218 protein-coding genes, 1 other RNA gene, 1 pseudogene and 2 riboswitches (1 of these 222 cut by a window edge) are annotated in these 222,607 nt (G+C 70.0%); of the genes and pseudogenes, 124 read left to right on the top strand and 96 right to left on the bottom strand.

The genetic code is table 11. The features are described from left to right. From PE066_RS16035 to PE066_RS16045, 3 genes are all read left to right on the top strand, one after another. Positions 1-177: a hypothetical protein gene (locus tag PE066_RS16035; RefSeq protein ID WP_271233528.1), complete on the top strand. Its 177-nt coding sequence runs from the start codon at positions 1-3 to the stop codon at positions 175-177. Between the two features lie 78 nt (positions 178-255). Beyond that, positions 256-1,170 (top strand): DUF808 domain-containing protein, encoded by a 915-nt coding sequence (locus PE066_RS16040; protein ID WP_271233529.1) that lies wholly within the window; start codon positions 256-258, stop codon positions 1,168-1,170. Positions 1,171-1,320: 150 nt separating this feature from the next. Continuing rightward, positions 1,321-1,587 carry a hypothetical protein gene (locus PE066_RS16045; RefSeq protein ID WP_271233530.1) on the top strand — a complete coding sequence of 89 codons (267 nt, stop codon included), beginning with the start codon at positions 1,321-1,323 and terminating at the stop codon, positions 1,585-1,587. A gap of 109 nt (positions 1,588-1,696) precedes the next feature. Here PE066_RS16045 and PE066_RS16050 read toward each other — a convergent pair whose 3' ends face one another. Beyond that, positions 1,697-2,329, bottom strand: a complete 633-nt coding sequence (locus tag PE066_RS16050; protein WP_271233531.1) for a hypothetical protein — start codon at positions 2,327-2,329, stop codon at positions 1,697-1,699. A gap of 66 nt (positions 2,330-2,395) precedes the next feature. Between PE066_RS16050 and PE066_RS16055 the strand changes: the two genes are divergently transcribed. Together PE066_RS16055 and PE066_RS16060 are read left to right on the top strand one after the other, a co-directional pair. After that, positions 2,396-3,262 carry a hypothetical protein gene (locus PE066_RS16055; protein ID WP_271233532.1) on the top strand — a complete coding sequence of 289 codons (867 nt, stop codon included), beginning with the start codon at positions 2,396-2,398 and terminating at the stop codon, positions 3,260-3,262. A 146-nt stretch (positions 3,263-3,408) separates the two neighbouring features. Next, entirely contained in the window at positions 3,409-4,038 is a 630-nt protein-coding gene (locus tag PE066_RS16060; RefSeq protein ID WP_271233533.1) for a L,D-transpeptidase, read from the top strand. A 63-nt stretch (positions 4,039-4,101) separates the two neighbouring features. On the opposite strand, the gene PE066_RS16065 is transcribed toward PE066_RS16060, so the two are convergent. The 4 genes from PE066_RS16065 to PE066_RS16080 form a co-directional block, all read right to left on the bottom strand. Further along, positions 4,102-4,545 carry a DUF4864 domain-containing protein gene (locus PE066_RS16065; RefSeq protein WP_271233534.1) on the bottom strand — a complete coding sequence of 148 codons (444 nt, stop codon included), beginning with the start codon at positions 4,543-4,545 and terminating at the stop codon, positions 4,102-4,104. A gap of 147 nt (positions 4,546-4,692) precedes the next feature. Then, complete coding sequence (locus PE066_RS16070) at positions 4,693-5,703, bottom strand: PA2778 family cysteine peptidase (RefSeq protein WP_271233535.1); 1,011 nt, start codon at positions 5,701-5,703, stop codon at positions 4,693-4,695. Between the two features lie 19 nt (positions 5,704-5,722). Beyond that, positions 5,723-6,073: a PA2779 family protein gene (locus tag PE066_RS16075; RefSeq protein WP_271233536.1), complete on the bottom strand. Its 351-nt coding sequence runs from the start codon at positions 6,071-6,073 to the stop codon at positions 5,723-5,725. 153 nt (positions 6,074-6,226) lie between these two features. Next, positions 6,227-7,039 (bottom strand): TIGR00266 family protein, encoded by an 813-nt coding sequence (locus PE066_RS16080; RefSeq protein ID WP_271233537.1) that lies wholly within the window; start codon positions 7,037-7,039, stop codon positions 6,227-6,229. 76 nt (positions 7,040-7,115) lie between these two features. On the opposite strand from PE066_RS16080, the gene PE066_RS16085 reads away from it, so the two are divergent. Continuing rightward, on the top strand, positions 7,116-8,018 hold the full coding sequence (locus PE066_RS16085; RefSeq protein ID WP_271233538.1) for an aminotransferase class IV: 903 nt from the start codon (positions 7,116-7,118) through the stop codon (positions 8,016-8,018). 13 nt (positions 8,019-8,031) lie between these two features. Here PE066_RS16085 and PE066_RS16090 read toward each other — a convergent pair whose 3' ends face one another. Together PE066_RS16090 and PE066_RS16095 are read right to left on the bottom strand one after the other, a co-directional pair. After that, entirely contained in the window at positions 8,032-8,394 is a 363-nt protein-coding gene (locus PE066_RS16090; RefSeq protein WP_271233539.1) for an HPF/RaiA family ribosome-associated protein, read from the bottom strand. Between the two features lie 219 nt (positions 8,395-8,613). Continuing rightward, positions 8,614-9,084: an SRPBCC family protein gene (locus tag PE066_RS16095; RefSeq protein ID WP_271233540.1), complete on the bottom strand. Its 471-nt coding sequence runs from the start codon at positions 9,082-9,084 to the stop codon at positions 8,614-8,616. A 168-nt stretch (positions 9,085-9,252) separates the two neighbouring features. Between PE066_RS16095 and gshA the strand changes: the two genes are divergently transcribed. Beyond that, positions 9,253-10,806 carry a glutamate--cysteine ligase gene (gene gshA, locus PE066_RS16100; protein WP_271233541.1) on the top strand — a complete coding sequence of 518 codons (1,554 nt, stop codon included), beginning with the start codon at positions 9,253-9,255 and terminating at the stop codon, positions 10,804-10,806. 112 nt (positions 10,807-10,918) lie between these two features. Continuing rightward, entirely contained in the window at positions 10,919-11,425 is a 507-nt protein-coding gene (locus tag PE066_RS16105; protein ID WP_271233542.1) for a hypothetical protein, read from the top strand. Between the two features lie 12 nt (positions 11,426-11,437). Here the strand turns inward: PE066_RS16105 and PE066_RS16110 are convergent, their stop codons facing one another. Together PE066_RS16110 and PE066_RS16115 are read right to left on the bottom strand one after the other, a co-directional pair. Beyond that, positions 11,438-11,761: a hypothetical protein gene (locus PE066_RS16110; RefSeq protein ID WP_271233543.1), complete on the bottom strand. Its 324-nt coding sequence runs from the start codon at positions 11,759-11,761 to the stop codon at positions 11,438-11,440. Positions 11,762-11,891: 130 nt separating this feature from the next. Beyond that, a complete protein-coding gene (locus PE066_RS16115; RefSeq protein ID WP_271233544.1) occupies positions 11,892-12,275 on the bottom strand; it encodes a hypothetical protein in 384 nt (127 codons plus the stop codon). 132 nt (positions 12,276-12,407) lie between these two features. Here PE066_RS16115 and PE066_RS16120 point away from each other — a divergent pair, with 132 nt between their 5' ends. The 7 genes from PE066_RS16120 to PE066_RS16150 all read left to right on the top strand — a co-directional run bounded on the left by PE066_RS16120 (position 12,408) and on the right by PE066_RS16150 (position 16,736). Beyond that, on the top strand, positions 12,408-12,953 hold the full coding sequence (locus PE066_RS16120) for a DUF4142 domain-containing protein (RefSeq protein WP_271233545.1): 546 nt from the start codon (positions 12,408-12,410) through the stop codon (positions 12,951-12,953). Between the two features lie 191 nt (positions 12,954-13,144). Further along, positions 13,145-13,366, top strand: a complete 222-nt coding sequence (locus PE066_RS16125; RefSeq protein ID WP_271233546.1) for a hypothetical protein — start codon at positions 13,145-13,147, stop codon at positions 13,364-13,366. Between the two features lie 80 nt (positions 13,367-13,446). Beyond that, positions 13,447-14,175: a tyrosine-protein phosphatase gene (locus PE066_RS16130; protein WP_271233547.1), complete on the top strand. Its 729-nt coding sequence runs from the start codon at positions 13,447-13,449 to the stop codon at positions 14,173-14,175. Between the two features lie 139 nt (positions 14,176-14,314). Further along, on the top strand, positions 14,315-15,202 hold the full coding sequence (locus tag PE066_RS16135) for an alpha/beta hydrolase (protein WP_271233548.1): 888 nt from the start codon (positions 14,315-14,317) through the stop codon (positions 15,200-15,202). A 224-nt stretch (positions 15,203-15,426) separates the two neighbouring features. Continuing rightward, on the top strand, positions 15,427-15,639 hold the full coding sequence (locus PE066_RS16140; RefSeq protein ID WP_271233549.1) for a hypothetical protein: 213 nt from the start codon (positions 15,427-15,429) through the stop codon (positions 15,637-15,639). An 8-nt stretch (positions 15,640-15,647) separates the two neighbouring features. Beyond that, complete coding sequence (locus tag PE066_RS16145; RefSeq protein ID WP_271233550.1) at positions 15,648-16,157, top strand: hemerythrin domain-containing protein; 510 nt, start codon at positions 15,648-15,650, stop codon at positions 16,155-16,157. A gap of 165 nt (positions 16,158-16,322) precedes the next feature. Further along, entirely contained in the window at positions 16,323-16,736 is a 414-nt protein-coding gene (locus PE066_RS16150; RefSeq protein ID WP_271233551.1) for a hypothetical protein, read from the top strand. Positions 16,737-16,791: 55 nt separating this feature from the next. Here the strand turns inward: PE066_RS16150 and PE066_RS16155 are convergent, their stop codons facing one another. From PE066_RS16155 to PE066_RS16170, 4 genes are read right to left on the bottom strand one after another with little or no spacing between them, the layout of a single operon-like run. Beyond that, on the bottom strand, positions 16,792-17,682 hold the full coding sequence (locus PE066_RS16155) for a sulfurtransferase (RefSeq protein ID WP_271233552.1): 891 nt from the start codon (positions 17,680-17,682) through the stop codon (positions 16,792-16,794). A 3-nt stretch (positions 17,683-17,685) separates the two neighbouring features. Further along, positions 17,686-18,573: a DMT family transporter gene (locus PE066_RS16160; RefSeq protein WP_271233553.1), complete on the bottom strand. Its 888-nt coding sequence runs from the start codon at positions 18,571-18,573 to the stop codon at positions 17,686-17,688. A gap of 31 nt (positions 18,574-18,604) precedes the next feature. Continuing rightward, a complete protein-coding gene (leuD, locus tag PE066_RS16165; protein ID WP_271233554.1) occupies positions 18,605-19,255 on the bottom strand; it encodes a 3-isopropylmalate dehydratase small subunit in 651 nt (216 codons plus the stop codon). Continuing rightward, positions 19,255-20,397, bottom strand: a complete 1,143-nt coding sequence (locus PE066_RS16170) for an aromatic ring-hydroxylating oxygenase subunit alpha (RefSeq protein WP_271233555.1) — start codon at positions 20,395-20,397, stop codon at positions 19,255-19,257. The genes leuD and PE066_RS16170 overlap by 1 nt, the downstream gene beginning before the upstream one ends. 148 nt (positions 20,398-20,545) lie before the next feature. Between PE066_RS16170 and PE066_RS16175 the strand changes: the two genes are divergently transcribed. The 6 genes from PE066_RS16175 to ybaL all read left to right on the top strand — a co-directional run bounded on the left by PE066_RS16175 (position 20,546) and on the right by ybaL (position 28,254). Continuing rightward, on the top strand, positions 20,546-20,773 hold the full coding sequence (locus tag PE066_RS16175) for an exodeoxyribonuclease VII small subunit (RefSeq protein WP_271233556.1): 228 nt from the start codon (positions 20,546-20,548) through the stop codon (positions 20,771-20,773). Continuing rightward, positions 20,770-21,678 (top strand): polyprenyl synthetase family protein, encoded by a 909-nt coding sequence (locus PE066_RS16180; protein ID WP_271233557.1) that lies wholly within the window; start codon positions 20,770-20,772, stop codon positions 21,676-21,678. The genes PE066_RS16175 and PE066_RS16180 overlap by 4 nt, the downstream gene beginning before the upstream one ends. Before the next feature lie 14 nt (positions 21,679-21,692). After that, on the top strand, positions 21,693-23,594 hold the full coding sequence (gene dxs, locus PE066_RS16185) for a 1-deoxy-D-xylulose-5-phosphate synthase (protein ID WP_271233558.1): 1,902 nt from the start codon (positions 21,693-21,695) through the stop codon (positions 23,592-23,594). A 235-nt stretch (positions 23,595-23,829) separates the two neighbouring features. Beyond that, positions 23,830-24,909, top strand: coding sequence for a TRAP transporter substrate-binding protein (locus PE066_RS16190; RefSeq protein WP_271233559.1), 1,080 nt, complete (start codon positions 23,830-23,832; stop codon positions 24,907-24,909). 237 nt (positions 24,910-25,146) lie between these two features. Beyond that, positions 25,147-26,229, top strand: coding sequence for a TRAP transporter substrate-binding protein (locus PE066_RS16195; protein WP_271233560.1), 1,083 nt, complete (start codon positions 25,147-25,149; stop codon positions 26,227-26,229). 339 nt (positions 26,230-26,568) lie between these two features. Further along, positions 26,569-28,254, top strand: a complete 1,686-nt coding sequence (ybaL, locus tag PE066_RS16200; protein WP_271233561.1) for a YbaL family putative K(+) efflux transporter — start codon at positions 26,569-26,571, stop codon at positions 28,252-28,254. 84 nt (positions 28,255-28,338) lie between these two features. Here the strand turns inward: ybaL and PE066_RS16205 are convergent, their stop codons facing one another. Continuing rightward, positions 28,339-30,105 (bottom strand): TRAP transporter large permease, encoded by a 1,767-nt coding sequence (locus PE066_RS16205; RefSeq protein WP_271233562.1) that lies wholly within the window; start codon positions 30,103-30,105, stop codon positions 28,339-28,341. A gap of 30 nt (positions 30,106-30,135) precedes the next feature. Continuing rightward, a complete protein-coding gene (locus tag PE066_RS16210; protein ID WP_271233563.1) occupies positions 30,136-30,732 on the bottom strand; it encodes a TRAP transporter small permease subunit in 597 nt (198 codons plus the stop codon). 170 nt (positions 30,733-30,902) lie between these two features. Here PE066_RS16210 and PE066_RS16215 point away from each other — a divergent pair, with 170 nt between their 5' ends. Further along, positions 30,903-32,165, top strand: a complete 1,263-nt coding sequence (locus tag PE066_RS16215) for an SUMF1/EgtB/PvdO family nonheme iron enzyme (protein WP_271233564.1) — start codon at positions 30,903-30,905, stop codon at positions 32,163-32,165. Between the two features lie 88 nt (positions 32,166-32,253). On the opposite strand, the gene PE066_RS16220 is transcribed toward PE066_RS16215, so the two are convergent. Further along, on the bottom strand, positions 32,254-33,393 hold the full coding sequence (locus tag PE066_RS16220) for a substrate-binding domain-containing protein (RefSeq protein WP_271233565.1): 1,140 nt from the start codon (positions 33,391-33,393) through the stop codon (positions 32,254-32,256). Positions 33,394-33,580: 187 nt separating this feature from the next. Here PE066_RS16220 and PE066_RS16225 point away from each other — a divergent pair, with 187 nt between their 5' ends. Genes PE066_RS16225 through PE066_RS16235 form a run of 3 tightly spaced genes read left to right on the top strand, consistent with a single transcriptional unit; the run spans position 33,581 to position 35,906 of the window. After that, complete coding sequence (locus PE066_RS16225) at positions 33,581-34,315, top strand: ABC transporter permease (RefSeq protein ID WP_271233566.1); 735 nt, start codon at positions 33,581-33,583, stop codon at positions 34,313-34,315. Continuing rightward, positions 34,312-35,094, top strand: a complete 783-nt coding sequence (locus PE066_RS16230) for an ATP-binding cassette domain-containing protein (RefSeq protein WP_271233567.1) — start codon at positions 34,312-34,314, stop codon at positions 35,092-35,094. Before PE066_RS16225 ends, PE066_RS16230 begins: the two co-directional genes overlap by 4 nt. Further along, positions 35,091-35,906 carry an extracellular solute-binding protein gene (locus tag PE066_RS16235; RefSeq protein WP_271233568.1) on the top strand — a complete coding sequence of 272 codons (816 nt, stop codon included), beginning with the start codon at positions 35,091-35,093 and terminating at the stop codon, positions 35,904-35,906. Before PE066_RS16230 ends, PE066_RS16235 begins: the two co-directional genes overlap by 4 nt. Positions 35,907-35,930: 24 nt before the next feature. Here PE066_RS16235 and modC read toward each other — a convergent pair whose 3' ends face one another. Genes modC through modA form a run of 3 tightly spaced genes read right to left on the bottom strand, consistent with a single transcriptional unit; the run spans position 35,931 to position 38,440 of the window. After that, positions 35,931-37,004, bottom strand: coding sequence for a molybdenum ABC transporter ATP-binding protein (gene modC / locus PE066_RS16240; protein WP_271233569.1), 1,074 nt, complete (start codon positions 37,002-37,004; stop codon positions 35,931-35,933). Next, a complete protein-coding gene (gene modB, locus PE066_RS16245) occupies positions 37,001-37,684 on the bottom strand; it encodes a molybdate ABC transporter permease subunit (protein ID WP_271233570.1) in 684 nt (227 codons plus the stop codon). Before modB ends, modC begins: the two co-directional genes overlap by 4 nt. A gap of 3 nt (positions 37,685-37,687) precedes the next feature. Further along, positions 37,688-38,440: a molybdate ABC transporter substrate-binding protein gene (gene modA / locus PE066_RS16250; protein ID WP_271233571.1), complete on the bottom strand. Its 753-nt coding sequence runs from the start codon at positions 38,438-38,440 to the stop codon at positions 37,688-37,690. A 67-nt stretch (positions 38,441-38,507) separates the two neighbouring features. On the opposite strand from modA, the gene PE066_RS16255 reads away from it, so the two are divergent. Beyond that, positions 38,508-39,248, top strand: a complete 741-nt coding sequence (locus PE066_RS16255; protein WP_271233572.1) for a TOBE domain-containing protein — start codon at positions 38,508-38,510, stop codon at positions 39,246-39,248. A gap of 76 nt (positions 39,249-39,324) precedes the next feature. Here PE066_RS16255 and PE066_RS16260 read toward each other — a convergent pair whose 3' ends face one another. Beyond that, positions 39,325-40,431 carry a helix-turn-helix domain-containing protein gene (locus tag PE066_RS16260; RefSeq protein ID WP_271233573.1) on the bottom strand — a complete coding sequence of 369 codons (1,107 nt, stop codon included), beginning with the start codon at positions 40,429-40,431 and terminating at the stop codon, positions 39,325-39,327. 156 nt (positions 40,432-40,587) lie between these two features. Between PE066_RS16260 and PE066_RS16265 the strand changes: the two genes are divergently transcribed. The 9 genes from PE066_RS16265 to PE066_RS16305 all read left to right on the top strand — a co-directional run bounded on the left by PE066_RS16265 (position 40,588) and on the right by PE066_RS16305 (position 50,458). Then, the gene (locus PE066_RS16265) at positions 40,588-41,058 is read left to right on the top strand and encodes a (2Fe-2S)-binding protein (RefSeq protein ID WP_271233574.1); all 471 of its coding nucleotides are present in this window, start codon (positions 40,588-40,590) and stop codon (positions 41,056-41,058) included. A gap of 16 nt (positions 41,059-41,074) precedes the next feature. Beyond that, positions 41,075-43,447 (top strand): xanthine dehydrogenase family protein molybdopterin-binding subunit, encoded by a 2,373-nt coding sequence (locus PE066_RS16270; protein WP_271233575.1) that lies wholly within the window; start codon positions 41,075-41,077, stop codon positions 43,445-43,447. Positions 43,448-43,469: 22 nt separating this feature from the next. Beyond that, the gene (locus PE066_RS16275; protein WP_271233576.1) at positions 43,470-44,261 is read left to right on the top strand and encodes an FAD binding domain-containing protein; all 792 of its coding nucleotides are present in this window, start codon (positions 43,470-43,472) and stop codon (positions 44,259-44,261) included. A gap of 45 nt (positions 44,262-44,306) precedes the next feature. Then, positions 44,307-45,194: an AAA family ATPase gene (locus tag PE066_RS16280; protein ID WP_271233577.1), complete on the top strand. Its 888-nt coding sequence runs from the start codon at positions 44,307-44,309 to the stop codon at positions 45,192-45,194. 6 nt (positions 45,195-45,200) lie between these two features. Further along, complete coding sequence (locus tag PE066_RS16285) at positions 45,201-46,376, top strand: vWA domain-containing protein (protein ID WP_271233578.1); 1,176 nt, start codon at positions 45,201-45,203, stop codon at positions 46,374-46,376. A gap of 17 nt (positions 46,377-46,393) precedes the next feature. Beyond that, positions 46,394-46,960: a CoxG family protein gene (locus tag PE066_RS16290; RefSeq protein WP_271233579.1), complete on the top strand. Its 567-nt coding sequence runs from the start codon at positions 46,394-46,396 to the stop codon at positions 46,958-46,960. Then, positions 46,900-49,029 (top strand): TonB-dependent receptor family protein, encoded by a 2,130-nt coding sequence (locus PE066_RS16295; protein ID WP_440480539.1) that lies wholly within the window; start codon positions 46,900-46,902, stop codon positions 49,027-49,029. Before PE066_RS16290 ends, PE066_RS16295 begins: the two co-directional genes overlap by 61 nt. 14 nt (positions 49,030-49,043) lie before the next feature. Beyond that, a complete protein-coding gene (locus PE066_RS16300) occupies positions 49,044-50,114 on the top strand; it encodes an XdhC family protein (RefSeq protein WP_271233581.1) in 1,071 nt (356 codons plus the stop codon). A 107-nt stretch (positions 50,115-50,221) separates the two neighbouring features. Further along, a complete protein-coding gene (locus tag PE066_RS16305) occupies positions 50,222-50,458 on the top strand; it encodes a hypothetical protein (RefSeq protein ID WP_271233582.1) in 237 nt (78 codons plus the stop codon). Positions 50,459-50,548: 90 nt separating this feature from the next. On the opposite strand, the gene PE066_RS16310 is transcribed toward PE066_RS16305, so the two are convergent. The 3 genes from PE066_RS16310 to PE066_RS16320 all read right to left on the bottom strand — a co-directional run bounded on the left by PE066_RS16310 (position 50,549) and on the right by PE066_RS16320 (position 53,424). Continuing rightward, positions 50,549-51,517 (bottom strand): TRAP transporter substrate-binding protein, encoded by a 969-nt coding sequence (locus tag PE066_RS16310; RefSeq protein WP_271233583.1) that lies wholly within the window; start codon positions 51,515-51,517, stop codon positions 50,549-50,551. Positions 51,518-51,626: 109 nt separating this feature from the next. After that, positions 51,627-52,922, bottom strand: a complete 1,296-nt coding sequence (locus tag PE066_RS16315) for a TRAP transporter large permease (protein ID WP_271233584.1) — start codon at positions 52,920-52,922, stop codon at positions 51,627-51,629. Beyond that, positions 52,915-53,424 carry a TRAP transporter small permease gene (locus PE066_RS16320; RefSeq protein ID WP_271233585.1) on the bottom strand — a complete coding sequence of 170 codons (510 nt, stop codon included), beginning with the start codon at positions 53,422-53,424 and terminating at the stop codon, positions 52,915-52,917. Before PE066_RS16320 ends, PE066_RS16315 begins: the two co-directional genes overlap by 8 nt. A 121-nt stretch (positions 53,425-53,545) precedes the next feature. On the opposite strand from PE066_RS16320, the gene PE066_RS16325 reads away from it, so the two are divergent. Further along, positions 53,546-54,091: a DinB family protein gene (locus tag PE066_RS16325; protein WP_271233586.1), complete on the top strand. Its 546-nt coding sequence runs from the start codon at positions 53,546-53,548 to the stop codon at positions 54,089-54,091. Positions 54,092-54,186: 95 nt separating this feature from the next. On the opposite strand, the gene PE066_RS16330 is transcribed toward PE066_RS16325, so the two are convergent. From PE066_RS16330 to gyrA, 11 genes are all read right to left on the bottom strand, one after another. Next, on the bottom strand, positions 54,187-54,612 hold the full coding sequence (locus tag PE066_RS16330; RefSeq protein WP_336298430.1) for a ComEA family DNA-binding protein: 426 nt from the start codon (positions 54,610-54,612) through the stop codon (positions 54,187-54,189). 59 nt (positions 54,613-54,671) lie between these two features. Beyond that, complete coding sequence (gene rfaD / locus PE066_RS16335) at positions 54,672-55,667, bottom strand: ADP-glyceromanno-heptose 6-epimerase (RefSeq protein WP_271233587.1); 996 nt, start codon at positions 55,665-55,667, stop codon at positions 54,672-54,674. 16 nt (positions 55,668-55,683) lie between these two features. After that, the gene (gene rfaE1, locus PE066_RS16340) at positions 55,684-56,616 is read right to left on the bottom strand and encodes a D-glycero-beta-D-manno-heptose-7-phosphate kinase (protein ID WP_271233588.1); all 933 of its coding nucleotides are present in this window, start codon (positions 56,614-56,616) and stop codon (positions 55,684-55,686) included. 2 nt (positions 56,617-56,618) lie between these two features. Continuing rightward, positions 56,619-57,749 carry a lipopolysaccharide assembly protein LapB gene (gene lapB, locus PE066_RS16345; RefSeq protein WP_271233589.1) on the bottom strand — a complete coding sequence of 377 codons (1,131 nt, stop codon included), beginning with the start codon at positions 57,747-57,749 and terminating at the stop codon, positions 56,619-56,621. Then, complete coding sequence (locus PE066_RS16350) at positions 57,739-58,008, bottom strand: LapA family protein (protein WP_271233590.1); 270 nt, start codon at positions 58,006-58,008, stop codon at positions 57,739-57,741. Before PE066_RS16350 ends, lapB begins: the two co-directional genes overlap by 11 nt. A 31-nt stretch (positions 58,009-58,039) precedes the next feature. After that, the gene (locus tag PE066_RS16355) at positions 58,040-58,342 is read right to left on the bottom strand and encodes an integration host factor subunit beta (protein ID WP_271233591.1); all 303 of its coding nucleotides are present in this window, start codon (positions 58,340-58,342) and stop codon (positions 58,040-58,042) included. A gap of 45 nt (positions 58,343-58,387) precedes the next feature. Further along, the gene (rpsA, locus tag PE066_RS16360; RefSeq protein WP_271233592.1) at positions 58,388-60,064 is read right to left on the bottom strand and encodes a 30S ribosomal protein S1; all 1,677 of its coding nucleotides are present in this window, start codon (positions 60,062-60,064) and stop codon (positions 58,388-58,390) included. A gap of 170 nt (positions 60,065-60,234) precedes the next feature. Continuing rightward, positions 60,235-62,220, bottom strand: coding sequence for a bifunctional 3-phosphoshikimate 1-carboxyvinyltransferase/cytidylate kinase (locus PE066_RS16365; protein ID WP_271233593.1), 1,986 nt, complete (start codon positions 62,218-62,220; stop codon positions 60,235-60,237). Between the two features lie 9 nt (positions 62,221-62,229). Then, positions 62,230-63,102, bottom strand: coding sequence for a prephenate dehydrogenase (locus PE066_RS16370; RefSeq protein ID WP_271233594.1), 873 nt, complete (start codon positions 63,100-63,102; stop codon positions 62,230-62,232). Between the two features lie 25 nt (positions 63,103-63,127). After that, positions 63,128-64,210, bottom strand: a complete 1,083-nt coding sequence (gene pheA, locus PE066_RS16375; protein ID WP_271233595.1) for a prephenate dehydratase — start codon at positions 64,208-64,210, stop codon at positions 63,128-63,130. Between the two features lie 6 nt (positions 64,211-64,216). Continuing rightward, positions 64,217-66,853 (bottom strand): DNA gyrase subunit A, encoded by a 2,637-nt coding sequence (gene gyrA / locus PE066_RS16380; RefSeq protein WP_271233596.1) that lies wholly within the window; start codon positions 66,851-66,853, stop codon positions 64,217-64,219. A gap of 232 nt (positions 66,854-67,085) precedes the next feature. Here gyrA and ompA point away from each other — a divergent pair, with 232 nt between their 5' ends. The 4 genes from ompA (at position 67,086) to ssrA (ending at position 69,622) form a co-directional block, all read left to right on the top strand. Further along, positions 67,086-67,769 (top strand): outer membrane protein OmpA, encoded by a 684-nt coding sequence (ompA, locus tag PE066_RS16385; protein WP_271233597.1) that lies wholly within the window; start codon positions 67,086-67,088, stop codon positions 67,767-67,769. A gap of 71 nt (positions 67,770-67,840) precedes the next feature. Next, positions 67,841-68,560, top strand: coding sequence for a bifunctional 2-polyprenyl-6-hydroxyphenol methylase/3-demethylubiquinol 3-O-methyltransferase UbiG (gene ubiG, locus PE066_RS16390; RefSeq protein WP_271233598.1), 720 nt, complete (start codon positions 67,841-67,843; stop codon positions 68,558-68,560). A gap of 1 nt (position 68,561) precedes the next feature. Continuing rightward, positions 68,562-69,221, top strand: a complete 660-nt coding sequence (locus PE066_RS16395; RefSeq protein WP_271233599.1) for an HAD-IA family hydrolase — start codon at positions 68,562-68,564, stop codon at positions 69,219-69,221. A 28-nt stretch (positions 69,222-69,249) separates the two neighbouring features. Continuing rightward, positions 69,250-69,622, top strand: a transfer-messenger RNA (tmRNA) gene (gene ssrA / locus PE066_RS16400). 261 nt (positions 69,623-69,883) lie between these two features. Here the strand turns inward: ssrA and PE066_RS16405 are convergent. Next, positions 69,884-70,765, bottom strand: coding sequence for a LysR family transcriptional regulator (locus tag PE066_RS16405; protein WP_271233600.1), 882 nt, complete (start codon positions 70,763-70,765; stop codon positions 69,884-69,886). Positions 70,766-70,884: 119 nt separating this feature from the next. On the opposite strand from PE066_RS16405, the gene PE066_RS16410 reads away from it, so the two are divergent. Both PE066_RS16410 and PE066_RS16415 read left to right on the top strand, forming a co-directional pair. Then, positions 70,885-71,871 (top strand): tripartite tricarboxylate transporter substrate-binding protein, encoded by a 987-nt coding sequence (locus tag PE066_RS16410; protein WP_271233601.1) that lies wholly within the window; start codon positions 70,885-70,887, stop codon positions 71,869-71,871. 266 nt (positions 71,872-72,137) lie between these two features. Beyond that, positions 72,138-74,264, top strand: coding sequence for an arylsulfatase (locus PE066_RS16415; RefSeq protein WP_271233602.1), 2,127 nt, complete (start codon positions 72,138-72,140; stop codon positions 74,262-74,264). 15 nt (positions 74,265-74,279) lie between these two features. Here the strand turns inward: PE066_RS16415 and PE066_RS16420 are convergent, their stop codons facing one another. Continuing rightward, complete coding sequence (locus tag PE066_RS16420; RefSeq protein WP_271233603.1) at positions 74,280-74,792, bottom strand: Lrp/AsnC family transcriptional regulator; 513 nt, start codon at positions 74,790-74,792, stop codon at positions 74,280-74,282. A gap of 56 nt (positions 74,793-74,848) precedes the next feature. Between PE066_RS16420 and ilvB the strand changes: the two genes are divergently transcribed. The 3 genes from ilvB (at position 74,849) to PE066_RS16435 (ending at position 81,324) form a co-directional block, all read left to right on the top strand. Beyond that, the gene (gene ilvB / locus PE066_RS16425) at positions 74,849-76,606 is read left to right on the top strand and encodes a biosynthetic-type acetolactate synthase large subunit (protein WP_271233604.1); all 1,758 of its coding nucleotides are present in this window, start codon (positions 74,849-74,851) and stop codon (positions 76,604-76,606) included. A gap of 99 nt (positions 76,607-76,705) precedes the next feature. Next, entirely contained in the window at positions 76,706-80,254 is a 3,549-nt protein-coding gene (locus PE066_RS16430; protein WP_271233605.1) for an indolepyruvate ferredoxin oxidoreductase family protein, read from the top strand. Between the two features lie 116 nt (positions 80,255-80,370). Then, a complete protein-coding gene (locus PE066_RS16435) occupies positions 80,371-81,324 on the top strand; it encodes a LysR family transcriptional regulator (protein ID WP_271233606.1) in 954 nt (317 codons plus the stop codon). Here PE066_RS16435 and PE066_RS16440 read toward each other — a convergent pair. Then, positions 81,299-82,249, bottom strand: a complete 951-nt coding sequence (locus PE066_RS16440) for a Bug family tripartite tricarboxylate transporter substrate binding protein (protein WP_271233607.1) — start codon at positions 82,247-82,249, stop codon at positions 81,299-81,301. The two genes, PE066_RS16435 and PE066_RS16440, sit on opposite strands and share 26 nt — an antisense overlap. A gap of 551 nt (positions 82,250-82,800) precedes the next feature. Between PE066_RS16440 and PE066_RS16445 the strand changes: the two genes are divergently transcribed. Beyond that, positions 82,801-85,074, top strand: a complete 2,274-nt coding sequence (locus PE066_RS16445; RefSeq protein ID WP_271233608.1) for an arylsulfatase — start codon at positions 82,801-82,803, stop codon at positions 85,072-85,074. A 33-nt stretch (positions 85,075-85,107) separates the two neighbouring features. Here the strand turns inward: PE066_RS16445 and PE066_RS16450 are convergent, their stop codons facing one another. From PE066_RS16450 to PE066_RS16485, 8 genes are all read right to left on the bottom strand, one after another. Beyond that, positions 85,108-86,349 (bottom strand): anaerobic sulfatase maturase, encoded by a 1,242-nt coding sequence (locus PE066_RS16450; protein ID WP_271233609.1) that lies wholly within the window; start codon positions 86,347-86,349, stop codon positions 85,108-85,110. Between the two features lie 51 nt (positions 86,350-86,400). Then, positions 86,401-87,114: a Crp/Fnr family transcriptional regulator gene (locus tag PE066_RS16455; protein WP_271233610.1), complete on the bottom strand. Its 714-nt coding sequence runs from the start codon at positions 87,112-87,114 to the stop codon at positions 86,401-86,403. 146 nt (positions 87,115-87,260) lie between these two features. Then, a complete protein-coding gene (locus PE066_RS16460; RefSeq protein ID WP_271233611.1) occupies positions 87,261-88,115 on the bottom strand; it encodes a Rossmann-like and DUF2520 domain-containing protein in 855 nt (284 codons plus the stop codon). Positions 88,116-88,125: 10 nt separating this feature from the next. Continuing rightward, positions 88,126-89,574: an aldehyde dehydrogenase family protein gene (locus tag PE066_RS16465; protein ID WP_271233612.1), complete on the bottom strand. Its 1,449-nt coding sequence runs from the start codon at positions 89,572-89,574 to the stop codon at positions 88,126-88,128. Between the two features lie 11 nt (positions 89,575-89,585). Continuing rightward, positions 89,586-90,680, bottom strand: coding sequence for a tartrate dehydrogenase (locus PE066_RS16470; protein WP_271233613.1), 1,095 nt, complete (start codon positions 90,678-90,680; stop codon positions 89,586-89,588). Positions 90,681-90,733: 53 nt separating this feature from the next. After that, positions 90,734-91,588, bottom strand: coding sequence for an NAD(P)-dependent oxidoreductase (locus PE066_RS16475; RefSeq protein WP_271233614.1), 855 nt, complete (start codon positions 91,586-91,588; stop codon positions 90,734-90,736). A gap of 222 nt (positions 91,589-91,810) precedes the next feature. Continuing rightward, entirely contained in the window at positions 91,811-93,319 is a 1,509-nt protein-coding gene (locus PE066_RS16480) for a CoA-acylating methylmalonate-semialdehyde dehydrogenase (RefSeq protein ID WP_271233615.1), read from the bottom strand. An 8-nt stretch (positions 93,320-93,327) separates the two neighbouring features. Beyond that, positions 93,328-94,686 (bottom strand): aspartate aminotransferase family protein, encoded by a 1,359-nt coding sequence (locus PE066_RS16485; RefSeq protein ID WP_271233616.1) that lies wholly within the window; start codon positions 94,684-94,686, stop codon positions 93,328-93,330. Positions 94,687-94,789: 103 nt separating this feature from the next. Here PE066_RS16485 and PE066_RS16490 point away from each other — a divergent pair, with 103 nt between their 5' ends. Further along, the gene (locus PE066_RS16490) at positions 94,790-95,734 is read left to right on the top strand and encodes a LysR family transcriptional regulator (RefSeq protein WP_271236598.1); all 945 of its coding nucleotides are present in this window, start codon (positions 94,790-94,792) and stop codon (positions 95,732-95,734) included. A gap of 64 nt (positions 95,735-95,798) precedes the next feature. On the opposite strand, the gene PE066_RS16495 is transcribed toward PE066_RS16490, so the two are convergent. The 4 genes from PE066_RS16495 to PE066_RS16510 form a co-directional block, all read right to left on the bottom strand. Beyond that, positions 95,799-96,218, bottom strand: a complete 420-nt coding sequence (locus PE066_RS16495; RefSeq protein ID WP_271233617.1) for an IclR family transcriptional regulator C-terminal domain-containing protein — start codon at positions 96,216-96,218, stop codon at positions 95,799-95,801. Between the two features lie 305 nt (positions 96,219-96,523). Beyond that, entirely contained in the window at positions 96,524-97,723 is a 1,200-nt protein-coding gene (locus PE066_RS16500; RefSeq protein WP_271233618.1) for a CaiB/BaiF CoA transferase family protein, read from the bottom strand. Next, complete coding sequence (locus tag PE066_RS16505; RefSeq protein ID WP_271233619.1) at positions 97,720-97,941, bottom strand: biotin/lipoyl-binding carrier protein; 222 nt, start codon at positions 97,939-97,941, stop codon at positions 97,720-97,722. Before PE066_RS16505 ends, PE066_RS16500 begins: the two co-directional genes overlap by 4 nt. Positions 97,942-98,005: 64 nt before the next feature. Further along, positions 98,006-98,665, bottom strand: a complete 660-nt coding sequence (locus PE066_RS16510) for a GntR family transcriptional regulator (protein ID WP_271233620.1) — start codon at positions 98,663-98,665, stop codon at positions 98,006-98,008. Between the two features lie 180 nt (positions 98,666-98,845). Between PE066_RS16510 and PE066_RS16515 the strand changes: the two genes are divergently transcribed. The 10 genes from PE066_RS16515 (at position 98,846) to PE066_RS16560 (ending at position 111,212) form a co-directional block, all read left to right on the top strand. Further along, positions 98,846-100,081 carry a CaiB/BaiF CoA transferase family protein gene (locus tag PE066_RS16515; RefSeq protein ID WP_271233621.1) on the top strand — a complete coding sequence of 412 codons (1,236 nt, stop codon included), beginning with the start codon at positions 98,846-98,848 and terminating at the stop codon, positions 100,079-100,081. Further along, on the top strand, positions 100,078-101,640 hold the full coding sequence (locus PE066_RS16520; RefSeq protein ID WP_271233622.1) for an acyl-CoA carboxylase subunit beta: 1,563 nt from the start codon (positions 100,078-100,080) through the stop codon (positions 101,638-101,640). Before PE066_RS16515 ends, PE066_RS16520 begins: the two co-directional genes overlap by 4 nt. Position 101,641: 1 nt before the next feature. Then, positions 101,642-103,018, top strand: a complete 1,377-nt coding sequence (locus PE066_RS16525; RefSeq protein ID WP_271233623.1) for an acetyl-CoA carboxylase biotin carboxylase subunit — start codon at positions 101,642-101,644, stop codon at positions 103,016-103,018. Further along, the gene (locus tag PE066_RS16530; protein WP_271233624.1) at positions 103,015-104,616 is read left to right on the top strand and encodes an acyl-CoA carboxylase subunit beta; all 1,602 of its coding nucleotides are present in this window, start codon (positions 103,015-103,017) and stop codon (positions 104,614-104,616) included. Before PE066_RS16525 ends, PE066_RS16530 begins: the two co-directional genes overlap by 4 nt. A 28-nt stretch (positions 104,617-104,644) precedes the next feature. Then, positions 104,645-105,655 (top strand): ABC transporter substrate-binding protein, encoded by a 1,011-nt coding sequence (locus PE066_RS16535; RefSeq protein WP_271233625.1) that lies wholly within the window; start codon positions 104,645-104,647, stop codon positions 105,653-105,655. 8 nt (positions 105,656-105,663) lie between these two features. Beyond that, positions 105,664-106,488, top strand: coding sequence for an ABC transporter ATP-binding protein (locus PE066_RS16540; protein WP_271233626.1), 825 nt, complete (start codon positions 105,664-105,666; stop codon positions 106,486-106,488). Then, positions 106,485-107,324, top strand: a complete 840-nt coding sequence (locus PE066_RS16545) for an ABC transporter permease (protein ID WP_271233627.1) — start codon at positions 106,485-106,487, stop codon at positions 107,322-107,324. Before PE066_RS16540 ends, PE066_RS16545 begins: the two co-directional genes overlap by 4 nt. Before the next feature lie 9 nt (positions 107,325-107,333). Next, complete coding sequence (locus PE066_RS16550) at positions 107,334-108,653, top strand: hypothetical protein (RefSeq protein ID WP_271233628.1); 1,320 nt, start codon at positions 107,334-107,336, stop codon at positions 108,651-108,653. Positions 108,654-108,658: 5 nt separating this feature from the next. Continuing rightward, positions 108,659-110,038 (top strand): MmgE/PrpD family protein, encoded by a 1,380-nt coding sequence (locus tag PE066_RS16555; RefSeq protein ID WP_271233629.1) that lies wholly within the window; start codon positions 108,659-108,661, stop codon positions 110,036-110,038. A gap of 301 nt (positions 110,039-110,339) precedes the next feature. After that, positions 110,340-111,212 (top strand): Bug family tripartite tricarboxylate transporter substrate binding protein, encoded by an 873-nt coding sequence (locus PE066_RS16560; RefSeq protein ID WP_271233630.1) that lies wholly within the window; start codon positions 110,340-110,342, stop codon positions 111,210-111,212. Between the two features lie 31 nt (positions 111,213-111,243). Here PE066_RS16560 and PE066_RS16565 read toward each other — a convergent pair whose 3' ends face one another. Continuing rightward, on the bottom strand, positions 111,244-112,197 hold the full coding sequence (locus PE066_RS16565; protein ID WP_336298432.1) for a LysR family transcriptional regulator: 954 nt from the start codon (positions 112,195-112,197) through the stop codon (positions 111,244-111,246). On the opposite strand from PE066_RS16565, the gene PE066_RS16570 reads away from it, so the two are divergent. From PE066_RS16570 to PE066_RS16580, 3 genes are read left to right on the top strand one after another with little or no spacing between them, the layout of a single operon-like run. After that, complete coding sequence (locus tag PE066_RS16570) at positions 112,190-115,096, top strand: molybdopterin oxidoreductase family protein (RefSeq protein WP_271233631.1); 2,907 nt, start codon at positions 112,190-112,192, stop codon at positions 115,094-115,096. The two genes, PE066_RS16565 and PE066_RS16570, sit on opposite strands and share 8 nt — an antisense overlap. Then, a complete protein-coding gene (locus PE066_RS16575) occupies positions 115,096-115,773 on the top strand; it encodes a 4Fe-4S dicluster domain-containing protein (RefSeq protein WP_271233632.1) in 678 nt (225 codons plus the stop codon). The genes PE066_RS16570 and PE066_RS16575 overlap by 1 nt, the downstream gene beginning before the upstream one ends. Beyond that, positions 115,770-116,699 carry a dimethyl sulfoxide reductase anchor subunit family protein gene (locus PE066_RS16580; RefSeq protein ID WP_271233633.1) on the top strand — a complete coding sequence of 310 codons (930 nt, stop codon included), beginning with the start codon at positions 115,770-115,772 and terminating at the stop codon, positions 116,697-116,699. The genes PE066_RS16575 and PE066_RS16580 overlap by 4 nt, the downstream gene beginning before the upstream one ends. A 37-nt stretch (positions 116,700-116,736) precedes the next feature. On the opposite strand, the gene PE066_RS16585 is transcribed toward PE066_RS16580, so the two are convergent. Further along, positions 116,737-117,558, bottom strand: coding sequence for an IclR family transcriptional regulator (locus PE066_RS16585; protein ID WP_271233634.1), 822 nt, complete (start codon positions 117,556-117,558; stop codon positions 116,737-116,739). Positions 117,559-117,636: 78 nt separating this feature from the next. Here PE066_RS16585 and PE066_RS16590 point away from each other — a divergent pair, with 78 nt between their 5' ends. Beyond that, the gene (locus PE066_RS16590; protein WP_271233635.1) at positions 117,637-118,554 is read left to right on the top strand and encodes a LysR substrate-binding domain-containing protein; all 918 of its coding nucleotides are present in this window, start codon (positions 117,637-117,639) and stop codon (positions 118,552-118,554) included. A 1-nt stretch (position 118,555) separates the two neighbouring features. On the opposite strand, the gene PE066_RS16595 is transcribed toward PE066_RS16590, so the two are convergent. After that, positions 118,556-119,638, bottom strand: coding sequence for a CaiB/BaiF CoA transferase family protein (locus tag PE066_RS16595; protein WP_271233636.1), 1,083 nt, complete (start codon positions 119,636-119,638; stop codon positions 118,556-118,558). Further along, positions 119,635-120,882, bottom strand: coding sequence for a CaiB/BaiF CoA transferase family protein (locus PE066_RS16600; RefSeq protein WP_271233637.1), 1,248 nt, complete (start codon positions 120,880-120,882; stop codon positions 119,635-119,637). Before PE066_RS16600 ends, PE066_RS16595 begins: the two co-directional genes overlap by 4 nt. A 250-nt stretch (positions 120,883-121,132) precedes the next feature. Between PE066_RS16600 and acdA the strand changes: the two genes are divergently transcribed. From acdA to PE066_RS16625, 5 genes are read left to right on the top strand one after another with little or no spacing between them, the layout of a single operon-like run. Next, positions 121,133-122,350 carry a 3-sulfinopropanoyl-CoA desulfinase gene (gene acdA, locus PE066_RS16605; RefSeq protein WP_271233638.1) on the top strand — a complete coding sequence of 406 codons (1,218 nt, stop codon included), beginning with the start codon at positions 121,133-121,135 and terminating at the stop codon, positions 122,348-122,350. Beyond that, complete coding sequence (locus PE066_RS16610) at positions 122,347-123,339, top strand: NADPH:quinone oxidoreductase family protein (RefSeq protein WP_271233639.1); 993 nt, start codon at positions 122,347-122,349, stop codon at positions 123,337-123,339. Before acdA ends, PE066_RS16610 begins: the two co-directional genes overlap by 4 nt. Positions 123,340-123,349: 10 nt before the next feature. After that, positions 123,350-124,336: an oxidoreductase gene (locus tag PE066_RS16615; protein WP_271233640.1), complete on the top strand. Its 987-nt coding sequence runs from the start codon at positions 123,350-123,352 to the stop codon at positions 124,334-124,336. A gap of 33 nt (positions 124,337-124,369) precedes the next feature. Continuing rightward, positions 124,370-125,143, top strand: coding sequence for a TSUP family transporter (locus PE066_RS16620; RefSeq protein WP_271233641.1), 774 nt, complete (start codon positions 124,370-124,372; stop codon positions 125,141-125,143). Between the two features lie 23 nt (positions 125,144-125,166). Further along, on the top strand, positions 125,167-126,006 hold the full coding sequence (locus PE066_RS16625; protein ID WP_271233642.1) for an NUDIX hydrolase: 840 nt from the start codon (positions 125,167-125,169) through the stop codon (positions 126,004-126,006). Between the two features lie 37 nt (positions 126,007-126,043). Here the strand turns inward: PE066_RS16625 and PE066_RS16630 are convergent, their stop codons facing one another. Then, positions 126,044-127,000, bottom strand: a complete 957-nt coding sequence (locus PE066_RS16630) for a Bug family tripartite tricarboxylate transporter substrate binding protein (protein WP_271233643.1) — start codon at positions 126,998-127,000, stop codon at positions 126,044-126,046. Between the two features lie 71 nt (positions 127,001-127,071). Further along, positions 127,072-128,055 carry an acrylyl-CoA reductase family protein gene (locus tag PE066_RS16635; RefSeq protein ID WP_271233644.1) on the bottom strand — a complete coding sequence of 328 codons (984 nt, stop codon included), beginning with the start codon at positions 128,053-128,055 and terminating at the stop codon, positions 127,072-127,074. 369 nt (positions 128,056-128,424) lie between these two features. Here PE066_RS16635 and PE066_RS16640 point away from each other — a divergent pair, with 369 nt between their 5' ends. Both PE066_RS16640 and PE066_RS16645 read left to right on the top strand, forming a co-directional pair. Further along, entirely contained in the window at positions 128,425-129,579 is a 1,155-nt protein-coding gene (locus PE066_RS16640; RefSeq protein ID WP_271233645.1) for an acyl-CoA dehydrogenase family protein, read from the top strand. A gap of 116 nt (positions 129,580-129,695) precedes the next feature. After that, positions 129,696-130,421 (top strand): pseudouridine synthase, encoded by a 726-nt coding sequence (locus PE066_RS16645; protein WP_271236600.1) that lies wholly within the window; start codon positions 129,696-129,698, stop codon positions 130,419-130,421. Positions 130,422-130,526: 105 nt separating this feature from the next. On the opposite strand, the gene PE066_RS16650 is transcribed toward PE066_RS16645, so the two are convergent. After that, a complete protein-coding gene (locus tag PE066_RS16650; protein WP_271233646.1) occupies positions 130,527-131,294 on the bottom strand; it encodes an alpha/beta fold hydrolase in 768 nt (255 codons plus the stop codon). An 87-nt stretch (positions 131,295-131,381) separates the two neighbouring features. Here PE066_RS16650 and PE066_RS16655 point away from each other — a divergent pair, with 87 nt between their 5' ends. From PE066_RS16655 to serA, 12 genes are all read left to right on the top strand, one after another. Continuing rightward, the gene (locus PE066_RS16655) at positions 131,382-132,188 is read left to right on the top strand and encodes a competence/damage-inducible protein A (RefSeq protein WP_271233647.1); all 807 of its coding nucleotides are present in this window, start codon (positions 131,382-131,384) and stop codon (positions 132,186-132,188) included. A 207-nt stretch (positions 132,189-132,395) separates the two neighbouring features. Then, on the top strand, positions 132,396-133,814 hold the full coding sequence (gene glnA / locus PE066_RS16660) for a type I glutamate--ammonia ligase (protein WP_271233648.1): 1,419 nt from the start codon (positions 132,396-132,398) through the stop codon (positions 133,812-133,814). Between the two features lie 173 nt (positions 133,815-133,987). Next, positions 133,988-134,506 carry a hypothetical protein gene (locus PE066_RS16665; RefSeq protein ID WP_271233649.1) on the top strand — a complete coding sequence of 173 codons (519 nt, stop codon included), beginning with the start codon at positions 133,988-133,990 and terminating at the stop codon, positions 134,504-134,506. 4 nt (positions 134,507-134,510) lie between these two features. Beyond that, positions 134,511-135,599, top strand: a complete 1,089-nt coding sequence (gene glnL, locus PE066_RS16670; RefSeq protein WP_271233650.1) for a nitrogen regulation protein NR(II) — start codon at positions 134,511-134,513, stop codon at positions 135,597-135,599. A 24-nt stretch (positions 135,600-135,623) separates the two neighbouring features. Beyond that, positions 135,624-137,123, top strand: a complete 1,500-nt coding sequence (gene ntrC, locus PE066_RS16675) for a nitrogen regulation protein NR(I) (RefSeq protein WP_271233651.1) — start codon at positions 135,624-135,626, stop codon at positions 137,121-137,123. A gap of 185 nt (positions 137,124-137,308) precedes the next feature. Then, on the top strand, positions 137,309-138,769 hold the full coding sequence (gene sufB, locus PE066_RS16680; protein ID WP_271233652.1) for a Fe-S cluster assembly protein SufB: 1,461 nt from the start codon (positions 137,309-137,311) through the stop codon (positions 138,767-138,769). A gap of 38 nt (positions 138,770-138,807) precedes the next feature. After that, complete coding sequence (gene sufC, locus PE066_RS16685) at positions 138,808-139,578, top strand: Fe-S cluster assembly ATPase SufC (protein ID WP_271233653.1); 771 nt, start codon at positions 138,808-138,810, stop codon at positions 139,576-139,578. 3 nt (positions 139,579-139,581) lie between these two features. Then, positions 139,582-140,781 (top strand): SufD family Fe-S cluster assembly protein, encoded by a 1,200-nt coding sequence (locus PE066_RS16690; RefSeq protein ID WP_271233654.1) that lies wholly within the window; start codon positions 139,582-139,584, stop codon positions 140,779-140,781. Further along, positions 140,774-142,015, top strand: coding sequence for an aminotransferase class V-fold PLP-dependent enzyme (locus PE066_RS16695; RefSeq protein ID WP_271233655.1), 1,242 nt, complete (start codon positions 140,774-140,776; stop codon positions 142,013-142,015). The genes PE066_RS16690 and PE066_RS16695 overlap by 8 nt, the downstream gene beginning before the upstream one ends. After that, on the top strand, positions 142,012-142,482 hold the full coding sequence (gene sufU, locus PE066_RS16700; protein ID WP_271233656.1) for a Fe-S cluster assembly sulfur transfer protein SufU: 471 nt from the start codon (positions 142,012-142,014) through the stop codon (positions 142,480-142,482). Before PE066_RS16695 ends, sufU begins: the two co-directional genes overlap by 4 nt. Then, the gene (gene sufT, locus PE066_RS16705) at positions 142,479-143,021 is read left to right on the top strand and encodes a putative Fe-S cluster assembly protein SufT (RefSeq protein ID WP_271233657.1); all 543 of its coding nucleotides are present in this window, start codon (positions 142,479-142,481) and stop codon (positions 143,019-143,021) included. Before sufU ends, sufT begins: the two co-directional genes overlap by 4 nt. A 46-nt stretch (positions 143,022-143,067) precedes the next feature. Then, entirely contained in the window at positions 143,068-144,285 is a 1,218-nt protein-coding gene (gene serA, locus PE066_RS16710) for a phosphoglycerate dehydrogenase (protein WP_271233658.1), read from the top strand. 55 nt (positions 144,286-144,340) lie between these two features. Here the strand turns inward: serA and PE066_RS16715 are convergent, their stop codons facing one another. Continuing rightward, complete coding sequence (locus PE066_RS16715) at positions 144,341-145,546, bottom strand: NnrS family protein (RefSeq protein ID WP_271233659.1); 1,206 nt, start codon at positions 145,544-145,546, stop codon at positions 144,341-144,343. A gap of 126 nt (positions 145,547-145,672) precedes the next feature. Between PE066_RS16715 and PE066_RS16720 the strand changes: the two genes are divergently transcribed. The 3 genes from PE066_RS16720 (at position 145,673) to PE066_RS16730 (ending at position 147,220) form a co-directional block, all read left to right on the top strand. Further along, the gene (locus PE066_RS16720; RefSeq protein ID WP_336298433.1) at positions 145,673-146,227 is read left to right on the top strand and encodes an RrF2 family transcriptional regulator; all 555 of its coding nucleotides are present in this window, start codon (positions 145,673-145,675) and stop codon (positions 146,225-146,227) included. A 109-nt stretch (positions 146,228-146,336) separates the two neighbouring features. Further along, positions 146,337-146,594 carry a DUF2249 domain-containing protein gene (locus PE066_RS16725; RefSeq protein WP_271233660.1) on the top strand — a complete coding sequence of 86 codons (258 nt, stop codon included), beginning with the start codon at positions 146,337-146,339 and terminating at the stop codon, positions 146,592-146,594. A gap of 8 nt (positions 146,595-146,602) precedes the next feature. Next, positions 146,603-147,220 (top strand): hypothetical protein, encoded by a 618-nt coding sequence (locus PE066_RS16730; protein WP_271233661.1) that lies wholly within the window; start codon positions 146,603-146,605, stop codon positions 147,218-147,220. Between the two features lie 104 nt (positions 147,221-147,324). Here PE066_RS16730 and xth read toward each other — a convergent pair whose 3' ends face one another. The 7 genes from xth to PE066_RS16760 form a co-directional block, all read right to left on the bottom strand. Next, complete coding sequence (gene xth / locus PE066_RS16735) at positions 147,325-148,101, bottom strand: exodeoxyribonuclease III (protein ID WP_271233662.1); 777 nt, start codon at positions 148,099-148,101, stop codon at positions 147,325-147,327. Between the two features lie 47 nt (positions 148,102-148,148). Continuing rightward, a complete protein-coding gene (locus PE066_RS21385) occupies positions 148,149-148,703 on the bottom strand; it encodes a phospholipase D-like domain-containing protein (RefSeq protein WP_336298434.1) in 555 nt (184 codons plus the stop codon). Next, positions 148,634-149,623: a phospholipase D-like domain-containing protein gene (locus PE066_RS16740; protein ID WP_336298435.1), complete on the bottom strand. Its 990-nt coding sequence runs from the start codon at positions 149,621-149,623 to the stop codon at positions 148,634-148,636. The genes PE066_RS21385 and PE066_RS16740 overlap by 70 nt, the downstream gene beginning before the upstream one ends. A gap of 70 nt (positions 149,624-149,693) precedes the next feature. Continuing rightward, positions 149,694-150,191 carry a dihydrofolate reductase gene (locus PE066_RS16745; RefSeq protein ID WP_271233663.1) on the bottom strand — a complete coding sequence of 166 codons (498 nt, stop codon included), beginning with the start codon at positions 150,189-150,191 and terminating at the stop codon, positions 149,694-149,696. Continuing rightward, positions 150,188-151,000 carry a thymidylate synthase gene (locus PE066_RS16750; RefSeq protein ID WP_271233664.1) on the bottom strand — a complete coding sequence of 271 codons (813 nt, stop codon included), beginning with the start codon at positions 150,998-151,000 and terminating at the stop codon, positions 150,188-150,190. Before PE066_RS16750 ends, PE066_RS16745 begins: the two co-directional genes overlap by 4 nt. Before the next feature lie 9 nt (positions 151,001-151,009). After that, on the bottom strand, positions 151,010-152,422 hold the full coding sequence (locus PE066_RS16755; RefSeq protein ID WP_440480540.1) for an FAD-binding oxidoreductase: 1,413 nt from the start codon (positions 152,420-152,422) through the stop codon (positions 151,010-151,012). Then, complete coding sequence (locus tag PE066_RS16760) at positions 152,419-152,814, bottom strand: DUF2069 domain-containing protein (RefSeq protein ID WP_271233665.1); 396 nt, start codon at positions 152,812-152,814, stop codon at positions 152,419-152,421. Before PE066_RS16760 ends, PE066_RS16755 begins: the two co-directional genes overlap by 4 nt. Positions 152,815-152,837: 23 nt before the next feature. Here PE066_RS16760 and PE066_RS16765 point away from each other — a divergent pair, with 23 nt between their 5' ends. Further along, positions 152,838-154,040: a YihY family inner membrane protein gene (locus PE066_RS16765; protein WP_271233666.1), complete on the top strand. Its 1,203-nt coding sequence runs from the start codon at positions 152,838-152,840 to the stop codon at positions 154,038-154,040. 23 nt (positions 154,041-154,063) lie between these two features. Here the strand turns inward: PE066_RS16765 and PE066_RS16770 are convergent, their stop codons facing one another. From PE066_RS16770 to PE066_RS16785, 4 genes are read right to left on the bottom strand one after another with little or no spacing between them, the layout of a single operon-like run. Then, positions 154,064-154,384 carry an Mpo1-like protein gene (locus PE066_RS16770; protein ID WP_271233667.1) on the bottom strand — a complete coding sequence of 107 codons (321 nt, stop codon included), beginning with the start codon at positions 154,382-154,384 and terminating at the stop codon, positions 154,064-154,066. A gap of 33 nt (positions 154,385-154,417) precedes the next feature. Next, positions 154,418-155,671, bottom strand: a complete 1,254-nt coding sequence (locus PE066_RS16775) for a cytochrome P450 (RefSeq protein WP_271236602.1) — start codon at positions 155,669-155,671, stop codon at positions 154,418-154,420. Positions 155,672-155,707: 36 nt separating this feature from the next. After that, complete coding sequence (locus PE066_RS16780; RefSeq protein WP_271233668.1) at positions 155,708-156,514, bottom strand: alpha/beta fold hydrolase; 807 nt, start codon at positions 156,512-156,514, stop codon at positions 155,708-155,710. A 2-nt stretch (positions 156,515-156,516) separates the two neighbouring features. Beyond that, positions 156,517-157,815: an O-acetylhomoserine aminocarboxypropyltransferase gene (locus PE066_RS16785; protein WP_271233669.1), complete on the bottom strand. Its 1,299-nt coding sequence runs from the start codon at positions 157,813-157,815 to the stop codon at positions 156,517-156,519. A gap of 99 nt (positions 157,816-157,914) precedes the next feature. Between PE066_RS16785 and PE066_RS16790 the strand changes: the two genes are divergently transcribed. From PE066_RS16790 to PE066_RS16810, 5 genes are all read left to right on the top strand, one after another. Beyond that, a complete protein-coding gene (locus tag PE066_RS16790) occupies positions 157,915-158,379 on the top strand; it encodes a CBS domain-containing protein (protein ID WP_271233670.1) in 465 nt (154 codons plus the stop codon). A gap of 27 nt (positions 158,380-158,406) precedes the next feature. Next, positions 158,407-159,504, top strand: a complete 1,098-nt coding sequence (aroC, locus tag PE066_RS16795; RefSeq protein ID WP_271233671.1) for a chorismate synthase — start codon at positions 158,407-158,409, stop codon at positions 159,502-159,504. 286 nt (positions 159,505-159,790) lie between these two features. Continuing rightward, complete coding sequence (locus tag PE066_RS16800) at positions 159,791-161,863, top strand: hybrid sensor histidine kinase/response regulator (RefSeq protein ID WP_271233672.1); 2,073 nt, start codon at positions 159,791-159,793, stop codon at positions 161,861-161,863. 62 nt (positions 161,864-161,925) lie between these two features. Next, the gene (locus tag PE066_RS16805) at positions 161,926-162,381 is read left to right on the top strand and encodes a TerB family tellurite resistance protein (protein ID WP_271233673.1); all 456 of its coding nucleotides are present in this window, start codon (positions 161,926-161,928) and stop codon (positions 162,379-162,381) included. 91 nt (positions 162,382-162,472) lie between these two features. Continuing rightward, the gene (locus PE066_RS16810) at positions 162,473-163,483 is read left to right on the top strand and encodes an SDR family oxidoreductase (RefSeq protein WP_271233674.1); all 1,011 of its coding nucleotides are present in this window, start codon (positions 162,473-162,475) and stop codon (positions 163,481-163,483) included. A gap of 129 nt (positions 163,484-163,612) precedes the next feature. On the opposite strand, the gene PE066_RS16815 is transcribed toward PE066_RS16810, so the two are convergent. The 9 genes from PE066_RS16815 to PE066_RS16855 form a co-directional block, all read right to left on the bottom strand. Beyond that, positions 163,613-164,041, bottom strand: coding sequence for a response regulator (locus PE066_RS16815; RefSeq protein WP_271233675.1), 429 nt, complete (start codon positions 164,039-164,041; stop codon positions 163,613-163,615). Between the two features lie 147 nt (positions 164,042-164,188). Then, entirely contained in the window at positions 164,189-167,089 is a 2,901-nt protein-coding gene (gcvP, locus tag PE066_RS16820) for an aminomethyl-transferring glycine dehydrogenase (protein ID WP_271233676.1), read from the bottom strand. A 4-nt stretch (positions 167,090-167,093) separates the two neighbouring features. Then, on the bottom strand, positions 167,094-167,468 hold the full coding sequence (gcvH, locus tag PE066_RS16825) for a glycine cleavage system protein GcvH (RefSeq protein WP_271233677.1): 375 nt from the start codon (positions 167,466-167,468) through the stop codon (positions 167,094-167,096). Positions 167,469-167,558: 90 nt separating this feature from the next. Next, complete coding sequence (gene gcvT / locus PE066_RS16830) at positions 167,559-168,692, bottom strand: glycine cleavage system aminomethyltransferase GcvT (protein ID WP_271233678.1); 1,134 nt, start codon at positions 168,690-168,692, stop codon at positions 167,559-167,561. Between the two features lie 52 nt (positions 168,693-168,744). After that, a riboswitch (glycine riboswitch) is annotated at positions 168,745-168,849 on the bottom strand. Between the two features lie 11 nt (positions 168,850-168,860). Beyond that, positions 168,861-168,948, bottom strand: a riboswitch (glycine riboswitch). Between the two features lie 24 nt (positions 168,949-168,972). Continuing rightward, a complete protein-coding gene (locus tag PE066_RS16835) occupies positions 168,973-170,202 on the bottom strand; it encodes an Nramp family divalent metal transporter (RefSeq protein ID WP_271233679.1) in 1,230 nt (409 codons plus the stop codon). A 138-nt stretch (positions 170,203-170,340) separates the two neighbouring features. Continuing rightward, positions 170,341-171,618, bottom strand: a complete 1,278-nt coding sequence (locus tag PE066_RS16840) for a TRAP transporter large permease (RefSeq protein WP_271233680.1) — start codon at positions 171,616-171,618, stop codon at positions 170,341-170,343. 78 nt (positions 171,619-171,696) lie between these two features. Continuing rightward, positions 171,697-172,191, bottom strand: a complete 495-nt coding sequence (locus PE066_RS16845) for a TRAP transporter small permease (protein ID WP_271233681.1) — start codon at positions 172,189-172,191, stop codon at positions 171,697-171,699. Positions 172,192-172,274: 83 nt separating this feature from the next. Next, on the bottom strand, positions 172,275-173,246 hold the full coding sequence (locus PE066_RS16850) for a TRAP transporter substrate-binding protein (protein WP_271233682.1): 972 nt from the start codon (positions 173,244-173,246) through the stop codon (positions 172,275-172,277). Between the two features lie 258 nt (positions 173,247-173,504). Next, positions 173,505-175,190 (bottom strand): electron transfer flavoprotein-ubiquinone oxidoreductase, encoded by a 1,686-nt coding sequence (locus PE066_RS16855; RefSeq protein WP_271233683.1) that lies wholly within the window; start codon positions 175,188-175,190, stop codon positions 173,505-173,507. A 137-nt stretch (positions 175,191-175,327) separates the two neighbouring features. On the opposite strand from PE066_RS16855, the gene PE066_RS16860 reads away from it, so the two are divergent. From PE066_RS16860 to PE066_RS16870, 3 genes are read left to right on the top strand one after another with little or no spacing between them, the layout of a single operon-like run. Continuing rightward, a complete protein-coding gene (locus PE066_RS16860; protein ID WP_271233684.1) occupies positions 175,328-176,110 on the top strand; it encodes an SDR family oxidoreductase in 783 nt (260 codons plus the stop codon). After that, positions 176,107-177,018, top strand: coding sequence for a DMT family transporter (locus PE066_RS16865; protein WP_271233685.1), 912 nt, complete (start codon positions 176,107-176,109; stop codon positions 177,016-177,018). The genes PE066_RS16860 and PE066_RS16865 overlap by 4 nt, the downstream gene beginning before the upstream one ends. Further along, positions 177,015-177,434: an acyl-CoA thioesterase gene (locus tag PE066_RS16870; protein ID WP_271233686.1), complete on the top strand. Its 420-nt coding sequence runs from the start codon at positions 177,015-177,017 to the stop codon at positions 177,432-177,434. Before PE066_RS16865 ends, PE066_RS16870 begins: the two co-directional genes overlap by 4 nt. Positions 177,435-177,465: 31 nt before the next feature. Here PE066_RS16870 and PE066_RS16875 read toward each other — a convergent pair whose 3' ends face one another. Beyond that, entirely contained in the window at positions 177,466-178,500 is a 1,035-nt protein-coding gene (locus PE066_RS16875) for a glycerophosphodiester phosphodiesterase (protein ID WP_271233687.1), read from the bottom strand. A gap of 117 nt (positions 178,501-178,617) precedes the next feature. Here PE066_RS16875 and PE066_RS16880 point away from each other — a divergent pair, with 117 nt between their 5' ends. Continuing rightward, entirely contained in the window at positions 178,618-180,330 is a 1,713-nt protein-coding gene (locus PE066_RS16880; protein ID WP_271233688.1) for a long-chain fatty acid--CoA ligase, read from the top strand. 31 nt (positions 180,331-180,361) lie between these two features. After that, positions 180,362-181,354 carry a catalase gene (locus PE066_RS16885; RefSeq protein WP_271233689.1) on the top strand — a complete coding sequence of 331 codons (993 nt, stop codon included), beginning with the start codon at positions 180,362-180,364 and terminating at the stop codon, positions 181,352-181,354. A gap of 26 nt (positions 181,355-181,380) precedes the next feature. Here the strand turns inward: PE066_RS16885 and PE066_RS16890 are convergent, their stop codons facing one another. The 3 genes and pseudogenes from PE066_RS16890 to PE066_RS16900 form a co-directional block, all read right to left on the bottom strand. Beyond that, positions 181,381-182,076: a trimeric intracellular cation channel family protein gene (locus PE066_RS16890; protein ID WP_271233690.1), complete on the bottom strand. Its 696-nt coding sequence runs from the start codon at positions 182,074-182,076 to the stop codon at positions 181,381-181,383. Next, positions 182,061-183,329, bottom strand: coding sequence for an amidohydrolase (locus PE066_RS16895; RefSeq protein ID WP_271233691.1), 1,269 nt, complete (start codon positions 183,327-183,329; stop codon positions 182,061-182,063). Before PE066_RS16895 ends, PE066_RS16890 begins: the two co-directional genes overlap by 16 nt. Before the next feature lie 140 nt (positions 183,330-183,469). Further along, positions 183,470-183,574: pseudogene (locus PE066_RS16900) on the bottom strand (2-hydroxyhepta-2,4-diene-1,7-dioate isomerase); the annotation flags it as partial. Positions 183,575-183,690: 116 nt separating this feature from the next. Here PE066_RS16900 and PE066_RS16905 point away from each other — a divergent pair. From PE066_RS16905 to PE066_RS16920, 4 genes are read left to right on the top strand one after another with little or no spacing between them, the layout of a single operon-like run. Beyond that, positions 183,691-184,983, top strand: a complete 1,293-nt coding sequence (locus PE066_RS16905; protein ID WP_271233692.1) for an SDR family oxidoreductase — start codon at positions 183,691-183,693, stop codon at positions 184,981-184,983. Positions 184,984-184,986: 3 nt separating this feature from the next. Further along, the gene (locus tag PE066_RS16910; protein WP_271233693.1) at positions 184,987-185,454 is read left to right on the top strand and encodes a DUF2269 family protein; all 468 of its coding nucleotides are present in this window, start codon (positions 184,987-184,989) and stop codon (positions 185,452-185,454) included. A gap of 13 nt (positions 185,455-185,467) precedes the next feature. Further along, positions 185,468-186,394 (top strand): NAD(P)/FAD-dependent oxidoreductase, encoded by a 927-nt coding sequence (locus PE066_RS16915; protein WP_271233694.1) that lies wholly within the window; start codon positions 185,468-185,470, stop codon positions 186,392-186,394. Further along, positions 186,394-187,257 (top strand): ion transporter, encoded by an 864-nt coding sequence (locus PE066_RS16920; RefSeq protein ID WP_271233695.1) that lies wholly within the window; start codon positions 186,394-186,396, stop codon positions 187,255-187,257. The genes PE066_RS16915 and PE066_RS16920 overlap by 1 nt, the downstream gene beginning before the upstream one ends. A gap of 21 nt (positions 187,258-187,278) precedes the next feature. Here PE066_RS16920 and PE066_RS16925 read toward each other — a convergent pair whose 3' ends face one another. Together PE066_RS16925 and PE066_RS16930 are read right to left on the bottom strand one after the other, a co-directional pair. Continuing rightward, positions 187,279-189,441 (bottom strand): amylo-alpha-1,6-glucosidase, encoded by a 2,163-nt coding sequence (locus PE066_RS16925; protein ID WP_271233696.1) that lies wholly within the window; start codon positions 189,439-189,441, stop codon positions 187,279-187,281. Then, complete coding sequence (locus tag PE066_RS16930; protein ID WP_271233697.1) at positions 189,438-190,577, bottom strand: glycosyltransferase family 4 protein; 1,140 nt, start codon at positions 190,575-190,577, stop codon at positions 189,438-189,440. Before PE066_RS16930 ends, PE066_RS16925 begins: the two co-directional genes overlap by 4 nt. A 237-nt stretch (positions 190,578-190,814) precedes the next feature. On the opposite strand from PE066_RS16930, the gene PE066_RS16935 reads away from it, so the two are divergent. Genes PE066_RS16935 through PE066_RS16945 form a run of 3 tightly spaced genes read left to right on the top strand, consistent with a single transcriptional unit; the run spans position 190,815 to position 193,252 of the window. Continuing rightward, entirely contained in the window at positions 190,815-191,960 is a 1,146-nt protein-coding gene (locus PE066_RS16935; protein ID WP_271233698.1) for a DUF3182 family protein, read from the top strand. Then, positions 191,944-192,750 (top strand): alpha/beta hydrolase family protein, encoded by an 807-nt coding sequence (locus PE066_RS16940; protein WP_271233699.1) that lies wholly within the window; start codon positions 191,944-191,946, stop codon positions 192,748-192,750. Before PE066_RS16935 ends, PE066_RS16940 begins: the two co-directional genes overlap by 17 nt. A 22-nt stretch (positions 192,751-192,772) precedes the next feature. Continuing rightward, on the top strand, positions 192,773-193,252 hold the full coding sequence (locus PE066_RS16945; protein ID WP_271233700.1) for a hypothetical protein: 480 nt from the start codon (positions 192,773-192,775) through the stop codon (positions 193,250-193,252). Positions 193,253-193,268: 16 nt separating this feature from the next. Here the strand turns inward: PE066_RS16945 and PE066_RS16950 are convergent, their stop codons facing one another. After that, the gene (locus PE066_RS16950) at positions 193,269-194,627 is read right to left on the bottom strand and encodes an NAD(P)/FAD-dependent oxidoreductase (protein ID WP_271233701.1); all 1,359 of its coding nucleotides are present in this window, start codon (positions 194,625-194,627) and stop codon (positions 193,269-193,271) included. A gap of 99 nt (positions 194,628-194,726) precedes the next feature. Here PE066_RS16950 and PE066_RS16955 point away from each other — a divergent pair, with 99 nt between their 5' ends. Both PE066_RS16955 and PE066_RS16960 read left to right on the top strand, forming a co-directional pair. Next, a complete protein-coding gene (locus PE066_RS16955) occupies positions 194,727-195,746 on the top strand; it encodes a methionine synthase (RefSeq protein WP_271233702.1) in 1,020 nt (339 codons plus the stop codon). Positions 195,747-195,820: 74 nt separating this feature from the next. Next, positions 195,821-196,339, top strand: a complete 519-nt coding sequence (locus tag PE066_RS16960; protein WP_271233703.1) for a cupin domain-containing protein — start codon at positions 195,821-195,823, stop codon at positions 196,337-196,339. A 43-nt stretch (positions 196,340-196,382) separates the two neighbouring features. Here PE066_RS16960 and PE066_RS16965 read toward each other — a convergent pair whose 3' ends face one another. Beyond that, positions 196,383-197,708: an erythromycin esterase family protein gene (locus tag PE066_RS16965; protein WP_271233704.1), complete on the bottom strand. Its 1,326-nt coding sequence runs from the start codon at positions 197,706-197,708 to the stop codon at positions 196,383-196,385. Positions 197,709-197,771: 63 nt separating this feature from the next. Between PE066_RS16965 and PE066_RS16970 the strand changes: the two genes are divergently transcribed. The 4 genes from PE066_RS16970 (at position 197,772) to PE066_RS16985 (ending at position 200,833) form a co-directional block, all read left to right on the top strand. After that, complete coding sequence (locus tag PE066_RS16970; protein WP_271233705.1) at positions 197,772-198,212, top strand: hypothetical protein; 441 nt, start codon at positions 197,772-197,774, stop codon at positions 198,210-198,212. 88 nt (positions 198,213-198,300) lie between these two features. Continuing rightward, a complete protein-coding gene (gene egtB / locus PE066_RS16975; protein WP_271233706.1) occupies positions 198,301-199,566 on the top strand; it encodes an ergothioneine biosynthesis protein EgtB in 1,266 nt (421 codons plus the stop codon). Then, positions 199,563-200,555: an L-histidine N(alpha)-methyltransferase gene (gene egtD / locus PE066_RS16980; protein WP_271233707.1), complete on the top strand. Its 993-nt coding sequence runs from the start codon at positions 199,563-199,565 to the stop codon at positions 200,553-200,555. Before egtB ends, egtD begins: the two co-directional genes overlap by 4 nt. Further along, a complete protein-coding gene (locus PE066_RS16985; RefSeq protein ID WP_271233708.1) occupies positions 200,552-200,833 on the top strand; it encodes a DUF427 domain-containing protein in 282 nt (93 codons plus the stop codon). Before egtD ends, PE066_RS16985 begins: the two co-directional genes overlap by 4 nt. Positions 200,834-200,912: 79 nt before the next feature. Here PE066_RS16985 and PE066_RS16990 read toward each other — a convergent pair whose 3' ends face one another. Next, positions 200,913-201,374 carry a methyltransferase family protein gene (locus PE066_RS16990; RefSeq protein WP_271233709.1) on the bottom strand — a complete coding sequence of 154 codons (462 nt, stop codon included), beginning with the start codon at positions 201,372-201,374 and terminating at the stop codon, positions 200,913-200,915. A 165-nt stretch (positions 201,375-201,539) separates the two neighbouring features. Here PE066_RS16990 and PE066_RS16995 point away from each other — a divergent pair, with 165 nt between their 5' ends. Both PE066_RS16995 and PE066_RS17000 read left to right on the top strand, forming a co-directional pair. Further along, positions 201,540-201,905: a dihydrofolate reductase family protein gene (locus PE066_RS16995; RefSeq protein ID WP_271233710.1), complete on the top strand. Its 366-nt coding sequence runs from the start codon at positions 201,540-201,542 to the stop codon at positions 201,903-201,905. 82 nt (positions 201,906-201,987) lie between these two features. Further along, positions 201,988-202,866, top strand: a complete 879-nt coding sequence (locus tag PE066_RS17000; protein ID WP_271233711.1) for a universal stress protein — start codon at positions 201,988-201,990, stop codon at positions 202,864-202,866. 68 nt (positions 202,867-202,934) lie between these two features. Here the strand turns inward: PE066_RS17000 and PE066_RS17005 are convergent, their stop codons facing one another. After that, positions 202,935-204,404, bottom strand: a complete 1,470-nt coding sequence (locus PE066_RS17005) for a DASS family sodium-coupled anion symporter (protein ID WP_271233712.1) — start codon at positions 204,402-204,404, stop codon at positions 202,935-202,937. 285 nt (positions 204,405-204,689) lie between these two features. On the opposite strand from PE066_RS17005, the gene PE066_RS17010 reads away from it, so the two are divergent. From PE066_RS17010 to PE066_RS17025, 4 genes are all read left to right on the top strand, one after another. Continuing rightward, positions 204,690-205,424 carry a Mut7-C RNAse domain-containing protein gene (locus PE066_RS17010; RefSeq protein ID WP_271233713.1) on the top strand — a complete coding sequence of 245 codons (735 nt, stop codon included), beginning with the start codon at positions 204,690-204,692 and terminating at the stop codon, positions 205,422-205,424. Between the two features lie 85 nt (positions 205,425-205,509). Then, a complete protein-coding gene (locus PE066_RS17015; protein ID WP_271233714.1) occupies positions 205,510-206,514 on the top strand; it encodes a cysteine synthase A in 1,005 nt (334 codons plus the stop codon). 240 nt (positions 206,515-206,754) lie between these two features. After that, a complete protein-coding gene (locus tag PE066_RS17020; RefSeq protein ID WP_271233715.1) occupies positions 206,755-207,963 on the top strand; it encodes a carboxylate--amine ligase in 1,209 nt (402 codons plus the stop codon). 6 nt (positions 207,964-207,969) lie between these two features. Then, complete coding sequence (locus PE066_RS17025) at positions 207,970-208,785, top strand: metallophosphoesterase family protein (RefSeq protein ID WP_271233716.1); 816 nt, start codon at positions 207,970-207,972, stop codon at positions 208,783-208,785. Positions 208,786-208,806: 21 nt separating this feature from the next. On the opposite strand, the gene PE066_RS17030 is transcribed toward PE066_RS17025, so the two are convergent. Then, positions 208,807-209,277: a hemerythrin domain-containing protein gene (locus PE066_RS17030; protein WP_271233717.1), complete on the bottom strand. Its 471-nt coding sequence runs from the start codon at positions 209,275-209,277 to the stop codon at positions 208,807-208,809. Between the two features lie 104 nt (positions 209,278-209,381). Between PE066_RS17030 and PE066_RS17035 the strand changes: the two genes are divergently transcribed. Then, positions 209,382-210,119, top strand: a complete 738-nt coding sequence (locus PE066_RS17035) for a 2OG-Fe dioxygenase family protein (RefSeq protein ID WP_440480609.1) — start codon at positions 209,382-209,384, stop codon at positions 210,117-210,119. Positions 210,120-210,147: 28 nt separating this feature from the next. Here the strand turns inward: PE066_RS17035 and PE066_RS17040 are convergent, their stop codons facing one another. From PE066_RS17040 to PE066_RS17050, 3 genes are all read right to left on the bottom strand, one after another. After that, the gene (locus PE066_RS17040; RefSeq protein ID WP_271233719.1) at positions 210,148-210,909 is read right to left on the bottom strand and encodes an SDR family NAD(P)-dependent oxidoreductase; all 762 of its coding nucleotides are present in this window, start codon (positions 210,907-210,909) and stop codon (positions 210,148-210,150) included. A gap of 27 nt (positions 210,910-210,936) precedes the next feature. Next, the gene (locus PE066_RS17045) at positions 210,937-211,581 is read right to left on the bottom strand and encodes a dioxygenase family protein (protein WP_440480541.1); all 645 of its coding nucleotides are present in this window, start codon (positions 211,579-211,581) and stop codon (positions 210,937-210,939) included. A 111-nt stretch (positions 211,582-211,692) separates the two neighbouring features. After that, entirely contained in the window at positions 211,693-212,370 is a 678-nt protein-coding gene (locus PE066_RS17050) for a pseudouridine synthase (RefSeq protein ID WP_271233720.1), read from the bottom strand. On the opposite strand from PE066_RS17050, the gene PE066_RS17055 reads away from it, so the two are divergent. The 3 genes from PE066_RS17055 (at position 212,351) to PE066_RS17065 (ending at position 214,466) form a co-directional block, all read left to right on the top strand. Next, positions 212,351-212,719, top strand: coding sequence for a DMT family protein (locus PE066_RS17055; protein WP_271233721.1), 369 nt, complete (start codon positions 212,351-212,353; stop codon positions 212,717-212,719). The genes PE066_RS17050 and PE066_RS17055 overlap by 20 nt on opposite strands. A gap of 70 nt (positions 212,720-212,789) precedes the next feature. Beyond that, entirely contained in the window at positions 212,790-213,437 is a 648-nt protein-coding gene (locus PE066_RS17060; RefSeq protein ID WP_271233722.1) for a DUF47 domain-containing protein, read from the top strand. An 18-nt stretch (positions 213,438-213,455) separates the two neighbouring features. Next, a complete protein-coding gene (locus PE066_RS17065; RefSeq protein ID WP_271233723.1) occupies positions 213,456-214,466 on the top strand; it encodes an inorganic phosphate transporter in 1,011 nt (336 codons plus the stop codon). Positions 214,467-214,620: 154 nt separating this feature from the next. Here the strand turns inward: PE066_RS17065 and PE066_RS17070 are convergent, their stop codons facing one another. Together PE066_RS17070 and PE066_RS17075 are read right to left on the bottom strand one after the other, a co-directional pair. Next, complete coding sequence (locus PE066_RS17070) at positions 214,621-215,067, bottom strand: TM2 domain-containing protein (protein ID WP_271233724.1); 447 nt, start codon at positions 215,065-215,067, stop codon at positions 214,621-214,623. After that, positions 215,064-215,591: a GNAT family N-acetyltransferase gene (locus tag PE066_RS17075; RefSeq protein ID WP_271236604.1), complete on the bottom strand. Its 528-nt coding sequence runs from the start codon at positions 215,589-215,591 to the stop codon at positions 215,064-215,066. The genes PE066_RS17070 and PE066_RS17075 overlap by 4 nt, the downstream gene beginning before the upstream one ends. A 141-nt stretch (positions 215,592-215,732) precedes the next feature. Here PE066_RS17075 and rpsP point away from each other — a divergent pair, with 141 nt between their 5' ends. The 6 genes from rpsP (at position 215,733) to PE066_RS17105 (ending at position 219,692) form a co-directional block, all read left to right on the top strand. After that, entirely contained in the window at positions 215,733-215,996 is a 264-nt protein-coding gene (rpsP, locus tag PE066_RS17080) for a 30S ribosomal protein S16 (protein ID WP_271233725.1), read from the top strand. 8 nt (positions 215,997-216,004) lie between these two features. After that, the gene (rimM, locus tag PE066_RS17085) at positions 216,005-216,571 is read left to right on the top strand and encodes a ribosome maturation factor RimM (RefSeq protein ID WP_271233726.1); all 567 of its coding nucleotides are present in this window, start codon (positions 216,005-216,007) and stop codon (positions 216,569-216,571) included. Positions 216,572-216,588: 17 nt separating this feature from the next. Next, positions 216,589-217,356 (top strand): tRNA (guanosine(37)-N1)-methyltransferase TrmD, encoded by a 768-nt coding sequence (gene trmD / locus PE066_RS17090; protein ID WP_271233727.1) that lies wholly within the window; start codon positions 216,589-216,591, stop codon positions 217,354-217,356. Positions 217,357-217,457: 101 nt separating this feature from the next. After that, positions 217,458-217,844 carry a 50S ribosomal protein L19 gene (gene rplS, locus PE066_RS17095; RefSeq protein ID WP_271233728.1) on the top strand — a complete coding sequence of 129 codons (387 nt, stop codon included), beginning with the start codon at positions 217,458-217,460 and terminating at the stop codon, positions 217,842-217,844. Positions 217,845-217,915: 71 nt separating this feature from the next. Then, positions 217,916-218,635 (top strand): CoA pyrophosphatase, encoded by a 720-nt coding sequence (locus tag PE066_RS17100; protein ID WP_271233729.1) that lies wholly within the window; start codon positions 217,916-217,918, stop codon positions 218,633-218,635. A gap of 58 nt (positions 218,636-218,693) precedes the next feature. Then, positions 218,694-219,692, top strand: a complete 999-nt coding sequence (locus PE066_RS17105; RefSeq protein ID WP_271233730.1) for a CobD/CbiB family protein — start codon at positions 218,694-218,696, stop codon at positions 219,690-219,692. 133 nt (positions 219,693-219,825) lie between these two features. Here PE066_RS17105 and rsgA read toward each other — a convergent pair whose 3' ends face one another. Genes rsgA through PE066_RS17120 form a run of 3 tightly spaced genes read right to left on the bottom strand, consistent with a single transcriptional unit; the run spans position 219,826 to position 222,365 of the window. Next, the gene (gene rsgA / locus PE066_RS17110; protein WP_271233731.1) at positions 219,826-220,749 is read right to left on the bottom strand and encodes a ribosome small subunit-dependent GTPase A; all 924 of its coding nucleotides are present in this window, start codon (positions 220,747-220,749) and stop codon (positions 219,826-219,828) included. Between the two features lie 12 nt (positions 220,750-220,761). Further along, complete coding sequence (locus tag PE066_RS17115) at positions 220,762-221,097, bottom strand: 4a-hydroxytetrahydrobiopterin dehydratase (RefSeq protein WP_271233732.1); 336 nt, start codon at positions 221,095-221,097, stop codon at positions 220,762-220,764. Continuing rightward, complete coding sequence (locus PE066_RS17120) at positions 221,094-222,365, bottom strand: M48 family metallopeptidase (protein WP_271233733.1); 1,272 nt, start codon at positions 222,363-222,365, stop codon at positions 221,094-221,096. Before PE066_RS17120 ends, PE066_RS17115 begins: the two co-directional genes overlap by 4 nt. An 85-nt stretch (positions 222,366-222,450) precedes the next feature. On the opposite strand from PE066_RS17120, the gene orn reads away from it, so the two are divergent. Further along, a protein-coding gene (gene orn / locus PE066_RS17125) for an oligoribonuclease (protein ID WP_271233734.1) crosses the window boundary here: on the top strand, positions 222,451-222,607 show its 5' end (the start). 431 nt of this gene lie beyond the right edge of the window; the window shows 157 of its 588 coding nt (coding positions 1-157); its start codon is at positions 222,451-222,453; its stop codon lies off the right edge, out of view.

A 222,607-nucleotide genomic window follows, 5' to 3' on the forward strand; every position in this document is an offset into this window, starting at 1 on the left:
ATGAACAAGCCCGCCTCCGCCCCCGACGAGGTGCCGCCGCGCCCGCCGACCGACCAGGACGAACCGGTGCCCGAGGGCACCAACGAAACCATCCACCATCCGGACGACCGCGCCGAGCAGCACCCGGCGCGCGAGGACCACAAGCCGCGCAGCCCCTACGTCACCGGCAACACCTAGGCGCGCGGCGCCGCAGCGCCCACGGGCGCGCCGCCTTCGGCGATGATGGCGGGGACTTCAGCCACCCCTTCATCGCCCATGGCCTCGAGCTTCTTCGCCCTGCTGGACGACATCGCCACGCTGCTGGACGACGTCTCCGTCCTGACCAAGGTGGCGGCCAAGAAGACCGCCGGCGTGCTCGGCGACGACCTGGCCCTGAACGCGCAGCAGGTCACCGGCCTGTCCGCCTCGCGCGAGCTGCCGGTGGTGTGGGCGGTGGCCAAGGGCTCGGCCGTCAACAAGCTGATCCTGGTGCCGGCCGCTCTCGCGATCAGCGCGCTGGCGCCCTGGGCCGTGCTGCCGCTGCTGATGCTGGGCGGCATCTACCTCTGTTTCGAGGGCGTGGAAAAGCTGGCGCACCGCTTCCTGCACCGCGACGAGGACGAGGGCCGGCACCAGGCGCTGGAGCGCGCCTGGGCCGATCCCGCGGTCGATCTGCTGGCGCTGGAGAAGAACAAGATCCGCGGGGCGGTGCGCACCGACTTCATCCTGTCGGCCGAGATCGTGGTGATCACGCTGGGCACCGTGGCGACGCAGCCGCTGCCGACGCGCATCGCGGTGCTGGCCGGCATTGCGGCGCTGATGACGGTGGGCGTGTACGGGCTGGTGGCGGGCATCGTCAAGCTCGATGACCTCGGCCTGTGGCTGGTCGCGCGCGGGCGCGGTGCCGGCGCCGCGCTGGGCCGCGGCATCCTGCGCGCCGCGCCCTGGCTGATGAAGGCGCTGTCGGTGGCCGGCACCGCCGCCATGTTCCTGGTCGGCGGCGGCATCCTCGCGCACGGCGTGCCGGCACTGGAACACGCCATCGAGGCCGCGTTGCAGTCGCTGCCCGGCGCCGCCGCCCTGCTGCTGACGCTGCTGGCCCATGCGCTGGTCGGCATGGTGGCCGGCGCCATCGTGCTGTCGATGGTGGAACTGGCGCGGCGAACGCGGGGACGCCGCGCCCCCGCCTGAAGTGAACCCCCCCGTCCCGAGGCGGGCAGCGGCCGCGGCGCCCTCGAGCCAGCGCCGGCAGCGACCCGGCCAAGCCGGCTCCGCACGGGCTGCCCGAACGGCCATCCCCTTCCTCCGCGCGCCGTGGCGCGACGTGCCCTGGCAATCGAGATGACCCTTCCCGAGTGGATCGACCTGCTGCAGTGGCCGGCCATGGCCGCCAGCCTGCTGGCCGCCTGGCTGGTGGCCTCCAGCCACAAGCACCGGCGCAACGCCGGCTTCTGGATCTTTTTGGCCAGCAATCTGCTGTGGGCGGTGTGGGGCTGGCATGACGGCGCCTGGGCGCTGATCGCGCTGCAGGTGGCCCTGGCCGCCCTGAACGTGCGCGGCGTCTTCAAGACCGAGCAGCCGGCGCCGCCCGACGACGCTCAGGCTTGAGCGCTGACGGGCCCGGCTGCCTGAGCCGCAAATCGTGACAGTGACGGTCCTACAGGCCCTGCCGTTCTAAGCCCACTTAGCTGGTGCTCAGGCGGCACCTAATCTTGCGTCAGCCGGCGCGCCATGCCGGCGCGTTTCCAAGCATGTCAATCAAGGAGTTCAACATGAGTGCAACCAAGACGACCCTCACGACCCTGGCGGCCGCGGCGGCCCTGGCGTTCGGCGGTCTCGCCCTCGCCCAGAGTTCGGGCAGCGCCGCCTCCGGCGGCACCGCCGCGGGCACGAGCGGCGGTTCGGCGGCGGGTGGCAGCAGCGCCCCCGGCAGCACCGGCGGCCCCGCCACCGGCACCAGCAGCCCGTCCACCAGTTCCATGGGCGCATCCGGCTCGAGCAGCGCGCCGGCAACTTCGGGGTCGAGCAGCAGCGACACCAGCAGCTCGCAGCCGTCGACCAGCTCCTCCAGCTCGTCCACGCCGGCCAGCAGCGGCACGTCGATGGGCGCGAGCGGCTCGTCCCCGTCGTCCGGCACCGCTTCGTCACCGAGCAGCAGCGGCTCCTCGATGGGTGCCAGCGGCTCCAGCTCGTCGTCCACGCCGAGCAGCAGCGCCGGGTCGTCGAGCGCGCCCGCGGCCAGCAGCGGCTCGTCGGACACGCCCAGCAGCAGCGGCAGCACCATGGGTTCGTCGGGCAGCAGCAGCACCGACACCACCACCGGCAGCCGCGCCGCGCGCGCCGACCGCAACTGAGACCCGGGCCTCTCCGGTGACCGGGCGGGCCCAGGGTCCGCCCTTTCCTTGCCTGCCACGCCATGAAGATGCGGCGCGACATGCTCCACCGCGACGGGCGCCCGAGAGGCTCCAAGCGGGCCTGGCGCAAGCTGGGCCTGGTGCTGGGGCTGGCCTTGGTCGTCGGCTGGGGGGGCTGGCTGCAGCCGCACGATGAACCTCCGGCCGCGACGGCCGCGCCGCCGACGGCCACGGCAACGCAGCCGGCATGGCAGCCGGGTCCTGTCCAGGCGCCGCTGGCCGCCGCTCCGGCCGGCCCGGGCGCGCCCGCTGCACCGCGCATCCCTCGCTACGCCGGATTTCGCGACCAGCACCCGCCCGCCGAGGTGCGCGAGGTGGCCGACTGGGCCGTCGATTCGGGCGACCACGGCGCCCATGCCTTCGCCATCGTGGACAAGAAGAACGCGCGCGTCTGGCTGTTCGATGCGCAAGGCGTGCTGGTGCAGCAGACGCCGGCGCTGCTCGGCGCCGCAGTCGGCGACGACGCGGTGCCCGGCATCGGCGAGAAGCCGCTGGCCGAGGTGCTGCCGGGAGAGAAGACCACGCCGGCCGGGCGCTTCGTGGCCGAACCGGGCGTGAACAGCCATGGCGAGGACATCGTCTGGGTCTCCTACGACCTGGCCGTCTCCATGCACCGCGTGCGTCCCCTGGTCAAGTCCGAGCGGCGGCTGCAGCGGCTGGCCTCGTCGACGCCCCTGGACAACCGGATTTCCTTCGGTTGCATCAACCTGCCGGTGGCCTTCTACGAGAAGGTGTTCGCGCCGATGGTGCACAGCGTCGGCGCCATCATCTACGTGCTGCCCGAAACCCGCAGCGTCCGCGAGCAATTCGGCAGCTACGACGTGCCGCGCAGCGCCCAGCGCCGCGGCGCGGCCACCCCGGCCGCGTGAAATAAACCACGACAGGCGCCAGCGTTGAGCCGCCCGGGCCGCGCTGCGGCCGAGCCTGCGCGCTGCGGCTCTAGCATGTCCCCGTCGAGCCAGCCTGGCTCGCACGTGACGCGCCCCGATCCACGGGGCCGATGGGGACTCGAACAATGCAATGGAAAGGCAAGGCGGCGGCGCTGTGCGCCGCCTGGGCGCTAGCCTGCGCCGCGGTTGCTGCTGCGCCGGCGGCGGGCGCTACGGGCCAGGGTCCGCAAGGCGAAGCCCAGGACATGCTGCGCTGGGTGGCCGCCAGCGGCGACGCGCAGGGGCATCCGTTCCTGATCGTGGACAAGAAGGCGGCGCGGCTGTATGCGTTCCGGCCGGACGGCCGCCTGCTGGCGGCCACCGACGTGCTGCTCGGCTCGGCGCCGGGCGACCACAGCGTGCCCGGCGTCGGCGAGCGCGCGCAGTCGGGCACGCTCGCGCCGCAGGAGCGCACCACCCCGGCTGGCCGCTTCCTCACGCAGCCCGGACGCAACCTCGACGGCGAGCACGTGATCTGGTTCGACTACGACGCCGCGCTGGCCATCCACCGGCTGCGTCCCGGGCGGTCTCACCGCCTGCGCGCCGCCCGGCTGGCCGGATCGCAGCCACACGAGCGGCGCCTGTCGCTCGGCTGCGTGGTGGTGCCCGTGGCGTTCTACCTGGACGTGATCGAGCCGCTGCTCGGGAAGCGGGCGGGCGTGGTCTACGTCATGCCCGAAACCGGCGACGCGCGCGACCTGTTCATGGCGCTGTAGCGACGGCGTGCGACCGCAAGTCCGCCGGTTCGAACCCGGGCGGGCCGCACAGCGGCTTGCGGCTCAAGTGGTCTGCCAGTGGTTCTCGGCAACCACGCAGCCGCTGATGCGCCAGCTCTGGTCGGGCTGGCGCTCCAGCGCGAACAGCGCCAGCCACGCCTTGTCGTCGTCGTCCCTGATTTCCACCATCTGCAGCACGCCGCCATCCTCCTGTTCCGGCCGGTGGAAACTGACCGAAGCGGGCCGGTACACCATCGGATAGGCGGCGCGCACCAGCGCCAGGAAGCGGGTGGGGGTGCCGATGGCGGCGCGCACTTCCGGCGTCGCCGTCTCGAAGGCCTTGTCGGCATCGTCCAGCGCCAGCGCCGAAAGCTGGGCGACGATCACCTCGCGCACCTTCTGCGCCTCGGGCTCGGGCAGCGGCTCGGCGGCGGCGCGCAGGTGCAAGCCGGCGGCCGCCCATGCGACCGCGAGCAGCATGAGGATGCGTTGGGTGGGCCTGTTCATCGTGGGGCTCCGGCGAAGGACGGTGGTCCTTGCAGGGTAGGAACCCGGTGGCGCCGCGGCTGTAGGCGCAGGCGCTGCGCATCGTGCTGCAATGGCGCCAGCCGGCGTCCGCCGTTTCAGCTCGGCGCCCCGAAGGCGGCGGCAGCCTTAGCGGGCGCCGCTGCCGCGCTGCTTCATGCGCTCGACGATGCCGGCGCGCGTGGCGCGGATCTCCGACGCAAACGGGTTGCCGGCATCGGCGCCGACCTCGTCGATCAGGGCCAGTGCTTCGCGCTGGCGACCGAGATCGGACAGCACCTGGGCCAGGTTGTTGGCCACGATGGCCGAGCCGGGGTGGCGCTGCCGCGCCTGTCGCAGCACCCCCTCGGCGTCGGCGAGCGCGCCGCGCGCATGCAGCTGGTTGGCCAGCCCGACGGCGGCGGCCAGGTTGTCCGGCCAGCGCCGCAGGGCGGTGGCGAAGGCGGTGGCCACGGCCTCGGCCGGTGCCACCCGGGCCATCGCGAGCACGGCATTCATCCAGGCGTCTTCGGTGGCGGTGGCCGGGATGCGGTCGGGCGGGGTCGCGACCATGGCCCAGTAGCCGCTGGCCATCCAGCTGCGCTCGAAGGCGGTGAACGGCATCTCCAGCCGCGCCGTCGTGCCCGAGCGCAGGTAGATGCTGCCGCTCGGGTAGTCGAAGCCGTTGACCACCGCGTAGTGCCACTGCCGGGTCAGCGCGCCGACGTCCTGCAGCACCAGCACCGGGTTGCCAGCGGCCACCTCGCGCAGCAGGTCGGCGTAGCGCGGCGCCAGCACGTACGACACGCGGCCGTAGCGGCGCGCCGCGGCCAGCATCTCCAGCTGCAGGCTGCCGCGCCGCTCGGGAATGTAGACCTGGTCCACCAGTGGCTCGGGCGTGACCGGCGTGCCGGTGAAGGCCAGCACCGTGGCCAGCGCGGCCGGGCCGCACTGGTACTCGGTCTGGGGAAAGAAGGGCACGCCCTCGACGGACGTGCTTTGCGGCACGCCGGCCGGCCAGCCGGTGCGCAGCGCGACGGTCTGCGGCACCATCTGGGCGCAGCCCGCCAGCCCGAGCAGCAGGGCCGCCGCGAGGGCGCGCAGCCCGGCAAAAACGGGAGCCCGCGCGCGGCGGGCTCCGGTGGCGATCCAGCCGGTCATCCGGCCCAGCCGTGCGGCATCAACGGCGGTAGGCGAAGTACCAGATCGCCGCGGCGATCACGATGACGGCGAGCACGGTGCCCCCGTCGGCGCCGGCGGGCGCCTGGCGGATGTCGGCCGCGAGCTGCGCCACTTCCTGGTCGTTCATGGCGGCCACCCGCTCGCGCGCCTGCAGGGGATCGACGCCCATGGCCTGCAACTGCGAAGCGGTGTCTGCGCGTGCCAGCACTTCCAGCACGGCCGCTCGGTCGGCCGGCGCGGTACCCGGTGCGGCCTGGTCGGCGCCGATCAGGCCGGCGCTGGCCGTCTGGAAGGACAGCGCGAGCATGGAGACGATCAGGGCGCGGCAGGTCATCTTCTTCAGGTTCATCTTCGGGCTCCTTGTTGGGTTTCGGAACGGGACGGCGCCGGCAATGCGGGCCCCGGCGCGAGGCCAATATACGCTTGCAGCCCGGCCTTGTGTGGATCAGGCACGGCGGGTGTAGCGCCTTTGGCACGCGCCCGGCCGTCCCGGCCGCGCCAGCTACTCGTCGTCGCCGCCCAGCACCGAACCGAGCAGGCCGCCGGCGCCGAAACCGCCCAGCACCGAGCCTTCCTCGCGCGAGCCGCCGCGCTGCGGCGCCGCCGCGAACACGCGCGAGGCCAGGCGCGAGAACGGCAGGCTCTGCAGCCAGACCGTGCCGGGGCCGGCCATGCGCGCGAAGAACAGGCCTTCGCCGCCGAACAGCGCGGTCTTGACCTTGCCGACGAACTGGATGTCGAAGGACACGCCGGCGGTGTAGGCGACCACGCAGCCGGTATCGACCAGCAGCGCCTGCCCGGCCTGCAGCTCGCGCCTGACCACCGTGCCGCCCGCATGCACGAACGCCAGGCCGTCGCCCTCGAGCTTCTGCATGATGAAGCCCTCGCCGCCGAAGAAGCCGGTGGACAGCTTGCGCTGCAGCGCGATGCCCAGCGAGACGCCGCGCGCGGCGCACAGGAACGCATCCTTCTGGCAGACCAGGGTGCCGCCGAGCTGGCGCAGGTCCATCGGCAGGATCTTGCCGGGGTAGGGCGCGGCGAAGGCGACGCGCTGCTTGCCCGCCGCGTTGTTCGTGTAGACCGTGGTGAACAGCGACTCCCCGGTGACCAGCCGCTTGCCGGCCCCCATCAGCTTGCCGAACAGGCCGCCCTGCTGGGCGCTGCCGTCGCCGAACACCGTGTCCATGGCGATCCCGGCGTCCATGAACATCATGCTGCCGGCCTCGCCGATGGCGGCCTCGCCAGGGTCGAGCTCGATCTCGACGAACTGCATCTCCGAGCCGCGGATCTCGTAGTCGATCACGTCCATTGCCATGCGGGTGCTTCCTTGACTTGCGCGATGAGAAGTGCGAGGGCGATGGTAGCCAACCCGGCTGGGCCAGAATGGCCGCATGGACACTTCGCCCGACTTCTCCCGCGGTTGTGCCTGGCAGCGCGGCCAGTACCTGCCGGTCGACCAGGCCTCGATCCCGATCACCGATTGGGGCTTCCTGCGCTCGGACGCCACCTACGACGTGGTGACGGTGTGGCAGGGCGCCTTCTTCCGGCTCGACGCCCACCTGGACCGCTTCTTCGAGAGCTGCCGGCGCTTCCGGCTCGATCCGGGCCGCTCGCGCGACGAAGTGGCGCAGATCCTGGCCGGCTGCGTGCGGCGCGCCGGCCTGCGCGAGTCGTACGTGGAGATGATCGTCACCCGGGGGCAGCCGCCCTGGGGCTCGCGCGACCCGCGCCAGGCCGTCAACCAGTTCCATGCCTTCGCCGTGCCGTACGTGTGGATCGCCAACGAGGAGCAGCGCCGGCGCGGCCTGAACGTGGTGGTGAGCGACGTGCAGCGCATCCCGCCGGCGAGCGTGGATCCGCGCGCCAAGAACTACCACTGGAACGACCTGACCATGGGCCTGCTCGGCGCGCTCGACGCCGGGGGCGACACGGTGCTGCTGACCGACGCCGCCGGCCACGTGGTCGAGGGCCCCGGCTTCAACGTGTTCGCGGTGGTCGAGGGCGCCCTTGTGACGCCGGCCGAGGGCGTGCTGGAGGGCATCACCCGGCGCACCGTGATCGAACTGGCGCAATCGCTGGGCATGCCGGTGGCGCTGCGCCCCCTGCCGGCAGCGCAACTGCGCGGGGCGCAGGAGGCCTTCCTGAGCAGCTCGGCTGGCGGCGTGCTGCCCGTGACGCGCGTCGATGGCCGGGCGGTCGGCGGCGGCGAGGTCGGGCCGGTGACGCAGCGGCTGCTGCAGGCCTACTGGGACCTGCACCAGGACCCGCGCTACAGCACGCCGGTGGCGTACTGACCCGCGCCCGGCCTCATTCGGCCGGCTCGCCTTCGCGCCGGATCGTGTCGCGGCCGCGGTGCTCGCGGCGGTCCAGCTTGCCCAGGGTGTGGTCCAGCAGGTTGATCAGCCGCTGGGTGGCGCCGCGGAAGGCTTCGTCCTGCGACGGCGCGTGGTGGGTGGCCGCGATCGGGTCGTGGCCGGCGACGCGGGCCTCGAGCGTGCAGCGCTTGTCATGCGGGCCGCTCTTGCTGCTGTTGGTGTCGCGAAGCTGGACCTCGATGCGGGTGATGTCCTGGCCGAACCGTGCCAGCGCGTCGCGGAGGAATTCGGTAGCCCAGCGCTCCAGGCTGTCCTTGTTCTCGATGCCATTGCTGGTGTTCACCTGAACCTGCATGGGGCGCGTCCTTTCATGCTTGTGCTGCACCCTCCAGTGTGCTCAAGCACCCTGGCGCAAGGTGTAGGACAACGCTCAAATCGTCTCGCGAGGGAGACCGCGTCGCTGCGGCATCGGAAAACGCAGAGCCCTTTCAAGTGCCACCGCGGATCCGGCTCCGCCGGTCCGCTGGTGGCGCCCCCTCGAGGGGGAGCGGCCGAAGGCCGCTTCGGGGGTGGGTCAAATCTCGCCGCCGAAGCGCTTGGCCAGGTTGGCGAGGTACTTCTCGACCAGCTTCTCGAACTCGGACTCGACCACCGGCGCCACCACCACCTTCATCAGCGCCGGCAGCGGCACGGTGAGCTCGCCGTCGATCTTCAGCTCGAGATGGGTGGAGCCCTTGCGATCGCTGATCTTCCAGCCCCCACCCACCTGCGCATTGCCGATGCCGGGCACCGGCTTCCAGGTGACCGTGCCCTTGGCCTTGCTGGCGCTGTAGCGGCTGGCGTACACGGTCTGGATGTTCACCTGCGGGGTGCCGACCTTGTCCATCTCCCACTGGTAGACGCCGTCGCCCAGATCAGTGAGCTGGTGCACCTTGGGAAAGAAGGCCACCGAAGCCGGCACGTCCGACAACAACTCGAACACCTCGGCCGCCGATGCCCTGACTTCGAGCTCGTAGCCCATGTGGACGGGAACGGTGATCGCCATGGGTGTCTCCTCTGTTGTGCTGTGCGGCGAGATTCTGCCAGCGGCGCGAGCAGGTCCGCGTGCAGTGCCTAGCCCATCCCCGATTCCCCGGCGCGACAGGCGGGATTGGGCCGATGGTGTTACCTTCGCGCAGACCCGCACGACAGGGGGAGTCCCCCGCGTTTTTCCATGAGCCGACTGCAATCCGCCCTGAACCGCCTGACCGCCGATCGGCTCAAGGGCATGCGCCGCGGCATCGAGAAGGAAAGCCTGCGCGCCACCGCGGCGGGCGATCTGGCGCTGACGCCGCACCCGGCGGCGCTCGGCAGCGCGCTGACGCACCCGAACATCACCACCGACTACAGCGAGTCGCAGCTGGAGCTGATCACCGGCGTGCACCCGACGCCCGAGACCTGCCTGGAGGAGCTGCTGCGCATCCACCAGTTCACGGCGCGCAGCCTCGGCGACGAAATGATGTGGGCGTCCAGCATGCCCTGCAACCTGCCGCCGGCCGAGACCATCCCGATCGGCCGCTACGGCTCGTCCAACGTGGCGCGCGCCAAGAGCGTCTACCGCATGGGGCTGGCACACCGCTACGGGCGCCGCATGCAGACCATCTCGGGCATCCACTACAACTGGTCCATGCCCGGCGTCGGCAGCGACGAGTACTTCGCGCTGATCCGCAACTTCCGCCGCCAGGCCTTCCTGCTGCTGTACCTGTTCGGCGCCTCGCCGGCGGTGGCCGCGGGCTTCGTCGCCGGCCGCCCGCACGAGCTGCAACCGCTGGCGGACGGCACGCTGTACATGCCCTACGGCACGTCGCTGCGCATGGGGCGGCTGGGCTACCAGAGCGAGGCCCAGGCCAGCCTGGCCGTGAGCTACAACGGGCTGGATGGCTACGCGGCCTCGCTGCAGGAGGCGCTGACGCGCCCCTGGCCGGCGTACGAGGCGATGGGCCTGACCAATCCCGGCGGCGAATACAACCAGCTGGCCACCAGCCTGCTGCAGATCGAGAACGAGTTCTACGGCACGATCCGGCCCAAGCGGGTGATCCGCCCCGGCGAGCGGCCGCTGCATGCGCTGCGCGAGCGTGGCGTCGAATATGTGGAGGTGCGCCTGCTCGACCTCGACCCGTTCGTCACCGTCGGCCTCAAGGCCACCACCGTGCGCTTCCTCGACGTGTTCCTGCTGCACTGCCTGCTGGCCGACAGCCCGCCCGACACCCCGGCCGAGATCGCGCAGATCGGCCGCAACCAGCACCAGACGGCGGCCTTCGGCCGCCAGCCCGGGCTGCGGCTGGAGCGGGGCGGCCAGGAGGTGGCGCTGGCCGACTGGGCGCGCGAGCTGCTCGAGGCCTTCGCGCCGGTGGCGGCCGCGCTCGATGCCGCGCACGGCTCCAGCGACCATGCCGACGCGCTGCGCGCCGCCCGCGCCACGGTCGACGACCCCGGCCTGCTGCCTTCGGCGCGCGTGCTGGACGTGACGCGGCAGGACTACGGCGGTTCGTTCCTGGCCTTCGTGCGGGCGCAGTCGCAGCAGATCCACGCCAAGCTGCTGGCGCTGCCCCTCAGTGCCTCCGAGCAGGCGCGCTTCGAGGCGCTCGCCCGCCGGTCGCTGCAGGAGCAGCACGCCATCGAGGCCCGCGACACGCTGTCCTTCGAGGCGTACCGGCAGCAGTACGTCTCGCCCGAGCGACTGGGCCTGACGCGCACGGCGGTCGAACCCGCACTGGCCACCGTCTGAACGGTGCGCGTGCACGCCTGTGCCTTTTGGTAACAGGTGTTGCGCCAGCTTCGCCGTGGCGCCGGAACGGCCGAGCCACACTCCATGCCTGAGCTTTCGATTCAGGAGCGAGATGGACAAGCGACGCGTCAATGCCGCCGTGCTGGCGGCCCTGCTGGCAGCGACGATGGGTGCCGGCCCGGTGTGGGCCGACAAGCCCGAATGGGCGGGCCACGGCAACGGGCACAAGTCCGGTGACAGCAAGCACAAGCACAAGCACAAGGACAACGACCGCAAGCGCGACCGGCGCGAGGCGCGCGTGGGCGGCTACTTCGACGAACGCGACCGCCGCTCGGCGCACGCCTGGTACGGCGATCACTACGGCGGCCGCAAGGGCTGTCCGCCCGGCCTGGGCAAGAAGAACAACGGCTGTCTGCCGCCGGGGCAGGCGAAGAAGTACGCGGTCGGGCAGCCGCTGCCGGCGGGGGTGGTGATGTACCCGGTGCCGGCGGCGGTGGTGGTGCAGTTGCCGCCGGCGCCGCACGGCCACAAGTACGTGCGGGTGGCCGCCGACATCCTGCTGATCGCGGTCGGCACCTCGATGGTGGTGGACGCGATCACCGACCTCGGGCGGCTTTGACGCAGCGGGCCGCTACAGCGGCCCGCGGATCGCCTTCAGCCCGATCCAGGCGGCCAGCGTGATGGCGACCACCGGCACGCTCAACGCGCTGGGCACGTAGAACAGCAGCGAGAGCACGGGCGACTCCAGGAAGATCTCGACCACGCCGCCCAGGCCATAGAAGAACAGGCCCCAGCCGATCCAGCGCCAGAAGTAGGTCGGCAGCCAGCGGGCCTGCTCGCGGTTGTGGCGCCAGGCGGCGGCACGCTCGAACACGCTGCCGCGGGTGACGTCCTTGAACAGCCAGCCGAAGAAGAAATAGCGGTACAGAAGGGTGCCGAAGGCCAGGTCGTGCACGGCGCGATCCCGCTGCCGATGATCCTCCGCGCCAGTGTTCCGCCCCGTCGGCACCGACCCTGTAGGAGCCGGCCGACCGCATCCGTGGGCCGGCGGCGCGAAAGCCACCGGCCGCGCTGCAGACGGGCGATCAGCCGGTGCAGGCGGTGGCTTCGCTGCGGTGGAAGGACGTGCCGCGCACCAGCGCGATCAGGCCGTCGCCGCCGGTGACGCGTAGTTCCTCACCCTGCTTTTCCAGCACCAGCGCGCCGACCTTGGTCGGCTGCGTGCGCAGCACCTGGCCCTCGACCCGGCCCTCGATGGTGCGGCTGCGGCCCTTGCGCAGCAATTCGCCCTCGACCTGTTCGTCGTGCTGGGTCAGCCGCAGGCTGAACTCGCGCAGCGGCCCCGACCCGCACCACAGGCCCGCCACCTGCGCCGGCCCGGCGTCGGCAGCCGGGTCGCCGTTGGCATGGGCGGCAAATGCACCCGCCAGCAGGACGGCCAGCAGGGCGGACAGGGAACGGGCAGGCATGGATGCACCTTAGCAAAAAGGCGACCGCCGGTGGTGGGACGGTGCCGGTTGCGGTGTGTCCGGCCGTCCCCCTCATTCCGGCTGTGCCCGCGGCACATCGTTTGCCCGCTGTCGCATCCCGCCGGAGGACCCATGAACCGACATCCGATCGACTTCCACCGCCGCCTGGTCGCGGCCGCGCTGGCCGCCGGGCCGCTGCTGGCCGGCTGTGCCTCTACCGGTCGCCGCAGCCAGCTGGCGGCCGACGACGAGGTGCTGGCGTTGCGCGCGGCCGGCCTCGGGCTGTACGAGCTGTCGGTCGCGCAACTGGTGCAGGCGCGCGCCGATCGGGCCGACCTGCAGGCCTTCGGCCGCCTGCTGGCCGAACACCATGGGCCGGCCAACGCCGAATTGCTCGGGCTGCTGCAGGCACGCGGCGCCGTGCCGCCGCGTGCCATGCCGGCCTACCTGGAGCTGCGCCTGGCGCGGCTGCAACTGCAGATGCAGGCGCAGGACGGGTTCGACCGGCGCTTCGTGCAGGTGGCGGGCCTGCAGGACCAGGAGCGGTTGCTCGCCTTGCACGAGTACGCCGCCCTGGCCGTGCAGGATGGGGCGCTGCACGGATGGTTTGCCAGCCAGTTGCCGGCGCTGCGCAGCCACCTCGCGGTGGCGCGTTCGTTGGCCGCGCCACGGGCCTGAAGGGAAGCGGTCGCGTGCCGCTTGCCCCGCGCGCGGGCGGTACGACCGATTCATGCACCCGCCCGCGGTGCGGAACGCCTCCTACAGCAGGCGCGTGCCTGAACCGACAGACGCTGCCGGCATGCGGCCTACAGTGAGCCCCGCGCCCGGTGCGCGGTGCGCCGGGGCGCACAACCTGGAAGGAGCGAGCCATGCGATCTTCGAAATCTCCGCCCTCCGGCAGCAGCCGCAGCAGCGGCAGCCGTGCCAGCCGCAGCCAGGCCAGCAGCGGCAGCACGGGGCGCGCCGAAGCCGGCGGCAAGTTGGGCCGCACCACCGGCACGACCGGCACCGCCAGCGCCAGCTCCGCGCAGGGCGAGCGCACGCCGGGCGGCAGCAGCCGCAGCGGCCGCAGCAGCAGCAAGAGCCGCTGAGGCGCGGGCGGCGCGCGTCGGGGGCGCGCCGCTGCGCAGGCGACAGCCCGCCGGCGCCCCTTGGCCGACAATAGACGGCGATGTCCGACCTGTCCGCCCCGATCACCAATCCCTCCAACTTCCGCGACCTCGCGGCCAACGTGCGCAGCGTCCCGATCCGCCCGCACGTGCTGTTCCGCTCCGACCACCTCGGCGCCCTGGACGTGCAGGATGCGCGGCAGATCCAGGCGCTGGGGGTGCGCCGCGTGCTCGACTTCCGCGGCGTCGATGAGCGCGCCACCGCCGTGTGCGCGCTGCCGCAGGTGCAGGTGCACTCGCTTGCCATCGAACCCACCATCGTGCAGGTGCTGGCCGAGCTGGTCGATGCCGGCGAACGGCTGGGCGAGGCCGACGTGGTCCGCCACATGCAGGACACCTACCGCGGTTTCGTGCGCACCAGCAGCCACCGCTTCGCCGAGTTCTTCCGGCTGCTGCTGGAGTCGGACGACCCCACCGTGTTCCACTGCACCGCCGGCAAGGACCGCACCGGTTTCGCGGCGGCGCTGGTGCTGCACGCGCTGGGCGCCACCCGCGACGAGGTGATGCAGGACTACCTGCTCACCAACCAGCGCCTGAAGCCGCCGGCCTACGTCTGGCGCGGCCTGGAGCCTCATGTGGCGCAGGTGCTGTGGGGCGTGCAGCCGGAGTTCCTGCAGGCCTCGCTCGATGCGATCGACCAGGACTACGGCGGACTGGACGCCTACCTGCGCGAGGGCCTGAGCGTGGGCGCGGCCGAGCGCGAGCGACTGCACGCCTTGTACCGGCGCTGAGCGTCCCCGTCGCGCGCGCCCTGGGCGCCGCCCGGCGCCGCGCCGCCAGCGCACGAAAAGCCCAGCCGTTCTCCTACTTCAACGGGCTGCCGGCGCCGACAGCCGGCGTGGTGCGCGCCGGATCACCATGCGGGCGACCATGGGCAAGCTGCTGTATCCGCTGATCGGGGTGCCGGCACTCGGCGCCGCCCTGTACGCGGGAGCGATCGCCTGGCTCTGGTTCCGGCAGGAACGCCTGCTGTTCGAGCCGGCCCCGCTGCCGGCCGACCAGCCGCTGTTCGGCGATGCCGACGTGCGCGAGTTCATGGTGGACGTGCCGGGCGCGCGCCTGTCGGTGGCGCAGTTGAAGCTGCCGCAGCCGCGCGGCATGGTGTTCTACCTGCACGGCAACTCGGGCAACCTGCGCAAGTGGTTCACCGGCCTCGACGCATTCCGCGAACTGGGGTTCGACCTGGTCATGATGGACTACCGCGGCTACGGCAAGAGCAGCGGCCGCATCGAAAGCGAAGCGCAGCTGCACGAGGACGTGCGCGCGGTCTGGAATGCGGTCGCGGGCGACTACGCCGGCCGCCGCATCGTCGTCTCCGGCCAGTCGCTCGGCACGGCGCTGGCGGCGCGCCTGTCGGCCCAGCTCGGCGCCGCCGGCCAGCCGCCCGACCTGACGCTGCTGATCTCGCCGTACAGCAGCATGCGCGCGCTGGCCGACGAGCTGTACCCGTGGGTGCCCAGCCGCGTGCTGCGCTATCCGCTGCCGACCGCCGACCATGCCTGCCAGGTCAAGGGCCCGCTGATGCTGGTGCACGGCGACCGCGACGCCCTGATCGGCCACCACCACAGCCAGGCGATCCGCAAGCTGCTGCCCCATTGCGAGCTGCTGCTGGTGGAGGGCGCGGGTCACGGCGACCTGCACCAGTTCCCCTCGTTCCGCAAGGCCGTGGCAGCCGCCCTGGTTGGCCTCGCCGGCCTGGGCGCGGCCCCGATCTCCTACGCGGCCTCCGGCGAGGCGCCTGCAGCGGCCGCGCACTGAGGGCAGCGACCGGCAGCCGGACCTCGTCGCGCCCAGCGGTGCGGACCGAACGGGCGCAGCGAGCCCCGAGGCGAAGAAAGGCTGGCGGGCGCCGGCACTCCGGAGTGGCGATCCCGTCGTTGCCGCTGTCCTACAGCACCGGCGGAGCCGTGCTGACAGCGCCGGGCCGGCGCGCCTGACTAGAGTCCGGCGACCCCCGAGAAATCGGCACAACAGGAGGTTCGATGGAGTCCGATCACCGCAAGCCCGGCCGGGCAGAACGCACGGCCCGGGATGACCGCACCCGCCACACGCCGGCGACCGACATGCAACCCGATGACGCCGGTACCGCCGAGAGCGGCAAGGAGCCCGCGCCGCAGCGGCAGGGCACGGCCGCCGAGAAAGCCATGAAGCAGGCGAGCAAGACGCCCGCCGAATCCGGCGAGCGCCGCCGTTGAGGAACGGTATGCCGACCATCACGCCCCTCGAGCCGGACGCCCTCGAGCTGCTCGATGCCGAGCACCGGGCCCTGCGCCGGCTGTTCCAGGACTACCGCACGCTGGCGGCTCAGCGCGCGCCCGAGATGCGCCGCAAGGCGCTGGCCGAGCAAATCTGCCTGGAGCTGACCATCCACGCCAAGCTCGAGGACGAGCTGTTCTACCCGCTGGTGCGCGAGTCCGTCCGGGCCGGCGACCTGATGGACCGGGCCGAGGTCGAGCACGCCAGCCTGCGCGAGCTGGTGGTGCAGATCCTCTCGATGGATCCGCACGAGGAGCTGTACGACGCCAAGGTGTCGGTGCTCGGCGACTACGCGGCGCACCACTTCGGCGAGGAGCTGGACGCGGTGTTCCCGCGCGTGCGCGCCAGCGGCCTCGACCTGCGGCGGCTGGGGCAGCGGCTGGCCGAGCGCCGGCGCGAGCTGCAGGCGGTGCCGGAGGCGCTGCGCGAGGAACTGCTGGCTTCGGTTCTTGCCTGAGCCATTTGGCCCGTCGGGAGGCCGAAGTCCCGCTGCGCTTGTCCTACAGGGTTCGACAGTGCGAGACGACAGCCCCCCGGCCGGGCAGACCTAGAGTGGGCAGCAGGCAGCTGCGGGCTGCCCTTGTTCCTCTCGTCTTCCCAGACAGCAACCAAGGAGATCCAGATGAAGGCTTCCCTCTTTTCCCGCGGCGCAGCGCTGACGGTGATCGCCGCCGGCGCCATGGCGCTGGCGGCCTGCGGCCAGAGCGGCAGTGACACGGCGGGCACGAAGTCCGGCAGCAGCACGGCGGGCACCAGTGGCAGCACCAGCTCGCCGCCCAGCAGCGGCTCGGGCGGTTCCACCAGCATGGGCAGCAGCGGCAGCAGCACTTCACCCAGCACCTCGGGTTCGAGCGGCTCGTCGGGCTCGATGGGCAGCTCCGGAGCCAGCGGCAGCTCCGGCTCATCGGGTACCAGCGGCATGGGCGCGAGCGGCAGCTCCAGCAGCACCAGCCCGGGCAGCAGCGGCAGCAGTGGCTCGATGGGTGCGTCCGGCTCCAGCAGCAGCACCAGCACGAGCACCACGACGACCCGCTGACCGGCCTTCCTGCACACGCGCCAGGTGCCTGCGTTCGCAGGCCCTGGCGCGTCGTTCATCCGCCCCGGGCCACCGGCCGGGCCGGGTCCCTGGACCACTCGCTCCAGCTGCCCGCGTACAGGCCGCTGGGGCCGTAGCCGGCCAGTTCCATCGCGATCAGGTTGGGCAGCGCGCTGACGCCGCTGCCGCAGTGGTGCACCACGCCGGCCGGGTCGCGGCCCTGCAGCAGTTGCTGGAACTCGGCGCGCAGTTCAGGCGCCGGGCGGAAGCGGCCGTCGGGTCCGATGTTCTGCGTGAAGGGCCGGTTCAAGGCGCCCGGGATGTGGCCGGCCACCGGGTCGAGCGGCTCGACTTCCCCGCGAAAGCGTGGCGCGGCGCGCGCGTCCACCAGGGTGTGGCGGCCGTCCTGCAGGTAGGCCAGCACCTCCTGCGTGCCCACCAGCCGCCGCAAGGGCGGCCCGAGGCGGTAGTTCGACTGGAAATGGGCCGGGTCCTCGCCGCTCGCCATGGCACCGCCCGCGGCTTGCCAGGCCTGCAGGCCGCCATCGAGCACGGCCACTGCTTCATGGCCAGCCCACTTGAGCATCCACCACAGTCGCCCGCAGAAGCTCGAGTTCTGGCGGTCGTACACCACCGCCTGCATGTCGTTGGCGAAGCCCACGCTGCTGAGCCACATCGCGAATTTCTCCCGGCTGGGCAGCGGATGGCGGCCGCCCGAGGCAGCGTCGGGATGCGGGTGGTGGGTGCCGTCGGGATTGACCATGCCCTGGTCGGACAGCGCCGTGTCGAGGTCGGCGTGGACGGCGCCCGGGATGTGCGCCTGCCGGTACTGCTCGGCCCCCGCAGCCGGGTTGGACAGCTCGAAGCTGCAATCGAACACCATCAGGCGGGTGCCCTGGTCCTTCAGGGCGCGCAATTGCTCGGCGCTGATCAGCAGGTCATACATGGCTCAATGCTCCTCGGCCGGGGAATGCGGGGCCGCGCGCTCGCGCAGCACGGTGGCGGCGATGCCGCTGCCGATGATCAGGGCCATGCCGAGCCAGCCGATGGCCGGGATGGTTTCGCCGAACAGCAGCACGCCGTACAGGGCGCCGAACACCAGTCCGGAGTATTGCAAATTGGCCACCACGAGTGTGGCGCCGTGGCTGTAGGCGCGGGTCATCGCCCATTGCCCGAGCGAGGCCAGCAGCCCCACCGGCAGCAGCCACAGCGCGTGCCAATCCCAGGCCGAGGCACCGAGCACCAGCATGCCGCCGCCGCCGGCGATCGCGGACCCGACCGCGAAATAGAAGACGGTGCGTGCCTCGGGCTCGCCGATGCGGCCCAGCGCCATCACCTGCATGTAGGCGAAGGCGGCACCCAGTCCGGACAGCAGGCCCACCAGCCCGGCGAAGACCTGGTTCTGGTCGATGGTGGGGCGCAGCATCATCACCACGCCGGCGAAGCCAGCCAGCACGGCGAGCGCCAGCGGCCCCTGGCGCAGCGCGCCGGCCTTCGGGTTCCAGACCAGCACCGCGCCCCCGACCAGGAAGGCGGCGATCCACACGCTGCTCATGTAGTTGAGCGTCATCGCGGTGGCCAGCGGCAGGCCGGCGATGGCATAGAACCAGGCACCCAGCGACAGCACGCCCACCAGGCTGCGCCAGGCGTGCATGCCCGGGTAGGCGGTGCGCAGCGTCGTGCCCTGCTGCCGCGCCATCAGCCACATCGCCAGCATGCCGACCAGGCCGCGATAGAACACCAGCTCGGCCGCGTTGAACCATTCCGAGGCCACCTTCACGCACACGGCCATCGAGGCGAATGCGAAGGATGCGATGAGCATCCAGAGGGCTTGCACTTGTTCTTCTTCCTGGAGCGGGAAGGGAAGGTCAGTCGGGGTAAGGGCGCGCCAGCCAGGACTTGGCCGCCAGCCGCCGCTGCTCGAACGCGGCGATGCGCTCGCGCTGGGCCAGCGTGGCGCCGATCCAGTCGATGTCTTGCGTCAGCAGCAGCGTTTCGCGCGCGGTCAGCGCAAACGCGAAGGACTCGCCTGCGGCCTGCACCTGCCCTTGCAGCAGGTCGATGTCCACGCGCAGCGGCGCGGCGGCGCACAGGGCGAACAGCCGGTCGATGGCTGCGCCCTCCAGCACCAGCGCGGCGACACCGTTGAGCGGGCAGTTCTGCCGGAAGATGTCGCCGAAGCTGGGCGCCAGCACGGCGCGGAATCCGTAGTCGCGCAGCGCCCACACCGCGTGTTCGCGGCTGGAGCCGCAACCGAAGTTCTCGCGCGCCAGCAGCACGCTGGCGCCGCGCAGTTCGGGCCGGTTGAGGGGGAAGTCGGGATTCGGGCGGCGGCGCGAGTGGTCGCAGTCCAGGTCGCCGGGGTCGAGGTAGCGCCAGTTGTCGAACAGCACCGGGTCATAGCCGCTGCGGGCGGTGGACCGGCCGTACTGCTTGGGAAAGATGGCGTCGGTGTCGACGTTGGGGCGGTCCAGCGGCACCACCGTGCCGTCGTGGCGGCCGCCCGCAAACGCCGGCATCAGACGGCGAAGCGACTTGCGCCCATGCGCCGGCGGTACCACTCGTGGAAGTGCTGCATGCCGTCTTCCATCGGGCTCTGGTAGGGGCCGACCTCGTTCTCGCCGCGCTCCATCAGCGCCTTGCGGCCGGCGTCCATGCGCAGGGCGATCTCGTCGTCCTCCACGCAGGTCTCCATGTAGGCGTCCTGCTGGGCCTCGACGAAGCCGCGCTCGAACGCCGCGATCTCCTCCGGGTAGAAGAAGGCGACCAGGTTCAGCGTCTTCTGCGGCGACACCGGGTGCAGCGTCGAGACGGTGAGCACGTGCGGGTACCACTCCACCATGATGTGCGGGTAGTAGGTCAGCCAGATCGCGCCGTGCGTGGGCGGCTCGCCCTTGCGGTAGGCCAGCAGTTCGTTCTGCCAGCGCTCGTACACCGGGCTGCCGGCCTTGCCCAGCCGGTTGGCCACGCCGACGGTCTGGACCGACCAGTTCTCCTTGAAGTCCCAGCGCAGGTCCTCGCAGGTCACGAAGTTGCCCAGCCCCGGGTGGAACGGGCCGACGTGGTAGTCCTCGAGATAGACCTCGATGAAGGTCTTCCAGTTGTAGTCGCACTCGTGCAGCTCGACCCGGTCCAGCACCATGCCGGTGAAGTCGAGGTCGGCGCGCTGGCGCATGCCGGCCAGCTCGGCTTCGATATCGATGCCGTTGTCCTCGAACAGCAGGCCGTTCCACTCGCGCAGGCGCCAGTTGTTCAGGTTCAGGCAGGGGTCCTGCGGGAAGTGCGGCGCGCCCAGCAGGGTGCCGGCCTTGCTGCCCTGGCCGGCGCTGTAGGTCCAGCGGTGCAGCGGGCACACGATGTTGCCGCCGTTGGCGCCGCCGGCGGTGGACCCGCGGCCGCGCAGCATCACCGCCTGGCGGTGCCGGCAGACGTTGGAGATCAGCTCCACGCCGTCGGGGGTGCGCAGCAGCGCGCGACCCTCGCCCTCCTGCGGCAGGGCGTAGTAATTGCCGACTTCCGGCACGCTGAGGGAGTGCCCCACGTAGCGGGGCCCGCGCTGGAAGATCGTCTCCATTTCGCGCTGGAAGAGCGCCTCGTCGAAGTAGCTGCTGACTGGAAGTTGGCTTTGGGCCTGCTGGAACTGAAGACTTAAATCAGACATTTCACCTGACCTAGAGACTCCCCCTATGAAGGGGCAGGGAAAGCGCTGAATCCTGCGGACAGGGAGGCGCGAAGGGAGGGCGATTGTAGCCCTCGGGCCCCGGTGGGGCCCGCCGTCCTAAAATCCACGCTTTTTCCCCGAGAGATCCATGCCCCAGGACGCGTCCAATCCGCCCGCGAGCTACGAGGCGGCCCTGCAGGAGCTCGAGCAGCTCGTGCAGGTGATCGAGTCCGGCCAGTTGCCGCTGGAGCAGCTGCTCTCGGGCTACCAGCGCGGCGCCGAGCTGCTCGCGTTCTGCCGCGGCAAGCTCGACGCCGTGGAGAACCAGATCCGGGTGCTGGACGAAGGCACGCTCAAGCCGTGGACGCCGCAGTGACCGCGACCGGCGCGCTCGCCCCGTTCAAACTGTCCGACTGGAGTGCCCGTCGCTTGGCCGAGGTGGAGGCGGCGCTGGACCGCTGGGTCTCGGCCGACGCCCCGGCGGGCCTTGGCGAGGCCATGCGCTACGCCGTGCTCGGCGGCGGCAAGCGGCTGCGTCCGCTGCTGGTGCTGGCCGCGGCCGAAGCAGTGGGCGGTCAGGCGCAGGCCGCCTTGCGCGCCGCCTGCGCGGTGGAGCTGATCCACGCCTATTCGCTGGTGCACGACGACATGCCCTGCATGGACGACGACGTGCTGCGCCGCGGCCGGCCGACGGTGCACGTGCAGTTCGGCCAGGCCCAGGCGCTGCTGGCCGGCGACGCGCTGCAGGCACTGGCCTTCGAGTTGCTGACGCCGCAGGGGGAGGGCGTGGCCGCCGCTGTGCAGGCGGACCTGTGCCGGCTGCTCTCGCGGGCCGCCGGCGCGCAGGGCATGGCCGGCGGCCAGGCGATCGACCTCGCCAGCGTCGGCCGCGCACTCAACGAGGAGCAGCTGCGCCGGATGCATCGCCTGAAGACCGGTGCGCTGCTGCAGGCCAGCGTGATGATGGGCGCCGCCTGCGGCCAGCCGCAGGCGCCGGTGGCCGAAGCGCTGCTGCGCTACGGCGACGCCATCGGGCTGGCCTTCCAGGTGGTGGACGACATCCTGGATGTCACGGCCGATTCCCAGACCCTGGGCAAGACGGCCGGCAAGGACGCGCAGCAGGACAAGCCCACCTACGTCTCGCTGCTGGGGCTGGAGCGCGCGCGCGCCCACGCCGTCGAACTGCTGGGCCAGGCGCTGCACGCGCTGGACGCCAGCGGCCTGGCCGACACCCGGGCGCTGGCCGCGCTGGCCCGCATGGTGGTGGAACGCGAGAACTGAGAAGCTCTAGAACCATGGCATCGCTGCTCGAAACGATCGACTCCCCGGCGGACCTGCGCCGCCTGCCGCGCACGCAACTGCCGCAACTGGCTGACGAGCTGCGCACCTTCGTGCTCGAGAGCGTCTCGCGCACCGGTGGGCACCTCAGCTCCAACCTCGGCACGGTGGAACTGACCATCGCACTGCACTACGTTTTCAACACCCCGCACGACCGGCTGGTGTGGGACGTGGGCCACCAGACCTACCCGCACAAGATCCTGACCGGCCGGCGCGATCGCATGCCGACGCTGCGCCAGCTCGGCGGCCTGTCGGGCTTTCCCCAGCGCGCCGAGAGCGAGTACGACACCTTCGGCACCGCGCACTCGTCCACCAGCATCTCGGCGGCGCTCGGCATGGCCGTCGCCGCCCAGCGCAAGGGCGAATCGCGCAAGTCGGTGGCCATCATCGGCGACGGCGCGATGACCGCCGGCATGGCCTTCGAGGCCCTGAACAACGCCGGCGTGGCCGACTGCGACCTGCTGGTGATCCTGAACGACAACGACATGTCGATCAGCCCGCCGGTGGGCGCGCTCAACCGCTACCTGGCCCAGCTCATGAGCGGGCGCTTCTACGCCGCCGCCAAGAACGTCGGCAAGAACGTGCTGAAGGTGGCGCCGCCCCTGTTCGAGCTGGCCAAGCGGCTGGAGGAGCAGGCCAAGGGCATGGTGGTGCCGGCCACGCTGTTCGAGAAGTTCGGCTTCAACTACATCGGCCCGATCGACGGCCACGACCTCGAGTCGCTGGTGCCGACGCTGGAGAACATCCGCGACCTGCGCGGCCCGCAGTTCCTGCACGTGGTCACGCGCAAGGGCCAGGGCTACAAGCTGGCCGAGGCCGACCCGGTGGCCTACCACGGCCCCGGCAAGTTCGACCCCAAGGTGGGCCTCACGTCGCCGGCGACGCCGCCCAAGCAGACCTTCACCCAGGTGTTCGGCCACTGGCTGTGCGACATGGCGGCGCAGGACCGGCGGCTGGTGGGCATCACGCCGGCCATGCGCGAAGGCTCCGGGCTGGTCGAATTCGAGAAGCGCTTCCCGGAGCGCTACTTCGACGTCGGCATCGCCGAGCAGCACGCGGTGACGTTCGCCGCCGGCCTGGCCTGCGAGGGCCTCAAGCCGGTGGTGGCGATCTATTCCACCTTCCTGCAGCGCGCCTACGACCAGCTGATCCACGACGTGGCGCTGCAGAACCTGCCGATCGTGTTCGCGCTCGACCGCGCCGGGCTGGTGGGCGCCGACGGCGCCACCCATGCGGGCGCCTACGACATCGCCTACCTGCGCTGCATACCGAACGTGAGCGTGGCCTGCCCCGCCGACGAGAACGAGTGCCGCCAGTTGCTGACCACGGCCTTCGGCCAGGACCACCCGGTGGCGGTGCGCTACCCGCGCGGCGCCGGCGCCGGCGTCGTCCCGCAGCCCGGGCTGCAGGCGCTGCCCTTCGGCGAGGGCGAGGAGCGACGCACGCGCACCGGCGAGGCCGGCAAGGGCGTCGCCATCCTGGCCTTCGGCACCCTGCTGTACCCGGCGCTGCAGGCCGGCGAGCGGCTCGATGCGACGGTGGCCAACATGCGCTGGGCCAAGCCGCTGGACACCCGGCTGCTGCTGGACCTCGCGCAGCGCCACGAGGCGCTGGTCACGGTGGAAGAGGGCTGCATCGCGGGCGGCGCCGGCAGCGCGGTGGCCGAGGCGTTGCATGCGGCCGGCATCCGCAAGCCGCTGCTGCAACTGGGGCTGCCCGACGTCTTCATCGAGCACGGCGACCCGGCGCGCCTGCTGTCGCTGCAGGGGCTGGACGCCGCCGGCATCGAGGCCTCGATCCGCGCCCGCTTCGGCGACCTGGCGGCGCGCGCCGCGCCGGCTCTCAAGGTCGTCGGCTGACTGGCCGGCGGGCCTCCCAGCCCGCCACCGGAAGTGCAAAGCGTCGATCCGGCGCAGCGCCCGGCGCGTGGCTTGCCACGTCCGCGGGCTGAAGATCCCCTTACTTCCCTGTCGATACGAAAGTGCTCGGGCGATCCCGCAAGGGAAAACCCCTGAGTACCTAAGTGTGGCCATTCCTAGAATGGCGCCGACATTCGTTGTCATCCCTTTTTCGTATCGCCCGAGGAGTCTCCACATGGATCGTCGTTCACTGATCAAGCATGCCGGCATCGCCGGCGTGCTGGCCGCCGGGGTGGCACCCGCCGTGCACGCGCAGGCCGCCATCCGCTGGCGCCTGGCCTCCAGCTTCCCGAAGTCGCTCGACACCATCTTTGGCGGCGCCGAGGTGTTCGCGGCCCGCGTCAAGGCCATGTCGGGCGGCAAGTTCGAGATCTCCACCCATGCAGCCGGCGAGCTGATGCCCGCGTTCGGCGTGGTCGATGGCGTGCAGCAGGGCACGGTGGAAGTGGCCCACACGGCGCCGTACTACTTCTTCGGCAAGGACGAGTGCTTCGCGCTCGGCTGCGCCATCCCGTTCGGCCTGAACAGCCGCCAGATGACGGCCTGGATGTACGAGGGCAACGGCCTGAAGCTGATGCGCGAGTTCTATGCGCGCTACAACATGATCAGCTTCCCGGCCGGCAACACCGGCGCCCAGATGGGCGGCTGGTACCGCAAGGAAATCAAGAGCATCAAGGACGTCAAGGGCCTGAAGTTCCGCGTCGGCGGCTTCGCCGGCAAGGTGATGGAGCGCCTGGGCGCAGTGCCGCAGAACATCCCCGGCGGCGAGATCTACCAGGCGCTGGAGAAGGGCACGCTCGACGCCGCCGAGTGGGTCGGGCCGTACGACGACCAGAAGCTGGGCTTCAACAAGGTCGCGCCCTACTACTACTACCCGGGCTGGTGGGAGGGCGGCCCGCAACTGGACGTGTTCATCAACCAGAAGGCGTTCGACAGCCTGTCGGCGGAGAACAAGGCGATCATCGAGACCGCCGCGACCGAGGCGCTGGTCGTCATGCAGGCCCGCTACGACGGGCGCAACCCGGCGGCGCTCAAGCAACTGGTGGGCGGCGGCAGCAAGCTGCGTCGGTTCCCGACCGACGTGATGAACGCCGCGTTTAAGTCCTCGCTCGAGCTGTACGCGGAGCTCAGCACCAAGAACGAGATGTGGAAGAAGATCTACGCCGACTACAGCAAATTCCGCGCAGACCAGAACCTGTGGTTCCGCTTTGCCGAGGCCGGCTTCGACAACTTCATGCAGAGCCAGAAACTCTGAACCGGCAGCGCCGACCGGGCAGAGGCCGCACGCCCGTGCGGCCTTTGTTTTTTATTAGTTCGTAGGCATTCAAATTCATGCTCCACTCAGGGCTAGAAGATCTTCTTCGTATTACTGCGGAAGAAGTTGGAGTACTTGGAGTGAAACCGTCGCCAGCCTTCTGACAGGCTGCGGGGGAGCGCCAGCCCATCATCGGCGCGCCCTTTTTCCAAGCGAACTCACAGGAGATACCCTTCCATGGATCGTCGTTCCATCCTCAAGCGCGGCGGCATCGCAGCCGTGCTGGCCGCCGGCGCCGCCCCGGCCGTGCATGCGCAAGCGGCAGTGCGCTGGCGCCTGTCGTCGAGCTTCCCGAAGTCGCTGGACACCATCTTCGGCAGCGCCGAGACCCTGTCGCGCACCGTCAAGGCCCTCTCGGGCGGCAAGTTCGAGATCTCGATCCACGCCGCGGGCGAACTGATGCCGGCGTTCGGCAACGTCGATGCGCTGCAGAACGGCACCATCGAGATGGGCCAGACCGCGCCCTACTACTTCACCGGCAAGGACCCGATCTTCGCCTTCGGCTGCGCCGTGCCGTTCGGCCTGACGGCGCGCCACATGGATGCGTGGATGGAGCACGGCAACGGCCGCAAGCTGATGGATGCCTTCTATGCCAAGTACAACATGAAGAGCTTCTCGGCCGGCAACACCACCACCCAGATGGGCGGCTGGTACCGCAAGGAGATCAAGACCGCCAACGACCTCAAGGGCCTGAAGATGCGCCTGGGCGGCGGCCTGTTCGGCGAGACCATGGCCAAGCTGGGCGTGGTGGCGCAGAACATGCCGGCCGGCGAGGTCTACCAGGCGCTGGAGAAGGGCACGCTGGACGCCACCGAGTTCGTCGGCCCCTACGACGACGAGAAGCTGGGCTTCCAGAAGGTCGCGCCCTTCTACTACTACCCGGGCTGGTGGGAAGGCGGCGCCGAGCTTGAGTTCTTCGTCAACACCAAGGCCTACGAGGCCCTGTCGGCCGAGAACAAGGCCATCCTCGAGGCGGCCTGCAACGTGGCGGCGCGCGACATGACCTCCAAGTACGACGCCGTGAACCCGGGCGCGCTCAAGCGCCTGGTGGCGGCCAAGACCCAGCTCAAGCCGTTCTCCAAGGAGATCATGGACGCCGGCTTCAAGGCCGCCATGGAGGTGTTCGGCGAGCACGAGGCCAAGTCGCCCGAGTTCAAGAAGATCCACCAGGACATGCGCGCCTTCCAGCGCGACCAGATCCTGTGGGGCCGCTTCTCCGAGTACCGCTACGACAGCTACATCCAGTCGGTAAAGCTTTGAAGGTAAGCCATGAAATCGCTGCGCGATTTCATGGCTGGCAGTTAGCCAGTTGGGCGAGGACCGGCAAAGCCGGATCCTCGCCCAAAGGGTGTTCGCGCTGCATGCTATTCCGCGCGAACCGAATGCAAAGAGGCCCTGCGGGGCCTCTTTGCATTGGGGACCGCAAGGGGCCGCTACCTTCCCGGTGTCATCCCGGCGAACGCCGGGATCCACCCCCCGTGCCTTGAAGGCGCGCAGAGGGCGTTCGCGACGCGGTGACGGATGGCGGGTGAAAGCCCGCCATGGCATGACGGGGGTCGTGGCCGGCAACTGGGCAGCCGCCTCGGCTAGATTCGGGGGATGGACCACCATGTGCCGCTGATCGCGACCGTGGCCGCGGGCCTGGGGCTGGCATTGCTGCTGGGCTTCATGGCCGCGCGGCTGCGGTTGCCGGCCTTGGTGGGCTATCTGCTGGCCGGGGTGGTGGTGGGGCCGCACACGCCAGGCTTCGTGGCCGATGCCGCACTGGCCGCGCAGCTGGCCGAGATCGGCGTGATGCTGCTGATGTTCGGCGTCGGGCTTCATTTCTCGCTGGGCGACCTGCTGGCGGTGCGCCGCATCGCCGTGCCCGGCGCCATCGTGCAGATCGCCGTGGCCACCGCCATGGGGGCCGGGTTGGCCAGCCTGTGGGGCTGGTCGGCCGCCGCGGCGGTGCTGTTCGGCCTGTCGCTGTCGGTCGCCAGCACCGTGGTGCTGCTGCGCGCGCTGGAGAGCGTGGGCCTGCTGGAGACCTTCAACGGCCGGGCGGCGGTCGGCTGGCTGATCGTCGAGGACCTGGCCATGGTGCTGGCGCTGGTGCTGCTGCCGCCGCTGGCCGCGGTCTGGCAGGGGCAGGGCGCCGATACGCCCAGCCTGTGGCGCGGACTGGTCATCACGCTGCTGCAGGTGGCCCTGTTCATCGGCCTGATGCTGATCGTCGGCCGGCGCCTGTTCCCCTGGGTGCTGTGGCACGTGCAGAAGGTCGGCTCGCGCGAGCTGTTCACCCTGTGCGTGATCGCCGCCGCCGTCAGCATGGCCTACGCCGCCACGCAGCTGTTCGGGGTGTCGTTCGCGCTGGGCGCCTTCTTCGCCGGCATGGTGCTGCGCGAGTCGGAGTTCAGCCACCGCGCGGCGCAGGAGTCGCTGCCGCTGCGCGACGCCTTCGCGGTGCTGTTCTTCGTCTCGGTCGGCATGCTGTTCAACCCGGCCGTGCTGCTGGAGCAGCCGCTGCGGGTGCTGGGTGTCACCGCCATCATCCTGGTGGGCAAGTCGGTGGCCGCGGCGATCGTGGTGCTGGCCCTGCGCTACCCGCTGAACACCGCGCTGACGGTGTCGGCCAGCCTGGCCCAGATCGGCGAGTTCTCCTTCATCCTGGTCAACCTGGGCGCCGTGCTGGGCGTGGTGCCCGCCGAGGCGCAGAGCCTGGTGGTGGCCGGCGCGATCCTGTCGATGGCACTGAACCCGCTGGTGTTCCGCGCCATCGGGCCGTTGCAGCGCTGGCTGCTGGCGCGCTCGCAACTGGCACGTGACCTGAACGCGCGCCACGACCCGCTGGCCGAGCTGCCCATGAGCACCGACGAGAAGTTCCTGGCCCGCCAGGTGGTGCTGGTGGGCTATGGCCGGGTCGGGCGCGAGATCGCCCAGGCCCTGCGCGCCGCCGGGCTGCCCTTCGTGGTGGCGGAGGAGAACCGCGAGCTCGTCGAGCGCCTGCGGGCCGAAGGCGTGCCCGCGGTCGCCGGCGATGCGGCCCAGCCGGAGGTGCTGGTGCAGGCCCACATCGCGCGTGCGCGGCTGCTGGTGATCGCTACCCCCGACACGCTGGGCGTGCGCCAGATGGCGCACAACGCGCGCCTGCTCAACCCCGGCATCGAGGTCGTGGTGCGCAGCCACAACGCGGCCGAAGCCGCGCTGCTGGAAAGCGAGCTCTCCGGCAAGGTGTTCCTGGGCGAGCACGAACTGGCGCGCGCCATGACCCGCCACGTGCTGGAGCGCTGCGCGCAGGCCTGACAACAGGGGCCTGCCTCTGGGCAAATGCCGAAAAAGAAAAAGGGCCTGCATTGCAGGCCCTTTGCCGTCTGCAGCGCGCGCCGCCTACTTCTTGGGGTTGAAGAGCTCGTCCATGCGCTTCTGTTCCTCGTCGTCGGAAGGCATCGCAGCTTCGGGCTCGGACGCGCCCGGCATCGGCGGCGGCGCCAGGTTGATGTCGGGCGTGCCGTAGTTGGGCTGGTCGGGGATCTCGATCTTGACCTTGTCGACATCGATCTTCTCCACCTTGTCATGCGCCACGATGCCGGGGAAACCGATGATCAAACTGACCATGATGATCTGGATGATGACGAACGGCACAGCGCCCCAGTAGATCTGGCCGGTGGTCACCGGCGCGATGCGCCTGCCGGTGGGCTTGTCGGTGTACTCCTTGTCGGGCGCCACGCTGCGCAGGTAGAAGAGGGCGAAGCCGAACGGCGGGTGCATGAACGAGGTCTGCATGTTCACGCCCAGCAGCACGCCGAACCAGATCAGGTCGATGCCCAGCTTGTCGGCCACCGGCGCCAGCAACGGCACCACGATGAAGGACAGCTCGAAGAAGTCCAGGAAGAAGGCCAGCACGAAAATCAGGATGTTCACCACGATCAGGAAGCCGACCTGGCCGCCCGGCAGGCTGGTGAGCAGGTGCTCCACCCAGCGCGGACCGTCCACGCCCTGGAACGTCAGGCTGAACATGGTGGCGCCGATCAGGATGAACAGCACGAAGCTCGACAGCTTGGTGGTGCTGTTGAGCGCCTGCTTGAGCAGGTTGAAGCTCAGCCGCCGGCGGGACATCGCCATGATGAGCGCGCCCAGCGCGCCCATGGCGCCGCCTTCGGTCGGCGTGGCGATGCCCAGGAAGATGGTGCCCAGCACCAGGAAGATCAGGAACAGCGGCGGGATCAGCACGAAGGTCACGCGCTCGGCGATCTTGGACAGCAGGCCCAGGCGCAGCACCTTGTTGACCACCGCCGCAAAGAACGCCAGCAGCACGCCGGCCGCCATGGCCATGACGATGGTCTCGTCCTTGGGCATGGTGGCGACCTCCTCGCCGCGCCACCAGCTCACCACCGCCGGGTAGTTTTGGCCCAGCAGCACGGCGACCGTGGTGCTGATCGCCGCCAGGATCGTCAGCGAGGTCAGGCCATTGCCGCCATTGGGCTCGCGGAAGGTGCGCGCTTCCGGCGGCAGCGCCGGCACCATCTGCGGCTTGAAGATCGCCAGGATGACCACGTACAGCAGGTACAGGCCGGTCAGCATGAAGCCGGGGATGAAGGCGCCCTTGTACATGTCGCCGACGCTGCGGCCGAGCTGATCGGCCAGCACGATCAGCACCAGCGAGGGCGGGATGATCTGCGCCAGCGTGCCGGAGGCGGCGATCACGCCCGAGGCCAGGCGCCGGTCGTAGCCGTAGCGCAGCATGATGGGCAACGAGATCAGGCCCATGGAGATCACCGAGGCGGCGACCACGCCGGTGGTGGCGGCCAGCAGGGCGCCCACGAAGATGACGGCGATCGCCAGGCCGCCGCGAATCGGCCCGAACAGCTGGCCGATGGTGTCCAGCAGGTCCTCGGCCATGCCGCTGCGCTCCAGGATGAGGCCCATCAGCGTGAAGAACGGCACCGCCAGCAGCGTCTCGTTCTGCATGATGCCGAAGATGCGCAGCGGCAGTGCCTGCAGCAGCTTCTCGGGCAGCACGCCCAGTTCGATGCCGATGAGGCCGAAGAACAAGCCGCAGGCGCCCAGGCTGAAAGCCACCGGAAAGCCCAGCAGCAGGAAAAAGACCAGGCCCACGAACATGATCGGGGCCATGTTTTGCGTGATGAACTCCATCGCGACTCCTCTTATCCCTCGCGCGGCCTGTCAGGCCTTGTTCTGCCGCTCGGCCTGGCGGCGGATCTCCTCGGCCAGTTCCTCCTCGGCCGTTTTGTCCGTCTTCTTGATCGCCGGGTCGGGGATCAGGTCCATGCCGAAGGCGATGCGCTTGACCAGCTCGGACGCCCCCTGCAGCAGCAGCAGCGCGAAGCCCAGCGGAATCATTAGGTAGACCGGCCAGCGGATCAGGCCGCCGGCGTTGGCCGACATCTCGCCCGAGTGCCAGCCCTGCAGGAAGAACGGGATGCCGTACCACAGCACCACGAGACAGACCGGCAGCAGGAAGCAGGCGAAGCCGAAGATGTCGATCCAGTTCTGCGTCTTGCGCGAGAAGCGCGAATAGACGACGTCGATCTTCACGTGCTCGCCATGCAGCAGCGTGTAGCCGGCCGCCAGCAGGAAGGCGGCGGCGAACAGGTACCACTGCACCTCGAGGTAGGCGTTGGAGCTGGTGTGGAAGGCCTTGCGCACCGAGGCGTTGATGCCGCTGATTGCGGTGGACGCCAGGATCAGCCAGATCACCCAGCGGCCGACCAGGCCGTTGAGCCGGTCGATGGCCCCGGATAGTTTCAGAAGTGCCTGCATGCGGTCTCCGCGGGAATGGAAGCGCGTATGTGACAACGGGCGCCGCTGCAATGCAGCCCGGCGCCCGGCGTAACCGCGGGATTGTCTGACATGTGCGCAAGAGTAGCTGACGAAATGTTTACTTAAGGTGCCGGTGTTTCCCCTAGGAAACGGCTTTGGATAATGGCCGCATGGCATCGACCGGGCTGGCACTCGCGCCGCAGGGCATCGACCAGCCGGACATGCGTCGGGCCGGGGCCGAGCGGCTGTCGCTGGCGCTGATGGACGCGCGCAACCACACGCTGCAGTTGCTGGCGCGTTACGAGGAAGCGGCCGACCGCGGGTTGCAGGTGCCGCGGCGGCCGGGGCTGGAGCTGCCGCAGTGGATCGCCGGCCACGTGGCCTGGTTCGCCGAGTACTGGATCGGCCGCAACCCGCGCCGCTCGCAGGGCGCGAGCTGCCCCGCCGATGCGCCCCGCCTGGGTTCGGCCGAGCCGATGGCCGACCGCTGGTACCACCCGCTGCTGGCGCCGCACGACGCGCGCTGGGACATGCCGCTGCCCGTCGGCGCCGACCTGCGCGCCTGGCTGATGGACACGCTGGAGCGCACGCTCGAGCAGCTCGAGCATGCCGCGGCCGGCGACGACGGCCTGTACTTCTATCGCGCGGCGCTGTTCCACGAAGACCTGCGCGGCGAGCAACTGCTGCGGCAGGCGCAGGAGCTGGGGCTGGCCCTGCCGCTGCAGCCACCCGCGGCCGCGGCGGTGCACGACCCGCTGCAGGTGCCGGCCTGCCGCTGGCAGCTGGGGTCGGAGCCGGGCGGCTTCGTGTTCGACGTGGAGCAGTGGGCGCACGAAGTCGATGTGCCCGAGTTCGAGATCGACGCCCAGCCGGTCAACTGGAGCCAGTTCGTCGAGTTCGTCGATGACGGCGGCTACGACCGCGCCGAGCTGTGGCGCCCCGAAGGCTGGGACTGGCTGCAGCGTGCCGCGCAGGCCGAAGGGCGGCGGGGGCCGCGCCACGTCGAGCAGATCGGCGTGGCCAGCGGCGCGGTGCTGCAGTCCTTCTTCGGCAAGGCCACCCGCATGGCGCCGCAGCAGCCGGCCATGCACCTGAGCTGGTGGGAAGCCGATGCCTGGGCCCGCTGGCGCGGCCGCCGCCTGCCCACCGAAGTCGAATGGGAAGTGGCGGCCCACCGTGCGGCCGGACGCGGCTTTCGCTGGGGCGACGTCCACGAGTGGACCGCCGGCACGCTGCGGCCCTGGCCGGGCTTCGAGCCGCACGCCTGGACGCGCCACACCGAGTTCGAAGCCACGCCCGCCTTCGGCCGAGCCCGCGTGCTGCGCGGCGCCTCCTTCGCCACCCGCTCGCGCCTGAAGTCGCCCAAGGCCCGCGCCTGGGCCCTGCCCGAACGGGACGACGGCTTCACCGGCCTGCGCACCTGCGCGCTGTAGGATTCGGCGACTCGGGCGAAAGCGGCCGGGCCAAGTGGGGATCTCCTCATCCTCCGCGAAGGCCCTGCGTGGATTCCCGCCCTCGCACTTAATTGGGGTCAGGTACGGATTTCCGCTTCCTGGGCTCCGTCAGCGATTTCCGCTTCGCCCGCGCATACCGCCACCACGGCAGCTGCGCGCTCAGGCTCAGCACCTCGCCGCTGCGCAGCGGCTGGTAGCCGGGCAGGGTGCGCAGCAGGTCCTGCCAGGCGGTGCCGGCCAGCACCTGCCGCAGCACCTGCACCGGCTGCTGCTCCAGCAGCGACTTGAGGCACACGAGGTAGTAGTCCTCGTCCAGCAGGGGCACGAAGTCGAGCCCGCGTGCCCGCGCCGCGGCCTCGATCGCCAGCCCGGCGTCGGCGCTGCCGGATGCGACTGCCTGGGCCACCGCCGCATGCGAGGTCTCGATCCGGTCCCAGCCCTGCAGGGCCGCGGGCGCGAGCGCAGCCTGGCCGAGCAGCTCCTCGGCCAGCAGCCGCGTGCCGGTGCCCAGCGCGCGATTGACGAAGCGGGCGCCGCGCGCGAGGTCCGCGAACGACGACAGCCGCAGCGGATTGCCGGCCGCCACCACCAATCCCTGGCGCCGGCGGGCGAAGCCGATGATCTTGTGCAGGCCCGGCTGCAGCAACGGGTGGTAGGCGCGCTCGAAGGCCGAACCCGGCGCCGGCTGCGGCGGCGTGTGGAAGCCGGCCATCGCGCAGCGGCCCTCGTTCAGCGCGGCGATCGCATCGACGCTGCCGGTGAAGCGGATGTCCAGGTGCAGCCGGGCGCTGGCTGCGGCGTGGTCGCGCAGCAGGGCCAGCGCGTCGTCGTGGCTGGCGTACAGCGTCAGCACCTGCGCGGTGTCGTCGAAGGCGACGGCAAAGGCGCGCTCCAGGTCGGCATGCAGCGCCTCGATCTGCGGCGCCAATCGAGCCTGCGCCTGCCGCTCGGCCCACAGCAGCTTCTCGCCGAAGGCGGTGAGGCGCGCCCGCTGCCCCTTTTCCCAGTGGATCAGCGGCTGCCCGAGTTCGGCCTCCCAGCGCTTGAGTTCGCCCCAGGTGTGGCGATAGGACAGGCCCAGCGCCTGCGCCGCCCGCGAGATCGAGCCGCGTTCCTGCACCGCATGCAGCAGGTCCATCAGCGGATTGCGGATCCACCCGCCGGCCCGGCGGGGCGTGAAGTCGTACGACAGCTCCACCTTGCGCATCCCCGGCAGTATGCGGCACGGCCCGGTGTGCGGCGATGCAGGTCGGGCGATGGCTCGCTTCGCCCCGGGTCCGGTGCCGCACCACGGCGGGCGCGTCTGTCGTGGCGTCCTGGTCCTATGCACCTGCATTCATAGCTCGCAAGTCCCCGGCAAACGCCGACGGGGCCTGGGCTAGCATGGCCGCTCCATGAGCACCTTCACCGAGAGTGCCTCCACCGCATTCGGCCTCATCGGCGGTGCCGATCCGGTGCTGCGGTCCATCGTTGCGCGCTCGCTCAGCGTGAGCGGCACCGCCACCGCGATCGGCTGCGTGGCCGGCGTGGTGCTCGGCGCCTGGCTCGGCGTGGCGCGCTTCCGCGGCCGCGACGCGGTGCTCACCGTGCTGAACACCTTCCTCGCGCTGCCGTCGGTGGTGGTCGGGTTGGTGATCTACCTGCTGCTGTCGCGCACCGGGCCGCTCGGCTTCCTCGGCTGGCTGTTCTCGTTCCAGGCGATGGTGCTGGCGCAGGCCGCGCTGGTGCTGCCGGTGTGCACGGCGCTCACGCGCCAGGTGGTGGAGGACGTCGAACGCGCGCAGGGCGAGCAACTCGCCTCGCTCGGCGCCGGCAGCTTCCTGCGCAGCGCCATCCTGGCCTTCGACCAGCGCTTCGCGCTGCTCACGGTCCTGATCGCCTGCTTCGGCCGGGCGGTGTCCGAAGTCGGTGCGGTCATGATCGTGGGCGGCAACATCGACGGCTTCACGCGGGTGATGACCACCGCGATCGCGCTGGAGACCTCCAAGGGCGACCTGCCGCTGGCGCTGGCGCTGGGCAGCGTGCTGCTGTCGGTGGTGCTGCTGCTCAACGCCGCCATCGCGCTGCTGGCGCGCTGGCGCGGCGCATCGCACGAGCGCCCGCTGGCGATGGACGGAGCGGCGGCATGAGCCTGGCCTGGCCGCCCGAAGACGCTCCGCCCGCTGCGCTTGCCGCCGACCGCACCGGCCATCGAGGCGCGGGCCAGCCATCGAGCGCCGTGCTGCAGGTGGACCACGCCGACGTGCGCTTCGGCGCCGTGCATGCCTTGAAGCGGGTGAACCTGCGCGTCGCTGCCGGCGAGCGGGTGGCCCTGATCGGCCCCAACGGCTGCGGCAAGAGCACCCTGCTGCGCCTGCTGCACGGCCTGCTGCGCCCGGTCGCCGGCGCGCTGCAGCGCGACCCTGCCGTGCCGCAGGCCATGCTGTTCCAACGGCCCTTCATGCTCGCCACCACGGCGCAGAACAACGTCGCGCTCGGCTTGTGGATCCGCGGCGCGCGCTGGCGCGAGGCCCGCGCGCAGGCGCTGCCCGCGCTGGCGCGCGTCGGCCTGCGCGAGCTGGCGAACCGCAACGCCCGCACCCTGTCCGGCGGCCAGCAGCAGCGCCTGGCGCTGGCGCGGGCCTGGGCGCTGCGGCCCGGCGTGCTGCTGCTGGACGAGCCGACCTCGAGCCTCGATCCGCATGCCAAGCGCGACGTCGAGGCGCTGATGGCGGATTTCGCGGCGACCGGCATGACGCTGGTGTTCGCCAGCCACAACCTGGGGCAGGTCAAGCGCCTAGCCACGCGCGTTCTGTACCTGGAGACCGGCCGCCTGCTGGCCGACCTGCCGGTGCGCGACTTCTTCGAAGGCCCGCTGGCGGCGACGTCGCCCGAGGCCGCACTGTTCGTCAAGGGAGAACTGGGATGAAGCTCGAGCACCTGTGGGCAGCGGCCGCCGTGGTGGCGCAGTTCCTGGCCGTCGGCCCGGCCCTGGCACAGGCCGCGATCACGATGGCCTCGACCACCTCCACCGAGCAGTCGGGCCTGTTCACCCAGCTGCTGCCCGAATTCAAGAAGGCCACCGGCATCGACGTGAAGGTGGTCGCGGTCGGCACCGGCCAGGCGATCGACAGCGCCCGCCGCGGCGACGCCGACGTGCTGTTCGTGCACGACCGCGCGGCCGAGGAGAAGTTCGTGGCCGACGGCTTCGCGGCGCGCCGCTACCCGGTGATGTACAACGATTTCGTGCTGGTCGGCCCCAAGGCCGATCCGGCCGGCACCAGGGGAAACGACATCGTCGAGGCGCTCAAGAAGATCGCCGCGAGCAACGCCCCCTTCATCTCGCGCGGCGACAAGAGCGGCACCCATGCGGCCGAGCTGCGCTACTGGAAGCAGGCCGGCCAGGAGGCCAAGGGCGGCGGCTACAAGGAATGCGGCTGCGGCATGGGCCCCGCACTGAACATCGGTGCCTCCAGCGGCGCGTACGTGCTCACTGACCGCGGCACCTGGCTGAGCTTCAAGAACCGCGGCGACCTGGCGGTGCGGGTGGAAGGCGACAAGCGCCTGTTCAACCAGTACGGCGTGATGGTGGTCAGCCCGCAGAAGCACCCGCACGTGAAGGCCGCCGAGGCGCAGAAGTTCGTCGACTGGATCACCTCGCCCGCCGGCCAGCGGGCCATCGCCGCCTACAGGATCGGCGGCGAGCAGCTGTTCTTCCCGAACGCGGGTACCGCCAACTGAAGCGACTAGCTGCCGCGGGCGTGGTCAGGCCACCAGCGCCGCCGACTTGACCTGGGCCCATACGGCCGCGCCCGGCGCCAGCCCGAGTTGGTCGACCGCCCGCGCGGTGATGCGCGCCAGCAGCACCGAATCGCCGCAGGCGATCTGCACCAGCGCCTGCGAGGGGTGCGCGCCGGATGCGATGGCGCGCACCGTGCACGGCAGCACGTTCTGGATGCTGCTGCGCTCCGGCGGCTGCAGCGCCAGGCTCACGTCGCGCGCCAGCACGCGCACCCGCACGGCGGCGCCGGTCGCCAATCCGGTTTCCTGCACCCACAGGGCGCCGCCGTCGAAGCGCGCCTGCGCCAGGTGCCAGTGCGCGTCACGCCCGGCAATGGTGGCGTGCAGCAGGGCGCCGGGCTCCTCGCCGGGAACTGCAGGCAGGTCGATGCGCGCCAGGATTTCGGTGAGCGGACCGCAGGCGCGCACCGCGCCGGCTTCCAGCAGCACGAGGTGGTCGGCCAGCCGCGCCACCTCGTCGCCCGAGTGGGTGACGTACAGCATGGGGATGCGCAGCTCGTCGCGCAGGCGCTCCAGCCAGGGCAGGATCTCGCGCCGGCGCGAGAGATCGACGGCGGCCAGCGGCTCGTCCAGCAGCAGCACGCGCGGCCGGGTGGCGAGGGCGCGGGCGATGGCCACGCGCTGGCGCTCGCCGCCGGACAGCTGCCAGGGCCGGCGATCCAGCAGGCTGGCGATGCCCAGCAGCTCCAGCAGCGGCTGCAGGCTCTCGCGGCCGCCGCCACGCTTTTGCGCGAAGGCCAGGTTGCCGCGCACGTCGAGGTGATCGAACAGGCTGGCTTCCTGGAACACGTAGCCCAGTGCGCGCCGGTGCGTGGGCATGAAGAGGCGGGTTCCGGAGTCCTGCCAGAGCTCGCCGGCCATCGCGATGCGCGCCGGCTCGGCCCGCTCCAGTCCGGCGACGCAGCGCAGCAGCGTGGTCTTGCCCGATCCCGAGGCGCCGAAGATGGCGGTGATGCCCGAGGCCGGCAGTCGCAGGTCGACATCGAGCGTGAAATCGGCGCGCGCGAGCCGGGCGCGGATCTCCAGCGGCGCGCTCATCCGAGCACCCGCGTGCTGCGGCGGTTGAGCAGGGCCAGCGCCAGCAGCACCGCGAAGGAGAATGCCAGCATGGCGGCCGACAGCGCGTGCGCCTGGCCGTACTGCAGCGCCTCCACGTGGCCGTAGATCTGGGTGGAGACCACGCGGGTCTGCTCGGGGATGTTGCCGCCGATCATCAGCACGACGCCGAACTCGCCCACTGTGTGCGCGAAAGTCAGCACCGCGGCCTGCACGATGCCGCCGCGCGAGAGCGGCAGCACCACGTGGAAGAAGCTGTCCCAGGGGCCGGCGCGCAGGGTCGCGGCGGCTTCCAGCGGGCGCCGTCCCACCGCATCGAAGGCGTTCTGCAGCGGCTGCACCGCGAACGGCAGCGAGTACACGATGGACCCCAGCAGCAGCCCGCCGAAGGTGAAGGGCAGCAGGCCCAGGCCGAGCGCCTGGGTGAGCTGGCCGCCCCAGCCCTGCGGTCCCAGCGAGACCAGCAGGTAGAAGCCCAGCACCGTCGGCGGCAGCACCAGCGGCAAGGCCACCACGGCCGACACCGGCCCGCGCCAGCGCGAGCGCGTGCGGGCCAGCCACCAGGCGAGCGGCGCCGCCAGCACCAGCAGGGCCAGGGTGGTGGCAGTCGCCAGTTCCAGCGTCAGCCGGATCGCCTGCAGGTCATCGGTGCTGAAGGTCATCGGTCAGAACGTGTAGCCGTAGCCGCGCAGCACGGTGCGCGCCGGCTCGCTGCGCAGGTACTCCAGCAGCGCGCGGGCGGCTTCGCTGGAGGCACCGGGATTCAGCAGCACGGCATCCTGCCTCAGCGGCGCGTGCAGGTCGGCGGGGACCAGCCAGGCCGAGCCGCGCGTGATGCGGCCGTCGGCCATCACCTGGGCCAGCGCGACGAAGCCCAGGCGCGCATTGCCGGTGGCGACGAACTGGAAGGCCTGGCCGATGTTCTCGCCTCGCACCAGGTGCGGCTGCCAGGCGGCGAGCACGCCCAGCTTCGTGAGCGTCTCCAGGGCGGCCGCGCCGTAGGGCGCGACGAGCGGATCGGCGATGGCCAGCTTGCCGGCCGGCGGCTGGCGCAGCACCGCGCCCTGGGCATCCACGGCGGCGGCATCGGCACTCCACAGCGCCAGCCGGCCGGTGGCATAGGTGAAGCGGGTGCCGCGCACCCCGTGGCCCTCCTGCTCCAGCTTCGCCGGCGTTTCGTCGTCGGCCGCCAGCAGCACCTCGAAGGGCGCACCGTTGCGGATCTGCGCATGGAACTTGCCGGTGGATCCCAGCGCCACCACCGCCTTGTGCCCGGTGGCCGCCTCGAAGCCGGCCGCGATCTTCTGCATCGGCGCCGCCATGTTGGCGGCGACGGCGACCTGCACGCTCCCGGCGCGCGCTGGAAGGGACAAGGCAGCCAGCAGGGCGAGGAGGGTGGCAGCGAGTGTGCGGGACATGGCGGGACGCGCTATTCAAAAAAGGAATAGCGAAAGTATAGGCGGGGGCGTGCGGCACAATTTCCGCATGCCCCGAAAGAACCTGCAGCTCGCCGGCGCCCTGGGCCAGGCCTCGGCCGACAAGCGCGTCGAGATCCTGCGGCGCGTGGCGGCCGTGGGCTCCATCTCGCAGGCCGCGCGCGACGCCGGCGTGAGCTACAAGGCTGCGTGGCAGGCGCTGGACACGCTCAGCAACCTGGCCGGTGCGGCACTGGTGGTGCGCGCGGTCGGCGGAGCCGGCGGCGGCGGCGCGCACCTGACGCCGGCGGGCGAGCAGGTGCTGCGCGCGGCCGGCGAAGTGGCCCGGGCCCGCGACGCCGTACTGCAGAAACTGCGCCCGGGCGCTCCCGCGCTCGGCGCGCTGGGCTTGCGCACCAGCATGCGCAACCAGCTGCCCGGCCGCATCCGCCGCATGCGGCTGCAGGCCGGCGCCATGGAAGTGGAACTGGAGCTGGCCGGCGCCGTGCTGCGCTCGCGCATCACGCGCGAGAGCGCCCAGCTGCTCGGGCTGGCCAGGCAGCAGGAGGTGCTGGCCCTGTGCAAGGCCACGGCCGTGGAGGTGCGCGCCCAGCTGCCGGCGCACTGGGGCGACAACCTGCTGGCCGGCGCGATCACCCGCGCGCCGCGGGCGCAAGGCGGCGAAGTGGCCCTCGCGCTGGATGGCGGCCTGCAGCTGGTCGGCTTCGCCGGCGCCGGCAGCGGCCTGCGGGTCGGCCACGCTGCCTTCGCGCGGGTCGATCCCTCGGCCGTGGTGATCGCGCTGCCGTAATTGGGGTCAGATACGAATTTCGGCCGCTTTGGGCGCGTTGCGCCAAATCACCGGCTGCGCGGGGGTGACGAACTGCTCAGCCCCGCCTGCCCAGCTTGCGATACACCGTCGCCCGGCTGATGCCCAGCATCTTTGCTGCCGCCATGACGTTGCCGCGGGCGTCGCGCACGGCTTTGCGGATCAGCTCGGTTTCCAGGTCGCGCAGCGGCAGCCGCTGGTCCGGGGCCGCGGGGCGCGGCTCGATCGCCTGGCCGGGCGACTGCGCCAGCACCTGCAAGGTCAGGCCCGACCACAGTGGCACCTCGATCGCGGGCCCGCCGGCTGCATCGAACAGCGACTCCCAGGCCAGCGCGAGCAGCTCGCTGCAGTGCACCGGTGCGACCGCCGGACGCCCCAGCATCTCGCGCGACGCCGGGTTGGCGCCGACCACCCAGCCGTCGCGGTCCAGGCACAGCAGGCCGTCCTGCTCATCGAAAGGCCGGCCGGGCCAGTTCAGCCGGAGCAGCAATGCGTGGGGCCGCGCCAGCACCAGCGCGTTCTCGATGCTGCGGGCCGACTGCGCGGCCAGGTGCTTGAGCTCGGGCCGTTCGGGCGCTTCGATGCCGGTCAGGTCCAGCATGCCGGCGCAGGCCCCGTCGGGGTCGAACACGGGCGCGCCGGCACAGCTGTAGATGCTGGTGTCGCGAAAGAAGTGCTCGCCGCGGTGCAGCCACACCGGCTGCAGTTCGCCCAGCGCGGCGCCGATCGCCGTGGTGCCCACCGCGCGCTCGGACAGGTCCACGCCGACGCGCGTGATCAGGTGCGCGCGCGGATCGCTGCGGTCGATCGGCCCGTCGACGCCGATCACCACGCCCTGTGCATCGGTGAGGATGGCGAAGTAGCGGCTGTGCGCAATGGCGCGCGCCAGCCGGTCGAGCACCGGGCGCGCCGCCGCCAGCAGCGGGTGGCTGGCGTCCTCGGCGCGGCGCGCCGCCTGCGCGGGCACCAGGTCGAACGCGACCCGCTGCTCGGGCCGGTGGCCGTGTGCCAGGCAGCGCCGCCAGGAGCGCTCGATCCAGCTTTGTTCGAACCAGGTGCCGACCAGCACATCGGTGGCCGAGCTGCCCTCCACCAGCACGGCGCGGCGCGCCTGCTCGATCTGCTGCAGGCGGTGCTCGGCGGGGTCGTGGGCGGTGGCGCTCATCGGTGGGGCGGATGCCCGCGAAAGGGGCGCGGGCGAACCATTGTTCCATTTTGAGAATTTCGGATGAAGGGCGCGCCGCACTAGGGTTTCGCCTAGGAAGGGGCCTGCGGGGCGATCCAAGAATGGTCCGTTCCCCAGACGAACCAGGAGACCCGCATGCAGGTTCAATTCACGGTCAACGGCCGCGCCGAACGCATCGACGTTCCCCCCCACACCCTGCTGGTCACCGCGCTGCGCGAGCACCTGCGCCTGACCGGCACCCACGTGGGCTGCGATACCGCGCAGTGCGGGGCCTGCACCGTCATCGTGAACGGCCGCGCCATCAAGTCGTGCAACACGCTGGCCGTGCAGCAGGAGGGCGCCGACATCACCACCATCGAAGGCATCGCCCAGCCCGACGGCACCCTGCACCCGATGCAGGCCGCGTTCAAGGACTGCCACGGCCTGCAATGCGGCTTCTGCACGCCCGGCATGGTGATGAGCGCGCTCGACCTGTGCCGCCAGAACCCGAATGCCAGCGACCAGCAGATCCGCGAGCAGCTCGACGGCAACATCTGCCGCTGCACCGGCTACCAGAACATCGTCAAGGCCGTGAAGCAGGGCATGGCCGCCACGGCCAAGGCCTGAGCGAAGGAGAACGACCATGGGTGCATCCGATTTCGCCAGCCTGCCGCACATCGGCGAGTCCGTCCGCCGCAAGGAGGACCTGCGCTTCCTCACCGGCGCCGGCCAGTACACCGACGACATCCAGCTGGCCAACCAGCGCTGCGCGGTGTTCGTGCGATCGCCGCACGCGCACGCGAAGATCAATTCCATCGACACCTCCGCGGCCAAGGCCATGCCTGGCGTGCGCGCCGTGTTCACCGGGGCCGACCTGGAAGGCAAGGTCAACGGCCTGCCCTGCGGCTGGCTGATCACCGGCACCGACGGCCAGCCGATGAAGGAGCCGCCGCACCCGGTGCTGGCCCAGGGCAAGGTGCGCTACGTCGGCGACGCCGTCGCCATGGTGGTGGCCGACACGCAGCAGCAGGCCAAGGATGCGGCCGAGGCGGTGGCGATCGACTACGACGTGCTGGGCGCCTGCACCGACGTGCGCGACGCGCGCACCTCGCCGGCCTTGCACGACGCCGCGCCCGACAACCACTGCTACCAGTGGGCGATCGGCGACAAGGCCCAGGTCGATGCGGCCTTTGCCGCAGCGGCCCACGTCACCAGGCTCGACCTGATCAACAACCGGCTGATCCCCAACGCGATCGAGCCGCGCTCGGCCATCGGTTCGTACAACCGTGGCACCGACGAGTACACGCTGTACGTGGCCAACCAGAACCCGCACGTCGAGCGCCTGCTGATGACGGCGTTCGTGCTGGGCCTGCCCGAGCACAAGGTCCGCGTGATTGCGCCCGACGTGGGCGGCGGCTTCGGCTCCAAGATCTTCCTGTACGCCGAGGACGTGGCGCTGACCTGGGCGGCCAAACAGCTCAACTGCGCCATCAAGTGGACGGCCGAACGCAGCGAGTCGTTCCTCACCGACGCCCACGGCCGCGACCACGTGTCGCACGCCGAGATGGCGATGGACAAGGACGGCAAGTTCCTGGCGCTGCGGGTGCACACCGATGCCAACCTCGGTGCCTACCTGTCGACCTTCTCGACGGCGGTGCCGACCATCCTCTACGCCACCCTGCTGGCGGGCCAGTACGCCACCCCGCAGATCCACGTCGAGGTGGATGCCTGGTTCACCAACACCGCGCCGGTCGATGCCTATCGCGGGGCCGGCCGGCCCGAGGCCACCTACCTGCTGGAGCGCCTGGTCACCCGCTGCGCCTGGGAGATGGGGCTGGGCCAGGACGAGATCCGCCGGCGCAATTTCGTCACCCAGTTCCCGTACCAGACGCCGGTTGCGTTGCAGTACGACACGGGCGACTATCCCGCCTGCATGGACAAGGCCAACGCGCTGGCCGAAGTCGAAGGCTTCGCCGAGCGCCGCAAGGCCAGCGAGGCCAAGGGCCTCAGGCGCGGCATCGGCTACAGCAGCTACATCGAGGCCTGCGGCATCGCGCCGTCCAACATCGCGGGGGCACTGGGCGCGCGCGCCGGCCTGTTCGAGTGCGGCGAGATCCGCGTGCACCCGACCGGCAGCGTGACGGTGTTCACCGGCGCGCACAGCCACGGCCAGGGCCACGAGACCACCTTCGCGCAGGTGGTGGCGGCGCGCCTGGGCATCCCGGTCGAGAACGTCGACGTGGTGCACGGCGACACCGGCCGCGTGCCGTTCGGCATGGGCACCTACGGCTCGCGCTCGATCAGCGTGGGCGGCGCGGCCATCATGAAGGCGCTGGACAAGATCGAGGCCAAGGCCAAGAAGATCGCGGCGCACCTGATGGAGGCCAGCGACGCCGACATCGAGTTCGCCAACGGCGAGTTCAAGGTCAAGGGCACCGACAAGAAGATCCCCTTCGGCCAGGTGGCGCTGACGGCCTACGTGCCGCACAACTACCCGCTCGACAAACTGGAGCCGGGGCTGAACGAGACGGCGTTCTACGACCCCGCCAACTTCACCTTCCCGGCCGGCACCTACATCTGCGAGGTGGAGGTCGATCCCGCCACCGGCGTGGTGCGCATCGACCGCTTCACCGCGGTGGATGACTTCGGCACCATCATCAATCCGATGATCGTCGAAGGGCAGGTGCACGGCGGCCTGGCGCAGGGCATTGGCCAGGCCCTGCTGGAGAACTGCGTGTACGACCGCGAGAGCGGGCAGCTGCTCACCGGCACGCTGATGGACTACGCGCTGCCGCGCGCCGTCGACATCCCCGAGTTCCGCCTCGACACGGTGTGCACCCCCTGCACCCACAACCCGCTGGGCACCAAGGGCTGCGGCGAAGCAGGGGCGATCGGCTCGCCGCCTGCCGTGATCAACGCGGTGCTGGACGCGGTGCGCGACCTGGGCGTCAAGGACCTCGACATGCCCGCCTCGTCCGCCCGCGTGTGGCAGGCCATCCAGCAGGCCACCGCCTGAGCGCCGACAGCAGGAGCAAGCCATGTACGCATTCACCTTCGAACGTCCTTCCACCCTGGGCGATGCGGCCAAGCTGGCCGCCGCCGGCGCCAGGCCGCTGGCCGGCGGCCAGACCCTGCTGGCTTCCATGAAGCTGCGCCTGGCCAACCCGGAGAACCTGGTCGACCTGGGCGGCATCCGCGAACTGTCGGGCATCCGCCGCGACGGCAACCAGCTGGTGATCGGCGCCATGGCGCGCCACGCCGAGGTCGCCGCCAGTGACGACGTGAAGTCCGCCCTGCCGGCGCTGGCCGAACTGGCCGGCGGCATCGGCGACCGGCAGGTGCGCAACCTGGGCACGATCGGCGGCTCGCTCGCCAACAACGACCCGGCCGCCTGCTACCCGGCCGCGGTGCTGGCCCTGGCTGCAACCATCAAGACCACGCACCGGGAGATCCCGGCCGACGAGTACTTCACCGGCCTGTTCGGCACGGCCCTGGAGGATGGCGAGCTGATTACCGCGGTGCGCTTCCCGATCCCGCGCCGGGCCGCCTACATGAAGTTCCGCCAACCGGCCTCGCGCTTCGCGCTGATTGGCGTATTCGTGGCGCAGGGCGCCAGCCAGGTGCGGGTCGCCGTGACCGGCGGCGGCAACGGCGTGTTCCGGCACGAGGGGCTGGAGCAGGCGCTTACCAGCAGCTTCGCGCCGGAAGCCGCGGCCGGGGTGGAGATCTCGGCCGACGGGCTGTCCAGCGACCTGCATGCCACGGCCGCCTACCGCGCCAACCTGATCGGCGTCATGGCGCAAAGGGCGGTGGCCCAGGCGCTGGGCTGAGCGCCGTGAACGAAAGCCTCGCCAGCGCGCGAGCCTGCTCCTGAAGTGCCGGACAGCATCGACGAACTGCAGCAGGCGCTGCGCGGCGCCGGCTACTTCGCTGACCGCCGTCTTGCGACCGCGGCCTTCCTGGCGCTGCGGTTGCAGCGGCCGCTGCTGCTGGAGGGCGAGCCGGGCGTGGGCAAGACCGAGCTGGCCAAGGCGCTGGCGCAGGCACTGGGGCGCGAGCTGCTGCGCCTGCAGTGCTACGACGGGCTGGAGCAGCGCGACGCGCTCTACGAATGGAACTACGCCGCCCAGCTGTTGCACATGCGGGCGGTGGAGGGCACCGAGTCGGCCGACGAGGTCGAGCGCGAGGTCTACCAGCCGCGCTACCTGATCCGCCGGCCCCTGTTGCAGGCGCTGCAGGCGCCGCCGCCGGGCGCGCTGCTGCTGATCGACGAGGTGGACCGCGCCGACGAGCCGTTCGAGGCCTTCCTGCTGGAGTACCTGGGCGAGTACCAGGTCAGCATCCCGGAGCTGGGCGTGGTGCGCGCCGCCACGCCGCCGGTGACCATCCTCACCAGCAACCGCACGCGCGAGCTGCACGACGCGGTCAAGCGCCGCTGCCTGTACCACTGGGTCGACTACCCGGACCGCGAGCGCGAGCTGGCGATCGTGCAGGCGCAGGTGCCGGGGCTGGGCGAGGCGCTGGCCCGGCAGGTCGCCGACTTCGTCGCGCGCCTGCGCAACCAGCCCTTCGCCGACGCCTTCCAGCGCTCGCCCGGCATCGCGGAGAGCGTGGAGTGGGCGCGCGCCCTGGTGGCGCTGGACACCCTGGCGCTCGATCCCGAAGTGGTCACCGACACCGCCGGCATCCTGTTCAAGCAGCGCGAGGACGTGGCCGCGCTGACCACGGACATGGCTGCGGCCCTGCTGAAGCCGCCGGCCTGAGGGCGCATGCAGCTCGGCGACGCCCGCACCGGCAAGCTGGCCGCCAACATTGCCGCCTTCGGCCGCGCGCTGCGGCGCGCCGGCGTGCCGGTGGACAGCGCCCGCATCGCGCTGGCCGGCCAGGCCGCCGCGCTGGTGGGGGTGGACCGCAAGGCCGACCTGGCCGCCGCGCTGGAGGCGACGCTGGTCTGCCGTGAGCAGGACCGCAGCATCTTCGCCGAGCTGTTCGAAGCCTTCTTCCGCGACCCCGACTTGGCGGCCAAGCTGCTGGCACAGATGCTGCCGCGCTCGCCCGGCACCGCCGAGCCCTCGCGCCGCCCGCGGGTGCGCGAGGCGCTGTCGCCACCGCGCCCGCCGGCCGGCGCGGGCCGGACGCGCAAGGACACCGACGTGGACCTCGACGCCGCGATGACGGCCAGCGAGCAGGACCGCCTGCGCCATGCCGACTTCAATGCACTGGGCGCCACCGAGTACCGGCTGGTGGAGCGGCTCGCGCGCGAGATCGCCCTAGCGGTGCCGGAAGTGCCCAGCCGCCGCACGCTGGCGGGCGGACGCGGCCGGCGCCCGCACTGGGCCCGCACGCTGCGCGAGGCGGGCCGCAGCGGCGGCGAGCTGCTGCGCCTGCTGCAGCGGCGCCGCCGCACGGCGCCGCTGCCGCTGCTGGTGCTGGTGGACGTGTCCGGCTCGATGGAGCGCTACGCGCGGCTACTGCTGGCTTTCCTGCACGCCGCCACCCGCGGCCTGCGGCGCGACGTCTTCGCCTTCGGCACCCACCTGAGCGACCTGGGCCCGGCGTTCCGGCTGGCCGACACCGACCACATGCTGGCCGCCGCCGCGGCCGCCATCGACGACTACGGCGGCGGCACCCGGCTGGGCGAATCGCTGGCCGCCCTGCGCCGCCAGCACCGCCGCCGGCTCGTCGGTGGCCGCACCCTGGTGCTGCTGATCAGCGACGGGCTGGACACCGGCGAACCGCAGGCACTGGCGCACGAACTGGACTGGCTGCGCCTGCACAGCCGGCGCCTGCTGTGGCTCAATCCGCTGCTGCGCTTCGACGGCTACCAGCCGCTGGCGCGCGGCGCCGCGGTGCTGAACCGCAAGGCCCATGGCATGCTCGCCGTGCACAACCTGGCCCGGCTGGAAGACCTGGCGGCAGCCATCGCGGCCGTGATGAAGACCTAGAACGAAGGAAGCGCACCATGGAGATGCAAGGCAGCCGCGCGCTGGCGGCGACGCAGCAGCAGGCCTGGGAGGGGCTGAACGACCCCGAGGTCCTGAAGGCCTGCATTCCCGGCTGCGAAAGGATCGAGCGGGTGGCGGACGACCGCTTCAACGTCGGCCTGGCGATCCGGGTCGGGCCGGTGGCCGCGAAGTTCACCGGCAAGATCACGCTGTCGGACGTGCAGGCCCCGCGCAGCTACACGCTGGCCTTCGACGGGCAGGGCGGGGCCGCCGGCTTCGGCAAGGGCACGGCCAAGGTCGAGCTGGCGCCCGCGGGCAGCGGCTGCGACCTCGCATACGCCGTGCAGGCGCAGGTGGGCGGCAAGATCGCCCAGGTCGGCCAGCGGCTCATCGATGGCGTGGCGCGCTCCATGGCCGAGGACTTCTTCAAGCGCTTCGATGCCGAGATGCAGCGGCGCTACCCGCCGGCCGGGGCGCCCGCGGCAGCGCCCACGCCAGCACCTGAGCGACCCACAATCGCCCCATGGCTCTGGATCGTGATCGCCGCCGCCGTGGCAGCCGTCGGGTATTGGCTGCTGCGCTGAGCGGGGCCGCCGCGTTCGGCGCGGCGGGCGCGGCTGTCGCACAGGTCGAAGGCGACGCCGGCCGCCGCAGCCTGGCGCCGCTGACGGTCACCGTCAACCCGGGCCTGGAGCAACCCGTCTTCGACGCGCCGGCTTCCATCGACGTGATCCCCGGCGAGGTGCTGCGCGAAGGGCAGCTGCAGGTCAACGTGTCCGAGGCGCTCGCGCGCGTACCCGGCGTGGTCGCGCTCAACCGGCAGAACTACGCGCAGGACCTGCAGATCTCGCTGCGCGGCTTTGGCGCCCGTTCCACCTTCGGCGTGCGCGGCATCCGCCTGTACGTGGACGGCATCCCGGCCACGGCGCCCGATGGCCAGGGCCAGGTGTCGCACTTCGACCTGTCGTCGGCCGGGCGGCTGGAGGTGCTGCGCGGGCCGTTCTCGGCGCTGTACGGCAATTCCTCGGGCGGCGTGATCAGCCTGTTCACCGAGGACGGCGGCCCCGACACGGTCGCCCACCTTGGCACGGCGGCGGGCAGCGACGGCGTGCAGCGGCACAACGCGCGCCTGTCCGGCGAAAGCGGATCGCTGCAGTACACCCTGAGCGCGCTGCGCTTTCGCACCGACGGCTGGCGCGAGCACAGCGCGGCCGAGCGCACCACCCTGAACGGCAAGCTGCGCTGGCGCCTGTCCGACGACACCCGGCTGACGCTGGTGGGCAATGGCGTGGACATGCCGGGCGTGCAGGATCCGCTGGGGCTGACGCGCGCGGCCTTCGAGGCGAATCCGCGCCAGGCCGTCGCCGGCGCGACGCAGTTCGACACGCGCAAGAGCGTGCGCCAGCAGCAGCTCGGGCTGATCCTCGAGCAGCGGCTCGATGCCGACAACGACCTGAGGCTGACCGCCTACGGCGGCGAGCGCAGCACACTGCAGGTCCTTGCGATCCCGGTGGCCGTGCAGGCGCCGCCCACGCAGGCCGGCGGCGTGGTCGACCTGGACCGCAGCTACCAGGGTCTGGACGCACGCTGGATCCGGCGGCTGCGCTGGGCCGGCCGGCCGGCCACGGTCACCGCCGGGGTTGCCGTGGATCAGGTGCGCGAGGACCGGCGCGGCTTCGAGAACTTCGCCGGGGCCACGCTGGGCGTGATCGGCGCGTTGCGGCGCGACGAGGACAACCGCGCGCGCAACTTCGACCAGTACCTGCAGGCCGAGTGGGCGGCGGGCGAGCGCTGGAGCCTGTCGGCCGGCGTGCGCCACTCCACGGTGCGGATGCGATCGCGCGACCGCTTCATTGCACCGGGCAACCCGGACGACAGCGGCAGCGTTCGCTTCTCGGCCTTCACGCCGGCCCTGGGCGTGGTCTACCACCTCAGCGAGAACGCCAACCTGTACGCGTCGGCGGGACGCGGCTTCGAGACGCCGACGCTCAATGAGATCTCCTACCGGGCCGGCGGGCTGCCGGGCCTGAACTTCGACCTGAAGGCCGCGAGCAGCCGGCAGTGGGAGGTCGGCGCCAAGCTGAAGGACGGCAGTGGCTGGCAGTTGCAGGCGGCCCTGTTCCAGGCGAGCACCCGCAACGAGATCGTGGTGCTGAGCAACACCGGGGGGCGCAGCGTGTTCCAGAACGCCGGCGCCACCCGCCGCCAGGGCGTGGAGCTGGCCGCCGATGGTCGCTGGGCCGCCGGCTGGTCGGGCCGGCTGGCGGCCACGCTGATCGACGCGCGCTACCGCAGCGGCCCCTTCGACGGCGCCCGCCTGCCCGGCGTGCCGCGCACCCAGGTCTTCGCCGAGCTCGCCTGGGAACACCGGCCGTGGGGCTTGCAGGCGGCGCTGGAATGGCGGCGCACGGGGCGCATCGCGGTCGACGACGCCAATTCCGATGCCGCGCCGGCGGCGGCCACGGCCAACCTGCGGCTGTCGCTGGAGCAGGCGGTGGGCCGCTGGACCTTGCGGGAATTCGCCCGCATCGACAATCTCGCCGACAGGGCCTACGCTGGCTCGGTGATCGTCAACGAAGGCAATGGCCGGTTCTTCGAGCCGGCGCCGGGTCGCAGCTGGCTGGTGGGCATCAGCGGCTCTTATCGGTTCTGAAGCGGAGGCTGGCCATGGAGAACCTGGACGTATTGGTGCTGCGCACGCTGCGCGACTGGCGCCGCGTGGGGCGGCGGGCGCTGCTGGCGACGGTGGTGCGCACCTGGGGATCGTCGCCGCGGCCGGTCGGCTCCATCATGGCCCTGGCGGACGACGGTGCGGTGGTCGGCTCGGTCTCCGGTGGCTGCATCGAGGACGACCTGATCTACCGCTTCACCCAGGCCGATGCCTTGGGCGGCAAGGCGCGCACCATCCCGAGCGGGCCGCCGGGCTTCGTCAAGTACGGCGTCACCGCCGACGAGGCGCACCGCTTCGGCCTGCCCTGCGGTGGCACGCTGGAGCTGCTGCTGGAGTACGACCCCGACCCGGGTAGCCTGGACGAGCTGGTCACGGCCCTGGAAGCGGGCCGGCTCATGCGCCGAACGGTGCGGCTGGCCGACGGCGTCGTCACGCAGGAGCCGGCCGACACGCCCTCGGAGCTGGGCGTGGACGAGGAGCGCATGGCCAACACCTTCGGCCCCGAGTACCGGATGCTGCTGATCGGCGCCGGCCAGCTCACCGAGTACCTGGCGACCATGGCGCTGTTCAGCGGCTTCTCGGTGACGGTGTGCGACCCGCGCGAGGAGTACCGCAGCGGCTTCGACGTGCCCGGCGCCACCCTGCTCAAGGACATGCCCGACGACGTGGTGCAGGCGTTCCGGCCCGACCGGCGCAGCTGCGTGGTGGCGCTGACGCACGACCCCAAGCTCGACGACCTGGCCCTGCTGGAGGCGCTGGAGACCGACGCGTTCTATGTCGGCGCGATCGGCAGCCGCCGCAACAACGACGCCCGGCGCGAGCGCATGATCGAGCACTTCGGCCAGACCGAGGCCTCGCTGGCGCGCCTGCGCGGGCCGATCGGCATCTACATCGGCAGCAAGACGCCGCCGGAGATCGCGGTCAGCGTGATGGCCGAGATCCTGGCGGTCAAGAACGGCGTGCCGCTGCCGCGCGACATGGACGTGGCGCAGGCCAAGAACCAGCTGGCGATCCAGGCCAACGATCCGGGCGAGCTGGTGTGCGCGCCCGGGCGCATGGCCGGATGAGCAATGCAACGGCCGCTGCAAGTTGTTGCCGCCTAGGGTTTGCCAGCAGCTGGCCGGGGAACGGGCGCAGTAGCTTGCGGCTCTTGCCAACCTCCTCGGGAGCCGCCATGCGCAAACTCGTCCTGATCCTCGGCCTGTCGCTCGCCGGGGCTGCCTGGGCCCACAACTGTCCCAACGAGATGAAGGCCATCGACGCCAAGCTGCAGACCCACCCGGAGTTGTCCAAGGCCGATGCCGACAAGGTCGCCAAGCTGCGCGCCGACGGCGAGCGGCTGCACAAGGCCGGCAAGCACGACGAGTCGATGGCGGCGCTGGGCGAGGCCAAGAAGCTGCTGGGCATCTGAGGCCCCGAGGTAGGCGCTCGCCGCCGACCCGGAAAGCAGAAAGCCGGGCGCGGGGCCCGGCTTTCGCTCTTCCAGGAAGTCGTGGACCGGCTACATCTTCCGGTACGCGTCCACCAGCTGCTTGCCCTCGGGGCCGGCCTTGTCCAGCCATTCCTTGAGCATGGTGTCGCCGACCTTCTGCATGTCGGCCTTGAGTTGCGGCGACGGCTGGTGGATCTGCATGCCGTTGGCCTTGAGCTTTTCCAGCGTCTCCGTGTTCGCCTTCCTGCTGGCGGCCCAGCCGCGGGACTCGGCCTCGGCGCCGGCCTTGAGCAGGGCGTCCTGGGTGGCCTTGTCCAGCGCGCCGAAGGCGGCCTTGTTGACGATCACCGCGTTCTTGGGCAGCCAAGCCTGGGTGTCGTACCAGTTCTTGATGTGCTCGTAGGTCTTGGTGTCGTAGCCGGTGGAGCCGGACGACATGTACGACTCGATCACGCCGGTGGCCATGGCCTGCGACAGCTCGGCCTGCTGGACCGTCACCGGCTGCGCACCCACCAGTTCGGCGATGCGGGCGGTGGCCGGGCTGTAGGCGCGCCACTTCAGGCCCTTCATGTCGGCGGCCGAGTTGATCGGCTTTTTGCTGTAGATGCCCTGCGGCGGCCAGGCCACCGCATACAGCAGCATCATGCCCTGCTCGCCCAGCTTCTTGTCCAGCAGCGGCTTCTGCGCCTGGTACAGCTTCATGGCCTCGTCATAGCTGTCGGCAAGGAAGGGCACGCCGTCGGCGCCGAAGACCTGCCACTCGTTCTGGAAGTTCACCAGCAGGATCTCGCCGATTTGGGCCTGGCCGCCCTGCACGACGCGCTTGATCTCGGGCGCCTTGTAAAGCGAGGCATTGGGATGCACCGTGATCTTGAGCTTGCCGCCGGTGGCCTTGTCCACGTCGCCGGCGAACTTCACCAGATTCTCGGTATGGAAGTTGCTGGCCGGGTAGGCGGCCGGCAGGTCCCACTTGGCCTGGGCCATGGCCTGCGCCGAAAAGGCCAGCACCGCGGCGGTGAGGGCGAGCTTGATTCTCATGATGCGCTCCGGGGAAGTTCGACGGGTGGAAAGCCGGCTCAGGATACGGGCTGGGCCCCGGCCGCGGATTCGGTGTAACCCCAACCGCGGTGTCCCCCGCAGCCGCCCCTCACATCTTGGAGGGCAGCCAGGTGGCCATGCCCGGGAACCACCACAGCAGCAGCAGCATGGCGCACATCAGGATGAAGAAGGGCAGCGTGACGCGCGCGATCCAGGTGATCTCCTTGCCGGTCATGCCCTGCAGCACGAACAGGTTGAAGCCCACCGGCGGGGTGATCTGCGCCATCTCGACCACGATGACGATGAAGATGCCGAACCAGATCAGGTCGATCTGCGCGGCCTGCACCGTCGGCAGGATCACGCCCATGGTCAGCACCACCATGGAGATGCCGTCCAGGAAGCAGCCCAGGATGATGTAGAAGACCGTCAGGGCGACGATCAGCCCGAACGGCGACAGGCCCAGCGAGCCGACGAACTCCGCCAGGTTGCGCGGCAGGCCGATGTAGCCCATCGACAGGGTCAGGAAGGCGGCGCCCGCCAGGATCAGCGCGATCATGCAGTACAGGCGGGTGGCGCCCAGCAGCGATTCGCGGAAGGTCTCCCAATTGAGGGACCGCTGGGCCGCCGACAGCAGCAGCGAGCCCACCACGCCCACCGCGGCGGCCTCGGTGGCCGTGGCGATGCCGGTGTAGATCGACCCCAGCACGGCCGCGATCAGCACCACCACCGGGATCAGGTGGCGCGACTCGTGCACCTTCTGCCCGAAGGTCAGCGCCTGCTCCGCGGGCGGGACGCGGCCGCGGTTCAGGACCGACCACAGGCCCAGGTAGCCGGAGAACAGCGACGCCAGCAGGATGCCGGGGATGATGCCGGCGACGAACAGCCGCGCGATCGAGACGTCGGCCGTCACGCCGTAGACGATCATGATGATCGAGGGCGGGATCAGCAGCCCCAGCGTGCCGGCGCCGGCCAGCGAGCCGATGGTGATGTCCTCCGGGTAGCCGCGCCGGCCCAGCTCGGGCAGCGTCATCTTGCCGATGGTGGCGCAGGTGGCGGCCGAGGAGCCGGACACCGCCGCGAAGATGGTGCAGCCGATCACGTTGGTGTGCAGCAGGCGGCCGGGCAGGCGGCCGACCCAGGGCGCCAGGCCGCGGAACATGCTCTCGCTCAGCTTGGTGCGGAACAGGATCTCGCCCATCCAGATGAACAGGGGCAGGGCGGTGAGCGTCCAGCTCGAGGACGAGCCCCAGACCGTCACGGCCATCGCGTCGCCGGCCGGACGCGAGGAGAACAGCTCCATGCCGATCCAGGCCACGCCGGCCAGCGTCAGCCCGATCCAGACGCTGCTGCCCAGCAGGGCGAACAGCGCGACGATCAGCAGCGCGGTGATGGCGACGTCACTCATTGTGCAAGGCCTCCGCGGGTTCCGCGGCGTGGCGGCGGCCGCTCAGCTCCTGCACCCATTCGTCGACGAAGGCCACCAGCAGGATCACCGTGCCCAGCGCCATCGCGATCTGCGGGATCCACAGCGGCGTGGCGTCGTTGGCGGTCGAGATGTCGTTCAACTGGTAGGACACGATCGCCAGCCGTACCGAGTAGAACGCGAACAGGCCGGCCAGCAGCACCGCGGCGCTCAGCGCCCACATCTCCAGCCCGTGCCGCGCGCGGCCCTTCAGGCGCCCCAGCAGCAGGGTGACGCGGATGTGCTCGTTGCGCTTGAGGGTGTGGGCCAGCGCCAGGAAGCCGGCCGCCGCCATCGCGTAGCCCGCATAGGCATCGGTGCCCGGCACGTGGAAATCCAGCTGTCGGCTGACGATGGACAGCAGCACCATCGCCAGCACGCCGATCATGGCCAGGGCCGCCAGCCAGGCGGCGCCGTCGTAGAGGGAATCCAGCAGTCTTCGCATCCGGGTGGCTCCTTGGCGCCAGCCCACGACCGTGTGTGCCGGACGCCGGATTCTCCCTCAGCCGTGCAGGCTTGCCGCCCGTTGATACCCGCATGCGGCAGGCTTGACACAATGCGGCGCCATGGACACCGACGCCGCTGCAGCCTTCCTGGCGAACTACCGCTTCCTGGCCGGCTACAACCGCTGGTTCAACGAGCGGCTGTACGACGCCTGCGAACGCCTGCCGGCCGACGAGCGCCGGCGCGACCGGGGCGCCTTCTTCGGCTCCATCCACGGCACCCTGAATCACCTGGTGTGGGGCGACCGCATGTGGCTGCGCCGCTTCGCGACGCAAGGCGTGGTCTTCGCCAGCCTGACCGAGGCGGTACTGGCGCTGCCTGAGGGCGCCGTGCATGAAACCTTGCTGTACGAGGACTGGATCGAGCTGCGCCAGGCGCGCCGCGCGCTCGATGCGGCGGTCGAGGGCTGGACCGCCGAGATGGCGGCCGGCTTTCCGCTCGCCACCATGCGCTACGCCAACACCAGGGGCGTGCCGCGCGAGCACCCGACCTGGCAGGCATTGACCCACTTCTTCAACCACCAGGCCCATCACCGGGGGCAGGTGACCACGCTGCTGGCGCAGGCGGGCGTGGACCCGGGCGTCACCGACCTGATCGCCCGCGTCTGAGGCGTAGCAGGGTGACGTTGGAAGGAGAAAGACCCGCCGAAGCGGGTCTCGAGGGCATGTGGGCCTCAGCGTGCAGCCGCAGCCTGCAGGCGCTGCTACTTCTTGGCGGCGCTGGCAGCCGGCCTGGCAGCCGCGGCCTTGTCGTCCTTCTTGTCGGCCTTGGCTTCGCCCTTCGCCTGCTGCTTGTCCGCCTTGGCTTCAGCCTTGGCGTCCTTGCCGGCCTTGCCATTCGCCTTGGCCGCGCTGCTCGCCGGCGTGTAGCCCTTGCCGCCGACGGTCAGGCCGGCTTCGGACAGGTGGGTGGCGCGTGCCTCGCCCACGCCCTTGACCCGGGAGATGAAGTCGTCCCAGCTCTTGAAGTCGCCCTTCTTGCGCTCCTGGATGATGAGCTTGCTGGTGCCGGGGCCGATGCCCTTGACGCTGTCGAGCTCGGCTTCGGTGGCCTTGTTGACGTCGACCGCCGCCATGGCGAGCGTCGCCGACAGCAGCACGAGGGCGGCCAGGATCTTCTTGATCAGCATGGGGTGTCTCCTTGGGGAAGTTGGAAACCCCTCAACGGGCGCGGCGTCGCGCCGTTGACTCAGGCCGCCGGCTGGGCCAGCGCCGCCATGTACTGCGCCACGCCCGACTGCACATCGGCGAAGGCATGTTCGCAGCCGGCCTCGCGCAGGGCCGTCAGGTCAGCCTGCGTGTAGCTCTGGTACTTGCCGCGCAGCGCATCGGGAAAGGGGATGTACTCCAGCAGGGCCTGCTGCGCGGCCGAAGCCGCGGTATGGGCGGAGCCCGAGAGTGAAGAAACGACGGCAGCGGCCACGTCGTTGAACGGCTGGGCCCGGCCGGTGCCCAGGTTGAAGATGCCGGATTTCTCCGGGTGGTCGAAGAACCACAGCTTGACGGCCACCACGTCGTCGATGAAGACGAAGTCGCGCCGCTGCTCGCCGGCCGCATAGCCCCCGTACTCGCCGAACAGGCGCACCTTGCCCTGTTCGCGGAACTGGTTGAACTGGTGGAAGGCGACGCTGGCCATGCGGCCCTTGTGCTGCTCGCGCGGGCCGTAGACGTTGAAGTAGCGGAAGCCCGCCACCTGGCGCTTGCTGCGGCGGAAGTCGGCACCGCATTCGCGCCGCATGCGCTGGTCGAACAGCAGCTTGGAGTAGCCGTACACGTTCAGCGGCCGCTCGAACTCGGGCGTTTCGCGGAAGGTGTCGGAGCCGCCATAGACCGCGGCCGACGACGCATACAGCAGCCGGGTGCCGCGCTGGCGGCAGGAATCGAACAGCGAGCAGGACAGGCCGTAGTTGTTGTCCATCATGTACTTGCCGTCCTGCTCCATGGTGTCGCTGCAGGCGCCCTCGTGGAACACGGCCTCGACCTTGCCGAACGCGCCGTCGGCGAAGGCCTCGTAGAACTCGTCGACATCGAGGTAGTCCTCGATCTGCAGGTCGGCCAGGTTGCGGAACTTGTCGCCCTGGGTCAGGTCGTCGACCGCGATGACGTTGTCGATGCCGCGGGCGTTCAGGCCCTTGACGATGTTGCTGCCGATGAACCCGGCGGCGCCGGTGACCACGACTCTCATGCTGGCTGTCCTTGCTTCATCCGCCGAATAGTTCTTGGTACGACACCGTCGCGGTGCCGAACTTGCCGACCACGATGCCGCCGGCCTTGTTGGCCAGCGGCATGGCCTTGCGCAGCGGCAGGCCGGCCGCTACCAGCGTGGCCAGTGTGGCGATCACGGTGTCGCCGGCGCCGGTGACGTCGAACACCTCGCGCGCCTGGGCCGGCTCGTGCAGCTCGCCGGCGGCGTCGAACAGGGCCATGCCGTCCTCGCCGAGGGTGACCATCAGCGTGTCCAGCCGCAGCTCCTCGCGCAGGCGCTGGGCCTTTTCGCGCAACTGGGCCTCGTCGCGCCAGCCGCCCACCACCTGCTGCAGCTCGGCCCGGTTGGGCGTGATCACCGTCGCCCCGGCGTAGCGCGCGTAGTCGCTGCCCTTGGGGTCGACCAGCACCGGCTTGCCCAGGCTGCGGGCCCGCTCGATCATGCGCGGGATGTGGGCCAGCCCGCCCTTGCCGTAGTCGGAGAACAGGATCGCCTGGTGCGCCGGCGCGAGCTGGGCAAAGGTCTCGTTCTGCAGCGCCAGGGCTTCGTGGTCGGGCTCGTTCTCGAAATCCATGCGCAGCAGCTGCTGCTGGCGGCCGATGACGCGCAGCTTCACCGTGGTCTTCAGGCCGGGATCGCGCTTGAGGTGGGTCTCGATGCCGGTGGATTGCAGCAGGGCCTGCAGCCGGCGGCCGGGCTCGTCGTCGCCGACGACGCCCAGGAAGCTGGCCTGCGCGCCCAGGGTGGTGACGTTGTAGGCCACGTTGGCGGCGGCGCCGATGCGCTCTTCCTCGCGGCTGACCTTCACCACCGGCACCGGCGCCTCCGGCGAGATGCGGTCCACCGCGCCATGCCAGTAGCGGTCGAGCATGGCGTCCCCCACCACCAGCACGCGGGCGGCGGCGAGTCGTTGCTTGTCCAGTTTCATGTTCAGAGTTCTTCTACGCGGCGCGGCGGATAGCTGTCCCAGGCCTGGCAGCCGGGGCACTGCCAGAAGTGCTGCTTGGCCTCGAAGCCGCAGGCGGCGCAGCGGTAGCGGGTGAGCGGCTTGGCCGCATGTTCCAGCGCGCGCTGCACCCGTCCATGGTAGTTCTGGTGTTCCAGCCTTTCGTCGGCCAGCCACTTGGCCGCCGCCACCAGCGAGGGCTCGCGCTCCAGGTGGCGCACGTACCAGTCGCGTGCCTGGCCGTCGGCCTCCAGAGAGGCGATGGCGTCCAGCACGTCCAGCGAAGGTGACAGCTCGTAGCTGTGCTTGAGCAGGGACAGGGCCTTGCCCTCCATCCCGCAGGCCGCGGCGTACTGCGCCAGCGGCCGTGCCAGCAGGGGGATGCTGGCGGGCGACGACTGGCCCAGCCGCGAGAGTGTTTCGAACGCACCCGCGGCATCGCCCGCCTTGCGCTGCAGCGCGGCCAGCTCGATGGCGGGGCGCGGCGCCGAGGGCGCTGCCTGGTGCGCCTGCCGCAGCAGCGCCTCGGCGGGCCCGGCGTCCGCCAGTGCGGCCTGCTCGCACAGATAGTGCGCGCGCCGGCTGTCGAAGTTGCCCTGGCCGGCTGCCTCCAGCCGGCGCGCCACCTCGGCCGCCTGGACCCAGTCGCGCGAGCGCTCGTAGATCGCCAGCAGCGCCAGCAGGGCCTGCTCCTCGAAGGCCGAGCCCTCCAGCTTGCGCAGCGCCTCCTCGGCGCGGTCGAGCAGGCCGGCCTTGAGGAAGTCCAGCGCCAGGGCGTGCTGGGCCCGCTGGCGCTCGGCCCGGCTCAGGTCGCCGCGCGAGAGCAGGTGCTCGTGCACCCGCACGGCGCGCTCGTACTCGCCGCGGCGGCGGAACAGGTTGCCCAGCGCGAAGTGCAACTCGGAGGTGTCGGGGTCGTTGCGCACCGCCTCGATGAAGGCGTCGATGGCCTGGTCCTGCTGCTCGTTGAGCAGGAAGTTGAGGCCGCGGAAGTAGGCCTTGGGCGCTTGCCGGTTCTCGATGCGCAGCTGGCGCAGGTCCAACCGCGAGGCCACCCAGCCCAGCACGAAGGCAATGGGCAGTCCCCACAGCAACCAGGCCAGGTCAAATTCCATGGGTGTCACCGGTCGATGTCGGGTTTGCATCGGCCGGTGCGCGCCGGGCGGCCGTCCGCTGGCGCCACCAGCGCGGCACCATGCCCGCCGCGCCGATCACCAGCCCGGCGGCAAAGGCGGCCAGCACCACCAGCACCAGCGGCCCGCTCCAGGAGGTCCCGAAGAAGAAGTGCACGGTGGCCACGTGCTGGTTGTTCAGCGCGAAGGCGAACAGGGTGAAAAAAATGGCTGCCTTGAGCAGCCACATCAGATACTTCATCCGGCTCCTTGGGGTCGCCGAATTCTAGGGGTTACTGGCCCTGCATCTCGCGCGTTCGCTCGTCCACTGCCTCGCGCAGGGCCTTGCCCGGCTTGAAGTGCGGCACGCGCTTTTCGGGGATCTGCACGCTCTCGCCCGAGCGCGGGTTGCGGCCCAGGCGCGGCGGCCTGCGGTTGATCGAGAAGCTGCCGAAGCCGCGGATCTCGATGCGGTGGCCACGCACCAGTGCCTCGCCCATGGCGTCGAGGATGGCCTTGACGGCGTACTCGGCGTCGCGATGGGTGAGCTGGCCGAAGCGGGCGGCCAATTCCTCGACAAGGTCGGATCGGGTCATGCGCAAGGACAAGGGTGCCGCAGGCACCCTTGTTTTCCCCTCGGTTTACCGATCCAGCTTGGCCTTGAGCAGCGCGCCCAGGTTGGTCGTTCCCGCGTTCTCGCGCGACGACTGCTGGCTCAGGCTGGCCATGGCACCCTGCTCGTCGGCCATGTCCTTGGCCTTGACCGACAGCTGGATGTTGCGCGTCTTGCGGTCGATGTTGACCACCACGGCGCTGACCTCGTCGCCTTCCTTGAGCACGTTGCGCGCGTCTTCCACGCGGTCGCGGCCGATCTCGGAGGCACGCAGGTAGCCCATGATCTCGTGGCCCAGGTCGATCTCGGCGCCCTTGGGGTCGACCGTCTTGACCTTGCCGGTCACGACGGAGCCCTTGTCATGCACCGACACGAAGGTGGTGAACGGGTCGGCGTCGAGCTGCTTGATGCCCAGGCTGATGCGCTCGCGGTCCACATCGACGGCCAGCACGATGGCGTCGACTTCCTGGCCCTTCTTGTAGTTGCGCACGGCCTGCTCGCCCGCCTCGTTCCAGGACAGGTCGGACAGGTGCACCAGGCCATCGATGCCGGCCGCCAGGCCGACGAACACGCCGAAGTCGGTGATCGACTTGATCGGGCCCTTGACGCGGTCACCGCGGCGGGTGTTCTGCGCGAACTCCTGCCAGGGGTTGGCCTTGCACTGCTTCATGCCCAGGGAGATGCGGCGCTTGTCCTCGTCGATCTCCAGCACCATGACTTCGACCTCGTCGCCCAGCGAGACGATCTTGGAGGGCGCGACGTTCTTGTTGGTCCAGTCCATCTCGGACACGTGCACCAGGCCTTCGATGCCGGGCTCGAGTTCGACGAAGGCGCCGTAGTCGGCGATGTTGGTGACCTTGCCGAACATGCGGGTGCCCTGCGGGTAGCGGCGCGACACGCCCATCCAGGGGTCGTCGCCCATCTGCTTGAGGCCCAGCGAGACGCGGTTCTTCTCGGTGTCGAACTTGAGGATCTTGGCCGTGATCTCCTGGCCGGCCTGCACCACCTCGCTGGGGTGGCGCACGCGGCGCCAGGCCATGTCGGTGATGTGCAGCAGGCCGTCGATGCCGCCGAGGTCGACGAAGGCGCCGTACTCGGTGATGTTCTTGACCACGCCGTGGACGATGGCGCCTTCCTTGAGCGTCTCCATCAGCTTGGCGCGCTCCTCGCCCATCGAGGCCTCGACCACCGCGCGGCGGCTCAGCACCACGTTGTTGCGCTTGCGGTCGAGCTTGATGACCTTGAACTCGAGGGTCTTGTTCTCGTACGGGGCCAGGTCCTTGATCGGACGGGTGTCGATCAGCGAGCCGGGCAGGAAGGCACGGATGCCGTTGACCAGCACCGTCAGGCCGCCCTTGACCTTGCCGCTGGTGGTGCCGGTGACGAAGTCGCCGGACTCCAAGGCCTTTTCCAGCGCCATCCAGGACGCCAGGCGCTTGGCCTTGTCGCGCGACAGGATGGTGTCGCCGTAGCCGTTCTCGATGGCGTCGATGGCCACCGAGACGAAGTCGCCGACCTGGACTTCGACTTCGCCCTTGTCATTCTTGAATTCGTCGAGCGGGACGTAGGCCTCGGACTTCAGCCCGGCGTTGACGACGACGAAGCTGTGCTCGATGCGCACGACCTCGGCGGTGATGACCTCGCCCTGGCGCATTTCGGCGCGCTGGAGCGATTCCTCGAATAGGGCGGCAAAGGATTCGGACATTCGGTTTCCTTGCACGTCGGCAGGTTTCCACCGGCACCATTGCCGATGTTGCTAGGACTGCGACGGCGGTTGCTTGCGGCTCGGCGCCGCGGTTGGTTGATGAACCGCATCGCCAGTGCGCTGCTGCGCGAGAGGGGCGTTGCGGGCCGGTCAAGCGGCCTTGCGGCCGGTCAGGACGCCGCGAACGGCTGCCTGGCTTCCCACCAGGCCAGCACCTGGGCCACCGAGTCTTCGACCGATTGCTCCGAGTTGTCCAGCAGGAGGGCGTCCTGCGCCGGCTTGAGAGGGGCGACGGCGCGGTGCGAATCGCGTTCGTCGCGCGCTTCCAGGTCGGCGCGAAGGGTGTCTATTGTAGGAGCGAAACCTTTTGAAATCAATTGCTTGTGGCGTCGCTCGGCCCGCCTGGCGGCGCTGGCGGTGAGGAACACCTTGAGCAGGGCGTCCGGAAAGATCACCGTGCCCATGTCGCGCCCGTCGGCCACCAGCCCAGGCAGTCGCCGGAACCCCTGCTGCAGCGCCACCAGCCCGGTGCGCACGGCCGGCAGGGCGGAGACGCGCGACGCGTTCATGCCGACTTCCTCGGCCCGGATCGCGTCGGTCACGTCCTCGCCGGCCAGCAGGATCCGGGCGCCGTCGAACTTCACCGGCAACTGCTCGGCCAGGGCGGCAATGCGGTGCTCGTGCGCCTCGTCCAGCGGCAGGCCGGCCCGCACGGCGGCCAGGGCGGTGATGCGGTAGAGCGCGCCCGAATCCAGGTAGTGGTAGCCGAGCCGGCGGGCGGTCTCCGAAGCCAGGGTGCCCTTGCCCGATGCGGTGGGGCCGTCGATGCAGATCACCGGGATGCGCGGCACCGGCAGCCGGGCCACCGAGAACAGCGCCTCGAAGTAGTCGGGGAAGGTCTTGGCGACGCACTTCGGGTCTTCGATCCGCACGTGGGCGCCGGCCGGGTTGAACGCCGCCAGCGAGAAGCTCATCGCCATGCGGTGGTCGTCGTAGGTGGCGATGCGGGCGGCCTGCCACGCCGGGGGCGGCGTGACGCGCAGGAAGTCCGCCCCTTCCTCGACCTGGGCGCCGAGCTTGCGCAGCTCGATGGCCATGGCGGCCAGCCGGTCGGTTTCCTTGACCCGCCAGCTGGCGATGTTGCGCAGCGTGCTGGGGCCGTCGGCGTACAGGGCCATGACGGCCAGGGTCATGGCCGCATCGGGGATGTGGTTGCAGTCGAGGTCGATCGCCTTGAGCGGCCAGGCGCCGCGCGCCACCTCGATCCAGTTGGGCCCGCTGGAGACCCGGGCTCCCATGGCCTGGGCCGCCTCGAGAAAGCGGATGTCGCCCTGGATCGAGTCGCGGCCCACGCCCAGGATGCGCAGGCCGGCGCCGGAAGCCAGGGCACCGGCCGCCACGAAGTAGCTGGCCGACGACGCATCGGCCTCCACGTGCAGCTCGCCGGGCGACTGGTAGCGGCTGCCCGCCGGAACGGTGAAGCGCTGCCAGCCTTCGCGCCGCACCGCCACCCCGAAGCGCGCCAGCAGCGCCAGCGTGATCTCGACGTAGGGCCGGGAGATCAGCTCGCCCGCGACCTCGATCACGATGTCCTGCTTGGCCACCAGCGGCAGCGCCAGCAGCAGCGCGGTGAGGAACTGGCTCGAGACGTCGCCGCGCACCCGGATCGGCGCGTCGAGCTTCAGCGCGGGCCGGCCGATCCGCAGGGGCGGATAGCCCTCGCGGCCCAGGTAGTCGATGGCGCAGCCCAGCGGGCGCAGGGCATCCACCAGGTCGCCGATCGGGCGCTCGTGCATGCGCGGCACGCCGCTCAGCTCGTAGTCGCCGCCGAGCAGGGCCAGGGCGGCCGTCAACGGCCGCATGGCCGTGCCGGCGTTGCCCAGGAACAGCCGGGCCTGCGGCGCCGGTGCCTGCGCGCCGAGGCCCGTGATCCGCACGGCGGCACCTTCCTCGGCCACGTCGCAGCCCAGCGCCCGCAGCGCGTCGAGCATCACGCGGGTGTCGTCCGAGTCGAGCAGGTCGTGCACCACCGTCGTGCCTTGGCACAGGGCGGCCAGCAGCAGCACGCGGTTGGAGATGCTCTTGGAGCCGGGCAGGGCGACCGTGCCGGCCGCCTCGTCCAGCGGCGGAAGGTCGAGAAAGGCGGTGGCGAACATCGCCGGCCCTCAGGCCTTGCGCGCGCCCATGCGCCAGCCGGACCGCACCTGGCTGGCCTGGGCGATCAGCTCTTCCAGCGCCTCGCCGTTGCCGGCCTCGATCAGCGACTGCATGGCCTGCAGCGTCTGCTGGAAGTACTGGGTCTGCTCGATCAGCTCCTGCTTGTTGGCCAGCAGGATGTCGCGCCACATCTTGGGCTCGCTGGCGGCGATGCGGGTGAAGTCGCGAAAGCCCGGGCCGGCCAGCGCCAGGAAATCCTGCCCGTGCGGCTGGGCGGCGATGCCGTTCATCAGCGCGAAGGCGATCAGGTGGGGCAGGTGGCTGACGGCGGCGAAGGCCGAGTCGTGCGCCTCGGGCGACATCTGCAGCACCTGGCAGCCCAGCGCTTCCCACAGTTCCTTGGCCCGGTTGAGCTGCGCGACCTGGGTGCGCTCGATCGGCGTCAGGATCACCTGCCGGTTTGAGTACAGATCCGGGTCGGCGTGCTCGACGCCCGAGGCCTCCTTGCCGGCAATCGGGTGGCAGGGCACGAAGGCGCCGACGTGGTCGCGCAGCACGCGGCGAGCGGCGTCGATCACGTCGCGCTTGGTCGAGCCCACGTCCATGATCAGCATGTCCTTGCTGACTAGGTGGCGGATCGCCTTGAGGGTGGCCTCGGTGGCCGCCACCGGCACCGCCAGCAGGACGATGTCGGCGCCGGACACGGCCAGCAGCGCCGACGGCGCCTCGACATCGATCACCCCGAGCTGGCGCGCGCGCTCGGTGGTGGACGGCGACTTGCTGTAGCCGACGACGCGCTTGACCAGGCCGGCGCGCTTGAGCGCCAGCGCGAACGATCCGCCCATGAGGCCGCAGCCGATCAGGCCCAACTGCTCGAACATGCTGTAGTTGACTCCGCTCGGCCGCTCAGTCGGAGGCCGGGTAGGTGCCCAGCACCTTGTAGAAGGCGCACAGGCGTTGCAGGTCGGCCAGAGCGGCCGCGACGTGCGGCTGCGAGGGATGGCCTTGCACGTCGATGAAGAAGAAGTACTCCCATTGGCCGGAACGGGCCGGGCGGGACTCGAAGCGTGTCATCGACACGCCGTGCTGCTTGAGCGGCACCAGGATGTCGTGCACCGCGCCGGGGCGGTTGGGCACGGAGACCACCAGGCTGATGCAGTCCTTGCCCGACGCCTGCGGCGCCGCCAGCGTCTGCGGCAGGCAGACCACGGCGAAGCGGGTGCGGTTGAAGGCCTCGTCCTGGATGGCATGGGCGGCGATGTGCAGCCCGAACTCGCTGCCGGCGCGCTCGCCGGCGATGGCCGCCCAGTTCGGGTGTTCCGCGGCCAGCCGGGCGCCCTCGGCGTTGCTGGCGACGGCGCGCCGCTCCACCTCGGGCAGGTGCTTGCCCAGCCAGCCCTGGCACTGGGCCAGCGCCTGCGGGTGGGCCAGCACGGCCTCGATGCCGGCCAGCGAATTCTCCTTGCGCAGCAGGTGGTGGCGCACCAGCAGGCTGACCTCGCCCACGATGTGCAGCGGCGAGGTCAGCAGCAGGTCGAGCGAACGCGTGACCACGCCTTCGGTGCTGTTCTCCACCGGCACCACGCCGAAGTCGGCGGTGCCGGCGGCGGCGGCCTGGAACACCTCGTCGAAGCTGACGCAGGGCACGTGCTGGATGCTGGAGCCGAAGAACTGGACCGCGGCCTGCTCGCTGAAGGTGCCGGCCGGGCCGAGGTAGGCGATGCGCTGCGGCGCTTCCAGCGCGCGGCAGGCCGACATGATCTCGCGCCAGATGGTGGCGACGTTCTGCGCCTTCAGCGGCCCGGGATTGCGCTGCTGCAGGCCCTGGATGACCTGGGCCTCGCGCTCGGGCCGGAACACCGTCGAGCCTTCGCTGCGCTTGAGCTCGCCGACCTCATTGGCGAGGCCGGCGCGCCGGTTGAGCAGCTCCAGCAGGTCGCGGTCGACCGCGTCGATTTCCGTGCGCAGCTGCGCCAGGTCGCGTGGCATGCCGGGTCAGCCCTCGTCGCCGCCAGGCGCCGCGTCGGCCGCTTCGCCATCGGCGACCGGGGCATCGTTCTCGACGATGCGCTGCAGCCCGCTGAGCTTGGAGCCGTCGTCCAGGCCGATCAGGGTGACGCCCTGGGTGGCGCGGCCGAGCTCGCGGATTTCGCTGACGCGCGTGCGCACCAGCACGCCGCGGTCGGTGATCAGCATGATCTCGTCGTCGGCATGCACCAGCGTGGCGGCCACGACCTTGCCGTTGCGCTCGCTTTGCTGGATCGCGATCATGCCCTTGGTGCCACGGCCGTGGCGGGTGTACTCGGCGATCGGGGTGCGCTTGCCGTAGCCGTTCTCGGTGGCGGTCAGCACGCTTTGCAGCTCGTCCTCGGCCACCAGCATGGCAATGACGCTCTGGCCTTCCTCGAGGTTCATGCCGCGCACGCCGCGCGCATTGCGGCCCATCGGGCGCACGTCGTTCTCGTCGAAGCGCACCGCCTTGCCGCCGTCGGAGAACAGCATCACGTCGTGCTGGCCGTCGGTGAGCGCGGCGCCGATCAGGTAGTCGCCCTCGTCCAGGTCGACCGCGATGATGCCGGCCTTGCGCGGGTTGCTGAACTCGTTGAGCGCCGTCTTCTTGACCGTGCCCATCGAGGTGGCCATGAACACGTAGTGGTCGGCCGGGAAGCTGCGGAAGGCGCCGGTGAGCGGCAGCACCACGTTGATCTTCTCGCCCTCGGCCAACGGGAACATGTTGACGATGGGCCGCCCGCGCGAGCCGCGCGAGCCGGCCGGCACTTCCCAGACCTTGAGCCAGTACAGCCGGCCGCGGTTGGAGAACGCCAGCAGGTAGTCGTGCGTGTTGGCGATGAAGAGCTGGTCGATCCAGTCGTCTTCCTTGGTGGCGGTGGCCTGCTTGCCACGGCCGCCGCGCCGCTGGGCCCGGTACTCCGACAAGGGCTGGCTCTTGATGTAGCCGGTGTGGCTGAGCGTGACCACCATGTCGGTGGGCGTGATCAGGTCCTCGGTGGCCAGGTCCTGGGCGTTGTGCTCGACCACGCTGCGGCGCGCGCCCAGCTTGGTCTGCCCGAACTCCTGCTTGATGGCGCTGAGCTCCTCGCCGATGATGGCCGACACCCGCGCCGGCTTGGCCAGGATGTCGAGCAGGTCGTCGATCTCGGCCATCACTTCCTTGTACTCGGCGACGATCTTGTCCTGCTCCAGGCCGGTCAGGCGCTGCAGGCGCATTTGAAGAATTTCCTGGGCCTGGGTGTCCGACAGCCGGTACAGGCCGTCCGGCTGCATGCCGTATTCGCGCTCCAGGCCCTCGGGCCGGTAGTCGTCGGCATTGACGGTGCCGCCGTCGGCCTTGGCGCGGGTGAGCATCTCGCGCACCAGCGAGCTGTCCCAGCTGCGTGTCATCAGCTCGGCCTTGGCCACCGGCGGCGTGGGCGACTCGCGGATGATGCGGATGAACTCGTCGATGTTGGCCAGCGCTACCGCCAGGCCTTCCAGCACGTGGCCGCGGTCGCGCGCCTTGCGCAGGTTGAACACCGTCCGGCGGGTGACCACCTCGCGGCGGTGCTGCAGGAAGATGTCGACCAGGTCCTTCAGGTTGCACAGCTTGGGCTGGCCATCGATCAGCGCCACCATGTTGATGCCGAAGGTGTCCTGCAGCTGGGTCTGCTTGTAGAGGTTGTTCAGCACGACCTCGGGGACCTCGCCGCGCTTGAGCTCGATCACCAGCCGCATGCCGGACTTGTCGCTCTCGTCCTGGATGTGGCTGATGCCCTCGATCTTCTTCTCGTTGACCAGCTCGGCCATGCGCTCCTGGAGCGTCTTCTTGTTGACCTGGTAGGGCAGCTCATCGACGATGATCGCCTGGCGCTGGCCGCGGTCGATGTCCTCGAAGTGGCACTTGGCCCGCATCACCACCTTGCCGCGGCCGGTGCGGTAGCCCTCCTTGACCCCGTTGATGCCGTAGATGATCCCGGCGGTGGGGAAGTCGGGCGCCGGCACGATCTCCATCAGTTCGTCGATCGTCGCCCCGGGGTTCTTCAGCAGGTGCAGGCAGGCGTCAACCACCTCGTTGAGGTTGTGCGGCGGGATGTTGGTGGCCATGCCCACGGCGATGCCGCCGGCGCCGTTGACCAGCAGGTTGGGCAGCTTGGCCGGCAGGACCAGCGGTTCCTTTTCGCTGCCGTCGTAGTTGGGCCCGAAATCGACCGTCTCCTTGTCGATGTCGGAGATCATCTCGTGCGCGATCTTGGCCAGCCGCACCTCGGTGTAGCGCATGGCCGCCGCGGCGTCGCCGTCGACGCTGCCGAAGTTGCCCTGGCCGTCCACCAGCATGTGGCGCATGGAGAAGTCCTGCGCCAGCCGCACGATCGTGTCGTAGACCGACTGGTCACCGTGCGGGTGGTACTTGCCGATCACGTCGCCGACGATGCGCGCCGATTTCTTGTACGGGCGGTTCCAGTCGTTGTTCAATTCGTGCATCGCGTACAGAACGCGGCGATGCACCGGTTTCAATCCGTCACGCGCGTCCGGCAGCGCGCGCCCCACGATCACGCTCATGGCGTAGTCGAGATAGCTCCGCCGCATCTCCTCCTCGAGGCTGACGGGCAGGGTTTCTTTCGCGAATTGGGTCATGCAGGCGGGTCGGCGAGGCGCGGAAACCGGCCATTTTACGCGGCGGGAGCCCCTGTCGCGCACCCGCAACACAGTGCGGGGAATTGCGGTTTTGTCCTACGGGACGCCTTAATAGGCCCGGTTGATTGTGTAAGGACGTGTGGCACAATCGACCGGACGTTTTCGGTGAATGGTCACCTGAATCGTAGTTTTCTCGCAGCGCGGCTGCAGCTTTTTCCCCAAGAGGAGAACCATGAAGAAACTGAACCAAGTGGCGCTGATGTTTGCCGCCGCTGCGCTGGCCACCGCCGCAGGGGCGCAGACTCGCGTGACCGCCGCTGACGGGGGCCGCAAGGTCGACAACTGGGCCAACGGCACGGGCGAACTCGTCTGGAAAAACGGCACCAACGAACTGTGCTGGCGCGATGCGACCTGGACCCCGGCTTCCGCTGCCAAGGGCTGCGACGGCGCGCTGGTTCCGCCGCCCCCGCCCGCTCCGGCTCCGGCTCCGGCCGCGCAGCCGGCTCCGCCGCCCCCGGCTGCCGCGCGTCCCGCACCCGCCCCGCAGCCGCCGGCCGCCACCAAGGTGACCTACGCCGCCGACACCTTCTTCGACTTCGACAAGGCCGTGCTCAAGCCCGAAGGCCGCGCCAAGCTCGACGACCTGGTCGGCAAGGTCAAGGACATCAACCTCGAAGTGGTGATCGCCGTCGGCCACACCGACGCCGTGGGCGCCGATGCCTACAACCAGAAGCTGTCGGTGCGCCGTGCCGAAGCCGTGAAGGCCTACCTGGTCTCCAAGGGCATCGAGAAGAACCGCGTGTACACCGAAGGCAAGGGCGAGAAGCAGCCCGTGGCCGACAACAAGACGCGCGAAGGCCGCGCCAAGAACCGCCGCGTGGAAATCGAAGTGGTGGGCACCCGCACCAACAAGTAAGCCGTCCGGCTTCGTCGCGAAAAGGCCCCTGCCCGGGGCCTTTTCCTTTGGTGCCGCGCCACAATCGAACCATGACCCCGAGCAGTAGCAGCAGCCTGAACGCCGACCCGGCCGAGCTGGCCAAGTTTTCCGAGCTGGCCCACCGCTGGTGGGACACGGAAAGCGAATTCCGGCCCCTGCACCAGATCAACCCGTTGCGGCTGGGCTGGATCGAGTCGTTCGTGCCGCTGGCCGGCAAACGGGTGCTGGACGTCGGCTGTGGCGGCGGCATCCTGGCCGACGCCATGGCCCGCCGGGGCGCGCAGGTGCTGGGCATCGACCTGGCCACCAAGGCGCTGCGGGTGGCGCAACTGCACGCGCTGGAGGCGGGCACGCCGGACGTGAAGTACCGCGAGGTGAGCGTCGAGGCACTGGCGATCGAGCAGCCCGGATCCTTCGATGTGATCACCTGCATGGAAATGCTGGAACACGTGCCGGACCCGGGCTCGGTGGTGCGCGCCTGCGCCGACCTGGTCAAGCCGGGCGGCTGGGTGTTCTTCTCCACCCTGAACCGCAATGCGAAATCCTTCCTGTTCGCGGTGGTCGGGGCGGAGTACGTGCTGAACCTGCTGCCGCGCGGCACGCACGAGTACCTGAAGTTCATCCGGCCCAGCGAACTGGCTTCCTTCTGCCGCTCGGCCGGGCTGGACTGGGTGGGCACCCGGGGGCTGGAATACAACCCGCTGCTGCGCCGGTATCGCCTGAGCGGTGACACCTCGGTCAACTACCTCGTGGCCGCACGCCGAACCTGACATGTTCTCCGGAATCCGTGCCGTGCTGTTCGACCTGGACGGCACGCTGATCGACAGCGCACCCGACCTCGGCGGCGCCGCCGACGCCATGCGCACCTTGCGCGGGTTGCCGTCGTTGCCGCTGGACCGCTATCGCCCCATGGCCGGCGCCGGGGCCCGCGGCATGCTCGGCGTGGCGTTCGGCATCACGCCGGACCATGCCGACTTCGCGGCCCTGCGCGAGGAATTCTTCCAGGGGTACGAGCGGCGGATGACGTCTAGCACGGCCGTCTTCGAGGGCGTGCCGCAGCTCGTGGCGGAGATCGTCGGGCGGGGCCTGAACTGGGGCGTGGTCACCAACAAGTCCATGCGCTTCACCGGGCCGCTGACCCAGGCGATGCCCCTGTTCGCCACTGCCGGCGCCATCGTCGGCGGCGACAGCACGCCGTTTTCCAAACCCCACCCCGAGCCGTTGCTGGAAGCCGCGCGGCGGCTCGAATTGGCCCCGGCCGATTGCCTCTACGTCGGCGACGACGAGCGCGACATGGCCGCCGGGCGCGCCGCCGGCATGCCGACGGTTGCCGCCACCTACGGTTATCTGGGCGGCACGCCCGACATCGACCACTGGCAGCCCGACGCCCGCATTTCTTCGCCGCTGGAGTTGCTGCTGCTCTTGAAGTGAGGCGGACCGGCCTAAAATACGAAGTCCTGGGGCTGCACCGGTTTCGACGTGGGTTCGGACACGCAGCAGGGCATGTCGAGGTTCAGTCACCTCGTTAATCCGCTGAAACAAAGTAACTGCAAACGACGAACGTTTCGCACTCGCCGCTTAAACACCGGTGAGCCTCACAACAGTTGGCCTATGGGCTGGGCAAGGGGCGCAAGCTCCCGGCTGTGAGGGAATCTACATGGGCTGGTCCCGATCCGGGTGCCTTGGACCGGGACGAGAAAATAGGGCACTGGCGGCTGGCATAGCGTGCGTCTGCGCGATGCTGGCGGCGAGATCCAAACCAGAACGCTAAACATGTAGAACTGCTCGGAGAAGGCTTGCGGACGCGGGTTCAATTCCCGCCAGCTCCACCACTACACCGTCAAAGGGCGTTCAGTGAGATCCGCTGAACGCCCTTTTCCATTTGTGAATCAAGGACCTGCCATCCACTGACGTCCAGTTCCGTTCATTGACATCCAGCTGAACCCCGGGGAACAAACTGGGGAACAAAGCCAGATTGAAACGGAAGGGGAGTGTTCCCCGGTTCGGGGCGATGAGCGCAAGTTCAGCGGGCCTCGCTCCCTCCTTGCGCTGTGGAATGCGTTAATCGAAGTGGCCGGGGTCTCCGCCGAGATCTATAGCAGCGCCTCCCGGGCGACGGCCACGAAGCGCCGCACCAAGGGGTTCTCCACGTCCCGTCGCCAGCACGCCGCCACTGGGAGCCCGGCTTCACCACCCTCCAGCGGCCGGAACACCAGCCCTGGCGGACTGCCGACCGCCGCGCAGGCCGGCACGATCGCATAACCCTCGCCGGCCAACACCAGCGCAAGCGCCGAGTGCACGGTCTCCACCCGATGCACGGTGCGCGCCTTCACCGAATGCCGCGCGAGCAGCGATGTCACGATGGACGCCCCCTCTGCCTGATTCGTCACCGGCAGGCCGATCAGCGCCTCGCCATCCAGTTTCTCAATCGCCACCTGCCGTTGCCGGGCCAGCCGTGAGCGGGCCGGCATCGCCAGCAGCATCGGCTGTCGGCCCAGAGGCACTGTCTCCACCCCCTCGCGCACCAGCGGCGGCATGCACAGTCCGACCGTGACCTTGAAGTCCCACAGCAAGGGGCCGTAGGTGAGCGCGCTCATCTCCACGAACTGAAGTTCCACGCCCGGGAGGCTGTCTCGCAGCTTGGGTACCAGGCGCGGCAGCACCGCGTACCCCAGCGCGAACATGTAGCCGATCGTGAGGTGGCCGCGCTGCCCTGCGGCGACCGCCCGCGCGGCCGCGAAGCCGTCCTCGGCCAGTGCGAGCGCTTCCCTCGCACGCGCGTATAGCGCTCGCCCCGCCTCCGTGAGGTGCATGCCATCCGATTCGCGGCGGAACAGCGTGATACCCAGGCGCGACTCGAGCTTGCGGATCTGAACGGACAGAGGCGGCTGCGCCATGTGCAGCCGCAGGGCCGCCTTCCCCACGCTGCGCGTTTCGGCCACCTCGACGAAAAAACGTAGGCTCTTGAGATCCATGCACCCATACTAAAACGATATGGGGTGTTTGAAAACGCGTATTGGACGGAAGCGGGGGCGGATGGGAAGCTGTCTCATTTGTTCGTCTTGACCCGGCCTTCCCCTCGACTGGAGTTCGCATGAAATTCCCGCTGCCCCTGCTTCGACGCCATGTCGTCGGATTGGCCTGTGCGCTGGCGCTGACCAGCAGCTTCGCACAAGCACAGGACAAACCGCCTCTGAAGCTGGTGGTCGGGTTCCCGCCAGGCGGCGCACTGGACACGCTGGCGCGGGCGATGGCGGAACAGCTGCGAACGAGCACGGGCGACACCGTCGTCGTGGAAAACCGGCCTGGCGCGGCCACCCGCTTGGCGATCGACAGCGTCAAGCGTGCGCCGGCGGACGGTCGCACCGTGCTGCTTGGCTCCAGCGCGCCCTTCGTCCTGTTCCCGATGACCTACAAGCGCCTGGACTATGACGTCGATCGAGACTTCCTGCCGGTCGCCCATCTGGTCGACGTGCCGACCGTGATCTCGACCGCTGGCGGCAGCCCCTTCCAGACGATCGCTCAGTACACGGCGTGGGTGCGAGGTCAGCCGGGCCGTGGCAACGTGGGCCTCACCAACCTCGGTGGTGCGCTCCACTTTTCCATCCTGGCGCTCGGCAAGGCGATCGGCACGCCACTCACCCCGGTCCCCTACAAGGGCGGCGCACCACTGGTCACGGACTTGGTGGGTGGACACGTGCCGCTCGCGACGGACGCGCTCGCCAGCCAGCTCGAGCTGCATCGCGCTGGCAAGGTGCGAATCCTCGCGGTTTCGGGCTCGGGGCGCAACCGCGCACTGCCGGATGTCCCGACGCTCAAGGAGAGCGGCATCGATGCCTTCGCGCACGCCAACGCCTGGTATGGCGCATTCGTGCCGTCGGGAACGCCCAAGGCGACGGTGCTGGCGCTGGAGAAGGCATTCATGGCCGCCGTGCAGCAGCCGCAGGTGCAGTCCCAACTGCAGCGCGCTGGCCTCGACCCCACCGGGCTGGACGCCGCAGCTGCAGCTCGCAAGCTGCGGGAAGAGCGCGAGTTCTGGCGCCCGATCGTGGAAGCGTCGGGATTCAAGAACGAGGATTGAACACGGACAACCAGGCTGCCGCCTGCGCCACGCCGCAAGACATGGCAGGCGCCGAATGGCGCCGCGGCCGTGAACTCGCGACGTGCTTTTTCAACTGACTGACGTGTAGTGCATTTCGGACCGGAAGGGGTTTTGTCTTGGCAGAAAGCGGATTCAATGGGCGCAGTGGTTTCCAAGGGACGATCGGGCGCACCCACGAGGAGTCGACGCCATGGTGGGAGACGCCTGTCGTCGCAGCGCCCGGCGCTCCCAACGTCATCTATGTGATGCTCGATGACGTCGGTTTCGCGGACCTGGGTTGTTTTGGCTCGGAGATCCCGACGCCGAACATCGACCGGCTGGCGAGCCAGGGTCTGCGCTACACCAACTTCCATACGACGACCCTGTGTTCGCCCTCGCGCGCGTCATTGCTGACGGGGCGCAATCACCACGCCATCGGCATGCGCATGCTGTCGAACCTGGATACCGGGTTCCCGAGCGGTCGCGGCTTCATCAGCCCGGCGGCCGCCACTATCGCCGAGGTCCTGCGCGATCGCGGCTACAACACCATGTGCGTCGGCAAGTGGCACCTGGCGCCGACCGAACATACCTCCGCCTCGGGGCCCTACGACCAATGGCCTCTGGGGCGCGGCTTCGAGCGGTACTACGGATACCTCGAGGCCGAGACCGACTGCTTCTACCCGGAACTGACCTACGACAACCATGCGGTCGATCCGCCGCGCACGCCGGAGCAGGGCTATCACCTGACCACGGACCTGATCGATCGCAGCATTTCGTTCATCAAGGACCAGACCTCGGTCACGCCGGACAAGCCGTTCTTCCTGTACCTCGCTTTCGCCACCGCGCATTCCCCGCACCAGGCCCCCGCCGATTACCTGCGCAAGTACCGAGGCGTGTACGACCGTGGCTGGGATGTCGTGCGCGCCGAGCGCTTCGAGCGGCAGAAGGCGCTGGGCATCGTGCCGCCCGGAACCACGTTGGGGCCGCGCAATGAGGGCGTGTCGGCCTGGGATGAACTCAGCGACGACGAGCGTCGCCTGGCCGCGCGATTGCAGGAAGCGTACGCCGCGATGATCGAGCACACCGACGCGCAGTTCGGCCGGCTGCTCGCGTTCCTGGAGGAAGTCGGCCGGCTGGACAACACCATCATCGTCTTCCTGTCGGACAACGGAGCCAGCCAGGAGGGGGGCCAGCGGGGCTCGGTCAATACCACCGCCATCCAGAACCGGGTGCCCGAAGACTTTGCGACGAGTCTGTCGATGATCGACGAGATCGGCGGGCCGGGCGCGCAACCCAACTACCCCTGGGGGTGGGCGCAGGTCTCCAATACGCCGTTCAGGCGCTACAAGCAGAACACGCACGAAGGCGGCGTGCGCGACCCATTGATCATCCACTGGCCGGCCGGGATCGCTGCGCGCGGCGAAACGCGCGAGCAGTTCCACCATGTGATCGACATCACGCCGACCATCCTGTCACTACTGGATGTCGCTGCGCCCACCGTCTACCGTGGGGTCGCCCAGATGCCCCTGCATGGCACCGACATGAGCTACAGCTTCGCGCAGCCGAAGGCCCCGACCACGCGCCTGACCCAGCACTTCGAGATGTTCGCCCACCGCGGGCTCTGGCACAAAGGCTGGAAGGCCGTGGCCTATCACGAGCGAGGAAGCTCGTACGACGACGACGTGTGGGAGCTCTACAACCTCGACGCCGATTGGTCCGAGTGCCACGACCTGGCGCGCGAGCGGCCCGACAAGCTGACCGAACTCAAGGAACGGTTCTGGGCCGAAGCGGGCCGTTATGACGTCCTGCCTCTGGATGATCGCGGCTACGCGCTGCGGGCCCGCGTGCCCCGCCCGGGTTCGCCGCGTGCGCGCACCCGCTTCACCTACTACCCCGGCATGGCGCACCTGCCGATGGCGGTGACGCCGCCGACCATGAACCGGGCGCATCGCATCACCGCGCACCTGGCCGAGCCGATCGGGCTCCACGAAGGCGTGCTGGTCGCGCTCGGCCAGGTCAGCAGCGGCTACGTCCTGTACGTGAAGGACGGCCACCTGTGCTACGAGTACAACTACGTCGGCACGCGCTATCGCATCCGCTCGCGCGAACCCCTGCCCGGCGATGCCACGGTGCTCAGGTTCGTCTTCGACAAGACGGCCGATTGCAAGGGCGTCGGTCGGCTCCTCGTGGGCGACCGGGAAGTCGGCGCCACCGAGTTCCCGGCCGTTCTGCCGTTTTTCCACGGCTGGCACGGACTCGACATCGGCCGTGACGCCCTGTCTCCGGTCTCGAACGACTACTCGGGCCAATTCGCGTTCACCGGAACGATCGCGCGCGTTGTCTACGACCTGGCGCCGTCCGAAGACGTGCTGCTGTTCGAGCCGGTCGACTGACGGCTGAAGCGGCGGTCAGACGATGGGGACGTTCGCGTCCTTCAGCACCCTGAGGACGAACGTCGACTTGCTGTGGCGAATTCCCGGGATCTTGTAGAGCTTCTCCCGTAGTAGGCGCTCGTAGTCGCGGGTGTCCTTCACGGCGATGCGAATGTAGTAGTCGTAGTCGCCCGACACCAGGTACGCGTCCATCACTTCGGGGATCTCCGCCAGGATCCGCCCGAACTCATACAGCGTCTCGTCGCTGTGGCTCGTCAGGGTGAGCTGGACGATCACCGTGTCCTTGTAGCCCAGACGGGCGCGATCGAGCTCGACGCTGTACTTGCGGATGACGCCCTCGGTCTCCATCCGCTTGATGCGACTCCAGCAGGTGGTGGCCGACAGTTTCACGGCGGCGCCGATCTCCTGCAGCGTGCGGCGGGAATCGGCCAGCAGCTCGCGAAGGATGGCGAAGTCGAACGTGTCCAGCTTGGCCGGTGTTTCATCGCCAATTTCCGGCAGATTCCTAAATTTCTTTGATGTAGCCATGGAATAAGCCTGAAAGGTCGAAGCCTATTTTGCCGTCAATGCGGAAAAATCTCCACATGGAAGCCGCCTTTCTCGAACCGTGTTCCTCCGATGTCTCCCGAGCGGTCCTGCGCAATGGCGCGGAAATTCTGCTGGACACCCTGGTCGCGTGCGGCGTCGACACCCTCTTCGGGTATCCCGGTGGCGCTGCGCTGCCGCTCTACGATGCGCTGTTCAAGCAGCCGCGGCTGCGGCATGTGCTCGTGCGGCACGAGCAGGCCGCCGTGCATGCGGCGGAAGGCTATGCGCGCAGCACGGGCCGGATCGGCGTCGTCCTGGTGACTTCCGGGCCCGGGGTCGGCAACACGATGACCGGGCTGCTGGACGCCATGAGCGACTCCATCCCCTTGCTGTGCATCAGCGGCCAGGTGGCGACGGGCGTGATCGGCACGCAGGCCTTCCAGGAATGCGATGCGCTGGGCATGTCCCGTCCGGTCACGAAATGGAACCACCAGCCCGCGGATGCATCGAAGGTCGCCGAAGCCGTCCGGGAGGCCGTGCGGATCGCGTTGTCCGGCCGGCCGGGCCCCGTGTTGATCGACGTGCCCAAGGATGTCCAGCTCCAATGCGTGCCGGCGCCCGCGCAGGCGACGTGGGTCGCCGGCCCGCGGGCTCCGGAACTGCCGCCGGCCGCCGATCTGCAGCGCGCAGCGGACCTCCTTGCCCAAGCCCGCCGGCCGGTGCTGTACGGCGGTGGCGGCCTGATCAACTCGGGTCCGCAGGCGTGTGAAGCATTCACCGCCCTGGCGCGGGCCTGGAACCTGCCCACCACGCTGACCTTGATGGGCCTGGGCGCACTCCCCGGTTCGGATCCGCGCTTCCTGGGCATGCTCGGCATGCATGGGACGGTGGAGGCCAACCTGGCCATGAACGAGGCCGACCTGGTGGTCTGCGTCGGCGCCCGCTTTGATGACCGGATCACCGGCCGCCTCGCGGACTTCTGTCCGGACGCGCGCAAGATCCACATCGACATCCATCCGGGCAACATCAACAAGGTCGTCCCCGTCGACGTTGCTTTGGTCGGCGATTGCGGCCAAGTCCTCGATGCGCTCGTGGGCCACTGCCCGCCCCCGCAAGCCGGCCGGCTGGATGCCTGGTGGACGCGGATCGCGGACTGGCGCGATGCCGATTGCCTTGCGTTCAGCGCCGACGAGCAGGTGATCCTGCCTCAGCAACTGATGTCCACGCTCCAGGGGCAACTTGCTTCTCGCGATGCCATCGTTTCGACGGACGTCGGCCAGCACCAGATGTGGGCCGCCCAGTACCTGCGGTTCGAGCAGCCCCGGCGCTGGCTCACGTCCGGCGGGGCCGGCACCATGGGCTATGGCCTGCCCGCGGCGATCGGGGCGCAGGTCGCGCATCCGGACAAGACCGTCGTCTGCGTCAGCGGGGATGCCTCGATCCTGATGAACATCCAGGAGCTCTCGACGGCGGTGCAGCACCAGACCCCCGTCAAGGTGGTTCTCGCCAACAACGGGTACATGGGCATGGTGCGCCAATGGCAGCAGCTGATTCACGGCAACCGTCTCAGCCATAGCTGGAACGCGGCCTTGCCCGATTTCGTCGCCTTGGCCAAGGCGTTCGGCTGGGGCGCGCGCTGCGTGCACGAGCCGCAGGAGCTCGAGGGCGCACTGGCCGAGTGCCTCGCCCACGACGGCCCCTTCTTCCTGGACGTGCGCATCGCCGCGCAGGCGAACTGCTACCCGATGGTGCCCGCCGGCCGCGGTCACCACGAGATCATGCTGGCCGACGGCGTCTGGTACCAGCGATCCTGACCCGGCGTTTCCCACCGGAAGCAGCCGGGCCCCTCCCTCTCGCGCAAGCAGCGATCCTGCGAGCGCGAGTCCTCGATCCCACAAGGATGAAGCAAGCCCATGAATGCCCGCGTCGATGCCCTGCATCTGCCCAGCCCTGCCGGTGCCCCTCTGCGCCAGGTCGACCTCGATGACAAGTACACCGCCGTCACTGGCGAGATCTACCTGAGCGGCATCCAGGCGCTGGTGCGCCTGCCGCTGGTGCAGCGTCTGCGGGACGTCGCCGCGGGATTGAACACCGGCGGGTTCATCTCGGGCTACCGTGGCTCTCCTTTGGGCGGCCTGGACGAGGCGCTGTGGAAGGCGCGCAAGCACCTGGATTCGCACCATGTGCGCTTCGTGCCTGGCGTGAACGAGGAGCTTGCGGCGACCGCCGTGTGGGGCAGCCAGCAGGTGCGCCTGCTCGGCGAAAGCGACTACGACGGCGTCTTCGGACTCTGGTACGGCAAGGGGCCCGGCGTCGACAGGTCGATCGACGTGCTCAAGCACATGAACCACGCCGGCACGTCCCGCCATGGCGGCGTGCTGCTGGTGGCCGGGGACGACCACGGGGCCTATTCGTCGACCTTGCCGCACCAGAGCGACCATGTCTTCGCGGCATCGATGATTCCCGTGCTCTACCCCTGCAACGTGCAGGAGTACCTCGAACTGGGGTTGCACGGATGGGCCATGTCGCGCTTCTCAGGCTGCGTCGTCGGCTTCAAGGCGCTGGCCGACACGGTGGAGTCCAGCGCTTCGGTGAGCGCCGACCCGTTCGCCATCCAGACGCGGCTGCCTGCCGGCTTCGGCATGCCCGAAGGCGGCCTGAACTGCCGGCTGTCCACCGACACGCTCGGCGTGCAGGCGCGCAAGCAGGAAGCCCTGATGCAGGACTTCAAGATCTACGCCGCCATGGCGTACGCCCGCGAGAACCGGTTGAACCGGGTCACCATCGACTCGCCGCAGGCGCAACTGGGCATCGTCGCCTCGGGCAAGAGCTACCTGGACGTGCTCGATGCCCTGGAGGAACTCGGCATCGACGAAGCCCTGGCGGCCACGATCGGCATCCGCGTCTTCAAGGTGGCGATGCCCTGGCCGCTGGAGCCGGAGGGCATCCGGGAGTTCGCACGCGGCCTGGACGAGATCCTGGTGGTCGAGGAGAAGCGCCAGGTCGTGGAGTACCAGCTCAAGGAGCAGCTGTACAACTGGCGCGAGGACGTGAGGCCGCGCGTGATCGGCAAGTTCGACGAGCGCGGCGAATGGGACGTGCGCAACCCGCGCGGGCGCGGCGACTGGCTGCTGCCCGCCAAGGGTGATTTCTCGGTCGCGCAGATCGCCCGTGTCATCGCAGGCCGTATTCAACGGCTCGGGATCCAGACCAGCACCAGTGCACGGATCGAGGCCAGGCTGGCATTCCTGGAGGCCAAGGACACGCAGCTTGCGGCGACCGTTTCGACGCCGCCGCGCCCGGCCTGGTACTGCTCGGGCTGCCCCCACAACACCAGCACGCGGGTGCCGGAAGGCAGCTTCGCCCTGGCCGGCATCGGCTGCCACGTCATGGCCACGGCCATCTATCCCGAGTTCAACAAGCTGACCACACAAATGGGCGGGGAGGGCGCGCCGTGGATCGGCGCATCCGCCTTCAGCAGGGTGCCGCACGTTTTCGCGAACCTGGGGGACGGGACCTACTACCACTCCGGCTACCTGGCGATCCGCGCGGCGGTGGCGGCGAACAAGGCGCTGCCGGTCAACGTCACGTACAAGATCCTCTACAACGACGCGGTCGCGATGACGGGCGGCCAGCCGGTGGACGGCCCCATCGGCGTGCACGAGATCGCACAGCAGCTCGCGGCCGAGGGGGTCACGCGCATCGCGATCGTCACGGAAGACCTGTCGCGCCACGCGGACCGAAGTCGCCTTCCCGCGGATGCCACGCTGCACGACCGATCCGAGCTGGAAGCCGTGCAGCGCGCGATGCGCGAGATTGCCGGTGTCAGCGCCATCATCTATGACCAGACCTGCGCGGCCGAGAAGCGCCGCCGGCGCAAGAAGAAGGAGATGCCACCGGCCGCGCAGCGGGTGTTCATCAACGAACTCGTTTGCGAAGGCTGCGGCGACTGCGGCCAGCAGTCCAACTGCACGTCCATCCTGCCGAAGGAAACGCCCTTCGGGCGCAAGCGGACCATCGACCAGTCGTCCTGCAACAGCGATCTGTCCTGCGTCAAGGGCTTCTGTCCCAGCTTCGTCACCGTCACCGGCGGTACGCCCCGCCGGACGAACACACCGGTTGCCCCCGATGCGGCTGGTTTTGGGCCGCTGCCGCTTCCGGTCCTGCCGGACCTCTCCCGCCCGTACAACATCCTGATCACAGGTATCGGCGGCACCGGCGTGATCACGATCGGGGCGCTGCTGGGCATGGCCGCACACCTCGAGCACAAAGGGGTCAGCGTGCTGGACATGACCGGCATGAGCCAGAAGAACGGTGCCGTCACCTCGCACGTGAGGATCGCTGCCGGGCCGGGACATCTGCGGGCGCAGCGGATCGCGACCGGCGAAGCCGACCTGATCCTGGGTTGTGACCTGCTGACCGCCGGGGCCGCCGAGGCCGTGTCGAAGATGCGTCCGGGACGCACGTCGGCAGTCCTGAACAGCCACGAGCAACCAGCGGGTCCGTTCGCGCGCAACCCGGACTGGCACTTTCCCGCCGACGGCCTGAAGACCCTCATCTCGGAGGCCACAGGTGGTCGCGTGGCGGCAATCGACGCTACGGCCATTGCCACCGCCCTCCTGGGTGACGCGATTGCCAGCAACCTCTTCCTGCTTGGCTACGCGTTCCAGAAGGGAGCGATTCCGCTGTCGCTGGAGGCACTGCTGCGTGCCATCGAGCTGAACGGGGTGGCGGTGGAAGCCAACACCCGCGCCTTCCAGTGGGGCCGGGCGGCCGCCGAAGACCTGGAACGAGTCACGCGCGCGGCGCGTCCAGTCCAGGTGATCGCCTTCACGCCAACGCAGACCGTCGATCAGCTGGTGGCGCAGCGGGTCGATTTCCTCACCGGGTACCAGGACGAGCACTACGCGGCGGACTATCGGGCGTTCGTGGAACGCGTCCAGAGTGCGGAAAAGGCTCTAGGGGCGGGCGACCGGCTGACGCGGGCCGTCGCGTCGAACCTCTTCAAACTGATGGCCTACAAGGACGAGTACGAGGTCGCGCGCCTGTACACCTTGCCGGAGTTCCGCATCCAGCTGGAAAGCCAGTTCGAAGGCAGGTTGCGCCTGACCTATGAGCTGGCGCCTCCCGCCCTGGCGTGGCTCGGCGGAACCCAGGGCCCGCGCAAGCGCTCGTTCGGGCCCTGGATGGGAACGGCTTTCCGCTTGCTCGCCAGGTTGAAGTTCGTTCGAGGCACAGTTCTCGACCCCTTCGGCCACACGCAGGAGCGTCGCACGGAGCGGACCCTGAATGCCGAATACCGGGCGCTGATCGAAACGGAGCTGGCCTATTTCGGGGTGGACTCGCTGGAACACGCCGTCCGCGTGGCTCGGGTGCCCGAGATCATCCGAGGCTTCGGCCATGTGAAGGAAGCGAGCATCCGGGCGGCGCGAGCCAGGTGGGAGGAACTTGCGGCCAAGTGATCGCCGCCGATGCCAGGAGCCCAAGACGGCGAATCACTACACTTGGGTGCCTCGCCCAGGGCGCACCCGAGGGTCGCCGCCACTCGCCGGCGGCGATCCCGTTGAACTCCACAGGCATGCTGCCAGATCTCGATTCGATCAACATTTTCCTGCGGGCGGTGCAACTCAAGAGCCTCTCCAAGGCTGCAGAAGCGAGCCATATTTCGCCCTCGGCGGCCAGCCGTCGACTCGCACTGCTGGAACACCAGTTCCGCACGCCGCTTCTCGAGCGCAAACACGACGGCGTGTTGCCGACCGCGGCCGGCGAGGCTCTGGCACGGCACGCGCAGTTGCTCATGCTGAACGTGGAGGGGATGCGGGCCGATCTGTCCGACTACGCCCGCGGCGCCGTCGGGAGAGTGCACCTTCAGGCCAACACCTCGGCGATGAGCCAGGACCTGCCGGCACAGTTGGCCAAGTGGTCACGCTCGCACCCCGACATCCATGTGGACGTACAGGAAGTCCGCAGCGGCGACATCGTGGCAGCGGTGCGGCGAGGTACGGTTGATGTCGGCGTCGTCACGTCGGCCCCGCTGGAAGACCTGCATTTCGAGAGTTACTGCCGGGACCGCCTCTGCGTCGTCGTGCCCGCGGCCCATCGCCTTCGCGTTCGTCAGGCAGCGTTCGCCGATCTCCTCGAGTACGACTTCGTCGCTCTCGACGACACCGCCAACACCACACAGAGCATGAAGAGCACGGCCAATGCGCTGGGAGCGTACCTGCGCCTGCGTGTCCAGGTGCAGTCCTTCGAGGCGGTGTGCCGCCTGGTCGCCGCAGGACAGGGCATCGGACTCTTGCCCAAAGGCGCGGTGAAGGCCTTGAAGCACTCGATGAAACTGCGCCTGATCGATCTGACCGACGACTGGGCGAACCGCGAAATGTACGTTTGCGTAAAGAAAGGGCGACTGTCGCCGCCGGTCACCCAGTTTGTCGAACACCTGCTGGGACGTCCTTTGAGCCATCCCGCCGAGAACTCGAACGGGATTGCCGGTCCGCAACGCCGAGTCAGGCCCGCTTCGAAGCCTCGATGATCTGGCGCCACCGCTCCAACTCCCTGGGGGCGTCGGCGGAAAAGGTCTTGGCGTCTGCCAGGTCCACTGCGACCGATTGGGCCGCGCAGAAGTCCCTGTAGGCCTGCGTCTTCCCGATCGCCAGGAGCGCATCGGAAAGCTTTTGCGAAAGCGGCGCGGGAACGGCAGCGGGGCCAAATACCCCGACGAAGGCGGTGAGCGCGTAGCCGGGCACGCCGGCTTCGGCCACGGTCGGCACGTCGGGCAGGCCTTCCAGTCGCTCGGAGCCGCTCACCGCCAGGGCGCGCAGTCTTCCGGCCTTCACGAGCTGCAAAGCCGACGATGCGCTCTGGAAAGTGAACGTGACCTGCCCGCCCACGGTGTCCGTCACGGCGGGAGCGGCGCCCTTGTACGGGATGTGGCGAGCCCGTGTTCTTGTCATGTCATTGAGCAACGACGCCGCGAGGTGGGGCGCGGTGCCAGGACCGGCACTCGCATAGGTGACTTCCCCGGGCCGCGCGCGCATGTCACCCACGAGTTCCATCAGCGTCTTGTAAGGCGAGCTGGTCGGGACCAGCAGGACGACCTGTGCATTGTTCAGGCGCGCGATCGGCGTGAAATCCTTGATCGGGTCGTACGGCAGCGGTGTTTCGGACATCCACCGGTTGGTGTAGATCGTGATCGACGAGAGCAGGAGAGTGCTGCCGTCCGGGGGCGCCTTGGCAACGAAGTCCGCGCCGATGATGCCGCCGGCGCCCACCTTGTTCTCCACCAGGACCGGAGTACCCAGGCGCTCCCGCAGAGGATCGACCAGGAAGCGAGCCGTGCGGTCGAGAACCGTCGCCGGCGAAGCGCCCACGACCAGCCTGACCGGCTTGTCGGCGGAGGTCTGTGCCTGGGCGAGGCCGAAAGCGCCGAGGCTGAAGGCGGCCGACGCCCTCAGCATGCTGCGTCGGGAGACGCCGGCAGCACCTCGCGTCGGAGCCCGCTCCCGGTCGCCTGCGTCGATACGCGGGCTACACGCACAAAGGGCTTTGCGATGTTCAGACGACACGGGAGCTTCTCCGGGGTTATGCATGCGGACTTAGCCAAACGGGCGATCGGGTGAGTCATCGGTGCCCACCCTTGCCCGGAGAGTAGCCATCCGGTCGCCAGGCAGGAATTGCAAAGTGGGCAAGAAAGGTTTCGAAGAAACGCAAACCTCTTCCGGCTACCAGCTTCTTTTCGCGCAGGCTCGTGTAGCGGATGTTCTCACGCAAGCGCACCGCGCAAGCGGGGCCCGCACCGGGGCGACCCGCATCGTTACCGACCGACTGCCGGCGCCGCGCCGAATGCTCGTGGCGCCGAACTGGGAGTTACCCTGTCATTGTCCGGATTCTTACAATGCGCGCGCTGCAGGGGGGATCCAATGGCACCCGATCCGCTCGACGCAAAGATGCGCCGAACCCCGCCACACCCTCAGGTGCTACCGATGCATCCTGCCTCCTCACTCCAGCCGTGAACGCCCCCGACAACGAATCCGACATCCTGCCGCCCCTCGAGGAACCATCGAACCAGAAGCTGGGGCTGACGGCCCAGGAGTCCGATCCGCCTCGCTGGCCGTCGTCGCGCAGCGCGCCGGCCGGCGCGCCCAACGTCCTGGTCTTCCTGACGGACGACGTGGGCTTCGGCGCCTGCAGTACCTTCGGCGGACTGATTCCGACGCCTGCGCTGGATGCGCTGGCGGCAAGCGGGCTTCGATACAACCGCTTCCACACCAGTGCCATGTGCTCGCCGACGCGCGCGGCACTTCTCACCGGGCGGCACCCGCACCGGGTGGCCATGGGGAACATCAGCCACTTCGCCACCGGCTACGACGGCTACACCTCCGCGATGCCGAAATCGGCCGGCATGATCGCCGAGACGTTGCGGCAGAACGGCTACAGCACGGCAGCCTTGGGCAAGTGGCATCTCGCGCCCGAGTGGGAAGTCAGCAGCATGGGCCCCTTCGACCGCTGGCCGACGGGGCAGGGCTTCGAGTACTACTACGGCTTCCTCGGCGCCGACACCGACCAGTTCTCGCCCGCGCTGGTCGAGAACACCAGCGCGATCGCGCCGCCGCTCGACGACCCGGACTACATCCTGGACCGCGACCTGGCCGACCAGGCCATTCGCTGGACGCGCGACCAGCGCGTGCTCACGCCCGACAAGCCGTTCTTCATGTACTACGCCCCGGGCACGGCGCACGCGCCCTACCAGGCACCCAAGGAATGGCTGGAGCGCTTCCGCGGTGCCTTCGACCAGGGATGGGACCGGACCCGGGAGGACGTCTTCGCGCGCCAGAAGGCCCAGGGGATCATTCCGGCCGATGCCGAACTCACCCCGCGCCCGGACTTCCTGCCCGCCTGGGATTCGCTGCCGGAGCCGCAGCGGCGCCTCTACGCCCGCTACATGGAGGCCTTCGCCGCCATGCTCGCCTTCTGCGACCACCAGGTCGGGCGGCTGATCGAGCACCTGCGCGCCAGCGGCCAGCTGGAGAACACGCTGATCTTCTTCATCCAGGGCGACAACGGCAGCGACGCCGCCGGCGGACTCAGCGGCGCGTTTTTCGAGCAGGCCCAGCTGAACAAGATGGAGGAGGATCTCGACTATGCGCTGGCCCACATCGATGAGATCGGGGGGCCGCGTTCCTACAGCAAGTTCCCTGCCGGCTGGGCTTGGGCGATGAACACGCCATTCCAGTACTACAAGCAGGTGGCTTCCCACCTGGGCGGCGTGCGCAACGGGATGGTGGTGCACTGGCCCGCCCGGATCCAGGGCGGCGGCCAAGTGCGCTCGCACTTCTCGCATGTGATCGACGTGGTCCCCACCATCCTGGAGGCGACCGGCATCCGGACGCCGCGCGTGCTCAATGGGGTGGAGCAGAAGTCGCTCGACGGAGCGAGCTTGGTGTCCTCCTTCGAACAGGACTCCGAGCCGGACGCCGCCCGCTCGCAGGTGTTCGAGATGTACCAGAACATGGCGATCTACGAGGACGGATGGTGGGCCGGCACGCGGCCGGCCAACGTGCCGTGGCTCGCGCACTTCGCCGGCAGCACCGACCCGCGGTCGCGCAGCTGGGAGCTGTACGACCTGCGCAGCGACTTCTCGCAGGCGCGCGACCTGGCGCAGCAGGATCCGGTGCGCCTGGACGTCCTGCGCCAGCGCTTCCTGGAAGAAGCGGCGCGCTGCAACATCCTGCCCGTCCACGGCAACAACGAGGGCACCGAAGGCTGTCCCACGCCCACCGCGAATCGGAAGAACTTCGTCTTCCGTCCCGGCATGACCCGCATTCCGGAGAGCTTCGCGCCCGACATCTTCGGGCGTTCGTACGCGATCCGGGCGGAGCTCGAGATTCCGGAAGGCGGCGCCAACGGCGTGCTGATCACGCACGGCGGCTTCGGCGGCGGCTACGCGTTCTACCTGCATCGCGGGGCGCCGGTGTTCCACTACAACGCCACGAGCGGGCGCCAGTACCCGATCCGCGCAGCCGAAGCCCTGGCCGCCGGTCCGCACCTGCTGGAGGCACGCTTCGTGGCCGACGGATCCGAACGCGGCGGCGGCGGCACGCTGACCATCAGCGACAACGGCAAGGTGCTGGCCTCCGGCCGGATCGAGCACACGCACCGGCGCTGGATGTGGGAGGGGCTCGACATCGGCGAGGACAGCCTGACGCCGGTCAACGACGACTACACGATCGCCACCAGCCGCTTCACCGGCACCCTGCACCAGGTGGCGGTCGACCTGGACTGAGGGTCGGAAGGGGCCGTCCGGGGCCAGCCTGCGTCAGGCCGGCCCCGCGTCCTCCATGATCTCGTCGGCGTAGCGGCCGGCGCGCAGCAGGTCCGCCATCTTCTTCATCGGCGCGTCGATGTGCGTGAAGAAGGCCTTGTAGCCGGCGCACAGGTAGTTGAGCCCCGGGTCGCCGTCCGGCGTGCGGATGAAGCGGTTGCGCGGGCACTCGCCGTAGCAGGCGAACAGCACCGGGCATTTCCTGCAGTAGGACGGCAGCGTGTCGAACTTGGCGTCGCCGAAGCGGCGCTGCTGCTCGGAAGCCACCAGCGCTCGCAACGGCTTGTCCTTGATGTTGCCCAGGCGGTGGCGCGGCTCCACGTAGTGGTCGCAGGAGTACACGTCGCCGTTGTGCTCCAGCGCCAGCGACGCGCCGCACCGCGGAGCGACCACGCAGCTGTTGTGCTGGCCCAGCCAGCTGCCCAGCGCGACGTCGAAGGTGGTCACGTAGACGCGGCCGACGTCGCGCCGCACCCATTCGTCGAAGATGGCGATCAGGAAGGCGCCGAACCGGTCGGCCGGAACCGAGCGCGACGTGACCAGCGAGCCTTCCTGCCGGTACAGCGGCCGGTCCTTGCCCTCCATGCCGCCCCAGCCCTGGTTGGCGAGCTGGATGGTCTGCTCCGTGGCCCGCTCCACGATGGGAATCAGCTGGATGTACTGCGCCTTCAGTTCGTCGCGGAAGAAGCGGTACACCTCCAGCGGGTGCCCGGCGTTGCCGGCGTGCACGGTGCACAGGATGTTGACGTCCACGCCGTGGCGCTGCAGGCAGTCCCAGCCCCGGCGCACCTGTTCGAAGCTGCCCCTGCCTCTCTTGTCCACCCGATACAGGTCGTGCAGTGCCGGCGGCCCGTCGAAGCTGATCCCGACCAGGTAGCCGTTCGCCTTGAAGAAAGCCGCCCACTCGTCGTCGATCAGGGTCCCGTTGGTCTGCATGGTGTGCAGCACCTGCTGGTGGGGCTTGCGGTACTTCTGCGCCAATTGCACCGCGCGGCGGTAGAAGTCCAGTCCGCGCAGCATGGGCTCGCCGCCCTGCCACGAGACCTCCACTTGCGGACCTGGCGAGGATTCCATCAGCTGCCGGATGTAGGTCTCCAGCGTGGCTTCGTCCATCAGGTAGCTCTCGTCCGGGTACAGGTTCTCCTTGGACAGGAAGAAGCAATAGGTACAGGACAGGTTGCAGGCCGCTCCCGCGGGCTTGGCGAGAAGGTGATAGTGCCGCTCGTGCGCGTCCATTCCTTGTTCCTGCTGCAATGCGTTTCTCGACCTGTCCGGTTGGGCCACGGGTCAGCCGCCCTCGGTCGGCAGCTCGCACACCACGATGCTGCGGTAGCCGAGCCGGATGAGTCTTTCCTCCTGCAGCTGCTGCAGGCAGGTGCTGAGGTAGGGGCGCGAACTGCCCACCAGGGCGGCCAGTTCCCGTTGCGAGATGCGCACCTCGGTGCCCTGCGGCCCCGGCGCGCCGCGCTGGGTAGCCAGGTACTGCAGGGCCGCGTAGACGCGGTAGGCGACGGAGGTTTGGTGCCCCTCGATGCGCCAATCCATCAGGTTCCAGGACCGCTTGGCCAGCAGCCTGGCAATCTCGGTGGCAACGATCCCGTCGCCTTCCATGAGCGCGAGCAGCGCGCCGGCTTCGAAGTGGATCAGCGTGCAGTCGCCGGCGGCTGTTGCGCAGTAGTGGAACGGCAGCCCGCCGACGGCCGAATAGAGGCAGGCCATCTTGCCCGGCCCGATGTAGGGCCACAGGATTTCCGCGCCGCTGGCCGAGGTCGCGCTCAGGCGCAGTCGCCCGCGCTCGACCAGCAACACGGCGCCGGTCGGTTCACCGGCCCGCTGCACCACGTCGCCGTCGTGCCAGTGCCGCCTCAGGCCGATGCCGGCCAGCGCCGCCTGCGCGTGGTCCGACAACAGGTCGAAGGCGTCCAGGCGCGGCAGCTTCGTCAGCAACCAGCGTGTGTCGGTGAACGACAGGGGCTGGCCGGACCGGTCGTCGTCGTGCAATGGGCGGCCGCCAGGCCGGGGGCTCGCCGCCGACGGGCTCGGGTGGGGGTTTCGGCTCATGTCGCGACGTCGGGAAGGGTTCCCGATTGTCCGCAAACGTGCGCGGAGCCGCGATCGAGCGCGCATTCCGGCGAGGACCGGCGTCCTCACCGGGGCGGCCGCGCCAGGGTCGACTGCTGAACGGCCAGCCGCTGTGCCAGCCGGCTGAGTTCCCGGTACACGACCCCGGCATCGGGATGCCAGCGGGCCACTTCGGCGGCCTGGGCCCGCACCACGTCGAGGTCGCCCCGCGCAGCGGGTCCCGTGATCGCGCGCGGCCCCAGTTTGCTCACGCCTTCCGCGGTCGCGTGCAGCAGCGAGGACTGCATCTTCACCGCCAGGTCCTCCGGTACCCCCGCTTCCGCCCAAGCCTCGCGCGCAATTGCCTGCAGGACCACCGTGAAGTTGTTCGAGAAGACCGCCGCAGCGTGGTACAGCGGCTTGCGCTCGGTCGGCACGTCGAAGCAGACGCCGCCGATCGCCTCGATGACGGGTCGCAGGCGCTCCAGCGCCGGCTCGTCGCCTTCGAGGCCGAACGGCGTGCCCTGGAACTGGGTGACCGCCGCTGCCGGGTCTGCGAAGGTGAAGACCGGGTGGGTGCTGGCGAGATGGAAGCCGAGCTCGCGCAGGGCCGCCAGCTCGGCGGCGGGAAGACAACCGCTGCAGTGGAAGGCGACCGGCGCGCGCGGCGACGCCCGGGCGCGCCCCGCGGCGCTGCCCGCCAGCTCGGCGGCCACCTGGGCGATGCGCGTGTCCGGAACGCTCAGCAGCCACACATCGGCCGGCCGCATGTCGTCCAGCGCCGTGACCGGCCGTCCCGCCTGGATGAAGTCGGCGGCGCGCCCGGCTTCGCCGGCATCGAAGCCCTTGAGGTCCTGCAGCTCGAGGGTTCCGCTGGCGTGGAACAGCCGGCCCAGCGTCTGGCCCACGCGTCCGCAACCGATGATGTTGAGGGTCGCCACGGTGGCTCCGTCAGCCGTGCCGGACAGCGATCGTCTTGAGCACCGTGAACCCGAGCAGCGCCTCGAAGCCCTTCTCGCGGCCGTAGCCGCTGGACTTGACGCCGCCGAACGGCAGTTCCACCCCGCCGGCCGCGCCGTAGTTGTTGACGAACACCTGGCCGCAGCGCAGCTTGCGCGCCAGGCGCAGCTGGCGCGCACCGTCGCGGGTCCAGACGCCCGCCACCAGGCCGAAATCGGTGCCGTTGGCCAGCCGGATGGCCTCCGCCTCGTCCTCGAACGGCATCGCGGCCAGCACGGGGCCGAAGATCTCCTCCTGCGCGAGGCTGTGGCCATGGGGCACGTCGCGCAGCAGGACGGCTTCCTGGTAGAAGCCGGCCGCGGCTGCGTCAGGATGCAGCTCTCCGCAGGCGGCGACCTGGATGCCATCCGCCTCGGCCTTCGCCAGGATGCTCTTGACCAGCTCGTACTGCTTGCGGTTCACCAGCGGGCCCATGTCGAGCTCCAGTGCCGGCGGGCCGGACCGCAGCGCCCGGAAGCTGCGCGCCAGCCGCTCCAGCACCTGCTCGTACACGCTGCTGTGCACCAGCAGGCGGCTGCCGGCGGAACAGGTCTGTCCCGCGTTCTGGACGATCGCGTTGACGATCACCGGCAGCGCCGCGTCCAGGTCGGCATCCTCGAACACGATTTGCGGCGACTTGCCGCCGAGCTCGAGCGTCACCGGGCAATGCCGCCGGGCTGCCGCTTCGCCGACGCGGCGGCCGGTGACCGTCGATCCGGTGAAGGAAATGTGATCGATGCCCCGGTGCTCGGTCAGGGCGGCGCCGGCTTCGTGGCCATAGCCGGTGACGACGTTGATCGCACCGGATGGAAAGCCGATTGCGGCCGCGATCTCGGCCAGCCTCAACACGGACAAGCTGGCGTCCTCGGCGGGTTTGACCACGCAGGCGTTGCCGGCCGCCAGGGATGCGCCGACGGTGCGGCCGAAGATCTGGATCGGATAGTTCCAGGGAATGATGTGGGCAGTGACGCCGTGCGGCTCGCGCACCGTCATCACCATGTAGCCTGCTTCGTAGGGCAGCGTTTCCCCGTGCAGCTTGTCGCACGCTCCGGCGTAGTACTCGAGGTAGCGCGCCAGTGCGACGACGTCGGCCCGGGCCGTCTTCATGGACTTCCCGGTGTCGCTGGCCTCCAGCGCGGCCAGTTCCTCTGCGTGTTCGCTCACGGCCGCGGAGAAGCGGTACAGCAGGCGCCCGCGCTGCGCCGCCGCCAGGGCACCCCACGGACCGTCGAAGGTCTCGCCGATGGCCGAACGGGCGGCAGCGACGGCCGCGTCGACGTCGTGCGCAGTGCCGCGGGCGATCTCGCCGAGGCTGCTGCCGTCACTCGGGTCGATGACCGGAATGAACTCGCCCTCGGCAGGTGCGACCCAGTCATTGGCGATGAAGTGGCTCTTTTGCATGTGCTGCTCCTTCAGGCGGCGGCGCGCGAAACGCACTCCGCGATGGCACGGCCGACGTCCGTCGTGGAGGCGCGGCCGCCCATGTCGGGCGTGCGCGGCCCATCGGTCAGGACGGTTTCGATCGCCTTGACGATCGCGTCCGCGGCTGCCTGGTAGGTGGCGTCGCCCTGGCCGAGATGCTCGAGCATGAGCGCCGCCGACCAGATCTGGCCGATGGGGTTGGCGATGCCCTTGCCGGCGATGTCCGGGGCGGACCCGTGAACCGGCTCGAACAGCGAGGGGTACTTGCGCTCGGGGTTGAGATTGGCCGAGGGCGCGATGCCGATGGTTCCGGTGCATGCCGGCCCGAGGTCGGACAGGATGTCGCCGAACAGGTTGGAGGCGACCACGACGTCGAACCAGTCCGGGTGCTGGACGAAGTGGGCCGTCAGGATGTCGATGTGGAATTTCCGGACGGTGACGTCCGGATACCGGGCGGCCATCTCGGCCAGGCGCTCGTCCCAGAAGGGCATGGTGACCGAGATGCCGTTGCTCTTGGTGGCCGCCACCAGCGACTTGCGTGGCCGCCGCCGCGCGGCCTCGAACGCGTACTTCAGGATGCGGTCGACCCCGGTGCGCGTGAAGATCGACTCCTGGATCGCGATCTCGCGCTCGCTGCCTTCGAAAGCTCGCCCACCGATCGACGAGTACTCGCCTTCCGTGTTCTCGCGCACGATCAGGAAGTCGATGTCCCCGGGATGGCGGTTGGCGAGCGGCGTCGGAACGCCCGGCATCAACCTCGCGGGACGGAGATTGACGTACTGGTCGAAGTCGCGGCGGATCTTGATGAGGGACTCCCAGACCGCGGTATGGTCGGCAACGATGTCGGGTGCACCGACGGCGCCGAAGTAGATCGCGTCGTGTCCGCCGATCTGGTCCTTCCAGTCGGCCGGCATCATGGTCCCGTGCCGCACGAAGTGCTGGCTGCACCACTCGAAATGATCGAAGGACCATTGGATGCCGAACCTGCGGCCTGCCGCGTCCAGGACGCGCAGGCCTTCCGGCACGACCTCGGTCCCGATTCCGTCGCCAGGGATGACGGCAATGCGATGGCGGTTCGAAGGCAAGGTACTTCTTCCTGTTCGTAGCGGGGGGAGGGCGCCGCTCGCGCGGCGCGGGTTCAGGCGGAGGCCGGCCGGGCGGCGCCGAGCAGCGTGACCAGTTCCGGCACCAGGGTCTTCGGACCGCCCTGGGCGACGGCGCTGTCCAGCGTGGCCGCGACGGCGTCGCCCACGCGGCGCGCCGCCTCGGCGTCGCCGGCCATCTGCACGTAGTAACGCAGGTCCTTCAGGGCGTTGGACATGGAGAACTGCAGGCCGGACGCATCGCCGGCCAGCAGATAGGGCTTGAGGCGGTCCAGCGCGACCCCGGCGCCGCCGCCGGAAGCCAGGACGTCGACGAAGACGCCGGCATCGATACCCCCGCGTGCCGCGCAGGCCGCGGCCTCTGCGAGCAGAACAACCGAGCCGATCGAAACGAAGTTGTGCAGCAGCTTCAGGCGGTGGCCGGCGCCCACGGGCCCGACGTGGGTGATGACTTCGGCAAAGGTCCGCAGCAGCGGCATCGCCTTGGCCACCACGGCCTCGTCGCCTCCCACCAGGAGGTTGAGGCGCCCTTCGTGTGCCGCCTGGGCGGTTCGCGTCATGGGCGCGTCGATGAACAGACCGCCCGCCGCCTGCACGGCCAGGGCCATCCGTTCGGTCGATTCCGGGATGGCCGTCGAGCAGTCGATCACCACGCTGCCGGGCCGCAGGCCCTGCAGCACGCCGTCGGCGCCGCCGAGCACCGCCTCGACTTCGGGTGAGCCGGTGACGCACAGGATGATGAAGTCGCTCTGCGCCGCGACCGCCCGAGCGGTTGCCTGCGTCGTCGCGCCGGCCTCGAGCAGGTCAGCGATGGGTTGGTTGCCCGGATGCTCCAGAGCCGTCAGCGCATAGCCGTGCTTCAACACGTTTCGCGCGATTCCGTGACCCATGAGGCCAACGCCGACGATGCCTACCCGTTGCTGCACTCATGCCTCCAAAAGAAGTTGAAGAGAACTGTACGGGGCTCTCGCCGGGTTCAGAAGTTCAATGTCGCGAAGACGGGGTTGCGGAAAACGCAATCCATGGGCCTGAAGCTTGTAGAAGCGGCTGGCGCGCTTCAAGGCGCGAAGGCGCGACGGGGCTTGATGTCGGAGAGCTTGGCATGGACGCACTCACTTGGCCGTCGGCATGGCGAATTCCGCGCCCTTGCCGATGCTCTCCGGCCAGCGCTGCATGATCGACTTCTGCTTGGTGTAGAAGCGCACGCCCTCCTCGCCGTAGGCGTGCATGTCGCCGAACAGGCTTTTTTTCCAGCCGCCGAAGCCGTGCCAGGCCATCGGCACCGGGATCGGCACGTTGATGCCCACCATGCCCACCTGCACCCGGCGCGAGAACTCGCGCGCCACATGGCCGTCGCGCGTGAAGCACGACACGCCGTTGCCGTACTCGTGCGAGTTGATCAGCGCCACCGCTTCGGCCAGGTCCTTGACCCGCACGCAGCCCAGCACCGGGCCGAAGATCTCCTCCTTGTAGATCCGCATGTCCGGCTTGACGTCGTCGAACAGCGTGCCGCCGATCCAGAAGCCGCCCTCGCAGCCGGCGCCCGCCTTGGCGCCCTGGAAGCCGCGGCCATCCACCACCAGCTTGGCGCCCTCGGCGACGCCCTGGCCGATGTAGCCGGCGATGCGCTGCTGCGCGGCGCTGCTGACGATCGGGCCCATCTCGGCATCGAGCTCGACGCCGTTCCTGATCTTCAGCTGCTGGGTGCGCTCGGCCAGCAGCGGCAGGATCTTGTCGGCCGCCTCGCCCACCAGCACGCCCAGCGAGATCGCCATGCAGCGCTCGCCGGCCGAACCGAAGGCCGAGCCGATCAGCGCGTCCACCGCCTGCTCGAGGTCGGCGTCGGGCATCACCACCATGTGGTTCTTGGCGCCGCCCAGCGCCTGCACCCGCTTGCCGTGGCGCGCGCCGGTCTCGTAGATCTTCTGCGCGATCGCGGTGGAGCCGACGAAGGAGATCGCCTGCACATCCGGGTGCTCAAGCAGCGCGTCCACCGCATCCTTGTCGCCCTGCACCACGTTGAACACGCCGTCGGGCAGGCCGGCTTCCTTGAGCAGGCGGGCCATCAGGATCGAGGCGCTCGGATCCAGCGGGCTGGGCTTGAGGATGAAGCTGTTGCCGGCGGCGATGGCCACCGGGTACATCCACATCGGCACCATGCAGGGGAAGTTGAACGGCGTGATGCCGGCCACCACGCCCAGCGGCTGGCGCATCGTCCAGTTGTCCAGGCCGGTGGAGACCTGGTCGGTGTACTGGCCCTTGAGCAGCTGCGGGATGCCGCAGGCGAATTCGACGATGTCGATGCCGCGGCTGACCTCGCCCTGGGCGTCGGTGAACACCTTGCCGTGCTCGGCGGTGATGGCATGCGCCAGTTCGTCGCGGTGCCGGTTCAGCAGCTCCAGGAACTTGAACATGACCCGGGCCCGGCGGATCGGCGGGGTGTCGGCCCAGGCCGGGAAGGCGGCGCGGGCGCTGGCCACGGCGCGGTCCACTTCGGCGGCGCTGGCCAGGGCGACCTTGCCGGTGACGGTGCCGGTGGCGGGGTTGAAGACATCGGCGCTGCGACCGCTGGCGCCGGGCACCGGCGCGCCGTCGATCCAGTGGTGAATGGTGTTGTTCATGCTGTCGTTCATTCGGTTTCCATGAGTGCGTCGCCCAGGGCGTTGATCAGGCGATCAATGTCCTGCTTTTCGACAATGAAGGGCGGCGCCAGCTGGATCGTGTCGCCTCCGTAGCGCACGTAGAAGCCCTTTCGCCAGCAAGCCATGGCGACCTCGAAGGGACGGCGCGCTGGTTCGCCGGGCAGCGGCTCGAGAGTGAGCCCTGCTGCCAGGCCGAAATTGCGGATATCGATCACGTGTCGCTGGCCCTTGAGGCTGTGCACGGCCTGCTCGAAGTAACCGCTCAGCCCCTGAACGCGATCCACGAGGCCGTCGCGCTGAAGCACTTGCAATGCGGCGTTGCCAGCTGCGCACGCGACCGGGTGGGCGGAGTAGGTGTAGCCGTGCGGGAACTCCAGCATGTAGGGGGCCCCGCCCGCGGCCATGAACATATCGTGGATTTCCTTGCTCGCGATCACGGCGCCGAGCGGCTGGGCCCCGTTGGTCACCTGCTTGGCCACGTTCATGATGTCGGGCACGACGCCGAATGCGTCTGCCCCGGTCATGGCGCCGCAGCGGCCGAAGCCCGTGATGACCTCGTCGAAGATCAGCAGGATGTCGTGCGCCGTGCAGATCTCGCGCAGGCGGCGCAGGTAGCCCGCCGGCGGCACGATAACGCCCGCCGAACCGGAGAACGGCTCGACAATCACGGCGGCGATGTTCGATGCATCGTGCAGTGCGATCACGTCCAGCAGGCGGTCGGCCAGTTGCTCGCCGCCTTCCGCGGGCACGCCGCGGCTGAACGCATTGGTGGGCAGCAGGGTATGCGGGAGGTGGTCCGCCTCGACACCCTGACCAAAGGTCTTGCGGTTGGCGACCATCCCGCCGACCGAGATGCCACCGAAGTTGACGCCGTGATACCCCTTTTCGCGACCGATCAGTCGGGTCTTGCCGGCTTGGCCACGGGCGCGCCAGTAGGCCCGGGCCATCTTCAGCGAGGTGTCCGCCGCTTCCGAGCCGGAGCCGGTGAAGAACACGTAGTCCAGGCCCGTCGGCGTGAGCTCGCGCAGCCGATTGGCGAGTTCGAACGAGGCCGGATGCCCGTGCTGGAAGGCGGGCGAGTAGTCGAGGCGAGCAACCTGTCGACTGACGGCCTCCGTGATCTCGGGTCGGCCGTGGCCCAGACCTGAGCACCACAGGCCGGACAGACCGTCAAAGATCTTGCGGCCTTCGTGATCGGTGTAGTACGCGCCGCTGGCCGCCACGATAAGCCGGGGGTCGGCCTTGAACTGTCGGTTTCCGGTGAACGGCATCCAGTGTGCGTCCAGCCAGGCGGCGTCCGTGCGGACGGGCGCAGATTCGGGTGGCAAGTCAATCGTCGCGCTCATGTCGGTCATCCTCGTGGCTCACCTGGGGTGGTGGTCAGGGCCCATTGTTGGCTGGCTGCTGCTCGTACAAAATGAACGAAGATCACCATTTACTTGCGCATTCATGAAAGTGTCGAATCGTCCGCGCGGACGTGCCCTGCTGGGACAACTAAGCGATATGGACCTGCGCTTGCTGCGCGTCTTCAAGGCCGTGGTTGATTGCGGTGGACTGTCGGCGGCCGAACTGGAGTTGAACATCGGCACGTCCACCGTCAGCCGCCACGTCAAGGATCTCGAGACCCGGCTTGGTCTGGTGCTGTGCCGGCGCGGGCGCGCCGGCTTCGCCATCACCCCCGAGGGTCAGCGGATCTACGATGAGACCCTGCGCCTGCTCGCCTCGCTTGATGCCTTCCGATCCAGCGTCGACGACATCCACCTGCGCATGGGGGGACAACTGGAGGTCGCGTTGTTCGACAAGACCGCCACCAACCCCGCCTCGCGAGTGGCCGAGGCGGTTGCTCTCTTCACCCGCGCGGCGCCCGACGTGGACCTCAACATGCACGTGGCGCCGATGCCGGCAATCGAGCGGGGCGTCCTGGACGGGAGTTTCCAGGTCGGCGTGATTCCCGCGCACCGCAGCTCGCGCAGCCTGGCGTATCAGGATCTTTTTGGCGAGACCATGCTGCTCTATTGCGGTGCCGGTCATCCCTTGTTTGACGCCCCGAGTTCCGACCTCACCTGGGTGCGCCTGCGCCAGCATGCCTTCGCCGGGCTCGGCTACCACTCACCCAACATGGAGCTGAGCCACCGGGCGCAATTGCTGCGCAAGGCGACGGGCTTTGATCAGGAGGCGATTGCCACTCTGGTGCTGTCAGGCCGCTACCTGGGGTTCCTGCCCGACCACTACGCGGCAAGCTTCGAGCGGGATGGCCGCCTGCGTGCTGTGCAGCCACGCCGCTTCCGTTACCAATGCCGCTTCATCAGCGTCATGCGGCGGACTCCACAGCCTACACGTGCAGCGCTGTTGTTTGCCCAGTGTTTGCGTGAAGCACATTCAAGTGCCGACTGAAGCGACGAGCGGCACGAGCGGCACGAGCAAACCTCCGGGGGGCCGGTCGCCTGAGGTTTCCGTCTCAGTTCATTGCGAGCTCAAGCTCGAGCCGGCGCACCATGGCCAGCAGGCGAGGCGCGATGTCCTTTTCGATGCGCTCCTTGTTGGGTAGCGGCCCCGACATGACACAGTTGAAGGCAAGAGGCTCATCGAACGGTCCCGCCCGCATCGGGGCGGCCACCGAATAGAGGCCCCGCACGAACTCGTCGGCGACGACGTAGTAGCCCTTCTGCGCAATCGACTTGCGGGCCCGCTCCACGCGAGGCAGCCCGCAAGCGTACGCCGCGGGATCGGCGACCTTCAGCCGGTTCAGCGCCGCCGTGCGTGCCGCCTCGTGCATGCCGCTCACGAGCGCCGGCCCGATCGCACCGACCAAAAGGGTCCTGGAAGCGCCGATGTCGGGGCGCGTCACATGCGACTCGTCAAAGCGGACGCTTTGCACGCAACGCGATCGTTCGCATCGAGGATCCGGATCTCGGCAGCCTTCCTGCTCCTTGTGTCGTGCCGCGCTATTCGGGCAGCCCGCCGGTCTTGCCTCGCAGCGGCCCCGGCGTCGGGGAACATACCGATGACGTGCTGCGGCGCCTGGGGGTCTCGACCTCGAAATGGAGCAGCTGCGCGCCCTCGGCGCGATATGGCGGTCGCCGGTGCGCGCTTTCGAGCCGGATGGCCTGCTCGAAAGTGAGACCGGTTGCCTTACCCGCAGCATTCAAAGGAGGCGCGCAGGCCAGCGCGCCACCTGCGCCTTCAGCCGCAGTAGATCACCCCAGCCTGCGCCAGGGCTTCGATCTCGGTCTCGGGGGCCTGCGCCAGCTCGCGCAGCACCGTCGCCGTGTCCTGCCCGATCCGGTGGCCGGGCCAGCGGATGGAACCCGGCGTGGCCGACATGCGCGGCACCACGCCGGCGAGCGTGACCTCGCCGATATCCTCGTCCTCGACCTGCTGCAGCATCTGCCGCGCCGCATAGTGCGGGTCGGCGAAGATGTCCTGCATGGTGAAGACGCGGCTGGCCGGCACCTCGGCCTGCTGCAGGATGCGCTCCAGTTCCGGAAGATCCTTGCCGCGGGTCCAGGCGGTGATGATCTCGTCCAGCGCGTCCTCATGCGCGTTGCGCACCGACTGGGTCGCATAGTGCGGATCTTCTGCCAGCCCGGGCTGGCCCATTGCCCCGCACAGCCGTCGGAACACGCTGTCCGCCAGCGCCGCGATGTGGATGTGCTTCGCGTCGCGCGTCGGGTACAGCGTGTTGGGTGCGCTGTTCGGCAGGCGCGGGCCGGTGCGCGTGCTCATCTTGCCCAGCTTGCCGTAGGCCGGCACGTAACTTTCCATGAAGCTGAAGGCCGATTCGGTCAGCGCCGTGTCGATGCACTGCCCCTGGCCGGTGCGCTCGCGGTGCAGCAAGGCCATGGTCGTGCCGAAGGCCGAGTAGACGCCGGCGATGTAGTCGGTCAGCGGCACGGCCACCCGGGCCGGCGGCCGGTCCGGGTCGCCGATCATCTCGCGCAGGCCGCTCACGGCCTCGCCGATCACGCCGTAGCCGGGGCGGCCGGCGTAGGGGCCGTCCTGCCCGTAGCCGCTGATGCGGGTCAGGATGAGCTCGGGCCGCACCGCGCACAGCGCTTCGTAGGACAAGCCCCAGCGCTCCAGCGTGCCTGGGCGGAAGTTCTCCACCACGGCGTCGAAGGCCGGCAGCATGCGCAGCAGCACCGAGCGGCCCTCGGGGCGGCGCAGGTCGATGGAGGCGATCCGCTTGTTGCGCGCGATGCTGGCGGCGTAGAGGGACTTGCCCTGGTACTGCTCGCCCAGGTGGCGGATCGGGTCGCCCTCGGCCGGCTCGATCTTGACCACCTCGGCGCCGAAATCGGCCAGCAGCCGGGTGCAGAAGGGACCGGCGGCGGTGGAGCCCAGCTCCAGGACGCGGTAGCCGGCCAGTGGTCCGGCGGTCACGTCTCGATGACGGCGACCACCTGGCCTTCGGAGACCGGCTCGCCTTCCTTCACCCGCACCTCCTTCACCGTGCCGCCCGCATCCGCGACGACCGGGATCTCCATCTTCATCGATTCCAGCACCATGATCGGTTCGTCCTCGGCCACCGCATCGCCCGGGTTCTTGACGAGTTTCCAGAGCGAACCGGTGATTTCCGATTTGATTTCGCGAAGTGCCATGTCTTGCTGTCTCCTAGTGGTTGGGGAAGGGGGAAGGGGGAAGGGGGAAGGGGGAAGGGGGCGCTCAGAGGACGAACTGCTGGAAGCGCTTGAGGGTGGCGATGGCGCTGCGGATGTTTTCGCGCCGCAGCAGCTCGGCCTCTTCGGCATCGCCCTTGCGCATGGCCATCACCACCGCGCGGTGCTCCAGCAAGGCCTGGGCCATGCGGCCCGGCAGGATCTGCACGCGGCGGCCGATCAGGCGGATCTTCTCAAGCATCCCGTCCAGCATGCCGGCCAGCACCGGGTTGCCGGCCGCCGCAATGATGTCGCCTCGCAGGCGCTCGTACTGGCCGAAGTAGGCCTCGATTTCGCCGTTCTCGACGTAGCGCTGCATCGGTCCGCCCGGGCCGAGCTGGTCGACCCAGTACTGCCATGACTCCGGCGGCGTGTTGAGCGTGGCCAGCCGCACCGCCATGCCTTCGAGCGCCTCCCGCACGTCGTAGATCGAAAAGATCTCACTGAGCTCCAGCCGCGCCACGACCGCGCCGCGGTTCGGCTCGCGGCGGATCAGTCCGCGCAGCTCCAGTTCGGTCAGCACCTCCCGCACGCGGGTGCGCGACACGCCGAATTCGTCGGCGAGCTCGCTCTCCACCAGCTTGGCGCCAGGGGGGATGAGGTGGTTGGCGATGCGCTCGCGGATCACCTGGACGATGTCCGGCTCGGTGGTTTCTGTCGTTGCCATGGTTCGGATTCCCGATGTTGGCTTTCAAGTATCAACGAGCGTTAGTGTACTGTTTTGTGAACAATCAAAGCAGACAAAATGAAAAACGAGATGGTTGACAATCATGATCACTGAATAGTAGACTGAGTTGAAGACGACGCACTTTCGACGTCGTTGCACAAGAAATTGGAGACAAGCAGCATGGCAGTGAGCTGCGGACCCCTGGAGGGCATCCGGGTCCTGGAACTGGGTTCGAGCGTGGCCGGCCCGTTCTGTGGACGGCTTTTCGCCGACTTCGGCGCCGAGGTCATCAAGGTCGAGGTGGCCGAGGGCGACGCGGTGCGCAGCATGGGCAAGCGCGTCGATGGCAAGTCGCTCTACGCGGCCAGCATCTTTCGCAACAAGCGGCTGATCTCGGTCGACCTGCGCACGGACGCCGGCCGCACGCTGGTGCGCCAGCTCGCCGAGAAGAGCGACATCCTGGTGGAGAACTTCCGCCCCGGCACGCTGGAGCGCATGGGACTGGGCTACGAGGCGCTGAGCCGGGCCCACCCCGGGCTGATCATGGTGCGCATCAGCGGCTTCGGCCAGACTGGTCCCTATGCCGATCGCGCCGGCTATGGCGCTATCGGCGAAGCCCTCAGCGGCTTGCGCCACCTCACCGGCGATCCGGACCGTCCGCCTTCGCGCATCGCCGCCTCCGTCACCGACGAGATCACCGGCATCTACGGCTGCATGGGCGCCATGATGGCGCTGTGGGCGCGCCAGCGCACCGGCCAGGGGCAGGTGGTGGACGCCACCTTGTTCGAGTCGGCCTTCAGCCTGATCGAGCCCCACGTCCCGGCCTACGCCAAGCTCGGCATCGTCGCCAATCGGGCCGGCGCACGGCTGCCCGATTCGGCGCCGAACAACACCTACGTCACGCGCGACCGGCGCTACATCCACGTCACCGCCATGGGCGACGCGGTGTTCGTGCGGCTGGCGAACGTGATCGGCCGGCCCGAGCTGGCCGACGACCCGGCCTACAGGACCCAGGTCGCCCGCTCTGCCAACGAGGAGACGCTCGACGGAATCATCGGCGGCTGGATCGAGGCACGGCCCCTGGACGAGGTGGTACGGACCCTGAACGAGGGCGGCGTGCCCTGCGCCCCCATCTACACGGTCGCGGACATCTTCGAGGACGAGCACTTCAAGGCGCGCGACATGCTGCTCGACGTGCCCGACGACACGCTCGGCACGGTCACCGTGGCCGGTGTCGTTCCCCGCCTCAGCGGCACCCCCGGCCGGGTGCGCCACGCCGGCGGCTCGGTCGGCGACGACACCGCAGCGGTGCTGCGCGACGTGCTGGGCCTGGCCGACGAGGAGATCGAGCGCCTGCAGTCCGACCGAATCATCCACGCGCCCGCCCGGGCGCGCGCAGCACAGGAATCCGAATGAGCAACCCAGTTCCCGACAAGCAGCAGTTCAAGCGCAACCTCCACGAGGAATTCGAGGCGCGCCGCCGCAAGGCGCTCGCCATGGGTGGTGCGGCCAAGCTGGAAAAGCGTGCGGCGGCCGGCCTGCTCAATGCGCGCAGCCGCATCGACCGCCTGTTCGACCCCGGCACCTTCACCGAGAACGGCCTGTTCGCCACCTCGCTCCATTCGAAGGCGGAAGAGGAGCGCACGCCCGGCGACGGCAAGCTCACGGGCTACGGCAAGATCGACGGCCGCTGGGCGACGGTCGTGTCCAACGACTTCACGGTGCTGGGCGCCTCCAGCGGCGCCACCAACGTGAAGAAGATCGCCCACATGAAGCGCGTGGCGACCTCGCGCGGCATGCCCATGGTGTTCTTTGGCGAGTCCTCCGGCGCCCGGCTGCCCGACACCATGGGTGCGCGCGGCATGGGCCTGGGCCTGGGCAGCGATCCGACCCAGTACCAGCGCATGCGCGAGACGCCCTGGGCCGCGTCGGTGCTGGGCTTTTGCTACGGCTCCTCCTTCCTCTACACCTGCTGCTCGGACTTCCGGGTGATGCGCAAGGGCGCGGTGATGGCGGTCTCCAGCCCCGGCCTGGTCGAACTGGCCACCAACGAGAAGATCACCCCGGAGGAACTGGGCGGCTGGCAGGTCCATTCGGAGGTCACGGGCCTGATCGACCAGGTGGTCGACACCGACGAGGAAGCGGTGGACGCGATCAAGCGCTTCCTGTCCTACCTGCCCTCGCACCACAACCAGCTGCCTCCGGAGGTGGCGGTGACGCCCGGCTCCGGCCGCAAGATGGCCGACATCCTCGACCTGCTGCCGGCCAGCCGCTCGCAGGTCTACGACATGCGCAAGATCATCGCGGCCGTGGCCGACGAGGGCTCCGTCTTCGAGATGAAGCCCAAGTTCGGCAAGACGGTGGTGACGGCGCTGGCTCGCCTGGGCGGCAAGACGGTGGGGTTCATCGCCAACAACCCGTTCTTCAAGGGCGGTGTGCTGGATGCCGACGCAGCCGACAAGGCGATCGGCTTCATGGTCACCTGCGACTCCTTCAACATTCCCCTGGTGCTGTTCGTCGACACGCCCGGTTTCGTGATCGGCTCGGAAGCCGAGAAGAAGAAGGCCACCGGCAAGATCGTCAACTTCATGAACGCGCTGCAGCTGGTCACGGTGCCCAAGCTGTCGGTGATCATCCGCAAGACCTTCGGCCAGGCCTACCTGAACATGGGCGGCGGCCGCAACTCCGACGAGGTCGCCGCCTGGCCGACGGCGGAAGTCAGCTTCATGACGCCCCAGTTCGCGGTCACCATCGTCAACGGCACGCGCCCGGGCGACCCCGGCTTCGAGGAGCAGCTCGAGCAAATGAACCGGGACAACAACGCCTACGAGATCGCCCGGACCTTCGCGGTGCAGCACGTGATCCGTCCCGAGGCAACGCGCGACTACCTGATCAACATGCTTGAGATCCACGCCCTCAAGCTCACCGGCGGCATTGGCCAGCACCTGATGCGCGCGTGGCCCACGAGCTTCTGACATGGCCTCCTTCCAGAAAGTCCTGGTCGCCAACCGCGGCGCCGTCGCCTCCCGGGTGTTCCGCGCTCTGCACGGGCTGGATATCCGCTCCGTGGCCGTCTATTCGGACGTCGATCGCGAATTGCCCTACGTGGCCGAAGCCGGCCAGGCGGTGCACCTGGGCGGCTCGGCGCCGCGCGAGAGCTACCTGTCCATCGACCGGGTGCTGGCCGCCGCCGCCGAGTGCGGCGCCGATGCCATCCACCCCGGCTACGGCTTCCTGGCCGAGAACGCCGAGTTCGCCCGCCGCGTGATCGACGCGGGTCTGCGCTTCATCGGTCCGTCGCCGCGCTGGCTGCACGACATGGGGCACAAGACCCAGGCGCGCCGGCTGGCGCAGCAGTGGGGCCTGCCCACCGGTGCCGGCACCGACGTCGTCGATCCGGCCGACCCGGCGCTGCCCGGGCGCGCGGCCGCGATCGGCTATCCCGTCATGGTCAAGCCCGCGGCCGGCGGCGGCGGCATCGGCATGATGCGCGTCGAGACGCCGGAGCAGCTGGCCGATGCGCTGCGCTCGGCCCGTTCGGCCGCCGAACGCGGCTTCGGCGTGGGTGACGTCTACCTGGAAAAGCTGATCCGCACGCCGCGCCATGTGGAGATCCAGCTGCTCGGCGACGCCCACGGGCACGTGGCCCACGTGTTCGACCGCGACTGCTCCGTGCAGCGCCGCAACCAGAAGGTGATCGAGGAGGCCCCGGCGCCCGGCATCGCGACGCAGAAGCGGCTGGAGGTGCTGCGCCGCTCGGCCGCCGCGCTGGCCGCCGCCGGGTACGACAACATCGGCACCCTCGAGATGCTCATGTCGTCCACCGGTGAGTTCAGCTTCCTGGAGATGAACACCCGGCTGCAGGTGGAGCACGGGGTCAGCGAGGAAGTGACCGGGGTCGACCTGGTGCGCGGCCAGATCCGCAGCGCCGCCGGTGATTCGCTGGCGAGCATCCTGCCGGGAGAGATTGCCGTCCGGGGTCACGCGATCGAGGCGCGGGTGTGCGCCGAGGACCCGATGCGCTTCTTCCCGTCGGTCGGCAAGCTGGAGGTGTTCAGGCCGCCCCGCCACGCGGGCGTGCGCGTGGAGACCGGCTACGGCGAGGGCAGCACGGTGACCCCGTTCTACGACTCCCTGCTGGCCAAGGTGATCGTGCACGGCAAGGACCGCGATGCCGCCATCGCCGGGCTGCAGGAGGCGCTCGGCGCCTTCGAGGTGCGCGGCGTCAAGACCAACATCCCGGCCATCCAGATGGTGCTGGCCAGCCAGGAGTTCCGCAGCGGCCACGTGCACACCGGGCTGCTGCAGGAACTGCTGGACCGCGCCAAGGCCGCTTCGAAGGTGAGCGCATGAGCAGTACGGCATCCATCAACCCGGCCGCCGGCAGCGCTTCCTGGGACCAGGAGATCGGCGAGCTCCAGCAGCGCCGCCGGTGGGCCGAGGCGCTGGGCGGGCCCGAGGCCGTCGCCCGGCACGTGGAGAGCGGCCGCCTCACCATCCGTGGCCGCATCGACGGCCTTCTCGACGCCGGTTCGTTCCAGGAGGTCGGCAAGCTCACCGGTTCCGGCGTGTACCGCGACGGCCGGGTGCAGTCGGTGCTACCGGCGCCTTACGTCATGGGCCTGGGCCGCATCCGCGGCCGGGCGGTGGCGGTCGGCGGCGAAGACTTCACGGTCCGCGGCGGCACCAGCTGGGGCGCCGACCGGCGCAAGGGCGGGCAGGGCGGCTTCATCGAGGATTTCGCGGCCAACTACCGCATCCCGCTGGTCAATCTGATCGACGGCGCGGGCGGCAGCGTGGCTTCCATCAAGAAGCGCGGCCATGCGGTGTTCCCCGGCGTGCACGGATTCGAGAAGTCGGTCGAACTGATGGGCCTGGTGCCGGTGGTCAGCTGCGTCATGGGCGTGGCGGCAGGCGGGCCAGCCGGCCGCGCCATCCTGGCGCACTGGTCGGTGATGGTGAGCGGCCAGAGCCAGGTGTTCGCGGCCGGTCCGCCGGTGGTGCAGCGCGCCATGGGCCTGGCCGTCACGCGCGAGGAGCTGGGCGGATCGGCCATCGCCGTGGACAAGGCCGGCACCATCGACAACGCCTTCTCCAACGAGGCGGACGCGCTGCGCGCCATCGGCGATTTCCTTTCCTACCTGCCGCAGAACGTGTGGGAAATGCCCCCGTGCATCCCCTGCGACGATCCGGTCGAGCGGGCGGACGAGGCGTTGGCCACCATCATCCCGCGCGACCGGCGCAAGCCGTACGACATGCGGCGCATCCTGCGCGGCGTGTTCGACCGGCAGTCGCTGTTCGAGATCCAGCCGACCTGGGGCAAGGGCATCATCACGTGCTTCGCGCGGCTGGGCGGCCGTCCGGTGGGCGTGATCGCCAACAACCCGATGGTGTACGGCGGCGCGATGGATGCGCGCGCGGCGCGCAAGCAGGGCCACTTCGTGGAGCTCTGCGACACCTTCCACGTGCCCATCGTCTACCTGGTCGACCAGCCCGGCTTCCTGGTCGGGCCCGGCGCCGAGGCCGAGGGCACGCTGCGCGACGGCATGCGCGCCGTCTACATCGGCATGCAGGCCACCGTCCCGGCGCTCACGCTGGTGGTGCGCAAGTGCTACGGCATGGCGGGCATGGCCGCCTGCGACAAGGCCGGCATCAACTTCAAGATTGCCTGGCCGAGCGCCGAGATCGGCAACCTGCCGGTGCAGGGCGGCGCGCGCGCTGCCTTCCGGCGCGAGATCGAGGAGTCGCCCGACCCGGCGGCACGCGAAGCGGAACTCGAGGCGGAGCTGCAGGCGCTGACCTCGCCGTTCCGGATGGCCGAGGCGTTCGCCGTCGAGGACATCATCGATCCGCGCGAGACGCGCGCCTACCTGAACCGGTTCGTCGAAACCGCCTATTCCACGCTTGCGAGCCGGCTCGGCCCCAAGCCGCGCTACGGCGTCAGACCCTGACCACAGACCCACCAAGAAGGAGACAAGCATGCACCACCGAATCCACCGCACGCTGGCCGCTGCCGGCCTCATGCTGACACTGGCGTTCAACGCCGCAGCGCAGAACACGCAGGTCGCGCCCGGCCTGACCGTGGAGCAGTTCCCCAAGGTCACGGGCGAAGTGCACCTGGCGCACGGCTTCGGCCTGATCTACGGCGCCATGCCGGTGGCGCGCCAGCTCGGGGTGATGGAGAAGGTGTTCCCCAACGCCAAGGTGACCTGGCAGAACATCTTCACCACCGCACAGCAGCGCGATGCCATGCTGGCCAGCCGGCTGCACATCGGCTCGTGCACGCCCGGGCCCTACCTCTCGTCCTGGGACAAGGGCGTGGACATGGTCTGGCTCCAGACCACCGGCGGCTTCGACGGCTACCTCATGGTCCGGCCCGACGGGCCGAATGCGGTCACCGACTTCATCGGCACCCAGATGAAGATGTCGCCCGGCCCGAACACCGCGCAGTACTTCACCGTGCAGCAGGCCCTGCGCAAGGCCGGCAAGGACGTGAAGGCGCTGGATCGGAACTGGGCCAACCTGCCGCATCCGGACGCGATGCAGGCGCTGGTGGGCAAGCAGCTCGACGGGCACTTTGCCACCGCCGACTTCGCCCTGCGCCTGCAGGACATGGGCATGAAGAAGATCGCCAGCATCAAGGACACCTGGGGCAGCCTGTACGCCGTGGGTGCCTGCACGCTCGGCAAGATCGCCAAGGAGAACCCGGACCTGGTCCGCGGCTATGCGCAGGCGCTCAAGCAGACCGTGGCATGGATGAATGCCAACCCGGAGAAGGCTGCCGAGATGCTGAGCAAGTCGGTGGAGAACAAGGTGCCGGCGGCCGAGTTCGTGAAGTACCTGAAGTCCAGTGTGTACCAGAGCTACACCACCGATGCCGACCTCAAGACCCAGGCCCAGGCGATGAAGGCGTTCGGCGCCATCAGCAAGGAGCCCAAGGACGCCCGCGACTTCTACGCCTATCCGAACGAAGCGGGTGCAAAGTGGTAGGAGTGGCCATGCGCATGATGCACGACAGCGCGCCGGCAGCGCCGGTGCACGCTGCGGAAGCGGCGGCCCAGGTGGAAATCGACCACGTCACGATCGAGTTTCCCAAGCCCCGGGGCGGTGGAACCGTGCTGGCGGTCCAGGACGTCTCGGTGAACATCCGCAAGGGTGAGAAATTCGTGATCCTCGGTCCGTCGGGCTGCGGGAAGTCGACCCTTCTTACGGCGATCGGCGGCTTCATCCCCGTGACCGGCGGACAGATCCGGGTCGCCGGCGAAGTGGTTCGCAAGCCGAACATGAACCGCATCCTGGTGTTCCAGGACTTCGGCCAGCTGCTGCCCTGGCGCACCGTCGTGAGCAACGTCGCCTGGGCGATCGGCAAGCGGTGGCCCCACATGAAGGCGGCCGAGGTCCAGGAGCGGGCCCGCCACTACGTGGACGTGGTCGGGCTGTCCACCCAGGCCGACCAGTACCCGAACACCCTGTCGGGCGGGCAGAAGCAGCGCTGCGCCATCGCCCGTGCCTTCGCGGTCAAGCCGGGCATCCTGCTGATGGACGAACCGTTCGGCGCGCTCGACGCCATCAACCGCGAAAAGATGCAGTTCGAGCTGAACCGCCTCTGGGGCGCGGAGGAAGAGAAGGTCACCATCGCCTTCGTGACCCACGACGTCAACGAGGCGGTGCACCTGGGACATCGCATCATGGTGATGAGCCGAGGCCCGGGCCGGCTGCGCGAACTGGTGGACAACCCCAGCGTGGGCCAACCCCCGCACGACGCCAGCGCCTTGCGCCTGGTGGATGACCTGCGTGAACTGCTGAAGGATGCCAAAGCATGAGCTCCGCCACCTCGCTGCCGCTGCGTTCGGCCGCCTCGTTCTCGCTGTCGCGCCTGCTGGGCGGCGGCACCACCAAGAAGTTCATCGTCATCCTGGCGCTGTGCGCGGCCTGGGAAGGCGCGGTGCGGCTTTTCGACGTCAACCCGCTGCTGTTCCCGCCGCTGACCACGGTGGCTGCCAAGCTGCTCTCGGGCCTGGGCCTGGGCGGCAACGGCGAGCTGTGGCGCTACATCTGGGAGACGCTGTCGGTCATCCTGCAGTCGTTCGGCATCAGCATGGCGCTGGCCATCGTGATCACTGGGCTGGCGGTCGCCAACGGCTGGGTGCGCGAGACCCTGAGCGTGCTGACCGGCATCTTCCAGCCGCTGCCGTCGATCGCGCTGCTGCCGATGGCGATCCTGTGGTTCGGCTTCACCCGCGAGTCGCTGGTGTTCGTGGTCGTCATGGCGATGGTCTGGCCGATCGCATCCTCGCTGACGGTGGGCTTCGCCACCATCTCGCTGACCCTGTTCCGGCTTGGCCGCAACTACGAGCTGGGGCATATCCGGCTGATGACCGAGATCCTGCTGCCGGCCGCGCTGCCGATGATGATCTCCGGCCTGCGGGTCGGCTGGGGCTTCGGCTGGCGCACGGTGGTGGCGGCCGAACTCGTGTTCGGCGCCACCGGCTCCGGCGGCGGCATCGGCTGGTACATCAACAACAGCCGCCTGTTCATGAACATCGTCGACGGCTTCGCGGGCATCCTGCTGGTGATCGTGGTGGGGCTGCTCACGGAAAGCCTGTTCCGGCTGGTGCAGTACTTCACGACCCACAAGTGGGGCACGGAGAACTTCTGAACGCACGGCGTGCGTGACGCTGCGAGGCCGCTGGCCGCCAGCCTGCTGGCGGCCCTCTGGCTGCTCGAGGAGTTTCACATCGCCAGCGGCGGCGCGCGGGTCGCCGCGCAGCTGTCCCTGGCGGTGCTGTGCGTCTACTTCGTGGCGGGCTTTGCGGTCGCCCGGACCGCGGTACGGGTGGTGGCCGCCATTGCCCTGCTGGCCGCAGGCCTGCTCGCGCTGCAGTTCGGCATCGCCGGCTCGCTGCTGAGCGGCGCCCGCTCGGCGGCGCTGTTCATCGCCTTTCTCGCCACCATGCAGATGCTGAAGGTCGGCATCGAACTGCGGCCTGGCCTGGAGCGCATCCGGCGCGAGCACGAGGCGCTGGCCAGCCGCGAACAACACGACGCCATGCTGCTGCGCTCCTGGCTGGCCGGTTCCATCTTCGCTGCCGGGACGCTGGCCATCGTGGCCCCGCTGGTCGGGCCCGAGCGGGCGCCGGCGGAGCGCCGCCTGCTGGGCCAGAGCGCGCTCCAGGGCGTCGGGCTGGCCCTGCTGTGGTCGCCCTTCTTCGTGGCAATGGCGGTATGCCTCAAGCTCTCCGCCGGCATCACCCTGGGCGCGGCGCTCGCCAATGGCGTGGCGATGGCGCTGCTGGGCCTCGTGATTTCGCACGTGGCTTTCGGCGGCCGCCTGCGCGCCGCCTGGGTCGCCCCGCTGTGGCGCGTCTTCGTGGCCACGATCGCCATGGCGCTGGCCATCGTGGTGATGCACCGGACCCTGGGGCTGAGCAACTCGGAAGCGATCGTGGTTGGCGTGCCGCTGGTGGCCTTGCTGACGGCCTTCCAGGCCGTGAAGACCAGCCCGAGGTCGGTCGCGCTGCGATGGCACGCCTCGCTGGAGGCAATCGCGGCGGAAGCGCTGGTGGTGAGCGCTTCCCTGATCCTGGGCGAGGTGATCAAGGACCTGCTGGCGCTTGGCGTGGTGCGCCTGCCGGCCGGCATGCTGACCTGGCCCGAGCCCTTTCTCATCGTGTGGCCGGCACTGGTGATGGTGGCGCTATCGGTCGCCGGCTTCCATCCGATCATCGGCGCCAGCCTGCTGTTCCCGCTGCAAAGCTCGCTGCCGATGCTGCATCCGGTGGTGGCCGCCGGCAGCGTGCTCACCGGCTGGATGCTGGCCATCCTGCTGTCAACCTTCGCCGTCCCCGTGATGTTCGCCGCGACCCTGTTCCGGGTGGCCCCACGGGAGCTGGTGCTGGGAGCCGGGCTCCGGTTCGCCTTGCTGTACACGCCCGTCGCCTGGTTTTACCTATGGATCCTCAACTTCCTGCTGGGAGCGAATCGGTGAGTCCCATGAGCCATTTCAGCCTTCATCTCGCGGAGTTCGCCGCCACCTTGCGGTTCGACGACATCCCCGCGGCCGCTCGCGAGGCGGCCTCGCGCAGCCTGCTCGACATCCTCGGCGTCGCGATCCGCGGCCGGCAGCACGAAGTGGCCGTGCGCGGGCTCGATGGCGCTCGCGCATTGCAACGGGGCGAAGGAAGCGCGGTCGTCTGGGGTACGCGGGAGCGGCTGCAGCCGCTCGCCGCCGTGATGGCGAACGGCATCGCGGCGCACGTGGACGACTTCGACGACACGCACAGCGACGCCATCGTGCACGGCAGCGCGGTGATCGCGCCGGTCGTGCTGGCCCTCGCGGCCGAGCGCGGCGCATCCGGCCAGGACCTGCTCGCCGCCTTCGTGGCCGGCTGGGAAGTGGCGGCCCGCGTGGGGCTGGCCGCGCGCGGCAGCTTCCACCAGCGCGGCTTCCACACCACCTCGATCGCGGGCATCTTCGGTGCGACCGCCGCCGCGGCGCGGCTGATGGGCCTCGATGCGCAGCGCACCGCGCACGCACTGGGCCTGGCCGGCAGCCAGGCCTCGGGGATCAACGAGTACCTGTCCAACGGCTCGTCGTCCAAGACGCTGCACTGCGGCTGGAGTGCCCAGGGGGCCATCGTCGCGGCCACCCTGGCCCGGGCGGGCATGACCGGGCCCATGAGCGTGTTCGAGGGCCGCTACGGGCTGCTGCGCGCGTACGGCCTTCCCGAGCGCGCCGACCCGGCGGCGCTCGACCGGGGACTCGGGTCGCAGTGGGAGGTCACGCGCATCTCCATCAAACCCTATCCCTGTTGCCACTACGCGCATGCGTTCGTCGATTGCGCCGGCCAGCTGCTGGACCGCGGCGTCACCGTGGAGCAGATCGGCTCGATCGAGTGCGTGGTGCACGAGCAGCAGGCGCCGATGGTGTGCGAGCCCGTGGCCGACAAGCTCGAACCCGCGACCCCCTACGTCGCCAAGTTCAGCCTGCCGTTCCTGGTTGCCGCGCGCCTGCTGGACGGACGGATCGAGCATGCGACGTTTGCGGCCGACAACCTGCGGCGCCCCGACTTGCTCGCGCTGGCCCGGCGGGTGGGCTACCGGATCGCCGCCGAGGGCGAGACGCGCTTCCCGGAGACGTTCCCCGGCCGGCTGGTTGCCACGCTCGCGGACGGCCGGCAGGTCGAAGAACGGCTGGACGTCAACCTGGGCCACCCCGGCCATCCGCTGTCCTTCGACCAGGTGGTCGCCAAGTTCAGCGCAAACGCTACCGCCGCCCTGGGCGCAGCAGGTGCGGCTCGTGTCGTCGCCAGCGTGCGGCGGTTGCCGGAGATCGACGCTGCGTCCCTCGCGGCCGCGCTGGTGCCGAACTGATCGCGCACAGGTACCGGCATGCCATGCCCGAGGGCGAGCGAGCTTCCGGTTCGTTTGACCCCGGTGAACGCGGTCTTCGGAATTCTCGAATTCTCCCGGGCCGGCCGCGTCCTTAGACTGGCCGCGCCAAGCTCTGCCGCCCGAGCTGCGCGGCGCTCGGCGCATACAAGAACAGGAGACAACGATGTCGAAGAATCTCAGCAGGCGCCGCCTGCTCGTCGGCGCTTCCCTGGTAGGGGCCGCACCGGCGCTTGCGTGGGCGCAGTCCGAGAAGTGGCCGTCCCGGCCCGTGAAGGTTGTCGTGGGATTCCCGGCAGGGCAGGCGACCGACATCATCGCGAGAACCTTCTCCGATGAACTCGGCCGCGACCTCGGCCAGAACTTCATCGTGGAGAACCGGCCGGGTGCGGGCAGCATGCTCTCGGCCCAGCTGGTGATGAAGGCGCCGGCCGACGGCTACACGCTGATGTGGGGCGGCAGCGGGAACCTGGGCATTGCGCCCTACCTCTACAAGAATGCCGGCTACAACCCGGTGGCCGACTTCGACACCCTCATGGTGAGCGGCATCGTTCCGATGCTGCTGGTCGTGAATGCCGATTCCGAGTTCAAGAGCTTCGACCAGCTGCTCAAGGCCATCCGTTCGCGCCCGCTCAACTACGGCTCCGGCGGAAGCGGCGTGACCAACCACCTGGCCACCGAGCTGCTCAAGCTGATGGCCAAAGTGAACATCGATCACGTCCCCTACAAGGGCGACGCGCCCGCGCTGCAGGACCTGATCGGCGGGCAGTTCAACTTCATGTTCGCCAGCCTGCCGGCATGCATCGGCCAGGTCCGTGCCGGCCGGCTGCGGGCATTGGCGGTATCGACCGCCAGGAGGCTGACGGCGATCGACATCCTGCGCGATGTCCCGGCCGTCTCCGAGCACGTGCCGAACTACGAATGCGTGGCATGGACGGCGCTCGTCGGCCCCAAGGGCCTGGCGGAAGACGTCAAGGTGCGGCTCGCGGCCGGGATGAAGAAGGTGATGCAGAACGCCGCCGTCACGTCGAAGTTCGAACAGATGGGCAACTTCGTCGATCCAGGCATGACGATCGAACGCAGCCGGGAATGGATCAGGTCGGAAGGCGAGAAGTTCAGCCGGATCATCTCCGAGGCGAAGGTCTCCGTGACCTGAGAGAGAGCAGGCGCGGCAGGCCGCGCCTGCTTCACCCCATGCAGTACCGCACGAAGCCTTCGGCGGCGGAGCCCAGCTTCTTGGAGCGGTGCCGCACGATCGAGAGCGTCCGCTCGATGGCAGGAAAGCTCGTGCCCAGCTGGACCAGCCATCCTTGTGCAATGGCATCACGCACCGCGAGCTCGGAGAGGCAGCCCAGGCCGATGCCGGCCGCGACGGCGCGCTTGACGGCTTCGTTGGTGCTCAGTTCCAGCTCCACCTGCATCTGCGGCAGATGAGGGATCAGCCATCGGTCGCACGCTTCCCGCGTCCCCGACCCGGGCTCACGCAGCACCCAGCTGGCGCTGGACAGCTGGCGACCGCTGAGCCTGCGGGTGCCCATGGGGTGGCCGGGTGCGGCGATGATCACCATGTGGTCGGTGCGCCACCTGCGCACGGTCAGCTCCCGGTGGGTGTGCGAGCCTTCGATGAAGCCGACGTCGGCCCGGAATTGCGTCACCGAGTCGAACACGTCGTGCGTGTTGGCGATCTGCACCATGGCGTGGCTGCGCGGATGCGCGGATTTCCAGCCGGCGATCAGCTCGGGCAGCAGGTACTCGCCGATCGTGTAGCTCGCGGCAAGCCGCAGGGGCGCGGCATGTTCCGCGGTGAACAGCGCCTGCGCCTGGGCGGCGTCCTCGAGGATGCCGGCCGCCTTCGGCAGCAGCGCGCGTCCGTTTTCGTTGAGCAGCAGCTTGCGGCCGACGCGGTCGAACAGCTGAATGCCCAGGGCCGCCTCGAGCTCACCCAGCGCGTTGCTGGCGGCCGACTGCGAGCGCGAGATCTCATCGCCGGCGGCACGCGTGGTCCCGCCGCGCGCCACGGCGGCGAACACTTCCAGCTGACGCAGCGTGAGCCTCAGGCGTTGATCGATTTTCTGCGTCACGGCAACAAGAATTATTCGCCAAGCACATCTGCGATTCCCGGAGCATAAGCCGATGTTCAAGTTTCTCTCCCGAGAGCCGATCCACGACCCGACGGCCAGCACGACCGCCGACACGGAGGTCAGGACGACCACCTGCTACATGTGCGCGTGCCGCTGCGGGATCCGGGTGCACCTGCGCGAGGGCGAGGTGCGCTACATCGACGGGAACCCCGAGCACCCCCTGAACAAGGGCGTGATCTGCGCCAAGGGAAGCTCGGGGATCATGAAGCAGTACTCGCCCGCGCGCCTGACGCAGCCTTTGCTGCGCAAGCAAGGGGCGGCGCGCGGCGAGGGCGAGTTCGAGCCGATCTCCTGGGAGCGCGCATTCGAGATGCTCACCGAGAGGCTCGGGAAGATCCGTGCCACGGACCCGAAGAAGTTCGCCCTGTTCACGGGCCGCGACCAGATGCAGGCGCTCACCGGCCTGTTCGCGCGCCAGTTCGGCACGCCCAACTACGCGGCGCACGGGGGCTTTTGCTCCGTCAACATGGCCGCGGGAATGATCTATACCGTGGGCGGCAGCTTCTGGGAGTTCGGGGGCCCGGATCTCGAGCACGCAAAGCTGTTCGTCATGATCGGGACCGCCGAGGACCATCACAGCAACCCGATGAAGATGGCGCTCGGCAAGTTCAAGCGCGCCGGAGGACGGTTCATCTCCATCAATCCGGTCCGCACCGGCTATTCGGCGATCGCCGACGAGTGGATCCCGATCAGGCCCGGCACCGACGGTGCGCTGTTCATGGCGCTGCTGCACGAGCTGATCGCCTCCGGCCTCATCGACCGCCCGTTCCTGCAGCGGTTCACGAACGCGCCCCAGCTCGTGGTGCTCGAGCCGGGCGAGCGGGAGGGCTTGTTCGCCTTCGACCCCGACAACGGGCCGCCGGGCGACGGCCGCCATCCGCACAACAAGCTCGCCTGGGACATGGCCAGCAACTCGGTGGTGCGCGCCTATCCCGAAGGCGTCGAGCAGGGGCGCGCGCTGGCCCTGGAGGGGCACTACCGGCTGCCCGACGGCACGCGGGTGGCGCCCGCCTTCCAGCTGCTGCGCGAGCGCGTTGCATCGACCACGCCCGAGTGGGCCGCCGAGATCACCGGCATCCCGGCGGAACGCATCCGCGGCCTCGCCCGCGAACTGGGGAGCACCGCGCTGCACCAGGCCTTCGAGCTGCCGATCGCCTGGACCGATGCCTGGGGCCGGCGCCACGAGACGACGCAGGCCAGGCCCGTCGCCTTCCATGCGATGCGCGGCCTGGCGGCCCACTCCAACGGCTTTCAGACGGTCCGGGCCCTGGCGGTGCTCATGAGTGTCCTGGGGACGATCGACGCTCCCGGCGGGTTCCGCCACAAGGCCCCGTATCCGCGCCACATCGTGCCGAACTACCGGGCGTTCAACGACCCGGACATGGTCAAGCCGAACACGCCCCTGAATGCCGCGCCGCTCGGGTTTCCGGCCAGTCCCGAGGAACTGGCGATCTGCGAAGACGGCTCGCCGCTGCGAATCGACCACGCCTTCTCGTGGGAGCACCCGTTGTCCGCACACGGGTTGATGCACAACGTGATCACGAACGCGGTCCGCGGGGATCCCTACGAGATCGACACGTTGATGATCTTCATGGCCAACATGGCCTGGAACTCCACCATGAACACGATGGAGGTGCGGGACAAGCTCAATGCCAGGGGAGAGGACGGCAACTACAAGATCCCGTTCCTGGTTGTCTGCGACGCGTTCCAGAGCGAGATGGTGGCGTTCGCCGACCTCGTGCTGCCCGACACCACCTACCTGGAGCGGCATGACGTGATGAGCATGCTCGACAGGCCGATCTCGGAGTACGACGGCCCGGTGGACTCGGTTCGGGTGCCGGTGCTGGAGCCGACCGGCCAGTGCAAGCCGTTCCAGGAAGTCCTGATCGAGCTGGCCTCGCGCCTGAAGTTTCCCGCGTTCACCGGCGAGGACGGTTCGCGCAAGTTCAAGGACTACCCGGACTTCATCGTCAACTACCAGGCGCAACCGGGCGTCGGGTTCCTCATGGGCTGGCGCGGCAAGGACGGCACGCAGCACCTGCGCGGCGAGCCCAACCCGAACCAGTGGGACATGTACGCACGCAACAACTGCGTCTTTCAGTACCACATGCCGCAGGACCAGCAGTACATGCGCAACTGGAACCAGCCCTACCTGGACTTCGCCAAGGACAAGGGTTGGCGGCAGAGGAACGATCCGGTGCAACTCGCGATCTACTCGGACACATTGCAGACGTTCCGTCTCGCGGCGCAGGGCAAGACGACCGGCCGGCAGCCGCCCGATGCGCTGCGGGCGCGGATCGAGAAGTACTTCGATCCGCTGCCGTTCTGGTATGCGCCGCTGGAGAACGAGGCGATCGATACCGGGCGCTATCCGCTGTCGGCCATCACCCAGCGGCCGATGGCGATGTACCACTCGTGGGACTCGCAGAACGCCTGGCTGCGGCAGATCCACAGCCACAACTACCTGCACGTCAATTCGGCGACCGGGCGGGAGGCCGGCATCGAGGACGGCGGCTGGGCGTGGGTGGCGAGCGCCTGGGGCCAGGTGCGCTGCATGGTGCGCTACAGCGACGCCGTCGAGCCCGGCACCGTGTGGACGTGGAATGCCATCGGCAAGGCGTCCGGCGCCTGGCAGCTCGCGCCCGGCGCCGACGAGTCGCGCAAGGGATTCCTGCTCAACCACCTCATCACCGAGGAGCTTCCGTTCGGGCAGGGGCACATCAGCAATTCGGACCCGATCACGGGCCAGGCGGGCTGGTACGACGTGCGCGTGAGCTTGCGCCCGGCGACGGCGCAGGAGCCGGCGGAAAGCTTCCCGCAGGTGGCCGCGGCGCCTCCCGCGCCCGGCGTGCTGGGCGGCGCGCGCAAGGTCCTTGCCTACTTCGCGAAAGAACAATGATGAGCACCGTCCAATCCGCACCCGAAACCCTGGCCAAGCAGCTTGCGCTGGTCATCGACCTGAATGTCTGCGTGGGCTGCCATGCGTGCGTGACCTCCTGCAAGGAATGGAACACCTCCGGCGCCGCCGGCCCGCTCGCGGACCTCAACGCATACGACGAGAAGCCCACGGGGACGTTCTTCAATCGCGTGCAGACGTACGAGGCGGATTCGTACCCGGACACGCAGACGATCCACTTCCCCAAGAGCTGCCTGCATTGCGAGGAGCCCCCGTGCGTTCCCGTCTGCCCCACGGGCGCGAGCTACAAGCGGGCCAGCGACGGCATCGTCCTGGTCGACTACGACAAGTGCATCGGCTGCAAGTACTGCAGCTGGGCCTGTCCCTACGGCGCGCGCGAGTTCGACGAGGAGCGCAAGGTGATGACCAAGTGCACGCTCTGCGTCGACCGCATCTACGACGAGCTCCTGCCGCCGCAGGATCGCAAGCCCGCCTGCGTCAAGGCGTGCCCCACCGGCGCACGCCTCTTCGGCGACGTGAAGGACCCCGACTCGGAAGTGTCCCGGACCATCCGGGAGCGCGGGGGGTATGCGTTGATGCCGGAGTGGGGCACCCAGCCTGCCAACCACTACCTGCCGCGCGTGGTCGCGGCGCCGCCGGCGGCGGAGGACTCGCCGTGAAGCCGGCCGCCTCCATCGTGATCTTCACCACCGTGTCGGGCACCGCCCAGGGGGTTGCGGTGGCGCTTGCCGCCGCGACGCTCGCCGAGAGCGCACCCGCCGCGCTGCGCCCGATGCTGTGGGCGGTAGCGGCGCTGCTGCTGGCCGCGCTCGCGGCGTCGTTCTTCCACCTGGGCCACCCGCTTCGGGCCTGGCGGGCGGTGCTGATGTGGCGAACCTCCTGGATGTCCCGCGAGGTCATCGCCCTGCCGGCCTTCCTGCTGATCGTCGCAGCCTGGGCCTGGCAGGCACCCGACTGGCCAGCGGCCCACCCGGGCCATCAGGTCTTCGCGTGGCTCGTCATCGTGGGCTCGCTGGTGCTGTGGTACTGCACGGCGATGATCTACGCCTCCATCCGCTTCATCCAGGAGTGGGCGCACCCGCTGACCATCGTCAACTATGTGACGCTGGGCCTGGCCTCCGGGCTGGTGGCATGCGGCGCCCTGGCGGTGGCCGCCGGAGAACGGGATTTCGCCCAGGCCCTGGCACCCTGGGCGCTTGCCTCGACGGCGATCGCGTGGTTCACGCGATGGCTCTCGCTGCGGCGCAATGCCAGTCTCAAGCCCCGCTCGACCGTGCAATCCGCGACGGGCATCCCGTCGGCCCGCATCGTCCAGAAGAGCATGGGCATGACTGGGGGGTCATTCAACACGCGGGAGTTCTTCCACGGCGCATCGACCGCGGCCTTGCGGTCGGTCCGGATCGTCTTCCAGGTGTTCGCGTTCGCGATCCCGTTGCTGCTACTCGCGTGGGCGCAGCACGCCGAATCCGGCTCGTTGTGGCTGTTCGCTGTTCTGTCGCAAACCGCGGGCTTGCTGGCGGAAAGGTGGTTGTTCTTCGCCCAGGCGCGGCACCCGCAGAACATCTACTACCAGGTCGTCTCGTGAAGGCCCGACCCGGCCCCCGGCTTCACGCCATGATCACTCATCGATGCTGGCCGGGGAGCTGCGCGCGGGCTGCTGAAGGCGTGAGATGGCCCATTTCATGCGAGATCGCCTCGGCTGCTGCGCGAACGCGCGGGATCGTGCCTCGCACCACGTCGGCGGTCATCCGGTAGACGGGCATCGCCACCCCGACCGAGGCGACCACCTGGCCGGAATGGTCCCAGATCGGCGCGGCCACGCCGCCCATCTCGGGATGGTTCTCGGCCCGCGTCACCACATAGCCGTCCTGGCGCACGCGCTCGAGGATGCGCCGCAACTCGCGCACGTCGGTGACGGACTGGGGAGTGCGCCGCTCCAGCTGGGCGGACAGGACGCGCTCGGCGACTTCTTCGTGATGCGCCAGAATCGAGCGGCCCGTGGCGGTGCACCACGAGGGACTCAGCTGCCCGAGGCGGGTCTGCACCCCGATCGATTTCGGACTGACGACCTTGGCCACGTAGACGATGTCCCCGGAGGGTTCGAGCACGGAAAGGTGCACCGTCTCCCCCGTTTCCGAGCGCAGCCGATCGAGTGTCGGCCGCGCGAGGTTCACCAGGTCGAAGTCGCGCAGGGCGCTGGAGCCGATGCGCCAGGCCTTGAGGGTGAGCGCGTAGAGCCCGGTCGTGCGCGAGTAGGTCGCGAAACCGGTATTCACCAGGGTGGACACCATCCGGTGCACCGTGCCCTTCGGCCGGCGGGTGGCCTGCACCAGCTCGGCCAGGCTCATCGGGCCCTCTCCGCGGCTGAGCGCCTCGAGCACCTCGAGCGTTCCGGCCGCCGCGGCAATGACCTGGTTGCGCGTGAACGCCGTCATGGTCTGCATTGTAGACTCCTATAATCAAGGACGGGTCCGCTATGCAGACGGCCGGATGCGGCGGCTCGCGTGTTGAAGGAATTCGCGTTGCATTTCGATCTCGCCGACCTGCGGCTCTTCCTGCACCTGGCCGAGTGCAAGAACCTCACGCGTGGCGCCAATGCCGCCGCGCTCTCGCCCGCCGCGGCCAGCAGCCGGCTGAAGGCGCTGGAGAACCAGCTGAACGCGCGCCTGTTCTATCGCGACAGCCGCGGCCTGGCGCTGACGCACGCCGGGGAGATGCTGCAGCGGCACGCCCGCGCCATCCTGCGGCAGGTCGAACACGTGCGCAACGACTTCCTTGCGCTCTCCAGCGACAGCGTCGGGCACTTCCGGATCTTCGCCAACACCACGCCGATCACGGAGACCCTGCCTTCGGTCCTGGCCGCCTTCATGAAGGATCGCCCGAACGTCACCGTCGACATCCAGGAGCGGAACACGCGTGAGGTCGTGCGCGGCGTCATCGACAGTGCGGCGGACATCGGGGTGCTGTCCGTCCCCGGCCCCTTCCATGCCGGGGACCTCCAGAGCCGGCTGTTCACCACCGACCGGCTGGTCTTGGCCGCGCCCGAAGGACACCCCCTGAGCGAGCGGGACACCGTGAGCTTCGAGGAATGCCTCAACATGCCGCACGTGGGCTTTCGCGAGAGCACGCTGCAAAGCTACGTCCTCGAGCAGGCCAGCCTCCTGAACCGCAAGCTGAGCATGAGGGTGCTCATGAGCAGTTACGAGACCATGTGCAGCATGATCGCCGCGGGCGTGGGCGTGGGCGTGATGCCGGAGAGTTGCGCCCGCCGGTACATCCGGGCCGGGATGCCGCTGAAGGTGGTTCAGCTCTCGGACTCCTGGTCGCTGCGCGAGCGCCACATCATCTACCGCGACCTCGACGCGCTCCCGCTGTGCGCCCGGGCGTTCGTCGACGCCCTGATGGCGATGCAGGCCCCCGCGGAACGGGAGCACGCCTAGCTCAGGACGACCGGGCCCAGCGGGCGAGGGCCTCGTCGGCGGAGACCCTGCGCGACTCGGCGGCCACTGCCGGCCGCTCGCCGTTGAAACGCGGCGCGGAAGCCGGCACATGGCCGCCGCCCCAGCCGGCAAACGTGCCGCGGGAAGCCAGGTGGGCATCGTGGGGTGCCTCTGCGAGCGACAGCACGGGCGACACGCACGCATCGCTGCCGGCGAAGTGGCGGGCCCACTCGTCGCGGGTGCGGCTTGCGAAGACCTCTTCGAAGCGCTGGCGGATCGCCGGCCAGTTTCGTGAGTCCTTCCTGTCCGGCACGCTGCCCGCCAGGCCCAGGCGATCCAGCAGTTCTTGGTAGAACTGCGGCTCGAGGGCGCCGACGGCCATGAACTTGCCGTCGGCCGTGCGGTACGTGTCGTACCACGGGACGCCGCCGTCCAGCGGGTTGCTGGCACGCTGGTCCGTCCATTGCCCGAGCAGCAGCCGGCCGTAGATCATCGCCATCAGCGCGGCGCTGCCATCGACCATCGCGGCGTCCACCACCTGGCCGCGCCCCGAGGCCTTGACCTGCCACAGCGCCGCCAATACCCCGATGAGCAGGAACGCGCCGCCGCCCCCGAAGTCGCCGATCAGGTTGAGCGGTGGCACCGGCTTGTTTTTGCCGCCGATCGCATGCAGCGCGCCGGTGAGCGCGATGTAGTTGATGTCGTGGCCGGCCTGCTGCGCCATCGGGCCTTCCTGGCCCCAGCCGGTCATGCGGCCGTAGACCAGCTTCGGGTTCAGCTTCAGCGCGGCGTCCGGACCCAGGCCCAGCCGCTCCATGACGCCGGGGCGAAGGCCCTCGAGCAGCACATCCGCTTGCGCCACCAGTCGTTCGGCCGCCTCGCGCCCTGCGGTCGACTTCAGGTCCAGCTCCACCTGCATGCGCCCGCGACGCACCGCTCCCAGCGTGTCGCGTTCCGATGCACTGCCCGGTCGCTCGATCCGGACCACGCTCGCGCCCAGGTCGGCCAGCAGCATGCCGGTCCAGGGGACCGGACCGATCGCGGCGAACTCCAGCACGCGCAGGCCTGACAGGACCCCGTTCATCGTGCGGCCTTCTGCGGATCGCAGGACACGACGCCTTCGGCTTCGAGGGCGTCGATCTCGCGGTCGGTCAGCCTGGCGAGTTCACGCAGGACCCCGCGCGTGTCCTGGCCCAACCGGTGGCCCGACCAGCGGATGCGTCCCGGGGTGCCGGAGAGCTTGGGAACGATGCCCGCGAGCGTCACCTGCCCGAGGTCGTCGTCGGGTGTCCGGACCAGCATGTCGCGCGCCTTGAAGTGAGGGTCGTCGAAGATGTCGGCGATCGTGTAGATCGTCGTCGCCGGGACTTCGGCCGCTTCCAGCGTCGCTTTCAAGTCGGCCGCGTCACGGGTCATCGTCCAGTCCGTGATCAGGCGTTCGATCTCGGCTTCGTTCTGGTTGCGGGCCGCCTGCAGCGCGAACCGGGGGTCGGTGCCGAGTTCGGGACGTCCCATGGCCGATGCCAGCCGCCTGAACACCGCATCGGCCAGTGCGGCGATGTGGATGTAGGTGCCGTCGCGCGTGGGGAACAGCGTGTTCGGTGCGCTGTTCGGGAGCCGGGGGCCTGCCCGCATCCCGACAGTCCCCGTCTTCTCGAAGGCCGGAACGTGCGCTTCCATGAAGCTGAACGCCGACTCGAGCAGGCTGGCATCCACGCACTGGCCCTTGCCGGTCCGCTCGCGCGACAGGACCGCCATGACGGTGCCCAGCGCCGCATAGAGGCCGGTGATGTAGTCCGTCAGCGGCATGGCCACGCGCGACGGCGGCCGGTCGGGATCGCCGATGAGGTGGCGCAGGCCGCTCATCGCCTCGCCGATGACGCCGTAGCCCGGCCTCGCGCTGTACGGCCCGGTCTGCCCGTAGCCGCTGACGCGCGTGAGCACGAGGTCCGGCCTCAAGGCCTTCAGCTCCTCGTACGAAAGCCCCCACTTCTCCAGCGTTCCCGGCCGGAAGTTCTCCACGATGATGTCGAAACCCGGGATGAGCTGCTTGAGGACGTCGCGGCCCTTCGCCGTGCGCAGGTTCAGCGAAATGATCCGCTTGTTGCGCAGGATCGAGGCCGCATAGAGGGACTTGCCGTCCACGCTGTGGCCCAGCTCGCGGATCGTGTCGCCCTCCTGCGCCTCGACCTTGATGACCTCGGCGCCGAAGTCGGCGAGCAGGCGCGCACAGAACGGACCCGACGCGGTGGAGCCCAGCTCCAGGACGCGGTAGCCCGTCAGCGGCCCGCTGGGCGCCGCCTCGGCGCAGGACGATGGATGGTTCATTCCGGATTCACTTGCTGTCGTTGCCGGGAATTCTGTCAGCGCAGGGCCTGCAGCTGAATCCGGATTCGCGGAACGCGGCCTTCGGCCCTGCCGAACGTTCGCCGCCGGGCTGGTCTTCCGCTGCGGTTAACGCTCTCTTCGGATTTGCGGAATTCCCTCGGAGAGCATGCCGCTCCTACACTGGCCTGAGGCAGCGCACGCCGACGACGGCTCACCGTCGCGCGGCCGCCGATTCCGCTCAAAGGCCTCCATGTTCCAACTCTCCGCCGAACAACTCGCACTCCAGCAACGCAGCCGTGAACTCGCCCAGGCCCACTTCGCACCCAAGGCCGCGGAGATCGACCGCAGCGAGGAGTACCCCTGGGACAACGTCGCCCTTTTGCGCGACGCCGGTTTCATGACCATGACCCTGCCCAAGGACATGGGCGGCATGGGGCTCTCCTACTTCGACGCCGTGCTGGTCATCGAGGAGGTGGCCAAGGCCTGCGCGGCGATGGGCCGCATCACGGTGGACGCCACCATGGGTTGTGTCGGTGCCATCCGCAAGTACGGAACCAAGGAGCAGTTCCAGCTGGCGGCCGATCTCCTGAAGGCCGGCGACAAGCCTGCGCTGTGCATCACCGAGCCGCAGACGGGCAGTGCCGCCACCGCCATGACGACGCGGGCCGACCGCAAGGGCGATCACTACGTGCTCAACGGGGAGAAGTACTGGATCACCGGAGGCGGCGTTTCGCGGCTGCACCTCGTCTTCGCCCGCGTCTTCGACGACGGCGTGGAGCAGGGGATCGGTGGATTCATCGTGGTGCGCGACGGCGACAAGCCCGACGGTTTCATCGTGGGTGAGCGCATCTACGCGATGGGCGTGCGCGGCATCCCGGAGACCCACCTGCACTTCAAGGACCTGCTGGTCCACAAGTCCATGCTGCTGATGCCGCCGGAGGGCCTCCGGCGCGGCTTCGCTTCCCTGATGACGGCCTACAACGCCCAGCGCGTGGGCGCCGGCACGGTCGCCCTGGGCATCGCCCAGGGCGCTTTCGAGGAGGCAATCGCTCGGGTCAAGGCGCGCGAGCAGTTCGGTCGTCCGATCGCCGAGTTCCAGGGGCTGCAATGGATGCTCGCGGACATGTCGGTGCAGCTCGAGGCCGCGCGCCTGCTCATCTGGCGTGCTGCGCTCAGCGGCGGCGAGTTCCCCGACATGGACAAGGCGGCGCAGGCGAAGATCTTCACCGCGGAGATGGCGTTCAAGGTGTGCAGCGATGCGCTGCAGATGTTCGGCTCCTCGGGCTACGGCCGGAACCTTCCGATGGAGCGGCATGTCCGGGACGCCCGCATGTTCACGATCGCGGGCGGCACGGCCCAGATCCTTCGCACGCAGGTGGCCAGCGCCATCCTCGGCATGAAGCTGCCGCAGACGCGCATGGGCTACGCCGAGCGCCACCCGGAGCTGAAGTCGGAAGGGCCGCTGTGAAAGCGATCGTTTGTCATGCTTACGGGCCGCTGGAAGCGCTGCGCTGGGAGCGCGCGGAGCTGCCGCAGGTCGGACGCGGCGAGGTGAAGATCGCCGTCCACGCGGCCGGCGTCAACTTCGCCGACACCTTGAAGGTGCAAGGCAAGCACCAGGTCAAGCCGCCGCTGCCCTGGACCCCGGGCGCCGAAGTCGCCGGCCTGGTTCTGGAGGTGGGCGAGGGCGTCGAGCAGTTGCAGGCGGGCGACCGGGTGCTCGGGGTTCCGGACGACCAGGCCGGTGGCTACGCCGAAGCGATCGTCCTGCGGGCGGATCGCGTCCTGCGCCTGCCGGCCGGACTCTCCATGGAGAAGGCGGCGGCGCTGCCCGCCGCCTATGGAACCGCGCTCTACGCGCTCAAGCAGCGCGGCCGGGTCGCCGCCGGCGACCGGGTCCTGGTCCTCGGCGCGGCGGGCGGGGTCGGGCTCGCGGCCGTGCAGGTGGCGGTGGCGATGGGGGCACGGGTCATTGCCGCTGCCAGCACCCCGGGCAAGCGCGACCTCGCATCGCAGCATGGTGCTTCCGCCTGCGTCGACTACACCAAGCCGGAGTGGAGAAAGGAAGTGCTGGATGCCGCCGGGCCGGCCGGCATCCAGGCGGTATTCGATCCGGTGGGCGGCGACCTGTTCGACGAAGCGGTCCGCACGGTCGGTTGGGACGGACGCTATCTCGTAGTCGGATTTGCCGCCGGCCGCATTCCGGAACTCAAGATGAACCATCCCCTGGTCAAGGGCTACGACGTGGTGGGAATCCGCTACGACGTCTGGCGCGACCGGTTCTGGGCCGAAGCGCGCGAGAACCTGGAGCAGGTTCTCGTCTGGTGCGCCGAAGGAAGGGTACGGCCGGTCGTCGCGCGCACCGAGCCGCTGCCAAGGGCCGTCGAAGCGCTCATGGCCATCGCGGGGCGCGAAGTCGTCGGGAAACTGGTCCTGACGGCTCCGGCCGCCGCATGAGGAGAGACACGTGAAGGCTTATCTGATCGACAAGGACCCGGCCGGCAAGGCGAGCGGCCGCTGGACCGCGCTGGAGCCGGGCCAGCTGGATCCCGGGGAACTGACGCTGCGGGTGCTCTATTCGAGCGTCAACTACAAGGACGCGCTGGCGGCGACCGGTGCCGGCAAGATCATCCGCCGCTTCCCGTGCGTGGGTGGAATCGACCTGGTCGGCGAGGTCACCGAGAGCCGGGATTCGAAGTTCAGGCCGGGCGACAGGGTCATCGCCACCAGCTTCGACCTGGGCGTCGCCCACCACGGCGGATTCGCGGAGCAGGCGCGGGTGCCGGCCTCCTGGGCCGTGCCGCTTCCGGCCGGCCTGACGCCGTTCGAATCGATGGCGCTGGGGACCGCCGGCTTCACGGCGGGACTTGCCATCGTCCGGATGGAAGAGAACGGGCTCGCGCCGGGGAACGGGCCCGTGGTGGTGTCCGGCGCGACCGGCGGCGTGGGCAGCCTTGCGATCAGCATGCTGGCCAACCTGGGCTACGAGGTGGTGGCACTGACGCGCAAGAGCCAGGAGGAGGCCTATCTGAAGGAGCTCGGGGCCACGCGCATCCAGTCCAGCGCCGATCTGAATCTCGACCAGGTCCGGCCGATGGAAGCCGCGCAGTGGGCGGGCGCGGTCGACAACGTCGGAGGCGCCGTGCTGCACTGGATGCTGGCCACGATGAAGCAGGCAGGGACCGTCGCGAGCATCGGCAATGCCGGCAGCGTCGAGCTGCACTCCACGGTGTTTCCCTTCATCCTGCGCGGCGTCAGCCTGCTGGGCGTGGACTCCGGGTACATGGGATTCCCGACGCGCGCGAACGTGTGGCAGCGGCTGGCCACGGATCTGAAGCCCACGTGCCTGGCGCGGATCACGAGGACGGTCGACTTCGCGGATCTGGCGCCGGTCTTCGACGACTTCATCGCAGGCCGCGCCAAGGGAAGAACCGTCGTCCGGATCGGCGGCTGAAGGACAAGGCCCGCAGCTCTCGTGACCTTCTCCATGCCGGGCATCGAAGCGGTGGTGATGTTCCTGGCCTGCGCCGCCGTCGCATCGCTGCTGCAGAACCTGACCGCGTTCGCCTTCGGTTTGGTGCTGCTGGGAGGGGTCGAGCTGTTCGGCATCGTTCCGCTGGCGGACGCCGCCAATGCGTCGATGGTGCTGGCCCTGGTCAACTGCCTCGCGTTCTTCTGGGGCGACAAGCAGCCGCTGCCCTGGCATCAGGTCCGGCACGTGCTCTGGGCCGGTTCCATTGGCGTGGCCGCCGGCCTGGCGCTGCAGGTTTGGCTCAGTGCGAATGCGGCGCAATGGTTCCGGTTGCTGCTCGGCGTGACGGTGATCCTGAGCGCCGCCAACCTGCTGCTGGCCCGGACCGTGCGGCCCGAGCCGTCGCCGCCCCGGACCTTCGCTTTCTTCGGTGCGCTCTCGGGCCTGCTCGGCGGGCTGTTCGCCACTTCGGGACCACCGATCGTCTACCACATGCTGCGCCAGCCCTTCGATCCCCTGCAGATCCGGCGCTGCCTGGCCCTCATCTTCGCGGTCAACAACGGCTTTCGTCTCCTGCTCGTGGCCGGGACCGGACGCTTCTCGCAGCTTTCGCTGCTGCTGTGCTGCGTCGCGCTGCCGGTTGCGCTCCTTGTCACGGTGCTGTGCAGGCGCTATCCCATCAGCATCCCGCGCAGCCGGCTCGCATGGATGACCAGTGCGCTGCTGTGCGTGGCAGGTGCTTCACTCGTGCTCTCGGCGGCACGGGATGCGCTGCGTCCCCTCATCTGACGTTTCTCGACCCGAACAAGAAAATGGACATCCAGCTTGGCGCCCCACCGCCCACGCCGGCAGCGACCGTCGTGGTGGTTCGAGACGGCGCGCAGGGCATCGAAGTCCTGATGCTGTGCCGGCAGCAGGCACTGGAGGTGCATGGCGGCGTCTACGTGTTCCCCGGGGGGAAGGTGGAGAGCGGCGACCGCCTCGGCGGCGGCGTGGTGGGCCGCGAGACCGCCGATGAACTGTGCCAGGCGCTGGGCGAACCCGGGCTCGCGCCGGCCGATGCGGTGGCGCTGCATGTGGCGGCCGTGCGAGAGACGTACGAGGAGGCGGGAATCTTGCTGGGCGGCAGTTCCTGTGCTGACGTGTGCACGTGGATCGCGCGGGGCGAGTCCTTCGCGCAGATCGTGCGCCGATGTGCCGGTGGGCTGCAGCTGTCGAACCTGGCGCCCTGGTCGCGGTGGATCACGCCGGCGGGATCGTTCACGTCCAGCCGTCGCTTCGACACGCGCTTTTTCGTGTGCGCCGCACCGGATGGACAGATGGCCCGCCACGACCTGTCCGAATCGAGCGAATCCTTGTGGGTCGCCCCGCGGGAGGCCTTGGGCAGGTACGGGAGCGGCGAGATCAAGCTCATGCCCCCGCAGATCCTGACCCTGAACCACCTCTCGACGTTCCCGGACGTGGGCTCGCTGATGGCGGCAGCGCGCGCCCGGCGCCCCTACGTCGTCCGCCCGATGCCGGTGGAGGAGGGCGGGCGCAAGCTGGTGGTCTACCCCGGCGACGAACTGCACGCGGAGCGCGAGCCGGTGATGCCCGGGCCCACGCGCCTCGTGTTCCGCGATGGCCGGTACGAACTCGCGCCGGCGGGTTGAAAGGCCTGGCCGCGGCGCGCCCAGGCCGCCGGGCGCCTCAATCCAGCCTGGCGCCGGAGACCTTGATGCGCTCGCGCTGGGTGCCGCGATCGGCCGCGACGTAGCTGGCCGCTTCGGCCGCCGTGGAGCCGATGGGCTCCAAGCCTTGCGGCTCCAGGTGTTTCTCCTGGAAATCCTTGTCCTGCAGGACGGACCTGGCCGTGCTCGCCAGGAGATTCACGACCTCGCGAGGCGTGCCGGCGGGCGCCGACAGCATGATGACGTACTCGGCGCCGATCTCCTGCAAGCCGAGCTCCTTGAAGGTCGGCACGTTCGGGACGCTCTTGATCCGCGAAGCGGCCCCCACGCCGATGATCCGCAGCTTGCCGCTGTTGTGATGGGGCAGGACGTTCGAGAAGCCGGTGAAGCCCGCATCCACCCGCCCCGCCAGCATGTCCTGCAACAGTGGCGGCGAGCCCTTGTAGGGCACGTGCACCCATTCGAAGCCGGCCTTGGTGGCCAGCATGGCGGCGGGCAGGTGCGTCACGCCGCCGATGCCCGCGGAGCCGAACTTCACTTCCTGCCCCGGCTTGCGGCTCTTGATGTTCTCCAGGAAGGCCGGGAACGCGTCGGCCGGGAATTGCGGGCTGATGGCCAGTGCCACCGGAACCCGCACCAGGATGCTGACCGGCAGCAGTTCCGTGTCCGGGTTGTAGGTCAGCGACTTGTAGAGGAATTGACTCTGCGTGATCGGCGCCTCGGTGGACACCAGGATCGTGTAGCCGTCGGGCTTGGCCTTGGCGACCTGGTGCCCGGCCAGCGTCTCGCTGGCGCCCGGCTTGTTCTCCACCACGATGCCCTGCCCGAGCTTGTCGGACATCCGCTTGCCGACCAGACGCGCAAGACCATCGACGGCGCCTCCGGCGGAGTAGCCGACCACGAATGTCACGGCCCGGGCGGGATAGGCCTGGGCGTGTGCCAGGCCCGACGCCGCCGCGCACGCGGCGGCAGCCATCAGAACGGTCCTTCTCTTCATCGCGTCTCCTTGGTTGTGAACTGCCTCGTCCGGTCACGGACAGGGTCGCATCAGCCGGGCGCTTTCGACCCCACCTCGACCACTACCCGGCCCACCGACGAGACCTTGAAGAAGCTGTCCATCGTGTTGTCGAGCTCCGTGAAGGCGATCGGGCGGCAGATCCTGTCGAAGTGCCTGGGCTTCAGGTCGGTCGCCATGCGCTCCCAGAGCCGGCGACGCTCGGGCATCTTGAGCTGACGCGACACGTTGATGCCCAGAATGTCGATGGAGCGGAGCACGAGCGGCAGGACCGTGGTCGTGAGCTCGACCCCGACCATGCCGGCGACGGCCACCTTGCCGTTCGGCATCAGGTTGGCCGCGAGTCGGTCCAGCATCGCGCCGCCGACGTTGTCGAGCGCGCCCGCGAAGGGCGGCGCGCTCACCAGAGGCGCCTTGTCCTTCATGAAGTCGTCGCGTGCGATCACGCGGGCGGCGCCGATTGCCTTCAGGTAGTCGGTCTGTTCGGCCTTGCCGGAGATGGCGACGACCTCGTAGCCCTTGCCAGCCAGCATGTCGATCGCCAGGCTTCCCACGCCGCCCGACGCTCCAGTGACCGCGACGGGGCCGTCGCCCGGCTTGAGCCCGGCCTTCTCGAACCGATCCACGGCGAGCGCGGCCGTCAGGCCCGAGGTGCCCAGCCCCATGGCCTCGTACAGAGACAGCCCCTTGGGCAGGGGCACCACCCATTCCGCCGGCACGCGGGCATAGTCGGCGTAGGCGCCATCGTGCAGCGTGCCCAGCTGGTAGTTGGTCACCACCACCTGCTCGCCTTCCCTGAACCGCTCGTCTGCCGATCCCACGACGACACCCGACAGGTCCACGCCGGTCACGCAGGGCCGGTCGGTGCGCACGTTCTTGCCGAAGCCGCGAGCGGCCATCGCGTCCTTGTAGGTGATCGCCGAGAACGCGGTGCGGATCACCACGGGACCCGGATCGATGTCGTCCAGCGTCAGCTGCTCGAACTTGCAGACGGGCTTGCCGTCGATGGTGTGCACGCGGAATGCCTTGAATCTTTCCATGGGAGATACGGTCGTGATGGTGGAACGTGGGTGACGGCGCGATTCTTGGAGCGCCCCATCGGACCCGTGAATCCGGATTCTTGGAAGGCGGCGTTCGCCTGCGGTGAATGCCGCGCCGCCCCGCCACGGCCGTCCGGGTGGGTTTCCGTGTGCAGTCGCGGGTTTGCGCAGCGCCCGCCGCGGCCGTAGCGTCTGCATTGCAGACCTAGGTCATCAGTCAGTGAGCCGAAGTAGGGGAACACCCTCGCTTTATGCCCCTTGTCGCACTCTTAGCATCGGCGCCATCCCTGCGACACAGGGGTTGTCTGCAATGCAGACCGCGCACTGACCTTCGAGGAGCCAGACTTGGATTTCGCCCTCACCGACGACCAGCAGATGATGGTGGACGCAGCCCAGCGGGTGAACGAGAAATTCGTTCAGCCGCTGCTCGCCTCCCACGACCAGTTCAAGGGCCTGCCCAAGCAGGCCGTGCTCAGCGTGCTCCAGAAGGCCGCGGACCTAGGCTTGACCGCTGCGCGCATCCCGGAAGAGGGGGGTGGGGCCGGCCTGAAGATGCTCGATTACGGCCTGATGGTCGAGCAGCTTCCACCGAGCATCATGTTGATGGTGCAGCCCCACGAGGCGACGAGCACGCGCATCTACTTCGGCGGCACCGACGAGCAGCGCGAACGGTTCCTGCCCGACCTGATCGCCGGCCGCAAGGTGGGCGCCACCGGCAGCACGGAGCCTGACCATGGCTCGGATCCGCGCGGCATCAAGACGACGGCGACGCCGGATGCCGAGGGCAACGTCACCCTGACGGGGCGCAAGCAGTGGATCTCGAACGCGCCGGTCTGCGACCTGATCTACGTAACCTGCCGCATGCCGGATGGCGCCGGAGGGTTCAGGATGGCGCGCGTCCTGGTCGACCGGAGCGAGACGCCGTTCGAAACGCGGGAACTCGAGATGCACGGCCTGTGCCAGGCGCCGCTCGGTGAAGTCCTGTTCGATGGCAACAAGGTTCCGCTGCGCAACGTGTGTCCCGAGAGCGCCGACACCGCGCGCCTGCTGACCATCACCTGGCTCGCCAACCGTCCGGCTGTCGGCCTGATGGCAGTCGGCCTGGCCCAGCGGGCACTGGACATGGCCCGCGAGTATGCGGGCGTGCGCAAGCAGTTCGGCAAGCCGATCGGGGCCTTCCAGGCCATCCAGAACGATCTCGCCGACATCGAGACGCTGGTCGTGAGCGCGCGCCTGACCTGCTACCACGCGCTGGCCGCCATCGATCGGGGCCAGAGGGCCAACGGCCTGTCGGCCATGGCCAAGCGATATGCGGTCGATGCATCGGACAAGGCGATCGCCATCGCGATGCGCGTCCATGGTGCGATGGGTCTGAGCCGGGAGCTCGGCCTCGAACAGATGGCGCGAGACGTCCGGTCGCTGACCGTCCCGGACGGTACGCCGGGCATCCTGGCCTTGATCCAGGGTCGTGAGCTCACGGGCCTGGATCCATTCCGCTGAGGAGCGCCGATGCGGTCAGTTCGATGGCCGCGGGCTGACCGGGATTGCGACCCCAGGTCGGCGCTGACCGTTCCCTTGGCGGATCCGGCGAGTGCGACGTGCATACTGCGCGCCACATGGAGTTGCAGCAGATCCTTTTCAGCCAGGGGTTCGGCACGCGGCGCGTGTGTGCCGGGCTGGTGCAGCAGGGGCTGGTCAGCGTCGCCGGCCAGCCTTGCACGGATCCTTCCGCCGAGTTCGACCCGCAAGGCCTGCGCTACACGGTGCAGGGGCAGGCCTGGACCTGGCACGAGAAGGCGTACGTGCTGCTGCACAAGCCGGCCGGCTACGAGTGCTCGCAGCGGCCATCGGCCTGGCCCAGCGTCTACACGCTGCTGCCCGCGCCGCTGCGCCAGCGGCCCCAGCGCCAAGGCACGCCCGGCGTCCAGGCCATCGGGCGGCTGGACCAGGACACCACCGGCTTGCTGCTCCTGAGCGACGACGGGGCCTTCATCCACCGCCTGAGCTCGCCCAGGCGGCAGGTGCCCAAGGTCTACCTCGCAACCGTCCGGCATCCGATCGAGGATGCGATGGTGCAGCGCCTGCGCGACGGCGTGGTGCTGGACGACGATCCTCGGCCGGTGCGCGCCGCTGCCTGCGAGCGGCTGGACAGCCATCGGCTGCAGCTGACGCTGACCGAGGGCAAGTACCACCAGGTCAAGCGCATGGTGGCGGCCGCCGGCAACCGGGTCGAGCAACTGCACCGGTCGCGCATCGGCGGGCTCGAGCTGCCGACGGACCTGGCGCCCGGGCAATGGCAGTGGCTGGCCGCTGCGGATTTGGAGCGCCTGCAGGCGGGGTGAGCGCGCGGCCGAACCGCGCTCTGCCGAGAAGGGGTGCGGCGCGAGGCCGCCATGGCGGCTTCGGGCTTGTCATTCCGGCGAGCCGGAATCCACTCCCTTCGCCGATCAGGGCCGCGCCGCCAGGAAATCCACGATCCGGCTCGTCACCGCCGCCGGCTGGTCCCGGTGCGGGGAGTGGCCGCAGTCCTCCAGAACGGCCTGCTCGAATGGGCCGCGGGTGGGCGCGATCTCGTCGATCTGGCGCAGGGTGCCGTAGGCATCGGCCACGCCCTGGATCGCCAGCACCGGCGCCTCGATGCGCCGGCAGTCCTCGCGGATGTCGAAGGCGCGGAAGCGCGGGTCCAGCCAGGCATCGTTCCATTGCCAGAACGCCACGTCCACGTCGGCATGGAAGCGCGCCAGCCGCTCGCGCAGGCCCGGCTGCAGATAGGCCTCGCGCGCCTGCGCGATCGACTGCACCGAGATGTCTTCCACCATCACGTGCGGCGCCATCACCACGCAGGCCGACAGCGGATGGCGGCTGGCGTGCAGCAGCGCAATGCTGCCGCCGTCGGAGTGGCCCAGCAGCACCGGCGCCTGCAGCTCCAGCGCCTGCAGCAGCGCCGGGAGCACCTCCCAGGCTTCCCGGTGCATGTAGTCCGGCTCCAGCCGGCCGGTGCCGCGCACGTCGGGAACCGGGTCCGATTGGCCATAGCCACGGCGCGAATAGACGATGCCGGCTCGACCGCTGGCCGCGCACACCTGCGCCGGCCAGTCGCGCCACATGGCGACCGAACCCAGGCCTTCGTGCAGGAAAACGATGGGTTGCCTGCCGCGCGGGCCGGCGATGCGCAGGACCTCCAGTCCGACGCCATTGATTTCGATGCGCTCCATCGCGTCGATGTTACGGGAGCCGCCGGCGGCGCAGCCCGGCTGCGTCCGGCCATGCGGGTGTCACGCGGCCCCGCTAGCATTGCGCGCATGAACGACATTCCCGAATTCGGCCTGGTCATCGTTGGCGACGAGATCCTTTCGGGCAAGCGGGCCGACAAGCACATGCCCAAGGTGATCGAGCTGCTCGGCGCGCGTGGCCTGCAGCTGGCCTGGGCCGAGTACGTGGGCGACGCGCCCGAGCGCATCACGGCCACGCTGCGCCGTGCCTTCGACTCCAGCGCGGTGGTTTTCAGCTGCGGCGGCATCGGCGCGACGCCGGATGACCGCACCCGCCAGTGCGCCGCCCAGGCGCTGGGCGTTCCCCTGCGGCTGCACCCCGAGGCCGAGGCCCTGATCCACGAGCGCATGCAGGACGTCGCGCGCGAGCAGGGCACGCCCTACGAACCCGATCGCGCCGACAACGTGCACCGCCTCAACATGGGCGTGTTCCCCGAGGGCGCCCGCATCATCCCCAACCCGTACAACAAGATTCCCGGATTCAGCGTGGGCCACGTGCACTTCACGCCCGGCTTTCCGGTGATGGCCTGGCCGATGATCGAGTGGGTGCTGGACCAGCAGTACGTCCACCTGTTCCGGCCCGGCACCTGGCAGGAACGCTCGGTCATCGTCTTCGGCTCGATGGAGGCGGCGCTCACGCCGTTGATGGAGCAGGTCGAGCGCGACCACCCGGCCATCCGCGTGTTCAGCCTGCCCAGCGTGGACCATCCGCAGTACGGACGCCACATCGACCTGGGCGTCAAGGGGGCGCCACAGGCCGTTGCCCCCGCCTACGGGCAGCTGCTGGAGGGCCTGAAGGCGCTCGGCGCCCAGCTCGGCCCCGAACTGGTGCGTTAGCATTCCCGCACCAGGATGGCACAGTCGTTTTGCACCATCCAGGTGCAAAACTCATCCGGATAGCCCCGCGACTGCACCGGCCAAGCGGCGGGGCCGTGCACCAAGCTCGCTGCCATGGCGGCGCCGGCGCCATGCACCAGCTTTGGCACAGAACGTGCATTCCCTGGCCCGTCCATTCGCAACGAACCATCCAACCGGAGAACCCTGATGGCAGCCAAGACCGTCGCAGACGTGATGAAGATGGTGAAGGAGAACGAGGTCAAGTTCGTCGACTTCCGCTTCACCGACACCCGCGGCAAGGAGCAGCACGTCACCGTGCCGATCTCCCATTTCGACGACGACAAGTTCAGCTCGGGCCATGCCTTCGACGGTTCCTCCGTCGCCGGCTGGAAGGGCATCGAGGCATCCGACATGCTGCTGATGCCCGATCCCGATACCGCCAACATCGATCCGTTCTTCGAAGAGACCACGCTGATCCTGTCGTGCGACGTGCTGGAGCCCGGCGACGGCAAGGCCTACGACCGCGACCCGCGCTCCATCGCCAAGCGCGCCGAGGCCTACCTCAAGGCCAGCGGCCTGGGCGACACCGCCTTCTTCGGCCCGGAACCCGAGTTCTTCATCTTCGACGACGTGCGCTGGAGCGCCGGGCCGAACGGCTGCTTCGTCGAGATCGACGAGTACGAGGCGCCCTGGAACACCGGCAAGAAGATCGAGGGCGGCAACAAGGGCCACCGGCCGACCACCAAGGGTGGCTACTTCCCGGTGCCGCCGATCGACAGCACCCAGGACATGCGCGCCGAGATGTCGCTGATCCTCGAGCAGATGGGCATCCCGGTCGAGGTGTTCCACCACGAGGTGGCCGGCGCCGGCCAGAACGAGATCGGCACCCGGTTCAGCACCCTGGTCAAGCGCGCCGACTGGAGCCAGCTGCAGAAGTACGTGATCCACAACGTCGCCAACGCCTACGGCAAGACCGCGACCTTCATGCCCAAGCCCATCGTTGGCGACAACGGCTCGGGCATGCACGTGCACCAGTCGGTGTGGAAGGACGGCAAGAACCTGTTCGCCGGCGACGGCTATGCCGGCCTGTCGGACTTCGCCCTGTACTACATCGGCGGCATCATCAAGCACGCCCGCGCGCTCAACGCCATCACCAACCCCGGCACCAACAGCTACAAGCGCCTGGTGCCCGGCTTCGAGGCGCCGGTCAAGCTGGCCTACAGCTCGCGCAACCGCTCGGCCTCGATCCGCATCCCGTACGTGGCCAACCCCAAGGGGCGCCGCATCGAGTGCCGCTTCCCGGACCCGCTGATGAACCCCTACCTGGGCTTCGCGGCCATGCTGATGGCCGGCCTGGACGGGGTGGAGAACAAGATCCACCCGGGCGAGGCTGCCACCAAGGACCTGTACCACCTGCCGCCGGAAGAGGACGCCAAGATCCCGACCGTCTGCCACAGCCTGGACCAGGCGCTGGAGTACCTGGAGAACGACCGCGCCTTCCTGACCAAGGGCGGGGTGTTCAGCGACGCCATGATCGACGCCTACATCGAGCTGAAGATGGGCGAGGTACAGCGCTTGCGCATGACCACCCATCCGATCGAGTTCGACATGTACTACAGCCTCTGACGGGACCATCCCGGGGCTGTGATTCCGCACAGTCCCGCGGCCGACAAGGCACCGCCGGCGCGGTGCCTTGTCGTTTTTTGCCTTGCAAATCATGGGCTTGCCTTGCAATCCTCATCGGTTGCGCCATACTGGCAGGCCGTCCTGGGCCCGCCCGGCCCAAGGAGCCCTTCTCCATGAAGTCCGTCCTCACTGTCTCGCTTGCCGCCCTGCTCGCCGCCACCGCGGCGCAGGCCCAGAGCACGCGCATCTACCGCTGCGGCAACACCTACACCAACGACGCCGCCCAGGCGCAGGCCCAGGGCTGCAAGCTGGTCGAGGGCGGCAACGTCACTGTGGTGGAGGGCACCCGGGTCAACAGCCAGTCGACGGTGCGCGTGGCCGCGGCGCCTTCCTCCTCGTCCGCCGCCGGGCAGCCCGGCCAGAAGGTGGATTCGGCCGAGCAGAAGGCGCGCGATGCCGATGCCCGCCTGATCCTCGAGGCCGAGCTGAAGAAGGCCGAGGCGCGCCAGGGCGAACTGGCGCGGGAATGGAACAACGGCGAGCCCGAGAAGATGGGCCCCGAGCACCGCAACCACCAGAAGTACCTCGACCGGGTGGCCGAGCTCAAGGCCGCCATCGCCCGCAACGAGAGCGACATCGCCGGCATCCGGCGCGAGCTCGTCCGCGTGACGCCGGCGACCGCGTCCAAGTGACGCCTTGACGGCGCCCCGCTCCCCCAAGACCCCCGCCTCGCGCCAGGCCCGCTTCCAGGCCTTCGACCTGCTCGCCACCCTGGTGGCGGTGGTGGCGACCGACGGCCGCGTGCTGTTCGCCAATGCGGCGCTGGAAGACGCGCTGGGCATGTCCCGCCGCAGCATCCGGGGCTCGCCCTTTCCGGATTGCTTTGCCGAGCCGCAGCTGCTGCGCACCGCGCTGGCCGGCGTCGGCAGCAACGAGTTCGCGACCCTGCGCTACGAGGCCGGGCTGCTGCGACATCGCAGCGACCCGCTGCCGGTGCACGTGGTGGTGGCGCAGACCGACCGTCCCGGCGAGGCGGTGGTCGAACTGCTGCCGCTGGAGCAGCAGGCGCGGCAGGAACGCGAGCAGCGCCTGCTCGACCAGTCGCAGGCCAACAAGGAGCTGGTACGCAACCTGGCGCACGAGATCCGCAACCCGCTGGGTGGCATCCGGGGCGCCGCCCAGTTGCTGGAAATGGAGGTCCAGGGCAAGGACCTGAGGGAGTACACCCGCGTCATCGTGCACGAGGCCGACCGGCTGCAGGCACTGGTGGACCGGCTGCTGGATCCGCACCGGCGCGCCCCTGTGGTGGGCGACGTCAACATCCACGAGGTCTGCGAGCGGGTGCGCGCGCTGGTCCTGGCCGAATTCCCCCGCGGGCTCGACGTGGTGCGCGATTACGATGCCTCCTTGCCGGAGTTCCGCGGCGACCGCGAGCAACTGATCCAGGCCGTGCTGAACATCGCCCACAACGCCTGCCAGGCGCTGGCCGAGCGCATCGCGGCCGGCGACGCGCAGATCGTGCTGCGCACCCGGGTCGCGCGCCAGGTGACGTTTGGCCGCCAGCGCTACCGATTGGCACTGGAATTGCATGTGATCGACAACGGGCCGGGCGTGCCCCCGTTGCTGAAGGACCGCATCTTCTATCCGCTGGTGTCGGGGCGGGAGGGCGGTTCGGGGCTGGGGCTGACACTGGCGCAGACGATCGTGCAGCAGCACCATGGGCTGATCGAATGCGACAGCGTCCCGGGCAGGACCGATTTCAAGATCCTGATCCCGCTGCCCTGACCACTGCCGGAGCGACCGCCACCCATGAAGCCGATCTGGATCGTTGACGATGACCCCTCCATCCGGTTCGTGCTGGAGAAGGCGCTGCTGCGCGAGGAACTGCCCACGCGCAGCTTCAGCCACGCCGGCGAGGTGCTGCAGGCGCTGGAGGCCGCGGGCGAGGCGGGCCCGCAGATCCTGATCAGCGACATCCGCATGCCGGGCGGCAGCGGGCTGGAACTGCTGAACAAGGTCAAGCAGAAGCGTCCGGGGCTGCCGGTGATCGTGATGACGGCGTTCTCCGACCTCGACAGCGCCGTGGCCGCCTTCCAGGGCGGTGCCTTCGAGTACCTGCCCAAGCCGTTCGACGTGCCGCATGCGGTCGAGCTGATCCGGCGCGCGGTGCAGGAAAGCCAGCGCGAGCAGGTCGCCGAGGTGCGCATGCAGGAGGCGCCCGAGATGCTCGGCCAGGCGCCGGCCATGCAGGACGTGTTCCGCGCCATCGGCCGGCTGTCGCAGAGCAATGTCACCGTGCTGGTCACCGGCGAGTCCGGCTCCGGCAAGGAGCTGGTGGCGCGGGCGCTGCACCGGCATTCGCCGCGCGCCGACGGCCCGTTCGTCGCGATCAACACCGCCGCCATCCCCAAAGACCTGCTGGAGAGCGAGCTGTTCGGGCACGAGCGCGGCGCCTTCACCGGCGCGCAAGCCCTGCGCCGCGGCCGCTTCGAGCAGGCTGACGGCGGCACGCTGTTCCTGGACGAGATCGGCGACATGCCGTTCGACCTGCAGACGCGGCTGCTGCGCGTGCTGTCCGATGGCCACTTCTACCGGGTCGGCGGGCACAGCCCGGTCAAGGCCAACGTGCGGGTGATCGCCGCCACCCACCAGGACCTGGAGCAGCGGGTCAGGGAGGGCGCCTTCCGCGAGGACCTGTTCCATCGCCTGAACGTGATCCGGCTGCGCCTGCCGGCGCTGCGCGAGCGGCGCGAGGACATCCCGATGCTGGCGCGCCACTTCCTGCAGCAGTCGGCCCGGCAGCTCGGGGTCGAGCCCAAGCGCATCGCCGACGCCGCGCTGGCGCGGCTGTCGTGCTTCGCCTTTCCCGGCAACGTGCGGCAACTGGAGAACATCTGCCACTGGCTGACGGTGATGGCGCCGGCCCAGGTGGTGGAACCCAAGGACCTCCCGCCCGAGGTGCTGGCCGAGCCGCCGGGTGCCGGCCAGGCCGAGGCAGGCGCGCCGCAGGCGTCGCCGCCCGGTTCGAACGAGGCGGCCCCGCCGGCAGCGGCCCTGGAGCCGGCCGCTCCGCTGCCGGCGGTCGTGCCGAGCCAGCCCTGGGAAGCGGCACTGGAAGCGCAGGCGCGCGAACTGCTGGCTTCCGGCCAGCCCGGCGTGTGGGACGCATTGACCCGGCGTTTCGAGTCCCGGCTCATCCTCACCGCGCTGTCGCTGACCCGTGGCCGCCGCATCGAAGCCGCCCAGAGGCTGGGCATCGGCCGCAACACCATCACCCGCAAGATCCAGGAACTGGACCTCGACGAGTGAGGCGGCGCTTCACGCCGAAGCCAGTGGTGGGGCCGACCGGATGCACGCACTGTGCCATCACGGGCGTGTGGCATCACGGGCGCCGCTCCCGCGCGGTCGCAGCGGCCGTGCGAGTGCAAGCATCCCCCCATCCACAATAGGGCCGCCGCCTGCAGCGGCAATAAGATGCACCGATAATGCATGTTATGGATACGATCCCTGTTGAGCAACCCGACGCCCTGGCGCAAGCGTTGGCGCAGCCGTACCGGCATGGCTTCGTCACCGACATCGAATCCGATGCCTTGCCGCCCGGCCTGGACGAGGACGTCATCCGCGAGATCTCGCGGCGCAAGCGCGAACCCGAATTCCTGCTGCGCTGGCGGCTGGCCGCCTTCGAGCGCTGGCGCGCCATGGAGGTGCCCGATTGGGCCTACCTGCGGATCGAGCCGATCGACTTCCAGGCGCTGTCGTACTACTCGGCGCCCAAGTCGCTCAAGGACGGCCCCAAGAGCCTGGACGAAGTCGATCCGAAGTTGCTGGAGACCTACGAGAAGCTGAACGTGCCGCTGCACGAGCGTGCCCGCCTGGCGGGCGTCGCCGTCGATGCGGTGTTCGACAGCGTGTCGGTGGGCACCACCTTCCGCGAGAAGCTGGCCGAGGTCGGCGTGATCTTCTGCTCCTTCTCGCATGCGGTGGAGAACCACCCGGAACTGATCGAACGCTATCTCGGCACCGTGGTGCCGCAAGGCGACAACTTCTACGCGGCGCTCAATTCGGCGGTGTTCTCCGACGGCTCCTTCGTCTACGTGCCGGCCGGCGTGCGCTGCCCGATGGAGCTGTCGTCCTACTTCCGCATCAACGCCCGCAACACCGGGCAGTTCGAACGCACCCTGATCATCGCCGAGCCGGGCAGCGAGGTGAGCTACCTGGAAGGCTGCACCGCGCCGCAGCGCGACGAGAACCAGCTGCACGCGGCGGTGGTCGAACTGATCGCCCACGACGACGCCCGCATCAAGTATTCGACGGTGCAGAACTGGTACCCCGGCGACGAGCGCGGCCGCGGCGGCATCTACAACTTCGTCACCAAGCGCGGCCTGGCCGCCGGCAAGCGCTCGCGCATCTCGTGGACGCAGGTGGAGACCGGCTCGGCCATCACCTGGAAGTACCCCAGCGTGGTGCTGCGCGGCGAGGGCGCCAGCGGCGAGTTCCACTCGATCGCGGTGTCCAACCACTTCCAGCAGGCCGACACCGGCACCAAGATGATCCACCTGGGGCCCAACACCACCAGCCGGATCGTCTCCAAGGGCATCAGCGCGGGCCACGCGCACAACAGCTACCGCGGGCTGGTGCGCATGGCGCCGACCGCGGCCGGCGCGCGCAACCACACCCAGTGCGACTCGCTGCTGATCGGCTCGCACTGCGGCGCTCACACCTTCCCCTACGTCGAATCGGCGCGCGCCGACGCCGTGGTCGAGCACGAGGCCACCACCACCCGCATCTCCGAGGAGCGCCTGTTCTATTGCCAGCAGCGCGGCCTCGACCCGCAGGAAGCCACCGCCCTGATCGTCGGCGGCTTCTGCCAGTCGGTGCTGGAGGAGCTGCCCATGGAGTTCGCGCTGGAAGCGCGTTCGCTGCTGGCCGTCTCGCTCGAAGGCGCCGTCGGTTGATTGGGGTCAGATACGAATTTCCGGAAAGCCACACGAACATGAACACATCCCAACCCGTGCTGCAGGTCGAGGAGCTGCGTGTCGCGATCGGTGACCGCGAGGTGCTGCGTGGCGCCTCCTTGTCGATCCAGCCCGGCTCGGTGGCGGTCCTGATGGGCGCCAACGGCAGCGGCAAGAGCACGCTGGGCCTGGCGCTGGCCGGCCATCCGCGCTACCAGGTCAAGGGCGGCAGCGCGAGCTTCGCCGGATCGGACCTGCTGGCCATGAGCGTGGAGCAGCGCGCCCGCGCCGGCCTGTTCCTGTCGTTCCAGGCGCCGCCCGACATCCCCGGCGTGAAGAACAACCTGTTCATCCGCACCGCGCTGAATGCGGTGCGCGAGTCGCGCGGCGAGGCGCCACTCGACGCCTTCGATTTCCTGGGCGAGGCACGGGCCTCGGCCAAGCGGGTGGGGCTGCCCGAGGCCATGCTGGGCCGCCCGGTGAACGACGGCTTCTCCGGTGGCGAGCGCAAGCGCAACGAGCTGCTGCAGCTGGCGCTGCTCAAGCCCAGGCTGGCGATCCTGGACGAGATCGACTCGGGCATGGACGTCGACGGCGTGCGCGGCATCGTCGACCTGATCACGGCCTTGCGCCGGCAGGGCACGGCCTTCCTGATCATCTCGCACTACCTGCAGATGATCGAATCGCTGCAGCCCGATGCGGTGCTGCGGCTGGCCGAGGGCCGCATCGCCCAGAGCGGCGGGATGGAACTGGCGCGCGAGATCGCCCGCACCGGCTACGTGCGCACGCCCGCCACCGCGGAGGCCTGAGCGATGGCACACGGGGCATCCAACGACGCAGTCGCCGCGCGCAACCACCTGGCTGCGCACGGCTGGATTGCGAAGAAGGCCGAGGCCTTCCGCCACCTGCCGCCACCGCCCGCCGAGCTGTGGCTGGGTGAAGTGACGGCGCCCATCGAAGCGCCCGAAGACGGCTGGACCCTGCAGATCCTGGACGGCACGACCGCAGGGGTGGTCGAGGCGCGCTGGTTCGACGCCGCCGATGCCGCCCAGCGCAGGGAGCTGTTCGCATCGCTGCCGCTGCCGGCCGACGACGATGCCGCGCCGTTCGCCTGGGCGCACCGGGCGCTGGTGCGCCGCGGCCTGCGACTGCGCCTGGGCGCCGGCGAGAGCTTGCTGCGGCTCGACCGCGCGCCGGTTGCCGCCGTCGAGGCGCCCCTGCTGCTGATCGAACTCGCCCCCGGTGCTTCCTGCGTGCTGCTCGAGGCACATGCCGCGCCGCTTGCAGCACCTGTCGTGCAGAACCTGCAGGTGCACGTGCAGCTGGCGCAGGGCGCCCGCCTGAAGCACCTGCGCCACGTGCCCGCGGGCCGCGCCGACCGCATCGCGCATCACCTGCACGCGCGGCTGGATGAGGATGCGCAGTACGCGCAGGCGCTGCTGGCCACCGGCAGCGACTACCACCTGCAGCGCAACGTGGTGGCGCTGCAGGGCGCGCGCGCAGCCGCCCGCATCGATGGCGTGCTGCTGGCCGACGGCAGCACGCTGGAGCAGCAGATCGTCTCGCGCCATGGCGCGCCGCACACGCGCAGCAGCGCCGAAGTGCTGGCACTGGCCAGCGGTGCCGCGCGCGTGGTCGGCAATGTACTGACGCACATGGCGCCGGGCTGCGACGAAGCCGAGGCGCGGCAGAAGCTCGCCGGCATTCCCACGTCGGGCCAGCCGCGCATCGTGCTGCGCCCGCACCTGGAGATCCACCACGACCAGGTGCAGGCCTCGCACGGTGCCACCTGGGGCGCGCTGCCGGAAGAGGCCCTGTTCTTCGCCCGCCAGCGCGGCCTGGATGAGTCGGCCGCCAAGGCACTGATCCTGGAAGGCCTGGCGCGCGCGGCGCTGGCGCGCGGCGTCGACGACGACACGCTGCCCGAGGCGCTGCGCCTGGACCCCTACCTGGGCGAGGCCATCGCGCGCCACCTGGCCGGCACGCCGGCGAAGGAGGCCGCCCATGGGTGACAGGCTGCTGGATGGCACGCACGCCGGGCAATTCCCCGGCCTGGCCCAGCGCATCAACGATGCGCCGCTGGCCTACCTGGACAACGCCGCGACCACCCACATGCCGCAGGCGGTGATCGATGCGCTGCAGGCCTTCGAGGCCGGCAGCCGGGCCAACATCCACCGCGGCGTCCACACGCTCAGCCAGCGCTCGACCGAGGCCTTCGACCAGGCGCGTGCCACGCTCAAGCGCTTCGTCGGCGCGGGCGACGCGCACGAACTCGTGTTCACCTCCGGCACCACCGAGGCCCTGAACCTGGTCGCGCACGGCCTGTCGGACGCCGGCCTGGGCGCTGCCGTGCTGCAACCCGGCGACGAGATCGTGGTCAGCGCGTTGGAGCACCACGCCAACCTGGTGCCCTGGCAAGTCGCGGCGCGCCGCAGCGGCGCCAGGCTGCACGTCCTGCGGCCCGATGCGCAGGGCTGCCTGCACCCCGATGACCTCGCGCGCCTGCTGGGCCCCCGCACGCGGGTGTTCGCCGTCACTGCCTGCGCCAATGCCACCGGCGAGCGGCCGCCCTACGAGGCGCTGCTGGCGCTGGCCGCCGAGGCCGGCGCGCTGACCGTGCTGGATGCCGCCCAGGCGGTGGCGCACGAGGTGCCGCGTTTGGCGGACCTCGATTGCGATTTCATGGCCTTCTCCGGCCACAAGATGTACGGCCCGATGGGCATCGGCGCGCTGGTCGGCCGCCGCGCCGCGCTGGAGCGGCTGGCGCCGCTGCGGCTGGGGGGTGACATGGTCGAGTGGGTCACCGAGCAGACCGCCAGCTTCGCCGAACTGCCGGCGCGGCTGGAGGGCGGCACGCCCAACGTCGGCGGCGCCGTCGGCATGGCCGCCGCCGCCGACTGGATCGATGCGATCGGGCGCGAGGCGATCGATGCCCATGTGCGCGCGCTGCGCAGCCACGCGGTGACCCGGCTGTCGGCGTTGGACCGCCTGCGTGTGCTGTCGCCCGGGGCCGAGCGCTCGGCCATCGTGTCGTTCGTGGCCGAGGACGCGCACCCGCACGACCTGGGCACGCTGCTGGACCGGCGCGGCATCGCCGTGCGCACCGGCCACCACTGCGCCCAGCCGCTGCTCGAGTGCCTGGGCACCGGCCCGACCACCCGCGCGTCCTTTGCCATCTACAACACGCACGAGGAAGTGGACCGCCTGGCCGATGCCGTCGCCCACGCCCTGGAGGTGCTGCGATGAGCGATCCCATCGACGATCTCTACCAGGAGCTGGTGCTGGAGCACAAGCGCGCCCCGCGCCATTTCGGCAAGCTGCCCGAGGCCACGCACGAGGCGCGCGGACGCAACCCGAGCTGCGGCGACGACATCCACGTGCAGTTGCAGCTGCAGGGCGATGCCCTCAAGGACATCCGCTTCACCGGCCAGGGCTGCGCGATCTGCATCGCCTCGACGTCGATGATGACCGAGGCCCTGCATGGCCGCGACAAGCAGGCGGCCGAGGACCTGCAGCGGCGCTTCCGCGCGGTGATGACCGGCGAGGCCGACCCGGAGGAAGCGTCGCTCGGCAAGCTGGTCAGCCTGGCGGGCGTGCGCAACTACCCCAGCCGCATCAAGTGCGCGCTGCTCGGCTGGCATGCCCTGATGCACGCACTGCAGCAGCCCGCCGGCAAAACGACGGTGGCCACCCTGGAGGAACCCGCGCCATGAGAGCCCCGCGCGAGACCGTGATCTTCCGACGGCCGGTGATGGTGGAGCTGGTCCCCTACGGCACGCAGATCGAGCTGGACCCCGGCATGATGGGCCAGGTCACCCAGTCGCTGGGCGACAACTTCACGCTGGTGGTCGATGGCCAGATGGTGCGCCTGAAGGGCAGCGATGCCGATGCGATCGGCAAGGAGCCGCCAACGGCGCAGCAGGAGGAGGGCGACGACGGCAGTGACCTCGAGACTCGCATCTGGCGCACCCTCGCCACCTGCTACGACCCCGAGATCCCGGTCGATATCGTGGAGCTGGGCCTGATCTACGCCTGCGAGCTCACGCCGATGGCGGACGGCCGCAGCCAGGTCGACATCCAGATGACGCTCACCGCACCCGGCTGCGGCATGGGCGAGGTGCTGGCCAACGAAGTGGCCGACAAGGTGCTGGCGCTCAAGGGCGTGGGCGAGGTCAAGGTGGACATGGTGTTCGACCCGCCCTGGGATCGCTCCCGGATGTCCGAGGCCGCCCAGCTCGCGCTCGGCATCTGAGCGCGCCCGCAACGTTTTCTTTCTTATCAACTCGCCACTCGATCCGATGACCCTGAACATCCTGCTGCTCGAAGAAGTCCACGCCAGCGCCAACCCGGTGCTGGAGATGCTGCCCGGCGCGGAGATCCGCCGGTTCAAGCACGCGCCCGACGCAGCGGAACTCAAGGACTTGCTGTCCGACGTCGACCTGCTGGGCCTGCGCTCGCGCACCCAGCTCGATGCCCGGGCCCTGGAGGCTGCGCCGCGGCTGCGCGCGGTCGGCGCCTACTGCACCGGCACCAACAACATCGACCTGAAGACGGCGGCCGAGCGCGGGGTGGCGGTCTTCAACGGCCCGTTCTCCAACACCCGCTCGGTCGCCGAGCTGGTGATCGGCCACGCCATCCACCTGCTGCGCCGCATTCCCGAGCGGCAGGCCGCCGCGCGCCGCGGGCAGTGGCTCAAGGACGCCAAGCGCTCCAACGAGATCCGCGGCAAGACGCTGGGCATCGTGGGCTACGGCAAGATCGGCACGCAGACCGGCCTGCTGGCCGAGGCCATCGGCATGCGCGTGATCTTCCACGACGTCGAGGCCAAGCTGCCGCTGGGCAATGCCCAGCCGGCCGCCACCCTGGATGCGCTGCTGCAGGAAGCCGACGTGGTGACGCTGCACGTGCCGCAGACGCCGCAGACCAAGCACCTGATCGATGGGCCGCGCCTGGCGCGGATGAAGGAAGACGCGGTGCTGATCAACCTGGCGCGCGGCCAGGCGGTGGACATCGATGCGCTGCATGCCGCGCTGTCGCAAGGCCGCCTGCGCGGCGCCGCCATCGACGTGTTCCCGGTCGAGCCGGCGTCGGCCGCGCACACCTTCGAATCGCCGCTGCGCGAGCTGGACAACGTGATCCTGACGCCGCACGTGGGCGGCTCCACGGTGGAAGCGCAGCGCAACCTGGGCGTGGAAGTGTCGGAGAAGCTGCGCGACTACCTGATGCTGGGCGCGGTGCGCGGCAGCGTCAACCTGCCCGAGCTGGGCGCCGGCCCGGTGCGCGGCGCGGCGCGCCTGGTGCACCTGCACCGCGACCAGCCGGGCGTGATGTCGCAGATCAACGGCGTGCTGGCCGGCGCCGGCCTGAACGTCACGCAGCTGCACCTGGAAACCGACCGCGGGCTGGGCATCGCCGTCATCGACCTGAGCCAGCAGCCGGACAGCGGCACGATGGGCGCGGTGCGCCAGATCGGCGCCACGCTGGCGAGCTTCCTCGCGTTCTCGCGCGGGACTTGAGCGCTCGGCCCCCCGCCTCGGGGGCCGAGACCGCATGGCCCCGGGGGCCGAATCCTCACCCGTCCTTGCCGTCCAGCCGGGTGCGGGCCAGCCAGGGCGTGTAGATCCACAGGTAGATCAGGAACGCGGCGCTCCACGCCACAGAGGCAGCGCCCACGGCCAGCGTGTACGTGGCCGGGGCGGCGAGCGGCAGCAGCACGCGCAGCACCGCGGCGCCCATCACCAGCGCATAGGCCAGCACTTCGGCGCGGCCCACCTGCAGCGGCCGGCCGGTGTGCCCGCGGGCGGTGCGGGTGATCATGCCGATGATCAGGCCGCCGACCAGGCCGACGGCCAGTGCATGCAACCCGAGCGAGGCGGCGACCCAGCCGAACTGGGCCAGCGCCAGCAGCGCCAGACCGAGCGGCAGCCAGGCATAGGACAGGTGCAGCACCCACAGGATGGGCCGCTTCATCGTGACGCCCGGCGCCCAGTGCGACTGGCGCACGGCCTGCAGTACGGCGGCTGCCGCGAAAGCAATGCCGGTGACGGCATGGGGGGGCGCGAACACCCACAGCGCCAGCGCGAGCGCCGTGGTGCCGAAGGCGGCCCAGCCCAGCCCCGGCCTGGCCGTGATCTTCAAGCCGGGCGTCGCGTTGGCGGTGAACGCCGGAACCACCCGGCCGGCCATCACGTGGATGATCAGCACGATCAGGCCCAGCGCGGCATGCAGCGGCGCCAGCGGCGAAACCGGCACCACGCCCAGCGCGGCCAGGTGAAAGCACAGGTTGGCCAGCGCCAGCAGCAGCAGGATGCCGGCCAGCGGCAGGTTGCGCTTGTTCTTCGCCTTCAGCAGCACGCGGCCGAAAACCGTCGCGACCACCGGCAGCAGCGCGACGTCCAGCGCGGCATAGATGGCGTAGGGCGCCGCCACGGCCGCCAGCCGCGCCGCCAGCCACAGCCCGGCCAGCGCGCCGAGGGCGGCGCCGCGCGGCGTGTCGAGGCCGGTCCAGGCCTTGCCCGCGGTCAGCAGGAAGCCCACGATCACCGCCATGGCGAAGCCGAACAGCATCTCGTGGGCGTGCCACAGCATGGGCGGGACCGCCATCGGCAAGGCGACGTGGCCGAGCCACAGACCGATCCACAGCGGCAGCGAAATCGCCGCGAAGGCCGCGGCGCCGATGTAGAAGGGCCGGAATCCCAGCCGCAGCAGCGGCAGGCCGGCGGGCGCGGCAGGCGGGGACGGTTGGCTCGGCGCAATCGCGATCGGGGGCTGTTTCACGGTTCGTGCAGGTCGGGATTGATGGCCCGGCCAAAAAGATGCAGAATGGGTGCATCTTAAAACGCCGTGCACCGCGAAGCAAGGGGCGGCGCGCATATTCAAGCCTGACTGGGAAAGCCTTCTGCCGTGCGCCTGGCCGAATACACCGACTACACGCTGCGCGTGCTGATGTACTGCGCGTCCAACCCGGGCCGGCTCGTCACCATCGCCGAGATGGCCGAGCGGCACGGCGTCTCGCGCAACCACCTGATGAAGATCGTCAGCGACCTGGGCCGCCAGGGCCTGCTGGCCACCACCCGCGGGCGCGGCGGCGGCGTGCAGTTGCTCAAGAAGCCGCAGGACATCGGCATCGGCGACGTGGTGCGTTCGGCCGAAACCGACTTCCGGCTGGTCGAGTGCTTCGACGACGCCACCAACACCTGCGCGATCTCGCCCACCTGCCGCATGAAGCGCCTACTCGATGGCGCGCTGGCGGCGTACTTCCGCGAACTGGACGGCGCCACCCTGGCCGACCTGGTCTTGCCGCCGATGGCGGCCGGCAAGGCCGGCGCCGGGGTGGTGATCAGCGTGCGGGCGAAGGCGCCGCCGACGCGTGATGAAGCGGTGCCGGCTGCGGCCCGCCCGCGCCCGCGTGCCTCACGCGCGGCTCCTGCGCCGCGCGCACGCACGGCGCGCGCCTGACGCCTCGATCATCCTCGGGCGATGCCCGCGACGGTCCCGCGGGAATGCACCCGCCCGTTCCGGCGTGCCCAGATAATTGATGCGCCAACAATGCATCTTTGAGGACGCCATGTCGCAACCCCACCTGCACCTCTCGCCCGACGCCCTGTATCCGTTCGACGCCCGCGGCATCGCCAAGCGTTTCCGTCACGCGGCCATCTTCGGCGCACTGGACGCGCTGCAGCCGGGCGAGACCATGCGCTTCTGCAACGATCACGACCCGCTGCCGCTGCTGGCGCAACTGCAGGCGCGCTACGGCGAGCGCGTCGCCATCGAGTACCGGCGGCGCGAGCCCGGCGAAATCGTCATCGACTTCATGGTCAACTGAGGCGGGCGATGGACGCGCCTGCCGAGTCCTTCCCGGACTTCTTCGACGCGGCGCCGGTGATCCGCCTGCGCGATCCGCTGGCGCAGCTGCTCGGCGCTGCCGAAGGCGGCGTGCTGGTGTACCGCTATGCCGACGCGGTGCGACTGGCCGGCCATTCGTGTCCGACGGTCGCTTCGGCCTTCCTGATGGCGCGCGCGGCCTTGCGGGCCCTCTACGGGGACGCGCTGCCCGAGCGGGGCGGCGTGCGGGTGGAGCTGCGCGAGCCGGCGACGGAGGGCGTCACCGGCGTGATCGCCAACGTGGTGTCGCTGATCACCGGCAGCACCGTGGACACCGGCTTCAAGGGCCTGGGCGGCCGCTTCGACCGCCGCAGGCTGCTGGCCTACGAGGCGCCGATCGAATCACCATTGCGTTTCACGCGGGTGGACGACGGCGCCAGCGTGTCGGTGTCCTCGCGGGCCGAGCGCGTCGCCGGCGACCCGCGCATCCGCGAGCTGCTGCCCTTGTGCGTGGGCGGGCGTGCCAGCGAGGAGCAGGCTCGGTTGTTCGGCTCGCTGTGGCAGGACCGGGTGCGCCGGCTGCTGCTGGCGCATGCCGACGATCCGGAAGTGATCCTCGTGCAGTGATTCCCGTCATTCCCGCGCAGGCGGGAATCCACGCGCAAGCGGAGCGCGAGCGTCGAAGGCGCGTTGCGCTGATCCTCCGCCGGCGCGGAGGATGACAGGATCTTTCAAATCTCCAGCGTCACCGGCGCATGGTCGCTCGGCTGCTTCCATTTGCGCGGCACGCGGTCGATGCTGCAGCCCTTCACCTGCGGCCGCAGGGGCTCGCTGACCAGGATGTGGTCGATGCGCAGGCCTCGGTTCTTCTGGTAGCCCAGCATGCGGTAGTCCCACCAGCTGAAGCTCTTCTCGGGCTGCTCGAACAGGCGGAAGCTGTCGCACAGGCCCAGCCCGAGCAGCCGCTGGAAGTGGTCGCGCTCCTCGCGGGTGTGGTGGATGGTGTCGCGCAGGCCGTCGGGGTCCCAGCTGTCGCGGTCTTCCGGCGCGATGTTGAAGTCGCCCAGCAGCACCAGCCGGGGGTGCTGCTTCAACTCCTCGCCGACATAGGCGTTCAGGCCGCCCAGCCACCCCATCTTGTAGGCGAACTTCTCCGTACCCGGCGCCTGGCCGTTGACGAAGTAGCCGTTGACCAGGCGCAGCTCGCCGACGGGGCTGTCCACCGTCGCGGCGATCACGCGCGAGTGCTCGTCCTCGAAGCCCGCGATGTTCTTCGCGATGTCGCGCACCGGCGTGCGGCTGAGGATGGCCACGCCGTTGTAGGTCTTCTGCCCGAACACGGCGCAGTGCGGATAGCCGGCCTCGCGGATTGCCTCCAGCGGGAACTTGTCGTCGGTGAGCTTGAGCTCCTGCAGGCACAGCACGTCGACCGGGTTGGCGGCCACCCAGTCCAGCACGTGCTGCAGGCGGGCGGTGAGCGAATTGACGTTCCAGGTGGTGATCTTCATGCGGGCCGGTTGGGGGGAGGGGAGCGCCGGATTCTAGGCAGCGGGCGCTACAGCAGCCACTCGATCGGCAACCAGGACAGCACCCGCACCAGCGACCGCAACCCGATGCCGGTTCCGGGCTCCTGCTCGTGCGCGCGTTCGCCGTCGCCGCTGCTCTCGACCCAGCGCAGCGAGCCGTCGGCTGCGAGCCGCACCTGGTAGACGCGCTGCGCCAGCTCGGCCTGCAGCGACTGCGCCATGCCCTGCGCCAGCGCAGGGCTGTCGATCAGGAACCCCAGTTCGGTGTTCAGGCGGGCCGATCGCGGGTCGAAATTGAACGATCCGACGAAGACCTGCCGGCCGTCGATCGAGAACGTCTTGGCATGCAGGCTGGCGTCGGAGCTGCCCGAGGCGGAAGCCTGGTCGTGCGTCGGCGGCAGTGAGCTCGAGCGCTTGAACTCGAACAGCTGGACGCCGCCCGCCAGCAGTGCCGGGCGGCGGCGCACGTAGCCCGCATGGACGACGGGTACGTCGGTCGAGGCCAGGCCGTTGGTCAGCACCTGCACCCGCACCCCCCGCCCGGCCAGGCCGGTGAGGAAAGCCGTGCCCCGTTCGGTCGGCACGAAGTAGGGCGAGACCAGGCCCACCTGCTCGCGGGCCTGCTCCAGCGCAGTCGCGAGCTGCACCCACAGGAGGTCGTCCCCGGCCGCCCGGCCCAGCGCCTTGGCTGGGTCGTCGCTGAGCATGCGCACCGGCACCCATTCCAGCGACAGCCTGCGCGCCAGCAGGTCCTGCATGAAGTGCGAGCGGGCGACCGCTTCCATGTAGGTGCGCCCCTGCGGCTGCCGACGCACGGCCGCTGCGCGATCCAGTAGCGGTCGAAGTCGGATGCGACCTGGCCGGCCACCGGCCCGACGGCCAGCACGTCCAGGTCGACATAGAGCACGTCTCCGCCGCGCGCGTCGAAGTACGAGTCGCCGACGTTGCGGCCGCCGACCACGGTGGCGTGCCGGTCGGCCGTGAACGACTTGTTGTGCATGCGCCGGTTCAGCCGCGAAAAGTCGACCAGGTAGCCCAGCCAGCGCCAGCTGCGCATGGCGAACGGGTTGAACAGCCGCACCTCGATGCGCGGGTGGGCCGCCAGCGCGGCCAGCATGGGATCGAGGCCGACGGTGTTGTTGTCGTCCAGCAGCAGGCGCACCTGCACGCCGCGGTCGGCGGCCTGCCGCAGGGCGTCCATCAGCAGCGTGCCGGACAGGTCGGCCTGCCAGATGTAGTACTGCACGTCCAGCGTGCGCTCGGCGGCTGCGGCCAGCTCGATGCGCGCGGCGAAGGCGTCGTGGCCGCGCGCCAGCGCCAGCACGCCGGAACGGCCGGGGTGCGCGGCGGCGGCCGCGCCGATGCCGCGGCCGAGCACCGTGGCGGCGGTGTCCGGCACCGGCGGCGATGGCGGCCGGTCGGCCAGCGGCGGCAACGGCACGCAACCCGCCAGCAGGGCGGCCAGCGCCAGCACGATCGCGAGCACGGGCCGGAGTGGCTGCATTCGCGGGGCGGCCGCGCCCGCTGCCGGCGCGCGGGTCCCGCCGGGTCCCGCGCCCCCTGCCTTGCGCGTCCTACTCGGACACCACCCCGCGTCCATACGTCACGAACGCGAAGCGCAGGCCGGCGGCCGACACCTGTTCGGCGCGGGCCAGCGGGATCCAGTCGCCCTCCAGCGGCGGCGCGTGCACGTCGCCTTCGAAGTCGGCATCGATCTCGGTCACCTCCGCCAGCTGGGCCAGCGGCATGGCCTCGCGCAGCATCTCGGCGCCGCCGATGACCCAGGCGTGCACCGCCGGCTCGCACCGCGCCACCGCCTCGGCCAGCGAGCCGGCGCGCTCGGCGCCGGCGGCCGACCAGCCCGGCTGCCGGGTGACGACGACGTTCACCCGGCCGGGCAGCGGCCTGAAGCGATCGGGCAGCGAGTCCCAGGTCCTGCGTCCCATGATCACCGGCGAGCCCATGGTGACCTTGCGGAAGTGCGCCAGGTCCTCCGGCAGGTGCCAGGGCAGGACGCCATCCTTGCCGATGACGCCGTTGCGGGCGCGGGCGTAGACCAGCCCCAGCTTCATACCGCCACCGGTGCCTTGATCGGGCCGTGGCAGCGGTAGTCGAGCACCTCGAAGTCCTCGTAGGCGTACTCGAAGATCGAGGCCGGCTTGCGCTTGATGGCGAGCACCGGGTAGGGATAGGGCTCGCGCGCGAGCTGCAGCTCCACCTGCTCGTGGTGGTTGCTGTAGATGTGGCAGTCGCCGCCGGTCCAGATGAAGTCGCCCACCTCCAGGTCGCACTGCTGCGCGACCATGTGCGTCAGCAGCGCGTAGCTGGCGATGTTGAAGGGCACGCCCAGGAAGATGTCGGCGCTGCGCTGGTAGAGCTGGCAGGACAGGCGTCCATCGGCCACGTAGAACTGGAAGAAGGCATGGCACGGCGCCAGCGCCATCTTCGGGATGTCGGCCACGTTCCAGGCGCTGACGATGATGCGGCGCGAGTCGGGGTTGGCCTTGATGGTCGTGATGGCTTCGGCAATCTGGTCGATATGGCCGCCATCGGGCGTGGGCCAGCTGCGCCACTGCACGCCATAGACCGGCCCGAGGTCGCCGTCCTCGCGCGCCCACTCGTCCCAGATCGTCACGCCGCGTTCGCGCAGCCAGTTGTTGTCGCTCGATCCCTGCAGGAACCAGAGCAGTTCGTGGATGATGGACTTCAGGTGCACCTTCTTGGTGGTCACCAGCGGAAATCCCTCGTTCAGGTCGAACCGCATCTGGTAGCCGAACACGCTGCGCGTGCCGGTGCCGGTGCGGTCGGTCTTGGCCGTGCCATGCGTGTACACATGGCGCATGAAGTCTTCGTACTGGGAGCGGACGGGGCGCGTCGTCATGGCGGGCGATTATCCGGCCAGCACCCGGCCGGGGTTGAAGAGGTTTCCGGGGTCCAGCGCCTGCTTGACGGCCCGCATCATCGACAAGGCGACCGGCGACTTGTAACCGGGCAGGGTGCCGGCCTTGAGCGCGCCGATGCCGTGCTCGGCCGAGATCGATCCGCCGAAGCGGTGCACCTGGTCATAGACGAGCTGGTTCACGCGGTCTTCCTGCTCGCGCAGGAAGGCGGGGCCATCGGCATCCGCGGGCGCCTGCACGTTGTAGTGCAGGTTGCCGTCGCCCAGGTGGCCGAAGTTCACCAGCCGCGCGCCGGGGACCTCGCGCGCCAGCAGGTCGTCGGTCTCCCTGCAGAAGGCCGGGATGCGCGAGATCGGCAGCGAGACGTCGTGCTTGATGTTCAGGCCTTCCTGGGCCTGCGCCATCGAGATGCTCTCGCGCGCGTGCCAGAGCTGGGCCGCCTGCGCCAGGTTCTCGGCGACCACGGCGTCGGTGGCCAGGCCCTGTTCCAGGGCCGCTTCCAGCAGGCCTTCGAACTGCGCGCGCGCGTGGGCCTCGGATTCGTGGTCCGAGTTCTCCAGCAGCACGCCCCAGGGGCTTTCGCTCGCGAACGGCACCCGCTGCTGCGGGAAATGCTTCACCACCAGCGACAGCGCGAATTGGCCCATCACCTCGAAGCCGGTCAGGCCGGGGCCGAGCCGCGCGTGCGCCAGCTCCAGCAGCCGCACGGCCTGCTCCAGCGACGGCACGGCGGCCCAGGCGGTCAGGCTGGCGGCCGGCCGCGGGAAGAGCTTGAGCGTGGCAGCCGTGATGACGCCCAGCGTGCCTTCGCTGCCGATGAACAGCTGCCGCAGGTCGTAGCCGGTGTTGTCCTTGCGCAGGCCCGAGAGGCCGTCCCACACCTCGCCGCCGGCGGTGACCACCTCCAGCCCCAGGCACAGCTCGCGGGTGTTGCCGTAGCGCACGACCTGGGTGCCGCCGGCGTTGGTGGCCAGGTTGCCGCCGATGGTGCAGCTGCCTTCGGCCGCCAGGCTGAGCGGGAACAGCAGCCCGGCCTGCTCGGCCGCCTGCTGCACCGACTGCAGGATGCAGCCGGCTTCCACCGTCAGGGTCAGGTTCTCGCGGTCCAGGCCGCGCACGGCGTTCATGCGTTGCAGGCTCAGCACCACCTGGGTGCCGCTGGCGTCCGGCACGCCGCCGCACACCAGCCCGGTGTTGCCGCCCTGCGGCACCAGCGCCACCCCGGCGGCGGCGCAGGCGCGCACCACGGCCGCCACTTCGGCGGTGCTGCCTGGGCGCACCACGGCCAGCGCCTTGCCCCGCATCCGCTTGCGCCAGTCTTCTTCCCAGGCGCCGAGGTCGCCTTCGGTCAGGACGTGGGCCGCACCGACGGCGGCGCGCAGTTGCTCGATCACGGGATTCACGATGGTTTCCTCTTGCGTGGGCCCAGCCGCAGGCGCACGTGCAGTGCGCAGGCCGTGAACAGGGCCAGGCACAGGACGATCTGGAGCAGGGGCAGCCAGCGCGGCGCGACCGGATCGTTCCAGGCGCGCATCACGCCCTCGGCGAAATACAGCCAGACCAGCAGGCTGACCCAGCGGAAGGTGTACAGGCGGTGGCGCAGGAACCCGGCCAGCGGGAACAGCAGCGGCACCACCTTCAGGGCCCAGACCGAGCCGCCGGGCCGCAACGGCGCCAGCCACAGCTCCCAGGCCAGCCCCAGGGCGATGAGCGCCAGCAGGCTGCCGACGGCCAGCGCCCGGATGATCTGCAGCCGCAAGGGGGCCGGCTGAGCGGCAGGAGTCATCGTCGTCATGGCCGATGGCATCATAGCGGCCGATGAACGTGGCCCCCCTGCTCGCCGAGCTCTCGCGCTTCCCGTGGCTCTCGACGGCGCGCACGCTGGGCGAGCGGTTCCGGGAAGACCGGCTGGGCGTCAGCGCCAGCAGCCTGACCTTCACCACCACCATCGCGCTGGTGCCGCTGGTCACCGTCACGCTGGCGGTGTTCACCGCCTTCCCGATGTTCAACAAGCTGCAGGGCACGCTGCAGCAATGGCTGGTGCAAAGCCTGGTGCCGGACGCGATCGCCCGGCAGGTGCTGGGCTACCTGACCCAGTTCGCCGGCAAGGCCAGCCGGCTCGGCGCGGCCGGCCTGGCCTTGCTGTTCGCCTCGGCGATCGCACTGGTGCTGACCATGGACCGCACGCTGAACGGCATCTGGCGGGTCCGGCGCCCGCGGCCGCTGGCGCAGCGGGTGATGATCTACTGGGCCGTGATGACGCTGGGGCCGCTGCTGCTGGGCGCCAGCCTGAGCGTGACGTCGTATGCGGTGTACGCGTCGCGCGGGCTGGTGCGCGGCGCCCCGGGTGGGCTGCAGTTCCTGCTGGACGTGCTGGAGTTCGTGCTGCTCGCCGGCGGCCTGGCCGCCCTGTACCGGTTCGTTCCGAACACGCCGGTGCGCATTGCGCACGCCGTCGCGGGCGGCGTGTTCGCCGCGCTGGGCATCGAGGTCGCCAAGCGCCTGCTGGCCTGGTACCTGGGACTGGTCCCCAGCTATTCGGCGGTCTACGGCGCCTTCGCCACCGTGCCCATCCTGCTGGTGTGGATCTACGTGGCCTGGCTGGTGGTGCTGCTGGGAGCGGTGGTGGCGGCCTACCTGCCGGCCCTGCGCGGCGCCACGCGGCGGGTCACCGGCGGGCCCGGGTGGTCGTTCCAGCTCGCGCTGGAAGTGCTGCAGCAGCTGCACGGCGCGCGCGTCACCGCGCGGCGCGGCATGGACATCGAGGAGCTGGTCGCCGCCCTGCGCGTCGGGCCGCTGCAACTGGAGCCGGTGCTGGAGACGCTGGTGCAGCTGGACTGGATCGGCCGGCTGAACGAAGTGGACGACGATCTCGCCACCCGCTACGTGCTGCTGGCCGACGTGCAGTCCACGGCGCTGGAGCCGCTGCTGCGGCACCTGCTGCTGGCGAACACCGAGGCGACGCGCGGGGTGTGGGAGAAGGGCGGCTTCTCGCGGCTGTACCTGAAGGACGTGGTGTAGAGGCGCTGCCGGGAGCGCGCGCCCTAGAACGGAATCCGCCCCATCCAGATGTCCCGGTACATCACGTAGTCGCCCATGAAGCTCCAGACCGGGTGCTTGAATGTGGCCGGCCGGTTCTTCTCGAAGAAGAAGTGCCCGATCCAGGCGAAGGCATAGCCGGCGACCAGGCCGGCCAGCAGGTACCACGGGTTGAGGGTCACAACCGCCGCGATCAGCAGCGCGGTGCCGATGCTGGTGCCGACGAAGTGCAGGCGGCGACAGGTGCGGTTGGCGTGCTCGCCCAGGTAGAACGGATAGAACTCGGCGAAGCTGCGAAAGCCCGTTTGAGCGGCGGTGTCGGCCATGCTCGTCTCCTGTCGTTGCGGACGCAACGCAGTTTAGGCCAGCGCGAAGGGGGCGTGCAGGAAACCGCGGAAGCGCGCCCGCCCGCCGCGCACTGGCGCCGCACTGAGGCGATAGCCGGGAAAGCGCGCCAGGAAGCGGCCGATCGCCACCCGCCCCTCCAGCCGGGCCAGGCTGAGCCCGGCGCACTGGTGGATGCCGAAGCCGAACGCCAGGTGCCGGTTGTTCTCGCGCGCGAGGTCCAGCTCATCGGGGCGCTCGAACTGGGCCGGGTCGCGGTTGGCCGCCCCGATGCACAGCGTCACCAGCGCCCCCTCCGGCAGCGCGACCCCGCCCACCTCGCAGGCGCGCAGGGCGCGCCGGTTGCCAAGCTGGTTGGACGACTCGAAACGCAGGAACTCGTCCACCGCCAGGGCGAGCGCCGGCTCCAGGGCTTGCCAATTGGGCCGGGGACCGAGGGTGCGCAGCAGCGCCTCCTTCTGCTGCGGCCACTCCTGCAGCGCCACCAGCGCATTGCCGATCAGGTTGGTGGTGGTCTCGTGTCCCGCGTTGAGGATGAAGATGCAGTTCTGCAGCAGCTCGTGCTCGCCGAGCTGTTCGCCGCCCTCGCCCTGGATCAGCCGGGTCAGCACGTCGTGCTCGGGGTCGCCGGGGTTGCGCCGGCGCTCGGCGACCAGGCCCTGGAGGTAGTCGAGCATCTCGACCACGCTGCGGTTGCCCCGGGCTTCCTGCTCGGCGGTGAGCTTCGGCTCCAGCGCACCCAGGATGGCCAGCGACCAGTCGCGCAGCGGTCCGCGCTCGTCGTGCGGCACGCCCAGCAGGTTGCCGATGATCTCCACCGGGATCGCTGCGGCGAAATCCTCGATCAGGTCGCCGCCGCCCTGCGCCTCGATGCGGTCCAGCAGCCGGTCGACCAGCGCAACCAGGCCGGGCTCCATGCCGGCGATGGCGCGGCGGGTGAGGGCGCCCATGATCAGCTTGCGCACGCGGGTGTGCAGCGGCGGGTCGTTGAACACCAGGCTGGTGGTGTGGTGCGCCAGCAGCGGCGAGCCCGCGCCGTACTTGGGCGTGAACTCCACCTGCTTGTCGGAGCTGAAGGTGTGGGCATCGCGGTACACCGCCACCAGGTCGGCGTAGCGCGTGAGGAACCAGGAGCCGTCGGGCATGCGCCGCACCGGCTCGCGCTCGCGCAGGGCCGCATACACCGGGAACGGGTTCGCGTAGAAGTCGGGCGGGAGCGCGCGCAGGTCGAACGCATCGGCGATGGCCTGCGCCCGCTGCGCGGACATGACCGGGGTGATGGCGGCGGCGTCCACGGCGGCGGGTCAGGGCTGGAGGAAGGACTTGAGCGCCGCCAGCACCTCGTCGGGCGCCTCGGCCATCATGTCGTGGCCGCCGTCCACCAGCACCGTGCGGCCGTCCTTCGCCCGGGCCTGCAGCGACTGCGCCGCACGCGGCGGCGTCATCGCATCGTGGCGACCCAGCACGAACAGCACCGGGCATTGCACCTTCTCCATCGCCGCGTCGCCGCCCTGGTAGCCGTCGCAGGCGCTGAAGCCGCGGTGGAACACGTTCACCTGCGGGTTGCTGGCCAGCACCCGCCGCATCAGCGCCCGGGCGCCGCCGTACACCCAGGTGCCGGCGCCCAGCGTGGAGGGCGGCGGCGCCAGCATCGAATGCGAGAAGACGTTGACCATGTGGATGGCCTTTTCCGGTGCGTGCAGCGAGTTCTCCAGCAGCGCCGGCGACACCTTCATCGGGAAGGCGGTGCCCACCAGCGCGATGCGGGTGATCCGGTCCGGCGCCTGCGCGGCGGCTTCCAGCGCGATCAGCGAGCCGAAGCTGTGGCCCACCAGCGCCGCCTGCCGCACGCCGGCGGCATCCAGCAGGTCCAGCACGAACCGGGCGCCGTCCTCGACCGACGCCGGCGCCTCGCCGCCGCTGCGGCAATGTCCCGGCAGGTCCACCGCCAGCACGTTCCAGCCGTGATGGGCGAACCAGCGCGTCTGCAGGATCCACACGCTGTGGTCGTTGAGCACGCCGTGGATGAAGACGACGGTGGGCTTGGCGGCGTCGAACGGCTTGCCGCCCGTGTAGCAATAGGCCTGGTGGCCGCGGACGGTCAGTTCCATGGTCAGGCCGCCTTTTCTGCGGCCTTGAGGGCCCGCTTCAGGTCGTCGATCAGGTCGTCCGGATCCTCCAGCCCGATCGACAGCCGGATCGTCCCCAGCCCGATGCCGGCGCCGGCCAGCGCCTCGTCGGTCATTCGGAAGTGGGTGGTGCTGGCCGGGTGGATCACCAGCGAGCGGCAGTCGCCGACGTTGGCCAGGTGGCTGAACACCTTGAGGGTCTCGATGAAGGTGCGCCCCTGGGCGCGGTTGCCGCGCAGGTCGAAGCTGAACACCGAGCCGGCGCCCTTGGGCAGCAGCTTCGCAGCCAGCGCATGGCTGGGATGCGACTCCAGCATCGGATGGCCGACCCGCTCCACGAACGGGTGCGACGCCAGGAACTGCACCACCTTTTCGGTGTTGCGCATGTGGCGGTCCATGCGCAGCGGCAGCGTCTCGATGCCCTGCAGGATCAGCCAGGCCGTGTGCGGGCTCATGCAGGCGCCGAAGTCGCGCAGGCCCTCGCGCCGGGCCCGCAGCAGGAAGGCGCCGACGGTGGATTCCTCGCTGAACACCATGCCGTGGAAGCCGTCGTAAGGCTGGGTCAGGCCCTCGTACTTGCCCGAGCGGTCCCAGTCGAAGCTGCCGCCATCGACCACGATGCCGCCGATCACGGTGCCGTGGCCGGAGAGGAACTTGGTGGCCGAGTGGTAGACCAGGTCGGCGCCCAGTTCCAGGGGCTTCTGCAAGTAAGGGGTGGTGAAGGTCGAATCCACCAGCAGCGGCACGCCGGCCTCGTGCGCGATGGCCGACACCGTGGGAATGTCCAGCACGTCCAGCCCGGGGTTGCCGACCGTCTCGCCGAACAGCAGCCGGGTGTTGGGGCGGATGGCGGCGCGCCAGCCGTCGATGTCGCCCGGCTTGACGAAGGTCGTCTCGATGCCGAAGCGCGGCAGGGTGTAGTGCAGCAGGTTCTGGGTGCCGCCGTACACCGCCGTGCTGGCCACGATGTGCGACCCCGAACCCATCAGCGTCGCGATCGACAGGTGCAGCGCCGCCTGGCCGCTGGCGGTGGCGATCGCGCCGATGCCGCCTTCCAGCGCCGACACGCGCTGCTCCAGCACCGCGTTGGTGGGGTTGCTGATGCGGGAATAGACGTAGCCCGAGCGTTCCAGGTTGAACAGGGCCGCCGCGTCGTCGCTGGAGGGAAAGACGAACGAAGTGGTCAGGTGGATCGGGACGGCGCGCGCGCCGGTCACGGGGTCGGGCGCGGCCCCCGCGTGCAGCGCGAGGGTGTCGAAGCCGGGGTCGGAATAGCCGGGCATGGGAGTCTCCTGCAGGTGCCTGGGCGTCGTTGTGCGTGGCCGGAATTGTGGGCTATATTCATCCGCACCCGCCCTCGGGCGCGGCACGAGGAGAAAGCCATGAAGGTCAGCGACATCCTGCGCGTCAAGGGCAACACGCTGTACACCGTCAACCCCGACGAACCGCTCGCCACCGCCATCGCCGTGATGGCCGACAAGGACATCGGCTCGCTGGTGGTCATCGAGCATGGCGACCTGGTGGGCATGCTCACCTTCCGCGAGGTGATCCAGTGCATCGTGAAGAACGGCGGCAGCGTGGGCCAGCGCCTGGTGCGCAGCGCGATGGACGACGCCCCGCTGACCTGCACCTCCGAGACCGAGCTCGACGAGGTGCGCCGCATGATGCTGGACCGCCACGCCCGCTACATGCCGGTGATGGACAAGCGCATGCTGATGGGGGTAATCAGCTTCTACGACGTCGCCAAGGCGGTGGTGGACAGCCAGAACTTCGAGAACCGCATGCTCAAGGCCTACATCCGCGACTGGCCGAGCGGCGAGGATTCGCAGCCCACGGCGCAGCTCTGACGCGGGCCTCTGGAATAATCGCCGCCCATGAGCGGCAACACCTTCGGCACCCTGTTCGCGGTCACGAATTTCGGTGAATCGCACGGGCCGGCCATCGGCTGCGTGATCGATGGCTGCCCGCCCGGCCTGGAGCTGTCGGAGGCCGACATCCAGCCCGACCTGGACCGGCGCCGTCCCGGCACCAGCCGCCACGTCACCCAGCGCCAGGAGGCCGACCAGGTCGCCATCCTGTCCGGCGTCTACGAGGGCAGGACCACCGGCACCCCGATCGGCCTGCTGATCCGCAACACCGACCAGCGCAGCAAGGACTACAGCGAGGTCGCCCAGGCCTTTCGCCCGGGCCATGCCGACTACACCTACCTGCAGAAGTACGGCCTGCGCGATCCGCGCGGCGGCGGCCGCTCCTCGGCGCGGCTGACGGCGCCGATGGTCGCCGCCGGCGCCGTGGCCAAGAAGTGGCTGGCGCGCCAGCACGGCATGGTGTTCCGCGGCTGCATGCAGCAGCTCGGCGAGATCGAGGTCGGCTTCGAGTCCTGGGACCACGTCCCGGACAATCCCTTCTTCGCGCCGGTTGCCGACGTCTCGAAGCTGGAGGCCTACATGGACGCCCTGCGCAAGTCGGGCGACTCCTGCGGCGCGCGCATCCGCGTCACCGCCGCCAACGTGCCGCCCGGCCTGGGCGAGCCGCTGTTCGACAAGCTCGATGCCGACATCGCCTGGGCGATGATGGGCATCAATGCGGTCAAGGGCGTGGAGATCGGCGCCGGCTTCGCCAGCGTCGCGCAGCGCGGCAGCACGCACGGCGACTCGCTGACGCCGCAGGGCTTCGCCAGCAACAACGCCGGCGGCGTGCTGGGCGGCATCAGCACCGGCCAGGACCTGGAAGTCTCCATCGCCATCAAGCCCACCAGTTCCATCATCACCCCGCGCGACAGCATCGACGTGCAGGGCCGGCCGACCCAGGTCGTGACCAAGGGCCGCCACGATCCCTGCGTCGGCATTCGCGCCACGCCGATCGCCGAAGCCATGCTGGCCCTGGTGGTGATGGACCACGTGCTGCGGCACCGCGCGCAGAACGCCGACGTGCAGGCGGCCCTGCCGCCCATCGCCGCTTCGTTCCTCTGATCGGCGCCGAACACCGCCGCGCCGATGAGGCGGGCGGGCGGCCGCCCTGCGGCTGGATGCACTTGTTACGGCAGCGAACCCCGACGGGTTGCTACTGATTAGCTAGCGCCCTGCGCAGGCGCAGCAGAGCCCATCTTCGGTTTTGACCGCCGCTGATGGGTTGGCGCAGGTGGCCCGGTGGCGCGTCACCTGCCTGGGCGATTGCGCATACGCTCTGGAAATTAGTGCGAACGACATGCCCACGCCCGAGCCGCAACGATCCCAGGCCACCTCCGCGCCGGCACGGATGGGAAAACTTCCCACCCAGCAGCAGGAGGTGGCGCTGCTGGCGGCCAACCTGCAGGCGAGCGAGGAGCGGCTGCAGCTGGCGGTGGATGCCGGCGGCCTGGGCGTGTGGCAGGTGGACCTGGAAAGCGGCCTGCACACCTGGTGGCCCGGCATGGAGCGGCTGCACGGGCTGCCGGCCGGCTCGCAGCCGCTGCACGGCGAAGCCTATTTCGAAGCCATTGATGCCCGCGACCGCGACCGCGTCCGGGCCGCCATCCGCGAAGCCATCGTTCGCACCGGCTGGAGCCGGGTGGAGTACCGGGTGCGCTGGCCCGACGGCCGGGTGCGCTGGATCGAGGCCCGCGGACGGGTGCGCCGCGGCGACAACGGCCGGGCGCTGTCCATGTCCGGCGTGTGCGTCGACATCACGCGGCGTAAGCACGTCGAGCACGACCTGAAATTCCTGGCCGAAGCCAGCGCCGAACTGGCCGGCGTCAACGACTACGCCGCCACGCTGGACCGCATCGCGCGGCTGGCGGTGCCCCGCTTCGCCGACTGGTGCGCGGTCGACATGCTGCAGCCCGACGGCTCGCTGCGGCGGGTGGCCACCGCCCACCTGGACCCGGCCCGCGAGCGCGTGCTGCACGAGATGCACGAGCATCACCCGCCCGATCCCCAGGTGCGGGTCGGCACCTGGCACGTGCTGCGCACCGGGCGCGGCGACCTGGTGCCCGAGATCAGCGAGGAGATGCTGGAGGCCGGCGCGGGCGACGACCAGCTGCGCGAGATGCTGCGCCAGCTCGGCATGCGCTCGTACATCGGGGCACCGCTGAACACGCGCGGGCGCACGCTGGGCGTGCTGACCTTCGTCACCACGCGCTCGGGGCGGCGCTACGGCCCGGAGGACCTGGCGCTGGCCGAGGACCTGGCGCGCCGTGCCGCCGTGGCCATCGACAACGCCCAGTTGCTGGCCGCCATGCGCGAATCGGATCGCGCCAAGGACGTGTTCCTGGCGACGCTGGCGCACGAACTTCGCAACCCGCTGGCGCCGATCTGGAACGGCCTGTCGCTGATCAAGCGCGCCCGGGGCGACCCGCACCGCATCGAGCACGTGGGCGGCATCATCGAGCGCCAGGTCGGCCAGCTCTCGCGCCTGGTCGACGACCTGCTGGACGTCTCGCGCATCAGCGCCGGCAAGATCGAGTTGAAGAAGGAGACGACCAACCTGGTGCACGTGATCAATGCGGCGGTGGAGGTCAGCCGGCCGCACATCGAGGCCGCCCACCACCAGCTGTCGATCGCCTTTCCCAACGCACCGACCGACCTGCAGGCCGACCCGGCCCGGCTGACCCAGGTGTTCTCCAACCTGTTGAACAACGCCGCCAAGTACACCCGGCGCGGCGGCCGCATCGACGTCACGGTGGAAGCGTTGCCCGAGCAGCTGGTGGTCCGCGTGCGCGACAGCGGCATCGGCATCGCCTCCGAGATGCTGGACAAGGTGTTCGGCCTGTTCACCCAGGCCGGCCATCCCACCGAGCGCCACCAGGGGGGCCTGGGCATCGGGCTGTCGCTGGTCGAGGGGCTGGTGCGGCTGCACGGCGGACAGGTCGAGGCCCACAGCGGCGGGCTCGGCAAGGGCAGCGAGTTCGTGGTGGTGCTGCCGCGCCACGGCCGCGAGCCGGCGCCGGCCGATCCGGCCGGCGGGGCGGCGGATGCGCCGGTGGCGGCCCAGCCGGTGGCGCGCCGCATGCTGGTGGTTGATGACAACGAGGATGCGGCCAGTACCGTGGCCGAGCTGTTGCGGATGTCGGGCAGCGAGGTGGCCGTCGCCCACGACGGCCTGTCCGCCGTGGACCGCACGGCCGAATTCCGGCCGGACGTGGTGCTGCTGGACATCGGCCTGCCGGACATCAGCGGCTACGAAGTGGCCCGCCGCATCCGCAAGCTGGAGGGCGTGCGCCAGCCGATGCTGATCGCCCTGACCGGCTGGGGCCAGCAGCAGGACAAGGAAGCGGCGGCCCAGGCCGGCTTCGACCAGCACTGGACCAAGCCGGTGGACCCGCTGCGGCTGCAGGAACTTTCGGGCCGCTGAGCCATCGTTCCCTGGGCGTGGGACACTGGCCCGCGATCGATCATCCCGGCTGCGCGCGCCCCATGTTCAAGACCCTCCGCGACCTGCTTGCACCCCTCGCCGCGCCCGCCGCCGGCACGCCCGACCCGAAAGCCCTGGAACTGGCCTGCGCCGTGCTGCTGGTCGAAGTGATGAAGGCCGATCCGCAAACCGCGCCGGCCGAGCGCGAGGCCGTGCTGCGCGCGCTGCGGCAGCGCTTTGCGCTGGGCGAGGAGGCGTTGCAGGACCTGCTGGCCATGGCCGAGGCCGCCTCGCGCAGCGCCTCCAGCTTCCACCAGTTCACCGCCGAACTGAACGAGCGCCTGCCGCAGTCGGAGAAGGTGCACATCGTCGAGACGCTGTGGCAGGTGGCCTATGCCGACGGCCACCTGGACGCGCACGAGAATCACGTCATCTCGCGCATCGCCGGCCTGCTGCACGTGACCCACGGCGAGTACATCGCCGCCAAGCTGCACGCCAAGCAGGCGGCCGGCCTGTAGGCCCGCTCCCACGCCGGTGGACCGCCCCGTTCTACAGCCGGCGCGCGGGGCGCTGGCCATAGTGGGGCGATCCCAGCCAAGGAGCCCCCGAATGGAGCAAAAGCCCGGCGCGCGCGGTGCCGCCGAGACCGCCGACAAGCAGCGCGACATCCAGCGCCAGCAGGACCGCAAGGACGAAGCCAGGGCCAGGGCCCGCGAAGCCGGCCAGGGCCCGCAGCCGCAGAAGGACAAGGCGGTGCAGACCGGCCGTACGCAGCCGCAGGACATGCCGGCCCAGCACCTGGAAAAGCCCGGCCTCGAGGCCGAGATGGCGCTCGCGCCGCGCTTCATGGCGCCCGATTACAGGGGCAGCGGCAAGCTCGAAGGCATGGCGGCGCTGGTCACCGGCGGCGACTCGGGCATCGGCCGCGCCGTCGCCGTGCTGTATGCGCGCGAGGGCGCCGATGTCGCCATCGTTTACCTGGACGCGCAGCAGGACGCGCAGGAGACCCGGCGTTGCGTGGAGAACGAGGGCCGGCGCTGCCTGCTGATCCGCGGCGACGTGAAGGACTCGGCGTTTTGCCGGCAGGCGGTGGAACAGGCGGTGTCCGAGTTCGGCCACCTGGACATCCTGGTGAACAACGCCGCCTTCCAGGAGCATGCCAACTCCCTGGCCGACATCACCGACGAGCGCCTGGAAGAGACCATGAAGACCAACATCTTCGGCTACTTCTACATGGCGCGGGCGGCGCTGCCGCACCTGAAGCAGGGCGCGTCCATCATCAACACCGGCTCGGTGGTGGGGTTGCGCGGCAGCAGCCACCTGCTGGACTACTCGGCCACCAAGGGTGCGATCCACGCGTTCACGATGTCGCTGGCTTCCAGCCTGATCGACAAGGGCATCCGGGTGAACGCCATCGCGCCGGGGCCGGTGTGGACGCCACTGAACCCGGCCGACCAGACGGCGGAGAAGGTGGCGGAGTTCGGCAAGGCGACCGACTTCAAGCGGCCGGCGCAGCCGGAGGAGCTGTCGCCCGCCTACGTCTTCCTGGCCGCGCCGTCCTGCTCGAGCTACATCACCGGCATCGTGCTGCCGGTGACGGGCAGCGTGGGGGCGACCTGACGCATCGTGGTTTGCGTCATTCCCGCGACGGCGGCAATCCACGCAGCGCGGCGCTGGACGCCGCAGGCGCGTTGTGCTGGATCCTCCGCCTTCGCGGAGGAGGACGGAAGGCGCGGAGGATGACGAAAGTCACCCCTCGTTCACCAGCACCCAGAACTCGTACACGTGCCGGATCTTGCGGCACAGCTCCTCGAAATCGGTGGCCTTGCCGATGTAGCTGTTGGCGCCGGCGGCGTAACAGGCCGTGATGTCGCATTTTTCGGTGGACGAGGAATGGATCACCACCGGCACGCGGGCGGTGCGGGGATTGGCGCGGATCCTGCGCAGCACCTCCAGCCCCGGCATGGGCACCAGCTTCATGTCCAGGATGACCAGCCGCGGCAACCGGCGCCCGGCACGGTCGGCATGGCGGCCGCGGGCGAGCAGGAAGTCGAGGGCCTCCGCGCCGTCGGCCGCCGTGGCCACACGGTCCGGATCGCAGCACTGCGAGAGCGCCAGCACGGTCAGTTCGAGATGGTCCCGGTTGTCATCGACAACGAGGACGGCGGGATCCTTCATGTCGCACCAGATGGTTCGTCTTCGGCCGAGGGGGATGGCCCCCGGGCTCACCCTTGCGCTGCCGCCGGCAGGCGGGGTGCAGGATTCTAGGGCGATCGGCCGAGGCGGCGACGGACGAAGGGGGTGCCGGCCGCAGCCGGCACCGGCTCACTCGTAGGCCGACATCGGCACGCAGGAGCAGAACAGGTTGCGGTCGCCGTGGACGTTGTCCACGCGGCCGACCGGGGGCCAGTACTTGGCGTGCCGGCGCTCGTCCAGCACGGCCGCCCCGGCTTCGCGCGGGTAGGCATGCTTCCACTCGCTCCCCAGCAGCGCGCCGGCCGTGTGCGGCGCGTGCTTGAGCGGGTTGTCGTCCTGCGGCCACTCGCCGCGCTCGACGCGCCGGATCTCCTCGCGGATGGCGATCATGGCGTCGATGAAGCGATCGAGTTCCTCGAGCGTCTCGCTCTCGGTCGGCTCCACCATCAGCGTGCCGGCCACCGGGAACGACAGCGTCGGCGCATGGAAGCCGTAGTCGATCAGGCGCTTGGCCACGTCCTCGGCGGTGACGCCGCTGGTTTCCTTGAGCGGGCGCAGGTCCAGGATGCACTCGTGCGCCACGTGGCCGTTGGGGCTGGCATAGAGCGTGGGGTAGTGCTCCTTCAGCCGTGCGCTGACGTAGTTGGCCGACAGGATGGCCACCTCGGTGGCCTGGCGCAGGCCTTCGGCGCCCATCATGCGGCAGTACATCCAGCTGATCGGCAGCACGGCCGCATTGCCCAGCGGCGCCGCCGACACCGCGCCGACGCCGTGCGACTTGATGCCGCCCGACTCGTGGCCGGGCAGGAAGGGCACCAGGTCCTCCACCACGCACACCGGGCCGACGCCCGGGCCGCCGCCCCCGTGCGGGATGCAGAAGGTCTTGTGCAAATTCAGGTGGCTGACGTCGCCGCCGAACTCGCCCGGCGCGGCCACGCCGACCAGCGCATTCATGTTGGCGCCGTCGACATAGACCCGGCCGCCGTGGGCGTGGACCAGTTCGCACAGTTCCTTGACCCCGGGCTCGAACACCCCGTGCGTGCTCGGGTAGGTGATCATGATGCAGGCCAGGTTGGCGCTGTGCTGCTCGCACCGGGCCTTCAGGTCGGCCATGTCCACGTTGCCGTTGGCGTCGCAGGCCGTCACCACCACCTGCATGCCGACCATCTGCGCGCTGGCCGGGTTGGTGCCGTGCGCCGACGAAGGGATCAGGCAGACGTTGCGGTGGCCCTGGCCGCGGCTCTCATGCCAGGCCTTGATCGCCAGCAGGCCGGCGTACTCGCCCTGCGAACCGGCGTTGGGCTGCAGGCTGATGCCGGCGTAGCCGGTGGCCTGGCACAGCCAGGCGCGCAGCTGTTCGTCGAGCATCGCGTAGCCCTGCAGCTGGTCGCGTGGCGCGAACGGGTGCACGTGGGCGAACTCCGGCCAGGTGATGGGGATCATCTCGCTGGTGGCGTTCAGCTTCATGGTGCAGCTGCCCAGCGGGATCATGCTGCGGTCCAGCGCCAGGTCCTTGTCGGACAGGGCGCGGATGTAGCGCAGCATGCCGGTTTCGCTGTGGTGGGTGTTGAACACCGGGTGCGTGAGGAAGTCGCTGGTGCGGCGCAGCGCCGCCGGGATCAGCGGCTCGATGCCGTTCTCGAACTCGGCCACCGAGGGCAGCGGCTGCCCCGGATGGGCGAAGATCTTCCACAGCAGCTCGATCTCGTCGCGCGTGGTGGTCTCGTCCAGCGAGATGCAGATGTACTCGTCCCAGGCCACGCGCAGGTTGGCGCCCATGGAGACGGCACGCGCGGCAATGTCCTGCGTGTGCTCGCCGGTCCTGTACGACAGGGTGTCGAAGGCGGTGCCGCCGTGCCGCTGCGCCTGGGAGTAGCCCAGTCGCTCCAGGCCCCTGGCGAGGATGGCCGTGTAGCTGGCCACGCGCTGGGCGATGCGGCGCAGCCCCTTCGGGCCGTGGTAGACCGCGTACATGCTGGCCATCACCGCCGGCAGCACCTGCGCCGTGCAGATGTTGGAGGTGGCCTTCTCGCGGCGGATGTGCTGCTCGCGCGTCTGCAGGGCCAGCCGCAAGGCCGGGTTGCCGTGCGTATCGACGCTCACGCCCACCAGCCGGCCCGGCATCGAGCGCTTGAAGTCGTCGCGGCAGGCCAGGTAGGCCGCATGCGGGCCGCCGGCGCCCATGGGCATGCCCAAGCGCTGGGTGCTGCCGATCACGATGTCCGCGCCCCATTCGCCCGGCGGCACCAGCAGCGTGAGCGCCAGCAGGTCGGCGGCCACGATCGCGGCGGCCTGCTTGTCGTGGATGCGCTGCACGTCGGGTGCCCAGTCGTGCACCCAGCCGCTGCTGGCGGGGTAGGAAATCAGGGCGGCGAACAGCTCGCCCGACAGGGCCCGGTCCCATTCCTCGGCGGAATTGGCGACCACCACCTCGATGCCCAGTGGCCGGGCCCGGGTCTGCACCACCTCGATGGTCTGCGGGTGGCTGTCGCCGGCGATCACGAAGGTGTTCGACTTCGACTTGACGCTGCGCTTGGCCAGCGTCATGGCCTCGGCGGCGGCCGTGGCCTCGTCCAGCATGGAGGCGTTGGCGATCGGCATCGCCGTCAGGTCGCACACCAGGGTCTGGAAGTTGATCAGCGCTTCCATCCGGCCCTGCGAGATCTCGGCCTGGTAGGGCGTGTAGGCGGTGTACCAGGCCGGGTTCTCCAGCACGTTGCGCAGGATGACCCCTGGCGTGATCGTGCCGTAGTAGCCCTGTCCGATGAAGCTCTTGAACACCTTGTTCTTCGAGGCCATGGCGCGCAGTTCGGCCAGCGCCTGCGCTTCCGTCGCCGGCGGCGGCAGGTTCATCGGCGAGGTGCGGGCGATCGAGCGCGGCACGATGCCCTGGACCAGCGCGCGGCGCGAGGCTTCGCCGATGACCGAGAGCATGTGCTGCTCGTCGGCCTCGTCGATGCCGATGTGGCGCGGGATGAATTCGGCGGGGTTCTCGAGCTCGCCCAGGGGCAGGGCGGATGGGATCGGCATGGTCTCAGGCGTTCCTGGCGAAGGTGTCGTAGGCGGTCTCGTCCATCAGGCCATCGAGCTCGGACTTGTCGGCCAGCCGGACCTTGAAGAACCAGCCCTGGCCGAGCGGGTCGCTGTTGGCCAGCGACGGGTCGGCGCGCAGCGACTCGTTGACCTCGATCACCTCGCCGGTGATCGGCATGAACACGTCGGCCGCGGCCTTGACCGACTCGACCACGCCGGCGACATCGCCCCGGGCGTAGCGCCGGCCGACCTCCGGCAGGTCGACGAACACCACGTCGCCCAGCGCATCCTGCGCGTGCACCGTGATGCCCACCGTGACGGCGTCGCCGTCCTCCAGCTTGATCCATTCATGTTCCTGCGAGTACTTCACGGTCATGGCGCTTCTCCTTTGGGGAAAATGGGGGTCAGATTCCAATTCTTTTCGTTCGCCGGGCAGCGGGGGTATTGCAATGTCCCGGCTCCGGCTTCAGCCGCGGTAGTACCGCTGGGGCACGAACGGCAACGGGCTCACGTCCATGGGCACCGGCTTGCCGCGCACCATGGCATTCAGGCGCGTGCCCAGCGCCGCGTGCTCCGGCTTCACGTAGCCCAGCGCGATCGGCTGGTTGATGCTGGGCCCGAGCAGGCCGCTGGTGACTTCGCCGACCGTGCGGCCTTCGCTGTCCTGCAGTTCGGCGTGCTCGCGCACCGGCACCCGCTCGGCCGCGACCAGGCCCACCCGCTTGCGCTCGACCGGCACCGTGCCGTCCAGCTGGCCCAATACGCGGTCCGCGCCCGGAAAGCCGCCGGCGCGCGCGCCGCCGGTGCGGCGCACCTTCTGGATCGCCCAGTTCAGGCCGGCTTCGATCGGGGTGGTGGTGGTGTCGATGTCGTTGCCGTACAGGCACAGCCCGGCCTCCAGCCGCAGCGAGTTGCGCGCGCCCAGCCCGATCGGCTTCACCTCGGGCTGCGCCAGCAGGGCGCGGGTGAAGGCCTCGGCCTGCGCGCCGGGCACGGAGATCTCGAAGCCGTCCTCGCCGGTGTAGCCGCTGCGGGTGATGAAGAGGTCATGGCCCTGCCAGGCGAAGGGCTCGCCGGTCATGAACACCAGCTGGCCGACGCCGGGCAGCAGGCGCTCCAGGGCCTGCGCTGCCTTCGGGCCCTGCAGCGCCAGCAGCCCGCGCTCGGGCAGGGGCACGATGCGGCAGCGCGAACCGATGTGCTGCTGCAGGTGGGCGATGTCCGCTTCCTTGCAGGCGCCGTTGACGATGACGAACAGGTCGTCGCCGCGGTTGACGAACATCAGGTCGTCCAGGATGGTGCCCTGCTCGCTGAGCAGCAGGCCGTAGCGCTGCTTGCCGGGCGCCAGGCCGATCACGTCGACCGGCATCAGCGTTTCCAGCGCGGCCGCGGCGTCGGGGCCCTCCAGCCGCAGCTGACCCATGTGCGAGACATCGAACAGGCCGGCGGCCTGGCGCGTGTGCTGGTGCTCGGCCATCAGGCCGGCGGGGTACTGCACCGGCATCGAGTAGCCGGCGAAGGGCACCATGCGGGCCCCCAGTTCCAGGTGCAGCGCGTGCAGCGGGGTGGTGCGTAGCTCTGGCGAGGCGGTGGCGGACAAGCGGTTCTCCGGTCGAGAAATGGGGCATCCAGAACCATGGTATCGGCCATGGCACGCCCCTGCTGTCCGCTTTACCTGAGAGATTCACCGCCCGGGAACGGGCGGCTTGCTCCTTCGGTGGACGCCGCGCGCGGCGCCTCTCTCCAGCCAGGCATCGCCCCGTTGCCGGGGCGGCCGCCAGTCCCTTGTACCTGAGCGTTCGGCTGTTCGCCTGCGCCTTCGGCGGCCCCGAAGGGCGCTCTCCTGACGACCGCCGGATTCTAGACGCTCGGGGGCCGCCTCACGACAGCCAGACGACGACCAGGGTGACGGTGGCGGCGGTGACCACGGCCGTGGTGGCCCAGCCCAGCACGTTCAGGCCGCGCTTGTTGACCTGGTCGCCCATGATGCGCCGGTCGTTGGTCATGAGCATGATCAGCAACAGCAGCGGCGGCACCGAAAAGCCCTGCACGATCCCGGACCAGACCAGCGCCTTCATCGGGTTGAAGCCCAGCGTGTTCAGCCCGATGGCGATGGCCGTGACCAGCGCGACCAGCCCGTAGAAGGCTTTCGCCTGCCGCGGGCGGGCGTGCAGGCTGTGCTTCCAGCCGAAGGTCTGCGCGATGTCGTAGGCGGCGCCGGCCGTCATCACCGGCACCGCCAGCAGGCCCACGCCCACCACCCCGGTGGCGAACAGCAGCCCGGCGGCATCGCCGGCCAGCGGGCGCAGCGCCTGCGCAGCCTGCGCGGCCGACTCGATCTGCGTCCGCCCGCTGGCGTGCAGCGTGGTCCCGGTGGCCACCATGATGGAGAACATGATGAGGTTGGAGACCACCATGCCGGCCAGCACGTCCCTGCGGGTCGAGCGCAGCTCGGAGCGGCTCGCGCCCTGGCGCTGCCGCACCGTGGTGCGGCCCTGGACGATCTCTTCCTCGACCTCCTGGTTCGACTGCCAGGTGTAGAGGTAGGCCGACAGCGTGGTGCCGATCATCGCCACCACCAGCGACAGGTACTCGCTGTCCAGGCTCATCCGGGGCGCCACCACGCCGCGCAGGACCTGCCGCAAGTCGGGCCTGGCGAGGATGGCCGCGCCCACATAGGCCAGCAAGGCCAGCGCCAGCCAGCGGAACACGTTGCGGATGACCTCGTACGGCGCGAAGCACTGCAGGGCCAGGACCCCGACGCCGAGCGCCGCGACCAGCCAGGGGATGGGCGCCGGCACGAACAGGTTCAGCGCGGCCGCCATCCCGCCGAGGTCGGCGGCGGCTTCGACCACGTTGCCGAAGATCACGCCCGCGAGCAGCGGGTAGAGCACCCAGCGCGGATAGAAGTCGCGGATGGCATGGAACAGCCCCCGCCCTGACACCATCGCCAGCTTGGCCGACAGGTACACCACCGTGAACATCATCGGCAGCGTGAACGGCGCCATCCACAGCAGGCCGTAGCCGAAGCGGGCACCGGCGGCCGCGTAGGTGCCGACGGCCGAGGGGTCGTCGTCCGCGGCACCGGTGATCAGCCCCAGGCCGAGCACACGGGCGGTGGTGCCGCGCTGCCCGGCCGGCGCGGGCTGCGACGCGTCGTCCGTCGGCCCGACGCTAAGGGCCGGTCGCCGGGGCGGGCGTCGGCGCAGCGCGCGCCCTTCGTAGGACGCGCGCCAGCGGCGCGCGGCTCAGCGTCCGTAGACCAGGTCGCGCAGGCCCAGCGACAGCCCGGGCACGTAGGTGATCACCATCAGGCAGGCCAGCACCACCAGCACGAACGGGACCAGCTGCCCGGCGATGCGGTCCAGCGAGACGCGCGCCACCGTGCAGGCCGCGAACAGGTTGACGCCGAAGGGCGGCGTGATCATGCCCAGTGCCAGGTTCACCACCATGATCAGGCCGAAGTGCACCGGGTCGATGCCGAAGTGCTGCGCCACCGGCGCCAGGATGGGCGCCAGCACGATGATGGCGGCGCTGGTCTCGATGAACATGCCGATCACGAACAGCGCCGCGTTCACCCCCAGCAGGAACATCGCCGGGCTCTGGAGCACCGCTTCCAGCCAGCGGCCGATCGCGTCCGGCACGCCCGCGCGCGTGATCAGGAAGGCGAACAGGCCGGCGTTGGCGATGATGAACATGATCACCGCCGAGGAGATCACCGACTTGCGCAGCACGGCGTAGAGGTCGCGCAGGCCGGTTTCGCGGTAGATCCCCATGCCCACCACCAGCGCGTAGAACACCGCCACCGCCGACGCCTCGGTCGGCGTGAAGATGCCGCCGTAGATGCCGCCCAGGATGATCACCGGCATCAGCAGCGCCCAGCCGGCCTGCAGGGTGGCGCGGCCGACCGGCAGCCGGCCGGCGCCGTCGTTCTTGCCCAGCCCTTTCCACTTGCACCAGAGCCACACGAACAGCATCAGCGCCGCGCCGATCAGGATGCCCGGGCCGAAACCGGCGATGAACAGCTCGCCGATCGAGACCTCGGCGCTCACGCCGTACAGGATCATCGGGATCGACGGCGGGATGATCACGCCCAGCTCGGCGCTGGTGGCCTGCAGCGCGGCGGCCCAGGTGGTGGGGTAGCCGTGCTTGATCAGCGCCGGGATCAGGATGGCGCCGATGGCGAAGGTGGTGGCCACCGAGGAGCCCGACACCGCCGCGAAGATCATGCAGGTCAGCACGCAGGTCATGGGCAGGCCGCCCTGGATGCCGCCGACCAGGCTCTTGGCGAACTCCACCAGCCGGCGCGAGATGCCGCCGGTTTCCATCAGGTTGCCGGCCAGGATGAAGAAGGGAATGGCCGCCAGCGGAAACTTGTTGATGGCGCCGAACATCTCCTTGACGGAGATGAGCATGTGGGCGTTCGCCACCTGGATGCCCAGGATGGCCGCCAGGCCGATCGAGACGGCCACGGAGATGCTGAGCGCGAAGCACAGCACCATGGTGCCGATCATCACGCTGGTCATGGGAGCCCCCACGCTTGGCACTGCGTGCCTGCGCTGCCCCCGAGGGGGCCTTCGCGCCTTGGAGCGGTCCGGCGGCGCTCATTGCGCGGTCTCCAGTTCGTTGCGCTGCGGGTCGAGCAGGTTGCCGATGATCCCCAGGACGCAGAACAGGGCGCCCACCGGCACGGCCAGGTAGCCCCAGAACATGGAGATCGACTCCAGGCCGGCCATGCTCTGCACCTTGCCGCGCACCGCGTAGTCCCAGCCCCACCAGAGCAGCACCGCGATCAGCGTCAGCGAGGCGAGGGCCACCGCCCAGTCGAGCAGGCGGCGCAGCCTGGGCGGGCTCCAGCGATAGAGCACGTCCACGCTGACCATCGCGCCCTGGCGGAAGGCCAGCGGGATGCCCAGGAACACCATCCAGATCAGCGACAGCCGGATCAGGATCTCGCTCCACTCGGCCGGCTGCTCCAGCACGAAGCGCGTGACGATCTGGAACATGCCCAGCGTGCTGGCCACCACCAGCATGGCGCAGGCCCCGGCCATCGCCAGCCCGCTGGTGAAGCGCTCCAGGCGCAGGAAGGTTTGTTTCACGAGCCCCTCTTCATGTCATTCGCGAAAAGGCCCGCAGGTGCGGGCCTTTTTGTTCCGTAATTCCCGCGGAGGCGGGCCTTCACTCACTTGTAATTGCGGATCTTGTCGAGGTTGGCCTTGCCGAACTGCTTCTCGAATTCGGCACTCACCGGCGCCAGCGCCGCCACGAACTTGGCCTTGTCGAGGTTGTCGATCACGGTCATGCCCTTGGCGCGCAGGTCGGCCACGCCCTTGGCGTCGTCCTCGTCGACACGGGCGCGGTTGGCCTTGGTGCCTTCCTTGGCGGCGTCGATGAAGGCCTGCTTGTCGGCGGCCGACAGCTTGTCGAACGCGCCCTTGTTCATCACGAAGATGGCCGGCGAGTAGACGTGGCCGGTGAGCGACAGGTGCTTTTGCACCTGGTCGAACTTGGCCGAGATGATCACCGACAGCGGGTTCTCCTGGCCGTCGACCGTGCCCTGCTGCAGCGCGGTGAACACCTCCGGGAAGGCCATCGGCGTGGTGATGATGCCGAAGGCCTTGTAGGCGGTGATGTGCACCGGGTTCTCCATGGTGCGCATCTTCAGGCCTTTGAGGTCCTCGGGCGCCTTCACGTCGCGCTTGCTGTTGGTCATGTGGCGAAAGCCGTTCTCCGCCCAGGCCAGCGCCTTGAAGCCCTTGCTGTCGAACTTGCCCAGCAGCTCCTGGCCGATCGGGCCGTCCAGCACCGCGCGGGCATGGGCCTTGTCGCGGAACAGGAAGGGCACGTCCAGGATCTTGGTCTCCGGCACGAAGTTGGGCACCGGGCCGGTGGAGGAGAACGCCAGCTCCTGCGTGCCCAGCTGCACCGCCTCGATCGACTCGCGCTCGCCGCCCAGGGCGCCGTTGTAGAAGGTCTGGACCTTGTAGCGGCCGCCGGTGCGCTTCTCGACCTCCTTGGCGAAGGTGTCGATCGCGATGCCCTGGTGGGAGTTCTGCGCGGTCGAGATGCTGATCTTCATGGTGGTCTGCGCCAGCGCCGACCCGCCCATCACCAGCCCCGCCGCCAGCGCCACGAACAGTTTGCTCAATTTCACGAGAAGTCTCCTTCGGTCCTTGCCGATTCGAAAGCGGCAAGGATGCGCCGGGGCAAGGGGCGGCGCAACAGGAGTTCCACCAAGAACAACGCTCTCGTCAGACCGGCGAAAGGTGGATACATCAGCCCGCAGGGCTAACCGTCCGCGCGGAATAACATGCAGCGCGGACGCCCTTTGGTCGAGGAGCCGGCTTTGCCGGGCCTCGACCAACTGACCAGAACCACTTCAGGAACGCGCAGCGTTCCTGAAGTGAATGTCCTACATGTTCGTGTAGTTGGGCCCGCCGCCGCCCTCGGGCACCACCCACACGATGTTCTGCGTCGGGTCCTTGATGTCGCAGGTCTTGCAGTGCACGCAGTTCTGGGCGTTGATCTGCAGCCGCTCGGCGCCGCTGCCTTCGTCCTTCACGAACTCGTACACGCCGGCCGGGCAGTAGCGCTGCTCGGGGCCGGCGAACTTGTGCAGGTTCACGCCGACCGGCACCGACGCATCCTTGAGCGTCAGGTGCGCCGGCTGGTTCTCCTCGTGGTTGGTGTTGGAGATGAACACCGAGGAGAGCCGGTCGAAGGTGAGCTTGCCGTCCGGCTTCGGGTAGGCGATCGGCTGGCACTCGCTGGCCGGCTTCAGGGACACGTGGTCGGGCTTGTCGCGGTGCAGGGTCCAGGGGATGTGGCCGCGCAGCACGAACTGCTCGATGCCGGTCATCAGCGTGGCGACGGTGCGCCCCTTCTTGAACCACTGCTTGAAGTTGCGCGACTGGTTCAGCTCCTCGTGCAGCCAGGAACGCTCGAAGGCTTCCGGGTAGGCGGCCAGCTCGTCGTGCTGGCGCCCCTGCGCGATCGCGGCGAACGCCGCTTCGGCGGCCATCATGCCGGTCTTGATCGCGGCGTGGCTGCCCTTGATGCGCGAGGAGTTCAGGAAGCCGGCGTCGTCGCCCACCAGCGCGCCGCCCGGGAACACGGTCTTGGGCAGCGACAGCAGGCCGCCCACGGTCAGCGCGCGGGCGCCGTAGCCCAGCCGCTTGGCGCCCTGGGGCCCCTCGAAGTACCAGCGGATGTTGGGGTGCGTCTTGAAGCGCTGGAACTCCTCGAACGGCGACAGGTACGGGTTGCGGTAGTCCAGGCCGACGACGAAGCCGATCGAGACCTGGTTGTCCTCCATGTGGTACATGAAGGAGCCGCCGTAGGTCATCTCGTCCAGCGGCCAGCCGGCGCTGTGCAGCGCCAGGCCCGGCGTGTGGCGCGACGGATCGATCTCCCAGACTTCCTTGATGCCGATGCTGTAGCTCTGCGGATCGCGGCCGTCGTCGAGCTTGAAGCGCTCGATCAGCTGCCGGCCCAGGTGGCCGCGGCAGCCCTCGGCGAAGACCGTGTACCTGGCATGCAGCTCCATGCCGAGCTGGAAGTTCTCGGTCGGCGCGCCGTCCTTGCCGACGCCCATGTTGGCCGTGGCCACACCCTTGACCGAGCCGTCCTCGTTGTACAGCACCTCGGCGGCCGGGAAGCCCGGGAAGATCTCCACGCCGAGCGCCTCGGCCTGCTGCGCCAGCCAGCGCACCACGTTGGCCAGGCTGACGATGTAGTTGCCGTGGTTGGCGAAGTTCTTCGGCAGCAGGAAGTTGGGCGTGCGACGGGCCCCGGTCTCGTTGAGGAACAGGAAGATGTCCTCGGTCACCTGCTGGTGCAGCGGCGCGCCCAGGGCCTTCCAGTCGGGGATCAGCTCGCTCAGGGCGCGCGGATCGACGATCGCGCCCGAGAGGATGTGCGCGCCGGGCTCCGAGCCCTTCTCCAGCACCACCACCGACACCTCGCGGCCGTGCTCCGCCGCCAGTTGCTTGAGCCGGATCGCGGTGGCCAGGCCGGCCGGGCCGGCGCCGATGACGACCACGTCGTACTCCATCGCTTCGCGCGGACCGTACTGGGCCAGGATTTCTTCTTGGGTCATGTCAGTGCTCGATAATCGTGAGGCGGCTCGCGCGTGCGCCCAGCGCGCGCAGGCGAACAGGGCATTCTATGCGGCGAGCCCTGCGGCACTCAGCGCCGGCCGACCGCGGCAATCCCGACGTCCAGCAGGAGACACCCGTGAGCTACAGCATCGATCTTTCCGGCCGTGTCGCCCTCGTGACCGGCGCCTCCAGCGGACTGGGCGCGCAGTTCGCGCGCACGCTGGCCGGCGCCGGCGCCGCCGTGGTGCTGGCGGCGCGCCGGGTGGAGAAACTCGAGGAGCTGCGCGCGCAGATCGAGGGCGAAGGCGGCGATGCCCACGTGGTGCCGCTGGACGTGACCGACCTGGACAGCATCCGCGCCGCGGTGGCGCACGCCGAGACCGAGGTCGGCTCCATCGACATCCTGGTCAACAACTCCGGCGTCAGCACCACCCAGCGCATCCAGGAGGTGGCCGAGGAAGACTACGATTGGGTGTTCGACACCAACGTCAAGGGCTCGTTCTTCGTGGCCCAGGAAGTGGGCAAGCGCATGCTGGCGCGCGCCCGCGGCGCCGCGCCGGGCACGTTCACCGGCGGGCGCATCATCAACATCGCCTCGATGGCCGGGCTGCGGCCGCTGCCGCAGATCGGCATCTATGCCATGAGCAAGGCGGCGGTGGTGCAGATGACCAAGGCGATGGCGCTGGAGTGGGGCCGCTTCGAGATCAACGTCAATGCCATCTGCCCCGGCTACATCGACACCGAGATCAACCACCACCACTGGGCCACCGAGCAGGGCCAGAAGCTGGTGAACATGCTGCCGCGCAAGCGCATCGGCAGCCCGGAAGACCTGGATGCGCTGCTGGTGCTGCTGGCCAGCAGCGAGAGCCACTTCATCAACGGCGCCGTGATCGCGGCCGACGACGGCTTCGGCATTTGATCGCCGAGCGCACGCTCGCCGGCGTGCTGGCCGGGCTGGCGGCCGGCGCCCTGTGGGGCCTGGTGTTCGTCGCGCCGCGCATGCTGGGCGGCGGCTACTCCTCGGTGGACCTGACGGCCGGCCGCTTCGTGGCCTACGGCGCGGTGGCCGCCGTGCTGCTGGCGTGGTCCACGCGCAAGCGGCCGCTGCCCACGGGCGGGCAGGCGCTGGCCGCCATCGGCCTGAGCATCCTGGGCTTCACCGGCTACTACCTGCTGCTGGTGCTGGCCATCCGCGACGCCGGCACCGAAGTGCCGACGCTGGTGATCGGCACCATCCCGGTCTGGGTGATGCTGCTGGGCAAGCCGGGCCACCTGCGCTGGTCGGCCCTGCTGCCCGGGCTGGGGCTCACCGCCGCGGGGCTGGCGCTGATGATGGGCGCGGCCCGGGATCTGGCCGGTCCGGCGCAGGCGCCGCACTTCTGGCGCGGCGTGCTGTTCGCGCTCGTGTCGCTGGCCGCGTGGACCGCGTTCGCGATCCTCAACGGGCGCTGGCTCAAGCGCCATCCGCAGGTGCAGGTGACCGAGTGGGCCAACTGGCTGGGCGTGGCCACCGGCCTGGGCGCGCTGCTGCTGTGGGCGGTGGCCGGCTCGCCGCTGCAGCAGCTCGCGTCGCAGCCGCAGCGGGGCATGTTCCTGGCGCTGGCGCTGGCCACCGGCTTCGGCTCGGCCTGGCTCGCCACCATCCTGTGGAACGTGGCCAGCCGGCGGCTGTCGGCCAGCCTGTGCGGACAGCTGATCGTCAGCGAGACGCTGTTCGCGCTGTTCTATTCTTTCGCGTGGGACGGGCAGTGGCCGAGCCCGTCCCAGCTTGCCGCCTGCGTGCTGTTCACGCTGGGCATCCTGGCCTCGATCAAGGCGCACCAATGAAGCTCGAATTGCCCCAGGACAAGAAGCTTGTCCACCAGATGACCATGCCCATCCGCTGGGGCGACATGGACGCCATGGGCCATGTCAACAACACGCTGTACTTCCGCTACCTGGAGACGCTGCGCATCGACTGGTTCCGCTCGGTCGACTGCGCGCCCGACCCGCGCGGCACCGGGCCGCTGATCGTCAATGCGTTCTGCAACTTCCACAAGCAGCTGGAATACCCGGGCGACATCCACATGAGCATGTACGTCAGCAGCCCGGGTCGCAGCTCGTTCGAGACCTGGGCCACCATCGAGCGCACCGACGACCGCAGCGTGGTCTACGCCTCCGGCGGCGCGACCACGGTGTGGGTGGACTTCCCGGCGCAGAAGTCGGTGCCGATCCCGGACTGGTTCAGGAAGCACCTGGAGTGATCGTCCGCAGGGCGGCCTGCGCGCCGGCGGGTCAATCCACCGCCGGCGGCAACGGCATGCCGCGGCGCTGCATCTCGTCGCGCACGCGGTCGGGGTAGTCGGAGATGATGCCGTCCACGCCCAGGTCCAGCACGCGGGCGATCTCGGCCGGCGCATTGACCGTCCAGGGCACCACCTTCAGCCCCAGCGCCTGCGCCTGGCGCACCGCATCGGCGGTCAGCGCCTGGAAGTTGGGCGACCAGACGTGGCCGCCGGCGGCCTTCACCATGGCGGGCACGCTGCCGTGCTCGGCCAGCGTGAAGCCGGCCGTCCACACCGGCGAATCCAGGTTGGTGAAGCGCGGCGACTGCGTCGTCAGGTACACCGTGCGGATGCGCGGCGCGGCCGTGCGCACGACCTGCAGCGTGCGCCAGTCGAAGCTCTGGATCATCACCCGGTCTTCCACACCGGCCTCGCGGATCTCCTTCAGCAGCGCCTGCACGAAGGGCTCCGGCGGCAGCGTGTGGTCGGGGTTGCGCAGGTCCATCTTGGTCTCGATGTCGAACTGCACCAGGTCGGCGCCGAGGCGCTTGGCCAGCTCGAACACCGAGGCCAGCGTCGGCATGCGCGTGCCGTCCACCGGCTGCTGGCTGGCGAAGGTCCGCGCATAGGCGCTGCCCGGGCGCAGCCGGCCCACGTCATAGGCCTGCAGCTGCGCGTGGCTGAGCTTGCGGATCACCAGCGGCTCGGCGATCCAGTTGCCGTCCGGCCCGCGCACCAGGTCGGGGTTCAGCACCGGGTCGTGCGAGACCACCACCACGCCGTCGGCGGTGATGGCCGCATCCATCTCCAGCGTGGTCACGCCCAGCCGCAACGCCCGCTCGAAGGCCACCAGCGTGTTCTCCGGCGCCAGCCCGCGGGCGCCGCGATGCCCCTGCAAGTCGAAGGCGACGGCCGATCCTGCGGCGCCCAGCCAGGCCAGGCCCAGCAGCAGCGTCGCCAGCGGCGTGCAGCGCGTCCGCCGCAGCAGGGAGGACCGCGTGAGAAGCAGGAGGGCCAGGGGCAGGCGAAGGGCAGGGTGGGGCATAGCTTCCGGCGGGATGAAGGGGCCGGCGCATCATAGGCGGGGCCGGCCGTCGCGCAGGCGACGGCCCTCGGTGCTTCCCCGGTGCCGCGCCACGGAGGCCGTGGCTACCCTGCCTGCATGTCTTCCGCCGAGCCGACCGCACGCCCCCACCACCGCTTCTGGCCCGCGCGCCTGCCGCACGCGATGACACCGCCCCGGACCTCGCTGTGGGACAACCTGGCGACCAGCGCGCGCCGCTACCCGGACAAGCCGGCGCTGGCCTTCTTCGACCGCGTGTTCCGCTATCCGGAGCTGCTGGGCATGGCCGAGCGGTTGGCCGCGCGCCTGCACGCGCTGGGCGTGCGCAAGGGCGACCGGGTGCTGCTGGACATGCAGAACTGCCCGCAACTGGTGATCGCGCACTTCGCCATCCTGCGCGCCAATGCGGTGGTGGTGCCGGTCAACCCGATGAACCGGGCGGAGGAGCTCAAGCACTACATCGTCGATCCGGATGCGAAGGTGGCCATCGCCACCGGCGACGTCGCGGCCGAGATCGCCAAGGCCAGCGAGCAGCTGCCGGCCGGCCAGCGGCTGGCCCACCTGATCGTCACGCAGTACACCGATGCCTTCGATCCCGCCGCGGCCGGCGCCTGTGCGCCGCCCGCGGCCTGGCACGACTGGCTGCTCACGCGCCATCCGCTGCCGGCGCTGGCCGGCGGCAGCGTGCTCGACTGGCAGGTCGCGCTGGCCAACGAACTGCCGCTGCCGCCGCTGGAGGTGGGCAGCGACGACCTCGCCGTGCTGCCCTACACCAGCGGCACCACCGGGCTGCCCAAGGGCTGCATGCACCCGCACCGCAGCCTGATGCACAACGCGGTGGCCAGCGCCGCCTGGGGCAATGGCACGGCCGAGAGCGTCAGCCTGCTGGTGGTGCCGATGTTCCACATCACCGGCATGGTCAGCGTGATGCACTCGGCGGTGTTCCTGGGCGCCACCCTGGTGGTGATGCCGCGCTGGGACCGCGACCTGGCCGGCCGCCTGATCTCGAGCTGGAAGGTGACCACCTGGACCAACATCCCGACCATGGTGATCGACCTGCTGGGCAGCCCGAACTTCGGGCAGTACGACCTGTCCAGCCTGGCCCACATCGGCGGCGGCGGCGCGGCCATGCCGCAAGCGGTGGCGCAGCGCCTGCTGGAGCAGTTCGGCCTGCGCTACGTCGAGGGCTACGGCCTGACCGAGACCGCCGCGCCTTCGCACAGCAACCCGCCCGATGCGCCCAAGCAGCAGTGCCTGGGCATTCCCTTCATGAGCTGCGACGCACGGGTGGTCGACCCCGAGACGCTGCGCGAGGTGGCGCCCGGCGAGCAGGGCGAGATCGTGGTCCACGGCCCGATGGTGTTCGACGGCTACTGGAAGCGGCCCGAGGCCACGCAGGCCGCCTTCTTCGAACTGGACGGCCAGCGCTTCTTCCGCACTGGCGACCTCGGCCGCGTCGACGGGGACGGCTACTTCTTCATCACCGACCGGCTCAAGCGCATGATCAACGCCAGCGGCTTCAAGGTCTGGCCGGCCGAGGTGGAGGCGCTGATGTTCCGCCACCCCGCGATTCAGGAAGCCTGCGTGATCGCGGCCCGCGATGCCTACCGCGGCGAAACGGTCAAGGCCGTGGTGGTGCTGCGCGCCGCGCACCGGGGCCAGGTCAGCGAGCAGGAGATCATCGACTGGTGCCGCGCCAACATGGCGACCTACAAGGTGCCGCGCATCGTGCAGTTCGCCGAGGCCCTGCCCAAGAGCGGCAGCGGCAAGGTGATGTGGCGCACGCTGCAGGAGGCCGAGCCGCGAGATTGAGCGCCGGGAGGCGCAGGAGGAGAAGACAGAGATGACGGACGTACCGTCGCCGAGCACCGGCTGGCAGGAGCAGGTCGACCCGGCCGAGGCGCAGCGCTTCGCCGGGTACGCCGAGGTGTTCCGCCGCATCCAGGCCGAGCGATCGAAGCGCTGGGGCGCCGGACGCGGCCTGCACCGCAAGCAGTTGGTGGCGGCGCAGGGCACCCTCGAAGTGCGTGACGGCCTGCCGGCGTTCGCGCGCCACGGGCTGTTCGCGCGGCCCGGCCGCTACCCGGCGCAGGTGCGCCTGTCCAACGGCGGCCTCGACCGCGCGCCGGACAAGGCCCCCGACATCCGCGGCTTCGCCATCCGCGTGGGGGGCGTGCAGGGCGATTCGGCGCTGGGCGGCCCGGCCAGCGCCCAGCACTTCACGCTGATCAACCAGGAGGCCTTCGCCTTCGCCCGCAGCGAGGAGTTCGTCGCCTTCGTCGAGGCTTCGTCCCGCGGCAACGCGGCGCTGCTCGCGCACGTCGTGCGCCGCTACGGGTTGCTGGGCGTGCCGCGGCGGCTGGGCGCCTTGGCGCGCACCCTGGGCCGCCCGTTCACGGGCTTCGCCACCGAGCCGCTGTACAGCGCCTTGCCGATGGCCAATGGCCCCTATGCCGTGCGCGTGCGGCTGGTGCCGGATGCAGCCAATGGCGAGCCGGACCCTTCGGCGCGCAGCGACTGGGCGGCGGATGTCCGCCGGCGTCTGCAGCAGCGGCCGCTGGGCTGGGACCTGCAGTTGCAGTACTTCGCCAGCGAAGCGCTCACCCCGATCGAGGACGCCTCGGTGATCTGGCCGACGCCCTACAGCACGGTGGCCCGCCTGGTCCTGCCGCAACAGGACTTGTCCACGGCCGAAGCGCAGGCGCTGGCGCAGCAGGTGGAAGCCGGCGCGATCGACCCGTGGCAGGGCCTGGCGGAGCACCGGCCGCTCGGCGAGGTGCAGCGCGCGCGCCGGGCCGTCTACCTGGCCAGCCAGCAGGGTCGCGGCGCGGCCTGAGGCACGGGCGGCCCCGACCGGCTCGCTCAATCGTCGTCCGGCCGCGGCTGCCCGGCGCCCGCCCCCGGCATACCCGGCTCATGGCCGGTGGCGCGCGGGAGCTGCCAGCCCCGCCGGATCGCCAGCACGCGCAGGGCGAAGCACAGGGCACCGCCCACCAGCGCGGCCAGGCCGTAGGGCAGCTGAAGCCGGTGGGCCACCACGACCACCGCCGCGCCGGCCAGGGCGGCCACGGCGTAGAGGTCGGCCCGCAACACCGTGGGGATCTCGCGCAGCAGCACGTCGCGCGCCATGCCGCCGCCGATGCCGGTCAGCATGCCCAGCACGGTGGCCATCACCGGGTCCAGGCCGTACGCCAGCGCCTTGTCGGCGCCGGTGACCGCGAACAGGGCCAGGCCGGCCGCGTCGAACACCAGCACCGGGTTCCAGCGCTGCCGGATCACGGACGGGAAGCAGAAGGTGAGGAAGCCGGCCGCGAGCGACACGCCCAGGTAGTTCCAGTCGCGGATGGCCGCAGGCGGCACCGCGCCGATCAGGATGTCGCGGGTGATGCCGCCGGTATTGGCCGCCACGAACGACAGCACCAGCACGCCGAACACGTCGACCCGCTGCCGGATGCCGGCCATCGCGCCGCTGATGGCGAAGACGAAGGTGCCGGCCAGGTCGAGCGCGTACGGCAGCCAGGGCGCGGAGCGCGCGAGCGTGTCTAGGCCGGCATCCATGCCCGCGCCGCGACGACCATGGTCTCGACGCCGGTGCGCAGGGTGGGGTGCAGCACCGGGGCGAACTTCGGGCTGTGGTTGACGGGCAGTTCGTGGACCCGGTTGGCCGCCTGGGCCTGGGCGTACAGCTGCGGGTCGGTGCCGCCGACGAACCAGAACACCGACGGCGAGTGCCAGTCGGTGCCGAACGAGCCGAAGTCCTCGCTGGCCGGGGCCGGTCCGGTCTGGCGCACCCGCTCGGCGCCGAAGTGGGCCCGGAACGCCTCGGCCAGCCGCGCGCTCGCCGCGGCGTCGTTGACGTTCAGCGGGTAGCGGTCCAGCGGCGTGATCTCGGGCTTGCGCGGCGCGCCCGAAGCCTGCGCCTCGGCGTTGACGATGCGCTCGATCGCGGCCAGCACCCGCTGGCGCACGCCTTCGTCGAAGGTCCTGACGTTGAGCTTGATGAGCGCTTCGTCCGGGATCACGTTCTCCTTGGTCCCGGCCTGCAGCGCGCCGACGGTGACGACCGCCGCTTCAGCCGCCGCCACCTCGCGCGAGACGATGCCCTGCAGCCGCATCACGGTGGCGGCCGCCATCACCACCGGATCGACGCTCGCTTGCGGCATCGAGCCGTGCGCGCCGCGCCCGAACAGGCGGATCTGCAGGCTGTCCGCGGCCGAGGTGATGGCGCCCGCGCGCCCGGCCACGGTGCCGGCCGGTCCCACCATGACGTGCTGGCCCAGCACCACGTCGGGCCGGGGAAAGCGCTTTTGCAGGCCGTCGTCGAGCATGGCCCGCGCGCCTTCCGCCGTCTCTTCGCCGGGCTGGAACACGGCCAGCAGCGTGCCGCGCCAGGACGCACGGGCCTGCGCCAGCAGCTGCGTGGCGCCGGCCAGCCAGGTCACGTGCATGTCGTGGCCGCACATGTGCGAGACCGGCACGGTCTGCCCGTTGCGGTCGGTGGCCGTCGCCCGGCTGGCGTAGGGCAGGCCGGTGGCCTCCTGCACGGGCAGTGCATCCATGTCGGCCCGCAGCATCACGGTGGGGCCCTCGCCGTTGCGCAGCACGCCCACCACCCCGGTGCCGCCGACGCCGGTGGTGACCTCGAAACCGGCGGCGCGCAGTCGGTCCGCCGCCAGCGCGGCCGTGCGCACCTCCTGCATCGAAAGTTCCGGATGCGCGTGCACGTCCTTGTAGAGCGACTCCAGGTCGGCCAGCAGGCCGTCGAGGCTGCCCCACACCGGATCGGCGGCATCCGCCTGGGTCTTGCTCATGCTTTCGGGCTCCGTTGCGGCTTGGAAGCGTCGCACGAAAGCAGCGCGACGGGTGCAACGGTTTTCGAGCGGGCTAAGGGCTGGGCCTGGTACGTTTGGAGGGCGGCAGCGAGCTCGCTCGGGGTCGTAGCGGTGCGAGCCACGATACGTTGCGTCTGCGTGCCCAGGCCGGTGATGCCGAGGCTGACCACGTCGCCGGCGCGCAGGAAGCGCGCTGGCTTCATGCCCAGGCCCACTCCCTGCGGGGGCCGCCTTGCGCCCGCTCAGGCAGGGCTGACCCAGCCGTCGGGCCGCGATTGCAACGGGTAACGCGGCCGATGGGGCACCCGGATGGTCGGCGCTCACGCATGATTGCGGCCCCATGCGCATCCTGCTCACCGGGGCCACCGGCCTGATCGGCGGGGCGATCGCGCGTGCCCTGCTGCGCCAGGGCCACCAACTGGTGTGCGCGGTGCGCGATCCCGCGCGGCTGCAACTCGGCGCGGGCGCCAGCGCCTTGCAGGCGGACCTGGCCGGCGTGCCGACGGCCGACTGGTGGGCCGCGCACCTGCGCGGCGTCGATGCGGTGGTCAATGCGGTCGGCATCCTGCGCGAGTCGCCGGGGCAGTCGTTCGAGGCGCTGCACCACCGGGCGCCGGCCGAGCTGTTCCGAGCTTGCGGGCAAGCCGGCGTCGCGTGCGTGGTGCAGGTGTCGGCGCTGGGCGCGGACCGGCAGGCGCGCAGCCGTTACCACCTGAGCAAGCGGGCGGCCGACGACGTCCTGCGGTCGCTGCCGCTGCGCGGCGCCATCGTGCAGCCTTCACTCGTGTTCGCGCCGGGCGGCGCGAGCAGCAGCCTGTTCCTGGAACTGGCGACGGCGCCCGTGCTGGCACTGCCGCAGCGTGGCGCGATGCCGGTGCAGCCGGTGCACCTGGACGACGTGGTGGAAGGCGTGCTGGCGCTGCTGGCGCAGCCGCCGCCCCGGATCGAGACGCTGGCCTTCGCCGGACCGCAGCCGCTGCCCCTGCGCGACTACCTCGCCAGCCTGCGCGGCCAGCTCGGGCTCGGGCGCGGACCGTGGGTGCTGCCGCTGCCGGCGCCGCTGTTCCTGGCCGGCGCGTGCATCGCCGCGCACCTGCCGGGCAGTTTCCTCGACGGCGAGACCGCCGGCATGCTGCTGCGCGGCAATGCCGCGCCGGCGGAGCGATTCGCCCGGCTGTTGGGGCACTCGCCGCGCGCGCCCGCAAGCTTCATCGACCCCTCGCGGGCGGGCGGCCTGCGGGCGCAGGCCGTGCTCGGCTGGGCCCGGCCGCTGCTGCGCCTCACGCTGGCCGCGATGTGGATCTGGACGGCGGCGGTGTCGCTGGGCCTGTACCCGGTGGAGCTCAGCTACGGGCTGCTGGCGCGCGTCGGCCTGCACGGCGGGCTGGCGGCGCTGGCGCTGTACGGCGCCGCCGCGCTCGACCTGCTGCTGGGCGTGCTGACGCTGGGGTGCCCGCCGCGCTGGCGCCGCTGGCTGTGGCCGGCGCAGCTGGCGCTGATCGGCGGCTACACCGTGCTGGTCACCCTTTTCCTGCCCGAATACTGGCTGCACCCCTACGGCCCGATCAGCAAGAACCTGCCGATCATGGCGGCCATCGCGCTGCTGTGGGGGCTCGAGCCCGGGCGGCGCTGACGCATGGATTACCTCGCGCTCAAGTGGCTGCACATCCTCTCGTCCACGGTGCTGTTTGGCACCGGCATCGGGTCGGCCTTCTACCTGCTGGTGTCGACGCTGGAACGCGACGTGCGGACCGTGGCGCGGGTCAGCGGCTACGTGGTGCTGGCCGACTGGCTGTTCACCGCCACCACCATCGTGCTGCAGCCGCTCACCGGCTGGCTGCTGGTGCGCAGCGCCGGCATGCCCTGGAGCATGCCCTGGCTGGCCTGGTCGGTCGGCCTGTACGTGCTGGCGATCGCCTGCTGGCTGCCGGTGGTGGGGATCCAGTTGCAGTTGCGCGAGGAAGCGCGGCGCTGCGCCGCCGCCGGCCAGGTGCTGTCGGCACGCTACTGGCGCTGGTTCCTCGCGTGGGTCGTGCTGGGTTCCGTCGCCTTCTTCGCCTTCGTGGCGATCTTCTGGCTGATGGTGGCCAAGCAGCTGCCCTGAACGGGTTGAAGCGATGACGGCCGACCTGCTGGACTGCCTGGTGATCGGTGGCGGACCGGCCGGTCTGCTGGCCGGGGTCTACCTGGGGCGCTTCCGGCGCCGGCTGGTGGTGGTCGATGCGGGCCAGAGCCGGCTGGCGTCCATCCCGCGCTCGCACAACGTGCCCGGCCACCCGGATGGCATCGCCGGCGCCGAGCTGCTGGCGCGGTTGCGCGAGCAGGCGGCCCGCTACGAGGTGCCGCTGGAGCAAGGCCGCGTGCAGGGCCTGGCCGGCAGCGACGGCGCGTTCGAAGCGCAGTGCGAGGAAGGCCGGGTGCTGCGTGCGCGCAAGGTCCTGCTGGCCACGGGGGCACGGGACGTGGTGCCCGAGGTGCCCGGGATCGACGCCGGCCTGGCCGCCGGCACGGTGCGCTGCTGCCCGGTGTGCGACGGCTTCGAGACGCAGCACCAGCGCGTGGCGGTGCTGGGCCGGCATGAGCACGGCCTGCGCGAATCGCTGTTCCTGGCGGGCTTCGACAACCAGGTGACCTGGCTGTCCCTGGGCACGCAGCACGACGTGGCGCCCCCCGAACTGGCGCAGCTGCGCGAGCGCCAGGTGCTCGTCGCCGACTCGATGCCGCTGCACATCCGCTGCCGGCCGGGCGAGGGGGTGGAGGTGGAGATGGTGGACGGGCGCCAGCTGGACTTCGACGTGCTGTACCCCGCGCTCGGGCTGCGGCACGAGTGCGAACTGGCGACCCGGCTGGGCGCGCAGGCCGGCGACGACGGCCAGCTGGTGGTCGATCGGCGCCTGCAGACCACCGTGCCCGGGCTCTACGTCGCCGGCGACGTGGCCGCCGGCCTGAACCAGATCAGCGTGGCCTGGGGGCAGGCGGCGATCGCCGCCACCGCGATCCACAACGCGCTGCCGCTGGCGGCGCCGAGGGCGGAGCGGCCCTGATGGACCGCGCTGCACCCGACCGGCCGCCGGGGCAATCCTGGCGGCAGCGCCTGCACCGGGTGATCTGGCAATCGGACACGCCGGCCGGCCGGCTGTTCGACCAGGTGGTGGTGGTCGCGATCCTGGTCAGCGTCGGCGTGGTGCTGATGGACAGCGTGCGCGGCTGGCACCAGGACTGGCGCCAGGTTTTCGTGGTGACGGAGTGGTTCTTCACCCTGCTGTTCACGGTGGAATACCTGGCGCGGCTGGCCAGCGTCGAGCGTCCGCTGCGCTACGTGCTCAGCTTCTTCGGCATCGTCGACCTGCTGGCGGTGCTGCCGACCTGGCTGGCGCTGTTCGTGCCCGAGCTGCACGCGCTGATCGACGTGCGCATCCTGCGGCTGCTGCGCATCTTCCGGATCCTGCGCCTGACCGCCTACGTCGACGAGTTCCAGGTCATGGGCGAGGCGCTGTGGGCCAGCCGGCGCAAGATCCTGGTGTTCCTGGCCGCGGTGCTGATGATCGACCTGGTGATGGGCACCCTGATGTACGTGGTCGAGGGACCGGAGAACGGCTTCGAGGACATCCCCACCTCGGTCTACTGGGCCATCACCGCCATGACCACGGTCGGCTTCGGCGACATCGCGCCCAGGACCGGCCTGGGCCGCTTCATCGCCTCGGCCATGATGCTGGTGGGCTGGGGCACGCTGGCGGTGCCCACCGGCATCGTGACGGCGGAAATGACGGTGCGCCGCCATGCGCGCGGCCCGGCGCCGGCGCGCAGTTGCGACCAGTGCGGCGCCCCCGGTTACGCGGCGCAGGCGCGCTACTGCCAGCAGTGCGGGGCGGCGCTGCCGCCGCCGGATGCCAGGGCAAAGGCTTGATCGCGCGGCGCGGCCCCGCGCTCACATCCGCACGCGAACGGCGATGTCGCCCAGCTTGTGCGCGACGTCGATGCCCACGTGCTGGCCGTAGCGCTGCAGCCGCAGGTCGGCGCTGTGCGGGCCGATGCCGAGCCGGCGGATCTCCATGGACTCGATGAACTCGGGCAGGCGCGGCGCCTGCAGCGAGATCTCGCGCTGCTGCGCATTCACCTCCAGCCCCAGGCAGGCCTGCAGCAGCTGGTAGACGCCGGCGGCGGCCCAGGCCTGCGGCGAGCAGGCCACCGGGTACAGGGTCGGGCCCTCGCTGTTGCGCCGGGGAAAGCCGCAGAACAGCTCCGGCAGGCGGTGCTGGGTGAAGTGCACGCTGGCATCGAACAGGCCGCTGAAGATGCGCAGGGCGGCCAGCGTGTGGCCGTAGCGCGCCAGGCCGGCGGCGATCAGGGCGTTGTCGTGCGGCCAGATCGAACCGTTGTGGTACGACATCGGGTTGTAGCGGGCCTGCCCCTGGGCCACCGTGCGGATGCCCCAGCCGCTGTAGAAGTCGGGCTGCAGCAGCCGCTCGGCCATGCGCGCCGCGTGCTCGGGCGCGGCGATGCCGCTCCACAGCGCATGGCCCGCATTGGAGGTGGCCACGTCGCAGCGCTGGCCGCGGCCGTCGATGGCGATCGCATACAGCCCCAGCCGGTCGGACCAGAAGCGCTCCTGGAACGCGCGCTGCAGCGCCTGCGCCTGCTCGCCCAGGCGGTTGGCCAGCGCGACCTCGCCGAGGGTGCGCGCCAGCTCGGCGGCCAGCAGGCGCGCCTCGTACACGTAACCCTGCACTTCGCACAACGCAATGGGCGGCTCGGCCATGTGGCCGTCGGCATGGAAGACCGAATCGTGCGAGTCCTTCCAGCCCTGCTGCACCAGGCCGTCGCTGCTGCGGCGGGCGTAGCGCACGAAGCCGTCGGCATCGGCGTTGGCGTCGATCCAGGCCAGTGCCGCCTGCACGTTGGGCCAGATGCTGCGGATGAAGTCCAGCTCGCCGGTGCGCTGCCAGTAGGCGCCGGCCAGGCCGACGAACAGCGGGGTCGAGTCCACGCTGCCGTAGTAGCGCCCGAACGGCACCTCGTGGGTGGCCGCCATCTCGTCCTTGCGCGCCTCGTGCAGGATCTTGCCCGGCTCGGCGTCGCGCGCCGGGTCCACCTCGGTCGCCTGGCACTGCGCCAGGAAGGCCAGCACGCCGCGCGCCGGCAGCGGGTCGATCCACAGCAGCTCGCGCGCGGTGAGGATGCCGTCGCGGCCGAAGGTGGTCGAGTACCAGGGCACGCCGGCGTACGGATAGCGCCCGGTCGGCAGCTCGGTCGAGAGCATGGCGACGTCGGAGTCGGACCGCCGCAGCCACAGGTTGACCTGCGGGTTGGACGCCTGGAGCGCGCAGCACTCGGCGCGCTGTTCGCGCCGCGCGTTCTCGTTGGCGCGGTAGGCCTGCTCGTAGTGCGGCCGCGGTTGCCCTGGCAGTGGCGCGTCGCCGCGCTCGCAATCGATGCTGCAGTACAGGTGGCAGGCGGCACCCGGGGGCACCAGCAGGTCGAACGCGGCCTCGCGCTCGGACAGCACGTCCGGCTGCGGATTGAAGCGCAGCCGGGTGCGGCGCGACACGCCGTCCAGGCCTTCGTAGCCGTACACCACCTCGCCGCCCACAACCTGCGGCGGCAGGTGGCGCCCGCGCCGCTGCCGCTCGGTGCCGCGCACCTCGAACAGGTCGGCGAAGTCGGCGTCGAAGGCCAGCGACAGCCCCATGCGCGCCGGCTCCTCGCCATGGTTGACCACGCGGATGTGCTCGTGGCAGCAGCCCTGCCACAGCAGCTTGGCGCGGAAGATGTGCAGCGTGCCCTGGGCCACCGCATGGCGCTCCAGGTCGGGGTTCATGAACTCGGCGATCAGCAGGCTGTTGTCGTCCTTGACGCCCGAGCCCAGGAACATCGGCCGCACGCCTTCCACCGTCAGCCTCATCTCGCTGAGGTAGCGCATGTCCTCGTGGTACAGGCCCTGCTCGCCCAGGCCGGTGCCGTCGACGTCGCCGTAGCGGTCGCTCAGCAGGAAGCTCTCGTCGTGCTTGAGCACGTGCGGCGTCTCGTCGGCGCGCGCCGCGTTGGCCGCCACGTACCACTGCCCGCCGACATGGATGCGCTCCGCCTTCATCGGGGCGCCTCCGCCTCGGCGGCCGGGAAGGCGGTTTGCGCGGCGGCGGACGCGCCGTTGACCCCGAGGCGCCCGGCAGCGCCGCGCGGCAGGCGCAGCGGCGGCGCGATCGCGGCGCGCAGTTGCCCGTACAGATCGACGTAGCGCTGCGCCATGGTGGCGGACGTGAAGCGATCCTCGAAGGCCTGGCGGCAGCCTTGCCGGTCGATCCGCGCGATGTGGCGCGCCGCCTCGATCGCCTGCGCCTGGTCGTGCACGATGACGCCACTGACGCCGTCCTCGACCAGCTCCGGCACCGAGCCGTGGCCATACGCCACCACCGGCGTGCCGCAGGCCATGGCCTCGATCAGGACCAGGCCGAACGGTTCCGGCCAGTCGATCGGGAACAGCAGCGCGCGCGCGCCGCCGAGCAGCAGGTTCTTGCGGTCGTCGCCTACCTCGCCGAGGAATTCCACCAGCGGGTGCGCCAGCAGGTGCTCGATCTCGCGGTGGAAGTACTCGCGGTCGGCGTCGTCGATCTTGGCCGCCACCTTCAGCGGCGTATCGCAGGCGATGGCGATCTCGATCGCGCGGTCCAGGCGCTTTTCCGGCGAGATGCGGCCGACGAAGGCGAAATAGTCCTGCGGCCGCGGGTTGAAGTCGTACAGACCCGGCGGCAGGCCGTGGTGGACGGTGCCGACGAAGGTGGCGGTCGGCAGCGCCCGGCGCTGGTGGTCGGAGATCGACACCAGCGGATGGCCGGCGAAATGGCGGTGCAGCGGCGCCAGCGCCGGCAGGTCCAGCCGGCCATGCAGCGTGGTCAGGCAGGCGGTGCCCGGGCAGCGCCGCGCCAGCGGATAGTGCAGCGCGTCGATGTGGAAGTGCATGACGTCGAACTCGCCGGCGCGCCGGAACACCTCGTCGAGCATCACCATGTGCCAGGCGGTCCAGTCGGGGCGGTGCGGGTCGGTGCGCAGGCTGCGCTCGCACACCGCCATCAGGTCGGCGGTGGTGACCGAGTCGCCGCTGGCGAACAGGGTCACGTCATGGCCTGCCTCGACCAGCGCCTCGGTCAGGTACGACACGACGCGTTCGGTTCCGCCGTAGGCCTGCGGCGGGACGCTTTCGAACAGGGGAGCTATCTGGGCGATCTTCATGGGAGGGCAGGGGAAGGGAGGGGGTCGGAACGCAGACGTCACCCCCCATTGGGGCAAACGGCGTGCGCGACCGGCGTAGGCCGTTGCCTTTGTTACGCGTGGCCCGTGTCCACGGTCCACCTGCACGCGCGACCCGCGCCGGCGGTCCTGCTTTCGCGCCATCGTCCGACAAGCCGCCGGACGGCCGCCGCTAGAGTGGGCCGCACACGGGCACGCTGCGCGGCAGCAGGGGAGCGCATGACCATGGCACAGCAGGCTCGGCCACGCGGCGACGCGGCGCGCGGCACGGTGCTGGCGCTGGTGCCGGGCGGCAGTGCCCGCACGAGCCGGCACGAGTGCGCGGCCCTGGAGGGCCATGTGCGCGTGATCGCCGGCCTGCTGGGCCAGGAGCCCGGCGGCTGGCACGACCCCGGCCGCCATTACGACTTGCCCGTCTACTTCGTGCCCAGCGATACCCTCACCCTCGAACAGGCCCATGCGCTGGGCATCCGCGGCCCGGACGCCCTGTTCGGCGGCGTGGTGCCCCATGCCTTCGTGGCCGGCAAATGCATCAGCCATCCGCTGGTGTCGACCGGGGCGGCGTGCCCGGCCGGCTGGAGCCATGCCCTGCATGCCGCGGCCGCCGATGCCGTGCTCGACGGCCATGCGGCCTTCAGCCGCGAGGATGCGCAGGCCGCCGGCCGGCGGCTGCTGGCCCGCGGACCGGTGCGGATCAAGCCGGCCCAGGCGACGGGCGGCCGCGGGCAGGTGGTGGCTGCGGACGAACCGGCGCTGGTGGCGGCACTGGGCGCACTGGGTGCCGCCGACCTGCAGCGCCATGGCGTGGTGCTGGAGGAAGACCTGGCCGAGGTGCGGACCTACAGCGTCGGCACGATACAGGTCGGGGCGCTCGTTGCCAGCTATTACGGTACCCAGCAACTGACCCCCGATACCCGGGGCGAGCCGGTCTATGGCGGCTCCAAACTGGACGTGACGCGCGGCGGCCTGGACGCGCTGGCCGCGGCCGATGCGCCGGCCGAAGCGCGCTTGGCGGTCGAGCAGGCCCGCCGCTTCGACGCCGCCGTGCAGGCCTGCTACCCCGACTTCTTCGCCTCGCGCCGCAACTACGACGTGGCGGTCGGCCGCAACGGCCGCGGCGAACTGCGCAGCGGCGTGCTGGAACAGTCCTGGCGCGTGGGCGGGGCCACCGGCGCCGAGCTGGCCGCGCTGGCCGCGCTGGCCGCGCAGCCGGCGCTGCAGCGGGTGCGCGCCCGCTGCGTCGAGCGGTTCGGCCCGTCGCCGGAGCCGCCGCCGGGCGCGACGGTCCACTTCCGCGGCGAGGATCCGCGCGCCGGCTGGCTCACCAAGTACACCGTGGTCGAGGACGATGCCGACGCGAGCTAACAGCATCGACATCCCGGTCGGCGGCGACCACATCGCCGGCACGCTGGTCGGGCCCGATACGCTGGTGCCGGGCGTGCTGCTGGTGCACGGCTGGGACGGCAGCCAGGAGCAGCACATCGCGCGCGCGCACGAGATCGCCACGCTCGGCTGCATCTGCCTGACCTTCGACCTGCGCGGCCACGTGCGGCACCAGGACCTGCGCGACACGGTGACGCGCGAGGACAACCTGCAGGACCTGCTGGCCGCCTACGACCTGCTGGTGGGGCACCCGGCGGTGGACCCGGCGGCCGTGGCCATCGTCGGCAGCAGCTACGGCGGGTACCTCGCCGCGGTGGCCACCACCCTGCGCAAGGTGCGCTGGCTGGCGCTGCGCGTGCCCGCGCTCTACAAGGACGACGACTGGCAGGTGCCCAAGAGCCGGCTCAATCGCGAGGAGCTGCGCGCCTACCGGCGCAGCGCCGTCAGGCCCGAAGGCAATCGCGCGCTGGCCGCCTGTTCGCGCTTTCGCGGCGGCGTGCTGGTGGTGGAGTCGGAGCACGACCCCATCGTGCCGCGCGAGACGGTGCAGAGCTACGTGGCGGCGTTCACGCAACCGGCCTCGTTGACCTACCGGATGATCGCCGGCGCCGACCACGGACTGTCGGAAAGGAGCTGGCGCCAGGCCTACACCGCGGTGCTGGTGGACTGGATCGGCGAGATGCTGCTCAGCGCCCGGGCCGGCCACGCCGGCGCCGCCGCCGAGGCGCCGATCGCCACCATCGGCGAGCAGGCACTGGGCGAATCGGATTGAAGGATTGAACGCGGAGGCACCCATGATCGACATGGACGAATGGAAGCAGGCCTTGCGCGAAGGCGCGGTCACCGGCAGCGTCGCCTGCCTGTTGTCGGTGGCGGTGCTGGCGCTGGCCGGCCGGCGCGACGCCGGCAGCGCGGTGGCCCCGCTCAACGCCGTCAGCCACTGGCTGTGGGGCGACGCCGCGCTGCACGAGGACCGGGTGACCGTGCGCCACACGCTGCTGGGCTACCTGACGCACCACCTGTCGGCGATCTTCTGGGCCGTGCTGTATGCGCGCTTGTGGGGCCACCGGCGCGAGGCCAAGTCGCTGCCGCAGGCCGTGGCCGGGGCGGCGGCGACGGCGGCGTTCGCCTCGGCTTTCGACTACGGGCTGATGCCCAGGCGCCTGCAGCCGGGCTTCGAGCAGCGGCTGTCGACGCGCTCCACGGTGGCGACGTTCGGTGCCATCGCCGCCGGGCTGGCGCTGGGCGCGCTGCTGCTGCGCGGGCGCGATTGAGTCCCGCGCGCGCCGTTCAGGGTGAGCGCACCGCGGCGCTCGATGCCTCCGGCACCGGCAGCGGATCGACTTCCGCCACCACGCGCGCGTGGCGGTCGTAGCTCCAGTAGGCCCAGGCCCAGTCGATCAGCACCACCAGCCGGTTGCGGAAACCGATCAGGAACCAGATGTGGGCGAACAGCCAGAACAGCCAGGCCGGGTAGCCGCTGAATTGCAGGCGCCCGAGCGGGCTGGTCAGGTCGACCACGGCGGCGTTGCGGCCGATGGTGGCGAGGTTGCCGTAGTCGCGGTAGCGGAAGGCCTGGCCCGGCTGGCCGGCGAGTCGGCGCAGGATGTTGCCGGCGGCGGTGCGCCCCATCTGCTTGGCGGCGGGTGACACGCCGGGCACCGGTGCCGGTTCGCGCCCCGGTGCATGGCTCTGCGCGGCGGCGAGGTCGCCGATCACGCTGATCTCCGGGTGGCCGGGCAGGCTGAGGTCGGCCTGCACCTGCACGCGGCCGGCGCGGTCGAGCGCGGCGCCGGTGGTCTGCGCGAGCGCCCGCCCCAGCGGCGAAGCGGCCACGCCGGCGGCCCAGACGATGCAGCGGCTGTCGATCCGGTAGGGTTCGCCTTCGGTGGGCTGCACCTGCAGGCCGGCGGCGTCGATGGCCGTGACGCGCGCGCCGGTGCGCACCTCCACGCCCAGCCGGCTCAACTGCTCGCAGGCCCGGGTGCTCAGCGACTCGGGCATCGCCTGCAGCACGCGCGGGCTGCCTTCCAGCAGCAGCACCCGGGCCGAGGCCGGGTCGATGCGGCGGAACTCGCCGGGCAGTGTCTGGCGCGCGATCTCGGCCAGCGTGCCGGCCATCTCCACCCCGGTGGGGCCGCCGCCGATCACGACGAAGGTGAGCCAGGCATCGCGGCGCGCGGCGTCGGCTTCCTTCTCCGCGGCCTCGAACGCCACCAGGATGCGGCGGCGGATCCCGAAGGCGTCCTCCAGCGTCTTCAGGCCGGGCGCGAAGGCCGCCCAGTCGTCGCGACCGAAGTAGCTGTGGGTGGCGCCGGCCGCGACCACCAGGTGGTCGTAGGGGAGGACGCCCCCGTCGGCCAGCGTGACCTGGCGCGCGGCGGCATCGATGCCGGTCACTTCGCCCAGCAGGGTGGTGACGTTGGCCTGCTTGCGGAACAGGTGCCGCACCGGTGCCGCGATGGCCGGCGCCGACAGGCCGGCGGTGGCCACCTGGTACAGCAGCGGCTGGAACAGGTGGTGGTTGGTGCGGTCCACCAGCGTGATGTCCACCGCCGCATCGCGCAACGCCCGGGCCGCCTCCAGTCCGCCGAAGCCGCAGCCGATGATGACGATGCGTGGGCGGGCGCGGGTGTCGGTGGCTGGCATGCGGCGGATTATCCGTTCGTCGTTCCCGCGAGCGCGGGATTGCACGCGCCGCGCGGCTTCCGCCATCATGGCGGCCCCAGCCCGAACCAGGAAACCGCCATGTTCCCCACCGCTACCGCCGGCAGCCTGCCCAAGCCCTCGTGGCTGGCCGAGACCCACAAGCTGTGGCCGCAGTGGCGCGCGCAGGGCGACGAGCTGCGGCAGGCCAAGGCCGATGCCACGCTGCTGTGGATCAAGGCGCAGGAAGACGCCGGCCTGGACATCGTGGGCGACGGCGAGCAGTCGCGCCAGCACTTCGTGCACGGCTTCCTGGAATGCATCGACGGCATCGACTTCGAGCACAAGGTGAAGATGGGCATCCGCAACAACCGCTACGACGCGATGGTGCCGCAGGTGGTGGCGCCGCTGCGGCTGAAAGGCCGGGTCCACGCGTTCGAGGCGCAGCTGGCGCGGGCGCACACCCGCCGCAAGCTCAAGTTCACGCTGCCGGGCCCGATGACCATCGTCGACACGGTGGCCGACCGCTTCTACGGCGACCGGCGGCAGCTGGCCATGGCCTTCGCCGGCCTGCTCAACCAGGAAGCCCGGGCGCTGCAGGCCGACGGCGTGGACGTCATCCAGTTCGACGAGCCGGCCTTCAACGTCTACATGCAGGACGCGGCCGCCTGGGGCGTCGCGGCGCTCGAGCGCTGCATCGAGGGGCTGGCCTGCACCACCGCCGTCCACATCTGCTACGGCTACGGCATCCAGGCCAACATCGACTGGAAGCACTCGCTGGGCGAGCAGTGGCGCCAGTACGAGCAGGTGTTCCCGGCGCTGGCCGCCAGCCGCATCGGCCAGGTCAGCCTGGAGTGCTACCACTCGCACGTGCCGCCCGAGCTGATGCAGCTGCTGGCCGGCAAGGACGTGATGGTCGGCGTGATCGACGTCGCCAGCGACGAGGTCGAGACGCCCGGGCAGGTGGCCGACACCATCGGGCGGGCCCTGCAATTCGTCGCGCGCGAGCGGCTGATTCCCTGCACCAACTGCGGCATGGCGCCGATGGACCGCGAAGTGGCGCTGCGGAAACTGCAGGCGCTGGTGCAGGGTGCCGAACTGGCGCGCCAGCGCTACGGCTGAACGGCCGCGCTGTGCTCCGGGGTTCAGGGCTGCGGCCGATGCAGCCGCGGCCGTGCGGGTGTACGCTGCCGCGCATGGCACACGAGCACGACCACGACCCAGCGCATCCGCACGAGCACGATCGGGACTCGGCCCCGCGCTGGAAGCACGACGGCGTGCGCGTGATCCCCGGCAACCGGCTCGATGCCAACACGGCGCAGACGCCCGGCATGGACCGCAAGGCCGCCATCAACTTCGCCCGCGTCGGCGCGCAGAAGCTGTGGGCCGGCACGGTCACCATCCATGCCAATGCCAAGACCGGCGCCCACCACCATGGCCACCTGGAAAGCGTGATCTACGTGGTGAGCGGCCGCGCCCGCATGCGCTGGGGCGAGCACCTGGAGTTCACCGCCGAGGCCGGCCCGGGCGACTTCATCTATGTGCCGCCCTACGTGCCGCACCAGGAGATCAACGCCAGCCCCACCGAGGTGCTGCAGTGCGTGCTGTGCCGCAGCGACGGCGAGGCCGTGGCGATCAACCTCGACATCGAGCCCGCGGAAAAGCCCGAGCAGGTGTTGTGGGTGGATCCGACCCATCCGCACGGCGGGGTTTGAGGGCCTGCGTCAGCCTTTCGCCTTCGCGGAGGACGACGTGGCTCTACACCCCGGCCGGATAGGTCTCCGGCACCTCCACCTCGGGGGTCGTCGCCGGGTGCTCGGGCAACGATTCCAGCGCCCGCGTGCGGTCGATGTGGATCACGGCGTCGAACTGGGCGCCGATCCGTGCGCTGAAGTAGTGGCTGCGCCGCTCGGTCTCGGGCAGGTAGATGACGCCGATGGCGCGTTCCAGCAGGGGCGCCTGCAGCTGGGCGCGCAGGGCCGGGTCCGGCAGCAGCAGGAAGCGCTCGGGGCCGACCTCGTGGAACAGCGCCTCCCAGCTGCCCGGCAGGCCGGGCCGTACGCGCTTCACCTCGGCGTGCGCGTCCCAGTCGGAGGCTGCGCGCACCGTGCCCTGGTAGGTGGTGAACCCGAGCAGGAAGGTCTCGCCCGGCCAGCGCTTGCGCGTCAGCTCGCCGACGTTCCACTCGCCCTGCTCGGACATGCCAGTGGCGCTGGCGTCGCCCAGGTGCGAGTTGTGCGCCCAGACGGCCATGCGCGGCGGCTCGCCCATGCGCTCCTGCAGGTGGGCGCGGAGCGCCTGCAGCGTATCCACCATGTGCAGGTCGCGCAGGTTCCACGAGGACGCGCGGCCGCGGAACATGGCGCGGTAGTACTGCTCGGCATTGCGCACCAGCCGCGCGTTCTGCTGTGCATGGAACAGCTCGTCGGGGTCGCCCTCGTCGGCCGCCGGAGACTGGCTGCGCAGCAACTCGGTCAGCTGTGCCACGACCGCTTCCTCGCAACTGAAGCCGGTGCCGAAACCGGCCGCGTAGCCATAGGCCTGCAGGTTCTGCTGGAAGTGATCGAAGCAGGCGTAGCGCAGCCGGGCGCGCTGCGCCGCCTCCGGGTCGGCCCGGTCCAGGTAGGCCAGCACCTCGCGCACCGAGCCGAACAGGCTGTACAGGTCCATGCCGTAGAAGCCCACCCGTTGCCAGGGCGGCTGCGACTGGTTGTGCTCGCGCAGCCAGGCGATGAACTCGCGCACCACGGTGTTGCGCCACATCCAGGTCGGGAAGCGCTCGAAGCCGGACAGGGCTTCGTCCGCGCTGCCGGCGTCGAGCCCGCGTACCCAGCGGTTGATGCGGCCGGCATCGGGCCAGTCGCCCTCGATCACCACCGCCTTGCAGCCGTGCTGGACGATCAGCGCGCGGGTGATCGCCGCCCGCAGCGCGTAGAACTCGTGCGTGCCGTGGCTGGCTTCGCCGAGCAGGGCCAGGCGGCGCGCCGCCAGCGCATCGACCAGGGCCGCAGGCGGCTCCTGCCCCATCGGATGGGCCTGCCCGCGAATGGCCTGCAGCAGCGGTTCGGGTCGGAATGCGGGCATGTTCCGGCGGGGCAATCGGCGTGCCGCACGTGCCGAACCGAGCTCATTCCTAGAATGCCGGGCATGGTCGATATCACGGTGCTGGTGGTGCAGTCGGGGGCGGCGGAGCGCGCACGAACGGTGGGCGCGCTGTCGCTCAGCTGCGAGCCGGCCCGCATCGGCAACGTCGGCGGGGTGGAGGAGGCCGTCGACTTCCTGCTCGGACGCGGCACCCATGCCGATCGCGCCGGCGCCCGCGTCCCGCAGTTCCTGCTGGTCGACCTGCCCACGGCAGCGGGCGTGCGCCTGCTCGACGCGGTGCGCGCCGAGCCACCGATCGCCGGGCTGCCGGTGATCGCGCTGCTCGACCAGGGCTTGCGCGCCGAACATGACGACTGGTACCGCGCCGGCGCCAACAGCATCGTCGGCAAGACCGTCGACGACGAAGAGCTGGGCCAGAAGCTGCGGCGCCTGCACGAATACTGGACCACGGTGAACGTGGCCGCGCGCATCTCCAGGATCTAGCGCCGGCCTGCGCCGCCACCCCAGCTCTGCGGTGGTGGCGTGCTGTAATGGACCGCACCGGGGCTGCGCCCCGTCCGGAAGGAAAACGATGCCCGGCATCTCCACCGAACCCTTGCGCAGCAAGGCCTCCGCTTCCCAGGACCGCGTGGCCGTCGCGGCGCGCTACGAGCGGGTGCGAGCACGCAGCCTCGAGCTGGCCGCGCCGCTTTCGGCCGAGGACCAGTGCATCCAGTCGATGCCCGATGCCAGCCCCACCAAGTGGCACCTGGCGCATACGAGCTGGTTCTTCGAGGCGATGCTGCTGCTGCCGATGCAGCCCGGCTACCGGGCCTTCGACCCCGCCTTCGCGCGGCTCTTCAATTCGTACTACGAGTCGATCGGGCCGCGCCATCCGCGCCCCCAGCGCGGCCTGCTGACCCGGCCCGGCCTGCCCCGGGTGCATGCCTACCGCGCGCATGTCGATGAAGCGATGCTGGCCTTCATCGCCACGGCGCCGCAGGACTGCTGGCGCACGGCAGCGCCGCTGATCGAACTGGGCCTGCAGCACGAGCAGCAGCACCAGGAGCTGATCGCCACCGACATCCTGCATGCGCTGTCTTGCAACCCGCTGCTGCCGGCGTGGCTGCCCGCCGGCCCGCCGGCGTTGCGGCTGGCTGCGCCGCCGGCGCCGCTGCGCTGGCTGGCGCATGCGGGCGGCGTGGTCGAGATCGGCCATGCCGGCGCGGGCTTCGCCTTCGACAACGAAACGCCGCGCCACCGCGTGCTGCTGCAGCCGTTCGAGCTGGGTGACCGGCTGGTGAGCTGCGGCGAGTACCTCGACTTCATCGAGGACGGCGGGTATTCGCGCGCGGCGCTGTGGTTGTCCGACGGCTGGGCCTCGGTGCAGGCACTCGGCTGGCGGGCACCGGCGTACTGGCTGGCGCCGGACGACCCGCGTGCGTCCGGCGATGCCTGGCAGGTGTTCGGGCCGGCGGGCGTGCAGCGCCTCGACCGCGCCGCCCCGGTGAGCCAGCTGAGCTTCTACGAAGCGGCCGCCTACGCCGAGTGGGCCGGCGCGCGGCTGCCGACCGAGTTCGAGTGGGAGGCGATGGGGGAGGCGCCCGGCGTCTCGCAGATGACCGGGCACGTGTGGCAGTGGACCCGCTCGTCCTACGACCCCTACCCGGGGTTTCGTCCGCTGGAGGGTGCCGCCAGCGAATACAACGGCAAGTTCATGGTCGGCCAGCTGGTGCTGCGCGGCAGCAGTGCCTTCACGCCGGACGGCCACGCCCGCCGCACCTATCGCAACTTCTTCCCGCCGGCGGCCCGCTGGCAGTTCTCCGGCCTGCGGCTGGCCAGGAGCGTGGCCGCATGAGGTCGCCGCTGACCGCCGTGCCGCCGCTGCACCTTCAGGCACAGCAAGCGGAAGACGGTTTCGGGCCCGACCTGCGGCAGGCGCTGGCCGCGCCCCCGCATGCGATCTCGCCCAAGTACTTCTACGACGCCGAAGGCTCGCGCCTGTTCGACTGCATCTGCGCACTGCCCGAGTACTACCCGACCCGCACCGAGCGCGCAATCTTGCAGCGGCATGCGGCGGAGATCGCCGCGCACGTCGGCGCCGGCTGCGACCTGGTGGAGTTCGGCGCCGGTTCGTGCCGCAAGGTGCGGCTGCTGCTGCCCGAGCTGCAGCCGCGGCGCTACCTGCCGATCGACATCTCGGTGCAGCACCTGCAGCAGGCCGCCGCCGAGCTGGTGCGCCAGCACCCGGGCCTGGTGGTGGTGCCGCTGGCCGGCGACTACCTGGGCCCGGTGCGGCTGCCGCCGGCGCTGCCCGGGGCGGCGCGCGTCGGCTTCTTTCCCGGATCGACCATCGGCAACCTCACGCCGCAGGAGGCCTTGCAGTTCCTGCGCGGCGCGGCCCGCCTGCTGCGCGGCGGCGGGTTGCTGCTGGGCGTGGACCTGGTGAAGGATCCGGCGGTGCTGCACGCCGCGTACAACGATGCCCAGGGCGTGACGGCGGACTTCAACCTCAACCTGCTGGCCCGCGCCAACCGCGAGCTGGGCACCAACTTCGACCTCGACGGTTTCTGGCACAGTGCCTTCTACAACGCGCCGCTGCAGCGCATCGAGATGCACCTGGTCAGCCGGCGGCGGCAACAGGTGACACTGGGGGGCGAGACCTTCGACCTCCCGCAGGGATTGGCGCTGCACACCGAGAATTCATGCAAGTACACCGTCGCCGGGCTGCAGGCGCTGGCCGAGGAAGCCGGCTTCCGGCCGGGCGCGGTGTGGACCGACGAACAGGCGCTGTTCAGCGTGCACTGGCTGCAGGCGCCGGCCATGGATGGAAGGAGAGGGGAATGAAGGCAACCTGGAACGGGGCGGTCATCGCGCAGAGCGACGACACGGTGCTGGTGGAGGGCAACCACTACTTCCCCGAGGGCTCGCTCGACCGGCAGTACGTGAGCTTCTCGAACCACAAGACCACCTGCGGCTGGAAAGGGCAGGCCAGCTACTACTCGCTGCTGGTCGACGGCGAACTGAACCCCGACGCGGTCTGGTACTACCCCGACCCCAAGCCCGAAGCCGAGATGGTGCGCGGGCGGGTGGCGTTCTGGAAGGGCGTGAAGGTCGAGGCCTGAGGCGGTCGACCTGCCGCAGGCGGCAAGGTTATTGCGCCTTGCAGGTCAGCGGTGGCAGGCCCGCGCCGGCGAAGCCGTTTCAAAGCCAGCGCCGCACCTGCGCGGCATAGCGCGTGAACGCCTCGCCGAAGTTCTCCTGCAGGGCGCGCTCTTCGGGCAGGATCTGGAAGCGCGTGATGTAGAGCACGAAGAGGAGGGGGCCCGCGAAGGCCAGCCACGCGGACAGGTAAACGCCCCACGCCAGCAGCAACAAGGCCATGCCCAGGTACATCGGGTTGCGCGTGACCCGGTACACGCCGCCCGTGACCAGCGCCGATGCGCGCTGGGGCGCCAGCGGGTTGACGGTGGTGCGCGAGCCGCGGAAGGCCAGCAGGCCCAGCAGGTCGAACGCGAGGGCGGCGACCACCAGCACCGCGACGGCGGTCATCCGGACCGCCGGAGCCAGGGTGAACTGCGGCCCCAGCCCGGCCGCACCCCACATCGCGGCGGCCGTGAGCGCGCCGATCACGGGCGGGGGGATCTTGTGCTCGAGGAAGGACATGGCGTGCGGACCGTCATTGTGCTTCGGCCGCGCTGAGGTCCGGGCAGAAAATCCCGGCAAGCTCGGGAGTGCCTGCGGACCCTGCCCTCACGTGGCCCCCGCTCGTCGTCGAAACGAAGCGGCCATCGTCCGCCTCGAACGCCTTCCCAACCGACGGAGCACCCCATGAGAAAGCTCATCGCATCCACCTTCGTCTCGCTCGACGGCGTGCAGGCGCCGGGCAGCCGGGTGGGTCTGAATCTGCAGATCATCGGCAGCGGCAACCTGATCCAGACGCTCCGGGCCGCTGCGCTGATCGACGAGTACAACGTCTGGACCTTCCCCGTCGTGCTCGGGCGCGGCAAGCGGCTGTTCGAGGCCGGCGCCAAGGCCGGGGCGATGCGGCTCGTCGCTTCGCAAACCTCGGCCACGGGTGTCGTGATGAGCACCTACGTGCCGGCCGGTGACGTCCCGCCCGGATCGTTCGCGCCCTCCGAGCCGGGCGCCAGGGAAGTCGCCCGGCGGGCAAAGCTGGCGCGCGAGGCGGGCTGACGTGGCAGGTTCCCGCAGGTGATGGCGTCCTCCATACTCCGCGCATGAATCGAATCCATCATTTGCTGGCGACGCCCGACTCATGAACCTGCTGATTGCCATCGATGGCTCCGAAGCCGCACTGCACGCCTGCCGGCTGGTTGCGGGATATGCCGGGGCGCGCCCAACCGTTCGCATCACGTTGCTCAACGTCCAGCGTCCGCCGTTGCGGCTGTCGGCCCAACCCGGCGTGGAGCAGTCGGTCCTCGAGGGCGCGCTGCGCGAACAGGGCAATCGCCACCTCGAGGACGCGCGCGCGTTGCTGCCGTCGGGCCTGCGCGAGGTGGCCTCCGTGGTCCGGATCGGCCCGCCCGCCGAGACGATCCTCCAGGAGGTGCGCGACGGCGGCGCCGCTGCGCTCGTGATGGGCAGCGGCAGGCATGGCCCGCTGGGCGGGTATGCCATGGGCTCGGTCGCCCTGCGTGTGGCGCCCGCGGCCCCCTGTCCGGTGGTGATCGTTCGCCCCGGCGCGCGGCTTCCGGCGGAGCGGGGCAAGACGCTCCGCGTGACCGCGCCTGTGGACGGATCGCAGGAGTCCGTCGATGCGGTCCGGCGCCTCGCCGGATGTGCCGGCCTCCTGGGCCCGATGCATGTCGACCTGGTGCACTTCCACGCCGGCCTGCCGCTGGCCGCGGCCATCCTGCCGCCGCACGATGACGTCCTGCAGGCGTGGAGCGGGCTGGAAACGGACGCAGCGCTCCGGCTGCCGGCGCAGATCCTTTCAGAAGCGGGTATTGCCCATGCCGAGCACCGCCTGACCGGCGCCGCCGACGTGGAGATCGCCGCGTTTGCCAGGCGGCAGACGGCCGACCTGATCGCCATGGGGACCCGCGGCGCGGGTGCGATGCATCACCTCCTGCTGGGCTCGGTCGCGCTCAGGACGGCGCAGGTCAGTGAGGTGCCGGTCGCCCTGATGCGCTGAAGCCGCCATCCTGCGGAGGCGGCTCGACGGGCCTCGCATCGCGCCCCCGGTTTCCGGTACTGCCGCCTTCACCAGTACCCGAGCAGCTTCCACCAGGTCGCGCCGACGAGCACCCAGACCGCGATCAGCACCAGGCTCATCACGAACCCGGTCTTCCACCATTCGGCCAGCGTCGTGTAACCCGAGCCGAAGATCACCGGCGAGGTGCCGGTCGCGTAATGGGTCAGCGTCATCATGATGTTGGAGGCCGCGGCCATCAGCAGCGCGAACAGGAACGGTGGCGCGCCCAGCGCGAGGCCGGCGCCATAGAAGGCGGCGAACATCGCGGTGATGTGGGCGGTGGTGCTGGCGAACATGTAGTGGGCATACAGGTAAGCCAGCATCAGCAGCGAGCAGGCGGCAATCCAGTCCAGGCCGAGGCTCTCGATGACTCCTTCGAGTGAACTCGACAGCCAGGCGATCAGGCCCAGCTTGTTCAGGAACGTGGCCATCATCACCAGCGCCGAGAACCAGACCACGGTATCCCAGGCACTCTTTTCCTTCAGCAGGTCGTCCCACTCGAGCACGCCGGTCAGCAGCAGCAAGCCCAGGCCGACGAAGGCCGCGGTCGTGGCTTCCACCGCCCAGCCAGGGCCGAGCAGCCTCTCCGGCACGCCGGCCCAGAGCAGCAGCAGCAGCGCGAAGACGCCCAGGAGGATCTTCTCGTCGCGGCTGACCGGCCCGCGCTCGCGCAGCTTCTCGCGCGCGAAGCCCGCCGCGTCCGGCGTCCGCCTGATCTCCGGCGGGTGGAGCAGGTAGATCACCAGGGGCATCAACGCCAGCGCCACCAGCCCGGGCAGCAACATGGCCAGCGCCCAGGTGCCCCAGCTGAGCCTTACCTGGGACCCCGAGGCCTTGGCGACCAGCTCGACGATCAGCGGGTTCGGGGCGGTGGCGGTGATGAACATCGCGGAGGTGATCGGGTTGGCGTGGTAGTTGACCAGCGCCAGGTACTTGCCGATGCGCCCCTGCGTGCCCTTCTCGGGATCCGAGTCGAAGCTGTCGGCGATACCCCGCATGATCGGATGGATGATCCCGCCGCCGCGCGCCGTATTGCTCGGCGTCACCGGCGCGAGCGTCAACTCCGCCGCCGCGAGCGCATAGCCGACGCCCAGCGTGCGCTTGCCGAACAGGCTGATGAAGACGTAGCCGATGCGCGCGCCCAGGCCTGTCTTGAGCAGGGCACGCGAAATCATGATGGCCACGCCGATCAGCCAGATCAGCGGGCTGGAGAAGCTGCTCAGTGCATCGGCGATCGCCGTCGCCGGCCTGTCGGAGGTCACCCCGGTCAGCGCCACCAGCGCAATCGCCAGGATCGACAGGGCGCCGATGGGCATGGCCTTGCCGATGATCGCCGTGATGGTGGCGACGAACAGGGCCAGCAGGTGCCAGGCATTGGCGGTCACCCCGGCGGGAACCGGCACGACGAACCAGATCAGGAGTCCGATCGCGACGGCGATCGCCATCGGCACCGGCTTGAAGCCCAAGGCCTGTTTCATGCGGCTGCCTTCGATGTGGACAACCCGGCGGGCGGGCGGCCTGCGGGCCGGAAGTCAACCGTCGCGAACGTCACCATGACTTTTTTGCTACCTCCGATCGAGGCTCGGGAATGTACCCGTACCGCTCGCCGCAGGGGCTCCATCGGGCTCGGCTGCGGTTGATCTTTCGAGGCGCGAGGTTCACATTCGGCGCAGCATGCTTGGCCGGACGCCGACCGCGGCGGCGCGCTGGCGACGCAGGGCGCCGCGGCGGCAGGTGGCCGGCGCCGAACCCGGATTCCGCGCATGGTCACGGCGACTTTCCGCTTCTACGAGGAACTGAACGACTTCCTCGAGCCCGGACGCCAGCGGCGCGAGTTCAGCGTCCCTTGCGCCCGCGCGGCCACCGCCAAGCACATGATCGAGGCGCTCGGCGTGCCGCACACCGAGGTCGAGCTGATCCTGCTCAACGGCGCGTCGGCTGGTTTCGACGCGCTGCTGAGGGAAGGCGACCGTGTGGCCGTCTACCCCCGGTTCGAGACGTTCGACATCACGCCGCTGCTGCGCGTGCGCAAACGGCCGCTGCGCGAGACGCGGTTCGTGGCTGACACCCACCTTGGCGCCCTGGCCCGCCTGCTGCGGATGATGGGATTCGACACGCTGTACGACAACGACTTCGCCGATGACGAGATCGCGCGCATCGCCGCGACGCAGTGTCGCATCGTGTTGACGCGCGACCGCGACCTGCTCAAGCGCCGGAGCATCACGCACGGCTGCTATGTGCACGCGCTGCGGCCGCAGCAGCAGTTGCGCGAGATCGTCCAGCGGCTGGACCTGGAGCGCAGTGCCCGGCCGTGCACGCTCTGCCCCGGCTGCAATGCCCCGCTGCACGCCGTGGCCACGGAGTGCATCGAGCACCGGCTGCCGCCGCTCGTGCGCGAGCGCTACGAGCGCTTCAGCGCCTGCGACGCCTGCGGGCAGGTGTACTGGGAAGGCGCGCACTGGCAGCGCTTGCGGGCGCTGCTCGATGCGCCGGGCTGATCGCCCGGGCCCTCCGGTGCGCGGATGCTCGACTCGCCAGTAGTCTTATCGCGCGCCGGTGAAGCGGGGGCTATCCTGACTGGCCATGGACGTGCGTGATGGCTTCACCGAGGCAGTGGGCAACACCCCGCTGATCAAGCTGCGCAAGGCCTCCAAAGCGACCGGCTGCACCGTCCTGGGCAAGGCCGAATTCATGAACCCGGGGGGCTCGGTCAAGGACCGCGCCGCGCTCTACATCGTGCGGGACGCCGAGGCGCGTGGCGCCTTGAGGCCCGGTGGCGTCATCGTCGAAGGGACGGCCGGCAACACCGGCATCGGCCTGGCACTGGTCGGCAACGCGCGCGGCTACCGCACGGTCGTGGTCATCCCGCAGACGCAGAGCCAGGAGAAGAAGGACGCCCTGCGCCTGTGCGGGGCCGAGCTGCGCGAGGTGCCCGCCGCGCCCTACAGCAGCCCCGACAACTACGTGCACGTGGCCGAACGCCTGGCCGGGGAACTGGCCCGCAGCGAACCCAACGGCGTGCTGTACGCCAACCAGTGGGACAACCTGGCCAACCGTGAAGGCCACGTCCGCTCCACCGGCCCGGAGATCTGGCGGCAGACCGACGGCCGGGTCGATGGCTTCGTCTGTTCGGTGGGCACCGGCGGGACCCTGGCCGGGGTCGGGCTGTACCTGAAGGCGCGGCACGCCGGCGTGCGCATCGCCGCGGCCGACCCGATGGGCGCGGGGATCTACCACTGGGTCAAGCACGGCGAGCTGCGCAGCGAGGGCAGTTCCATCACCGAGGGCATCGGCCAGAACCGGATCACCCGCAATCTGGAAGGCGCGCCGATCGACGACGCCTACCAGATCGGCGACGCCGAGGCCCTGCCGCTGCTGTTCGACCTGCTCAAGGAGGAGGGACTCTGCCTGGGCGGCTCCAGCGGTATCAACGTGGCCGGCGCCATCCGCCTGGCGCGCGATCTTGGACCGGGTCACACCGTCGTGACCATCCTGGCCGATTCGGGAACGCGCTACCAGTCGAAGCTGTACAACCTGGCTTTCCTGCGGGGGAAGTCACTGCCGGTGCCTGCCTGGCTGTCGCCCTGAGCGCGCCCGAGTGCACAGCGCCGCGTGGCCGAAGTCAGCCTTCCTCGTGCGAGCGATGAAACGCCCCGCGTCACGACCGCTACCAGCGCGTCGATCACGGGCGGGGGAATCTTTTGGTGGAGGAAAGCCTTGGGATGGATCTTTCAACGACAGCCCGAACCTACAGGGCGTCAGCGTGCCTGCCTACAGGGCAAGGCGGCAGCGGCTCTCTAAATTGGTCGGATTGGAAACGCATCGCCAATGAAACGAGCCACCGCGTTTCCAAGTCGAAAAACCGGGCCGCTGGCCTGTGTCCTGGGCGATATGGATCTGGTCAGGCCGCTCGGGCTGGCAGGCATCCGCTGCGCCGTGGTCGCCTCGGAGAGAAGCTGGCTGGCTCATTCGCGTTACACCGAGCGGATCTTGCCCTTCAATGCCGAACACGGTAGCGAAGAGGAACTGATCGAGACGCTGGAGCGGTTCGGCATGGGACAGGCGCAGCAGCCCGTGCTGTACTTCGAGGAAGACGCCCATCTGCTGATGGTGTCGCGCCACCGTGATCGACTGGCTGCGGCCTTCCGCTTTGCGCTGCCGGATGCCGGGTTCATCGAGCAGCTGGTCGACAAGGCCCGCTTCCAGGCCATGGCTGAGGAATTGGCCCTGCCGGTTCCGCGCGCCCGGCGCCTGCATCCGACGCCGGACTCGGGAGCGCCGGAACTCGACTTGCAGTATCCGCTGGTCATCAAGCCGCTGACGCGACGCGAGTCGTGGGGGGCGATCGAGCGCAGCGGGGGCAAGGCCATCCGGGTCGATCGTCCGGCCGATCTGCATGTACTGTGGCCGAGCTTGTGGCCAAGCGGCATCGATCTGCTGGCGCAGGAACTGATTCCCGGCCCGGAAACGCGGATCGAGAGCTACCACGTGTATGTGGATGGCCAGGGGCAGGTGGCAGGCGAGTTCACCGGGCGAAAGATCCGCACCTATCCCGCCGACTACGGCTACAGCACCGCACTGACCGTGACCGACAGCCGGGGCGAGGCGGCCGACGTGGTGTCCCTGGGCCGCGACGTGGCGGCCCGCATCGGGTTGCGCGGAGTGGCCAAGTTCGATTTCAAGCGCGCCTCCGACGGCAGCCTGCTTCTGCTGGAGATCAACCCGCGCTTCAACCTCTGGCACCATCTCGGCGCCGTGGCCGGCGTCAACCTGCCGGCCCTGGTGTATGCCGACCTGACCGGGCGTGCTCGGCCACGTCCGGCCGTCGCGCGGCCCGGCCCCTGCTGGTGCCGCATCGACAAGGACCGGCTCGCGGCGCGCGAGGCGGGGATATCGACGCTCTCATGGGTGGCCTGGGTCGCGCGATGCGAGGCCAAGCCCATCGCCTGGGACGATCCCATGCCTTTCCTGAAGCCCAAGCTGGCCCGGCTGCTCCGCGTGCTGCCCCTGATCGGCAGGTCCCCACGGACCGCGTGAGGATCCATGAAGATCGCCGTCGTTTCCGACATCCATGCCAACGCGCCGGCGCTGGCCGCCGTGATCGACGCCATCGCGCAAGAGAAGGTGGACCGCCTCGTCTGCCTGGGCGACGTGGCCGGCTACAACACCGAGCCCGGCCGTTGCGTCCGCATGCTGCGGGAGGCCGGGGCGTTGTGCGTTGCGGGCAACCATGATCGCGCCGTGATCGGCGCGATCGGCACCGATGGCTTCAGCGACCAGGCCCGGCGTGCCGTCGCCTGGACCCAGCCGCGGCTGGAGGAGGCCACGCGCGCCTTCCTGGCGGCCCTGCCGCTCAAGCTGGCGATCGACGGTGTGCTGGTGGCGGTGCATGGTGCGCTTCATCCGGATATCGGCTGCGAACTGGTTCGGCTCGACGATGACGGCAAGCGGGCCCTCAGCTTTGACGCTCTGGCTGCGCATCCTTCGGGAGCGCGGGTGTGCGCCTTCGGCCACACCCATCGGGCTGGCGTGTGGGAGCGCTACGGCGGCGCCATCCGCTTCCTCGAGGGCGAAACGATCGCGTTGCGACCCGACGCGCTCTACCTCGTCAACCCAGGCTCAGTCGGCGAGCCTCGCGGCGACGATCAGCAGGCGAGCTTCCTGCTGTTCGACTCGCAAGCCGCCAGCGTGCGCTTTCGCCGGGTGCCTTACGACCGGTCCTCGGTGTTGGCCAGGACACGCGCAGCCGGCCTGAGGGCGCCGCCGCGCCTGGCATGGCTGCCCGCGTCTCTGCGCAGGGGATTGATCAGCTTGCTGCGACGCCGCGGACCGCGCGGCCGGCAGGAAGCTCGCTGGTGAAAGGGGCCCGCGCCCTGTCCGTCAACTGCACTCGCTGGTGCCGCAGTGCGTGATCGGCTCCGCCGGAAGCGCTTCCGGCCGTGCCACGGTGCCGGTCGCGTCGTCATAGCCCACGCTGCGCAGGTGCTGCGCCAGGGCGGCGTCCATGGTGCTGGAGTGCTGGGGAAACCAGACGGCCAGCTCGCGGATCATCTGGCGCACCGGCTCCAGCTTCCCCTCGGCGGCCATGCGCACGCCGTCCTGCAGCACCTGCAGCACCATGCGGTGCTGGCCGCTGTGGCAGTTGACGGCGGCGAAGCCGGTGGCTTCCATCCAGTCGTCCTCGCGGCCGAAGTGGTCGGCGGTGTGTGCGACCAGCTCGTTCCAGGCCGCGGGCAATTCCGCGTCGCTGCTGGCCTCGCAGCGCGCGAGCAGGTCGATGAACTCGCGGTGGGTGGCGTCCATCACGTCCAGTCCGAGCTTCAACGCCTCGGACCAGGGCAGTAGCGGCATCTCGAAATTCCTCCTTGGGTGTGAAAGGCTATGCCTGCGCGCCGCGGAGAACCTTGACCCAGGTCATTTCCAAGTTGGCGCAAGGGCGCGGGCGCCGCGATAAGCTGCGCGGGATGCTGATCGCACCCACCTGTTCTTCCGCGGCCCAGGCCGCGCCCCTGCTGCGCGAGCGCGGTTACGCCGTGCTCGGGCCGCCGGCGGTGTGCGACCTGGCCGGCTGCGAGCAGGCCGACCTGCTGGCGCTGAACCCGTCCTGGGACGCGCTGCCGCCCGACGGCTACCTCAAGGATGGCGGGCGCTACCGGCGCCGGCGCCACTCCTGCTTCGTGCTGGAGGGCGGCGTGCTCGCGCAGGCGCCGCACCGCGCCCACTGGCAGCCGGTGGAATACAACGCGCTGCACGGCGGCATGCAGCGCTGGTTCGAGCCGGTCGAACCGCAGGTGGCGGCCGCGCCGGCCTGGTCGCGCCTGCTGCAGGCGGTGGGCGCCGCCGCCACGGCCCTGAAGGGGGCGCAGCCCTGGTTCATCGAGGCGCACCAGTTCCGCATCGACACCACCGACGGCATCGGCCGCCCCACGCCCGAAGGCGCGCACCGCGACGGCGTCGACCTGGTGGCCGTGTTCCTGGTCTCGCGCCAGGGCATCAAGGGCGGCGAGACGAGGGTGTTCGATGCGCACGGCACCGCCGGCCAGCGCTTCACCCTGGACCAGCCCTGGAGCCTGCTGCTGCTGGACGACGAGCGCGTGATCCACGAGACCACGCCGATCCAGCCGACCGGCGAGGGCGGCCACCGCGACACGCTGGTGCTGACCTGCCGCGCCGGCGGTTTCCAGGGCGACTGAGCGGCGCCGCCGCCCGGGCCGCTGGTGCTCAGTCGCGCACGTCTGCGACCGGGTTGCTGCCGAAGTCCGGCCGGTTCAGGTAGGCGAGCACCTGGGCGGCCGCAGTGGCCGGCGAGCTGAGCCCGCCCTTGTCCTTCAGCCCCTGGAAGTTGCCGATGTCCGGAAAGCGCGCCGGGTCGGCGTCGCGCAGCTGCACCTGCATGTCGGTATCGATCACGCCGGGGGCCAGCGAGCACACCCTGGCGCCGTTCGGCCGGCCCGCTTCCTCCAGCGCGACGCAGCGGGTGAAGTGGTCCATGCCGGCCTTGGCGGCGCAGTAGGGCGCCTGCGAGGCCATGGCGCGCCGGCCCAGCCCGGAGGAGATGTTCAGCAGCCTGCGCTCGCACGCCCAGGCGGCGGTGGCGCGCAGGAAGGCGCCGGCCAGCAGCATGGGCGCTTCCAGGTCGACGCGCAGCGCTTGGGCCAGATCGGCCGCGCCGATCTCGCCCAGCGGTGCGATCTGCGGCAGCACGCCGGCGTTGTTGATCAGGGTGATGCTCGCCAGCCCCTGCGGGCCGCGCGTGGTGAGCCAGGTTTCCAGCCGGGCCGCTGCCGCTTCGGCACGCGACAGGTCCTGCGGCCATTGCTCGAGCTTGCGGCCGGCGCGCTCGGCGCGCTGGGCCAGGGCGTCATTGGTCTTGCGCGACAGGCACAGCAGTTCGTGGCCGGCGTCGAGCAGTTGCTCGGCCATGGCCAGGCCCATGCCGCGCGAGGCGCCGGTGAGGATGGTGAGGTGGGTCGATGCGGTCATGGGCCGCATCCTAAGCGGGGCCGGCGCTCAGGTCGCGACCACGATGGGGAAGCTCGCCTGCAGGCCGTCGCTGCCAGGCCGGAACGGCACCGTCACGGCGCGGCGATCCGCCTCGTCCAGCCGCCGCCAGAGGAAATCGCGTTCGTTGTGCGGGTCGCCCTGCACGTAGAGCTGGGTGGTCAGCAGCTCGTGCCGGCCGTCCTTGACCTTGACGTGGATGTGCGGCGTGCGCCCGCTGTAGGGCGCCGGACGGATGGTGCGGAAGCGGTAGCGGCCGTCGGCATCCACCGTGACCCGGCCGAAGCCCTGGAAGGCCGGATCGGCGCGACCGCCGTCAGCCGGGTGGTGGTAGTGGCCGGCCTCGTCGCATTGCCAGATCTCCACCGTGGCGCCCGCCAGCGGCTTGCCGTCCAGGTCGGTGACCGTGCCGTCCAGCCAGGCCGGCTGGCCCTGGGCGTACTGCAGCGGGCCATTGCGCAGCAGGTCGTTGTCGACATCGGCCGGCAGGCGCACCGGGTAGAACGGGCCTTCGGTCTGCGAGGGGGTGGGGCGGCGGCCGGCCTGGGCGCGCGCGCGTGCGCCGGTCCAGACCAGCGGCCAGGCGACCATGGCGGCGGCCACGGTCCGCCGCTGCAGAGCCGGGCCGGGAACGACGCGGAGGGGAGGGCGCATGGCCATCCGACTGGCCGGGCGCAGGGCGAGTTCCCCGCCCGGCCGTCAGTTCATTGCCGGCCGAGCCGCTCGGGATGAAATTCAACCGAAGGTCTGCAAAGGCAGCGCGGCTCAGAACGGCGTGGCGCTGGTCCAACGGTGCGGCGTCCCTGTCGCGGGGTGCGCCAGTGCCAGGGCGGCCGCATGCAGCAGCAGGCGCGGCGAAGCGGCCAAGGCATCCGGCGGCGCATACAGGGCATCGCCCAGGATCGGGTGGCCGAGGGCGGCCAGGTGCACGCGCAGCTGGTGCGAGCGGCCGGTGACCGGCTCCAGCGCCAGCCGGGTGGTGCCGGGCAGCGGGCCGCGGCCCAGCTTGCGCCAGCGCGTGAGGCTGGGCTTGCCGCTCTCGTGGTCGACCTTCTGGCGGGGCCGATTGGGCCAGTCCGCCAGCAAGGGCAGTCCGACCTCACCGGCGTCGCCGGCCGGCTCGCCGGCGACGATCGCCTCGTAGTGCTTGTGCACTTCGCGGCCCGCGAAGGCGCTGCTCAGGCGGCGCTGCATGTCGGCCCCGCGCGCGAACACGCACAGGCCCGAGGTCGCCATGTCCAGCCGGTGGACGATCAAGGCGTCGGGGTAGGCCGCCTGCACGCGCGCCGACAGGCAGTCCTGCTTGCCTTCGCCGCGGCCCGGCACGCACAACAGGCCGGCCGGCTTGTCGGCGACGACCAGGTGCGCGTCGGCGTGGACGATTCGAAGCGGCAGCTCATCGACGCCGCCGGATAATTTGTCGATGAACGCGCTGGCTGCCATCCCGTTTCCGATCCAGGCGATTGTGCTGCTGGTCGCTTCCAACGTCTTCATGACGATGGCCTGGTACGGCCATCTGAGGAACCTGGCCGCCAGCCCGTGGTATGTGGCGGCGCTGGCGAGCTGGGGCATCGCGTTGGCCGAATACCTGCTGCAGGTGCCGGCCAACCGCATCGGCTACCGGGAGGCCGGCTTCTCGGTGGCGCAGCTGAAGATCCTGCAGGAGGTGGTCACCCTGTCGGTGTTCGTGCCGTTCGCCGCGCTGTACCTGCGCGAGCCGCTCAAGCTCGACTACCTGTGGGCCGCCCTGTGCATGGTCGGCGCGGTGTACTTCATGTTCCGCAGCAGCTGAGCCGCTCGCGGGGCCCGGGAGGGACGGAAGTACACTCGGCCGTCACAAAAGCGTCAAACGAAAGCCAGCGATGCTGTTCGGCAAGCTCCTGCCCCGCGAGGGCAACTTCTACGAGATGTTCAACCAGCACGCGGGCCGGGTGGTCGAGGCGGCCCATGCCTTCTCCCGGCTGGTGGCCAACTACGACGACGTGGACCAGCGCGACAGGCACGCGCGGGACGTGGACAACGCCGAGCGGGCGGCCGACCGGGTGACGCACGAGGTCAACCGCCTCATCCACAAGACCTTCATCACGCCGATCGACCGCGACCAGATCCACCGGCTGATCAACACCATGGACGACGTCGCCGACCTGATCCAGGACTCGGCCGAGACCATGGCGCTGTACGACCTGCGCCGCGTCAACGAGGAGATCACCCGCCTGACCGACCTGTCGGTCAAGTGCGTCGAGCGCCTGCGCGAGGCGGTGTCGATGATCGGCAGCCTGGCCGACCCGGCCACGGCCGAGGCCGCGCTCAAGACCTGCGAGGAGATCGACCGGCTCGAGTCCGACGCCGACCGGGTGATGCGCGCGGCGATGACCCGGCTGTTCCGCGACGAGCCCGACGTGCGCGAGGTGCTCAAGCTCAAGGCCATCTACGAGCTGCTGGAGACCATCACCGACAAGTGCGAAGACGTGGCCAACGTGATCGAGGGCATCGTCCTCGAGAACTCCTGAACCCGGAGCCTTCTGCGCATGGAAACGATGCAGGCCGCCCTGTGGGTGGTGATCATGCTGGTCGCGCTGGCGCTGGTGTTCGACTTCATGAACGGCTTCCACGACGCGGCGAACTCGATCGCCACCGTGGTGTCCACCGGCGTGCTGCGGCCCACCCAGGCGGTGCTGTTCGCGGCCTTCTTCAACTTCGTCGCGATCTTCGTCTTCCACCTGAGCGTGGCGGCGACGGTCGGCAAGGGGATCGTGGAGCCGGGCGTGGTCGACACCCACGTGGTGTTCGGCGCCTTGCTGGGCGCGATCATCTGGAACGTCATCACCTGGTACTACGGCATCCCCAGCAGCAGCTCGCACGCGCTGATCGGCGGCATCGTGGGCGCGGTGATCGCCAAGACCGGTGCCGGCGCGCTGATCGCCAGCGGCATCCTCAAGACGGTGCTGTTCATCTTCGTCTCGCCGCTGCTGGGCTTCCTGTTCGGCTCGCTGATGATGGTGGGCGTGGCGAACCTGTTCCGGCACACGCGGCCCTCGAAGATCGACCGCTGGTTCCGCCGGCTGCAGCTGGTCTCGGCCGGCGCCTACAGCCTGGGCCACGGCGGCAATGACGCGCAGAAGACGATCGGCATCATCTGGCTGCTGCTGATCGCCACCGGCTACGTGTCCAGCGGCGCCGCGGCGCCGCCGCTGTGGGTGATCGTCAGCTGCTATGCGGCGATCGGCCTGGGCACCATGTTCGGCGGCTGGCGCATCGTCAAGACCATGGGCCAGAAGATCACCAAGCTCAAGCCGGTCGGGGGCTTCTGCGCCGAGACCGGCGGTGCCATGACGCTGTTCCTGGCCACGATGGCGGGCATCCCGGTGTCCACCACCCACACCATCACCGGCGCCATCGTCGGTGTCGGCGCCACCCAGCGCGCCAGCGCGGTGCGCTGGGGGGTGGCGGGGAACATCGTGTGGGCCTGGATCTTCACGATTCCCGCCAGCGCGTTCATGGCGGCGGTGGGGTACTGGATCAGCCTCCAGGTGTTCTAGTCATCTGAAAAACGCTGCGCGTTTTTCAGATGGTTCTGATCAGTCGCGCGAGGACCGGCAAAGCCGGATCCTCGCCCGAGGGTGTTCGCGCTGCATGCTATTCCGCGCGAACGGTTCGACCTTCGGTCGGACCGCCCGTGCGGGCAGCGGTAACTCACTGCGAAATCTTGCGTCCCTCTTCCACCTGGTACTGGAAGTACCCCTGGAAGCCGATCGCGATGCTGGCCATCAGCACGCCGGTGCCGATCATCAGCGAGCCGACGATGCCCCAGATGGTGGCCCAGCGGGTCTGGCCGGCGGAGGCCTGGGCGTCGGCGCGCGGGTTGAAGCGCTCGTTCCAGCGCTCCGGCGTCATCAGCCCGTAGACGATCGCGGTCAGGCAGCAGGCGGCGAAGGTGAGGCCCAGCACCGGGACCAGCGCCCAGCTCAGCGCATCGTTCTGCCCCAGCGACCACATGCGCAGCACGCCGTAGGCGCCGGCCAGGGTGGGCAGCGGCAGCAGCCAGCCCAGCCAGTCGCCGAAGCCGCGCAGGTAGAAGCGGTGCAGCCCGAAGGTGCCGCCCAGGAAGGCCAGCCAGACCGCCAGCGTCTTGTTCTTCATGCGGCCTCCGGCGGGGTGGTGCTGCCGGCGCCCAGCGCCTTTTCCATCAGCACGATGTCCAGCCAGCGGCCGAACTTCCAGCCGCAGGCGGCGATCGTGCCGACCGGCGTGAAGCCGAGCGCACGGTGCAGGCCGATCGAGGCTGCGTTGGCCGAGTCGCCGATCACGGCGATCAGCTTGCGCACGCCGGCCGCCTCGGCCTGGCGCACCAGTTCCGACAGCAGCTGCCTGCCCAGCCCCTGGCCGGCCGCGTCGGGGTGCAGGTAGATCGAGTCCTCGGCCGAGAAGCGATAGGCCGGGCGCGGCTTGAACCACTGGCAGTAGGCGTAGCCGCGGACATCGCCGCCTTGCTCGGCCACCAGCCAGGGCAGGCCCTTGGCCCGCACATCGGCGTGGCGGGCCGTCACTTCGTCGAGCGAGGGTGGCGTGGTCTCGAAGGTGCCGGTGCCGTTGAGTACGTGGTGGGCGTAGATCGAGGCGATGGCGGGCAGGTCGTCGGCGGTGGCCGGGCGTATCAGCATCAGGGGGGTCAGTCTATAATCGCAGGCTTTCCAGCGTGTCGCTGGCCGGGTGGCCATGTCGCGTGTCTCAACGCTGGGGGATTTCGTGAAGCCGGTGTCAGACCCCATGCAGGGGGAACCGGTTTTCCACCCGAAGGATAAATCATGGTCGTCATCCGACTCTCGCGCGGCGGTTCCAAGGGCCGTCCGTTCTTCAACATCGTGGTCGCCGACAAGCGCGTGCGCCGCGACGGCAGCTTCATCGAGCGCCTGGGCTTCTACAACCCCACCGCCCGCGGCGGCGAGGAAACCCTGCGCATCGCCCAGGACCGCCTGACCTACTGGCGCGGCGTCGGCGCCCAGGCCTCGCCCACCGTCGAGCGCCTGATCAAGCAGGCCGCCCAGGCCACCCCCGCCGCCGCGGCCTGACGCGCCCCATGGCCCCCGGGCTGGAGCCGGCCGAGCTGCCGGCCGATGCGGTCGAAGTCGGGCGCATCCACGACGCCTGGGGCATCAAGGGCTGGTTCAAGGTCCAGCCCCACAGCGCTTCCCCGGAGGCGCTTTTTTCTTCCCGCCGCTGGTACCTGCAACCGCCCGAGAAGGCGGCCAAGCCGGCCTTCGCCGGCACGGTGCTGCTGCGCATCCGCGAAGCCAGGGAGCACGCCGACAGCGTGGTGGCCAGCGCCCGTGAAGTCGATGACCGCGAGGCCGCCGAGGCCCTGCGCGGCGCACGCATCTTCGTGCCGCGGTCCAGTTTTCCGACGCCGGCCGACGACGAGTACTACTGGGTCGACCTGATCGGCCTGGCCGTCGTCAACCGCGAGGGCGTCGAACTGGGCACCGTGCGCGACCTGCTGTCCACCGGCCCGCAGACGGTGCTGGTGCTGGCGTACGAGGCCGATGGCCAGCCGCACGAGCGCATGATTCCGTTCGTGGCGGCCTACGTGGACCAGGTCGATGTCGCCGGCCGGCGCATCACGGTCGACTGGCAGCCCGACTACTGAAGGCCGAAGGCGGCGCCATGCGCTTCGACGTCCTGACCCTGTTTCCCGAGCTGTTCGGGCCCTTCCTCGAAAGCGGCGTCACCCGGCGCGCCTACGAGTCCAGGCAGGTCGACGTGCGGCTGTGGAACCCGCGCGATTTCGCCGAGGGCAACTACCGCCGGGTCGATGACCGCCCGTTCGGCGGCGGCCCCGGCATGGTGATGCTGGCCGAGCCGCTGGCGCGCTGCCTGGCCGCCGTGCGCGCCGACCGCGCCGATGCCGCGCCGCTGGTGCTGTTCTCGCCGACCGGGCAGCGGCTCGATCATGGTGCGGTCACGCAATGGTCGGCCGGCGCCGGCGCCATCCTGCTGTGCGGCCGCTACGAAGGCATCGACCAGCGCTTCATCGACGCCCACGTGGACGTGCAGCTCAGCCTGGGCGACTTCGTGCTCTCGGGCGGCGAGGTCGCCGCCATGGCGCTGCTCGACGCGGTGGCCCGGCTGCAGCCGGGCGTGCTGAACGAGGCCGGCAGCCACGAGGCCGACAGCTTCAACCCCGCCATCGACGGCCTGCTGGACTGCCCGCACTACACCCGGCCGGAGGAGTGGGAAGGGCGGCGCGTGCCGGCCGAACTGCTGTCCGGCCACCACGCGCAGATCGAGCGCTGGCGCCGCCAGCGCCGGCTGGAGGCCACCGCCCGCCTGCGCCCCGAGCTGCTGGCCGCCGCCCGTGCCGCCGGCCGGCTCGACGCCCGGGACGAGGCATTCCTGGCCACGCTGGGCCCGGCGGGCGGCCCCGGGCTATAATCTCCAGCTTTCCGATCCTCTGACCGGCCGCCCCGGGCCCGCCCCCAGGGCGGCTGACGCGGGGCCTTTAGCGCAGCGCGGGCACGATCGAAGGAACCGACATGAACCTGATCCAGACCCTCGAACAAGAGGAAATCGCCCGCCTGGGCAAGAACATCCCCGACTTCTCGCCCGGCGACACCGTGATCGTGAGCGTCAAGGTGGTCGAAGGCACCCGCAAGCGCCTGCAGGCCTACGAAGGCGTGGTCATCGCCAAGCGCAACCGCGGCCTGAACAGCGCCTTCACCGTGCGCAAGATCTCCAGCGGCGAAGGCGTGGAGCGCACCTTCCAGACCTACAGCCCGCTGATCGCCGGCGTCGAAGTCAAGCGCCGCGGCGACGTGCGCCGCGCCAAGCTGTACTACCTGCGCGAGCGCAGCGGCAAGTCGGCCCGCATCAAGGAAAAGCTGGTCTACGCCAACAAGGACAAGGCGGCTGCCGCCGAGTAACCGGCTTTCCCTTTGCCTGGAGCCGCCGCCGCCCGCGCAGGGTTGCGGCGGTTTTTCGTTCCGGAACACCCATGCCCATCGATCCGATCCCGCCCCTGCCGGCCGACCTGCCGCCGCTGTCGAAGCTGCCCCACTTCGATCCGCGCGCGGTGCCGGTGGCCGGCATCGATTCGCACCTGCCCGCGATCGCGCGCGAGGCGCTGGTGCCGCTGGCCATCCGCGCGCGCTTCCGGGCCGCGCCGGCCTGGGAGCCGGAGATCTGGGCCGAGCGGCGTTTCACCGACCGCCAGCCCGCGCTGGCTTCGGTGCTGGTGCCGATCGTCATGCGCGAGGAGCCCACGGTGCTGCTGACCGAGCGCGCCACCCACCTGAACACGCATTCGGGCCAGGTGGCGTTTCCCGGCGGCAAGCGCGACGAGACCGACACCGACGCGGCGCACACGGCGCTGCGCGAGGCGCACGAGGAGATCGGGCTGGAGCCCGGCCAGGTCGAGGTGCTGGGGCAGATGCCGACCTACACCACCGGCACGCGCTTCATCGTGACCCCGGTGGTCGCGCTGGTGCGCCCCGACCCCTCGCTGCGCCTGAATCCGCACGAGGTGGCCGATGCCTTCGAGGTGCCGCTGCGTTTCCTGATGGACCCGTCGCACCACCGCCGCCACATCTTCGAGGCCATGGGCGTGCAGCGCGAGTGGTTCTCCATGCCCTACATGGACGGCCCGACCGAGCGCTTCATCTGGGGCGCGACGGCGGCCATGCTGCGCAACTTCTACCGGTTCCTGTCGGCCTGAGACGTGCCCGCGCCCGGCTGCGGGAGGGCCCGGATGGGCATGCGTATCATCTGCGCCCATGTCCTTCTTCGCCATCCTGTTCGCGCTGCTGATCGAGCAGGTGCGTCCGTTGGCACGGCACAACCCGATCCATGCGGGGCTGCGGGCCTGGGCGCGCTGGGCCAGCCGCAACTTCGATGCCGGCAAGGCGCACCACGGCTGGATCGCCTGGTGCGTCGCCGTGGTGCTGCCGGCGCTGGCCGCGCTGGGCATCCACTGGGCGCTGGTGTTCTGGGTGGGCTGGCCGGCCGCCATGCTGTGGAGCGTGGCGGTGCTCTACGTCACGCTGGGGTTCCGGCAATTCAGCCACCACTTCACCGCCATCCGCGACGCGCTCGATGCCGGTGACGAGGAGCGCGCGCGCGAGCTGCTGGCCCAATGGCAGCAGGTCGATGCGGCGGAACTGCCGCGGCGCGAGATCGTGCGCCACGTGATCGAGTATTCGGTGCTGGCCGCGCACCGCCACGTGTTCGGCGTGCTGGCCTGGTTCTCGGTGCTGGCCGCCTTCGGCCTCGGCCCGGCCGGGGCGGTCTTCTACCGCATGAGCGAATTCGTCACCCGCTACTGGCGCCACCGCAGCCGGCTGAAGGCGCAGCCCGCCAGCGAGGCGCTGCAGTCCGCTGCCAGCCGGGCCTGGTCGGCGATCGACTGGCTGCCGGCGCGCATCACGGCGCTGGCCTTTGCCGTGGTCGGCAGCTTCGAGGAGGCGATCGACTGCTGGCGCCACCACGCGCAGCGCTTTCCCGACGACAACGACGGCGTGGTGCTGGCCGCCACCTCGGGCGCCGTCGGCGTGCGGCTGGGCGGCGAGGCGTTGCGCTCGGCCTTCGCGCCGAACGGCTCCCCGTCGTTCAGCGTGGCGGCGGCCGGCGCACCCGAGGCGCCGGACAGCGAGAGCACCCCCGGCCGCGACGCCGAACCCGCCCACCTGCGCAGCATCGTCGGCCTGGTCTGGCGCTCGGTGGTGCTGTGGATGGTGCTGCTGGCGCTGCTGACGCTGGCGAATTTGCTGGGGTGAGGGCCCGTCGCGGCCTGATGCCCGCATCGATGTCATCCCGGCGCAAGCCGGGAGCCATCACCCGGGCGCGACACACGTGTGCGCTTGTTCTTCGCTGGAAGTGGATGGCGGGTCGAGCCCGCCATGACGCCTTCTAATAGCGCTGCGGCGCGCTCAGCTCGTCGAACAGGTCGCAGTAGATCCGGTAGCGGTTGGCTGTGACCGGGTGCTCGGCCTCGGCGTGGGCGGCGGCGGAGATCACCGCGCAGCCGGGCTCGTGCCGGTGGGTGCAGTTGTAGAAGCGGCACTGGCCCAGGTGCGGCTTGAGGTCGCGCATCAGCTCCGCCAGCTGCATCGGCTCGATGTGGTGCAGCCCGAACTCCTGGAACCCCGGCGAATCGATCAGCGCCGTGGTGCGCGCTTCGTCCACCCAGTACCAGGTGGTGCTGGTGGTGGTGTGCTTGCCCGCATTGAGCGCGCGCGAGATCTCGCCGGTCTGGGCCGTGGCGCCGGGCACCAGCAGGTTGATCAGGGTGCTCTTGCCGGCGCCCGAAGGGCCCAGCACCAGCGTCGTCTTGCCCTGCAGGTGCGCCACCAGGTGCTGGCGGTCCACCTCGCCGGACAGGCGCAGCGACAGCGGCAGCACGCCGTAGCCCATCTGCTGATAGGGCAGCAGCCGGGTCCAGGCGCGCTCGAACGGCTCGACCAGGTCGCTCTTGTTCAAGGCGACCAGGGGCGTGATGCGCTCGGCCTCGGCCGCGATCAGCGCGCGGGCCAGCTGCTGCTCGGAGAACTCCGGCTCGGCCGCGATCAGCAGCAGGACCTGGTCGAGGTTGGCAGCGAAGGACTTGGTGCGCACCTCGTCCTGCCGGTAGAACAGGTTGCGACGCGGCTCGACCTTCTCGATGCTGCCTTCGTCGTGGGCCGGCAGCCATTGCACGCGGTCGCCCACCACCGCCTGCGTCTTCTTGCCGCGCGGGTGGCAGATGCGCCGCGATCCGTCCGGGGACTCCACCAGCACGTGGCGGCCGAACCCGGCCACCACCAGGCCGGGCGACAGGCCGGCGCGATCAGACAAGGGCGCCGTCCATCAGGCCAGCAGCGCGTCGACCCGGGCCGCGCACTCGAAGTCCGTGGCCGACAGGCCTTGCACGTCGTGGGTGCTGAAGCGGACCACGCAGCGGTTGTAGTGCACCGACAGGTCGGGGTGGTGGTCCTGCCCGTGGGCGACGAAGGCCACCGCGTTCACGAATGCAAGGGTCTCGTAGTAGTCGGCGAAGTGGAAGGTCTTCTCGATCGCGACATCGGGCCCGTCGCCGGTGAGCTGCCACCCCGGGATCGAGCCCAGGCGCGACACCACTTCGGTCGGCGTCAACGCCCGGCGTGCGACGCCCGCCCAGTCCTTTTTCTTCAGCATCGAACTCATGGTGTGCCTCCGGCCGCGGCCATCCTCGCCAGCCGCTCGGATGCGGGCGGGTGCGAGTAGTAGAACCTGACATACAGCGGGTCGGGCGTGAGCGTCGAGGCGTTGTCCTCGTACAGCTTCAGCAGCGCGTTGCGCAGGTCGCGCGAGCCGGTCTGGGCGACGGCGAAGGCATCGGCCTGGAACTCGTTGCGGCGCGACAGCTGCGCGAGCAGGGGTGAGATGAAGAAGGTGAACAGCGGCACCACCAGCAGGAACAGCAGCAGCGCCAGCGCGTCGTTCGGGCCTTCCAGGTTGGGACCCACGCCCAGCCCGGTATAGAACCAGGGCTGGCGCGACAGGTAGCCGAGCAGCCAGAAGCCGACCGCGCTGAAGGCGAACAGCAGGGCGATCATCTTGACCAGGTGCTTGTGCCGGAAATGGCCCAGTTCGTGCGCCAGCACCGCATCCACCTCGTCGGCCGTCAGCCGCGACAGCAGCGTGTCGAAGAACACCACCCGCTTGGCGGCGCCGAAGCCGGTGAAGTAGGCATTGGCATGGGCGCTGCGCCGGCTGCCGTCCATCACGAACAGGCCCTTGGCGCGGAAGCCGCAGCGCTGCATCAGCGCGGTGACGCGCTGCTTCAGCGCCTCGTCTTCCAGCGGCTTGAACTTGTTGAACCAGGGCGCGATGAAGAGCGGGTACACCACCATCGCCAGCAGGTTCACGCCCATCCAGACGGCCCAGGCCCAGACCCACCACAGCGGCCCGGCCGCGCCCATCAGCCAGAGGATCAGCCAGGCGACCGGCCCGCCGATCGCGACGGCCAGCACCAGGCCCTTGGCCAGGTCGGCCAGCCACAGCTTCCAGGTCATCTTGTTGAAGCCGAAGCGCTCCTCCACCACGAAGGTGGCGTAGAGCGAGAAGGGCAGGTCCAGCAGGCCGCCGATCAAAGCGAAGCTGGCCAGCAGGGCGAGTTGCTGGACCATGCCGGGGCCGAGCATGGCCAGCAGCGCCTGGTTGAGCGCGTGCAGGCCGCCCAGCAGCGTCCAGCCCAGCAGGACCACGGCGCCGAATGCCATTTCCAGCAGGCCCAGGCGCGCCTTGGCCAGGGTGTAGTCGGCCGCCTTCTGGTGCGCCGGCAGCGACACCGTGCCGGCGAAATCCGCCGGCACCTCGGCGCGGTGCCGCGCCACGTGCCGGATCTGGCGGGTGGCCAGCCAGAACTTCGTGCCCAGCCCGCCCAGCAAGGCGACGGCGAAGGCCAGGGTCCACAGGTAGGAGGCGCTCATCGCGGCGAGTGTAGGGAATCCGCGGGCGGCGCGCCGGCCGCGTGTCGAGCGCCGCGCGTCGCGGCGAAGCGGAGACAATGCCGCCATGAGCGCTACACCTCCCGCCGCCGAGCCCGCGGCCCTGCCTAAGAACGACCAGAACCTCGTGTGGCTCGACTGCGAGATGACCGGGCTGGACCCGGAAGTCGATCGCATCATCGAGATCGCCGTGGTCGTGACCGGGCCGCTGCTGCAGCCGCGCG

The sequence above is a fragment of the Ramlibacter tataouinensis genome (assembly GCF_027941915.1).
GTDB lineage: Bacteria > Pseudomonadota > Gammaproteobacteria > Burkholderiales > Burkholderiaceae_C > Ramlibacter > Ramlibacter tataouinensis_C.

Bases quoted from the DNA above. Each gene is read 5' to 3' on its own strand.
- PE066_RS16035 (WP_271233528.1), top strand. From the start codon at position 1: ATGAACAAGCCCGCCTCCGCCCCCGACGAGGTGCCGCCGCGCCCGCCG.
- PE066_RS16040 (WP_271233529.1), top strand. From the start codon at position 256: ATGGCCTCGAGCTTCTTCGCCCTGCTGGACGACATCGCCACGCTGCTG.
- PE066_RS16045 (WP_271233530.1), top strand. From the start codon at position 1,321: ATGACCCTTCCCGAGTGGATCGACCTGCTGCAGTGGCCGGCCATGGCC.
- PE066_RS16055 (WP_271233532.1), top strand. From the start codon at position 2,396: ATGAAGATGCGGCGCGACATGCTCCACCGCGACGGGCGCCCGAGAGGC.
- PE066_RS16060 (WP_271233533.1), top strand. From the start codon at position 3,409: ATGCAATGGAAAGGCAAGGCGGCGGCGCTGTGCGCCGCCTGGGCGCTA.
- PE066_RS16065 (WP_271233534.1), bottom strand. From the start codon at position 4,545: ATGAACAGGCCCACCCAACGCATCCTCATGCTGCTCGCGGTCGCATGG.
- PE066_RS16070 (WP_271233535.1), bottom strand. From the start codon at position 5,703: ATGACCGGCTGGATCGCCACCGGAGCCCGCCGCGCGCGGGCTCCCGTT.
- PE066_RS16075 (WP_271233536.1), bottom strand. From the start codon at position 6,073: ATGAACCTGAAGAAGATGACCTGCCGCGCCCTGATCGTCTCCATGCTC.
- PE066_RS16080 (WP_271233537.1), bottom strand. From the start codon at position 7,039: ATGGCAATGGACGTGATCGACTACGAGATCCGCGGCTCGGAGATGCAG.
- PE066_RS16085 (WP_271233538.1), top strand. From the start codon at position 7,116: ATGGACACTTCGCCCGACTTCTCCCGCGGTTGTGCCTGGCAGCGCGGC.
- PE066_RS16090 (WP_271233539.1), bottom strand. From the start codon at position 8,394: ATGCAGGTTCAGGTGAACACCAGCAATGGCATCGAGAACAAGGACAGC.
- PE066_RS16095 (WP_271233540.1), bottom strand. From the start codon at position 9,084: ATGGCGATCACCGTTCCCGTCCACATGGGCTACGAGCTCGAAGTCAGG.
- gshA (WP_271233541.1), top strand. From the start codon at position 9,253: ATGAGCCGACTGCAATCCGCCCTGAACCGCCTGACCGCCGATCGGCTC.
- PE066_RS16105 (WP_271233542.1), top strand. From the start codon at position 10,919: ATGGACAAGCGACGCGTCAATGCCGCCGTGCTGGCGGCCCTGCTGGCA.
- PE066_RS16115 (WP_271233544.1), bottom strand. From the start codon at position 12,275: ATGCCTGCCCGTTCCCTGTCCGCCCTGCTGGCCGTCCTGCTGGCGGGT.
- PE066_RS16120 (WP_271233545.1), top strand. From the start codon at position 12,408: ATGAACCGACATCCGATCGACTTCCACCGCCGCCTGGTCGCGGCCGCG.
- PE066_RS16125 (WP_271233546.1), top strand. From the start codon at position 13,145: ATGCGATCTTCGAAATCTCCGCCCTCCGGCAGCAGCCGCAGCAGCGGC.
- PE066_RS16130 (WP_271233547.1), top strand. From the start codon at position 13,447: ATGTCCGACCTGTCCGCCCCGATCACCAATCCCTCCAACTTCCGCGAC.
- PE066_RS16135 (WP_271233548.1), top strand. From the start codon at position 14,315: ATGGGCAAGCTGCTGTATCCGCTGATCGGGGTGCCGGCACTCGGCGCC.
- PE066_RS16140 (WP_271233549.1), top strand. From the start codon at position 15,427: ATGGAGTCCGATCACCGCAAGCCCGGCCGGGCAGAACGCACGGCCCGG.
- PE066_RS16145 (WP_271233550.1), top strand. From the start codon at position 15,648: ATGCCGACCATCACGCCCCTCGAGCCGGACGCCCTCGAGCTGCTCGAT.
- PE066_RS16150 (WP_271233551.1), top strand. From the start codon at position 16,323: ATGAAGGCTTCCCTCTTTTCCCGCGGCGCAGCGCTGACGGTGATCGCC.
- PE066_RS16155 (WP_271233552.1), bottom strand. From the start codon at position 17,682: ATGTATGACCTGCTGATCAGCGCCGAGCAATTGCGCGCCCTGAAGGAC.
- leuD (WP_271233554.1), bottom strand. From the start codon at position 19,255: ATGCCGGCGTTTGCGGGCGGCCGCCACGACGGCACGGTGGTGCCGCTG.
- PE066_RS16170 (WP_271233555.1), bottom strand. From the start codon at position 20,397: ATGTCTGATTTAAGTCTTCAGTTCCAGCAGGCCCAAAGCCAACTTCCA.
- PE066_RS16175 (WP_271233556.1), top strand. From the start codon at position 20,546: ATGCCCCAGGACGCGTCCAATCCGCCCGCGAGCTACGAGGCGGCCCTG.
- dxs (WP_271233558.1), top strand. From the start codon at position 21,693: ATGGCATCGCTGCTCGAAACGATCGACTCCCCGGCGGACCTGCGCCGC.
- PE066_RS16190 (WP_271233559.1), top strand. From the start codon at position 23,830: ATGGATCGTCGTTCACTGATCAAGCATGCCGGCATCGCCGGCGTGCTG.
- PE066_RS16195 (WP_271233560.1), top strand. From the start codon at position 25,147: ATGGATCGTCGTTCCATCCTCAAGCGCGGCGGCATCGCAGCCGTGCTG.
- ybaL (WP_271233561.1), top strand. From the start codon at position 26,569: ATGGACCACCATGTGCCGCTGATCGCGACCGTGGCCGCGGGCCTGGGG.
- PE066_RS16205 (WP_271233562.1), bottom strand. From the start codon at position 30,105: ATGGAGTTCATCACGCAAAACATGGCCCCGATCATGTTCGTGGGCCTG.
- PE066_RS16210 (WP_271233563.1), bottom strand. From the start codon at position 30,732: ATGCAGGCACTTCTGAAACTATCCGGGGCCATCGACCGGCTCAACGGC.
- PE066_RS16215 (WP_271233564.1), top strand. From the start codon at position 30,903: ATGGCATCGACCGGGCTGGCACTCGCGCCGCAGGGCATCGACCAGCCG.
- PE066_RS16220 (WP_271233565.1), bottom strand. From the start codon at position 33,393: ATGCGCAAGGTGGAGCTGTCGTACGACTTCACGCCCCGCCGGGCCGGC.
- PE066_RS16225 (WP_271233566.1), top strand. From the start codon at position 33,581: ATGAGCACCTTCACCGAGAGTGCCTCCACCGCATTCGGCCTCATCGGC.
- PE066_RS16230 (WP_271233567.1), top strand. From the start codon at position 34,312: ATGAGCCTGGCCTGGCCGCCCGAAGACGCTCCGCCCGCTGCGCTTGCC.
- PE066_RS16235 (WP_271233568.1), top strand. From the start codon at position 35,091: ATGAAGCTCGAGCACCTGTGGGCAGCGGCCGCCGTGGTGGCGCAGTTC.
- modC (WP_271233569.1), bottom strand. From the start codon at position 37,004: ATGAGCGCGCCGCTGGAGATCCGCGCCCGGCTCGCGCGCGCCGATTTC.
- modB (WP_271233570.1), bottom strand. From the start codon at position 37,684: ATGACCTTCAGCACCGATGACCTGCAGGCGATCCGGCTGACGCTGGAA.
- modA (WP_271233571.1), bottom strand. From the start codon at position 38,440: ATGTCCCGCACACTCGCTGCCACCCTCCTCGCCCTGCTGGCTGCCTTG.
- PE066_RS16255 (WP_271233572.1), top strand. From the start codon at position 38,508: ATGCCCCGAAAGAACCTGCAGCTCGCCGGCGCCCTGGGCCAGGCCTCG.
- PE066_RS16260 (WP_271233573.1), bottom strand. From the start codon at position 40,431: ATGAGCGCCACCGCCCACGACCCCGCCGAGCACCGCCTGCAGCAGATC.
- PE066_RS16265 (WP_271233574.1), top strand. From the start codon at position 40,588: ATGCAGGTTCAATTCACGGTCAACGGCCGCGCCGAACGCATCGACGTT.
- PE066_RS16270 (WP_271233575.1), top strand. From the start codon at position 41,075: ATGGGTGCATCCGATTTCGCCAGCCTGCCGCACATCGGCGAGTCCGTC.
- PE066_RS16275 (WP_271233576.1), top strand. From the start codon at position 43,470: ATGTACGCATTCACCTTCGAACGTCCTTCCACCCTGGGCGATGCGGCC.
- PE066_RS16285 (WP_271233578.1), top strand. From the start codon at position 45,201: ATGCAGCTCGGCGACGCCCGCACCGGCAAGCTGGCCGCCAACATTGCC.
- PE066_RS16290 (WP_271233579.1), top strand. From the start codon at position 46,394: ATGGAGATGCAAGGCAGCCGCGCGCTGGCGGCGACGCAGCAGCAGGCC.
- PE066_RS16295 (WP_440480539.1), top strand. From the start codon at position 46,900: ATGGCTCTGGATCGTGATCGCCGCCGCCGTGGCAGCCGTCGGGTATTG.
- PE066_RS16300 (WP_271233581.1), top strand. From the start codon at position 49,044: ATGGAGAACCTGGACGTATTGGTGCTGCGCACGCTGCGCGACTGGCGC.
- PE066_RS16305 (WP_271233582.1), top strand. From the start codon at position 50,222: ATGCGCAAACTCGTCCTGATCCTCGGCCTGTCGCTCGCCGGGGCTGCC.
- PE066_RS16310 (WP_271233583.1), bottom strand. From the start codon at position 51,517: ATGAGAATCAAGCTCGCCCTCACCGCCGCGGTGCTGGCCTTTTCGGCG.
- PE066_RS16315 (WP_271233584.1), bottom strand. From the start codon at position 52,922: ATGAGTGACGTCGCCATCACCGCGCTGCTGATCGTCGCGCTGTTCGCC.
- PE066_RS16320 (WP_271233585.1), bottom strand. From the start codon at position 53,424: ATGCGAAGACTGCTGGATTCCCTCTACGACGGCGCCGCCTGGCTGGCG.
- PE066_RS16325 (WP_271233586.1), top strand. From the start codon at position 53,546: ATGGACACCGACGCCGCTGCAGCCTTCCTGGCGAACTACCGCTTCCTG.
- PE066_RS16330 (WP_336298430.1), bottom strand. From the start codon at position 54,612: ATGCTGATCAAGAAGATCCTGGCCGCCCTCGTGCTGCTGTCGGCGACG.
- rfaD (WP_271233587.1), bottom strand. From the start codon at position 55,667: ATGAGAGTCGTGGTCACCGGCGCCGCCGGGTTCATCGGCAGCAACATC.
- rfaE1 (WP_271233588.1), bottom strand. From the start codon at position 56,616: ATGAAACTGGACAAGCAACGACTCGCCGCCGCCCGCGTGCTGGTGGTG.
- lapB (WP_271233589.1), bottom strand. From the start codon at position 57,749: ATGGAATTTGACCTGGCCTGGTTGCTGTGGGGACTGCCCATTGCCTTC.
- PE066_RS16350 (WP_271233590.1), bottom strand. From the start codon at position 58,008: ATGAAGTATCTGATGTGGCTGCTCAAGGCAGCCATTTTTTTCACCCTG.
- PE066_RS16355 (WP_271233591.1), bottom strand. From the start codon at position 58,342: ATGACCCGATCCGACCTTGTCGAGGAATTGGCCGCCCGCTTCGGCCAG.
- rpsA (WP_271233592.1), bottom strand. From the start codon at position 60,064: ATGTCCGAATCCTTTGCCGCCCTATTCGAGGAATCGCTCCAGCGCGCC.
- PE066_RS16365 (WP_271233593.1), bottom strand. From the start codon at position 62,220: ATGTTCGCCACCGCCTTTCTCGACCTTCCGCCGCTGGACGAGGCGGCC.
- PE066_RS16370 (WP_271233594.1), bottom strand. From the start codon at position 63,102: ATGTTCGAGCAGTTGGGCCTGATCGGCTGCGGCCTCATGGGCGGATCG.
- pheA (WP_271233595.1), bottom strand. From the start codon at position 64,210: ATGCCACGCGACCTGGCGCAGCTGCGCACGGAAATCGACGCGGTCGAC.
- gyrA (WP_271233596.1), bottom strand. From the start codon at position 66,853: ATGACCCAATTCGCGAAAGAAACCCTGCCCGTCAGCCTCGAGGAGGAG.
- ompA (WP_271233597.1), top strand. From the start codon at position 67,086: ATGAAGAAACTGAACCAAGTGGCGCTGATGTTTGCCGCCGCTGCGCTG.
- ubiG (WP_271233598.1), top strand. From the start codon at position 67,841: ATGACCCCGAGCAGTAGCAGCAGCCTGAACGCCGACCCGGCCGAGCTG.
- PE066_RS16395 (WP_271233599.1), top strand. From the start codon at position 68,562: ATGTTCTCCGGAATCCGTGCCGTGCTGTTCGACCTGGACGGCACGCTG.
- PE066_RS16405 (WP_271233600.1), bottom strand. From the start codon at position 70,765: ATGGATCTCAAGAGCCTACGTTTTTTCGTCGAGGTGGCCGAAACGCGC.
- PE066_RS16410 (WP_271233601.1), top strand. From the start codon at position 70,885: ATGAAATTCCCGCTGCCCCTGCTTCGACGCCATGTCGTCGGATTGGCC.
- PE066_RS16415 (WP_271233602.1), top strand. From the start codon at position 72,138: ATGCTCGATGACGTCGGTTTCGCGGACCTGGGTTGTTTTGGCTCGGAG.
- PE066_RS16420 (WP_271233603.1), bottom strand. From the start codon at position 74,792: ATGGCTACATCAAAGAAATTTAGGAATCTGCCGGAAATTGGCGATGAA.
- ilvB (WP_271233604.1), top strand. From the start codon at position 74,849: ATGGAAGCCGCCTTTCTCGAACCGTGTTCCTCCGATGTCTCCCGAGCG.
- PE066_RS16430 (WP_271233605.1), top strand. From the start codon at position 76,706: ATGAATGCCCGCGTCGATGCCCTGCATCTGCCCAGCCCTGCCGGTGCC.
- PE066_RS16435 (WP_271233606.1), top strand. From the start codon at position 80,371: ATGCTGCCAGATCTCGATTCGATCAACATTTTCCTGCGGGCGGTGCAA.
- PE066_RS16440 (WP_271233607.1), bottom strand. From the start codon at position 82,249: ATGCTGAGGGCGTCGGCCGCCTTCAGCCTCGGCGCTTTCGGCCTCGCC.
- PE066_RS16450 (WP_271233609.1), bottom strand. From the start codon at position 86,349: ATGGACGCGCACGAGCGGCACTATCACCTTCTCGCCAAGCCCGCGGGA.
- PE066_RS16465 (WP_271233612.1), bottom strand. From the start codon at position 89,574: ATGCAAAAGAGCCACTTCATCGCCAATGACTGGGTCGCACCTGCCGAG.
- PE066_RS16475 (WP_271233614.1), bottom strand. From the start codon at position 91,588: ATGGGTCACGGAATCGCGCGAAACGTGTTGAAGCACGGCTATGCGCTG.
- PE066_RS16480 (WP_271233615.1), bottom strand. From the start codon at position 93,319: ATGAACAACACCATTCACCACTGGATCGACGGCGCGCCGGTGCCCGGC.
- PE066_RS16485 (WP_271233616.1), bottom strand. From the start codon at position 94,686: ATGAGCGCGACGATTGACTTGCCACCCGAATCTGCGCCCGTCCGCACG.
- PE066_RS16490 (WP_271236598.1), top strand. From the start codon at position 94,790: ATGAAAGTGTCGAATCGTCCGCGCGGACGTGCCCTGCTGGGACAACTA.
- PE066_RS16505 (WP_271233619.1), bottom strand. From the start codon at position 97,941: ATGGCACTTCGCGAAATCAAATCGGAAATCACCGGTTCGCTCTGGAAA.
- PE066_RS16510 (WP_271233620.1), bottom strand. From the start codon at position 98,665: ATGGCAACGACAGAAACCACCGAGCCGGACATCGTCCAGGTGATCCGC.
- PE066_RS16515 (WP_271233621.1), top strand. From the start codon at position 98,846: ATGGCAGTGAGCTGCGGACCCCTGGAGGGCATCCGGGTCCTGGAACTG.
- PE066_RS16520 (WP_271233622.1), top strand. From the start codon at position 100,078: ATGAGCAACCCAGTTCCCGACAAGCAGCAGTTCAAGCGCAACCTCCAC.
- PE066_RS16525 (WP_271233623.1), top strand. From the start codon at position 101,642: ATGGCCTCCTTCCAGAAAGTCCTGGTCGCCAACCGCGGCGCCGTCGCC.
- PE066_RS16530 (WP_271233624.1), top strand. From the start codon at position 103,015: ATGAGCAGTACGGCATCCATCAACCCGGCCGCCGGCAGCGCTTCCTGG.
- PE066_RS16535 (WP_271233625.1), top strand. From the start codon at position 104,645: ATGCACCACCGAATCCACCGCACGCTGGCCGCTGCCGGCCTCATGCTG.
- PE066_RS16540 (WP_271233626.1), top strand. From the start codon at position 105,664: ATGCGCATGATGCACGACAGCGCGCCGGCAGCGCCGGTGCACGCTGCG.
- PE066_RS16545 (WP_271233627.1), top strand. From the start codon at position 106,485: ATGAGCTCCGCCACCTCGCTGCCGCTGCGTTCGGCCGCCTCGTTCTCG.
- PE066_RS16555 (WP_271233629.1), top strand. From the start codon at position 108,659: ATGAGCCATTTCAGCCTTCATCTCGCGGAGTTCGCCGCCACCTTGCGG.
- PE066_RS16570 (WP_271233631.1), top strand. From the start codon at position 112,190: ATGTTCAAGTTTCTCTCCCGAGAGCCGATCCACGACCCGACGGCCAGC.
- PE066_RS16575 (WP_271233632.1), top strand. From the start codon at position 115,096: ATGAGCACCGTCCAATCCGCACCCGAAACCCTGGCCAAGCAGCTTGCG.
- PE066_RS16585 (WP_271233634.1), bottom strand. From the start codon at position 117,558: ATGCAGACCATGACGGCGTTCACGCGCAACCAGGTCATTGCCGCGGCG.
- PE066_RS16595 (WP_271233636.1), bottom strand. From the start codon at position 119,638: ATGAACGGGGTCCTGTCAGGCCTGCGCGTGCTGGAGTTCGCCGCGATC.
- PE066_RS16600 (WP_271233637.1), bottom strand. From the start codon at position 120,882: ATGAACCATCCATCGTCCTGCGCCGAGGCGGCGCCCAGCGGGCCGCTG.
- acdA (WP_271233638.1), top strand. From the start codon at position 121,133: ATGTTCCAACTCTCCGCCGAACAACTCGCACTCCAGCAACGCAGCCGT.
- PE066_RS16620 (WP_271233641.1), top strand. From the start codon at position 124,370: ATGCCGGGCATCGAAGCGGTGGTGATGTTCCTGGCCTGCGCCGCCGTC.
- PE066_RS16625 (WP_271233642.1), top strand. From the start codon at position 125,167: ATGGACATCCAGCTTGGCGCCCCACCGCCCACGCCGGCAGCGACCGTC.
- PE066_RS16630 (WP_271233643.1), bottom strand. From the start codon at position 127,000: ATGGCTGCCGCCGCGTGCGCGGCGGCGTCGGGCCTGGCACACGCCCAG.
- PE066_RS16645 (WP_271236600.1), top strand. From the start codon at position 129,696: ATGGAGTTGCAGCAGATCCTTTTCAGCCAGGGGTTCGGCACGCGGCGC.
- PE066_RS16650 (WP_271233646.1), bottom strand. From the start codon at position 131,294: ATGGAGCGCATCGAAATCAATGGCGTCGGACTGGAGGTCCTGCGCATC.
- PE066_RS16655 (WP_271233647.1), top strand. From the start codon at position 131,382: ATGAACGACATTCCCGAATTCGGCCTGGTCATCGTTGGCGACGAGATC.
- glnA (WP_271233648.1), top strand. From the start codon at position 132,396: ATGGCAGCCAAGACCGTCGCAGACGTGATGAAGATGGTGAAGGAGAAC.
- PE066_RS16665 (WP_271233649.1), top strand. From the start codon at position 133,988: ATGAAGTCCGTCCTCACTGTCTCGCTTGCCGCCCTGCTCGCCGCCACC.
- ntrC (WP_271233651.1), top strand. From the start codon at position 135,624: ATGAAGCCGATCTGGATCGTTGACGATGACCCCTCCATCCGGTTCGTG.
- sufB (WP_271233652.1), top strand. From the start codon at position 137,309: ATGGATACGATCCCTGTTGAGCAACCCGACGCCCTGGCGCAAGCGTTG.
- sufC (WP_271233653.1), top strand. From the start codon at position 138,808: ATGAACACATCCCAACCCGTGCTGCAGGTCGAGGAGCTGCGTGTCGCG.
- PE066_RS16690 (WP_271233654.1), top strand. From the start codon at position 139,582: ATGGCACACGGGGCATCCAACGACGCAGTCGCCGCGCGCAACCACCTG.
- PE066_RS16695 (WP_271233655.1), top strand. From the start codon at position 140,774: ATGGGTGACAGGCTGCTGGATGGCACGCACGCCGGGCAATTCCCCGGC.
- sufU (WP_271233656.1), top strand. From the start codon at position 142,012: ATGAGCGATCCCATCGACGATCTCTACCAGGAGCTGGTGCTGGAGCAC.
- sufT (WP_271233657.1), top strand. From the start codon at position 142,479: ATGAGAGCCCCGCGCGAGACCGTGATCTTCCGACGGCCGGTGATGGTG.
- serA (WP_271233658.1), top strand. From the start codon at position 143,068: ATGACCCTGAACATCCTGCTGCTCGAAGAAGTCCACGCCAGCGCCAAC.
- PE066_RS16725 (WP_271233660.1), top strand. From the start codon at position 146,337: ATGTCGCAACCCCACCTGCACCTCTCGCCCGACGCCCTGTATCCGTTC.
- PE066_RS16730 (WP_271233661.1), top strand. From the start codon at position 146,603: ATGGACGCGCCTGCCGAGTCCTTCCCGGACTTCTTCGACGCGGCGCCG.
- xth (WP_271233662.1), bottom strand. From the start codon at position 148,101: ATGAAGATCACCACCTGGAACGTCAATTCGCTCACCGCCCGCCTGCAG.
- PE066_RS16740 (WP_336298435.1), bottom strand. From the start codon at position 149,623: ATGCAGCCACTCCGGCCCGTGCTCGCGATCGTGCTGGCGCTGGCCGCC.
- PE066_RS16745 (WP_271233663.1), bottom strand. From the start codon at position 150,191: ATGAAGCTGGGGCTGGTCTACGCCCGCGCCCGCAACGGCGTCATCGGC.
- PE066_RS16750 (WP_271233664.1), bottom strand. From the start codon at position 151,000: ATGACGACGCGCCCCGTCCGCTCCCAGTACGAAGACTTCATGCGCCAT.
- PE066_RS16760 (WP_271233665.1), bottom strand. From the start codon at position 152,814: ATGACGACGATGACTCCTGCCGCTCAGCCGGCCCCCTTGCGGCTGCAG.
- PE066_RS16765 (WP_271233666.1), top strand. From the start codon at position 152,838: ATGAACGTGGCCCCCCTGCTCGCCGAGCTCTCGCGCTTCCCGTGGCTC.
- PE066_RS16770 (WP_271233667.1), bottom strand. From the start codon at position 154,384: ATGGCCGACACCGCCGCTCAAACGGGCTTTCGCAGCTTCGCCGAGTTC.
- PE066_RS16775 (WP_271236602.1), bottom strand. From the start codon at position 155,671: ATGTCCGCGCAGCGGGCGCAGGCCATCGCCGATGCGTTCGACCTGCGC.
- PE066_RS16780 (WP_271233668.1), bottom strand. From the start codon at position 156,514: ATGGAACTGACCGTCCGCGGCCACCAGGCCTATTGCTACACGGGCGGC.
- PE066_RS16785 (WP_271233669.1), bottom strand. From the start codon at position 157,815: ATGCCCGGCTATTCCGACCCCGGCTTCGACACCCTCGCGCTGCACGCG.
- PE066_RS16790 (WP_271233670.1), top strand. From the start codon at position 157,915: ATGAAGGTCAGCGACATCCTGCGCGTCAAGGGCAACACGCTGTACACC.
- aroC (WP_271233671.1), top strand. From the start codon at position 158,407: ATGAGCGGCAACACCTTCGGCACCCTGTTCGCGGTCACGAATTTCGGT.
- PE066_RS16800 (WP_271233672.1), top strand. From the start codon at position 159,791: ATGGGAAAACTTCCCACCCAGCAGCAGGAGGTGGCGCTGCTGGCGGCC.
- PE066_RS16805 (WP_271233673.1), top strand. From the start codon at position 161,926: ATGTTCAAGACCCTCCGCGACCTGCTTGCACCCCTCGCCGCGCCCGCC.
- PE066_RS16810 (WP_271233674.1), top strand. From the start codon at position 162,473: ATGGAGCAAAAGCCCGGCGCGCGCGGTGCCGCCGAGACCGCCGACAAG.
- PE066_RS16815 (WP_271233675.1), bottom strand. From the start codon at position 164,041: ATGAAGGATCCCGCCGTCCTCGTTGTCGATGACAACCGGGACCATCTC.
- gcvP (WP_271233676.1), bottom strand. From the start codon at position 167,089: ATGCCGATCCCATCCGCCCTGCCCCTGGGCGAGCTCGAGAACCCCGCC.
- gcvH (WP_271233677.1), bottom strand. From the start codon at position 167,468: ATGACCGTGAAGTACTCGCAGGAACATGAATGGATCAAGCTGGAGGAC.
- PE066_RS16840 (WP_271233680.1), bottom strand. From the start codon at position 171,618: ATGACCAGCGTGATGATCGGCACCATGGTGCTGTGCTTCGCGCTCAGC.
- PE066_RS16855 (WP_271233683.1), bottom strand. From the start codon at position 175,190: ATGACCCAAGAAGAAATCCTGGCCCAGTACGGTCCGCGCGAAGCGATG.
- PE066_RS16870 (WP_271233686.1), top strand. From the start codon at position 177,015: ATGAAGCTCGAATTGCCCCAGGACAAGAAGCTTGTCCACCAGATGACC.
- PE066_RS16875 (WP_271233687.1), bottom strand. From the start codon at position 178,500: ATGCCCCACCCTGCCCTTCGCCTGCCCCTGGCCCTCCTGCTTCTCACG.
- PE066_RS16880 (WP_271233688.1), top strand. From the start codon at position 178,618: ATGTCTTCCGCCGAGCCGACCGCACGCCCCCACCACCGCTTCTGGCCC.
- PE066_RS16885 (WP_271233689.1), top strand. From the start codon at position 180,362: ATGACGGACGTACCGTCGCCGAGCACCGGCTGGCAGGAGCAGGTCGAC.
- PE066_RS16890 (WP_271233690.1), bottom strand. From the start codon at position 182,076: ATGGATGCCGGCCTAGACACGCTCGCGCGCTCCGCGCCCTGGCTGCCG.
- PE066_RS16895 (WP_271233691.1), bottom strand. From the start codon at position 183,329: ATGAGCAAGACCCAGGCGGATGCCGCCGATCCGGTGTGGGGCAGCCTC.
- PE066_RS16905 (WP_271233692.1), top strand. From the start codon at position 183,691: ATGCGCATCCTGCTCACCGGGGCCACCGGCCTGATCGGCGGGGCGATC.
- PE066_RS16910 (WP_271233693.1), top strand. From the start codon at position 184,987: ATGGATTACCTCGCGCTCAAGTGGCTGCACATCCTCTCGTCCACGGTG.
- PE066_RS16915 (WP_271233694.1), top strand. From the start codon at position 185,468: ATGACGGCCGACCTGCTGGACTGCCTGGTGATCGGTGGCGGACCGGCC.
- PE066_RS16920 (WP_271233695.1), top strand. From the start codon at position 186,394: ATGGACCGCGCTGCACCCGACCGGCCGCCGGGGCAATCCTGGCGGCAG.
- PE066_RS16925 (WP_271233696.1), bottom strand. From the start codon at position 189,441: ATGAAGGCGGAGCGCATCCATGTCGGCGGGCAGTGGTACGTGGCGGCC.
- PE066_RS16930 (WP_271233697.1), bottom strand. From the start codon at position 190,577: ATGAAGATCGCCCAGATAGCTCCCCTGTTCGAAAGCGTCCCGCCGCAG.
- PE066_RS16935 (WP_271233698.1), top strand. From the start codon at position 190,815: ATGACCATGGCACAGCAGGCTCGGCCACGCGGCGACGCGGCGCGCGGC.
- PE066_RS16940 (WP_271233699.1), top strand. From the start codon at position 191,944: ATGCCGACGCGAGCTAACAGCATCGACATCCCGGTCGGCGGCGACCAC.
- PE066_RS16945 (WP_271233700.1), top strand. From the start codon at position 192,773: ATGATCGACATGGACGAATGGAAGCAGGCCTTGCGCGAAGGCGCGGTC.
- PE066_RS16950 (WP_271233701.1), bottom strand. From the start codon at position 194,627: ATGCCAGCCACCGACACCCGCGCCCGCCCACGCATCGTCATCATCGGC.
- PE066_RS16955 (WP_271233702.1), top strand. From the start codon at position 194,727: ATGTTCCCCACCGCTACCGCCGGCAGCCTGCCCAAGCCCTCGTGGCTG.
- PE066_RS16960 (WP_271233703.1), top strand. From the start codon at position 195,821: ATGGCACACGAGCACGACCACGACCCAGCGCATCCGCACGAGCACGAT.
- PE066_RS16965 (WP_271233704.1), bottom strand. From the start codon at position 197,708: ATGCCCGCATTCCGACCCGAACCGCTGCTGCAGGCCATTCGCGGGCAG.
- PE066_RS16970 (WP_271233705.1), top strand. From the start codon at position 197,772: ATGGTCGATATCACGGTGCTGGTGGTGCAGTCGGGGGCGGCGGAGCGC.
- egtB (WP_271233706.1), top strand. From the start codon at position 198,301: ATGCCCGGCATCTCCACCGAACCCTTGCGCAGCAAGGCCTCCGCTTCC.
- egtD (WP_271233707.1), top strand. From the start codon at position 199,563: ATGAGGTCGCCGCTGACCGCCGTGCCGCCGCTGCACCTTCAGGCACAG.
- PE066_RS16985 (WP_271233708.1), top strand. From the start codon at position 200,552: ATGAAGGCAACCTGGAACGGGGCGGTCATCGCGCAGAGCGACGACACG.
- PE066_RS16990 (WP_271233709.1), bottom strand. From the start codon at position 201,374: ATGTCCTTCCTCGAGCACAAGATCCCCCCGCCCGTGATCGGCGCGCTC.
- PE066_RS16995 (WP_271233710.1), top strand. From the start codon at position 201,540: ATGAGAAAGCTCATCGCATCCACCTTCGTCTCGCTCGACGGCGTGCAG.
- PE066_RS17000 (WP_271233711.1), top strand. From the start codon at position 201,988: ATGAACCTGCTGATTGCCATCGATGGCTCCGAAGCCGCACTGCACGCC.
- PE066_RS17005 (WP_271233712.1), bottom strand. From the start codon at position 204,404: ATGAAACAGGCCTTGGGCTTCAAGCCGGTGCCGATGGCGATCGCCGTC.
- PE066_RS17010 (WP_271233713.1), top strand. From the start codon at position 204,690: ATGGTCACGGCGACTTTCCGCTTCTACGAGGAACTGAACGACTTCCTC.
- PE066_RS17015 (WP_271233714.1), top strand. From the start codon at position 205,510: ATGGACGTGCGTGATGGCTTCACCGAGGCAGTGGGCAACACCCCGCTG.
- PE066_RS17020 (WP_271233715.1), top strand. From the start codon at position 206,755: ATGAAACGAGCCACCGCGTTTCCAAGTCGAAAAACCGGGCCGCTGGCC.
- PE066_RS17025 (WP_271233716.1), top strand. From the start codon at position 207,970: ATGAAGATCGCCGTCGTTTCCGACATCCATGCCAACGCGCCGGCGCTG.
- PE066_RS17030 (WP_271233717.1), bottom strand. From the start codon at position 209,277: ATGCCGCTACTGCCCTGGTCCGAGGCGTTGAAGCTCGGACTGGACGTG.
- PE066_RS17040 (WP_271233719.1), bottom strand. From the start codon at position 210,909: ATGACCGCATCGACCCACCTCACCATCCTCACCGGCGCCTCGCGCGGC.
- PE066_RS17045 (WP_440480541.1), bottom strand. From the start codon at position 211,581: ATGCGCCCTCCCCTCCGCGTCGTTCCCGGCCCGGCTCTGCAGCGGCGG.
- PE066_RS17055 (WP_271233721.1), top strand. From the start codon at position 212,351: ATGAACGCGCTGGCTGCCATCCCGTTTCCGATCCAGGCGATTGTGCTG.
- PE066_RS17050 (WP_271233720.1), bottom strand. From the start codon at position 212,370: ATGGCAGCCAGCGCGTTCATCGACAAATTATCCGGCGGCGTCGATGAG.
- PE066_RS17060 (WP_271233722.1), top strand. From the start codon at position 212,790: ATGCTGTTCGGCAAGCTCCTGCCCCGCGAGGGCAACTTCTACGAGATG.
- PE066_RS17065 (WP_271233723.1), top strand. From the start codon at position 213,456: ATGGAAACGATGCAGGCCGCCCTGTGGGTGGTGATCATGCTGGTCGCG.
- PE066_RS17070 (WP_271233724.1), bottom strand. From the start codon at position 215,067: ATGAAGAACAAGACGCTGGCGGTCTGGCTGGCCTTCCTGGGCGGCACC.
- rpsP (WP_271233725.1), top strand. From the start codon at position 215,733: ATGGTCGTCATCCGACTCTCGCGCGGCGGTTCCAAGGGCCGTCCGTTC.
- rimM (WP_271233726.1), top strand. From the start codon at position 216,005: ATGGCCCCCGGGCTGGAGCCGGCCGAGCTGCCGGCCGATGCGGTCGAA.
- trmD (WP_271233727.1), top strand. From the start codon at position 216,589: ATGCGCTTCGACGTCCTGACCCTGTTTCCCGAGCTGTTCGGGCCCTTC.
- rplS (WP_271233728.1), top strand. From the start codon at position 217,458: ATGAACCTGATCCAGACCCTCGAACAAGAGGAAATCGCCCGCCTGGGC.
- PE066_RS17100 (WP_271233729.1), top strand. From the start codon at position 217,916: ATGCCCATCGATCCGATCCCGCCCCTGCCGGCCGACCTGCCGCCGCTG.
- PE066_RS17105 (WP_271233730.1), top strand. From the start codon at position 218,694: ATGTCCTTCTTCGCCATCCTGTTCGCGCTGCTGATCGAGCAGGTGCGT.
- PE066_RS17115 (WP_271233732.1), bottom strand. From the start codon at position 221,097: ATGAGTTCGATGCTGAAGAAAAAGGACTGGGCGGGCGTCGCACGCCGG.
- PE066_RS17120 (WP_271233733.1), bottom strand. From the start codon at position 222,365: ATGAGCGCCTCCTACCTGTGGACCCTGGCCTTCGCCGTCGCCTTGCTG.